General features: G+C 57.8%; 152 protein-coding genes, 3 tRNA genes and 5 pseudogenes. 109 read left to right on the forward strand and 51 right to left on the reverse strand.

What is annotated here, in order from left to right; genetic code table 11:
- Nucleotides 1-102: 102 nt before the first annotated feature.
- Nucleotides 103-576 (reverse strand): hypothetical protein, encoded by a 474-nt coding sequence (locus LZG00_15415; GenBank protein MCF3595385.1) that lies wholly within the window; start codon nucleotides 574-576, stop codon nucleotides 103-105.
- A 99-nt stretch (nucleotides 577-675) separates the two neighbouring features.
- Between LZG00_15415 and LZG00_15420 the strand changes: the two genes are divergently transcribed.
- Nucleotides 676-762: transfer RNA gene (locus LZG00_15420), tRNA-Leu, on the forward strand.
- A 231-nt stretch (nucleotides 763-993) separates the two neighbouring features.
- Here LZG00_15420 and LZG00_15425 read toward each other — a convergent pair.
- The 3 genes and pseudogenes from LZG00_15425 to LZG00_15435 all read right to left on the reverse strand — a co-directional run bounded on the left by LZG00_15425 (nucleotide 994) and on the right by LZG00_15435 (nucleotide 4,044).
- Nucleotides 994-1,517, reverse strand: a pseudogene (locus tag LZG00_15425) (transposase).
- Nucleotides 1,518-2,127: 610 nt separating this feature from the next.
- Entirely contained in the window at nucleotides 2,128-2,790 is a 663-nt protein-coding gene (locus LZG00_15430) for a glutathione S-transferase (protein ID MCF3595386.1), read from the reverse strand.
- A 312-nt stretch (nucleotides 2,791-3,102) separates the two neighbouring features.
- A complete protein-coding gene (locus tag LZG00_15435) occupies nucleotides 3,103-4,044 on the reverse strand; it encodes a helix-turn-helix domain-containing protein (protein MCF3595387.1) in 942 nt (313 codons plus the stop codon).
- Between the two features lie 61 nt (nucleotides 4,045-4,105).
- Between LZG00_15435 and LZG00_15440 the strand changes: the two genes are divergently transcribed.
- The 3 genes from LZG00_15440 to LZG00_15450 all read left to right on the forward strand — a co-directional run bounded on the left by LZG00_15440 (nucleotide 4,106) and on the right by LZG00_15450 (nucleotide 6,103).
- Nucleotides 4,106-4,666, forward strand: coding sequence for a cysteine hydrolase (locus LZG00_15440; GenBank protein MCF3595388.1), 561 nt, complete (start codon nucleotides 4,106-4,108; stop codon nucleotides 4,664-4,666).
- Between the two features lie 93 nt (nucleotides 4,667-4,759).
- The gene (locus tag LZG00_15445; protein ID MCF3595389.1) at nucleotides 4,760-5,359 is read left to right on the forward strand and encodes a LysE family translocator; all 600 of its coding nucleotides are present in this window, start codon (nucleotides 4,760-4,762) and stop codon (nucleotides 5,357-5,359) included.
- 285 nt (nucleotides 5,360-5,644) lie between these two features.
- Nucleotides 5,645-6,103: a hypothetical protein gene (locus LZG00_15450; GenBank protein ID MCF3595390.1), complete on the forward strand. Its 459-nt coding sequence runs from the start codon at nucleotides 5,645-5,647 to the stop codon at nucleotides 6,101-6,103.
- Nucleotides 6,104-6,118: 15 nt separating this feature from the next.
- Here the strand turns inward: LZG00_15450 and LZG00_15455 are convergent.
- From LZG00_15455 to LZG00_15470, 4 genes and pseudogenes are all read right to left on the reverse strand, one after another.
- A pseudogene (locus LZG00_15455) lies at nucleotides 6,119-6,636 on the reverse strand (integrase).
- 308 nt (nucleotides 6,637-6,944) lie between these two features.
- The gene (locus LZG00_15460; GenBank protein ID MCF3595391.1) at nucleotides 6,945-9,986 is read right to left on the reverse strand and encodes an efflux RND transporter permease subunit; all 3,042 of its coding nucleotides are present in this window, start codon (nucleotides 9,984-9,986) and stop codon (nucleotides 6,945-6,947) included.
- Nucleotides 9,987-9,996: 10 nt separating this feature from the next.
- Complete coding sequence (locus LZG00_15465; GenBank protein MCF3595392.1) at nucleotides 9,997-11,040, reverse strand: efflux RND transporter periplasmic adaptor subunit; 1,044 nt, start codon at nucleotides 11,038-11,040, stop codon at nucleotides 9,997-9,999.
- A complete protein-coding gene (locus LZG00_15470) occupies nucleotides 11,037-11,528 on the reverse strand; it encodes a MarR family transcriptional regulator (GenBank protein ID MCF3595393.1) in 492 nt (163 codons plus the stop codon). The genes LZG00_15465 and LZG00_15470 overlap by 4 nt, the downstream gene beginning before the upstream one ends.
- Before the next feature lie 989 nt (nucleotides 11,529-12,517).
- On the opposite strand from LZG00_15470, the gene LZG00_15475 reads away from it, so the two are divergent.
- From LZG00_15475 to LZG00_15490, 4 genes are all read left to right on the forward strand, one after another.
- Nucleotides 12,518-13,483: a TAXI family TRAP transporter solute-binding subunit gene (locus LZG00_15475; GenBank protein ID MCF3595394.1), complete on the forward strand. Its 966-nt coding sequence runs from the start codon at nucleotides 12,518-12,520 to the stop codon at nucleotides 13,481-13,483.
- A 139-nt stretch (nucleotides 13,484-13,622) separates the two neighbouring features.
- Nucleotides 13,623-16,250: a TRAP transporter permease gene (locus LZG00_15480; protein ID MCF3595395.1), complete on the forward strand. Its 2,628-nt coding sequence runs from the start codon at nucleotides 13,623-13,625 to the stop codon at nucleotides 16,248-16,250.
- A 14-nt stretch (nucleotides 16,251-16,264) separates the two neighbouring features.
- Entirely contained in the window at nucleotides 16,265-16,687 is a 423-nt protein-coding gene (locus LZG00_15485) for a universal stress protein (GenBank protein MCF3595396.1), read from the forward strand.
- Between the two features lie 167 nt (nucleotides 16,688-16,854).
- The gene (locus tag LZG00_15490) at nucleotides 16,855-18,177 is read left to right on the forward strand and encodes an aspartate aminotransferase family protein (GenBank protein ID MCF3595397.1); all 1,323 of its coding nucleotides are present in this window, start codon (nucleotides 16,855-16,857) and stop codon (nucleotides 18,175-18,177) included.
- A 12-nt stretch (nucleotides 18,178-18,189) separates the two neighbouring features.
- Here LZG00_15490 and LZG00_15495 read toward each other — a convergent pair whose 3' ends face one another.
- A complete protein-coding gene (locus LZG00_15495; protein MCF3595398.1) occupies nucleotides 18,190-18,672 on the reverse strand; it encodes a MarR family transcriptional regulator in 483 nt (160 codons plus the stop codon).
- A 135-nt stretch (nucleotides 18,673-18,807) separates the two neighbouring features.
- Between LZG00_15495 and LZG00_15500 the strand changes: the two genes are divergently transcribed.
- From LZG00_15500 to LZG00_15625, 26 genes are all read left to right on the forward strand, one after another.
- Nucleotides 18,808-19,845 carry a cupin domain-containing protein gene (locus LZG00_15500; protein MCF3595399.1) on the forward strand — a complete coding sequence of 346 codons (1,038 nt, stop codon included), beginning with the start codon at nucleotides 18,808-18,810 and terminating at the stop codon, nucleotides 19,843-19,845.
- Complete coding sequence (locus LZG00_15505; protein MCF3595400.1) at nucleotides 19,842-20,540, forward strand: fumarylacetoacetate hydrolase family protein; 699 nt, start codon at nucleotides 19,842-19,844, stop codon at nucleotides 20,538-20,540. The genes LZG00_15500 and LZG00_15505 overlap by 4 nt, the downstream gene beginning before the upstream one ends.
- 28 nt (nucleotides 20,541-20,568) lie before the next feature.
- A complete protein-coding gene (locus LZG00_15510) occupies nucleotides 20,569-21,792 on the forward strand; it encodes a 3-hydroxybenzoate 6-monooxygenase (GenBank protein ID MCF3595401.1) in 1,224 nt (407 codons plus the stop codon).
- 139 nt (nucleotides 21,793-21,931) lie between these two features.
- Nucleotides 21,932-22,702: a crotonase/enoyl-CoA hydratase family protein gene (locus tag LZG00_15515; GenBank protein MCF3595402.1), complete on the forward strand. Its 771-nt coding sequence runs from the start codon at nucleotides 21,932-21,934 to the stop codon at nucleotides 22,700-22,702.
- 3 nt (nucleotides 22,703-22,705) lie between these two features.
- Complete coding sequence (locus LZG00_15520; GenBank protein ID MCF3595403.1) at nucleotides 22,706-23,179, forward strand: MarR family transcriptional regulator; 474 nt, start codon at nucleotides 22,706-22,708, stop codon at nucleotides 23,177-23,179.
- A gap of 30 nt (nucleotides 23,180-23,209) precedes the next feature.
- A complete protein-coding gene (locus LZG00_15525) occupies nucleotides 23,210-25,027 on the forward strand; it encodes a feruloyl-CoA synthase (GenBank protein MCF3595404.1) in 1,818 nt (605 codons plus the stop codon).
- A 79-nt stretch (nucleotides 25,028-25,106) separates the two neighbouring features.
- Complete coding sequence (locus LZG00_15530) at nucleotides 25,107-25,979, forward strand: amidohydrolase family protein (GenBank protein MCF3595405.1); 873 nt, start codon at nucleotides 25,107-25,109, stop codon at nucleotides 25,977-25,979.
- Between the two features lie 319 nt (nucleotides 25,980-26,298).
- Nucleotides 26,299-27,192 (forward strand): DMT family transporter, encoded by an 894-nt coding sequence (locus tag LZG00_15535; GenBank protein MCF3595406.1) that lies wholly within the window; start codon nucleotides 26,299-26,301, stop codon nucleotides 27,190-27,192.
- Between the two features lie 68 nt (nucleotides 27,193-27,260).
- Entirely contained in the window at nucleotides 27,261-27,998 is a 738-nt protein-coding gene (locus LZG00_15540; protein MCF3595407.1) for an SDR family oxidoreductase, read from the forward strand.
- Nucleotides 27,999-28,273: 275 nt separating this feature from the next.
- Nucleotides 28,274-29,125, forward strand: a complete 852-nt coding sequence (locus tag LZG00_15545; GenBank protein ID MCF3595408.1) for a fumarylacetoacetate hydrolase family protein — start codon at nucleotides 28,274-28,276, stop codon at nucleotides 29,123-29,125.
- Nucleotides 29,122-29,880 (forward strand): TIM barrel protein, encoded by a 759-nt coding sequence (locus LZG00_15550; protein ID MCF3595409.1) that lies wholly within the window; start codon nucleotides 29,122-29,124, stop codon nucleotides 29,878-29,880. The genes LZG00_15545 and LZG00_15550 overlap by 4 nt, the downstream gene beginning before the upstream one ends.
- A gap of 155 nt (nucleotides 29,881-30,035) precedes the next feature.
- Complete coding sequence (locus LZG00_15555; GenBank protein ID MCF3595410.1) at nucleotides 30,036-31,712, forward strand: nitrite reductase; 1,677 nt, start codon at nucleotides 30,036-30,038, stop codon at nucleotides 31,710-31,712.
- A gap of 206 nt (nucleotides 31,713-31,918) precedes the next feature.
- Nucleotides 31,919-33,733: a NapC/NirT family cytochrome c gene (locus tag LZG00_15560; GenBank protein MCF3595411.1), complete on the forward strand. Its 1,815-nt coding sequence runs from the start codon at nucleotides 31,919-31,921 to the stop codon at nucleotides 33,731-33,733.
- A gap of 70 nt (nucleotides 33,734-33,803) precedes the next feature.
- Nucleotides 33,804-34,223 (forward strand): plastocyanin/azurin family copper-binding protein, encoded by a 420-nt coding sequence (locus LZG00_15565; protein MCF3595412.1) that lies wholly within the window; start codon nucleotides 33,804-33,806, stop codon nucleotides 34,221-34,223.
- A gap of 228 nt (nucleotides 34,224-34,451) precedes the next feature.
- On the forward strand, nucleotides 34,452-35,240 hold the full coding sequence (gene cobA / locus LZG00_15570; protein ID MCF3595413.1) for a uroporphyrinogen-III C-methyltransferase: 789 nt from the start codon (nucleotides 34,452-34,454) through the stop codon (nucleotides 35,238-35,240).
- Nucleotides 35,233-35,547 (forward strand): cytochrome c, encoded by a 315-nt coding sequence (locus tag LZG00_15575; GenBank protein ID MCF3595414.1) that lies wholly within the window; start codon nucleotides 35,233-35,235, stop codon nucleotides 35,545-35,547. Before cobA ends, LZG00_15575 begins: the two co-directional genes overlap by 8 nt.
- Nucleotides 35,544-36,701, forward strand: coding sequence for a protein nirF (locus LZG00_15580; protein ID MCF3595415.1), 1,158 nt, complete (start codon nucleotides 35,544-35,546; stop codon nucleotides 36,699-36,701). Before LZG00_15575 ends, LZG00_15580 begins: the two co-directional genes overlap by 4 nt.
- Nucleotides 36,702-36,704: 3 nt before the next feature.
- Nucleotides 36,705-37,700, forward strand: a complete 996-nt coding sequence (locus tag LZG00_15585; protein ID MCF3595416.1) for an AsnC family transcriptional regulator — start codon at nucleotides 36,705-36,707, stop codon at nucleotides 37,698-37,700.
- Nucleotides 37,697-38,173 (forward strand): Lrp/AsnC family transcriptional regulator, encoded by a 477-nt coding sequence (locus LZG00_15590; GenBank protein ID MCF3595417.1) that lies wholly within the window; start codon nucleotides 37,697-37,699, stop codon nucleotides 38,171-38,173. The genes LZG00_15585 and LZG00_15590 overlap by 4 nt, the downstream gene beginning before the upstream one ends.
- Nucleotides 38,170-39,684: a nitrite reductase gene (locus LZG00_15595; protein MCF3595418.1), complete on the forward strand. Its 1,515-nt coding sequence runs from the start codon at nucleotides 38,170-38,172 to the stop codon at nucleotides 39,682-39,684. The genes LZG00_15590 and LZG00_15595 overlap by 4 nt, the downstream gene beginning before the upstream one ends.
- Before the next feature lie 201 nt (nucleotides 39,685-39,885).
- Nucleotides 39,886-40,371, forward strand: coding sequence for an AsnC family transcriptional regulator (locus tag LZG00_15600; protein MCF3595419.1), 486 nt, complete (start codon nucleotides 39,886-39,888; stop codon nucleotides 40,369-40,371).
- A 4-nt stretch (nucleotides 40,372-40,375) separates the two neighbouring features.
- Complete coding sequence (nirJ, locus tag LZG00_15605; protein MCF3595420.1) at nucleotides 40,376-41,593, forward strand: heme d1 biosynthesis radical SAM protein NirJ; 1,218 nt, start codon at nucleotides 40,376-40,378, stop codon at nucleotides 41,591-41,593.
- Entirely contained in the window at nucleotides 41,565-43,073 is a 1,509-nt protein-coding gene (locus LZG00_15610; protein MCF3595421.1) for a nitrite reductase, read from the forward strand. The genes nirJ and LZG00_15610 overlap by 29 nt, the downstream gene beginning before the upstream one ends.
- 295 nt (nucleotides 43,074-43,368) lie before the next feature.
- Nucleotides 43,369-44,643 carry an integrase arm-type DNA-binding domain-containing protein gene (locus LZG00_15615; GenBank protein MCF3595422.1) on the forward strand — a complete coding sequence of 425 codons (1,275 nt, stop codon included), beginning with the start codon at nucleotides 43,369-43,371 and terminating at the stop codon, nucleotides 44,641-44,643.
- 688 nt (nucleotides 44,644-45,331) lie between these two features.
- A complete protein-coding gene (locus LZG00_15620) occupies nucleotides 45,332-46,006 on the forward strand; it encodes a DUF2026 domain-containing protein (GenBank protein MCF3595423.1) in 675 nt (224 codons plus the stop codon).
- Nucleotides 46,007-46,678: 672 nt separating this feature from the next.
- Complete coding sequence (locus LZG00_15625; protein MCF3595424.1) at nucleotides 46,679-48,970, forward strand: virulence-associated E family protein; 2,292 nt, start codon at nucleotides 46,679-46,681, stop codon at nucleotides 48,968-48,970.
- A gap of 264 nt (nucleotides 48,971-49,234) precedes the next feature.
- Here the strand turns inward: LZG00_15625 and LZG00_15630 are convergent, their stop codons facing one another.
- Together LZG00_15630 and LZG00_15635 are read right to left on the reverse strand one after the other, a co-directional pair.
- Nucleotides 49,235-49,960, reverse strand: a complete 726-nt coding sequence (locus tag LZG00_15630) for a hypothetical protein (GenBank protein MCF3595425.1) — start codon at nucleotides 49,958-49,960, stop codon at nucleotides 49,235-49,237.
- Nucleotides 49,961-50,498: 538 nt separating this feature from the next.
- Nucleotides 50,499-52,001, reverse strand: coding sequence for a DNA cytosine methyltransferase (locus LZG00_15635; GenBank protein ID MCF3595426.1), 1,503 nt, complete (start codon nucleotides 51,999-52,001; stop codon nucleotides 50,499-50,501).
- Nucleotides 52,002-52,127: 126 nt separating this feature from the next.
- On the opposite strand from LZG00_15635, the gene vsr reads away from it, so the two are divergent.
- The 4 genes from vsr to LZG00_15655 all read left to right on the forward strand — a co-directional run bounded on the left by vsr (nucleotide 52,128) and on the right by LZG00_15655 (nucleotide 56,507).
- On the forward strand, nucleotides 52,128-52,532 hold the full coding sequence (vsr, locus tag LZG00_15640) for a DNA mismatch endonuclease Vsr (protein ID MCF3595427.1): 405 nt from the start codon (nucleotides 52,128-52,130) through the stop codon (nucleotides 52,530-52,532).
- A 633-nt stretch (nucleotides 52,533-53,165) separates the two neighbouring features.
- Nucleotides 53,166-55,043, forward strand: a complete 1,878-nt coding sequence (locus LZG00_15645) for a hypothetical protein (GenBank protein ID MCF3595428.1) — start codon at nucleotides 53,166-53,168, stop codon at nucleotides 55,041-55,043.
- Complete coding sequence (locus tag LZG00_15650) at nucleotides 55,036-55,797, forward strand: hypothetical protein (GenBank protein MCF3595429.1); 762 nt, start codon at nucleotides 55,036-55,038, stop codon at nucleotides 55,795-55,797. The genes LZG00_15645 and LZG00_15650 overlap by 8 nt, the downstream gene beginning before the upstream one ends.
- Nucleotides 55,794-56,507, forward strand: coding sequence for a hypothetical protein (locus tag LZG00_15655; GenBank protein ID MCF3595430.1), 714 nt, complete (start codon nucleotides 55,794-55,796; stop codon nucleotides 56,505-56,507). Before LZG00_15650 ends, LZG00_15655 begins: the two co-directional genes overlap by 4 nt.
- Before the next feature lie 322 nt (nucleotides 56,508-56,829).
- Here the strand turns inward: LZG00_15655 and LZG00_15660 are convergent.
- A tRNA-OTHER gene (locus LZG00_15660) sits at nucleotides 56,830-56,919 on the reverse strand.
- Between the two features lie 160 nt (nucleotides 56,920-57,079).
- Between LZG00_15660 and LZG00_15665 the strand changes: the two genes are divergently transcribed.
- Nucleotides 57,080-57,343 carry a hypothetical protein gene (locus tag LZG00_15665; protein ID MCF3595431.1) on the forward strand — a complete coding sequence of 88 codons (264 nt, stop codon included), beginning with the start codon at nucleotides 57,080-57,082 and terminating at the stop codon, nucleotides 57,341-57,343.
- A 96-nt stretch (nucleotides 57,344-57,439) separates the two neighbouring features.
- Here the strand turns inward: LZG00_15665 and LZG00_15670 are convergent.
- The 7 genes and pseudogenes from LZG00_15670 to LZG00_15700 all read right to left on the reverse strand — a co-directional run bounded on the left by LZG00_15670 (nucleotide 57,440) and on the right by LZG00_15700 (nucleotide 62,946).
- Nucleotides 57,440-57,796: pseudogene (locus LZG00_15670) on the reverse strand (heavy metal translocating P-type ATPase).
- 46 nt (nucleotides 57,797-57,842) lie between these two features.
- Nucleotides 57,843-58,799 (reverse strand): FAD:protein FMN transferase, encoded by a 957-nt coding sequence (locus LZG00_15675; GenBank protein MCF3595432.1) that lies wholly within the window; start codon nucleotides 58,797-58,799, stop codon nucleotides 57,843-57,845.
- Complete coding sequence (locus LZG00_15680; protein MCF3595433.1) at nucleotides 58,780-60,987, reverse strand: PepSY domain-containing protein; 2,208 nt, start codon at nucleotides 60,985-60,987, stop codon at nucleotides 58,780-58,782. The genes LZG00_15675 and LZG00_15680 overlap by 20 nt, the downstream gene beginning before the upstream one ends.
- Nucleotides 60,988-61,006: 19 nt before the next feature.
- Nucleotides 61,007-61,477: a DUF2271 domain-containing protein gene (locus LZG00_15685; protein ID MCF3595434.1), complete on the reverse strand. Its 471-nt coding sequence runs from the start codon at nucleotides 61,475-61,477 to the stop codon at nucleotides 61,007-61,009.
- Nucleotides 61,478-61,735: 258 nt separating this feature from the next.
- Nucleotides 61,736-62,287 carry a cytochrome b gene (locus LZG00_15690; protein MCF3595435.1) on the reverse strand — a complete coding sequence of 184 codons (552 nt, stop codon included), beginning with the start codon at nucleotides 62,285-62,287 and terminating at the stop codon, nucleotides 61,736-61,738.
- An 80-nt stretch (nucleotides 62,288-62,367) separates the two neighbouring features.
- Entirely contained in the window at nucleotides 62,368-62,622 is a 255-nt protein-coding gene (locus LZG00_15695) for a PepSY domain-containing protein (protein ID MCF3595436.1), read from the reverse strand.
- A gap of 48 nt (nucleotides 62,623-62,670) precedes the next feature.
- Nucleotides 62,671-62,946: pseudogene (locus LZG00_15700) on the reverse strand (PepSY domain-containing protein).
- Nucleotides 62,947-63,090: 144 nt separating this feature from the next.
- Between LZG00_15700 and LZG00_15705 the strand changes: the two are divergent.
- The 3 genes from LZG00_15705 (at nucleotide 63,091) to LZG00_15715 (ending at nucleotide 65,792) form a co-directional block, all read left to right on the forward strand.
- Nucleotides 63,091-63,750 carry a response regulator transcription factor gene (locus tag LZG00_15705; protein MCF3595437.1) on the forward strand — a complete coding sequence of 220 codons (660 nt, stop codon included), beginning with the start codon at nucleotides 63,091-63,093 and terminating at the stop codon, nucleotides 63,748-63,750.
- Complete coding sequence (locus tag LZG00_15710) at nucleotides 63,747-65,090, forward strand: ATP-binding protein (GenBank protein MCF3595438.1); 1,344 nt, start codon at nucleotides 63,747-63,749, stop codon at nucleotides 65,088-65,090. Before LZG00_15705 ends, LZG00_15710 begins: the two co-directional genes overlap by 4 nt.
- A 384-nt stretch (nucleotides 65,091-65,474) precedes the next feature.
- Entirely contained in the window at nucleotides 65,475-65,792 is a 318-nt protein-coding gene (locus tag LZG00_15715) for a hypothetical protein (protein MCF3595439.1), read from the forward strand.
- A gap of 102 nt (nucleotides 65,793-65,894) precedes the next feature.
- Here LZG00_15715 and LZG00_15720 read toward each other — a convergent pair whose 3' ends face one another.
- The 4 genes from LZG00_15720 to LZG00_15735 all read right to left on the reverse strand — a co-directional run bounded on the left by LZG00_15720 (nucleotide 65,895) and on the right by LZG00_15735 (nucleotide 69,348).
- A complete protein-coding gene (locus LZG00_15720; GenBank protein MCF3595440.1) occupies nucleotides 65,895-66,383 on the reverse strand; it encodes a group III truncated hemoglobin in 489 nt (162 codons plus the stop codon).
- A gap of 141 nt (nucleotides 66,384-66,524) precedes the next feature.
- Nucleotides 66,525-67,013, reverse strand: coding sequence for a cytochrome c (locus LZG00_15725; GenBank protein ID MCF3595441.1), 489 nt, complete (start codon nucleotides 67,011-67,013; stop codon nucleotides 66,525-66,527).
- 55 nt (nucleotides 67,014-67,068) lie between these two features.
- Nucleotides 67,069-67,485, reverse strand: a complete 417-nt coding sequence (locus tag LZG00_15730) for a hypothetical protein (protein MCF3595442.1) — start codon at nucleotides 67,483-67,485, stop codon at nucleotides 67,069-67,071.
- Nucleotides 67,486-67,533: 48 nt separating this feature from the next.
- Nucleotides 67,534-69,348 (reverse strand): alpha/beta fold hydrolase, encoded by a 1,815-nt coding sequence (locus LZG00_15735; GenBank protein MCF3595443.1) that lies wholly within the window; start codon nucleotides 69,346-69,348, stop codon nucleotides 67,534-67,536.
- 279 nt (nucleotides 69,349-69,627) lie between these two features.
- On the opposite strand from LZG00_15735, the gene LZG00_15740 reads away from it, so the two are divergent.
- The 7 genes from LZG00_15740 (at nucleotide 69,628) to LZG00_15770 (ending at nucleotide 77,068) form a co-directional block, all read left to right on the forward strand.
- Nucleotides 69,628-70,038, forward strand: coding sequence for a hypothetical protein (locus LZG00_15740; protein ID MCF3595444.1), 411 nt, complete (start codon nucleotides 69,628-69,630; stop codon nucleotides 70,036-70,038).
- Entirely contained in the window at nucleotides 70,035-70,664 is a 630-nt protein-coding gene (locus LZG00_15745; GenBank protein MCF3595445.1) for a TetR/AcrR family transcriptional regulator, read from the forward strand. The genes LZG00_15740 and LZG00_15745 overlap by 4 nt, the downstream gene beginning before the upstream one ends.
- Nucleotides 70,665-70,771: 107 nt before the next feature.
- Nucleotides 70,772-71,647, forward strand: a complete 876-nt coding sequence (locus LZG00_15750) for a TIGR00730 family Rossman fold protein (GenBank protein MCF3595446.1) — start codon at nucleotides 70,772-70,774, stop codon at nucleotides 71,645-71,647.
- A gap of 3 nt (nucleotides 71,648-71,650) precedes the next feature.
- On the forward strand, nucleotides 71,651-72,703 hold the full coding sequence (locus LZG00_15755; protein MCF3595447.1) for an efflux RND transporter periplasmic adaptor subunit: 1,053 nt from the start codon (nucleotides 71,651-71,653) through the stop codon (nucleotides 72,701-72,703).
- Nucleotides 72,700-75,468, forward strand: coding sequence for a ribosome-associated ATPase/putative transporter RbbA (gene rbbA, locus LZG00_15760; protein ID MCF3595448.1), 2,769 nt, complete (start codon nucleotides 72,700-72,702; stop codon nucleotides 75,466-75,468). The genes LZG00_15755 and rbbA overlap by 4 nt, the downstream gene beginning before the upstream one ends.
- A gap of 3 nt (nucleotides 75,469-75,471) precedes the next feature.
- Nucleotides 75,472-76,596: an ABC transporter permease gene (locus LZG00_15765; protein ID MCF3595449.1), complete on the forward strand. Its 1,125-nt coding sequence runs from the start codon at nucleotides 75,472-75,474 to the stop codon at nucleotides 76,594-76,596.
- Between the two features lie 121 nt (nucleotides 76,597-76,717).
- The gene (locus tag LZG00_15770; protein MCF3595450.1) at nucleotides 76,718-77,068 is read left to right on the forward strand and encodes a hypothetical protein; all 351 of its coding nucleotides are present in this window, start codon (nucleotides 76,718-76,720) and stop codon (nucleotides 77,066-77,068) included.
- Nucleotides 77,069-77,437: 369 nt separating this feature from the next.
- On the opposite strand, the gene LZG00_15775 is transcribed toward LZG00_15770, so the two are convergent.
- Nucleotides 77,438-78,826 carry a HAMP domain-containing histidine kinase gene (locus tag LZG00_15775; protein ID MCF3595451.1) on the reverse strand — a complete coding sequence of 463 codons (1,389 nt, stop codon included), beginning with the start codon at nucleotides 78,824-78,826 and terminating at the stop codon, nucleotides 77,438-77,440.
- On the reverse strand, nucleotides 78,819-79,490 hold the full coding sequence (locus LZG00_15780) for a response regulator transcription factor (protein ID MCF3595452.1): 672 nt from the start codon (nucleotides 79,488-79,490) through the stop codon (nucleotides 78,819-78,821). Before LZG00_15780 ends, LZG00_15775 begins: the two co-directional genes overlap by 8 nt.
- A gap of 145 nt (nucleotides 79,491-79,635) precedes the next feature.
- On the opposite strand from LZG00_15780, the gene LZG00_15785 reads away from it, so the two are divergent.
- The 7 genes from LZG00_15785 to LZG00_15815 all read left to right on the forward strand — a co-directional run bounded on the left by LZG00_15785 (nucleotide 79,636) and on the right by LZG00_15815 (nucleotide 85,751).
- Entirely contained in the window at nucleotides 79,636-81,165 is a 1,530-nt protein-coding gene (locus LZG00_15785; protein ID MCF3595453.1) for a glycosyltransferase family 39 protein, read from the forward strand.
- The gene (locus tag LZG00_15790; GenBank protein MCF3595454.1) at nucleotides 81,162-82,169 is read left to right on the forward strand and encodes a glycosyltransferase family 2 protein; all 1,008 of its coding nucleotides are present in this window, start codon (nucleotides 81,162-81,164) and stop codon (nucleotides 82,167-82,169) included. The genes LZG00_15785 and LZG00_15790 overlap by 4 nt, the downstream gene beginning before the upstream one ends.
- Nucleotides 82,169-82,561 (forward strand): GtrA family protein, encoded by a 393-nt coding sequence (locus LZG00_15795; GenBank protein MCF3595455.1) that lies wholly within the window; start codon nucleotides 82,169-82,171, stop codon nucleotides 82,559-82,561. Before LZG00_15790 ends, LZG00_15795 begins: the two co-directional genes overlap by 1 nt.
- Nucleotides 82,562-82,813: 252 nt before the next feature.
- Entirely contained in the window at nucleotides 82,814-83,035 is a 222-nt protein-coding gene (locus tag LZG00_15800; GenBank protein MCF3595456.1) for a hypothetical protein, read from the forward strand.
- A gap of 625 nt (nucleotides 83,036-83,660) precedes the next feature.
- Nucleotides 83,661-84,023 carry a hypothetical protein gene (locus LZG00_15805; protein MCF3595457.1) on the forward strand — a complete coding sequence of 121 codons (363 nt, stop codon included), beginning with the start codon at nucleotides 83,661-83,663 and terminating at the stop codon, nucleotides 84,021-84,023.
- 608 nt (nucleotides 84,024-84,631) lie between these two features.
- Nucleotides 84,632-85,153, forward strand: coding sequence for a hypothetical protein (locus tag LZG00_15810; GenBank protein MCF3595458.1), 522 nt, complete (start codon nucleotides 84,632-84,634; stop codon nucleotides 85,151-85,153).
- Between the two features lie 25 nt (nucleotides 85,154-85,178).
- Nucleotides 85,179-85,751: a tyrosine-type recombinase/integrase gene (locus LZG00_15815; protein ID MCF3595459.1), complete on the forward strand. Its 573-nt coding sequence runs from the start codon at nucleotides 85,179-85,181 to the stop codon at nucleotides 85,749-85,751.
- A gap of 1,376 nt (nucleotides 85,752-87,127) precedes the next feature.
- On the opposite strand, the gene LZG00_15820 is transcribed toward LZG00_15815, so the two are convergent.
- On the reverse strand, nucleotides 87,128-88,882 hold the full coding sequence (locus LZG00_15820) for an ATP-binding protein (protein ID MCF3595460.1): 1,755 nt from the start codon (nucleotides 88,880-88,882) through the stop codon (nucleotides 87,128-87,130).
- Between the two features lie 972 nt (nucleotides 88,883-89,854).
- Here LZG00_15820 and LZG00_15825 point away from each other — a divergent pair.
- The 10 genes from LZG00_15825 to LZG00_15870 all read left to right on the forward strand — a co-directional run bounded on the left by LZG00_15825 (nucleotide 89,855) and on the right by LZG00_15870 (nucleotide 96,043).
- The gene (locus LZG00_15825; protein MCF3595461.1) at nucleotides 89,855-90,028 is read left to right on the forward strand and encodes a hypothetical protein; all 174 of its coding nucleotides are present in this window, start codon (nucleotides 89,855-89,857) and stop codon (nucleotides 90,026-90,028) included.
- A gap of 247 nt (nucleotides 90,029-90,275) precedes the next feature.
- On the forward strand, nucleotides 90,276-91,025 hold the full coding sequence (locus LZG00_15830; GenBank protein ID MCF3595462.1) for a tyrosine-type recombinase/integrase: 750 nt from the start codon (nucleotides 90,276-90,278) through the stop codon (nucleotides 91,023-91,025).
- A gap of 331 nt (nucleotides 91,026-91,356) precedes the next feature.
- Entirely contained in the window at nucleotides 91,357-91,545 is a 189-nt protein-coding gene (locus LZG00_15835) for a hypothetical protein (GenBank protein MCF3595463.1), read from the forward strand.
- Nucleotides 91,542-91,760: a hypothetical protein gene (locus tag LZG00_15840; protein MCF3595464.1), complete on the forward strand. Its 219-nt coding sequence runs from the start codon at nucleotides 91,542-91,544 to the stop codon at nucleotides 91,758-91,760. Before LZG00_15835 ends, LZG00_15840 begins: the two co-directional genes overlap by 4 nt.
- A complete protein-coding gene (locus LZG00_15845) occupies nucleotides 91,757-92,158 on the forward strand; it encodes a hypothetical protein (GenBank protein ID MCF3595465.1) in 402 nt (133 codons plus the stop codon). Before LZG00_15840 ends, LZG00_15845 begins: the two co-directional genes overlap by 4 nt.
- Nucleotides 92,155-93,294 (forward strand): AAA family ATPase, encoded by a 1,140-nt coding sequence (locus LZG00_15850; GenBank protein ID MCF3595466.1) that lies wholly within the window; start codon nucleotides 92,155-92,157, stop codon nucleotides 93,292-93,294. Before LZG00_15845 ends, LZG00_15850 begins: the two co-directional genes overlap by 4 nt.
- 190 nt (nucleotides 93,295-93,484) lie before the next feature.
- Nucleotides 93,485-93,673 carry a hypothetical protein gene (locus LZG00_15855; GenBank protein ID MCF3595467.1) on the forward strand — a complete coding sequence of 63 codons (189 nt, stop codon included), beginning with the start codon at nucleotides 93,485-93,487 and terminating at the stop codon, nucleotides 93,671-93,673.
- Nucleotides 93,670-93,930: a hypothetical protein gene (locus LZG00_15860; protein MCF3595468.1), complete on the forward strand. Its 261-nt coding sequence runs from the start codon at nucleotides 93,670-93,672 to the stop codon at nucleotides 93,928-93,930. The genes LZG00_15855 and LZG00_15860 overlap by 4 nt, the downstream gene beginning before the upstream one ends.
- A 162-nt stretch (nucleotides 93,931-94,092) precedes the next feature.
- Nucleotides 94,093-95,463, forward strand: a complete 1,371-nt coding sequence (locus LZG00_15865; protein ID MCF3595469.1) for a phage major capsid protein — start codon at nucleotides 94,093-94,095, stop codon at nucleotides 95,461-95,463.
- A 229-nt stretch (nucleotides 95,464-95,692) separates the two neighbouring features.
- Nucleotides 95,693-96,043 (forward strand): hypothetical protein, encoded by a 351-nt coding sequence (locus LZG00_15870; GenBank protein ID MCF3595470.1) that lies wholly within the window; start codon nucleotides 95,693-95,695, stop codon nucleotides 96,041-96,043.
- 30 nt (nucleotides 96,044-96,073) lie between these two features.
- On the opposite strand, the gene LZG00_15875 is transcribed toward LZG00_15870, so the two are convergent.
- Complete coding sequence (locus LZG00_15875; protein ID MCF3595471.1) at nucleotides 96,074-96,313, reverse strand: hypothetical protein; 240 nt, start codon at nucleotides 96,311-96,313, stop codon at nucleotides 96,074-96,076.
- Nucleotides 96,314-96,573: 260 nt separating this feature from the next.
- Here LZG00_15875 and LZG00_15880 point away from each other — a divergent pair, with 260 nt between their 5' ends.
- Nucleotides 96,574-96,906 carry a hypothetical protein gene (locus LZG00_15880; GenBank protein MCF3595472.1) on the forward strand — a complete coding sequence of 111 codons (333 nt, stop codon included), beginning with the start codon at nucleotides 96,574-96,576 and terminating at the stop codon, nucleotides 96,904-96,906.
- A 211-nt stretch (nucleotides 96,907-97,117) separates the two neighbouring features.
- On the opposite strand, the gene LZG00_15885 is transcribed toward LZG00_15880, so the two are convergent.
- Nucleotides 97,118-97,588, reverse strand: coding sequence for a hypothetical protein (locus tag LZG00_15885; GenBank protein MCF3595473.1), 471 nt, complete (start codon nucleotides 97,586-97,588; stop codon nucleotides 97,118-97,120).
- A 78-nt stretch (nucleotides 97,589-97,666) separates the two neighbouring features.
- Nucleotides 97,667-97,990: an Arc family DNA-binding protein gene (locus tag LZG00_15890; GenBank protein ID MCF3595474.1), complete on the reverse strand. Its 324-nt coding sequence runs from the start codon at nucleotides 97,988-97,990 to the stop codon at nucleotides 97,667-97,669.
- 82 nt (nucleotides 97,991-98,072) lie between these two features.
- Here LZG00_15890 and LZG00_15895 point away from each other — a divergent pair, with 82 nt between their 5' ends.
- The 6 genes from LZG00_15895 to LZG00_15920 are packed head-to-tail and all read left to right on the forward strand — an operon-like array spanning nucleotide 98,073 to nucleotide 100,501.
- Nucleotides 98,073-98,225 carry an Arc family DNA-binding protein gene (locus LZG00_15895; GenBank protein ID MCF3595475.1) on the forward strand — a complete coding sequence of 51 codons (153 nt, stop codon included), beginning with the start codon at nucleotides 98,073-98,075 and terminating at the stop codon, nucleotides 98,223-98,225.
- Nucleotides 98,218-98,415: a hypothetical protein gene (locus LZG00_15900; GenBank protein MCF3595476.1), complete on the forward strand. Its 198-nt coding sequence runs from the start codon at nucleotides 98,218-98,220 to the stop codon at nucleotides 98,413-98,415. The genes LZG00_15895 and LZG00_15900 overlap by 8 nt, the downstream gene beginning before the upstream one ends.
- Nucleotides 98,412-98,609, forward strand: a complete 198-nt coding sequence (locus LZG00_15905) for a hypothetical protein (GenBank protein MCF3595477.1) — start codon at nucleotides 98,412-98,414, stop codon at nucleotides 98,607-98,609. Before LZG00_15900 ends, LZG00_15905 begins: the two co-directional genes overlap by 4 nt.
- Complete coding sequence (locus tag LZG00_15910) at nucleotides 98,610-99,236, forward strand: helix-turn-helix domain-containing protein (protein MCF3595478.1); 627 nt, start codon at nucleotides 98,610-98,612, stop codon at nucleotides 99,234-99,236. It abuts the gene before it with no gap.
- Between the two features lie 54 nt (nucleotides 99,237-99,290).
- Nucleotides 99,291-99,476, forward strand: coding sequence for a hypothetical protein (locus tag LZG00_15915; protein ID MCF3595479.1), 186 nt, complete (start codon nucleotides 99,291-99,293; stop codon nucleotides 99,474-99,476).
- On the forward strand, nucleotides 99,473-100,501 hold the full coding sequence (locus LZG00_15920; GenBank protein ID MCF3595480.1) for a tyrosine-type recombinase/integrase: 1,029 nt from the start codon (nucleotides 99,473-99,475) through the stop codon (nucleotides 100,499-100,501). Before LZG00_15915 ends, LZG00_15920 begins: the two co-directional genes overlap by 4 nt.
- Nucleotides 100,502-100,569: 68 nt before the next feature.
- Here LZG00_15920 and LZG00_15925 read toward each other — a convergent pair.
- Nucleotides 100,570-100,643: transfer RNA gene (locus LZG00_15925), tRNA-Cys, on the reverse strand.
- A 267-nt stretch (nucleotides 100,644-100,910) separates the two neighbouring features.
- Here LZG00_15925 and LZG00_15930 point away from each other — a divergent pair.
- The 3 genes from LZG00_15930 (at nucleotide 100,911) to LZG00_15940 (ending at nucleotide 104,141) form a co-directional block, all read left to right on the forward strand.
- The gene (locus LZG00_15930) at nucleotides 100,911-101,564 is read left to right on the forward strand and encodes a protein-L-isoaspartate O-methyltransferase (protein MCF3595481.1); all 654 of its coding nucleotides are present in this window, start codon (nucleotides 100,911-100,913) and stop codon (nucleotides 101,562-101,564) included.
- Nucleotides 101,565-101,662: 98 nt separating this feature from the next.
- On the forward strand, nucleotides 101,663-103,078 hold the full coding sequence (locus LZG00_15935; GenBank protein MCF3595482.1) for a TolC family outer membrane protein: 1,416 nt from the start codon (nucleotides 101,663-101,665) through the stop codon (nucleotides 103,076-103,078).
- Between the two features lie 73 nt (nucleotides 103,079-103,151).
- On the forward strand, nucleotides 103,152-104,141 hold the full coding sequence (locus LZG00_15940) for a hypothetical protein (protein ID MCF3595483.1): 990 nt from the start codon (nucleotides 103,152-103,154) through the stop codon (nucleotides 104,139-104,141).
- A 3-nt stretch (nucleotides 104,142-104,144) separates the two neighbouring features.
- On the opposite strand, the gene LZG00_15945 is transcribed toward LZG00_15940, so the two are convergent.
- Nucleotides 104,145-105,596, reverse strand: a complete 1,452-nt coding sequence (locus LZG00_15945) for a cobyric acid synthase (protein ID MCF3595484.1) — start codon at nucleotides 105,594-105,596, stop codon at nucleotides 104,145-104,147.
- A gap of 127 nt (nucleotides 105,597-105,723) precedes the next feature.
- Entirely contained in the window at nucleotides 105,724-106,047 is a 324-nt protein-coding gene (locus LZG00_15950) for a DUF6280 family protein (protein MCF3595485.1), read from the reverse strand.
- A 215-nt stretch (nucleotides 106,048-106,262) separates the two neighbouring features.
- Between LZG00_15950 and efp the strand changes: the two genes are divergently transcribed.
- The gene (efp, locus tag LZG00_15955; protein ID MCF3595486.1) at nucleotides 106,263-106,826 is read left to right on the forward strand and encodes an elongation factor P; all 564 of its coding nucleotides are present in this window, start codon (nucleotides 106,263-106,265) and stop codon (nucleotides 106,824-106,826) included.
- 323 nt (nucleotides 106,827-107,149) lie between these two features.
- Here the strand turns inward: efp and LZG00_15960 are convergent, their stop codons facing one another.
- Nucleotides 107,150-107,899, reverse strand: coding sequence for a folate-binding protein (locus LZG00_15960; GenBank protein ID MCF3595487.1), 750 nt, complete (start codon nucleotides 107,897-107,899; stop codon nucleotides 107,150-107,152).
- 64 nt (nucleotides 107,900-107,963) lie between these two features.
- On the opposite strand from LZG00_15960, the pseudogene LZG00_15965 reads away from it, so the two are divergent.
- Nucleotides 107,964-108,581: pseudogene (locus LZG00_15965) on the forward strand (TIGR04283 family arsenosugar biosynthesis glycosyltransferase).
- On the opposite strand, the gene LZG00_15970 reads toward LZG00_15965, so the two are convergent.
- Both LZG00_15970 and LZG00_15975 read right to left on the reverse strand, forming a co-directional pair.
- Complete coding sequence (locus tag LZG00_15970) at nucleotides 108,517-110,433, reverse strand: ABC transporter ATP-binding protein/permease (protein ID MCF3595488.1); 1,917 nt, start codon at nucleotides 110,431-110,433, stop codon at nucleotides 108,517-108,519. The pseudogene LZG00_15965 and the gene LZG00_15970 sit on opposite strands and share 65 nt — an antisense overlap.
- On the reverse strand, nucleotides 110,430-111,110 hold the full coding sequence (locus LZG00_15975) for a protein tyrosine phosphatase (protein MCF3595489.1): 681 nt from the start codon (nucleotides 111,108-111,110) through the stop codon (nucleotides 110,430-110,432). Before LZG00_15975 ends, LZG00_15970 begins: the two co-directional genes overlap by 4 nt.
- Before the next feature lie 176 nt (nucleotides 111,111-111,286).
- On the opposite strand from LZG00_15975, the gene LZG00_15980 reads away from it, so the two are divergent.
- The gene (locus LZG00_15980; protein MCF3595490.1) at nucleotides 111,287-112,480 is read left to right on the forward strand and encodes an aminotransferase class V-fold PLP-dependent enzyme; all 1,194 of its coding nucleotides are present in this window, start codon (nucleotides 111,287-111,289) and stop codon (nucleotides 112,478-112,480) included.
- Nucleotides 112,481-112,601: 121 nt separating this feature from the next.
- Here LZG00_15980 and LZG00_15985 read toward each other — a convergent pair whose 3' ends face one another.
- Nucleotides 112,602-112,793, reverse strand: a complete 192-nt coding sequence (locus LZG00_15985) for a hypothetical protein (protein ID MCF3595491.1) — start codon at nucleotides 112,791-112,793, stop codon at nucleotides 112,602-112,604.
- 80 nt (nucleotides 112,794-112,873) lie between these two features.
- Nucleotides 112,874-113,995, reverse strand: a complete 1,122-nt coding sequence (locus LZG00_15990) for a pyridoxal phosphate-dependent aminotransferase (protein ID MCF3595492.1) — start codon at nucleotides 113,993-113,995, stop codon at nucleotides 112,874-112,876.
- A 97-nt stretch (nucleotides 113,996-114,092) separates the two neighbouring features.
- Here LZG00_15990 and LZG00_15995 point away from each other — a divergent pair, with 97 nt between their 5' ends.
- Both LZG00_15995 and LZG00_16000 read left to right on the forward strand, forming a co-directional pair.
- Nucleotides 114,093-114,260: a Tat pathway signal protein gene (locus LZG00_15995; GenBank protein MCF3595493.1), complete on the forward strand. Its 168-nt coding sequence runs from the start codon at nucleotides 114,093-114,095 to the stop codon at nucleotides 114,258-114,260.
- 65 nt (nucleotides 114,261-114,325) lie between these two features.
- A complete protein-coding gene (locus tag LZG00_16000; GenBank protein ID MCF3595494.1) occupies nucleotides 114,326-115,117 on the forward strand; it encodes a crotonase/enoyl-CoA hydratase family protein in 792 nt (263 codons plus the stop codon).
- A 290-nt stretch (nucleotides 115,118-115,407) separates the two neighbouring features.
- On the opposite strand, the gene LZG00_16005 is transcribed toward LZG00_16000, so the two are convergent.
- Entirely contained in the window at nucleotides 115,408-118,533 is a 3,126-nt protein-coding gene (locus LZG00_16005; protein ID MCF3595495.1) for a valine--tRNA ligase, read from the reverse strand.
- 139 nt (nucleotides 118,534-118,672) lie between these two features.
- Here LZG00_16005 and LZG00_16010 point away from each other — a divergent pair, with 139 nt between their 5' ends.
- Nucleotides 118,673-119,641, forward strand: coding sequence for a zinc transporter ZntB (locus LZG00_16010; protein ID MCF3595496.1), 969 nt, complete (start codon nucleotides 118,673-118,675; stop codon nucleotides 119,639-119,641).
- A gap of 56 nt (nucleotides 119,642-119,697) precedes the next feature.
- Here LZG00_16010 and LZG00_16015 read toward each other — a convergent pair whose 3' ends face one another.
- The gene (locus LZG00_16015; protein MCF3595497.1) at nucleotides 119,698-120,276 is read right to left on the reverse strand and encodes a hypothetical protein; all 579 of its coding nucleotides are present in this window, start codon (nucleotides 120,274-120,276) and stop codon (nucleotides 119,698-119,700) included.
- 108 nt (nucleotides 120,277-120,384) lie between these two features.
- Nucleotides 120,385-120,819 carry an Lrp/AsnC family transcriptional regulator gene (locus LZG00_16020; GenBank protein ID MCF3595498.1) on the reverse strand — a complete coding sequence of 145 codons (435 nt, stop codon included), beginning with the start codon at nucleotides 120,817-120,819 and terminating at the stop codon, nucleotides 120,385-120,387.
- A 112-nt stretch (nucleotides 120,820-120,931) separates the two neighbouring features.
- Between LZG00_16020 and LZG00_16025 the strand changes: the two genes are divergently transcribed.
- From LZG00_16025 to LZG00_16035, 3 genes are all read left to right on the forward strand, one after another.
- Nucleotides 120,932-122,074 (forward strand): type III PLP-dependent enzyme, encoded by a 1,143-nt coding sequence (locus LZG00_16025; GenBank protein MCF3595499.1) that lies wholly within the window; start codon nucleotides 120,932-120,934, stop codon nucleotides 122,072-122,074.
- Nucleotides 122,075-122,200: 126 nt separating this feature from the next.
- Complete coding sequence (locus tag LZG00_16030; protein MCF3595500.1) at nucleotides 122,201-124,495, forward strand: xanthine dehydrogenase family protein molybdopterin-binding subunit; 2,295 nt, start codon at nucleotides 122,201-122,203, stop codon at nucleotides 124,493-124,495.
- An 88-nt stretch (nucleotides 124,496-124,583) separates the two neighbouring features.
- A complete protein-coding gene (locus LZG00_16035) occupies nucleotides 124,584-125,531 on the forward strand; it encodes a DUF2235 domain-containing protein (GenBank protein ID MCF3595501.1) in 948 nt (315 codons plus the stop codon).
- A gap of 37 nt (nucleotides 125,532-125,568) precedes the next feature.
- Here the strand turns inward: LZG00_16035 and LZG00_16040 are convergent, their stop codons facing one another.
- The 4 genes from LZG00_16040 to argB form a co-directional block, all read right to left on the reverse strand.
- A complete protein-coding gene (locus LZG00_16040; GenBank protein MCF3595502.1) occupies nucleotides 125,569-126,069 on the reverse strand; it encodes a histidine phosphatase family protein in 501 nt (166 codons plus the stop codon).
- Nucleotides 126,066-126,674: a ferredoxin gene (locus LZG00_16045; protein MCF3595503.1), complete on the reverse strand. Its 609-nt coding sequence runs from the start codon at nucleotides 126,672-126,674 to the stop codon at nucleotides 126,066-126,068. Before LZG00_16045 ends, LZG00_16040 begins: the two co-directional genes overlap by 4 nt.
- Nucleotides 126,671-127,465: a sterol desaturase family protein gene (locus LZG00_16050; GenBank protein ID MCF3595504.1), complete on the reverse strand. Its 795-nt coding sequence runs from the start codon at nucleotides 127,463-127,465 to the stop codon at nucleotides 126,671-126,673. The genes LZG00_16045 and LZG00_16050 overlap by 4 nt, the downstream gene beginning before the upstream one ends.
- Before the next feature lie 114 nt (nucleotides 127,466-127,579).
- Entirely contained in the window at nucleotides 127,580-128,446 is an 867-nt protein-coding gene (gene argB / locus LZG00_16055) for an acetylglutamate kinase (protein MCF3595505.1), read from the reverse strand.
- A 120-nt stretch (nucleotides 128,447-128,566) separates the two neighbouring features.
- Here argB and LZG00_16060 point away from each other — a divergent pair, with 120 nt between their 5' ends.
- A complete protein-coding gene (locus tag LZG00_16060; GenBank protein ID MCF3595506.1) occupies nucleotides 128,567-129,295 on the forward strand; it encodes an SDR family oxidoreductase in 729 nt (242 codons plus the stop codon).
- A 151-nt stretch (nucleotides 129,296-129,446) separates the two neighbouring features.
- On the opposite strand, the gene yihA is transcribed toward LZG00_16060, so the two are convergent.
- The 5 genes from yihA to ttcA all read right to left on the reverse strand — a co-directional run bounded on the left by yihA (nucleotide 129,447) and on the right by ttcA (nucleotide 135,404).
- Entirely contained in the window at nucleotides 129,447-130,100 is a 654-nt protein-coding gene (gene yihA / locus LZG00_16065) for a ribosome biogenesis GTP-binding protein YihA/YsxC (protein MCF3595507.1), read from the reverse strand.
- The gene (locus LZG00_16070; GenBank protein ID MCF3595508.1) at nucleotides 130,097-130,858 is read right to left on the reverse strand and encodes an MOSC domain-containing protein; all 762 of its coding nucleotides are present in this window, start codon (nucleotides 130,856-130,858) and stop codon (nucleotides 130,097-130,099) included. The genes yihA and LZG00_16070 overlap by 4 nt, the downstream gene beginning before the upstream one ends.
- Nucleotides 130,855-132,708 (reverse strand): membrane protein insertase YidC, encoded by a 1,854-nt coding sequence (yidC, locus tag LZG00_16075; GenBank protein MCF3595509.1) that lies wholly within the window; start codon nucleotides 132,706-132,708, stop codon nucleotides 130,855-130,857. The genes LZG00_16070 and yidC overlap by 4 nt, the downstream gene beginning before the upstream one ends.
- A gap of 210 nt (nucleotides 132,709-132,918) precedes the next feature.
- Nucleotides 132,919-134,466: a GGDEF domain-containing phosphodiesterase gene (locus tag LZG00_16080; GenBank protein ID MCF3595510.1), complete on the reverse strand. Its 1,548-nt coding sequence runs from the start codon at nucleotides 134,464-134,466 to the stop codon at nucleotides 132,919-132,921.
- Between the two features lie 86 nt (nucleotides 134,467-134,552).
- Complete coding sequence (ttcA, locus tag LZG00_16085; protein MCF3595511.1) at nucleotides 134,553-135,404, reverse strand: tRNA 2-thiocytidine(32) synthetase TtcA; 852 nt, start codon at nucleotides 135,402-135,404, stop codon at nucleotides 134,553-134,555.
- Between the two features lie 385 nt (nucleotides 135,405-135,789).
- Here ttcA and LZG00_16090 point away from each other — a divergent pair, with 385 nt between their 5' ends.
- From LZG00_16090 to rpoC, 18 genes are all read left to right on the forward strand, one after another.
- Nucleotides 135,790-136,272, forward strand: a complete 483-nt coding sequence (locus LZG00_16090; GenBank protein ID MCF3595512.1) for a hypothetical protein — start codon at nucleotides 135,790-135,792, stop codon at nucleotides 136,270-136,272.
- Complete coding sequence (locus LZG00_16095; protein ID MCF3595513.1) at nucleotides 136,263-138,452, forward strand: NosR/NirI family protein; 2,190 nt, start codon at nucleotides 136,263-136,265, stop codon at nucleotides 138,450-138,452. Before LZG00_16090 ends, LZG00_16095 begins: the two co-directional genes overlap by 10 nt.
- Before the next feature lie 38 nt (nucleotides 138,453-138,490).
- On the forward strand, nucleotides 138,491-140,401 hold the full coding sequence (gene nosZ, locus LZG00_16100) for a TAT-dependent nitrous-oxide reductase (GenBank protein MCF3595514.1): 1,911 nt from the start codon (nucleotides 138,491-138,493) through the stop codon (nucleotides 140,399-140,401).
- Between the two features lie 3 nt (nucleotides 140,402-140,404).
- A complete protein-coding gene (locus tag LZG00_16105) occupies nucleotides 140,405-141,670 on the forward strand; it encodes a nitrous oxide reductase family maturation protein NosD (protein MCF3595515.1) in 1,266 nt (421 codons plus the stop codon).
- Complete coding sequence (locus LZG00_16110) at nucleotides 141,663-142,556, forward strand: ABC transporter ATP-binding protein (protein MCF3595516.1); 894 nt, start codon at nucleotides 141,663-141,665, stop codon at nucleotides 142,554-142,556. Before LZG00_16105 ends, LZG00_16110 begins: the two co-directional genes overlap by 8 nt.
- Nucleotides 142,553-143,374, forward strand: coding sequence for an ABC transporter permease (locus LZG00_16115; GenBank protein MCF3595517.1), 822 nt, complete (start codon nucleotides 142,553-142,555; stop codon nucleotides 143,372-143,374). The genes LZG00_16110 and LZG00_16115 overlap by 4 nt, the downstream gene beginning before the upstream one ends.
- Nucleotides 143,371-143,895, forward strand: coding sequence for a nitrous oxide reductase accessory protein NosL (locus LZG00_16120; GenBank protein MCF3595518.1), 525 nt, complete (start codon nucleotides 143,371-143,373; stop codon nucleotides 143,893-143,895). Before LZG00_16115 ends, LZG00_16120 begins: the two co-directional genes overlap by 4 nt.
- Nucleotides 143,892-144,821, forward strand: a complete 930-nt coding sequence (locus tag LZG00_16125; GenBank protein MCF3595519.1) for an FAD:protein FMN transferase — start codon at nucleotides 143,892-143,894, stop codon at nucleotides 144,819-144,821. The genes LZG00_16120 and LZG00_16125 overlap by 4 nt, the downstream gene beginning before the upstream one ends.
- Before the next feature lie 244 nt (nucleotides 144,822-145,065).
- The gene (locus LZG00_16130; protein MCF3595520.1) at nucleotides 145,066-145,929 is read left to right on the forward strand and encodes a hypothetical protein; all 864 of its coding nucleotides are present in this window, start codon (nucleotides 145,066-145,068) and stop codon (nucleotides 145,927-145,929) included.
- 97 nt (nucleotides 145,930-146,026) lie between these two features.
- On the forward strand, nucleotides 146,027-146,224 hold the full coding sequence (gene secE, locus LZG00_16135) for a preprotein translocase subunit SecE (GenBank protein MCF3595521.1): 198 nt from the start codon (nucleotides 146,027-146,029) through the stop codon (nucleotides 146,222-146,224).
- A gap of 261 nt (nucleotides 146,225-146,485) precedes the next feature.
- Nucleotides 146,486-147,019 (forward strand): transcription termination/antitermination protein NusG, encoded by a 534-nt coding sequence (gene nusG, locus LZG00_16140; GenBank protein ID MCF3595522.1) that lies wholly within the window; start codon nucleotides 146,486-146,488, stop codon nucleotides 147,017-147,019.
- Between the two features lie 135 nt (nucleotides 147,020-147,154).
- Nucleotides 147,155-147,580, forward strand: a complete 426-nt coding sequence (gene rplK / locus LZG00_16145) for a 50S ribosomal protein L11 (GenBank protein MCF3595523.1) — start codon at nucleotides 147,155-147,157, stop codon at nucleotides 147,578-147,580.
- Nucleotide 147,581: 1 nt separating this feature from the next.
- Nucleotides 147,582-148,280 carry a 50S ribosomal protein L1 gene (gene rplA / locus LZG00_16150; GenBank protein MCF3595524.1) on the forward strand — a complete coding sequence of 233 codons (699 nt, stop codon included), beginning with the start codon at nucleotides 147,582-147,584 and terminating at the stop codon, nucleotides 148,278-148,280.
- Between the two features lie 1,258 nt (nucleotides 148,281-149,538).
- A complete protein-coding gene (locus LZG00_16155) occupies nucleotides 149,539-150,012 on the forward strand; it encodes an adenylyltransferase/cytidyltransferase family protein (GenBank protein ID MCF3595525.1) in 474 nt (157 codons plus the stop codon).
- A 316-nt stretch (nucleotides 150,013-150,328) separates the two neighbouring features.
- Nucleotides 150,329-150,844 carry a 50S ribosomal protein L10 gene (gene rplJ, locus LZG00_16160; protein ID MCF3595526.1) on the forward strand — a complete coding sequence of 172 codons (516 nt, stop codon included), beginning with the start codon at nucleotides 150,329-150,331 and terminating at the stop codon, nucleotides 150,842-150,844.
- Between the two features lie 73 nt (nucleotides 150,845-150,917).
- On the forward strand, nucleotides 150,918-151,295 hold the full coding sequence (rplL, locus tag LZG00_16165; GenBank protein MCF3595527.1) for a 50S ribosomal protein L7/L12: 378 nt from the start codon (nucleotides 150,918-150,920) through the stop codon (nucleotides 151,293-151,295).
- 248 nt (nucleotides 151,296-151,543) lie between these two features.
- Nucleotides 151,544-155,683, forward strand: coding sequence for a DNA-directed RNA polymerase subunit beta (gene rpoB / locus LZG00_16170; GenBank protein MCF3595528.1), 4,140 nt, complete (start codon nucleotides 151,544-151,546; stop codon nucleotides 155,681-155,683).
- Nucleotides 155,684-155,738: 55 nt separating this feature from the next.
- Nucleotides 155,739-159,986, forward strand: coding sequence for a DNA-directed RNA polymerase subunit beta' (rpoC, locus tag LZG00_16175; GenBank protein ID MCF3595529.1), 4,248 nt, complete (start codon nucleotides 155,739-155,741; stop codon nucleotides 159,984-159,986).
- A 133-nt stretch (nucleotides 159,987-160,119) separates the two neighbouring features.
- On the opposite strand, the gene LZG00_16180 is transcribed toward rpoC, so the two are convergent.
- Both LZG00_16180 and LZG00_16185 read right to left on the reverse strand, forming a co-directional pair.
- A complete protein-coding gene (locus LZG00_16180; GenBank protein ID MCF3595530.1) occupies nucleotides 160,120-160,635 on the reverse strand; it encodes a hypothetical protein in 516 nt (171 codons plus the stop codon).
- 111 nt (nucleotides 160,636-160,746) lie between these two features.
- Nucleotides 160,747-161,802, reverse strand: a complete 1,056-nt coding sequence (locus LZG00_16185) for an NAD-dependent epimerase/dehydratase family protein (protein ID MCF3595531.1) — start codon at nucleotides 161,800-161,802, stop codon at nucleotides 160,747-160,749.
- Nucleotides 161,803-161,986: 184 nt separating this feature from the next.
- On the opposite strand from LZG00_16185, the gene LZG00_16190 reads away from it, so the two are divergent.
- The 5 genes from LZG00_16190 to LZG00_16210 form a co-directional block, all read left to right on the forward strand.
- Nucleotides 161,987-162,880 carry a DMT family transporter gene (locus LZG00_16190; protein MCF3595532.1) on the forward strand — a complete coding sequence of 298 codons (894 nt, stop codon included), beginning with the start codon at nucleotides 161,987-161,989 and terminating at the stop codon, nucleotides 162,878-162,880.
- 333 nt (nucleotides 162,881-163,213) lie between these two features.
- Nucleotides 163,214-163,585, forward strand: coding sequence for a 30S ribosomal protein S12 (gene rpsL / locus LZG00_16195; protein MCF3595533.1), 372 nt, complete (start codon nucleotides 163,214-163,216; stop codon nucleotides 163,583-163,585).
- A gap of 63 nt (nucleotides 163,586-163,648) precedes the next feature.
- Nucleotides 163,649-164,119: a 30S ribosomal protein S7 gene (gene rpsG / locus LZG00_16200; protein MCF3595534.1), complete on the forward strand. Its 471-nt coding sequence runs from the start codon at nucleotides 163,649-163,651 to the stop codon at nucleotides 164,117-164,119.
- A gap of 21 nt (nucleotides 164,120-164,140) precedes the next feature.
- Nucleotides 164,141-166,258 carry an elongation factor G gene (fusA, locus tag LZG00_16205; protein MCF3595535.1) on the forward strand — a complete coding sequence of 706 codons (2,118 nt, stop codon included), beginning with the start codon at nucleotides 164,141-164,143 and terminating at the stop codon, nucleotides 166,256-166,258.
- Between the two features lie 87 nt (nucleotides 166,259-166,345).
- The coding region (locus LZG00_16210; protein ID MCF3595536.1) for a GTP-binding protein at nucleotides 166,346-166,647 on the forward strand (302 nt) is incomplete at its 3' end.

The following is a 166,647-nucleotide window of genomic DNA, read 5'->3' on the forward strand; positions in this document are numbered from 1 at the left end:
AGGTTTAAGCCTGAGACGCCAAGGAAAGCTGCCGGGCGCGGATTGCACAAGCTTATGACGGCGAGTGAGGCGCCGAGACAGGCACGACGCAACCGTGGGCCGTCAGCCGGTGAACGGCTGGGTGTGAATCCGTTTGCGCGCTCTGCGCCACGAGCGCGTCACGGCTCGAAAAATCATATAAAGCGCGATGAAGAGCACGGCCAATACGGTGAAGCTCTTGAACCAGTCGAGGATCATCCAATGCAGTTGTGCGCCTGTGTTGAGCCGCATTGACGCGATGATCGCGGCAAATACGACCACTGTAATCAATTCGCCGTTGTCCCTGCCACGCATGAACGGGATGCGACGCCAGAAATTGAAATTGGCGATACGGTCAGCGGTAAACACATAAATCAGCCAAATCCCGATCAGCCCATAGCGCAAACCGGGGTTGAAATCCTGCGGTTGATACCCCGACAGGAAGAGCCCCGTAGACACCAAAGCCACAGGAACAAAGGCGATGCCCAGAGCGATCAGCATGCCGCGTTGAAAGGCGCGTCGCAGGCGGGATTGGGGATGGGGCGCGGTTTTTTTCATGTCTTTATGATTAATTGTGAATCTGGGCAAGATTTTGGCAGCCAATGGGTTTTCTGACGCTTTACACGAAAATTTAGCGGGCTATGGTCCGCACCAGATGCGGGCGTGATGGAATGGTAGACATACCAGACTTAAAATCTGTTGGGCCGTGTGCCCGTGTGGGTTCGACTCCCACCGCCCGCACCACTTAGTTGACCTAGGGCGTTGATTTACAAGCAATTTGCAAGAGCTGCACACTGGTAGCCCCCACAATTTCATTGTGCTGCGTCGGATGGTTTGCATTCAACGTTCTTGCCGATGCCGTTTTCAAACAGCCGATCATGCGGGGCGATCAACTTTCTCATCAGGTCGCCATAGATTTCGCTGGGGATAAGCACGCTTGCGGCCACCACGTTTGCGCACAGTCAGGCTCTCTTATTTGTAGATGCGATACAGCTTCTTCCAGTTCACCTGCCAGCCCTCGCGCTTCAGCAAAATGTGCAAACGGCGATACCCAAACCGTCGCCGCTGTGATGACAGATCCTTAAGGCGATCCCGCAACTCAGTATCGACCGGACGCTTAGATGTGCGCCGATAGACACCTGGATCAATCCCAGCCAAGGCACAGGCCCGCTTCTGATTGTATTGCTTCTCATTCATGACCCAGCTCGCAGCTCTGCGTCGCGCACCGGGCCTCACAAGTTTCTTCCCAGCATTTCCTTGAGCGTCGATACGTCCATCATCTGCTCCGCCAGCAACTTCTTGAGCTTGGCATTCTCAGCCTCCAGGGCCTTCAGCTTCTTCGCGTCCGACACTTCCATGCCGCCATACCTGGATCGCCATTTGTAGAATGTCGCATCGCTAACGCCGTGCTTGCGGCACAGCTCTTTGGCCCCAAGCCCCGCCTGATGCTCTTTCAAAATGCCGATGATCTGTTCTTCCGTGAACCTTGATCGCTTTATCGTCCGTCTCCTTTGATAGGAACAGACTAACCCCAAATCGCGGACTATTCAGGGGAGCAGGTCATTCGGCATATTTCTTACTCTCGCAAGCCAACGACCTGCAGATATCTCCCCTACCATCGTCTCGCAATTGCACAACTGTTTCATACATCGATTGGTGAATGACAGAGATCTTGCTCTCTCGGAGAACACGATCTCGACGTTGGATAGCCTTTCGAGAGGGCAGATACCGACGCTGCCTCAAGGCGCGTGCGTTGTAACCGGAACCAATTTCGACATTCCGATGCTCATGCAAGTTGACAAACTTCCGAATGAGCAAAAACCGGACAGCAGCGATGTAAACCTTCTCGAACTGTGGACCGGTGATGCTGGCTGACTTTTAATTGCTGGCGCCATTTCACTGACTGTGAACTCCAGCTGACATAGCTGCCGTTGAACGATACCTTTTCCAAAGGCCGGTTTGGGCCGAGTCCTGCCTTGATCAGGAAGGGCGGAAGACTGGCTTTCGCTGCGTTTTCAATTGAGGTCGGCTGCGGAAACTTTCGGGCTCTGCCCCGAAGGCCATGCCATCCGCACCCGCCGATGCCGGGCCGCATCGGCATTGCCAGAGCTATTCAGAGGCGTGGCCGAAAAGATAGGGGCGCGTGCCGTCTTCCCAAACAGTGAATTTCGCCATGGCCTTTTGAAAATCTGCGCTCTGAAGGAAACCGTCCAACCAAAGGATCACATTGGGCCAACGCTGCGCGTCAAACCAGGCACGGTCAATATGGGCGAACTGCCTCACAAACGGAAAGATCGCGATGTCGGCGAGTGTGGGCCTGTCGCCCGTCAGGAAAGGATACTTCGCCAGCTGTGTCTCAAGAGACTGAATGAAGGTGGATGCTTTCGCCCGTTCGGATTGGGCATCCAGATCAGGATAGCGGTCTGAGTATTTAGTGTGGTCAAGCGCGGCTTTGAAGGGCCCATCGTTCTGGGCAATCAGGGTTTCGCCGATACTGGGCATGTTCAATAGCCCAAGCGGATCACTCTTCCCAAGCGCCCATAGCATGATGTCGAGACTCTCATCCAAGTTTAGATCACCCGCTTGCAAATTAGGCACCGTGGCCGAAGGCGAGGCCCGTAGAAAAGCCTGCGGCTTATCCTTCAATTTGATCTCGCGCAGTTCTACCTCCAGCCCCGCGCTCAACACCGCCATCCGCGCCCGCATAGCATAAGGGCAGCGTCGAAAGGTCCACAGGATCGGTCGCGGTATGGTCAAAATCTCTTGGGTCATTGGTCCACTCTATGGTGAATAATGTTTGCCCGCAAAAAGAAGATCTTGGTTAGGCTCAAAACGAAAAGAGAATGACCGCTTCCGCCGCGGTGCTAACCTCAGCCCTTTGTCAATTTTTGCAGCCGCGGCGAATGACGGCTCTTGCAGGCCGCAAGGCGGCTCTGAGCCCATTCTTTCAGACGCTGCGGTGCGCGCAAATGGCTGATTAGCCGGATTATGCTGCGTAGCAGGATGACATTTCACTTAGGTCTGTTTCTGCCCATGGCAGCGTTTCGGTAGTGCAGGCCCAATCCGTACACGACGCTACGAGAGTCATCCAATAGCAAACCGCCGCCTATATTCGCTGGCGCTCACGCCACAGATCGAACGGAAGAGGCGGCTGAAGGTCGAGGCATCGGCGTAACCTACAGCCCAGCAGATTTCGTTTACCGGCATTGTCGTGCGTTCCAACAGACCCCGCGCCTTCTCGATCCGCAGTTCCTGTACATAGCGGCTTACCGAAAGACCCGTCGCATTGGTGAAGCGACGTTGGAATGTCCGTTCGGTCATCCCTGCCCTGTTCGACAAAGTTGGTAGGGCGAGTTCCAAAGCGGCGTTTTCTTCCATCCAGTGTTGGAGGCCCCGAATAGAGTCGTCGCCGTGATCCAGGCGCGGTCGGAAACTGCGATAGTTGCGTTGTTCGCGTCCCTGAGGGTCGATCAGCATTTGGCGGCAGGTGCGCGAGACGACGTCCGGCCCCAGCCACCGTCGCACCAAGAAAAGCCCCAGATCAACCCAGGCCATCACGCCGCCCGCGGTGACAATGTCGTGGTCGTCGATCAGCAGATGCTCCGGGTGCAGCTCCGCGCGTGGAAATGCGGCGCGGAACTCTCTTTCCAGCGCCCAGTGAGTTGTTACAGGCCGGCCATCCAGCGCACCTGCGTGGCCCAGCCAGAACGCACCCGCGCAGGCCGAGCACAGCGTCGCGCCGCCTCTATGTTGTTCGGCGATCCAGCCATGGACGAGTCCATCGGTATTGCCCCGGCCACCGGTCAGATTGGGCGGCACGATGACCGCATCAAACCCAGCCTCGCCATCAAGATCGCCGGGGCGGAGGACCGCATGATCCACCTTCCCTGAACCAACTTCGGCAGCATAGCGGTTTGCGACGGTCAGGATGTCGCCAAGGCCAAGCACGGCGGACATTTGCGCGCCCTCGTAGGCAATGAAAGCGATCTTAACCTGCTTTGGCGTATTCGGCACAGTGATTGTCATCAACGCCAATCGTAGAGCGAAGGGTTGAGCGCGTAAATTGGAAAAAAAGGAGAACACAGACATGACCAAGACAGCCCTGATCCTCATCGACATCCAGAACGACTATTTTGAAGGAGGCCTGATGGCCCTCGACGGCATGGATGCCGCTGCCGCCAATGCCAAGAGACTTCTTGCCGGAGCGCGAGCCAGGCGAGAACCGGTCTTCCATATCCGTCACATCGCGGGTTCGGCCGATGCTCCGTTTTTCCGTCCAGGCACTCTGGGTAGCGAGATCAATGAAACCGTGCGGCCCGACTCCAGTGAGACGGTCTTCGAGAAAAGCCGTCCCAATTCATTCGTCGGCACCGGTCTGGAAGCGGCACTGCGCGCGGCGGAGATCAAGCGTGTCATTCTCTGCGGCGCGATGAGCCAAATGTGTGTGGACGCCACCGCCCGCGCGGCGGCCGACATGGGCTTTGCCGTCACTGTGGTCGGGGATGCCTGCGCCGCCGCGTCGGTCAGTCACGGCGGCGTTTCGGTGCCGTCTGGACACGTCCACGCCGCGATCATGGCCCCCTTGGCGGCGAGTTACGGCAAGGTCGTGACGACAGATGACATGGTAAACAACCGCGGCGCTGCCTGACGAGGACAGCCCCCACCGCAATACGCATGAATCGGGCTGCATCAGCAGAAAAACCAGCCCACCATCACGGAAACAATCGCCGGAGTCCTTACCATGACAACGACCATAGCAGCCCTGATCGCCTTCCTCTTTCCGCTGGCCTACAGCCCGGGACCGGGAAACATGTTCTTCGCCGCCAACGGTGCGCGCTTCGGTATGAGAGCGACCCTTCCAGCCAATCTCGGATACCATGTGGCAACGTGGATCGTGACTGCGGCGATCGGCTTCGGCGCGCTGGCGGCCTTCACGACGCATCCGGGCGCGTTCAATTCGCTGAAGTTGCTCGGATGCCTCTACGTGCTTTGGCTGGCCTGGAGTCTCTTTCACAGCGGTGGACACGATGGCGCGACGGAGGCTACGCCCGCCGGATTCGGCACCGGGGTGTTGCTGCTTCTGTTCAACCCGAAAGCCTACCTCATCATCGCATTGATGTTCACGCAGTTCGTCGTCGCGGCAGACGGTACAGGCCAGTGGCAGGTTATCCTCGTCATCACAACGGTCTTCACCCTGAACAACCTCCTCGCGTTCCTGGCATGGACTGCCGCGGGCGACCGGTTGGCCAAGCAGTTTCGCGAAGAGCAAAGCGCTACGTGGATCAATCGGATTTTCGGCACAGTTCTCGCCGCCGTCGCCGTGTGGATGGCGATCGGTTGAGATTCTGTAATCACAGAATCTCAAGGTGCCTGTTCTTACGACCCCACCGGTTTTCCACGGTATCTAGACACCGAAACTTGAGCAACCGTTAGATCAAGTGATTTGAGCGATCGCTCAACAACGAGTAGATGGCGTCTCACAGCATCGTTTCCAATCTTGTGCAGGCATTCACCTTCAGGTGGTTCGCGGGCACATGGGGTTGCGCTGATTGTCGATAAATCTTGCTTGATATTACCTCTAACTTCCCTCGCGATGACCGCACAAAAGAAGAAAGAAAAGAACGAAATGGCCACCAAAAACACACTCAGAAACCTTGTAGTCGCCGGGCTGGCAGGAGAGGTTTCATTCGAGATCTACGCATGGCTGATCTCGCCAATACTTTTCGACGTCACTCTTGCTCCGGCCAACTTGGTTATCGCCCTCATTAAAATGGTACTTGGGGTTACTGTGCCGTATTGGGCCGGTTTTCTTGCGCACTTCATGATCGGTGCCATCGGGTTTTCTGGGTTTGTGTGGATAACGCATCTGGTTTCCCGGACCAGTCTTATCCTTTCAGGTGCGATTGCTGGGCTTGTTCTTTGGTTCGTAGCGCAAGGTCTGCTGGCCCCGGTCGTCGGGCGAACGTTCATGATGGGTTTCGGCGCTTACACGCAGTCCTCCTTTATCGGACATGTCGGCATGACCACGCTTATCGGATATGTCATGGTGGTGCTGCAAAAGCGGCAGGTTCACGCTACGGCCTGAGCGCTACCATGAAAACTAAGAGCAAAGCAGAGCCGGTTCCTGCTTTGTCCGCCCAATCGAATGCGTGCCGTATGCGCTCGCCTCCAGTCCAATGGACGTCACCCAGTCACGAACTATCCGCGCATACTGGCGGGTTGAGAAGTGAAGCAGTTCGTGAAAACGGCCGGGCCAAAGGTACTCGGATCCGATCATCAGCGGGTCTTGCACCCATCTGTCGAGCGACGCCCGTGTGCCTTCAGAAATTTCGAAGCGTACAGGTTTCTCCGTCTTGCTTTGCAGAACGGACGCGCGTTCGTTGATCTGACCGGACGCCATCACATTGACGACTCTCATCTTAACAAGATCATAGCCGCGCAGCTTGCTGTCGATGGCCAGATTGAAGAGTGTCAGATCCCGGTGGTTCTCGGCCTGTTCAAGCCGAACGCCGATCGCCCAGACATGTTTGGGCTTGAGTGGTCGTTTCTGACCGACGAGCCGGCCCTTATGCCAGGCGGGCGAAGCGCGCGAATAGCGGGTAAGTTTGGTGTTTGCATGACTAATACTCCGATCCACCATGCACCCCCAAGTCGACAACCCGACGTTGACGGATCATAATATCATGAAATGCTGCGGCGCATCCGAGGTCCGCAGAGAGCTCAATATGTTCGATGCTGCACTTTGCGCAAAGGCCCGTTTTGACAGGTTCCGCAGCGTGTCAGGTTAACGGTCGTTTATTTGGCAATCTTTTTTCGAAACCGCCTAACTGTCGACGACAGTGTGGGGATCCCGCCCTTCAACTGTGTCAATGGCGCTCAACCATGCGTCCATTAAGGCTCTGCATGGTTGGCAAACAAGCGCGCACCTAGGTGACTTCATCTCTGTGCGCGCTGCGTGAAAAAAGCAAATCATAGAGGACCGGCGCCGCAACCAGCGTTAGGATCGAGGCAAAAGCCAGCCCCCCCATAATGGTGATCGCCATCGACACGAAGAACGCATCGGTAAGCAAGGGTGCCATGCCAAGGATCGTGGTGATCGCCGCCAGCATCACGGGGCGCAGACGCGACGTGGACGCGGTGATGATCGCTTCGCGGAGCGCCAGCCCCTCTTCTCGCACAAGGTCGATCTCCTCGACCAAAACGATGCCGTTCTTGATCAACATGCCCGATAGGCTCAGCAGGCCCAGAAGTGCTGTAAAGGTGAACGGCATGTCTGTGGCTAGAAGCGCGATCACCACGCCGTTGACGGACATCGGCACCAGAAGCCAGATGATAAGGGGTTGGCGTAGAGCGTTGAACAAAAGGATCGAGATCAACACCATGATCAAAACCGAGACCGGAATCTGCGCGCCCAAAGCTGCTTGCGCCATACGCGAACTCTCGTATTCGCCACCCCATTCCATGCGGTAGCCCACCGGCAGCGAAACCGATTCAACCACGGACTGGATCTCGGCCTGAACCTCGGCCGCGGTCAGTCCCGGCGGAATGTCGGCCTCTATCGTGAGTGTCAGTTCGCGATTGCGGCGATGCACCAAGGTGTTCTGCACCTCATACTCCATCCCGTCAATCATCTGCTCGATCGGGAGAACCTCGCCCGTAGTTGACGAAAACACCACCAGGTCGATCAACTCCAACCCACTATCGCTTGGCAAGCGGGTTATGATGGGGATTTGCCGATCACCTTCACGATAGACGCCCGAGACTGTCCCGTCCGTTGCCAATTGCAACGTTTGCGCCACGTCTTCGCGGCTGATGCCGGCGGTCTGGGCACGTTGGGTGGCGTAGACCGGTTTCAACACCAGTTCCTGCTCTCTCCAATCCGTGCGCATATCAATTAGATTGCCTGAGGCCCCTTGCATAACCTGCTGCATTTCGGATGATAGCAGGCGCAATGTGTCCGGATCCTGCCCCGAAAGCCGCAGCTGGATCGGAGCACCGCCGCCGGGGCCAAAGACCAGCCGCTTGGTGCGGAACTCGCCCGTAGGGAAGTTGGCGCGGCCAAAGCTGTTTAGCTCTTCCCTCAATGGGGGAATCTGATCCAGCGTTTCTGTCTGAATGATCAGGTGGCCGTAGCTGGGGTTTGCCTTTTCGGCTTCGTAAGTCAGCATGAACCGCGACGCGCCTTGACCAACGAAACTGGCAACAGATTTAACCTCGCCGCGCTCGGCGAGCCAGGCTTCCATCTGGCGCAGGTGATCAGACGTGGTGTGAATGTCAGTTCCCTGAGGTAGTTTATAGTGCACGAAAAACATCGGCGTGTTGCTATCAGGGAAAAACGCCTGTTTGACCTGACCGAAGCCCGTAAAACAGACCACGGTCACGACCGCCAGCACGACGATCATCAGCCAGCGCAGGCGTAGGGCAAGCCGCAGCGTCGAGGCATAGGCGCGGAACATCCAGCCGCTATAGGCGTCATCCTCACCATCTTTGCCCTGCTTGAACAAGTAATGACCGAGAAGTGGCGTCACTGTCAGGGCCAGCACCCAGCTGAGCAATAGCGAGATACCGATCACCGCAAACAGCGAGAACAGAAACTCGCCGGTCGCATCCGGCGACAGCCCGATCCCGGCAAATGCCATAATGCCGATCACCGTGGCCCCCAGAAGCGGTATCTGGGTTTTGGCCGCTGCATCATCGGCGGCTCTGTGGCTGTTTTGGCCACGCCGCATGGATATCTGCATACCTTCGGCAACCACAATGGCATTGTCGACAAGCATACCCATGGCGATGATCAAGGCACCCAGCGAGATGCGCTCCATCTCGATCGAGAACAGCGCCATGTAAAACAGTGTTCCGACAACAGTCAGCAACAAGGTCACGCCCACCACCACAGCTGCGCGCCAGCCCATGAAGATGACCAACACGAGAACCACAATCGCGACCGACATGGCGAGGTTCAGCAGAAACGCGCTCGAGGCTTCGTCGACAACCACATGCTGCTGATAAATCGGTTCCAATGTGACGCCGTGAGGGATATTGCTGTCTAGCTCGGCCAGCCTTGCATCGGCGCGACGCCCGACTTCGACAATGTTTTCGGTCGATAGCCCGGCAACACCGAGCGTAAAGGCATCCTTACCGTTGAAACGCACCATCAGATCGGGCGTGTCCTGCCGGTCTCGGTGAACGCGGGCGAGATCGAACAAGTTGATGACTTCTCCACCCGACCCAATCGTCAGTGACGCGATGGACTCGACAGAGTCCGAGCCGTCAGGAGCCTGGATGATGGTGCGAACCCCGTCTGCACCACGAACGGATCCTGCATCGACTACCGAGTTGGCATTGGCCAGAGCGCTAATGATTGACGTTGGAGGCACGCCCTGATTGACAGCCAGCGCCATATCGGGCTCGATAAAAATGGCCTCGTCCGGCAGGCCTTTCACTTCGACATCGGCCACCCCGTCGACAGTGAGCAACTCACGCCGCAGGAACGTAGCAAGCTGGTGTTTCTCGGCGTCGGAAAACCCCTCGGCCGTAACCGCGTAGTAGATTCCGAACACGTCGCCAAAACTGTCGTTTACATAGGGCTCGCTCACCCCAGCGGGCAGGAAGCGGGCGGCGTCGGAGACCCTGTTGCGAAGTTTTGTCCAGATCGGCGGCAACTCTTCCCCGCCAAATGTCGAGAACACTTCAACCGTGATCAGCGATATGCCGGGTTGGTTCATCGACGTGATCTTGTCGACTTCACCCATTTTCTGGAGCGCCGATTCAAGGGGTTCGGACACTTCGATCGCTACTTGTTCAGCGGTGGCGCCAGGGTATTGGGTGGAAATCACCACCTGTTTAATGGTGAAAGCTGGGTCTTCCAGACGGCCAAGTGAAGTGAACCCCCAAACCCCGCCAAACAGCGACCCGAGGATGATCAACCACGTGATCAGCGGCTTTTCGATCGAGAATCTTGCAATGCTCATGATCCGCTCGTCAATTCCCGAATCCGGCAAACCTGCGGACTTTCTCACCGTCTTTCAACGCCGCGCCACCAGCTGCGACGATCTCGCTTCCAGGTGCCAGTCCCGCGATGACAAAGATGCCTTCACCAGGAGTCGCAGCAACCTCAACAGTGACCTTTTTCAACGTGCCTTCACTGGCGCCTTTGGGCGAGAAGATCAAAACACTGGTTTTTCCTTCCTCATCGACAAAAACAGCCGTCTTTGGCAACCTGATCTTACCTTGGTTTTCACCCTTGATAGTGGCGATCACAGTGGTCGACGCACCGGGAAGGATGCGCAGGCCCTCGGGTGGAGTCATGCCCATCGTCACCCGGTAGGATTGGCCAACTTTGGAAGCCTCGGCATTGAACTCGCGAACCGACAAAGGAAATAGCTTGTCGGAAGCCGGAAAACGCGCTTGAATTTGCACATCCTGTGCAGCCTCGGCTTGTAAGAACAGAACTTCTGGGATGTCGACTTCAACACGGATCTCGGACATGTCATGCAACCGCACAACGGGCGTCCCGGCCGCTATGGTGGTGAAATTGGCAACATCACGTGCCGCTACAAGCGCATCGAAGGGTGCCGTCAACGTGGCGTGCTTTAGCGCGTATTGGGCATTTTTGACTGCGATCTCGGAAATTGCAGCCTGCGTTATTGCGTCATCGATGGCCACTTGACTGACCGACGATGTGGACAGTTGTTGCAGTCGCGCCAGCGTCCGGACGGCCTGCTCCTTTTGCAATCGAGCTTGGTTCAAAGCAAGTTCAAAACTCTCCAGATCCAACCGCGCGACAAGCGCACCGTGTTCCAGCTCTGCACCTTCGATCACCGGAACTTCGACCAGCCGCCCGCCAACTTGAAAGGCCAGATCAACTGTTTGCCGCGCAACGACGTGTCCAAAAAACTGCCGCGTCACTTCTCCTGCACCTGATGTAGCGGTGATGAGCTTAACTGGTTTCAACGTGTCTTGTGCCAAGGCTGGCAGCCCGGCAGAGATCATTAGGGCGAGTGCCATAGCGGCAGCGTGTTTCATTGACATGGTTTTAGTCCTTCGGGCAAACCACCCGCCTTAATGTTACCGGCAACTTTCTGCATCAAGGATGCGATCGTTGCTGTTTCATCGCGCGTTAGGCCCGACACTTCGGCGAAAATCTCGACGGCCCGGGCCATCAACGCATGCCGTTTCTCAGCCCCCAGTTCTGTCAGGCGCAATTGCCAGGCGCGGCGATCCGTCGGGTCGCGCTCACGGGAGATCAGGCCCTTTTCCTCAAGTCCGTCGGCGATAGCGGTCAGTGTGGAAGGTAAAATCTGCATCTCGCTGGCCATGTCTCCCATCCGGGTGGGGCCCGCAAGGTTCACCAGAAGTTGACGCTCGTGCTTGGCCAAGGCAGGTGTTACATTTATAGTGTCAACGACCTCTTCAACCTTCCAATAGAGCAGGTAGACGCCCATCAGGACGTTCAGTTCGGGCGGCAGGTCTGCTTGGAGGTCCAGACGGTTTGTTGGCTTGTGGGATGGCATAGTCGTTCCTGTTCTACCATCTCGTTCATATACTTCATTTTATGAACCATACAATATGCGAAATACCCACCAGTCCAAGTTTTTTTGGCACCTAGGCAAGGGCCCTTACGGCGCAATTGGATTTCAATAGCTAGATGCCTGCTGCTAACCGAGCATCCATTTGCAAAAATGGTCGCGATATTCCGAAGCATGTGGCTAGCATTTATTGCCGAGAGCGACCTGCGCACAAAGCCGTCGTTGATCTCGAAAACCATAATGGCAGCAAAGTCCGCATTGCAGCCCTTGAAGCAACCAAGATACTGCGCATTGTATCGAACGGTAGCTTCAGGGAAGCTGCAACGCAGCTTATGATGATCTGGCCAGCGGCGCGTTTGGGCGCTAAGCGTCAGTAATTCTAGCCATCTTTGTCGCTGCTTACACTAATTTCCGGGATGCTATGTGCGGCTTGTTGCTCCACAGCGGTGAGATACTGTACTGCCAGCCCCCCAATTGGCCCCCCCAATGGGTCGCACTGGAAAGCGTCATGTAGAATAGCAACAATAAAAGAGGGTATCGGACACTATGCTACATGTAGCTAGAGTTATGACGTTCCCACCGTCCGCACCACCACAATTTCTCAGCGCCAATCTGTTTTGGGGCGGTGAATTTCGCCGGTGCGATTGCCCGTGTTTCGGGCGGAAAATACCTTGAGATGGCGAATCGCGGCGAGGTGAAAACAGCTTTGGTTCAGGGCCGGGAGAAGGACGGTCTTGTCGTCAATTCATACGAAAACCTCAAGAAACCCGCGGACGGGGCCTTCTAATCGGGCGGAAGAAAAGCAAATTTCGGCTTCTGGCTTTTGGGTGTGGACAACCGGGTGTGATGGCGCGCATTCTGGTGCGTGACCCAGCTTTGCGCCGCAGAGCGCGCGGGTAGGTGGACTGTGCCGCATTTGAGCAAGTGCGCGGTTCGCCGATGAAAATACCATTGAACAAGGGAGACGAACCGAGATGAAACTCAAAGTTATTGCAGCCGCTGCTGCGGGCCTGATGGCCATGAGCCCGGCTCAGGCCGCAGACCAGCAATTCGTGTCAATCGGCACGGGGGGCGTCACCGGCGTCTATTATCCGACCGGCGGCGCGATCTGCCGTCTGGTCAATAAGGACCGCAAGGAGCACGGCATCCGCTGTTCGGCGGAATCGACCGGCGGCTCGATCTACAACATCAACACCATCCGCGCCGGCGAGTTGGAGTTCGGCGTTGCCCAATCGGACTGGCAGCACCATGCCTATCACGGCACGGCAGCTTTTGAGGATCAGGGCAAGTTCGAAGGTTTGCGTGCGGTGTTCTCGGTGCATCCCGAGCCGATCACGGTTCTGGCGCGATCCGATAGCGGCATCACGAACATCAACGACGTGAAAGGCAAACGCTTCAATATCGGCAACGCAGGTAGCGGCACGCTGGGCACCTGGGAGGTTCTGGAAGCGGCGATGGGCTGGGAACGTAGTGACTTGGCGTTGGCAGCACAGCTTAAATCCTCGGAGATGGCCGGCGCGCTTTGCGACAACAAGATCGACGGGTATTTCTTTGCGGTGGGCCACCCTTCGGCATCGACGCAGGAAACCATCGCATCATGCGACGCGCGTATTACTCCGGTTGAAGGAGCCGAGATCGACAAACTGGTCGCAGAGCGCCCTTATTACCGCAAGGCGGTGATCCCTGGCGGTATGTATCCCGACCATCCTGATGACGTGCCGACCTTTGGCGTTGGTGCGACTTTTGTAACCTCGGCAGATGTTTCCGACGAGGTGGTCTATATCGTGGCCAAGGCTGTGATGGAAAACCTTGACGATTTCCGCAAGCTCCACCCGGCATTCGCCAATCTGAAAGCCGAAGAAATGGTCAAGGACGGACTTTCGGCGCCGCTGCATCCCGGTGCGATCAAGGCCTATAAGGAACTGGGCCTGATGGAATGATACCAATTGAGCGGGGGCTTCGGCCCCCGTTCTTGCCTTAACGATACACCAAGACATCAAGACGCCGGATACGGCGCGAAAGCTCTAGATCGACAACCGGGCCAAACCGGGCGAGGAGTGAAACCAACGGGGGTATGACATGAACAGCGAAGAGACCGGTGGCACGCAACGCGTGGCCGATGCAAAAACCTTTGCCGCAGATCTGGATGTGGGCGCGCGCAGCCCGCTTGGATGGCAAGGCACCGTCATTGCCGCAGTGGCGCTGCTCTGGTCTGTTGCGCAGGTCTATAACGCGTCTCCCATGCCCTCGCTTATCGCGCAATGGACGGGGATGAACTGGCTCTATGTCAACTCCAATGTCGAGCGAAGCCTGCACCTTGCTTTCGGGCTCACGCTGGCGACACTGGCCTTTCCGATGTTCAAGTCGAGCGCCCGCGATTATATCCCATGGTATGACTGGCTTCTGATTGCGGGTGGGTTGTTCTCGACGCTTTATCTGATCGTCAATGCTTCGGCTATCGGTGACCGCTCTGGCCTGCCGACAACGATGGACCTTGTGGCATCGGCTATCGGGCTTTGTATTCTGCTGATTGCCACCTACCGGTCGCTGGGCTTGCCGATGGTGATCGTGGCCTCGGTATTCCTGCTCTACGTCTTTTTTGGGCATGCCGAGTTCTTTCCAGACGCGATGCAGTGGAAGGGCGCAAGTTTTGGCAAGGCGATGTGGCATTTCTGGATGCAAACCGAAGGCGTCTTTGGTCTGGCGCTTGGCGTTTCGGCCTCGATGGTGTTCCTGTTCGTGCTATTCGGCTCGTTGCTCGAAAAGGCGGGCGCGGGGAATTACTTTATCAAGTTGGCCTTTGCGCTGATGGGCCATATGAAGGGCGGTCCGGCCAAGGCGGCCGTGGTGGCAAGCGCCGCAACCGGTTTGATCTCGGGCTCGTCGATCGCCAATACCGTGACAACCGGCACCTTCACCATACCGCTGATGAAGCGGGTCGGGTTCTCGGCGGAAAAGGCCGGAGCGGTTGAAGTCGCATCGTCGACCAACGGACAGCTGACGCCGCCGGTGATGGGGGCCGCGGCCTTTCTGATGGTCGAATATGTCGGAATTTCTTATCTGGAAGTGGTCAAACACGCGTTTCTGCCTGCGATCATCAGCTATATCGCGCTGGTTTATATCGTGCATCTGGAGGCCGCAAAGATGGGTCTCGAAGGGCTGCCGCGCTCTGGCCCCGCTCGCACGGTCGTACAGCGGCTGATGAGTTTCCTTTTAGGCGTTATCGTTTTCTGCGCGCTGTCGCTGGCTGTCTATTACGGGCTGGGATGGCTTAAGCCTCTGCTCGGCGCGTGGTCGCTTCCTGGCATGATGGTGGTGTTTGTCCTGACTTATCTTGTGATGTTGAAATGGGCTGCGGGTTATGAGGATCTGACTATTGACGATCCTAGCGCGCCGTTCACTGAGTTGCCTGAACCGGGGCCGGTGGCGAAGACCGGGGCCTATTACGTGTTGCCTGTGGTGGTCTTGATCTGGAACCTGATGATCGAACGGCTTTCACCCGGTCTCTCGGCGTTCTGGGCGACGCTGGCGATGATTTTTGTGATGCTGACCCAGCACCCGCTGAAAGCGATGTTTCGCGGCACCGGCGGGCAGACATGGTCGCAAGGCTGGAGCGAGTTTATTGACGGGATGATCGCTGGTTCGCGCAACATGATCGGCATTGCCGTGGCCACGGGCACAGCCGGGATCATCGTCGGCACCGTGAGCCTGACCGGCGCGCACCAGGTGATTGGCGAATTCATCGAGGTGATTTCGGGCGGCAATCTGCTCTTGATGCTGATCTTCGTGGCGCTGTTCAGTCTTGTGCTGGGTATGGGTCTGCCGACCACGGCGACCTATATCGTTATCACGTCGCTGATGGCGCCTGTGATCATCGCAGTCGGCGCGAAATCGGGTTTGATCGTGCCGCTGATCGCGGTGCATATGTTCGTGTTCTATTTCGGTATCCTTGCGGATGACACGCCGCCTGTCGGGCTTGCAGCCTTTGCCGCGGCGGCGATTTCCAAGGGTGATCCGATCAAGACGGGCATCATCGGCTTTTCCTATGACGTGCGCACGGCGATCCTGCCGTTCCTGTTCATCTTCAATACCGAATTGTTGCTGATTGACGTGACGCCGTTGAAGGCGGTGTTTGTCTTCATCATTGCGGTGATCGCCATGATGCTGTTTGCGGCAGCGACACAGAACTGGTTCCTGACGAAATCGAAGATGTGGGAAAACCTGGCGTTGTTGTTGATCGCGTTCACGCTGTTCAGGCCGGGCTTCTGGCTCGACATGGTGGATGAACCATGGCTGAAGAAGGAACCAGCGCAACTGATCGAACTGGCCACGTCAGCCGGGGATGATGCCAGCCTGCGGGTGGTGGTTTCGGGCGAGAATTTCTCCACTGGCAAGCAGGTTACCACCACCGTGCTGCTGCCTCTGGGGGCCAAGGCCGATGGCGATGGCGCCGCCCGGCTCGACAAGAGCGCGGGAATCGCGTTTCGCCAGGAGGATGATGGCCGGGTCTATGTCGACAACCTGAAATTTGGCGGCGATCTGCAGCAACGCGGCATTGATTTCGACTGGGAAGTTCTGGCTGTGGAGGAAGAAGCCGTCCGCATGCCCAAGGAACTGTTCTACATCCCGGCGCTGGCGCTTCTGGCGCTGGTGATGTGGTTGCAACTGGGGCGCGCACGGCGCCGTGTGCAACCTCTGGCGGCGTGAAGGGAGTTGGAACAATGAAAACCATACTGTTACCGATTGATCTGTTTCACGAAAGCGGATGGGAAAAGACCATCGACCATGCTGTCTCGCTGGTCCGGGTGCATGGTGCGAAGCTGCATGTGCTAACCGTGATCCCCGACTTTGGAATGTCGATGGTCGCCAGCTACTTCCCCAAGAGTTTCTCTGAGAACGCAGTGAAAGAAACGCGCGCAACGCTCGAAGCTTTCGTGCAAAAACATTTGCCTGAGGATATCGACGTTGAACTCCACGTGCGCCATGGCACGATTTATGAACAGATTATTGCCATGGCGGATCGGGTGGATGCCGACATGATCGTGATGGCCTCGCATCGTCCCGAGATGAGCGACTATCTTCTGGGGCCGAATGCCGCGCGCGTGGTGCGTCATGCGCGCCGATCAGTCAGTGTGATCCGCTAGCGGGGGGCGGATTTTCGCAGAACATTCGATGGCACGGATAGTGTTCGGGGACAATTTGCACCACCCCGACCTGTGACTCTTGTCAGACAGCTCACAATCGGTTCGACTGTTCGTCATAGGCGTCACGGCACACCCCGCACGCGGCGCGATGCAACAAGGATAAGCCCATGTCACATGTATTTCCCCGTTACATCAAGGCACCGCCCCCCAAGGCCGTCGCGGGCGATGGCTGTTATCTGATTGATGCAGCGGGCAAGCGGTATTTTGACGGCTCGGGTGGGGCGGCGGTTTCGTGTCTCGGGCATTCTGACGAGGGCGTGCGCGAGGCGGTCAAGGCGCAGCTTGATCAGCTCGCCTTTGCTCATACCGGGTTTTTCACTTCGGAACCTGCTGAGCAGTTGGCCGGGATGCTGGCCGAGCGCGCGCCCGAGGGGCTTGACCGGGTCTATTTCGTTTCCGGCGGGTCGGAGGCAGTGGAGGCCGCGCTTAAACTCGCGCGGCAATACTACCTTGAGATTGGAGAACCCAAGCGCCACAGGATCATTGCGCGCAAGCAGAGCTATCACGGCAATACGCTGGGGGCGCTGGCGGCGGGAGGCAATGAATGGCGCCGCGAGCCGTTTGCGCCGCTGCTGATCGAGACTTCGCTGGTCTCGCCATGTTTTGAGTATCGCGGGAAAGCCGAGGGAGAGAGCGCGGAAGCATATGGGTTGCGGGTGGCAAACGAGCTGGAAACCGAAATCCTGCGGCTCGGACCAGAGAATGTAATGTGTTTCATTGCTGAAACGGTGGGCGGGGCGACGGCGGGCGCAATCACGCCGGTGCCGGGGTATTTCAAACGCATTCGCGAAATTTGTGACCAATATGGCGTGCTGCTGATCCTTGATGAGGTGATGTGCGGGATCGGTCGAACCGGGAGCCTTTTTGCCTGTGAGCAGGAGGCGATTTCCCCTGACATCGTGACCATCGCCAAGGGGCTGGGTGCCGGATATCAGCCGATTGGCGCGATGATGTGTCAGGGTCGGATTTATGACGCGATCTCGGGCGGCACCGGGTTTTTCCAACATGGGCATACCTATCTCGGCCATGCGTCGGCGGCTGCGGCGGGGGTGGCTGTGCTCACCGCGATTGAAGAACGCAATCTGTTGGCCAATGTGCGTGACAAGGGAGAGAAGCTGCAAGCGGCGTTGGAAGCGAGGTTGGGTCAGCACCCGCATGTCGGCGATGTTCGCGGGCGCGGGCTGTTTCGCGCGGTCGAATTCGTACAGGATCGCGACAGCAAGGCGCCGTTTGACCCGGCAAAGGGGGTGGCCGGGCGGCTGAAGAAAGCGGCGTTTGAGGCTGGATTGATCTGTTATCCGATGAGCGGCACCATCGACGGGCGTATCGGCGATCACGTTTTGCTGGCGCCGCCCTTTATCATGGAGGATGCGCATGTGGATGAGATTGTGGACAAGCTGAGCGCAGCAATTGATGCGGTGATCGGTTGATCTTGCCTGCCGTTACTGCATCGATGCCCGGGCTTTTCCTTGAGGTTGGAGCGGTGCGCGTGAGCGGGCGTTTCCCGCGGCCGTGGTTTTTGACAAGAGCGCCATCATCTGGCTTTTTTCAGATTGGTCGAGGCCATTGAGGATGTCGTCTTGCAGCGCGCGAACGACCGGTTTGATCCGCTCAAGCAGCGCTTTGCCATCGGACGTTATGGCCAGAGCGCGGGCGCGACCATCGGTTTTCGACTGTTTGCGCATGATCAGGCCCTTGGCTTCCAGCCGGTCGACCACGCCACCGATTGTTGCCTTGTCATAGGCGATTGCACCGGCGAGCTTGGACTGTCCGACGCCCGGATTTTCGAGAATTGTGGTGAGCGCGGCATATTGCACCGGGGTGATTTCGGCATCGATCTCGGCCATTCGTTCGGCAAACACCGCCATTGAAATTTGATTGAGGCGGCGGATCAGATGCCCGGCCATGTCGTGTATTTCGCTCATCTTTCGTTTCCTTTGCTGCGTTGCAGTATCGGGTCTTGCGATTAGTATGCAATCAAAATTGACGCTGTGCGATATAGTATGTATGCATACCATATAACCTGTAATTGATACAATGCATGCTTGATGGAGGACGAAATGGGGGGAACTCTGGGTACGCTGGAAGAGCTGCCGCAGGACTATCGCGACGACATGGCGAAAGCCGGGGTTGCGCCGCTTTGGCCGATGATGCGCAATGTATTGCCGCACGGGCGCCCGCAGCCGCAGACGCGCGCGGGTTATTGGAAATATCAGGCGATACGGCCGCTGCTGATACGGGCGGGAGAATTGACGCCGGTGGAAAAGGCCGAGCGCCGGGTTTTGGTGCTGAGCGATCCGGGGCGTGGCGCCGGGGCGATGCAGGCGACCGCTTCGATTTATCTGGGGTTGCAATTGTTGCTGCCGGGCGAGACGGCGCCGGCCCATGTTCACACGCCTTCGGCGGTGCGGATCGTGGTTGAGGGCAAGGGCGGCTATACGGTTGTCGATGGGGAAAAGCTGCCGATGGAAGAAGGCGATCTGGTGCTGACGCCGGGGGGTGAATGGCACGATCATGGCCATGAGGGAAGCGAGCCGGTGGTTTGGCTCGATGCACTGGACCTGCCGTTGTTTTATTATCTCGAAGGGTCGTATGCGACGGAAGGTCCGCTACAGGCACAGCGCAATCGGCCCGATGCGAGCCAGGTGGAATATCTGTCGAGCGGTCTTGCGCCGTCGCGCAAGGTGGGTGCGGGTGTGCGCCGCTATCCGATGCTGCGCTATCCTTGGGCACGCACAGAGGCGGCGCTGCGCGCGTTGCTCGGCTTTGGCGGCGAGGCAATTGCCGAGCTTGATTATGTTAACCCCGAGACCGGAGCGGATGTGCTTCCGACGATGGGTTTCACTGCGATGATGCTGCCGGAAGGTGGCCGCGAGACACCGCCGCTCAGATCGTCTTCGGCGGCGTTTCACGTGGTCAAGGGACGCGGGCGAAGCCGGATCAATGGTGAGGTGTTTGAATGGGGCGCGAAGGACACGTTCACCGCGCCAGTTTTTGCCGAGATCGAGCATGAGGCCGATCAGGAGAGTTTTCTGGTGCGGGTGCATGACCGCCCGTTGCAGGACCGACTTGGATATTATGAGGAACGCGCACGATGAGCGACTATCTGTTTGAAGCCCCCGAAGTTTTTGCCATCCCGGTGCGGGGCGAAAGCGGCCTCTATCCGGTGCGCCGGATTTTCTGTGTCGGACGCAACTATGCCGCCCATGCCGCCGAGATGGGCACGGAAGTGGACCGCGAGGCGCCTTGGTATTTCACCAAGTCAGCGGCGCATGGTGTGTTGAGCGGGGCGGCGCAGCCCTATCCGCCGGGGACGCAGAATTATCATCACGAGATGGAGTTGGCGTTCACCATCGGCAAGTCGGTGTTTCGGGGCAACGCGCAACAGGCCGCCGCGGCGATCTATGCCTATGGCTGCGCGCTCGACATGACACGGCGCGACCGCCAGCAGGACGGCAAGGACACGCGCCGCCCATGGGATCTGGGCAAGGATGTGGAAGGCTCGGCCGTATTCGCCGAGATGACCAGGACAGCCGATTTTGGCAAGGTGGCCAACCAACGCATCCATCTGGAGGTGAACGGCGAGAGCCGCCAGGACGCGACGCTGGAAGAGCTGGTGTGGAGTTGTGAGGAGGTGGTTGTGCATCTGTCGAAGTTTTATCACTTGGCGCCCGGTGACGTGATCATGACCGGCACGCCTGCCGGGGTCGGGCCGGTTGTAGCCGGCGACGCGATCACCGGCGGGATCGACGGTTTGGCGGATATTGCATTGACCATCGGCGATCCGCAATAGGATTGGCGTCGGCCGCAAGGGGATGGGCATGGTTGAAGAGCGGGTGATCATTGCGGGCGGTGGCATTGGCGGCATGGCGACCGCAATCGGGCTGGCGCAGAAAGGTATCCGCTCGGTCGTGTTGGAAAAATCCGCGCGTTTCGACGAGATCGGTGCGGGTATTCAGCTGGGCCCGAATGCGTTTCATGCCTTTGACTATCTTGGTGTTGGCGATGCGGCGCGCCAAATGGCGGTCTATATCGACAATCTGCGGCTGATGGATGCGGTTTCGGGTGACGAAATCACCCGGATTCCGCTGGATGAGGCGTTTCGCACGCGGTTTGGCAATCCTTATGCTGTGGTGCATCGCGGCGATCTCTACGGTGTCTTTTTGCGTGCAAACGAGGCGCATGATCTTGTGGAGTTGCGCACCAATGCGGAGGTGGTGGACTACGCGCAGGAGTCCGACACGGTCACGGCCATTCTGGCGGATGGGGAGCGTATCGGCGGCCGGGCGCTGATCGGAGCTGATGGGCTATGGTCGAACATTCGCAAGCGGGTGATAGGCGATGGCGCGCCGCGCGTGTCGGGCCATACCACCTATCGCAGCGTGATTCCTGTCGAGGATATGCCAGAAGATCTGCGCTGGAACGCGGCGACGCTCTGGGCTGGGCCGAAATGCCATATCGTGCATTATCCGCTAAGTGGCTGGAAGCTGTTCAACCTGGTGGTGACCTATCACAACGATGCCGCAGAGCCGGTTGCCGGGCTATCGGTGAGCCACGACGAAGTGCGCCGCGGGTTCGAGCATGTCGCGCCGGTTGCGCGTCAGATCATCGAAAAGGGTAAAGACTGGAAGCTCTGGGTGCTGTGCGATCGTGATCCGGTGATGAATTGGGTCGATGGGCGGGTGGCGCTTCTGGGCGATGCGGCGCATCCGCAGTTACAGTATTTCGCCCAGGGCGCCTGTATGGCGATGGAGGATGCGGTTTGTCTGGCGGCAGAGATTGAGGGGCGTCTGAACGAGGTTGATGCTGTCTTGCAGGGCTATCAGGAAAAGCGTCGCTTGCGCACGGCGCGGATACAGCTGCAAAGCCGCGAGATTGGCAGTCACATCTATCACCCGTCCGAAGCCCACGCGGCGCTGCGCAATGCGATCATGCGGGCGAAAACGCCGGATGATTGGTACGACGAAATCGAGTGGCTCTATGGCTCCAGCGGGCTGGAGGGGGCGGTTTCGTCCGAAACTCTGCGGGCGGCGCGCGCCGGATAGCGCGGAACCGGGGCGCTGCCCGGGACCTCGGAATATTGCAGGAAAGATGAAAGAGAAGCGCGCCGGAAAAGAATCGTTGCGCGAAATTAGATATGAATAATAATAATTATTGAAATTACCGAATTAGTGGGGGGTGGCCATGACGCAAGATATGCTTTTGATCGACATTGAGGGCGGGGTGGCGACGCTCACCATGAACCGCCCGGGCAAGCGCAACGCGATGTGCGATGAATTGCTTGCGGCGCTGGACCGGTTTTTCACCACGCCCCCCGAAAGGGTGAAGGCGGTGATCCTGACCGGAACAGAGGGGCATTATTGTTCGGGGCTTGATCTATCCGAGCACAAGCAGCGCGATGCGGAAGCCACGATGCGCCATTCGCGCGGATGGCATGCGGTGATGGACCGAATCCAATATGGCGGTTTGCCGGTGGTGTCGGCGATGGAGGGCGCGGTGATCGGAGGCGGGCTGGAACTGGCCACTGCGACGCATGTGCGCATCGCCGAGCCGTCGACGATTTTCCAACTTCCGGAGGGGCGGCGGGGCATCTATGTCGGCGGTGGCGCGTCGGTGAGGGTCGGGCGCATTCTGGGTGCCGATCGGATGATCGAAATGATGCTGACCGGACGCAAGTTTGGCGCCGAGGACGGCTTGGGGCTGGGTCTTTGCCACTATAGCGTGGCCGCCGGTGAGGGGCTGGCCCTTGCGCGGGATCTGGCAGGCAAGATCGCCAGCAACGCGCCGCTGTCAAATTACGTGATGATCCAGGCACTGAGCCGGATCGAGGATATGGACAAGGCGGGCGGGCTGTTTACTGAAAGTCTCTGCGCGGCGCTTACGCAGACCAGCCCGGATGCGATGGAGGGGCTGGCGGCTTTCCTGGAGAAACGTCCGCCGAGTTTCGGGGCCTGAGCCATGGGCGAGCCAGAGGTTAAGCCGCCCGAAGCGGAGCAGGTTAGCGATACGGCGCTGCGTGGATTTGTCGGGTATCATATGAAGCGGGCGATGGCGGTGTTGCAGGCCGATCTCAACCGCGCGCTCAAGCCGCTCGGGCTTCGGATGGTAACCTATTCAGCGTTGGTGATGATCGTTGAGAATGCCGGGTTGCGCCAAGCGCAGCTGGCCGATGCGCTGGCCATCGAGCGGCCCAATCTGGTGGTCATTCTCGATGAGTTGGAGGAACGAGGGTTGATCACCCGCGACAAGGTGCCGAGCGATCGGCGCGCCTATGCTTTGAACCCGACACTGAAGGGCTGCACGCTGTGCGAAGCGGCGAAGGCAGCGAACCGGGCGGATGAGGTGCGGTTGTTGCGGGGGCTGGAGGATGAAAAACGCGCGACGGTAATCGAGGTGATGAACCTGATCGAGCGCGGCGGGAGATCTTCGTAGGAGGGGGCGCATGTTGGGAGGAGCAGCATCATGAAGAGAACAACGCGGTTTGAACCGCATGACACTGAACTGACACGGCGCGCTGATGGCAGCCTGCTCTATCGATCGAAACGAACGATGGGTGAGGTAGCGGCGCGTACTGGGGATTGGCTGCATCGCTGGGCCGGGGAGGCGCCTGAGCGCGTGTTCCTGGCTGAACGCAGCGGCGCGGGCTGGCGCGAGGAAGGCTACGGCGCGGTGCTGGAGCAGGTGCGCGCGGTGGCGCAGAGCCTGTTGGCACGCGGGCTCGATGGTACCACACCGATCCTGATCCTGTCAGGAAACGGGGTGGATCATGGGCTGCTCGCGCTGGCGGCGCAATATGCCGGTATTCCAGCGGTTCCTGTGGCCGAGCAATACTCGCTGATCCACGGGGCGCACGGGCGGTTGCGCCATGCGATCGAGTTGGTGAAGCCGAAGATGGCCTATGCCGTGGACGCAGAGCAATATCGCGAGGCTTTGGACTTGCCGGAGTTCGAGCAGATCGAGATCGTGGCGTCGCGGCCTGGAGCGCGCGCCGGGGTGACGCCATTCGCGGAGCTTCTGAAAGGAGATGCGGGGGCTGATGTGGACGCGGCATTCGATATGGTAACGCCCGACACAATGGTGAAAATTCTGCTGACGTCGGGCTCGACCTCGTCGCCCAAGGGGGTGATCACGACGCATAAGATGATGTGCGTCAACCAGGCACAGATCTTCGATTCACTGCCGCAGTTGAAGGACCGGGTGCCGAGGATCCTGGATTGGCTACCTTGGAACCATGTCTTTGGCGGGTCGCATAATTTCAACATGATGCTGGCCAATGGCGGTTCGTTTTACATCGATGATGGCAAGCCGGTGAAAGGCTTGTTTGAACGCACTTTGGAAAACCTGTCGATGGTTACCGGCACGCTGAGTTTCAACGTGCCGGTCGGCTATGGGCTGTTGATTGCGGAATTGAAGACGGATGCGGCGCTCAAACAACGCTTCTTCGAGGATCTCGATATGATCTTCTATGCCGGCGCGTCGCTGCCGCAGGATATGTGGCAGGCGCTGGAACAGATGGCGATGGAGGTGAAGGGCGAGGTGCCACTGATGACGTCGAGCTGGGGGCTGACCGAGACGGCGCCGGCCGCGATGTTCCAGCAGGAGCCGACCGATAGCGCAGGGCGGATCGGTGTGCCGATGACGGGGATTGATCTTAAGCTGATACCGGACGCTGATATGCGCTGTGAAGTGCGGCTGCGCGGCCCGTCGATCATGCCTGGCTATTTTGAGAGCCCGGAGAAGACCAAGGAGGCCTTTGACGATGAGGGGTTCTTTATCACGGGCGATGCGATGCGGTTTGTTGATCCTGACAATCCCAACAAGGGCATGAAATTTGATGGGCGGATTTCGGAAGATTTCAAACTGAACACCGGGACTTGGGTGCGTGCGTCGCTGTTGCGGCTTGAACTTCTGGTGTTGCTTGCGCCGCTTGCCGCTGATCTGGTGGTCACAGGCGCAGACCGGGAGCAGATCGGTATCATGATTTTTCCCAACATGGGTGAGCTTGAGAAAGCGGGTTATTCAGTTGAAACCGAGGCAGGTGCGATAACCGACAGGCTTCTTCTGGGTGAGGTTCACCGCAGGCTTGCGGAGAGGGCGCGCGAAGTGTCGGGCACTTCGGTGCATGTCGGGCGGGCGCTGCTGCTGGCCGAGCCGCCCGATATGGGCGAGGGCGAGATGACGGCCAAGGGCAACCTCAATTGCCACCGCGTGCTGGAGCGGCGCGAGGTGCTGTTGGAGCGGTTATATTCACCAAACGATGCGGCGGTTGTCACTGTCTGAGTGGCGGCTGACTGCTGCTAGAAAATGTTGCTTGCTCCGGGTCTGACCAGGGGCGGTTTGCGAAGAGAAGGAGACGAACATGGTCGACATCAGCAAGATGCGTGCAATCGACATTCACACCCATGCGGAAGAGCCGTGCGGCTGCCATTCCGATGATGGCTATGATGATCTGCAATCGACGATGGCGAACTATTTCGGCGCGCCGTGGAAACACCCACCGACGGTGCCGCAGACCGCCCAGCACTATCGTGAACAGAACATCGCGGCAGTGATCTTCCCGGTCGATTCCGAGCGTGAGACGGGGTATCGGCGCTATAAGAACGAAGAGGTGGCCGAGCTTGCGGCAGAGAATGACGATGTGCTCATTCCGTTTGCCTCGATTGACCCATGGAAGGGTAAAATGGGGGTGCGTGAAGCGCGCAGGCTGATCAAGGATTTCGGGATCAAGGGTTTCAAGTTTCACCCGACGATGCAGGGGTTCTGGCCCAATGACCGGATGGCGTATCCGCTCTATGAAGCAATCGCCGAGGAGGGCGGCATCGCGCTTTTCCATACCGGGCAGACGGGGGTTGGGTCGGGCATGCCGGGGGGCAATGGGATGCGGCTGAAGTATTCCAACCCGATGGTGATTGACGATGTGGCGGTGGATTTTCCGGACATGAAGATCATCCTCGCGCATCCCAGCTTTCCCTGGCAGGAAGAGGCGCTTTCGGTGGCCCAGCACAAGCCGAATGTCTATATCGACCTTAGCGGCTGGTCACCGAAGTATTTCCCTGAAATCCTTGTAAAATACTGCAATTCGATTTTGAAGAAGAAGGTTCTGTTCGGCTCGGATTGGCCGATGATCACGCCGGAGCGGTGGTTGAGCGATTTTGAAAAGATCGCGATCAAGGACGAGCTGCGCGAGGACATCATCAAGGGCAATGCGGCGCGGCTTTTGGGTTTGAGCTGACGGCGGGGGTGGTGTTTCAACAAGTTGCGGGCGAAGCTTAAGTGGCGGAGATGCAGTCTACCCCCGGTTTGGTTTCACATAGTTATAACCACCGAGCGGTGTTTGCAGCGCATCAAGATGGTGATGATCCAGGCATTGGCAACGGAAATTGCCATGTGTCAGGGCGGCGAGTGACGCTTTTCCCATTGACCGTCGGAGGTCTTCCCTGTTGATGAGGTTTGACAGGGGGGCCGCGGATGTCGCGCAAACACACAACTTTCAGTGTCGCAAACCACAGATGTCGAAGATTTCTTCGACCGCGCCCTGTTGAGGTTGAGCGGTGAGCGTTGAAACAGGGGCTTCTGGCAGCCCGATCTGGAAGGTGGCGCCGGGACTCTTCGTGCTGTTTTGGGCCGGGGGCTATGGCTTTGCCAAGCTCGGCCTGCCCTATATCGAGCCGATCACCATGCTGGTGGTGCGCTTTGGGTTTGCGGCCCTTATTCTTGGCGCAATTCTGAGCGTGATGCGGGTGCCATGGCCCAAAAGTGCGGCACATTGGGGCGCGTTGGCGCTGACCGGATTTCTGATTCAGAGCGTCTATTTCGGACTGAGTTATCTGGCGCTCAAATCCGGCGTGAATGCCGGAACTTTGCCTATTTTGATGGCGTTGCAGCCGATGTTGGTCGCGTTGTTGACGTTGTGGCTTTCGCCCGGTGCAGGGGGCGGGGTGAAGCTGTGGCTCGGGCTGTTGGCGGGCTTTGGCGGTGTGGTGTTGGTAATCTGGTCGGGGGATACGCTGGGGCCGAGCCCAATGGTCGGGCTGTTGCTGGCCGCAGGGGCGCTTATCGGGATCACCACGGCCACCTTGTTTGAAAAGCGTCACGGATTTTCCACGCATCCGCTTGTCGGCAGTTTGGTGCAATATGTCGTGGGGTTTTCCACGCTTCTGCCGGTTGCGTTGATCTTTGAAAGCCAGGCGATCGATTGGCAACCCGAGCTGATTGTGGCGTTGGTCTATCTCGTGATCGGCAACTCGTTGATTTCCGTCACGCTTTTCGTCGGATTGGTGCAGCGCGGCAATGCCACGCGTATCTCGGCGCTGCTCTATCTTGTGCCGCCTCTGGCATTGGTGATGGCCTGGGCGCTGCTGGGTGAAACCCTGGCGCCGCTGGCGTTTGCGGGGTTCGTGATCTCGGTGATCGGAGTCTGGCTAGTGAACCGGGCGACGGTTTGAAACTTGATGGCTTGTGCTCGTCGCGGCTTGACGCAAAACTGTAGGGCGCGGCAACGGGGGCAAGTGGCATGGCTAAATCAATCATTATTACCGGCGCGGGACGGGGCATAGGCAAGGCCTGTGCCGAGGCGTTCTTGCAGGCAGGATGGCGCGTCGGATTGATGGGACGTCACGCCGATACGCTGGCAGAAGTGGCGGCGGGTCATGCCGATGCGCGGGTTATGCCCTGCGATGTGCGCGATGCCGCAGAAGTTGAGCAAGCCTTTGAAAAAGCGTCGAAAAGCTGGGGTCGCTTGGATGCTGTTTTCAACAATGCCGGGCTGTCATTACTGTCGAAAACCATTGATGAAATCGAGGTGAACGCCTGGCGCGAGGTGATCGATGTGAACCTCACCGGATCGTTCATCTGCGCGCGTGCGGCCTTTCGAATCATGCGCGCACAGCAGCCGCAAGGCGGGCGGATCATTAACAACGGTTCGATCTCGGCGCATGTGCCGCGCTGGGGGTCGGCGGCCTATACGGCCTCGAAACATGCGATCACCGGGCTGACCAAATCGATATCGCTTGACGGGCGGCCCTTTGATATCGCGTGCGGCCAGATTGACATCGGTAACGCGCTTACCGACATGGCCGCGAAGATGGCCCAGGGCATGCCGCAGGCCGATGGCGAAATCCGGGAAGAGGCGGTGATGGATGTGGGGCATGTGGCGTCGTCGGTGCTGCATATGGCCGAGCTGCCGCTTGACGCAAATGTCCAGTTCATGACCGTGATGGCGACAAATATGCCTTTTATCGGAAGAGGTTAGCATATCAGCGTAAACATCCGCAAACCCCATCGCGCCGAATGGTAAACGCCGAAATCCGCGCGATTTTCGGGGGGTGAATCCCGGCTGCCGCCCGGCTGATTTGCGTATGACATACGCCACCGTAGGGTGTTAAGCCAAATTGACTTAATGCGCCGCGCGCCCCTTCATCTTGCCGTAAATATCCCGGGGGTCTGGGGGCTGGCCCCCAGGATTCGGCGGTTGCCGCATTGCGCCCGAGCGGTATGTTGAGAAACCAAACAGAGGGGGTGCATCTGATGAAACTGCTGCGATTCGGACCGAAGGGACAGGAAAAGCCGGGGCTGCTCGACGGGGCCGGGCGGGTGCGCGATCTGACGGGTCATGCGGCGGATTTCGCGGGGGCGGGCGTCTCGCTTCAAGCGCTGGAGACCATTCGCAGGATCGACCCGGAGAGCCTGCCGTTGGTCGAACAGCCCGAGCGGGTCGGATCGCCGCTGGCCTGGGTACCTAATTTCTTCGGCATCGGGCTCAACTATGCCAAGCACGCCGAGGAAGCGGGCATGAAAAAGCCGCTTGAACCGATCATCTTTTCCAAGGCCAGCTCGGCGCTCAATGGGCCGAATGATGCAGTGATCATTCCGCGCGGTTCGCAAAAGGCCGATTGGGAGGTCGAACTGGGCGTGGTGATCGGCAAGACCGCGCTCTATGTCAGCGAAGCCGAGGCGCTGGACCATGTGGCGGGCTATTGCACGATCAACGACGTGTCCGAGCGCAGTTTTCAGACCGAGCGTGGCGGGCAATGGATCAAAGGCAAGTCGGCGCCGAGTTTTGGCCCGGTGGGGCCGTGGCTGGTCACGGCGGATGAGGTGCCTGATCCGCAGGCGTTAGGCCTCACGCTTTCGCTGAACGGCGACGTGATGCAACGTTCGCGCACCGGTGACATGATTTTCAGCGTCGCCGAGATCATCTCGCATATGAGCCAGTTCATGGAGCTGCGGCCCGGCGATGTTATCGCCACGGGCACACCCGAGGGGGTGGGCATGGGGATGAAGCCGCCGCGCTATCTTGTGCCTGGTGACGTGATGGAATTGGAGGTCGAAGGGCTGGGGCGGCAGCGGCAAGTGGTGGAGGCTGCGGACGCGGTATGAAGTTCTCGGCAAATCTGGGGTTTCTCTGGGCCGATCTGCCCTTGCCCGAAGCGATAGCGGCCGCGGCAGAGGCGGGGTTTGACGCTGTTGAATGCCATTGGCCTTACGCTGTGCCCGCAGATGGGGTCAGGGCCGCGCTTGAAATGGCCGGGGTGGCGATGCTGGGGATAAACACGCGGCGCGGCAATGTAGCGGCGGGCGAAATGGGTCTGAGCGCATTGCCGGGACGCGAGGTCGAAGCGCGCGGGGCAATAAAGGAAGCGGTGCGCTATGCCAGCATCATCGGCGCGGCGCATGTGCATGTGATGGCTGGAACGGCAGAGGGCGCCGAGGCCGAGGCGGTCTATCTCGAAAACCTGCGCTTTGCCTGCGAGATCGCAGCGCCCGAGGGTATAGTGATTCTAATTGAGCCGCTGAATCAAAACGACGCGCCGGGGTATTTTTTGCGTAGCACGGGACAGGCAGAAAGTCTGATTAAAACACTCGGAATGCAGAACCTGAAGCTCATGTTTGATTGTTATCATGTGCAATTGATCGAGGGCGATGTGGTGGGGCGGTTGGAGGAAGTGTTACCGATTGTCGGGCATATTCAGTTTGCAGGGGTGCCTGATCGGGGGCCGCCGGATCGGGGGGGTCTGGATTACTCTCATGTTTTCAGGGCAATAGAAATGATGGGTTTTGATGCACCTTTAGGGGCGGAATACAAGCCGGGCGGGCCGACTGAGGACACGTTGGCATGGCTTCGCGCGCGCTGAAGGCTGTGTCTGCGCGGGCGCGCAAAGATATATCTATCATATACTAAATAAAGGGAAAATTCGGCGAAATCGTCAAGATGTTGACGGAAGTCAAGGAGGAAAAATCGGAAGTAGGTGCATATTCTCCCCGTCTCACCAGAAAAGGGAGAGTGATAATGTCACTTGGAATCACCTACAAAAAGACAAGCTGGAAGCTGGGCCTTGGCCTGTCGATCCTGCTTGGCAGCACGGCTGCACCAGCGTTGGCGCAAGAGCCTACGCTGAGCGACGAAGCTTTTGAGAGCTCCAAGCAGCTCTATTTCGAACAATGCGCGGGCTGCCATGGCGTGCTGCGTGTTGGCGCGACGGGTAAGAACCTTGAGCCGCATTGGAAGAAAACCGCAGCCGATGGCACGGTCACCGAAGGTGGCACGCTGACGCTTGGCCAGGAACGTCTTGAAAAGATCATTACCTGGGGTACCGAAGGTGGCATGAACAACTTCTCGGACATCATGACCGAGCAGCAGATCAAGGACATGGCGACCTATATCATGATGGATCCGCCCAAGCCGCCAGAAATGTCGCTTGCGCAGATGAAAGAGACCCGCAAGGTCTATGTCGAAGAAGCCGACTATCCGACCGAGCCGCTGCATGGCCGCAACTGGGAAAACTTCTTTGTCGTGATCGAACGTGACGCCGGTAAGGTTGCTGTCATCGACGGCGACACCAAGGAAGTTCTGGTTCACATCCCCACTGGCTATGCCGTGCACGTGATCAAAGCGTCTGAACATCACTCGATCTCCGAGCCTGAAAACCCCGGCCGTTTCTGGTACACCATGGGCCGTGACGGCAAGATGACCAAGATCGACCTCTGGCAGACGCCGGACAAGATGCTGGTGAGCGAAGTCAAGGTTGCCTATGACGCACGTGACGTGGCCGTATCCGGCGACGGCAAGTATATCATCGGTGGGGCGTACTGGCCTCCGCACTTCGTGATCTCGGACGCTGTGACGATGGAACCGCTGAAGGTTGTTTCGACCCGCGGCGTGAACACCGAAGGCGACTATGTCGAAGAAGCCCGCGTGGCTGCCATCTATACCACTCCGCACGAGCCGACCTGGTTGGTTGCCGTGAAAGAGCTGGGTCAGATGTGGCAGGTGGATTATTCGGACATCGACAACCTGCGGATCGACAAGATCGACACCGCGCGGTTCCTGCACGATGGCTTCTTTGATCCGACTGGCCGTTATTTCCAGATCGCCGCAAACGCGTCGAACCAGATGGTTGTTGTTGACAGCAAAGAGCGCAAGCTTGAAGCAATCATCGACACCGCCGCTCTGCCGCACCCCGGCCCCGGCGCCAACTGGAACGATCCGAACTGTGGTCCCGTGGCGGGCACAACCCACCTCGGCGTCGGCACTGTGACTGTTTGGGGCAACGACCCGGAAGGTCATCCCGACCAAGCCTGGAAGACCTGCTATGAGGTCGAAACCGACGGCGCGGGTCTGTTTATCCGGACCCACCCGAACTCCAAATACTACTGGGCTGACCAAACCAAGCACCCCGAGCCTGAAGTTCAGCAGTCGGTGCAGGTCATCTCGAAAGAGACCGGTGAGATTGTGAAAACGATCCAGGTGACCGAACAGGACGGCCATGCGGCTGTGCACTTCGAGTTCAACGCAGACGGCACCGAAGTCTGGGTCTCGAACTGGAACCTGTCGGACTCGCTTGAGCCCAATGGTGAGATCGTGATCTACGACGCGGAAACGCTTGAAGAGATCGGCCGCGTCAAAGGTCTCTATGCGCCGACCGGCAAGTTCAACGTCTACAACCGGTCGAACCACGTGACCTGAGTTGACTTGATACTTATGACGGAAGGGCGGGCCAAGCGCCCGCCCTTCTGCATCCCCCGGCGGTGCCGGGATTGCGATGACCTGGAGATTTTGGGCGCGAGAGATTGCCCGGAAGAGATGTCTTCAGCTGTTTGCAATTCCCTGTCGAGACCTTTGAAAACCATAGTTCGACACAAACCAATCAAGAGCCAAAACGGAGCCTGGATATGACCCGGAGCAACGACACTGAAAAGAAAAAGCCGATCTGGCGCCGGTATTTCATCTGGGGCATGCCGCTCGCAGGTGTATTTGCGGCGTTTGTCGCCGGTATCGTCTTCTGGGGCGGGTTCAACACCGCGATGGAAGCGACCAACACCAAGGATTTCTGTATTTCGTGCCACGAGATGAATGATTTCGTCTATCAGGAATACAAGGGTACCATTCACGATGTGAACCGGTCGGGTGTGGGCGCGGTCTGTTCGGACTGTCACGTTCCCAAGGACTGGACCCACAAGATGATCCGCAAGGTCAAAGCCTCGAAAGAGCTTTGGGGTAAACTGGTTGGAACCATCAACACCGAGGAAAAATTCGAGGCCAAGCGGCTGCATCTGGCAATGAACGAATGGGAGCGGATGAAGAATTCCGACTCGCGTGAATGTCGCAACTGTCACAATTTTGAATCGATGATGCCCGAGTTCCAACGCCCGCGTGCGCGTCAACAGCACCTCAACGCGATGGAAACCGGTCAGACCTGTATCGACTGCCACAAGGGTATCGCGCATAGCGATCTGCGTGACCGCGCCGACGAGGAATACCTCGAAGCGTTGGAGACGCCGAACCCCGAATTTAAACGCGACATACCGCAAGCCTATCTCGATAGCCTGGCCTATATCACCGAGAAAGAGGCCGAAGAGGCCGCCGCCGTGAAAGCCGCAAGAAAAGCCGAAATGGACGCCCATCAGGCGCAGATCGCGGCTGCTGTTGAGGCGGCACGGGCCGAGGAACAGGCCAAGGCCGCAGGCGACGCGGCGACGGGAGCGGAAGAGACTGCAAGCGCGGGTGGCGATGTGGCACCGAATGTTGACTGGAACGCGGTTGCCGCAGCGGATGTCACGCTGTTCTACCCCGGCCAAGCCTCGTTCGAATGGGTGCAGAACGGCAAAACCCACGGCGGCGCACGTCCGCTGACCAAGGGGGGCGACAATTGCACGACCTGTCACGCAGCCGAACTTGAAACCATTGGCAACAAGATCGTTGGTGGTGCAGGCGGCAAGAACGATGAATTGGAACCGACCCCGATTCCGGGCAAGCGTGGCTTTATCAATGCCACGGTTCAGGCCACGCATGACGCCGAAAACCTTTATGTGCGGATGCAATGGCCCGATGCCGGACACCACCCTGCGCCATTTGTCGAAGGCGGCAAAATGGACCCGGAAAACCAGATCAAGGTTGCCATGATGATCACTGGCACGGGTATTGAGATGGGCGAACAGGTGGGGTGTTGGGCGTCGTGTCACGCCGACAATACCTATATGCCGTTCGAGCCGGACGCCGAGGCAATTGCCGCCAGCGGTGATGTGGCCGAGCGGCTGCACGCGACAACCACGGTGACCAAATATCTGACCGAAAGCCGCACCAAGGTTGAAGTCAGCGGTCGTCGTGGCAAGGCGCAAGGCGGTTGGGACCAGTTGAAGGCGCAAGAAGAGATTGAACAATATCTCAAGGATGGCACCTTTTTGGACCTGATGCGTGTCTATGCGGATGGTAGCGGCAGCAACGGTTATTTGCTGGATCAGCGGGTGGAAAACGATGGTGCGTTTGCCTCGCAAGCCAGCCTGTCGGGCGGACAATGGACCGTCGTGTTCTCGCGGCCTCTGAATTCGGGTGCGCCGGGGGATGTTCCGCTGGAAGCAGGCAAGACATATACCGTGGGCTTTGCCATCCATGACGACTTCTCGTCGGCGCGTTTCCACCACGTGACACTGAACACCTCGATGGCGCTCGATAATGGCGAAGCGCAGATCAACGTCGTCGGTCAGTAACGCACATTCATGTCAGTTGCGGCGGCCGATGCTATCGGCCGCCGCTTGTTCTTGATAAAGGATAAGTATCATGCGGATGAATTCATTTCTCACTGCTGCGGTGCTGTCGGTTTTGATGGCCAGCCCTGCACTTGCTGCTGATGATGAAGGTCAGGCGGCGGTGTGTGCCGAAGCCGAGGAGCGCTATGTCGAGTTGTTCGGCCATCCCTCGTCCGAGGAGGAGGGGGTGCGTGTTGTCACAATGTATAAATACAATTTTTGCCCCAAGCAGATCACGGTGAAGGTGGGCACGACGGTGCGCTGGGTGAATGTCGACAAACGCACCAGCCATTCGGTCATTGTCAAAGACTCGGGCGAGCCCGAATCGGTCCGTGCCTTTCCTGAAGAAAGCATCGAGTTTACCTTTCTGACCCCCGGCGATCAGGATTATCTCTGTGGTCCCCATTGGGAGACCCGCGACATGATCGGTATGGTCACTGTCGAGCCCTGAAAAGGGCGGCGTAGACGCTTAGATTTTGAGCGAATGCGCCCTATTTCTCAGACCTTAACCTAGATCAAGGCAATCGCTGGTCATACCGCCCATTCTCGTCGCGAAATGCGCCAGAACCTATCAAATTCCTGATGTTCGATGCCCCCTAGTTTGATCTGAACCGCAGGGGCAGAAAACGAAAGAGCTACCACCCAGCAGGCGCCAGAGTTTGGACGAGCGAGGCATAAAATGACCGGAAAAGTATTTCTGATTGGAGCCGGCCCCGGTGACCCCGAGTTGATGACCCTGCGGGCGCTGCGCATGTTGGGCGAAGCCGATGTGGTGGTCTATGACAAGCTGGTCAGCCCCGAGATTCTGGCGCTCTCCCCCAAGGGGGCGCGGATGATATCGGTCGGGAAGGCGCCGAAATGTCACCCCGTCACGCAAGACAATATCAATGCGATTTTGGTGCGTGAGGGGCAGGCCGGACATACGGTTGCGCGTCTCAAAGGGGGCGACCCGATGATTTTTGGGCGGGGCAGCGAAGAGGCGGCTTACCTGATGGAGCATGGTGTGGCGGTGGAATATGCGCCCGGCATTACCGCAGCGCAGGGGGCGAGTATTTCGACCGGTGTGCCGCTGACGCATCGCGGGCTGGCCACGGGGGTGCAATACATCACCGGGCATCGTCAGGCGGGCAAGGTTCTCGATCTTGACTGGAAGCGGCTGGCCGATCCCAACACGACGTTGGTGATCTATATGGGGGTGTCGCATATCGGGCAGATCGCTATGGGGCTGATGACCGAAAAGCTGCCAGGCTCTACGCCGGTTCTGGCCGTGGAAAAGGCGACGACTTCGGGCGAACGGCGGCTGGTTTCCAGTCTCGACAGTATTGCGCAGGATGTGCGCGATGAGGGCTTTGGCGCGCCGGTTCTCTTTATCGTTGGCAAGGTGGTTTCGCTCTATCGCGAGATGCCGATGGGCGCGATTGAGGCTGAGATGGCGGCGCGCAGTGAGCCGGGGGTTGCTCATGGTTAGGATGCTTCTTGCCATGCTTTTGGCCGGTGCGGTGCAGGCCGAGGAGCCGCGCGAGCATGCGGTGGATCCTGTCGCGCTGGAACGGTTGGTGCTTCAGGATTGTGGCAGTTGCCATGGGCTGACGCTGAAAGGCGGGCTGGGGCCGGATATCCGCCCTGAGAGCCTCGAATTTTATGAGCCGGAAGTTTTGATGGGGGTGATCCTTGATGGAATCCCCGGCACCGCGATGCCGCCTTGGCGCCCTTTGATCACAGAGGACGAGGCGGCATGGATTGCCGATTATCTTTTGCAGGTGGAGACAAAATGAAACCCGTTGTTAGAACCCTGATGTGTGGCCTTGTGGCCGGATTGTTTCTTGGCACAGCGCAGGCGGAACCGACCGCGACGGGCGATCTGGGGCTGGTGATTGAGCGGGCCAAAGGGTCGGTTCTGTTGGTTGATCAGTCGGACCGTGCGATGCTGGCGCGGATCGAGGGGTTTGGTGATTTGAGCCATGCGTCTCTGGTCTATAGCCCGGATGAGCGTTTTGCATATGTGTTTGGCCGCGATGGTGGGCTGACCAAGGTGGATATCGTGACGCGCCAGATCGTGAACCGTGTGATGCAGGCGGGCAATTCGATTGGCGGCGCGATTTCGGACGATGGCAAGCTGGTGGCGGTGTCAAATTATGAGCCGGGCGGCGTGCGGGTGTTTGACGCCGATACGCTGGAAATGGTGGCGGATTTTCCAACCGGGTCGAAGACCGTCGGCTTGGTCGATGTGCCGGGGCGCAAGTTTGTTTTTACCAATTGGGACAGTGGCGAGACCTGGATCGTGGATATGTCGGGCGCGGAGCCTGAGGTTAAGGTGATCCCGGAGATGGGCAAGAACCCCTATGACGCGTTGGTGACGGGCAATGGGCGGACCTATATCACCGGGCTTTTTGGTGAGGACGGTTTGACCGCGCTGGACCTTTGGGAAGACGACCCCAAGCCGATCCGCGTGTTGCCGGGCTATGGCCGTGGCGAAGAAGAAATGCCGGTCTATAAGATGCCGCACCTTGAGGGTTGGGCGTTGACGGGACGGGAATTTGTGCTGCCGGCGGTGGGCCATGAAGAGGTTTTGTGGGTCGACGCCGACAAGCTGGAAGAAACCGGGCGCACCAAGACGCACGGCCAGCCGGTGTTTGCCATGGCGCGCCCTGATGGGCGGCAGGTCTGGGTCAATTTTGCTCACCCCAAGAACGATACGATTCAGGTAATCGACACGGTGACCAAGAAGATCATTCATGAGTTCAAACCCGGTCCTGCGGTGCTTCATATGGAGTTTACGCCGCGCGGGCATGAGGTGTGGATTTCGGTGCGCGACGCCGGGAAGATCATGATCTATGACACGCACAGCTTTGAAAAGCTGGCGGAAATCGACGCTGACAGCCCCTCGGGCATCTTCTTTACCGCGCGCGCGCACCAGACGGGGCTGTAAGCCATGCAGATCACAGCCGACCCGATCGACAGCCATTTGCTCGACAATTGGCAGCGTGATTTTCCGGTGACATCGCGCCCTTTCAAGGTGCTGGCGGAGGAGCTTGGCCTTGCCGAGGGTGATGTTGTCGAGCGGCTGGACAAGATGCAGCGCAACGGGCGGATAACGCGGGTGGGTGCGACCTGTGCGCCGAATGCGATTTCGGCGAGCACGCTGGCCGCTGTTGCTGCGCCGATGGATCGCATTGAAGAGGTGGCCGCGATCATCAATGATGAGGTGGGCATCAACCATTCCTACCTTCGTGAAAACGAATGGAACCTGTGGTTCGTGGCAACCGGGCCGGACCGCGCCTTTGTCGATGCGGCGCTTGCAAGGATTGAGGCGCGCAGCGGTTTGCGGGTGCTTGATCTGCGCCTTGTGCGGCCCTTCAATCTTGATCTTGGGTTTAAGATGAGCGGGCCGCGCGGCGAGACGGCGCCAAGGCCGCGCAACCCCGATATGAGCGCGATTGAGCCGGGGGATCGCGACATTCTTCACGCGCTGACGCAGGGTTTGGAGATGGTGGTGACGCCATATGGCGCGCTGGCGCAAGAGCTGGGACGTTCGGAGGCGGAGGTTCTCGCGCGGATTGTGGCGTTGCAGAAGGCCGAGATCATTTCGCGCCTTGGCGTGATTGTGCGCCATCGCGCGCTCGGGTGGAGCGCCAATGCGATGGTGGTTTGGGATATGAGCTCAGAGCAGATTGACGCGGCCGGGCCGAAGCTGGCGGGGATGCCGGGGGTGACGCTTTGTTATGAGCGCCGCCCGGTGCCGGGGGTTTGGCCCTATCGGCTCTATTCGATGATCCATGCGCGTGATCGCAGCGAGGCCGAAGGGTTTCTGGCGGCGGCGGTTGCGCTTCCTGAGTTGCAGGGGGTGGCGCATAAACCGCTGTTTTCGACACGGTGTTTCAGACAGACCGGCGCGATGATCGCCAAAGAGATGGAGCGCGCGCAATGAGGGATTTGGATGGACGTGAGGCGGGACCGCTAAGCGAGTTGGATCGCCAGTTGGTGAACCGGTTGCAGGATGATCTGCCGACGATCTCGCGCCCTTTTGCGCCGCTGGCCGAGGAGTTGGGGATCAGCGAAGATGAGGTTTTGGAGCGGGTTCGCGCATTGCGCGAGAGCGGGGTTCTGACCCGGTTTGGCCCGTTTTTTGATGCCGCCGCTATGGGCGGCGCGTTTTGTCTTTGTGCCATGGCGGTGCCGGAAAATCGGTATGACGAGGTGACTGAGGCGGTTAATGCGCACGCAGAAGTGGCGCACAACTATGCGCGCCAGCACAAGTTGAACATGTGGTTTGTTCTTGCCACGGAAACGCCCGAAGCGATTGAGGCGACGGGCGCTTTGATTGAGCAGGAGACCGGTTTGAAGGTGCATCTATTCCCGAAATTGCAAGAATTTTTCGTCGGTTTTCGGGTGCAGGCATGAAGCGGTTTGTTGCGCTGGCGGCGGCGCTTTTGACTTTTTCGTCAGTGGCTTGGGCCAATACAGATGCGCTTTACCAAGAGTATTGCGCCGAGTGTCATGGTGCCGAGCGGTTGGGCGGGGTTGGCCCGGCGTTGATCCCGGAAGCTTTGGGGCGGATGCGCGGGCCAAAGATTGTTGATGTGATTTTGAACGGGCGTCCATCGAGTGAAATGATGGGCTTTGGCGATCAGATCTCGCCTGCGCAGGCCGAGGAACTGGCCGAGTATTTGAAGGTACCGCTGGAGGTGGTGCCGGATTGGCCGGTGGCCGAGATTGACGCCACGCGGGTGGTGAATGAGGATTATACGGCGGTTGATGCACCGGTGTTTGAGGCGGACCCGCTGAACCTGATCCTGATTGAGGAAATGGCGGATCATTCGTTCAGCATTGTGGATGGCGACAGTTTTGAGGTGATCCATCGGTTTGAAGCACCCTTTGCGGTGCATGGGGCGCCGAAGTTCAGCGCCGATGGGCGGTTTGTCTATGTTATGTCGCGCGATGGCTGGGTGCAGAAATACGATATCTGGGGGCTTCAGGAGGTGGTGCGGGTGCGCGCGGGCCTTAACAGCCGCAACATCGCGCTGAGTCATGATGGCAAATGGTTGGCGGTGGCGAACTATCTGCCAAATACGCTGAGCATCCTGTCGGCAGACGATCTGAGCGCGGCGATTGTGCATGAGATCAAGGGCAAGGACGGTAGCCCCAGTCGGGTCTCGGCGGTCTATGCTGCGGCGCCGCGCGAGAGTTTTGTTCTGGCGTTGAAGGATGTGCCGGAGACCTGGGAAGTGTTCTACGGGGAGAACCCGCCGTTTCATGGCTTTGTGCATGACTACAGGATCGAAGGGCCGCCCGAGGAGCGTGTGCCGTTTCCGCGCCGACGTATGATGGTCGGCGGTGTTATCGACGATTTCATCTTTGATGAGAGTTTTGAGTATGCGCTGGGCGCCAAGGCGGGTGGCGATGGCGGGGCGGTTGTGGACCTTGTGATCGGGCACAAGATTGCCGATCTGGACCTGCCGGGGCTGCCGCGTTTGGGTTCTGCTGTGATGGTTGATTATCAGGGGCGGCGGGTGATGGTGACGCCCCATCTGAGGGCCGATACGTTTTCTGTGGTGGACATGAAAACCTGGGAAACGGTGAAGCGGATCGAGACCGGGGGGCCGGGGTTCTTCATGCGCGATCACGCGGGGTCGCCTTATCTCTGGGGGGATGTGTTTTTTGGGCCGAACAAGGACAAGATGCATGTGCTTGACCGCGAAACCCTTGAAATCGTGAAGACATTGCAGCCAGTGCCAGGGGCGGCGCTGGGCCATATCGAATTTACCCGCGATGGGAAATTTGCGCTCGTTTCGGTCTGGGAAGAGGACGGTGCGGTGATTGTCTATGACGCGACCACGCTGGAAGAGGTGCGGCGGTTGGAGATGCGCAAGCCCTTGGGGAAATACAATATCGGCAACAAGATCGGCGGCTGAAGGTCCCGGCGTTCGATAGGTATATTTCAACGGCATGAATGATTTAGGTCAAGGCATAGCGGGGCCGGATAGGGGATTGTAGGCGCGCGAACTGGCCGAAGGCATGGCAGAGCACCTGCGCCAAGGTCGAAAAAGGCAAATAGGAAACCGGGTTCTGCACCCGCCCGATTGCAGACCTCTCTCAAGGTTGGAAGGCCGCTTATGACGCTTGATGCAACTGACCGTTCGATCATTGAGACGCTTCAGGCGGGGTTGCCTCTGGTGGCTGAACCTTACGCTGAGGTGGCCGAGAGTCTGGGGCTGAGCGAGGCCGATCTTGTGGCGCGGCTTGAGGCGATGAAGGAAAGTGGCGTGATCCGCCGGATTGCGGCGGCGCCGAACCATTACAAGTTGGGCATGACAGCGAATGGCATGACGGTTTGGGATGTGGAGGACGCGCGGATTGCCGAATTGGGGGCCATTGTCGGCGCTCTGCCGTTTGTGACGCATTGCTATGAGCGGCCACGCGCGTTGCCTGATTGGCCTTATAATCTGTTTGCCATGGTGCATGGATCGTCGCCCGAAGAGGTCGAGGAAAAGCGCGCCGAGATTGGCGAAATTCTCGCACCGGGGCTGCGCGGAAGCGATGTTCTGCTGTCGACGAAAATTCTAAAGAAAACGGGGCTTCGGCTTCGCAAGAAAGGATAGACCCATGTTTCGCATGTCCGAATATATGGAGCAATTGGTTCACCCGACACCGGTCAAGACCCGGCGGGGAAGCGGGCCGGTGAAACCGGTGGTGATCTGGAACCTGACGCGGCGCTGCAATCTGAAATGCCGCCATTGCTATACCGTGTCGGCGGATGTGAATTTCCCCGGTGAGCTGACCCATGATCAGGCGATGGCCACCGTGAAGGACATGGAAGATTTCGGGATTTATGCGCTGATCCTGTCGGGCGGTGAGCCGCTGGACCGGTTTGATTTCTTTGATATTGCGCGGGCATCGCGCCCGTTTACCAAGATGTTGGCGCTGTCTACGAACGGCACGAAAATCCACGGTGAGAATGCCGATAAGGTCGAGGAAATCGGCTTTGACTATGTCGGGATTTCGATCGACGGAATCGGCAAGACGAACGATTGGTTCCGCGGTGTTGACGGTGCGTTTGACGACGCGGTGCGGGGCGTGCGCGAGTGCAAGAAGCGCGGTATCCGTGTCGGTCTGCGCTTTACCCTGACGAAGGATAATGAAGCGCAACTGCCTGATCTTGTGAAGCTTTGCCACGATGAGGGGGTGGATAAATTCTATCTCTCCCATCTGGTTTATGCCGGGCGGGGTGACAAGAATCGCGGCGAGGATGCCGAGCATGATCATACGCGCCGCGCGCTCGATCTGTTGATTGAGACGGCGTGGGAGAGTGCCAATGGTGGCCAATCCTTGGACATTGTGACCGGCAACAATGATGCCGATGCGGTTTACATGATGAATTGGGCGCGTGAGCGGTTTGACGATGAGAAGCTGGCCAATCTGCGCGACCATCTGAAGGCCTGGGGCGGCAATTCGTCGGGGCTGGGCGTGGCGAATATCGACACGCAGGGCAATGTGCACCCCGATACCTATTGGTCGGATTACACCGTCGGCAGCGTCAAGGACACGCCGTTTTCCAAACTTTGGACGGGCGATGACAAGATGCTGGCGGCGCTGCGCACAAGGCCGCGCCCGCTTAAAGGGCGTTGTGGCGCTTGCGCGTATCAATCCATCTGCGGCGGCAACACAAGGATCCGTGCCTTGCAGTTGACCGGCGATCCGTGGGCCGAAGATCCGGCCTGTTATCTCAGCAACGGTGAAATTGGTGTGGACGAGGCCGCGCGCCTTGAGGTCGCACCGTTCCGAGGAAAAAGCCATGACCCGAAACATCAATTCTTCTCGTAATCGCACGCTCGCGGGTCTGATCGCTGCGCTGTTTATTGTACCGGGATTAGCCGGGGCCGATCCGGCGGCAGTGTATCAGGAACATTGCGCCGAATGTCATGGCGAGGGGCGTCTGGGCGGTATTGGCCCGGCGTTGATTCCCGAGACGCTAAAAAGGATGCGTGGCCCGAAGGTGACGGATGTGATCCTGAACGGGCGGGTTTCGACCCAGATGATCGGCTATGCCGACCAGATATCGGCAAGCGAAGCCGAGGACCTGGCGGCGTGGTTGAAAACGCCGCTGGAGCGGATTCCCGACTGGGGTAAGCCGCAGATCGCCGAGACCCGCGAAATGAGCGACGATTATGTGGCGGTAGCGGCACCCGTTTGGGCGTCGGACCCGATGAATATCACGTTGGCGGTGGAAACCGCGGATCATCACGTGAGCGTTCTGGACGGCGACACGTTCGAGGTGCTGGACCGATTCGAGACGCCCTATGCCGTGCATGGCGGGCCGAAATTCAGCCCCGATGGGCGCTATGTCTTCATCATGTCGCGCGACGGCTGGGTGCAGAAGTATGACATCTGGGCGCTGCAAGAGGTGGGCCGGGTGCGCGCCGGTGTAAACAGCCGCAACATTGCGATGAGCCATGATGGCAAATGGCTGGCCGTGGCGAATTACCTGCCGATGTCGCTGACTATTCTCTCAACCGAGGATTTGAGCGTTGTCGAAGTGATGCCGGTTTTGGCCAAGGACGGCACGGCGAGCCGGGTTTCGGCAGTCTATCAGGCGCCACAGCGCGAGAGCTTTATTCTGGCGCTGAAGGATGCGCCAGAAATTTGGGAAGTGACGGCCGATCCGGGCGCGGCAGAGCCGTTTGCCATGCGCCGCATCGAGATTGCCGAGCCGCTGGATGATTTCTTTTTCGATGACCAGTATCGCAACCTGATCGGGGCGGCGCGTGATGGTGTGCGCGGCGTGGTCGTGAACCTTGAAGAAGGGCGTGAGATTGCTGAGTTGCCGCTTGATGGTTTGCCGCATCTTGGGTCGGGGATCAGTTGGGAACGCAATGGTCATCGAGTGATGGCGACGCCGCATCTCAAAGAGGGCAAGCTTTCGATCATCGACACTGTGACTTGGGAGCGGATCGCGGTCATCAAGACCGAGGGGCCGGGGTTCTTTCTGCGTAGCCACGAGAACACGCCGTATTTCTGGGCGGACGTGTTTTTTGGGCCGAACAAGGATTTGATGCATGTGATCGACAAACAGAGCCTTGAGATTGTCAAAACGCTGCGCCCGGCGCCGGGGGCGACGGTGGCGCATGTGGAATTTACCCGTGATGGCAAATATGCGCTGGTGTCGGTCTGGGAAGATGACGGGGCGGTGATCGTCTATGACGCCGCGACGCTGGAGGAAGTGAAGCGCCTGCCGATGCGCAAGCCTTCGGGTAAGTACAACGTCTGGAACAAGATCACCTTTTCGGAGGGCACGAGCCACTGAAGCATGAACGGCGGCTTGAATGTGTCGCTGGGCGTGCGCGCCACGCGCGCGGGCCGGGGGGAATCGGTTTGCAGGGTAAACTTGGTTAATGCCGACCTGATTCAGCCCCGTGGTTCGGGCTGACTCTGTGAAATGGGCAGTCGACGTCAGGGTGGAGGCGAGTACCACAGCCATCCGCATTCCTCGTTGTTGATCTTAAAGCATTTTTTGAGATCCTCGACGATTTGCCTTTCCTCTTTTCCCCTCTTGAGTTATCTTTCGAACTACTCAATAGGGGGGTAAATAGGAGTGAGATTTGCCGCGTCGAACACTTAAGGAACTGACCGCCTTTCAGGTCGATAAGCTGGAAAAGCTTGGCTACCACAGGGTTGGTGGCGTGAGTGGACTGTGCTTGCAGGTAAAGGCAACTGGTTCAAAATCTTGGGTGCTTCGGATGACGTTTGGTGGCAAGCGTCGTGATTTGGGGCTTGGTAGCTACCCGTCAGTTACTTTGAGCATGGCTCGTGAAAGGGCGCGGATGTCACTAGACCGGGCTTGGGCCGGATATGACCCTGTTGAGGAGCGCCGAGCGATACGTGAAATTTCGAAACCAATTGTCGAGAGTGTGAATGCAAAGACCTTCAAGCAATGCGTTTTGGAGTTTTGCCAAGACAAAATCATGCACCAGAAGAACGCACACCGCGCTCGCCAGCAGTTTGAGAATTCGTTGGAGGCGTATGCGTTCCCGATCTTAGGGGAATTGCCCGTTGATAAAATCGAGTTGGATCATATCCTTCAAACTCTACGACCCATTTGGAAAGAAAAACCAGACACCGCATCGCGGGTGCGTAGCCGAGTTGAGCGTGTCTTGAATTGGGCGACAGTTAGCGGTCACCGGGCCGGTGAAAATCCAGCGAGGTGGCGCGGCCACTTGGATCAAATCCTAGCTCCCCCAAGCAAGCTGCGGGTGCAGGGCCATCACCCTGCGTTGCCGGTGAATGACATGCCTGAGTTCGTGGGCTCTCTAAAAAAGCGGAAAGTTTCGAACTCAGCGTTAGCATTGGAGTTTCTCATACTAACAGCAAGCCGCTCAGGTGAGGTGCGCAACGCTGAATGGGGCGAAATCGATTTTGACCAGAAAGTATGGAATGTGCCTGCGGGGCGTACAAAAACCGGAAAGAGTCACCGTATACCGCTTTCTAAGCAAGCATTAAATGTTCTGGCCGCAACGCCTCGGTTAGCTGGTGCAGATAGGATTTGGAGCGGCACCTCTGGTAAACCTATGTCTGACATGACGATTGCTGCGATTGTTAAGAAGATGAATGCAGCAGAAGAGACAGCCGGTGGGGACGGGTGGAAAGGCGCGCAATCCAATCGTGTAGCTACCCCACATGGGTTTCGTTCAACCTTCCGGGATTGGGCCGCAGAAGAGACTGAATGGCCAAGGGAAATGGCCGAAATAGCGCTTGCGCACAATATGGGGTCCGCTGTGGAGCGTGCTTATCGGCGTACTGACATGTTGGAACGTCGCCGAGCAATGATGCAAGATTGGGCCGAATTTGTTCATGGAGAGCTGACCTCGGCCACCTAAGAACCGCATCATGTTGACAGAAAATCATTGGCGATATAGGTCAGGTTTAGGCCGTCGCATCCGTTTGGGGATGTGATGGGGCACCTTGTGTCAATGATCGTTACCTACATAGGCTTGATAAGCCACTGACCACCGGGCCCGTGACAGGGCCGCGACTGACCCAAAACTATGTCGCACACCGCGTAGATGTCCCAATCAGTTGAAAAACTGCTGGGAAGCTGCGTGTAATTACCTCACTGCATTTCCCAGCACCTAACCTCAAAAACATAGGTGCTCTTATGACATCCAACGCTCAAAATACCGGGGTTGGGTCGCGCACAAAGCAAATCGATTTTGCAATGCTGCCTGACCAAGCCCTACTAAATGCCGACCAAGTGAGAACATTGTGTTCAATGTCGCCTGCCGTCCTGGACCGCAGAATCGCCCAAGGGCGTTTCCCAATGCCGAGCTATCATGGCCGGAATCGAGTGTGGCCTTGGTCCAGAATAAGGGCTTGGTTGGAACTGGCTGCCCAGCAGGAAACACCACTAGCAAACTGAAGTGTCGAGCGTTTGAGCTGCAAAAAAATGTAGACCAAGTGGCCGATGACTGACGTGAAAGCAGCGCTGCCCGCCGACGTAAATGCACATGAATAATTAGAGAATACTACCACCCTTAGTGGTCGTTTCTCAAAGAAAAGGTACGAGAAATGACAACGCGAACCATGATCACTTTGGCCGAATTCAACTTAATCAGCACCGCCATCCAAGGATTATTGAAGCAAACAGACTATGTTCAAAAGATAGAAACAAGTTGCACGCTTTTTGCTACTTTCGGAGCAGCAATCCTAACGTATCACCTCGGTATTCCTTGCCAGCCAGTTGCGGGTGGCTGGCACCTGCATCACCCGGATGGGGTAGGCGTTCTTGCATTTGGGCAAAAGGAGAACCGGCAAATCCGTACGACTGAAAATGGTTTTCATATGTGGGTTCAAACTGAGAGCCACATCATTGATTTCATGTCACCACTGTATCCCGAAATTTTTGTGTCTGAGGCCGCGACTTCGCCGCTTCCAAGACAGATGCTGCAGTTGAACCGGAAACTGGACGCCGAAAGCCAAACCGCGTTCTTACAGGGGGCACCATTGATGACTATGTATGATGACGTATTAGCCAAATCGTTAATTGAGCGGGTTGCTGGTAACGTCGTAAATGACGCACTTGTTCGAGCTCTGTTAACTTGGTGGCCGCTTCTTGAAAAGACTCCGGACGCGGAACTTGCCCTTGGTGTACACAGCGGGAAAAGGTTAAAAATTTCTCGGTCGGGCCATGGGGGAGAGGGGTTGTGGCGAGGTCCAAGTGATGTTGCACCGCCCATTCAGTGAATTGAGGTGGGGTCTCTGTCTCTCCAATTTAGAGGCTGGTCGGTTCAGCGCGCCAGACTATCTGCAAGCTGGGCTACCAAAAGTTTGGATCAAAGACCCCGCCCTATCACCGGCTCATAGAAAAACTGACGAGCCGCCCTATCCCGCTTTGACGGAATCCAGGAGCAACTTTGAGCGCAGCCTGAAACAATATTCATGTGTTTAAGGGGTGATCATCTGGACGGCCCTACGCACGCGCGCGCAAATCTACCATCGGTTGACTTGCCTTTTGCCGTGAAAAAACAATAGCTTGCGTCCACACAGCATTTATGTATTGTCGCTCTAACCTACAAGAAATATGCCCCAAGCGCGTTTGACAATCGCAGGGCCGGTGAGAGGCCGGTAGTAGGTCGGTTGGATCAGTTTACGTTGGTGATCCTTAAAGGAACGGAAACCCCGCGCCGTAGTCATTTCCCTTAGATTTCATGGAGATGATTATGGCTGATTCCCATATACAAAACTTCCACTCGTCTGTTCAGGTTGCATCGTTTGTCACCGAGCACACTTTCCTCTTAGAAACTTTGCGCTGCAAGGTAGCGCTGGACCAATTTCATCGAGGTTACAGTTTCCCCTGCCGTTACTCGCCTTCAGATGCGTCGCTGAGCAAGCGTGTTTGTTCGGAGGTTCGTATCAATGGCTAGAAACATCGAACCAAACCCACAAAAAGCAATTGAATGGTATATTTGGTTGAATGGCGGCAAGCAGATGTACCTAGAACACATCAGCAGTCAAGGCCCGGCACGACCTAAGGGTAAATTCTACCAAGCAAGCGAGCTCGCATCCGCTGCACGCTTTGTCTCAAGTAATAATGGGGATGATTACCAAAGAAATCTGCATTTCATCCCAAATGCTGAGTTTCTTTTAGGTCAACGGGTCAAAGCAAATCTGAAAGCGGTGCGTTTTCTTCATGTTGATTTGGATTGCAAAGACTACCCCGGCACCGAGAAAGAGCAATTTGAGAGGATTACAGAGCTATTACTCGACGACAAGAAACGCCCCAAGGGAATACCGCCCCCAACAACAGCATGGTTCACAGGGGGCGGGGTTCAGTCAATCTGGTCGCTTGAAGAACCCATTGGTGTTGATGAAGCAGAAGACCTGAACCGCGCTTTATTGGTCGCCCTACAAGGCGGGCTGGGAACGCATGATGCTGGCCGTCTTCTTCGCCTTCCTTGGACAACAAATTGGTTGAATGATAATAAACGCGCGGCGGGACGCGAACCGATGGTCGCGTTTCCGCTGGAGCCGTTAAACACAAATTCGCCCCCCGTCTCGTATTCTCTGGCTGACTTCCAAGTTAAACGCGTCAAACATGACGCCAAATCTCCTTCTGGAACCGTACCTTCGACGATAACGATACCCGAGTTCGAGGCGCTACCTTTACCCGAGAACCTCAATGAGATTGTGCCGGATGACCCCATCTGGTTTGAGGCTATCCTGACAGGCAAGCATCCGCAGGGCAAAGCCTATGGATCACGTTCCGAGTTTGTCATTGCGGCGGTTGTCTGGCTGTTGAGCAAAGACGTTGAGCCCGGTCATGTTTTGTCGATCATTACACATCCTGATCTTGGGATTAGCGGTCACGTTCTGGATAACCCGAGCCCTCTCAAATATGGCAGACGTCAGGTGGAGCGTGGGTTTGTTATGTTGGAAACAAGTCGCGGGGACTGGCCGCTCGTTAACGATGAGGGTTTCCCCATCGCAAATCTGCCTGAGAACATTCGTTATGCCCTTTGCCAAATTGGCGTAGATGCTCAACGAAACTTGTTCACACAAGCCGACGAAGTGACCGGGTACAACCTTGATGACCGCGACTTGAACGAGATTGCGGATATTCTGTGCAGTGCGTTTAGCCGTGAACTGAAATACGGTGCCAGCCCTGCCGCCATTAAGCGGGAGTTGTTGGCAATCGCCCATGAGCACCCTTATCACCCCGTCATTGATTATCTCGATGGCTTGGTGTGGGATGGCACGCCCCGTATTGATCGCTGGCTGGCTGATTATTGCGGGGCCGAAGCCACCGAATTAAATAGCGAGTTCGGTAGCAAGTTCCTCATCGCTGGTGTGCGTCGGATCAAACAGCCGGGTGTCAAATTCGATACCATGCTTGTGCTGGAAGGCGCGCAGGGTGCAGGTAAATCCCAAATGGCGGCAATGCTTGCCATTCAAGATGAGTGGTTCTGTGGCAGCTTGGACTTAAAGAGCGACGACAAAACCAAATCCGAACTGTTGGCGCGTGCATGGATCGTTGAATGCCCTGAACTTGATGGCTTAAGCAAAACCAACAGCCAGAGCCTTAAGAAATTCCTGAGCACGCCGATTGATAGCTACCGCCGCCCCTATGCTCGCGATCCCAGCGATTTTCGGAGGCATTGCATAATTCTTGGTACGACAAATGAGAGCAACTATCTGCGCGATCTGACAGGCAACCGGCGTATCTGGCCGGTAGTAGTTGGCCGGTTCGATCTGAAGCGCTTCGCGGCAGAAGCCGGCCAACTTTGGGCGGAAGCGGTGGTTCGTGAGAAAGAAGGTGCATTTATTGTTTTGTCCGAAAACCTTTGGCCAGACGCAACTCGGGTACAGGGTCATCGTATGGTCGAAGATGATTTCGCGGACATGTTGGCAGATAATTTCGCTGATCGTACTGGCAGGGTCTCCATGGAAAGCGTCAAACTCCTATTACGTTTAGACACACAGCGACTATTCCCCAACGATGCGAGGCGTATCAAGAGTGCCATGCAGAATCTTGGCTGGGAATATGGCACCCATCGTTTGCATGATTTGGCACAGACAAATCAGCGGCCTAGAAGGGGCTTCACTCGCGGATCGGGCGATGTGTGTCGCGAGGAACTCATTGCCATCCAAAAACAGAGTGGCGTTGTTGCCCTCGAAACCCTGAAAGGTCAGAGGGACGTGCCATTTTAGAACCAAACGCACGGGTAGCGTTACCTGTTACCCGTGCCAAACAGCGCAAACATACTGCCTGTGCAAGGGGGTGGTTTACTACCCCCTATTTTTATTGCTGCTGTTCAACTTAGGTTACAGTTACAAGTAACAATTTTCTGCTTAGCACCTTTGCAGTTTCTAAGCCGCGCTGGGTGTTGTGGGCACTTCGGCGGGCCTTACCCACATGCATTACAGTGGGGGCTCCAGCGGACGTCTGCGGACGTGTGGTAGCGCTTTTTTAGGCTACCCCTGTACATCCAGCGTCAGTGTCCGCCAGCTACCGCGTTCTGGAAAATATTCGACCGTGCCGGTGAATGTGCCGCGTATCATCGCGCCAAATCCATTTTGGGCATCGAACTGGCCGGACACCTGATAAACGCAATTTCCCATGTTCCGCGTTCCTGCGCTAAAACGGCTCGGAAACTCAGCGGTCGATGGTGCTCGTAATGACCGGCGAACGTCCGCTTGGATCATGACGTAGGCAAGAGTGGTCTTCTTGTCTGTGCATTCGGCAAGTCGTTCAGATTCTTCCAATGCGGCACGTCGCGCTACCTCTGCTGCATGGGCTTCCAAGTCGAGTTCGCTCAGTTCGGCGAACCATCTTTCTTCGTCGGCGTCGTGTAACTCAGCGAGATACGCGGCGGGATCACTTTCGCGAAGCTCGGCCCAGTGCACTTCACGTTGCTCGCCAAACAAAACTGCACCTTGCATGGAGAAGAACCCGGCGACGACAAGAAACAGCAGTGCTTTGCCGCGATGACGAAAATGCGGAAAGCCCTTGCCCGTGATCAAGGTGAATGTGAACACGCAAAATAGTAGCATGGCGACGGCGGTCTGGGCGCTGGCATTCTCCTGTTGCAGAAACTGTAAGGCGTAGCCAAAGGCGAAAAGTTCCAAAATCACAATCTGTGAACGCACGAATGCTCTGACGACAGTTGTTCCCTGCTTCTTCAAATCACTGTTGCTCATAAGAACTCCTTTACTAACGAAATCGGCCACCAGAGTTTCCTCTGGCAGCCGGGGAGTTCGTAAGCCGCCGCTAGACGACTGCGCTGGCCTTTAGGCCGGAGCCCTGGACATACGCCAGTGCCTCCCCGACCATAAGGTTCGAGGAGGTGTCATTACGGTCGACACCGACCGCTAGCGGAGGGGTTACGACACCCCGGGACTGGCCATTTTGCCAATCCTGAGCGCAGCTTAGCTTGGATGTCTGAAAATCGAAAGTGTAATCGTCACCTTTAGGAGTTGCCGAGAATGTTGATTTCATTGTTTAAATCCCGCCGGAAGTGAAGAAAGGTTGGTGGGGATAAAGGGAGTCGAACCCCCGACCCATCTCTTACGAATAGTGACATTCAACTGTTGGAGGTGATTGGACGAAGTATACGGTTGTTGAATAACTCACTACGAACGCTTGTCTAATTATCAGCTGGATCTTGGACCATGCTGGACGGTACAGGAGAATGAATGCTGTTTAGAGTGGCCAACATTTGCGCAAAAATATTCCAGACTATACCAGCAGTTTCGAAAGCGCCTGAGCAATTTGGTATGCAAGGTATGGCGGAACGGCATTACCCACTTGGTGATACTGCGCGGTCCTGCCACCCTCGAAGAAGTAGTTGTCTGGAAATGTTTGCAACCTCGCTGCTTCCCTTACAGTTAGAGAGCGACACTGTATCGGATCCGGGTGGATGAAATAATGCCCATCTTTTGAGATGTGGCTAGTGACCGTGGTTGATGGGCGCCCAGCAACTTGGGTTCGGAACCTGTCAGCGAAATAACCGCTCATTCGGTTTTTGTGCTTTGGTTGCAGAAATTCTGGAAACTCCGAGAGCTTGGGAGTTCGCCTCTGATCCCCCATAGAGAAGGCGGATGAGAAAAGGTAGCGACCAAGATCATCAGAGATGTGGCCTCTGGATTCATGTTGCAAGACGACCTTCAGGTCTGTGTCTAGCAGCCAGTCGCCTAGATCAGTGGGCAACCCGCACTTTCCAACGGAAAAACTTCGCCCAACTCGCTTTGAAGGTAGGTCGTTCGTTTGGGCAATCCTTTTAACAACCTTCCTGACGTGTTCGGGCACCTCGTCAGAATTTGCGATTCGCTCGGCTTGGTATCGAACAGCTTGCGTCCAGGCTTCCACGTCGTCACCGCGGCTCAACCCGCTCCTAATATTGGGAAACCCAGAAAGAACATCCCACGTGGACACCCGGTCGCTGCGAGGTGGTAGCAGAGGGGAGTCGATTTGGACCCGCTCCGCGATATCGCTTCTTATCCCAACAATGATCACTCGATGTCGCGCTTGCGGTACACCATGTTCTTCCGCACGTAGTATGAAATCGCTGGCGAGCGCATGCTCTCCGCTGTCAGGGAGCGGTGCAGACAACGGCAACAGTTTGTATCCGTCCCCGGAAGAGCGGAGATCATCCAGCACCTTGTGGAAAATGCCTCCCCCATCAACTTTGCTAGACAGCATACCCTTCACGTTCTCCATCACGAAAGCGGCGGGATTTAGTCGATCTAGGATTCTCGTGTATTCCTTGTAGAGGTAGTGGCGCTGATCCTGCTCAAGGACGTAGTTCTTCTTTCCTTTGTTCCGCGATCGGCCCGCTAGTGAGTAGGCTTGGCAAGGCGGACCTCCAATCAGGATTGTGTTACCATCAAATTCTTTTCGCGTTCGGTCACAAATTTCGGCGATTTCTTCAAATACTCCCTCCTTGCCAAGTTCTAGTTGCCGGACTTCCAGTTCTGCTTTCTCCCACCTACTGGGATAAACTTTCGACCAGTCCGGTAATGGTTTCTCCGCGTTCAACGCTTCATAAAATTCGGGCGGGAAACCATCATCAAACATCCTCAAGAACGACCGAAGGCGCAAAGTTCGGATGGCATTACTTTCCATCTCTACCGACAAGCGGATCTTCATGCTGACGGCGCCTTCGCTTCCCGCCACTGAAAATCCTTCCCCCAAGCCGCCTGGCCCGGCAAACAAGTCGATAATCCCGTACTCTCCGCTCATACTGTTTCCTTCCTATTTTTCTTCTATACTCAGCGGCATGAGCAGCACCAGGCTAAAAGGTTTGGGTTGGAAATAAGGGGCGCTCTTTTGACGGACACCGTTGAGCCACATGTCAGATCCCGAATGATGTCCCGCATTCGAGGAAAGAACACAAAACCCGAAGTAGCGCTCCGCAAGGCGCTTCATCGCTGCGGCTACAGGTTTAGGGTCAATGTGAACGGGCTAACCGGGAGCCCAGACATTGTTCTTCCAAAATGGAGAACGGTACTCTTTGTTAATGGATGCTATTGGCACAGGCACCCCAATTGTTCTAAGGCGACAACTCCCTCCAGCAATACCGAATTCTGGACCAGCAAGTTCCGGGAGAACGTCGAACGTGACAAAAGGAATGTGGTCGATTTGCTTGGGCAAGGCTGGAGAGTCGGGGTTGTATGGGAGTGTGCCATCGGCAAGCAACCGTCAGACGATCTACTCAATAGTCTCGAATCCTTTTTATCTGGCGAGGATCCCGCTCTTAAGCACTTTGAATAGGTGAGACAAAGAACTTACGCTGCCCTGTGCCCTGTGCATTTTGATTGACGCAGTTCCTGGCGAGCTAAACATACCCCTCAACGGTCCTCTTAGACTGACGTGTGCTGTATGGAATCGGCGAACGGCTTTCGAAAAGTCCAGTGGCCTTTCTTTTGAGAGGATGGCGGTTGTGTTTCAATCATTGTCTGGCGGCCATCATTTAGGCAGGCCAAGAACCTTGCGACACCAACAAGCGCGAAGGCTATATAGCAGGGATATTGTATAACATTTTGTCTATATTAATGAAACTTGACAAAATTCCATCAAAGAATTTCAAATTGGGTAAATGTACACAACATTATGTATATATTGCATCAATATTGACACCATTTTAGAAATATAATAAAGATGCAATCACAATAGGAGCGGAGGATACATGCGGGACAAGAGGAGGAAATTTGTAGAACTAGCTGAGGCGAGGGTAACGAAGTCGTTGAAAGACCTTCAGTTAATTGGAAACCTCTCAAATAAATCTGCGTATGAATACTCAGATGATGATGTTCGAAAGGTTTTTTTGGCACTCCAAAAAAGACTCGACGAAGCAAAAGGACGTTTCAAAACTACGAGCAATAAGGCTGGGGGAGAGTTCAAGTTATGAGCGCAAAATCTACTATTTCAGACGTTGTACATTGGCAGTGGCCAAGTGTAGGTGCTGCAGCATCACATGAAGGTCTGGACAGCGAAATATTTGATACGGAAAAATTTCCGCATGCACATACATTTGTGCGTGAAACCATCCAAAACATACTAGACGCAAAGAAACCTGGCAAACAGACGGTAACTGCCAGATTTGAATTTTTTGAAGATACGTTGGGAAGCCGGGGTGGACATCTCGCGGACCTTATTGCCAAACGCAAACATTGCAACCTTCCGTGGCCCTCAGAGTGGGACAGCAATTTGGTACGTTGGTTGGTTATTGAAGATGAAAATACCACCGGGTTACTTGGCGATCTGGAACAACGCAAAAGCGACTTTTGGGGGTACTGGCTCAACTTTGGGCGTTCTAACAAGTCGGGTGAAGGGAGAGGTGGTCGCGGGATAGGGCGAGTAACCTTTCTGCTTGCATCGGAGATTCACACAGTACTTGGCGTCACAAGACGGCAGCACGAACTCGACACAATCTGTTGCGGTATGAGTGTACTGAAAGCTGACGAGTGGGAGGGGAAGTTCCGCGGCAGCTTTGCATTCTATGCTGACGGTGAAAACGAAAACATACTGAAGCTCCATCAAGCGACTAACGCTCAACAAGTTGCACAAGCATTCGCCACGGATAGCTACGACAAAGACGATTCTTCTGGATTGTCATTAGTAATTCCTTACCCGCGCAAAGAGCTCGACGAAAAAACAATTTGCGCCGCTGCGATTGAGAATTTTGCGCCTGCGATCGCTGCTGGGATTTTGAATGTTGTAGTAGGTGAAAAAACTATCGACTCCACGTCCCTCGGTAGTATCGCTGTGGAAGTGCGGGGAAAATTCACTAATTCATCATTTCAACAGGACCCCAAAGGCATAATCTCAATCGTGTCTAGTACAAAAGACGATCCCGACTTTGAAATAGAAATTGGAGAAGAACAATTCACGGGAAATCTAAAAGAAACGCTTGAAAACGAAATTCTGGAAAATATTACCGAGAAATTTGAAGAAAACGAATTTGTATCTTTTCTCTTAAAGATCCCGGTAAGCCGCAATAATACGACAAAATATGGCGAATTATATATTTGTATGAGGCGTACGCCGGTAGGCAATACACCAACAGATATGTTCTATAGAGGCGGAATGTACCTTCCGCACGTGCAAGCAGTTAACAAAGCCGACATAGATGTTTTTCTGTTTTGCCGGGATGACGCCCTAAGCGTGTACTTGAACTTTTGTGAAGGAAAAGCTCATCTTGGGCTTTTGGAGAATACCGAAGTTCTCGAGAAACTGCGTGAAAAAGGGTATGAAGGGCGAATTTCTCTAAAAAGGTTTGTGAACACGCTACCGCGCAAAGCACGCAGCTTAGTTCAATCAGACAACAATGAGCCTGACGCATCTGTCTTTGCTAAATGGTTTGCCGCTCCAGGTGCTCCAAAGGCGTCGAAGAAGAAGCGTAAGAAAAAGATCGTAATTGTTCCTCCGCCCAAGCCCAAAGTAAGTTACTTTTCTGTTAAGGAATTGGCTAATGGCTTCGAAATCAAGGCAAATCCGACAGCAGGCGGATGGCCACTAAACTTAAATGTTCGTTTTGCATACGCAGATGGGAGGGCCACGCCAAAATGGAGCAAGTTTGATTTTAGAATCAAGGACTTACAAAAGACGGTCTCCGGTTGCGAACATACCAAAGTCATCGAGACCGAGAAAGACAGCAAGGCTGGACTGTATTTCCAAGGTTGCGATCAAAGTTTTTCCGCAAAGATCATCGGCTTTGATGCCAACAGAGAGCTGATTGTTCATCATACGCCACTTCGCCCGAAGGTATCTACAAATGACTAAAACCGCGATCAAGTTTACCGGACGTAAATCGCTGCCACAAAGTGCCTTCAATTTCGACTGGAAAGAGGGTTCGGACGGTGTAGTGTGTATTTTCGAGCTGCTGGATAAAAGTAAGGTCGAAGGTTTCCCGCCTGAATCAAGAGTTCGGGTAATGCTCAGTGAAAATAAAAGTGTCCACTTTGCTGATTTTGGAACTTTGGGTGACTTAAAAACGAGTGCCACTCTCGATAAGGCAAGTCTCATCTCACCCTCAGTTGAGCTAAGAATCGTTAATCATGGCTCAGGAAAAGAGCATTTACTTTTGGGGTCAGCAAAACTTCCGAAAAGCAATAATAGTGGCGATGCGGAGGGTATTTTGCATTTCCAAAAGAAGGATACAACGCCCTTTCTTTGGGAGCTTTCGGTTGAGGAAGACAGTTTTCCAATATTGTACCTAAACGAGAAGATGGAAAGCAAAGTAGATCCCATTCTTTGGGTCAAATCAAATCCGGTATTTCTAGTTTCAGTATTTCCAGTCGTTATAGAGAAAGTCTTTTCCAAAATCTTTGAATCAGGCGGCAAACTTGATGAGGGATGGATGTTCGCTTGGGTAAATTGGGTGGAGAAAACAATGGGTTGTGATAAGTTCCCCTCTACTTCCAACGTCGAAGATTTCGGAACTTGGCTAGAAGCTGCAAAGTCTGTGATCTTGACTAAAATGAACCTCTTTTCTGAAGCCCTAAATAGTTTAGTAGGTGAGGAGAATTTGAAATGAAGTTTCCTAATCTGTATCAATTTACCGCGCTGGGAATGCAAAAATTCGAAGCCGTTTTCAGGGGAGAAATTTCTTCAGGAAGCTTGGATCCTATCGACTCGGCAATTGCGATATCCATTGCCGGTTCAAAGGGATTTGAAGCCAAGGAGTTCCAAACCACTAAAGAGATGGCTTCTGCAGTTTTGGCTTCGCTAGGAAGCAACAGCGTGCAAGATGTCTTGCACAATAGGGCGCTCTGGGCTTGGCTGACATTTGTCTTGCGTGACAACCTTTTCAAAAAGAATCCTGACGGCTCACTAAAGCACGGCGCATATGAGGTTTGGATGCCATCCGACCCGAATAACTATCAAAAAGCTCAGCGCCACAAGGTGAGAATGCCGGTACAGCTTATTGATCAGTTTGGTGACGACGCAGATCATGCATTGTGCGGTAGGCCAGATACACCTGGAGAAGTCCGGGAGCAATGTACAAGCCAGCAAAGCATGTTCACCCGCGATTTTCAAAAGCTATGCAGGCACTTATACTACGATTCCGCGAAGAAAAAGATTACATCCGGGGCGGGAGGCAAAGGGGCGGGCGCGTCGCGTCGTTTGCCACAGGTTTCAAATCAATTTCAAGTTACATGGGATATCCACAGTTTCAGTGTTGATGATTGGATCGATAAGCTTCCCCAAGAATTTGACAAATTTAAGGGCATTAGCGATGCATGAAACATACCAAAGGGCCCAACGTGCGATCGCCGACCTAAAGACTTCAATTTTGGAAATTCTGCTAGTCGCATCGACCGATGGACTTACCAACGCAGAAATTGGACGTACGCTTGGCATTTACGAAGGCCATAAGGGTCACGAAGGCCATATTCCTCGCACTCTTTTAGGAATAATGGAGGCGGAAGGTGTAGTTTTGCAAGATAGTGAAAGCAAAAGGTGGACAGCGAAGTTCAGATGCAAATGAATCCAACTGCTGCGCGTTGGGGGCCATAGGGGGTCGGACGGCGTAAATACCTGTAACAGCCTGTTATATAATCATAAATGGAGGCGAGTACCGGCATCGAACCGGTGTACACGGATTTTCAATCCGTGTACGAAATTGATTTCATTGGCGTTTTTTGCAAACTGCACCGTGGAGTGGCCGTGCGTTTTCAATAGGTTACCCGGAGGCCTGTAAACCAGGCAAGGTATGGCAGATCCTTCTGCGGCCAAACGGTATATGGTTTTATTTCGGCTGCGATGCAAAGCCTTCTGCGGAAGGTTACGACAGCCCTCAATCTTGTGACTTCAGAATGATCGTTCCGGTGGAGTGCCGAATGTTTATGGAGGAAAACCGCCGTTTGCCGACCCTCGATGCGGACTGGCATTGTCATGTCGAAGTCGTGGTTCAAGCCAAGACCAACGAGGCGGGCCATTTGTCGCGCGGAATCTGTCTCGATTTCGATCTTGATGAAACGGGCCGGAAACGATTTCGCGTGCGCAAAGCACTCGCGCACTACTTGGTTGATGACATCATGGACGGTTTTTCTCAACCAGTGGAAGTCACGGAGGCTTGATCTCGCCGGTGGCATTACACGGACATTATCCGGCGGCCTTCGATATCCACTTCACGAATACTTCACTGCTGTGCGCCACAGCAATGCACTCGTTCGCGGCACCCGCGACAACAGATCGCTCATCTCGCGCCGGGCGCGGCCTTCGGCGAAGCTCTCAAGGAAAGTACCGCCGGAATACATCAGGGTGACCACTGCCGCGGCCAGTGTTTCACCAAAGAGCAATGCCGCCGTCATCAAAAGCACGGCGACAATATCGAGGCCGATGTCACCTTTGGACAGGCTCCGAATGATCTCGATGACCAGAGTGGAGAGAATCGGGATGACGCCAAGAAGCCAAGCGTAATTCGCCAGTTCCGGTTTTCCGACCGCCCAGAGACCCAAACCGGAAACAAGCCCGACCAGTGCAATCGTCACCAAAACGACATTCAGTCGATCCACAAACTCTGGCTTCATGTCGTTTGCTGCCCCTAAACTGTCACTCGCAAAACCGGCTTGGGCCCTAAGCCTCGGCCCCAAAAAGTGACCCCACCGCCGTCTGGCGAAACTTGTCCCCGTCGCGCTCGATAAAGAGGGCGTTCAGGTTCAGTCTATCGGCGGTCTTTGTCCCCTCCAAACCCCTTTGCACCATCAGCGCGGTCGCCCAGGCATCCGCCTCCATGCAGGTTTTGGCCAGAACCGTGACCGAGGCGGGCGAACTCGTTAAAGGCCCGCCACGTGCGGGATCCATCGTATGTGACAGACGCTGCGCGCCAAGTTCGACCCAGTGTCGATAGTCGCCCGAAGTCGCGACGGCACAATCCGACAACTCCAAAATCGACAGCGGTGCGCGAAGTTCAAAATCGGGTCGTTCAACCGCAATCGTCCACGGGCGGCCATCCGGTTGCCGACCGAGCGCGCACATTTCTCCGTCTATCCCGACCAGGGCGCCCTTGATTTCAAAGCGCTTGAGCACAGCCATCATCCGATCCACGCCATAGCCTTTGGCGATGCCGGACAGATCCAGTGAAATCGGATCATGTTTGCGAAGCCTCAGCGCATCGGGATCAAGCTCCAGTATTTCATGTGTCGGGATGCGTGCCATGCCCAAGCCGATGCGCATCGCCTTTGTATCGGCATCCTTTGCGCCGAAGCCCCAGGCGGTGACGACATCGCCCATGCCGATATCGAACGCGCCGTCCGAGAGGCGACCGATTTCCAGCCCTTTCGTCAGCACCTCCATCAATTCGACCGGAACGGTGAGCCATTGCCCAACGGGCGCGCGGTTAATCTGCATGAGATCACTGTCGGGCTTCCATGTGGACATCTGTCGGTCCACCTGATCGACGGCACCCTGAAGGGCTACGCGGATCGGGGCGGGATCGACTGCGGCGGATGTGTGAAACAGTGCCGACCAGCTTGTGCCCATGGTTGGACCATGGAGGGCGTGGCGGACAAGATCAGTAGGTGTCTTCGACATATCGTCCCTCTGCTTTCAAGAGTGCGGGCGTCAGACCGGCCGGCATCAGAACGTCGCTCATCGCCTCGGCGACCCCTGCCGCCATGTCGCGCCCGCCGCAGACAAGCACCTGCGCGCCGTCTTCGATCAGTCGCGCGATCCGTGTCGCATCGGCGCGAAGAGCGTCCTGCACCCAGGACCGCGTTGGAGTGCGCGAAAACGCAGTTGTAACCGATGTCAGCCGGTTGTCCGCCTGCCAATCCAGCAATTCCTGCTCATAAAATAGATCGCTGTCGGGATGGCGTGCGCCGAAATAGAGATGCATCGGGCGTTTGGCGCGGTTGGCGCGGGCAAAGCCTGCCAGTGGCCCGATCCCGGTGCCTGCGCCGATCAGGATCACCGGTTTGCGGTTTTTGGTAGGGCGGAATTCCGGGTTATGACGGATGAACCCCTGAACCGTGTCGCCAGGTTCCAGATCGAGAAGCTGCCCCGAACAGAGCCCGCCTGGATGGCGGCTGACACAGATTTCGACGAAACCGTCGCGCCGACCCGAGGCCAGCGAGTAGAAGCGCGGCACGGGCGAGCCTTTGGGCAGGATGCCCAAAAGATCACCAGGCGAAAAGCGCCCGAAGCCGCGCCCGGTGAGCCGCGAGAGTAACCCAGTGTCTGGAAGGGCAAAGCGCAGGATCGCAGCGGGCGCCTGCATGTCGACGCCATAATCGCGCCGCGAGATCAGGGTCAGTGCATGGCTGCGCGCAATGGCAGGACTATGCGAGAGGTCCAGCGGATGGCCGATGGCCTCGCCAAGGGCATGACCCCAGCGGGCAAACTCCTGTGGTGATTGGCGGTCAACGGTTGCCATCGCCAGAAGCTCGGGCCAGCCTTTCTCTTTCGCGGCGCGGGTCACATCGTTGGCATAGCCGCAGAATTTGGGGAATTGCCGATCGCCGAAGCCCAGAACCGCGAGAGGCAATCGCGGTGCTTGGGGAAGGGCGCTCAGCCGCGCGAGAAACCCCTTGGCGGAGGCCGGGGCGATGCCGTCGCCATAGGTCGCTGCCAGCACGATCACCCGCTCGGCGCTTTTATAACGCTCGGGCGCAAACCGCGACATCGCGCCGGTGTGAACCTTGTGCCCCGCCTCTGTCAGCGACGCGTTCAGCGTTGCGGCAAAGCCCCAGGTGCTGCCGCCTTCGCTGCCCACCAGCAGGATCGTATCGGCTTTGCCTGGCGCGACATTGCCCTTGATCGCTGGGCGCGCACGGCGGATCTGAAGCCAGAGGAGGGCGCCAGTGCCCGCCATGAAGGGCGCGCCAAGCGCCATCAACCCAAGGATCAGGCCGAGCCACGCCGCACCCTGTCCGGTATGCAGCATGTAGATGGTTTCGGTGAGGTGCTGCCATGTCCCGGCATCGCTCCAGATCAGTATCGCGCCGTTGCCCTGGTCAAGATAACCTGCGCCGCTATCGGTCTTGAGGGTGAACACGTCCGTCGGATCGCCGGGGTAGGGGAAGGTCAACTCGCGCAAGGCAGTCACCGGCGTGTCGCGCAGCAGCGCTATGGTGCCGGGGGCTGCGCCAGTCTTACCGCTGACCTCGGACGGGAACATAAGGGCGCTGCCCTGCGGGATCAGATCAAAGGTGCTGGCGGTCATGAACAGCGCGGTGGTGGAGGACAAGAGCAAACCTGCGACTGTCCATCTCGCCACCTCGACATGCAGTCGCCCCATGAGCGGCCCGCGCAGGCGCGTGAAGATGCGCCGCCAACCGCCCATGCGCCGCGCGGTCAGCATCAGGCCTGAAAGCGACAGCGCGAGAAGTGCTGCTGCACCGGCGGCTGCCGTCAACCGTCCGGCATCATCCAGAAACAGCGAGCGGTGCAGGCTAGTCATCCAGCGTTGAAAGGCGGAAGGCTCGTAAGTGGCTACACCTGTACCGGTTGCGGGGTCGATCACCACTGATCCGGGGCGGCCGTCGTCGAAATAGAAGGCGGTGATCTGACCGGAGGGCGCGCGGCGGATCTGCTCGATGCCCGGATAGGTCGCACTCACGCGCTCGGCCAGTGTAGACACGCTCAGGGTGGCCTCGGACTGAGCCGGGGCCTGCACGGTCTCAAGTGCGGGAAAAACTGACAGGATGGCACCGCTGAGTGTCATGACGACAATCATCAGCGCCGCGATCAGTCCGGGGAATTTATGCAAGGAACGCAGCATATGAAGGGCCTCCGCCGAATTACATGTTGTAGGTGAAATCACGGATATAGCGACGGCCCGGCACCGACTTGCCCGCACCCGCGCTGGTCAGCGGCACAACCACTTCGGAGGGGCTGTCGCGCATGTCCTCGACCGAGGCATCAATGTGCAACTTGTAGCCGGCATCAAACAGCGCATCGGCCAGATCGAGCGTTATCTTCAGCTGCCGTCCGGCACCGACACTTGCGCCCGTAATGCCGTTGATCTCGGCCGGGTTGCCAGCGGTGGCACGATACCAATCGCGCAGATGTTCGTAATATTTCGCCTTGCTCCCGGCCATCCACAAGCTGCCCATGTAGGCGCCCTGTGCATCGGTGACGTAGAGCGCCAGATAGGCGCCGTCGCCGCCATAGTTGTTCAGGGTGGTGGTCAGGGTGACCGGCTTGGCCAGCGCCAGCGCCGGTACGGTCAGGGCGGTGGTCAGGGCAAGGGCGGAGAGTAGGGTTTTCATGGGGTCTGTCCTTATGTTCTTGGTGGTTTCGAGAACCGGAATGAGGGGTTGGGCTGATGCCAGCCTGACGGGAAACGAAAAACTGCTTCAGCCTGCCGTCAGGTTCCGTTCGGCAAAAAAGAAGCCCCGCCGCTCTGGAGGGGCGACGGGGTTGGAGCGCAGGCCGAGGTTGTCCGAAGTGTTGCGCAGCAGAAGGATGTTCAGATCAGGTGATGCAGCCATGACCGGCCGCGCCGACCAGTGGGACTTTCTCGGTGATCAGCGTCGTGCCGGCAGTATGCGCCGCAAGGTATTATCCCCCATCACATAATGATGAAACAGGGCGGCGGCGGCATGCAGGCCGATCAGGTAATACCCTGCGGTCCCGATGACCTCGTGTGTTTCCTTCAGCCAATCATAGAGTTCCTTGTCTTGGCCGATCAGTATTGGCAGGTGTAGGCCGAAGAATGTGATCGGCGCGCCCTTCGCACTCACCGCGAGCCAACCGATTAGCGGCATGGCGAGCATGAAGGCGTAAAGCGCGACATGCAGGGCCTGTGCCGATAGGGACTGCCAGCGAGAAATCGGTGGTGTGATTTCTGGTGTAGCCCCCGATGTCAGACGTAGCACAATGCGCGCGAGCACCAGCGCAAGCACCCCGAGGCCGAGGATGAAGTGCCAGAGTTTCAGCTCAGCGCGCAGGTCGCTTCCCTTGGGGGCGATGTCATGCAGGTTGATGGCCGCGTAAACCGCGATCAGCAGCAGCACCATTAGCCAGTGCATGCTGATCGACAGCGATCCGTAACGGTCGGCGGTGCTTTTCAGAGTCATAATCGTGGGTCCTTCACGGATATGAGCGTTTGACTTATGCTGGGAGCGGCGCCTTCATGCGCCCGCCCCGGCGCGAACCATCACTCGATCACGGGTTTGCTGCCCGGTGTGAAAAGCCCGTTGGCGGGCGGCTGGACCGTTCCGGCCGTGGCAGGGGCCATGACACGCCCACGGTCGTCATCATCATCATCGTCATACTCGGTCTCGACCACCGCCAGTGTGGCGGGGTCAAGCTTGACCTCGAACTTGCGGCCCTTGGCGTCCCGGCCCTTGATTTCATAACAGCCATCATCGGTCTTGATCCGGCGCACGGCCCAGCCTTGCTCTTGTGCCATCGCCTGAACCGCCTCGCGCGGCTGCCAGTCGACCATCGGCACGCGGCATTCGCCATCGCCATATTTCAGCTTGACGATCGCCAGCGTGGCGGGATCAAGCTTGGCTTCTATTTCGCGACCCTCGGCATCGTTGCCCTCGATCTCGTAACAGCCGTCATCGGTTTCGAGCTTGCGCAGGGTCCAGCCTTGGCTCTCGGCCATCGCCTGCACCGCTTCGCGCGGTTGCCAGTCGGCCTTGGGCACGCGGCAGTCATCGTCGGCGAGGGCCATGCCGGTCGCGCCAAAGCTTGCAATCAGGGATGCCGTCATCAGGTATTTTCTCATCTTCCCGTCTCCTGTAGCCAGTGGGTATGAGACCATATTGCGTCTAATCCTGACACGGACCTGAAGCGCGCGCGGTTTTGGCTTCAGGTGCGCGTCAGCTTTGTCGGTGATAGAGAGGGCGTAACGACAACAGGACAGAATATCATGCGCGTGCTGCTGATCGAAGATGATACGGTGCTGGGGGCTGCGGTGCACGACCAGATCGCGGCCGACGGCCATTCGGTCGACTGGGCGGTGCGGCTCGATGCGGCGGGCGAATATCTGGATGTGGCGGGCTATGACTTGATTCTGCTCGACCTGATGCTGCCCGATGGGCGCGGTCAGAACTTTCTGCGCATGCTCAGGGCACGCGGCGACGTAACCCCGGTGATCATCCTGACCGCGATGGATCAGATCAGCGACCGGATCGAAGGGCTGAACGCCGGGGCTGACGACTATATCGTCAAACCTTTCGACCTTTCCGAACTTTCGGCGCGTCTTGGCGCGGTGGTGCGGCGCTATAGCGGCAATCCCAATCCGCTGGTCACACTGGGCGACCTCGAGATCGACCTTGCCGCACGCTCGGTGCAGCGTGGCGGCAAGCTGGTGGCTTTGACAGCGCGCGAATGGGTGCTGTTTGAGGCCCTCATCCAACGACCCGGCCAGCTATTGTCCAAGGCGCAACTGGAAGAGCGGCTTTATTCGTTTGAGTCCGAGATCGAAAGCAACACGATCGAGGTGCATGTCAGCCGGTTGCGCAAGAAGCTGGGGCGCGAGCGGATTGAGACCGTGCGCGGCATGGGCTATCGGTTGGGTGCGCCGTGAGGGGACCGCGCTCTCTTCAAGGGCGGCTGGCGTTGGCGTTGGGGATCGGCCTGACGCTGCTATGGCTGGCGGCAGCATTGGCCACTGCCACGCTTTTGCGCGGCGAGATGGACGAGGTGTTTGATTCAACGCTGGAGGAAACCGCCCAGCGTATCCTGCCATTGGCGGTCCTCGACATTCTTGATCGCGAGGACGAGGGCGTCAGCGAACGCATTGCTACCTTGCGCCAGCACGAGGAGTTTTTCACCTATCTGGTGCGCGACAGCCAAGGCCGCATTCTGATGCGTTCGCACGCGGCCGAAGAGGTGGATTTCCCGCCTTTTGACGGCATGGGATTCCGCCAGACAAAAACCCACCGACTCTACTATGACGCAGCCCTTCAGGGAACCGTCACCATCGCCGTAGCCGAGCCGCTGAGCCATCGCGCCGACGTCGCGCGCGAGGCGCTGATGGGGCTGGCGCTGCCGCTGTTTCTAATCATTCCACTAAGCCTGATCGGTATCGTGGCTATTGTCCGCCTAAGCTTGCGGCCGGTTCGTCGCTTTAGCGGGGCTTTGGCCAGTCGTGGGGTGCGCGATCTGTCGGCTGTGGATGAGACCCGTTTGCCGAGTGAAATCTCGCCAGTAGTGCAGGCGGTCAACCAACTTCTTGAACGGCTACGGCGCGCATTGGACGCCGAGCGCAGTTTCACCGCCAATGCTGCGCATGAGCTGCGCACGCCGGTTGCCGCCGCGCTGGCCCAGACTCAGCGGTTGCTGGCTGAAACCACCGATCCGCAGGCAGGACAAAGGGCAGCCGAGATTGAAATAGCGCTCAAACGGCTCACCCGGTTGTCGGAAAAACTGATGCAACTGGCCCGCGCCGAGGGCGGGCGGCTTCGCCAGAGCCATATGTCAGACCTGCGCCCGGTGCTGGAGATGGTGCTGTCGGATCTGAAGCGGAGCGTCGGGGCGGGGCGAATTGATGCCACCCTTGCCGACGATCCGGTGCCTTCGGATATCGACCCTGACGCCTTTGCAATTCTTGCCCGCAACCTGGTCGAGAACGCATTGCGTCATGGTAGCGAACAGGGCCCCGTGCAGGTGATCCTGACGGGCGATGGTATCCTTCGGGTCATCAATGGCGGCCCGACGGTGCCAGCAGAAACGTTGGCCCGACTGACTGCAAGGTTTGAGCGGGGGCAGGCGCTGATGCAGGGCAGCGGGCTTGGCTTGTCGATTGTCAGGGCCATCGCAGAGGGCGCCGAGGGCGAGTTGATTCTGTATTCTCCCGTGCGGGGAAAAACAGGCGGGTTCGAAGCGGTGTTTCGCGCACCGCGCGGGTGTCACAACACTGAGTGATCGCGCGGTCCGGGCATTCGCACAAGATTGGTGTTGCAATTTGCACTTGAGGTGATAGTAATTGGTCACTATCTTTTGCGGATCGCCAGATGAACACCAAAGACGGCAGGGGTAGCGCGCAGAAGGGGAATACCCCCGTGTGGCCTTTCCCAACGGACCTGTTTGCGCGCTTTGCTGGCATTGCTACACCTCAGGAGGAAGAGCTGTATGGCGTGTGAAATGATTATTACCCGGCGCGGATTTCCCGCGCGATATGATCAGCCAGCGAACACGGACAGGTCTCCTGAAGGTTCGGTGCAAGTTCGGTTATGCAAACACAAGAAACCACCGGGCTGCAGGTCAAATGCTTTTCAGGGGCTGAAGCTGGCGATACTTGTCGTCGCGATGCTGATCGCGTTCTGCACGGACGCCCGAGCGGAGCAATTGCTCTCGGCTGAGGACATCCAGCGCGAAATTGTCGGGCATAGCTTTCAGGGGCGCAAGGGGATCATGTCGGTGACGTTGCATTATGGTCGGGATGGCTCGGTAAAGATGAAATCTCCTCTCGGCATCGGAGAAGGTCATTGGGCGCTATCGGGCAACCGGCTTTGTGTGACGCTCGTGACCGGGCCGCGCAAAGCCGACGAATGCTTGACCCTGATCAGCCTGTCGGAGGGGAAGTACCGCGCATCAAACGGGTTGCGGTTGACATTGAAACAGTGAGGGCTACGCCGCTAACCTGCAAGCGGTTGGGTGGCGCATGTTTTGTCAGACTTTGGTAACGCGCGGCTCGGGGCACACTGTTTCACACCGAGTATGTCGGAGCTACGATCTTTTATCCGTGATTACCTTCTCGTGCAGAACCGAAATATCATCGGCCTTACGCTCGAATACCGCCTTCTCCAGACCGTGCGCGACACGTGTCGCCCTGGCCATGAGATAGTTTGCGGCTTCGGGCGTCGGGGCTGTTTCATCGAGTGTTTCACGAAACAACTCAAGCCAGCGCGCGAAATCTTGCCGCCGGATATCAGGCAGGTCTCGATGCACTTGCACGAGGTTGCCGGAATACCCTTCCTCGTAGAGTGCGATCATCCGCCAAAAGACCGTCATCCGTTCCATTTGCCTTGCCTTGTCACAGCCGGTTTCTTCGGTACAGAACCGACCGAGTTGCCTGTCAAAGCAGACACGCGCGCCAAAGAAATTGAGCATCCGGTCCAGATAGGTTTTGTCGATACCGATGATCTCTGCCACCTGCCTGAACTGGGCGCGTTTTCGTTCCGAACAGTCATACGCGCCGATAATCATATCATTCATTTCTTCGCGCCTCCCCACGAACCGAAAGATGCCAGCTAAGCGAGCCAGACGGCGCTGATGATCTCGTCCTCCCTGTCATCAGCGCCGCGGCTCCCGCCAGCCCGGAAAGCCGGAGACTCCCCCTCCAGAGTGGCGGTGTCTTTATTCAGCGAGCTTTGGAAATCGGTCTGTCGCATAGAGCGCATGGCAGGCGGAGCATGCCTCGATCATCCGATTGAACTCGGCGTGTTGTCGCGTCTGGTCGCCTGCGCGCGCAGTCTCGGCCAGGCTGGCCGAAATTTCGTGAAACGCGCGGTCGCGCCTCACGAAACCCTCTGGGACCGCAGCCATCAGGTCTTGCTTGTCCTTTGGCGTCATGGATTGTTGCAAGATAAAGCTGTCGTGAATTTGCTGCGCCAGTTCGGCGACACGCGCGTCATCTCCGGCGATCAGGGCCGACAGGATTTGTTTGCTGGCATCCTCGATCGACAGCATCTCCTTGCGCAACAGGTCTTGAAGTGTCGGCGTCAAATTGGGTGAAACGGGCATCACCTCTTGCCCCGCCGCAGAACCGGCGGCAAAGGCAAGGGTTACGGCCAACACAGGTGCGCCTATCCGGTTTCGTCTCGTTGTTGCGGTGTTTGCTGTCACTTCCTCTCTCCTTTTTTCCGGTGTCTCCCGGTGCGCGAACCGCGTGTGACGGCCTTCAGTGTTGCGCGGTTGAAACCGTATGCGTGCTGCGCACCGCAACTGCGGCGATGATACCCCACACGATGGTGCGCAGGCTCATTGCGCCGACCGTGCGCATCTCGTAGGCGCCGCCAAGAGCCAAGTGGGCTGCGAAAGCGAGCGTCACCAAAATTGTTGCGGCAAAGATCGCAATCGCGAGGGGTACGGCCCAGCGCCTGCACAGAAATAGCCCGACCCCCGCCGCGACATAGGCGAATCCGGCGAGAAAGTTGAACCACAAGACGAAAGGCACGGCATCGCCTACCGAGGCGCGTGCCTCGGCGCTTCCAAACAATGCGCGCCCGCCAGCACTTATGGTCAGCAGTCCGAACAGGACGGCCACACTCGCCGCAACCAAGAGGCCCCATTGCCGGTTTTTCAGCCGGTTTGTCATGTGCAATCTTCCTTTTCTCTCTCGCGACTGGCGCCGCCAGCCAATTGCCTATTTCTGAAACACATATGTGCCTGGCGCATCGGCGACAGGGGCCTTACCTTTGAGGCCCATGCGCGGCGGCGCAACCATGGCGCCCGCGTGCCCATCAAGCCATTCGGCCCATGGCTCCCACCACGACCCCTGGTGCACCGGCGTTTGCTCAATCCATGTGTCGGGGCCGACGTGAAGATCGGCCTCTGTCCGGGTGCTGATCCGATAGGTTCGGCGGGGATGATCCGGCGGTGTCACGATCCCGGTATTATGCCCGCCACTGGTCAGCGCAAATGTCACATCCGTGTCGCTCAGCATGTCGATTTTGAACACAGATTTCCACGGCGCAACATGATCCTTGAGCGTTCCCACTGCAAAGATCGGCACCCGGATGTCGGAAACATGCACCGGCTGTTCTGCGACGCGAAACCGCCCTTCGGTGAAATCATTGCCGAGATAGAGTTTGCGCAGATACTCCGAATGCATCCGGTAGGGCATACGCGTCGCATCTGCGTTCCACGCCATGAGATCGAACATCTCAAAGCGTTCGCCCATTAGATATTCACGCACCATCCGTGACCAGATCAGGTCATTGGAGCGCAGCATCTGGAACGCACCCGCCATCTGGGTTGTATCAAGATACCCCTGTTTCCACATCACGCTGTCCAGAAACGCCAACTGGCTTTCGTTGATGAATAACCCCAGCTCGCCCGGCTCGGAAAAATCGACCTGGCTGGCCAGAAGCGACAGCGAGGCCAGCCGCGTGTCTCCATCGCGCTGCATTGCCGCCGCCGCGACCGACAAGAGCGTGCCGCCCAGACAATATCCGACACCCTGGATCTTGCGGTCGGGAACAATGTCGCCGATCACATCCAGCGCGTCCATTACCCCGAGACGGCGATAATCCTCCATCGTCAGGTCGCGGTCCTCTGCGTCGGGGTTCTTCCACGAGATCATGAAGACGGTATGGCCCTGTTCGACCAGATAGCGGACCATCGAGTTCTGTCGCGACAGGTCGAGAATGTAATACTTCATGATCCAGGCCGGGACGATCAGGATCGGTTCGACATGCACCTTGTCGGTCTTCGGGGTGTATTGAATCAACTCGATCAACCGGTTGCGATAGACAACCTTGCCCTCGGTTGTCGCCACGTCGCGCCCCGGCAGAAATTCCCCGGTGCTCACGGGGTCGGCCCCGGGCATCGCCGCGCGCATATCCTCCAGAAGGTTCTGCATCCCCTCAACCAGGTTCCGACCCGCCGTGTTGCGGGTCTTGCGCAGCACCTCGGGGTTGGTGAGCAGGAAATTTGACGGCGAAAACATGTCGAGCATCTGGCGCGTCATGAATTGCAACTCGCGCTCGTGATCGGCGCTGACGCCGGGAACGTCACTGACGGCATTGTGCCACCATTGCTGTTGCAACAGGAAGCCCTGATAGATCATGTTGAACGGCTTCATCTGCCACGCCTCGTCGCGAAAGCGGCGGTCTTGCGGCAGCGGCTCGATACAGGGTGTGGCATCGCCGGTGGTCGAAGCGCATTTGATCATGAAACGGGCCTGCCGGGCGGCCTTGTCTGCGGCCTTTTCGGCCAGTTCCAGGCGCTTGCCCGGCGCTGCCAGGATATGCGTGCCCCAGTCGAACCAGGCGCCCATCAGCGCGGCGGGCGACAATCCATGCGTAAAGCGCGAGATCCAGACCTGCGTGGCATGATCGAGGGTTTCGTGGATGGGTCGGGTATCGGCTCCGTCTTCGGGACCATCAATCCGCGCGTTCCCGAGGTCTTCGCTGGTTCTGGCCATTTTATTATTCCCATCGGCGTGTTTGACAGCCATGACCATCGCCTTCTCCAAGTTGTCTCCGGACCCTGTCCTGACCAGGCCGGACTCATCGGAGTCGTCGCGCATCTGCACAACAGTTCCCTTTTTCCTGTGCGCCATGTTCCCCCCCGAGGGTTGTGGATGCGGTTGCGTACATTCTCCGTCCTTCGGGATTGTCGGGGCATCCGAATCAAGATAGTAATTGATTACTATTTGAAATCAAGTCATCATATGATGCGGTCTGGATGGTCGGCAACACACTGCCGGAAACGGTTATGACGAAGGAGAGATCACATGTTCAACGGCAGGATCAACATCGCAGTAGGTTTTCTGTTTCTTGCTCTCTTCATGCTCTATGGATTCTTGCTGATCTTCCTGCGCGATTTTGCGCCGGGCAAGGAACAATGGATCACGGATTACGCGATCGGCAAGCATTTCGAATCACGTCTGGCTCATGTCCATGGCAATCTGTTCGCGCTCATCAATATTGCGGTCGGACTCGTCCTTTTGCGCCTGCCGCTCGCGGCCGCGACGCGACGCTGGACATCGGGCCTTGCACTTGCCGGGATGTTGATGCCGATTGGCATCCTCACCGAAGTTCTGTTTGGTGTGCCGCCGCTTTTCGTTATTGTCGGCGGGATATCCATGGTTGCCGCCATGACCTGGCTTGGCGTCGCGGCATGGCGAACGGAGACAGCTGAATGAGTGCTTACAAACACAAGAATCTTCCGGCGCAAGAGCGCCGTGACGTTACCGTTCAGGCGGTGCTCGATCTGGCCGGCTCGACCAATCCCAGCGACATCACGACCTCCGCCATTGCCAAGAAAATGAACCTGACCCAGGGCGCGATCTTTCGGCATTTTCCCAACAAGGATGCGATCTGGCAGGCGGTGATGAAATGGGTGGCCGAACGTCTCATGGCGCGCGTCGAAAAAGCCGGCGAAGGGATCGAGTCGCCGCTTGAGCGGATGCAGGCGATGTTTCTGGCCCATGTCGATTTCGTGGCCGAACATCCCGGCGCACCGAGGATGCTGTTTGGCGAGTTGCAGGGGTCGAAGGCGACACCTGCAAAACGGCTCGCGCGCGCAATCCTGAAACAATACGCAGCCCGCCTCAACGAGTTGATCGAGGACGGAAAGGCGCGCGGCGAATTGCGCGCCGATCTGGATACCTCCGCGGCGGCAACGCTGTTCATCGGCACCATTCAGGGCCTCGTCATGCAGGCCCTGATCTCGGGCGACATGAGCAACATGACCGAAGATGCCCCGCGCGTCTTTGCCATCTATCGACGTGGCATCGCTAAAACGCAGGGTATCGGAGAGCAGCAATGAGGTCGCCATGGACATGAGCTCTCCGCGCGCGGCCCGCGCCTCGCACGTCCCGGTCAAAGCACGCGATGCGCTGAGGGAACGCGCATCAATCTCGCCCGGTGGCCACAATGATTGACGCGGATGAGCGCAAGGCACTGAGCGAGACAATCCGGCATGGCCCGGCGCATCGTCTGGCCTATGAGGATGCGGATCTTCTGGCCGAGGACGACCTGCGGTCGGTGCGGTTGCAACTCGAACTGATCAAGCCCGAGCGCGCGCTGCGCCAATGCGCAATCCGCTCGACCGTGATCGTGTTCGGCAGCGCCCGGATCATGTCCCCCGAAATGGCGCAAGACCGGCTGGTCAAGACCCGGGCCGAAAATCGCACCGATCCCCAAGGCCAACGGGGTCTGGTCCGTGCGCAACGCGACGTGCGCCTGTCATGCTACTATGGAGAGGCCCGACGGTTCGCAAGACTGGTTTCGGCGCGTTTCCAACAGAAAGGGCGTCGCGATTTCGTCGTCATGAGCGGAGGCGGCCCGGGCATCATGGAGGCCGCGAATCTTGGCGCCTACGACATCGGCGCGCGTTCGGTCGGACTCAATATCACCCTGCCGCACGAGCAGGTGCCAAATCCGTTCATAACCCCCGATCTGGCGTTCCGGTTTCACTATTTCGCCGTGCGAAAGATGCACTTCTTGATGCGGGCCAAGGCGCTTGTGGCGTTTCCCGGCGGTTATGGCACGTTTGACGAGCTGTTCGAGGTGCTGACGCTGGTGCAGACAGGCAAGATGGCGAAGCTCCCGATCGTGTTGTTCGGGCCGGAATTTTGGAACCGGGCCGTCGATTTCGATTTTCTCGTGGCTGAGGGCATGATCGCCCCCGAGGATCGCAAGCTGTTCACCATGGTCGAGACCGCAGACGAGGCGATTGCGGCGCTCGTTGAATTTTATCACGGCAAGCCGCCACCCACGCTTCACGATGATCCAGAAGGAGTTGCCTGAGCCATGTCCCGCAAGGTTTCCATCACACTCGTCCTGGCCGTTCTGGCTGTGTTTCTGGGTTACGCGGCCTGGAAGGTTCTGCTTGCTCCGAGCGACCTGCCGCCCGACGGATTCGCTCGTGGCAACGGGCGAATCGAGGCCGACCTCGTCGATGTCTCAACCCGCCTGTCTGGCCGGGTGTCCAATATTGCGGTGCAGGAAGGAGATCTTGTCGCGCAGGGTGACGTTCTGGCCGCTATGGACACAACCGAACTGGAAGCGCAGAAGATGCGTGCGCAGGCCGCTGCGGCCAGTGCCGAGGCGGCCGTGGCGGTGGCTGAGGCCAACGTGAACAAGGCGGAGGCGAACCTTGCCCTTGCCAACAGCGAGCTGGCGCGCGCCGAGACGCTGAGCGGGCGCGATATCATTTCCCAGGCGAATTACGATATTCAGCGCACTCAGGCCCAGGTGGCCGAAGCCGGGCTCGCCGCGGTACAGGCCGAGGCCCATGCCAAGGAGCGTGCCGTCGATGCCGAGAAGGCGGCCCTGCGCGAGATCGAGGCGCGCATTGCCGATAGCACGCTTTATGCGCCGCTGCCGGGACGCATCCTCTATCGATTGGCGCAGCCTGGCGAGGTGCTGGGAAGTGGTGGCAAACTGCTCACCTTGGTAAGCCTGAGTGATGTCTATATGGAGTTCTTCCTGCCTGCCGGGGCCGCCACGCGGGTGCGACTCGGGGATGAGGCGCGTATCGTCGTCGATGCGATGCCCGATGCCGCCATTCCCGCCACCATCAGTTTTGTCGCCCCGCAGGCGCAGTTTACACCCAAACAGGTCGAAACCATCGCCGAGCGCGAAAGCCTGATGTTCCGCATCCGGGTGCGGATACCCCAGAAGATGATCGAGGCCCGCCTGGCACAGGTCAAGACCGGTGTGCGCGGCGTTGCCTGGGTGCGACTAGCCGGACCGGACGGCAGCATGCCCGACTGGCCCGAGGGGTTGACGCCAAAGGTTGTTGACACCCTGCCTGCACCGATGGCGGGCGGCGAGGGAGCCGGTGGCGAGACGGATCAATGAAAACCGATGGCGAGGCCATCAACCCGGTGGCAAAGCTTGCGGCGGTCAATCACCGCTACGGCAAGGTGACGGCGCTCAACGAGTTGACGCTTGCCATCCCTGCCGGGCGTATGGTCGGGCTGATCGGGCCGGATGGGGTCGGAAAATCGACTCTCATGGGGCTGATTTCCGGGGCCAAGAAGTTGCAGACCGGCCATGTCGACACACTGGGCGGCGACATGTCCAGTTCCCGCCACCGAACCGAAATCGGGCGCCGGATCGCTTTCATGCCGCAGGGGCTGGGAAAGAACCTCTATCACGACCTCAGTATCCGTGAGAATCTCGAGTTCTTCGGCAAGCTGTTCGGCCAAGGCCGCGCCGAGCGCGCCGCGCGTATTGAACGCCTGACCCGCGCCACCGGTCTTTCTGCGTTTCTCGACCGCCCGGCAGGCAAGCTCTCGGGCGGAATGAAACAGAAGCTGGGGCTGTGCGCGGCGCTGATCCATGACCCGGATTTTCTGCTACTGGACGAACCCACCACCGGCGTCGATCCGCTGTCGCGCCGCCAGTTCTGGGATCTGATCGACACAATCCGCAAGGACCGCCCCGAAATGTCCGTTCTGGTTTCAACCGCCTATATGGAGGAGGCCGAACGGTTCGACCACCTGATCGCCATGAACGAAGGGCGCGTGCTGGCCGAGGCGAGCCCGGCCGACCTGAGGGCGCAAACCGGGACCAAAAACATTGGCGCCGCCTATGTCGCGCTGCTGGGCGGTGAAACCGCCGCACCTTCGGAGGCGTCAACCGCCTCCGGACCGACCGTTGCCTCTGACGGGCCACCGGCAATCAAGGCCCGCAATCTGACCAAACGCTTTGGCGACTTCACGGCGGTGGATTCGGTCAGCTTCGAGATCGCGCGCGGCGAGATATTCGGCTTTCTTGGCTCTAACGGCTGCGGCAAGACCACGACCATGAAGATGCTGACCGGTCTGACCCCCGCGACCGAGGGCGAGGCCTCGATCTTCGGTCAGCCCGTTGATGCGCAGGATATCGACGCGCGTCGCCGCGTCGGTTTCATGTCGCAATCCTTCTCGCTTTATGGCGAATTGACGGTGCGCGAGAACCTTCTGCTGCACGCCCGGCTGTTTCAGCTGGGCGCCGCCCTGACCGCCGAGCGGATGGCCGATCTGGTGCCGCGTTTCGGGCTGGACCCCTATCTCGAACAGGTCGCAGCCGCTTTGCCGCTCGGCGTGCGCCAACGTTTGTCGCTGGCGGTTGCGGTGATCCACGCGCCCGACATTCTGATCCTCGACGAACCGACCTCCGGCGTCGATCCGCAGGCGCGTGATGCGTTCTGGGAGATGTTGCTGGAACTTGCGCATCGCGACGGTGTGACGATCTTCATCTCAACCCATTTCATGGATGAGGGCATGCGGTGTGACCGCATTTCGCTGATGCACGCGGGCAAGGTTCTTGTGACGGGTGCGCCGCAGGAGATTATCGCCACGCGCGGTATGGAGACGCTCGAAGACGCCTTCATCGCCTATATGCTTGATGCTCACCCGCCAGAGATGCGCGCTGATGAAGGGGCGCTGAGCGTGGATGCAGCGCAGAGCCATGGCAAAGCGTCGTCGCTATTCAGCCTTGGGCGGCTCCTGGCCTATACCACGCGCGAGGCGATGCAGGTGCGCCGCGATCCGGTGCGGCTGGTGTTCTCCTTTGTTGGTTCTGCGCTCTTGTTGCTGATCATGTCCTTTGGCATTTCGCAGGAGGTGCGCGACATCCCCTTTGCCGCCTTCGATCTGGACCAGAGCCCCGAAAGCCGCGCCTACCTCTCGGGGTTCGAGGAATCCAGCTGGTTTTCCGAGCTTGCCTCAATCACCAGTGCCAACGAGCAGGAACGCCGCATGGCCAGCGGTGAGCTCGCCCTGGCGCTGCAAATTCCGCCGGGGTTCGGCCGCGCGGTGCGCCGTGGCGAGGTGGCCGAGATCGCCGGGCTGATCGACGGTTCCGACACCAACCGCGCCGGCACCGTTGAAAGTTATGTCAAGAGCGCCCATGCCCATGTGCTGGGCGCGGGCGCGCAATCGGCGCTTGCGCTGGCCGATCTGGCGATACCGCGCAGCCCTGATGCGGCTCCGCCCGCCGGGCTGATCCCGCGCTTTCAATACAACCCGGCGATGGAAAGCCTGCCTGCCATCGGCCCGTCGATCCCGCCGCTGCTGCTGTTGCTGTTTCCCGCGATCCTGATGGCGGTCAGCGTGGCGCGTGAAAAGGAGATCGGCACCATCACCAACTTCTACGTCACGCCCACCAGCCGCGCCGAATTTCTGATCGGAAAGCAGTTGGTCTATATCGCCATCACGCTGTTGAATTTCGTGATCCTGACGGCGCTGGTGGTCGTAGTTCTGGGTGTCCCGCTAAAGGGCGATCCGGTGACTTTGGTGCTGGGGGCGATGCTCTATGCGGTGGCGGCGACGGGGTATGGGCTGCTGGTGTCGATGCTGACAAAAACCCAGGTGACGGCGGTGTTCGCCGCCGCCATCCTGTCGGTGATGCCGACGTTGCAGTTTTCCGGCATGACCACGCCGGTGTCCTCGCTGGAAGGGGCGGCGCGCCTCATGGGCACGTTCTGGCCGACCACCTGGTATATGGGCATCAGTGTCGGCACCTTCACCAAGGGATTGGGTCTCAGCGAACTCTCGGGCCATTTGCTGCGCCTCGCCGCCTTCGGCCCGCTCCTCACAGCATTGGCCGTGCTGGCCCTGCGCAAACAGGAGAAGTGACGCATGCGGCGGCTGACAAACATCTTCTGGCTGGCCGGCAAGGAGCTGAAAAGCGTGCTCGGCGATCCAGTGATGGTGATCCTGATCCTGTGGTCCTTTGTCATCGCCGTCATTCTCGAGGCGAGCGGCGCCGGAGATACGGTGCGCAACGCCGCCATCGCCATCCTTGACGAGGACAATTCCGGTCTCACCCGGCAATTGGCTGACGCGCTCGGCCCGCCGTGGTTCCAGCCGCCGGTGATGATCACGCCCGATCAAGTGGCGCCGGAAATGGACGCGGGCCGCATCATGTTTGTGCTGAGCTTCCCGCCTGGTTTCGAGGCAGATGTGATCGCGGGCCTCGCGCCCGCCGCCCAACTCGAGGTGGATGCCACCGCAGTTAGCCAGGCCCAGCTTGGCACCGATTACATTGCCAGCATCCTGGCCTCCGAAACCCGCGCCTTCCTGTTTGGCAGCCCCGACGCACCCGAACCTGCGCTGCGGCTGGAACTGCGCCGCGCCTTCAACGCCAACGGCAATCCTGTCTGGTTCAAGGCGGTGTCCTCACTGCTGAACCAATTGTCGCTGCTGACCATCGCGCTGACCGGCGCGGCGATGCTGCGCGAGCGCGAGCAAGGCACCATCGAACATCTGATGGTGATGCCGCTGACGCCGCTCGAAATCGCGCTGTCCAAGGTGCTGGCCAACGTAGTCGTGGTGCTGGCTGCCTTCACGCTGTCGCTGCTGTTTGTGGTGCAAGGGGTGCTGGATGTGCCTGTCGCGGGATCGGTGCCGCTGCTGCTGGCTGGCACCGCAGTCTATCTCGCCGCCGCCGCCGCTATCGGAATGTTTCTTGGCACAATGGCGCGCAGCATGGCGCAGTTCGCGCTGCTGGTGATCATGGTGATCATCCCGATCATTATGTTGTCGGGCGGGCAGGGTGCGATCGAGAGCCAGCCCGACATCGTGCAGCGCCTGACCATGGCGCTGCCATCGCGCCATTTCCTGGCCTTCGCCAAGGCGGTGGTGTTTCGCGGCGCAGGACTCGAAGCCGTCTGGATCCAACTCGCGCTGATGGGCGGGCTTGGGCTGGTCTTCTTCGCGGCCAGTCTGGCGCTGTTCCGACGTTCGATGAACCTGTCGGGATGACTATCGCCATCGTCATGCGACGGGTAACTTGACCATTCCCTCTGGAAACAACGCGCCGTAAAGAGGTAGTGACGGCACGACACAGACCGGGCAAGCACCGTTCGGCGAAATTGCCGCCGCATTGGCGGCCCTTCCGGTTATTCTTGCTGACCATGGGATCACCCAACTGGACGCGGTTGGCCATCGCATTGTCCATGGGGGCGAAGCCTTCCGAACCACGACGGTCCTTGACGAGCCGACAGTTAAGGCGATTGTGGCGCTGACACCGCTGGCGCCGCTCCACAATCCTGCAAATCTGCTGGCTGTGCGCATTGCAACAGAAGTCTGGCCGCACCTGCCTCAGGTCGCAGTTTTTGACACCGCGTTTCATGGCACGTCGCACAAGTATGTGGCGATGCGTGCCGCCGAGGAGATTGGCGTTCCGCTGCGTGATCTCAAGATAGTCAGCCTGAAACTGTCGACGATCCGCTGACCGAGATTCTTTACTATTGCGCCCATTCAGCGGTGGTCTTGTTGCGGTTCAGTCCCATGCATCTGCGGCCAGAAACGTCCTATTTGACCGAAATATGTTTAGAGGATTAGGGACTGGCTGAGGACCGCTGAGAACCACCGGGAACGCGCTGTTCAACATGGCAATTAAGAGCGATTTGCCGGGCTGTGATCTTGTCCGGCGAAAGCGTCAAGACCTGTTTGGTTGGAGAATTTCGAAGGGTTCGGTATTAAGACTAGTCGCCAGTTTCCGGTGGGCTTCGAATAGCTCTGGCCTGATCGAGGTTATGAGCAACTGCATATCCGGACTCGCCAGAACGCCCGCATGGTTGGAAGCCAGGGGGGCAGTTTCTCAACTGAGCTTTCGGCTGGTCGGAAATGCGACGCTCATCCGCAACCCGGGCCGGTTGTCCGAGATCAGGATCGACGCATCGTGCAGATCGGCGACGGCCTTGACCATGGCAAGCCCGAGGCCATGCCCCTGTGAAGTTCGGCTTTTTTCCCCGCGATAGAACCGGCGGAACACCTTTTTCGCATCGGCCGGAGCGATCCCGGTGCCATTGTCGGATACCCATAACGAAGGTCTGTCTCCAGAGGTGGTCACGCCGATTTCGATTGCCGATCCGACGGAGCAATGACGCAGCCCATTCTCCACCAGATTTGCGGCCATCTGCATCAGCAGGTCGCGATCCCCCGAGACGGATACCGGTTCAGGCGACGGTTTTAGCTGCAAGGTTTGGCCCGCTTCGTCGGCAGTTGGCTCAAAGGCTTCGAAAACGGTTTCTGCGATCTGATTGAGATCGACATCGCTAAACCTTTCACGCCGGTCGCCCGCCTCGATCTGGGCTATGCGCAACAGGGCGTTGAAGGTGGATATGATGTCTTCCGTTTCGTGCAGAGCCGCGGCGGCGTCGGCGGGATCGGGCAGGTGCTGGGCTTCCATTCTTTCCAGCCGTTGGCGCAAGCGCTGCAATGGCGTGCGCATGTCATGGGCAATATCAGTGGAAATCTGTTGCTGGCTTTCCAACAGGGCCTGAAGCTGGCCAAGGGTGGCGTTAATGCTGGCAGACACTCTGCCGAGGTCATCCTTGGACCCAGGCGAAACCGGAACACGGGCGCCGAGGTCGCCCTCGGCAACGCGATCGAGCGCGCTGGAAATCCCGGTGATCCTGGTTTCGGTAATTCGCCCGACCCGGACGCCTACCAGCAGGCCGAGGCCGATAACTACGATAAAGCCGCCAACCAGGGCGGCGCTCAAAACTTCCAGAACTTCGGCTACAACATTGTCGCCCGTGCCCTGCAAAAGCAGATAGGGGCCGATCGGCTGCTGCGTCATCCAATAGCCTGAAACCTCGTTGTTTGGCGATCCACTCAAGGACAGTTCTGCGAGCCTGACAAAGCCGTCGGGTCGATCCGACGCCATCGCAAGGATATTCCCCGCCAACATGTCGCCCTGCGCATCCGTCAGCCGAAATATCCTGGAGTTTTCAAAATTGACCTCGGTCAAAGCATTGATCCGCTCCGTCAGTTCGAACAAACCCTTCTGCTCATAAATCTCTGACAGCGTCGCCACGTCCGATTCCATCCGATCGTAAACCCAGTCGCCCACCTCGCGGTCGGTCATCCAGTAGGCGCCGATAAATATGACAGCCATCAACAACGAATAGAGAAACGAGAATTGTAGCGACAACCGAAACGAGGTCCGCCCGATACGATTTGACTGCATTGCGGCTCTACGCATGGCAGGAATATCCGGACCCGCGCACGGTATGAATCAGATCGCGATCAAACGGTTTGTCGATCTTGCTGCGCAACCGGCTGATATGGGTTTCCACGACATTGGTCCTGGGATCGAAATGAAAATCCCAAACCGCTTCCAGCAACATTGTGCGCGTGACGACACGTTCAGCATTCTGCATCAAATAGACCAGCAACCGATACTCCCGGGGTTGCAATGCTATCGCCACATCTGCGCGTTTGACCGAGTGTCTTATCAAATCCACCTCAAGATCCGCGAGATGAAGCCGTGTCACTTCAGCCTGGATCGGTGGACGACGGGCCAGAGCCGTCAATCGAGCCGACAATTCCGAAAATGCAAAGGGTTTCACCAGATAATCGTCTGCGCCGGCTTCAAGCCCATCGACGCGGTCATTGATGCCCCCCATCGCGCTCAGGAACAGGATCGGTGTTTCAATTTTTGCGCTTCGGATCGATTGGACCAACGACAGGCCATCCAGCCCCGGAAGCATCCGATCCACCACCATCACATCGAATTCGCTGTCCAGGGCGCTCAGGAAGCCCTGCTTCCCGTCCGATGCATGTTCATAGGCGTGTCCCAAAGCCTGAAGGCTGGAACAGATGTAGTTCGCCGTTTCGACGTCGTCTTCAATAACCAGAACGCGCATGATCCAACCCTCCGTGCGCCGCGATGATAGCGTGTGCGGCGCCGCGCCGCTATCGCGGCAAGATTACCGATTGGTATAGAAACGACCATCCTGCGGCGATGCTGAAGTAATTATCCATCCGGCAACACTGGGACTGGATATTGATATGGTTGCGCTTGAGCGAAATTCCGAGATCGCGAGGAAGCGGAGACAGAAAGCTGCGGCCGGCACGTTTGCCCTATCGGACAAAGACCGCAGATTTCTTATCGGAGCGTTGGTCGCCCTGATCGCCATTCGTTTGCTGATGATATTCTGGCTGCCGGTGATCGATTCCACTGAGGCCCGCTATATCGAAATCGCCAGAAAGATGCTGGTCTCGGGCGATTGGATCACGCCACAATTCGACTATGGCGTACCCTTCTGGGGCAAGCCGCCGCTGCATACCTGGCTGTCAGCTCTCGGCATGAAAATCTTCGGTGTGGGGAATTTCGGTGCGCGGATCTTCATCTTTTTGGCGTCGGTCATCACCGTGATCATTGTCTTTGACTGGGTGCGTCGGAACAGAGGCCGGGATCAGGCGCTTATCGCGATTGCCGTTACAGTGTCCTCGCTCTTGTTCTTCGGCGCATCGGCTTTTGTCATGACTGATATGGTCATGGTTCTCGGCACCACCCTGAGCATGGTTGCCTTTTACAATTGCGCATGCGGGAGTAGATCGCATCGGATCTGGGGCAATATGTTCTTTGTCGGTCTTGCCATCGGCTTGATGGCCAAAGGGCCGGTGGCCGTTGTTCTGACGGCGATCCCGCTGGTCCTATGGATACTGGTCGGAAGGCGATGGCATCTGCTGGGCCGTCTGCCCTGGGCAACCGGACTGATCCTTCTGACTGCATTGACGTTGCCCTGGTATCTGGTCGCTGAAATCAGGACCCCAGGTTTTCTCCGGTATTTCCTCATCGGCGAGCACTATGAACGGTTCGTAGTACCGGGATGGAGCGGCGATCTTTACGGCAGCGGCCATATGCAGCCCAAAGGAATGATCTGGATCTATGCCTTGGCGGTCTTCCTGCCCTGGTCACTGTTTGCCTCAGCCCTCGTGGTCAAGAGACGCGAGATAATTGACCTGATGCGCGATGAAGATGAGGGCTGGCTATCCTATCTGGCATTCTGGGTACTGTCGCCCCTCATCCTGTTCACACCAGCGGCCAACATCCTGCCCGCCTATGCGCTGCCAGCGGTTCCGGCCGCCGCAATCCTGCTGACTTCGATCCGGTGCGACTTATGGGTCGGCCCCGCAACAGCCACCCGCATTGCGTTCGGGGTGGCTATTGCGACCACTGCCGGTTTGTATCTGGCTGTTTCGCTTGTCGCCCATCTGGCACCTTCGCGCCTGACAAACATGACCGACCTGATGCTGGTCGAACAGGCCCATCAAATCGATCCCGAGATGCCTCTGACCTATTGGGGCGGGCGCAGTTTTTCCGGCGAGTTCTACACGCGGGGGGCCTTGCGATATGCCACGGAACCCGAACACCTGCGCGCGCTTGTCACCAACGCCCGGCGCGACGCGATCGCTCTCCCGCCACAGGCGCTCGCCGAAGTGATTGGCATTGTCGGATCGCAGTTCCGCAATGCAGGACAATTCGGGCGCCGGATCCTTCTGGTTGAAAATCCGATGGACGGAGAAAAGTCATGAACGAGATATCCTTGCCATCCGGGAAGGCGCGACTGTTGCCGTCCATCATACCAGGCTCTGCACCGGTCCCGGACCTGTCGTTCCTCGTCCCGGCTTTCAATGAAGAAGACAATATCGCCGAGACTGTGCGCCGGATCAGCAAAGAGGCGCAGCGTCTGGTGTCAAGTCACGAAATCATCGTGATCGACGACGGCAGTTCAGATGCGACATCCGATGCCGCCAAAACCATCGGCAGGAGCATCCCGGTCCGGGTCATCCGGTTGTCGCGCAACTTTGGTAAGGAGCAGGCCATCATGGCCGGGCTTCAGGCCGCAAAAGGGGCAGCGGTGGTGATCTTGGACGCGGACCTGCAAGAGCCATTGTGCCATCTGGAAACCATGCTGGCCTATCGCGCCAAAGGGTTCGAGATGATCTATGCGATCCGCGCCCACCGGGCGGATGAATCTTGCGCCAAGCGTCTGTTCACCCGTCTATTCTACCGACTTCTGAATCTCGGCGCCGAAACCCCCATTCCGTCGGATGCACGGGATTTCCGCCTAATGGACCGCAAGGTCGTGGATGCACTCTGCGCCCTGCCGGAGCGCAACCGCTTCATGAAGGGACTCTATGGTTGGGTCGGGTTTCGCACCAAGGCCATTCCTATCGAGCTGAATCTGCGTCAAAGTGGCCGGTCGAAATTCGGGTTCAGGGGCCTGCTGCGGCTGGGCCTGACCGGTCTGACCTCGTTCACCGATTGGCCGCTGCGGATGTGGACGAGCATCGGCTTTGGAATCGCGGTTGTGTCCATTCTCTACGGCCTCTGGATTGCGATCCGCACACTGATCTTCGGCGTGGACATTCCCGGTTGGTCGACCCTGACCGTCGCGATCTTTCTTCTTGGTGGCGTGCAGCTGATTTCGATCGGGGTTCTCGGCGAATATCTGGCGCGGATCTTTACCGAGGTGAAAGGCCGGCCCGGTTTTATCGTGGCCGAGGACACTGGCGCAAAGGACACGCCGCTTTGATGTTGGGCCAGGTTTTTCGTTTTGCCCTGGTGGGCGGTATGGCGACGCTGCTGCACATGCTTGTCGGTGTGACGCTTATTGATGCCGGTTGGCCCGCATTGTGGGCCAATGCAATATCGTTTCTGATCGCATTTCTGGTCAGCTTCACCGGACATTACGGGTTTTCCTTTCCCGAGCAACCAGCGTCTCTGATGACATCGTTCATGCGTTATGTGCTGGTTGCCTGCGGTGGGTTTGCGGCTAATGAAACGCTGCTCGGCCTGTTTATCTGGTTCGATATGGGCTCGGATATCTCGGGGCTGATCTTGTCCACGGGTCTCGCCGCCGTGCTGACCTTTTTCCTCAGCAGAAGCTGGGCTTTCCGCGGCGCATCTTCCGTCACGATCGATTAAGGGAAACGATTCGTCGGATCACCGGCCTCATTATTGAGGACCTTTTTTTTGGGCGGTGGCGGCCAGTAGAAAATTGGTCATTTGCACCGCATGAGTTGGGCCGTGATTGGCGCCTGGCTTCAGCCCGGCGTCCTTCGGTGGTGTCACGCCCATCCAGCCACGGAAAGTTCTTCTGGTTTTCGCGCTATAGCCAATATTAGGACTCAATAGTGTCACCAGACACATTTGCCCATCAACAGGGAAGGATTTAACATGCGCATTATGTGTTTCGCCGCCCTATGCGCCATGCTCTCGATGACTGCCTCTGCCGATCCGCACACACCTGAGGCCGAGGCAACCCTTGGTGCCTGCCGTCACGCGCTGGCAAGCAACACCACGGAAGATCTTGCTGGCATCATCGAAACCATCAATGGCTGGGGCGAGATATCCGATGCCGCCCTGCGCAACAGGATCGAGATTTGCACTGAAATTTGAATCGGGCCCCTCCACTCCACCTAAGGACACGATCCGGGCGGAGGCTGCCGTAAGAGCAGCCTCGCTTCACGACTCATCTCTCGCAAAATATCTCAGAAAAACCTCTGCCAGGAAGGCAGATGTCGGCGCCATTGCTGCAACCATCGCCGAAGACAAGGGTTTTTCACCAAGGCCAAGCGCAAGAACGCGCTCCTCCGTCTTGACACTCCCATCCATGGCCCTTCGGATTGCAGCAGGGCTAACCCGCTCTTTCTGATTGCCCGGCGGGGAGGCGGAGAAAATGTTGGGATATGCCGCAACTTGACCAACTTCGGATACAAGGCGGCGACGGTCAGCGAGAGATGCGGCGCGCCACATCGCCGACAACACCCCCATGCTCTCGCTGCGCGACTGATAATATTCGAGCGGGAATGAGATCCACTCGCTACCACCTTCGACGCTGTAGTCGAGGCATCCGGGATCAACGCACGCGGCACATGTCGCGGGCCGAATCCCAGGAGACAAAAATGAAACAACACATCGAAATCTGTATGCTTCCCCTGCGCGGAAAATATCTGCCTCCCCGGACCTTTATTGTTGAGCGCCGCCGCTTTCGTTCTGTCGTAAACCAGACAGGAGGCGCACGATGACCCATCAACTTTCACATCAGGAGTTTCTAATCGGGCTGGCGGTAGCAGCGCTGGGACAGGCTCGCATCACGTATGATCAGCTGTTCAATGCCGTCATCCCATCCTTGCCGCCTCAGCGCAGGCTGTTTACCGAAGAAATCATGCATCGATTGACCACAGGTAATCTTTTCGACGAGGCCTTCATTCACGACCTTGCAGCACTTGCCGCAACCCTCGAGCATGAGATTTCAGATGGCACTGAGGTCGCCTGGATTGCGGACGAGTGCGACACAGGGGCGCGCATCACATCCGGCATCTCGATCATCGCGCACAGGCGCTGGACTGCGCAGCCGATGCTTTTTCCATCCTGCACGGCATGATCGGGGATGTCCTCGATGCGATCAAGGCCGCGCGTCTCATCGACGACCTGATGCAACATTGATGCAAGACGGCGCCGCCCGCGGCGCCGTCCTCTTGAGGACCAATCGGTCCAGACGCCCCCGGCTTGATCGTGGGCGACATGCGTGTCGGCTCCAACTTCCTGCTGCTCCTGCCGGTACGCATCTTGAACCCAGCCAATGATCGACGTGGTGCCATCTACCGGCGCGCTGCGTGTCCGCAGATCGATATCTGCGGTCGAAGATATCGAACCTTGATCAAAGATCCGATCGCCGCCCCGCAGGCGGATGCACGTCATATGGGTAAGGCAACACGGAAGAAGTAGAATGAAAAATATCCACACCCCGCCATCCTGTCGCCGCTGATGACAGGCGAAGAACTTGCAGTGTTCATGGGCTATGACGGCGTGACCTCCCGTTTCCGTAACTGGTGCAAGTTAATGGGAATCCAGAGGGTCCCGGGCCGGGTCAATATCTACGACCCCAAACACGTCGTGAACGGCTCGATATCGCGCAGAACATTCTGTCGCCTATGAATACCGAATTGCCAGCGGTCGAAATGTCTCTGACTGAAAAAAGGAGGGCGCGCGGTGGTGCGTAAAGACAACAAGAACCGCATCGTAGGCGTGCATCGCGTGACAAAGAAGCTCAGTAACGGAACAAAAAGGTTCTACCATTATGTGTTTCGGGGCGGCCCGAAATTCTGGTCGAGCGATATGGAGTTCGATGTAAGTGATGAGCGCTATGTTTCGGCGTTCGAATGCGCCAGACAGGGTAAGCGTGCCACACCACCGATCGGTGCAAAGACCACCCGCACTATTCTGAAGAAGTATCGCGAATCCGTTGTATTTACGAAGCTCGCAAAACGCACCCAAAGCGACTACAACGGCTTCCTTGATGATCTCGAAGGAGAATTCGGCGATGATCGGATCGCGTTGTTTGAAGAGCTCGATTCAGTTTCCGAGATCCGCGAATGGCGCAACAAATGGAAGCACTCACTCAAGCGTTACGATTATGCCGGAACAGTGGTGACAACATTTCTGAACTGGGCCTGCAATGTCGATACCGCATTGCGGACGCATCATCACAAAAGGGCAGAAGAAGCTATATAGATCTGACCGCTCAAATCTGATCTGGGTGCCGGAAGAGCTTCAAGCCCTATTGGATGAGCCGCGACCCGAGGAGGAGCGCGTGATTATCGCTGCATCCGAAGGCGGCCTTGCCCCGCAAGATATTGGCATTCTGGAGCGCGCGCATGTGCAAAGAACGCAGATGGGACGCCGCCTCTTTCTTCGCCGCACAAAAACGGGCAAGGCTATCAGCCTTCCGGTGACCCCGGCACTCGGCCGCCTGATCGACACTATGCCGAAAGGCCAGAATTTAATCGTGACGTCGTTCACCGGGCAGCCACTGACCGCATTACGCGCGAGCCAGATTATCCGGGAAGTCAAGATTCGCCACAATATCAAGGCAAGAGATGATCAAACGCTTGTGCCGATTCGTGACGAGCTTCGTCCCTATGATTTACGCGGCACGGCGGCGACAGAGCTACTTCGCGCCGGATGCTCTCTCAACGAGATTGCGGTGACGATGGGCTGGGGGCAGCGCCATGCTGCAAATGTCATCGAGCGCTATGTGGCTCTTGTGCCGGAAGTCTCGGATGAGGTTTGGGCCGAGCCCAAGATCGCGCGGGATTTGGTCGAAAAGTAAAAGGGATGATTGGCCGGCAAATTCAACACAACCTAATTCTTGAGGACTGACTCCCAACTGGCGCAGTTTCATTGATTCTTTTGATCGGATTGCCCGTCGTCGTTCTGACATCCAGTCAGTTCTCGAAATTCTGAATGTCGCGGGGAGATATTCTCGCGGCTTTTTCCTGTCAGAAACGCGTATTGTGTTGGGTTTGGCGGTCCTGAATTGGCCGCCCAGTGTAAACCGACCTGTAAACCGATGATCGGCACTGAGCGTGAAAACCTGATAAGCCGTTGAAAAGATTGGAGGCGAGTACCGGAATCGAACCGGTGTTCACGGATTTGCAAGACTAGGTATGTGATTGTATTTGTTAAAGTACGCGTTTAGAGACTACCCCGATATCGGAAGAACAATGCGTGAAAGTTTAGACTAAAGCATTGTCTTCTTCCGGCCGATTGAGTTGAAAAACTCCGATTGTGGCTAAAACTGCTAGAAACGTGACCCGTGAAGAGTTTGTCGGAAAATTCGGCGATGGGGTTGGCCGAAGCGCTGACTTGGCAATGTGAGAGGTCGTCATGACCTCCACTGATCGTTCGCCGACTTGGATGAATCAATGGATTTCGGCGGGAAAAAGTATCGGCCGGATTTTCGAGTTTTCAACAGAATCGGCCCATAGCGGACCTTGGCGGATCATCGCCTCGCCGCAGCATACCACGGATTAGTGGGTGATCCGCACCCGTTATCCTATCACATACCCCACCTAACTAAGGAGGATTATGAAGATGCACGCAGTCTCTCACCCACACCTAAAGCCTGGAATAGCCTTGCTACAGAGGTTCGCTCAGTTCGACATGAAGATGCAACTTAGCATCGCGTTGGCCCTGTTGTATATCGCTCAACACCAAGACCGAGACGAAGGTGTTACCACCAACGATTTGACTAAGTGGTTGGGTATGGCCCCCGCTGCTGCCAGCCGTAATAGCTACTATTGGGCTGATGGAACGCCTGACATGCCTCACGCTGGCTACGGTCTGATTAAGATCATCGTCAGTCCTACGGATCGTCGTCGTCGCTCTATGCGTCTCACACCTAAGGGAGAGGCGTTTGTGAACCAACTTGAGGAGATACTCAATGCCTAGACCCAGTGAGGTGCCCCTAGTTTCTTAGACACCTGCCCCGTTCAGTTCAAAAATTACCAAGCAAAGCGTCTACAAATCTAGGGGCACCTCACATCCGTGCAAAACGCAGCATCGGTCGATTGGGTTCTTAGCGGAATTACGGCGGTGCACCTCGTGGATCTTGGCCTAGTAGGCCGTTGTGTTGGCAACCGGATGACCGCCGTCAGCCCAAAGCGGTCACGTAGATGACGCGCAAGCTCTCTGGGTCTATCCTCCTCAACCGTCGAGATGCTTCTGAATGTCCTTCAGAATCTCAAAGATCTTTGGATTCACGTCGCCTGCAGTCATCTCATCAATAACTCGGGATGAAGTCATTGTAACCTTGAAGTCCTGCTGGATCTTCTTGGCGACAGATGAAAATACCAGCTTTCCGGGAACAACACGATGCCGGAATTCTGCGTCCTTCCATTTTTCTGTAAAGCTCGATTCTTCTTGGGCGGAAATGGTCGCAATATCCTTCTTTGACCCCTTTCCAACTTCAAAGCTGATTCTAGACCCAATACGAGCGGACAAGGTTTTGGATTTCATTTCTTCGACGCTAGCTGCGATTGCGCTGATAACCAAGTCCTCCCAACCCTGCGTTAGATCAGCACCATATTTTCTGACAACTGCCACAATTGCGTCAGGAACTAGAAGCAGATTTTCAATCTCCTTTTGCGGGAGGACCCGACAAAGAGTGTCCCCAACGTTCACATCATCCAAAAAACTAGATATTTCTTCATCACAGCGATAGTCGCGATCAAAAATGGCAGAAACTGGTATTTTAAACCCGAAAAAGTTTTCAAACACCCAAGAGGATGTTGTGACGCGGGACCAATTGGAGAACCCATCTGTCTTCATGAGAGTGACTGAAGAGTTTGAAACGAAATCCATCCCCCCAAGTTTTTTTGCAATTTTCGATAGAATTCTTGCATCGTTACCCTCAAAATACAGAACCTTTTTTGTTTTCGCGAGGCGAGCGAATTGAGCATTTTCTGAGCTTCCGATTGCTGAGTACACGTCAGAGTAACCGGATTCCCCCTGGATTCGTTTTGCGCTCCTAGACTCTGGTCGGATAATCAATACCTCTCCCGGTTCGACATCATTAATGATTTCAGTTGAATGAGTGGCTATAAAGTACTGTCCAACGCGTTGACTGACCAATCTTAGCAATCGGTGCTGCAGATCGGGATGCAAGTATATGTCAGGCTCGTCGAGAATGAGAGTTGAGCCATGATTTGAGGCAGTAAGGTGCATCATGGTCTGCATCCATACCTGGAAGCCAAAACCGGCCCACTGCACTTCTCTCACATGAGGACCATCACGGAAGTACATGCGCACTACTGGTCGTTTTCCGCCGCGCTCAATTTCTGGACGACTTACCCTTATTCCCGGCCACCCCAACTCGACTAAGTCAGCAAAAACCTCAAACTCTGCCTTATTTTTATGCAACCAGAAATTCCTGAAGTTCCGGCTTGCCAGCCTCCCGTATCGATTTTTCTCGACGGTTTCCTGTAAGACTAGTTCTTCATTTTGCTCTAACGGGCTGAGCGTAGGAACTATGATCAAATTTAATGGAAACTGATCTCGCAAAAACTGTGTATTCAGTCGAGGTTGAAGTTCAGTTTTCAGATAGCATTCGAGTGGGCCGTCATTGGGAATCGATATCGAAAATGTATTGCCGTTTTCTAGCTTAATATATATCTTTGCGTTTCCGTCGCCGAAATTGTGAATACAGTACCGGAGGTCTGTCTGAAACGCGGAAATGGGTATCTCCCATGTGGGGCAGGCTCCGTCTTGCCCCTGAGATTTGAACTTGGCATTTCTGCGGCTTGCATATCTAAGAGCGTCAAAGGTAATTCTAAAAGCATCCAAGGCTGTAGATTTACCTGCGTTGTTTGGACCGACCAGTACATTCTTGTCCCTCGCCGACAGCGTGAACTTTGAAAACGTCTTGTAGTCATGGAACTCGATAGATTTGACTTTGCTCATTTATTGTAAGGACCTAGCTTTGCAGAATAAGTGGGTGCAACTTACTATACCGAACAATTTATCAACTAAAGTCGGATCACCCCAATCTAGGGTGATCTGTCTGGCATCGAATGGCAAGACTAGTTGCTTCTAGGTTGACTTTGCAAAGCCCGCTTTCTGCGCATACCCGACCTTGGTGGACAGCGCAGCATATGGGCTTCGGTCTTCTAGGGCTTGAATGGCCGCTTATGCCAGTCTGGCAGAAAACATTCGCAGACGCAGCTAAGATCCGGTTTCCGCCCATCTACTATTTGCACGGAGAGGCGTTTAGAGCGCACCTGGGAGCGGCGACAATGCTTGTCGGCACCCAAGCACCTGCAAACGTAACGCTTAGCTTCCTGACGAGCGCCACGGCGCGTCTTGCGGCGTTTCGAAAACATCACTTTGCTTGAACTTGAATCGCAACCTAAGCTCCGCTCCTCCGTAGACTTCAAATATCGGAGGAGGAGCGGGGCGGTCCGCGAAACGGCTTCGTAGAATTCGGTAACGGACGAAGCCTCGCGCGCGCCCGCGCGCGCGTACCCGCATACGCTCTTGTTCCTGTATGCATCTACTGACACCGGCGCAGGCAATATTAGGCCGGATTGACGTCGATTGATGTAGTTGAATCTTGCAGAGCGAAACGGTTTGGTTGTCATGCTCCGGATCAGGTCGGTGACTTTAGAGGCGTTTACGAGTCAAGTAGAAATTTCGAATTACGCTAGATTCGGTGGCGCTTTCTGCTCAAGTGTGCGGAACAAGTCACGAATGCCTGTATGCGTTTACTGACACCAAAGAGGGTTTCAAAAAACAAAAAAAATCGCAGTTCTTGCTGCCGAATCAGTGCTCACCTAGAATCCTACCCAGAACAGTTTGCATGGGCGACACAAGCACATTCACCCAAATGGGTGCGCGAACTCTAACTTATGGTAAGGTCAACAGGTTGGATTTGAAATGGCGGCGACAACGATTGTGAAGAAGGCTCTTGCCATGCTCAATACGTTTGAGCGGGCTGGGAAGTCTGTGTCGCGTGTCATTGTAGAGGGACGCAAGATTGAAATCGTTCTCTTGGAAACGAAGGAAAACGACGAATTTGACGGGATAGATATGCATCATGGCAAAACGTGAGCTTCCAAAACACGTCTATAGACAGCGCAATGGCCTGTATTTTCAGCGGCGAGGGTGGCGTTCGCAGAAATTCGAAAATGAATTCGGGACGCCGGAATTTTGGGCCGAGTATGCTGATATTCTGTCTGGCAAAGAAAAGCCCAGGCGCGTCGTAACACGCAATTTTGCGGCCCTAATTGAAAACTATCGCAGGTCTCCGAGGTATCGACGGCTTAAGCCGCGAACTGCGCTTGATTATGACAAGTATTTGGATTTCTTCCTGTCGATTATGGGAAAAGCCAACCCGGTTAACTTGAAGCGCAAGGATGTAATCCGGCTGCGTGATGCGAATGCCGAAAAGGCTTACTTCGCTAATTATTCTCTGCGTGTTTTGCGCGTTCTCATGGAGCATTGCGTTGATCTGGGGTGGCGAGAGACAAACCCCGCCAAAGGCGTTCCGGAGCTGAAAACCCAAAAGACCGAGCGAGAGCCTTGGCCGAGAGAGTTGCTTGAGGCGTATCGTTGTCATTGTCCGATTGGGACGAGAGAGCGCCTTGTAATGGAGCTTTGCGTGGGCACGGGCCAACGGATCGGCGATGTTCTGGAAATGCGCTGGTCTGACATTCAGGACGGTGCAATTGTTGTCAAACAGAACAAAACCAACAAAGAGCTATGGGTTCCGATCCTTCCCGAGTTGCAAACCGCGCTCGATGCGGCCAGCCGCCATTCGGTGTTCATCCTGACCAATGAGAGAGGGACGAACCGTTGGTCATATCGCGGCGCGTCACAAGCTGTGCGCAATGTTCGCGAGAAGATTGGTGCGCTGAGCTATGACATTCACAGTTGGCGTTACAACGCGGCCTGTGAATTGCTTGAAGCTGGCTGCGAAGATGACCTGATTGCAGCCGTGACGGGGCAAAGCCCGGCGATGGTCTTGCACTATACCAAGAAGGTTCGCCAGAAGATCAGGGCGATTCAGGCGCAGCAAATGCGAACAGAACAAAAACAGAATGTTTAGACGTTTGTTTAGACTTTGATACGCCGGTTTGCCGGATGGGCTCTAAGTCATTGATTTTAAATGGAGGCGAGTACCGGAATCGAACCGGTGTTCACGGATTTGCAATCCGCCCGCTTATCCAAGAAAATCAAGGGGGTTCTGTTTCAAAACACCCCCCGACAAACAGTGAACTAACCAAGAATGTTTCAAACGCCGAATTGAACGGCGCAAAAGAAAACGCCGCGACCTCGGCAAAGGTCTACGGCGTCAAGGACGTTATGGAAGGCGTCTATTCTTGCGGCGAGTATACCGCGCTTTTCCCCATCTTAGCAATACACTGGGGGGCGCTGGTATGACTTTCATTCCCGTTTCCCGCGACATTGAAGGCTCAATGATTGAAGCGCCAGGCGGCTTCATTGTTAGTGTCTTTCACATTCCGACCAACCGGGCGCTCTATGGCTTCGAGCATTCTTCTGAGGGTGCGCTTGGCTGGATTTACGCCTCTCGCCTGATCTTAGACAAGGCGGAGGGCAGCGCATGAGCAACGTCACCAAATTGCCCACAGCGGCAACCAGCTATTACACGGTGAACAAGGCGGGCCGCTACTTCGATGTGGTGTTGGTCACACCTTGCCCCAGCAAGAACCTCAAGACACGCCTCTATCGCGTCCCTGAGGAACAATACGCGCATGATATCGCGCGCAACTTGGCGGAGGATATGAAGCGTCCCTTCAAGATCGGGGGGAAAGCGGTATGAGCAAACACACATCTTTTTCGGCGCTCATGCACAAGCCGCACCTTCGCGTAGTGCAGTCTCTTGGCTACGTTCTGACGCTGGGAACGCAACATGCCTGGTGGGGGTTTGTGCAGATCCTCTGCGAACTCCTAACGCCCCAGGAGCGCGCGTCACTGGCGTTTATGGCGCTCAAGTCTCTGGATCATGAAGACGCGGTGTTGACGGCGGAAACGGCGCTTGCAGAGGGCGCAGGCCAACCCATTGCGCCCCTATACAGCGATATGGATGAGGCAGCGTTCTGGGCTGATATGGCGAGTGAAGGCGAGTTGAAAGCCTATGCCTTAGCCAGCTTCACGCGCCTGTCACAAGGCAATCAAGCGGCCTTCCTTGACTATGTGCAGGGGAGGGCAGCGGCATGACTGTATTCAACGCAATCGGCGCGCATGACGCCGCGCACCGCGCCAATCATCCCAAATCACCCGACGAACGCGCCGAACCCGGCAAGGCTTCACGGTTTTACTCGGCGGCATCGCTCAAGGGCAAGGCCGTCAAGCCGCGCGAGTGGCTGGTGCAGGAGTTGGTCCCGAAAAAGACAGTCACCCTGTTCAGCGGCGACGGAGGCACCGGTAAGAGCCTATTGGCGTTGCAATTGGCCGTCGCTGTTGCGGCGCAAACTGCTTGGGTCGGGAAAACCGTCAATTCTGGCGGTGTCATCTATCTTTCGGCAGAGGATGACGACGACGAATTGCACCGTCGCCTTGACGACATATTGCGGGCCGAGGGGCGCAGCTATGACGATCTGCCTGCCCTGACCCTGCGGTCACTGGCGGGCGAAGATGCTTTGCTGGCGATAGAATCCGGCGTGGCTCTGATGCAAACGGAGTTGTTCAAGGAACTGGACGCGCGGGCGATAGATGAAGCCCCGGCGCTGATCGTGGTGGATACCCTGGCCGATGTTTACCCGGCCAATGAGAACGACCGCGCCAAGGTGCGGCAATTCGTTGGTATCCTGCGCGGGCTGGCGCTCAAGCGGAATTGCTCTGTGCTCTTGCTGGGCCACCCGTCTCTTACCGGCTTGAACAGCGGCACCGGCACGAGTGGCAGCACGGCTTGGAACAACTCAGTGCGCTCGCGTCTCTATCTCTCACGGATCGATGACAACGGGTTCGAGGCAGATCCCGACCGGCGCGTCATGACGACCATGAAGGCGAACTATGGGCGCGTAGGCGGCGAAACCTACATGAAGTGGACCGATGGCGTATTCGTGGCCGAGACGCAGCCGAGCGGGCTGGATGCTCTGGCGGCGGGCGCTAAGGCGCAACGCGTCTTCATGAAGCTTCTGACAATGTTCACAGAGCAGGGACGACAAGTGAACCACGTCAGCGGGGCCAGTTATGCGCCCAAGCTGTTCGCAGAGCATCAAGACAATGAGGGCATGACCAAGCGAGCGTTAAAGGCGGCGATGGAAGGGCTTTTGGCAGCCGGAAAGATCAAGATTGAGACCGAGGGGCCACCATCCCGCGCGCGCTCCTTTATCGTGGAAGCGGGCCAATGATGACCATGCAAACCCCCTGCAATCCCCCTAGCAATTGGGGTTCAGTTCCCCCTAGCAAACCCCCCGAAAACCCCCTTCAAACCCCTAGCCAACCATCCCCCCATACCCCCAAGGGCTATGCGCACGCCCTGAGAGGCGATGCGCGCCCTAATCACGTGGCTTTTCAGAGCAGCAAACCAAGGACAAACCCATGACCGAAGATGAGAAGCTGGCTTTGTCAGTCGAAGCCGAGAATTTTGTAAACAACGCAATTTCTGAGACGATTGCGAAGTCGGGCGACCCGGTAATGGCATTGGAGTGCTTGTTCCACTGGATCACGGAGGCAAGCCGTTTCGCACAAGACGCGTGCGCGCACTTCGAGAAGGAGTTGCGCAAATGAGCAGCCACAACACAAAGCCGACCATTTCCGACTTCAGAAAAATGCAGGCAGAGCGAGAGCGAGTCAAAGACTTGCTGGGCGAAGCTATCCAAGACCTTGTTTGCGAGGGCGGCGACATTCGCTTTTTCAACGCAGCTTTTCTTGTCGCTGCGATCCAGCTTCATGCCGAAGTTGAGGGGCCGGAAACGATAAGCCGCGCCTTGTCCAAATTGGCAGTGCGAGAACTTACCGCACGGGGCGAGGTTGGCGCATGTTGACAATCACCCTAATGGGGTATTATATTACCCCTAACGGTTCTGCGCTGATGGCGCGTCCTGACAAACCTTTTCCCGCAATGCTGATGGCTGCGCGCGAAAGAAACGAACCTCTAGCCGGGGCCGTTCTTTTGCGCGTTCTGGCATTCCACAAGGGAAAACCAAATGTATATCACTGATCAACAGGACTTCGCCGCACGCAAGCATTGCATCGCTCTGCACCGTGACCTTGGCGTTAAATCCCTGACTGAACTTCGCGCCCACAAAATGACCTGGGCCGAATTGAACGCCGCAGAAAGCCGGATCAAGGCAACCACTAAGAACACTCTCGACAAGATGGAAACGGGGGACGACGAAACGTCTGAAAGCGTTGGGTTGGCCGTTGATGGTCTGCTGGGCGCATTCGATGCGATCAGGTTCGAGAAGGACACTCGCACTGAAATAGGCAGCAGAGAGCCGCGCGCCCAAGAAGCCACACAACGGCAACTGGATCGACGCCCCGGCTTGCCGGTTGGTGAAGCGCGCATGGATGGGATGGAGACTACCAGCGGCCACGCCAAGGCGTTTAGCAACTTCCTGCGGCAACCTCACAGCCGTTCCGTTCAAGGTGAGTTGCAAGAGGCTGAGCAAAGGGCAGGCACTACACTAACCGGTTCGGCGGGCGGCTATGTCGTGCCGCAGATCATCGCCGGTCCCTTGTTGGCACGGGCGCAAGACACAAACCCGTTTCGCAACGTGGTTCGTGTCGTCAATGTATCTTCTGGTGATGTGAAGTTCCCCCTCTCCAATGCCGACGCAACGTCTGGATGGGTAGGCGAAACTGACACCCGCACTGAAACGACAGAACCAACCTTAGCCTCTAAGGTGCCAACCTTTGGGGTAGCATACAGCTATGTAAAGCTGACTGAGGAACTGTCTCAGGACGCCATGATTGACGTTGCCGGGTGGTTTGAAACCGAGGCAGGCACGGCGCTTGGCGAAGCTGAGATGAGTTCCATTGTCTCGGGGAATGGCTCTGACAAACCAAGCGGCCTGTTGAACGTGCCGCCCGAGTCTGACCCGGATGGAAGCCGAACGGCAGACGCCTTCCGCTATCTTGCCAGCGGGACTGCGTCCACTCTCGGCAGCGCCCCCGGCGATAATCTGGCCGATATGGTTTATGATCTGAAAGCAGGATACCGGGCGAACGGCAAGTGGCTGATGAACAGCGCCACGGCAGGCGCGGTTCGCAAGCTGAAGAACGGGGCGGGCGATTATATCTGGTCGGATGGTCTGGCGATGGGACAACCCAGCTCTCTGCTTGGCTATCCTGTCGTGATTGTCGAGGGCATGGAAGATATTGGGACCAACAAGCACCCCATTGCCTTTGGTGATTGGGACAGGGCCTATATCTTAGCTATCCGCTCCGGCCTGTCTGTGACTGTGGACGATAACATCACAACGCCGGGATACGTGAAACTCTACATTCGGCATCGGATCGGCGGTTGCGTCTATGACGAGAACGCAGCCCGGTTCCTGAAATGTGCGGCCACGTAACAGCACAAGAACACGGGCCTCTTTATGAGGGCGATGATCCAGCCCGACAACGGAAAGCCGAATGCGTGGCCCATGTATCTCGCAGGCGTTCAATTCGGCAAGGTGCCAACCCCCTCCCAACCTACATCAGGCGCGGAGGGGGCACCCCAAAGTCTGGGGAAAATTCCTTGGGGACCGGCGCGGGGAGCCGTTTGCACACGTCCACAGTTGAAACATTCGGAAAGATAAGATGGCAAATCCGCAACTTCCTAAGGCGAAAGCAAAGATACTTGGGGCCGACAGGAAGAACCCGAAGCGGTATCGCGGGCAGGGCGAGACGCCAGATGGCTTGTCGGATATGGCAAAAGAACAATGGCGCGAGTTTGCGGACCTCATGCCCTGGCTGGCGCAATCTGATCGTCAGCTTGTTTATTTGGCGAGCCTTCTGAGCATCAGAACGACTGAGCCGGATTGCCCGCTTGGCGTGTTTACCCAGCTACGCCTTTGCCTTTCATCTATGGGCGGCACTCCGGTCGATCGGTCGCGGGTGCAATGGAACGACGATGACGAACCCGACCCCGCAAACGAATTTCTGAATTAAGAATAGAAGGATTTGAGATAGTGCCAGTTTCTATTTCTTCCTGATGTATGGAGGGTCAGCATAATAGTCACATGCGTCCATGTGCTTATTGAGCCGGATAGTGGTGGGCCTTAGATATGTTTCCAGTGCTAACTTCGCCATTTTGTAATCACCCGCTTTCATGGCGACTTCATAGAAACCCATAATGTCAGCTTCCATTTCATCGGCGCATTCCTGCTCTGATTTGCACCCAGTTAGTGCTAGGGCAGCAACGAGTAGTGCAAACCTCATACTGGTTTCCTTTAACCAAGTTTAGCGCGCCCGTGTCTCAGAGATTACCTAAGCCCCGAGGATGTGCAAAGTCCGATAGGGGCAGGGGGAGGGTAAAAGTATGGGGTTGGGAGGCCGTAGACCGCGCGTGGGGTGACTTTTATGCACGGTCAGAATGAAACTGGTTTCAACTGGAATTTTTGTAGCCGCATTCTCACTAGACGCCGCTTGTTTCACTCGCATAGGCTGCGATTAGTTGTGTTATGTTTCGGAGATTGATGATGAAGGCGTTTCTTCTAGTTGCAAGCGTTAGTCTTGTTCCGTTTGGCGCTGCTGCTAACACAACGGGAAAGTTCCTCAACTCCGGATGCATAGCATTTTTTACTTTCATGGACACACGCGAACTCTTTCAACCCGATATTCAAATCTACATGGAAGGCTTGATTGAGGGCCTCACCCTAGCCTCAGGTGCGAACACAGATGCGGCTAATTTCAAATTCTGGGATAGTTTTTACGAGGCGTATCAGGAAGTCTGCTTCAAGGAATTTGACCGTCCAGTGCGCTACGTGCTGCCGAAGGCATTTCAGAAAGCAGTCACGGATAGCGAACAATAGATTCATTTTAGCCGAGGTTTTAGTGGCGCTTGTTCAAAATGCGCGCTGTTCGCCGCTCTGGTGAGCTGCTGCAACAGATTGAGCCGCAGCACGGTGCAAACCAAAACATTAGTGTGGGCGACCATACTAGGTCCAGCGCAGCCCGCGAAGCTGGGATGTCAAAGCATCGGAGCATCGGCAAATTCGCCGATCTAAATGACCTATCGGCGCGTTAGTCTGAAAACGATCTGTTCATTTCTTTACGGCGCTCATCAACGAGTTTTTTGTGCTCCGATTCTCTCGCATCAAGCCAACCTGTGATGCCGGTAATTTTGCGTTCCAAAGCCTCTAAATCAACAAGGCATTTCTCTAGCTCTTTGTCGGACAAGGAATCTACGCTCTTGGTGGCATCCTCAAGGTCGTTCCGAAGTGTTTCTACGGCCAATTTATTTTCGCAAATTTTACGGTCGTCGCTTTCTCTGGCGCCACTTTGATACATACCTCTACTCGCGAAACTATCATGCGCGGACTTCTTGGTGCGCTCAATCCTCTCAGGCAAACCTTCGACTACAAGGCGCAGCCTAGTTGCACTGCGTTTTGCTTCCAGCCTCCAAGTTCTTTGCTGTGTTGTTTTGGACTGATGTAAAGATAAAACGGATATCAGAAGAGCGAGTGCGGAAATTACTATAGGGATCCAGTCCATTTTTCGTCTCTCTCAACCTCATACTTGAACTGTCCTACCCGCATAGAAAACAGTCGCAATCCGGCAAATTGTGGGGGGTTATTGCGAACTGGCTTTTGCGTTAATCGCCTTCTCGAATGCGAGCAAAATCCGCTCAATATCGCCTTTAGTTGCGGGCAGTTCTGGGTTCGTTAGCTCGGGATAGTCCTGCGGGGCAAAATCTGGATCACTGAGCCATTGCTCGCGCGCTTTATCAAGTTCAGTCGCATATTCTTCACTAGATAGGTGAAACTCTAACGCCTGCACAATTTCAGCATTCATGCTTCGTTTATTTTGGGCCGCGATATCCTTGAGACGCTCACGCATACCGTCTGGAAGGCGCAGCACAAATTTATCCTGCTTTTGAGATGGAAAATCCGACATGATGGCGAGTTGCCACTCTTTTAGGGTTTGCGCAATGGTGGCAAGTTGCTATATATGGCAAATAGCTACCATGGAGGACCAAATGAAACCAATGCAGCTACGCCTGCCACCTGACCTGAAAGACTGGATCAAGGCGCAGGCAGCACAGAACCATTCTTCGCAAAACAGCGAAGTTATCCGCGCAATCCGCGAACGGATGCAGCGCACAACCCCAGGAGACAGAGACAATGGATAAGACGCTTTCAAACTGCCAACACAGCGCGCTCCTTCTCAAAGGTATGCTGGAGGGTATCGGGCATCTGGACAACGAGGGCCACGAGAACGCCATGACTGCGGTAATTGAGGTTGCCTCGCAACTCGCTGAGAGACTTTCCAATGATCTGGACGCGGTGAACATGAGAATCATGAACGGAGAAGCGGCATGACCCGTCCGGCGCATATCGAGGCTGCGATATCTCGTGCCTATCAGATCGAAAGCCTTCTTCGCATCGCGTCCGAAGCGGCGGTGGAGGACAACGGCGACTTTGGTCGCTTGGGCGGTTCAACCGTTCTTTCGCTGGCCGCTGACATGGCGGGCGATATCGTGATGGGCTTGGAGGGAGATGGGAAGGGAGGCTAAATGTCGCTTGACCTTTTGGCCTGCATGGGCGATAAATGGTCAACTGACCACTTAATAAGCTGTAAGGGCGAGTCGATGCAGACCATTCTTGGCAAAACTATCAACAACACATTCAGCGCGTCGGAACTGTCCGAACTGACCGGCGCGAAGCCAGATTCGATTCAGAACTGGCTAAAGCGCGATTTGATCATCGGTCACAAGAAAATCACCGGCGGTGGCGGTCAAGGCAAGCACCGCCGTTTCACTTTTCACAACATGATCGAAGTCGCGATGGCGCAAACGCTCATTAATCTGCACATGGGTTCGAAAGAGGCATTCGCAGCTTCTGCCAATTTCGCCCATGCAGGCGGCGGCGGGACAACCTTCAACATGCCGAAGCGTGACCCCGGACTCCCATTCCACTTTAACCACGGCGAAACGATTTTTGGAGTGGCGGGGGGGTGGACGTTTGAGGAGTTGTGGAAACCTGGATCTAGCCGAGACACTTACGGCAACCTGCGGCAACACCTTCACGCCGATCATTTTCTGACGGTCAACGCCTCTGAGGTCTTTAATCTGGTTTGTGCGCGCATGGACGTTCACCCTTACAAGGTTCTGGACGCAGCTTACCCCGAGGACGCCAGCTAAGAATGAATCAGGCCATCGTCATATCCGCGAGCAAGCCAAGTGGGGGGCGCACTAATGGCTAACCCTGAAACCGTTGCCCGCAAGACTATGGCCGCGCTCCTTCGTGAGGCGCGGGCAGCGGGTTGGGCGCGTGTTAAGGGCGAGATCAAGCCAGACATGTCAGTCACTATCGACGCCTCTATGGGTGATCCTGACGGCGGTGACGACTTCCTGAACAGCGACTTGAGGATGGGCAAGTGACCAAGAAGGGTTTACCCAAATACGTTTATCCGGATCGGGGCTATATTCGTTTTATTCGTCGTTCCCGTGGGCAATCCGTGATGATGAAAGAGGAACCCGGAACAACGGAATTTTGGGATCATTACAATCTGTTGCTCAAGGGCCGTGAGCCGATTCCATCGAAGCGCAATTTTGAGGCTCTGATTCTCAGCTACTTTGAAAGCGATGCGTTCAAGAAATTGAAACCGCGCACTAAGTCCGACTACCGCAAATACATCGGCCATATTCGCACGATCTGGGGCGCGAAAGACCCTCAGCGGATCGAGACGCAGCACATCTATGAACTCCACCGCGCTAATGCAGACCATTGGAGACAGGCGAATTACCTGGTGCAGGTCATGGTGATATTGATGAACCACGCCCGCCTGATTGGCTTTCTCAAGAAGGAACATGGCAACCCGGCCAAGGGCATTCCGCTTTTCAAACAGGAAAGCGAAGGCTGGGAACCGTGGCCCGATGATGTGCGGGCTGAGTTTGAGGCGGTCGCAACGCCGCGCGCACGCTTGGTCTATGAACTGTGCATCGGCACAGGGCAGCGGATCGGTGATGTGGTGCAGATCGGTTGGGGCCATATCAAAGGCGGGGCTTATGACTTCACTCAAGGCAAAACCGACAAGCCTTTGTGGATCCCCCTGACTGACAGGCTCAAGGTTTTCCTAGCGTCTGTCGAGAAAAATGGCCTGACCGTTATTACGGACAAAAACGGACGCCCTGTTCGCTATCGCACCGTGGCCGACGAAATGCGCAAGGTGAAAGCAGCAATGCAGCACCCTGACGCGGCCAACTACAAAACTCACGGGCTGCGTAAGAACGCGACAATCGAACTTTACCAGTCAGGGTGCGACGACGAGATGGTGAAAGCCGTCACAGGTCACTCTGGCGTAGAAATGCTGAAAAAATACGGAGGACTGATCCGCCAACGCGAATTGGCAACCCGTGCGCAGGACGCCCGGAACCGCTTTGAACAGAACAAGAAGGAAACGTGAATGTTTCAACACCTGTTTCAAAAATCGAGCACAAGGAATGAAAACATGACGCAAGTCATTGAAAAGATTGGAGGCGAGTACCGGAATCGAACCGGTGTTCACGGATTTGCAATCCGCTGCGTCACCACTCCGCCAACTCGCCATCCGTGGTGTTAGGGGCGTCTTATTGCCGGAATCACTGGGCTTGTCCAGACGTCAAAACGCGCCCGTGTGTGGATGCCAAAACAGCCAGGCGGCGCAGGGTGGCACTTGGTCAGGACAAGTGATGCGGGGCAGGGTGCTTATAAATATGCCGAAATTAGAATGCGACGCGATTACGCGGGCAGCGCGGTCCGCCAGACATTGCCGCGCCCGGGCATATATGCCAGAACAGGCCACAGGATTCTGCTAACCCGACAGGCCAGAGATCATGACAAACTATTCCGCGCGCCGGACAACTATGGTGGATACTCAGATCCGCCCTTCGGATGTAACCAAATTTCCCATCATTGAAGCGATGCTAGCAGTGCCGCGTGAGGCCTTTGTTCCGGCCGAAAAACGCGAAGCTGCCTATATCGGTGAAGATATTGAACTGGGCGGCGGTCGCGTCGTTCTGGAGCCGCGCACCCTGGCCAAGATGCTGGATGCGCTGGATGTCCAGGGCGATGACCTGGTGCTCGATATTGGATCGGGGCTGGGCTATTCGGCGGCGGTAATTGCGCGGATGGCCGAAGCCGTTGTGGCAGTCGAAGAGAACGAAAGCTGGACCGAAGAAGCGCAGGGCATTCTGACTGAGCAGGGGGCGGACAACGTGATCGTGCACACCGGGCCGCTGAGCGCGGGTGCGCCGCTGCATGGTCCTTATGACGCGATCTGTATCGAGGGTGCGGTGGAACACCTGCCCGATGGTCTTGCGGATCAGCTCAAGGATGGCGGTCGCATGGCCGTGCTTTTTGCCGAAGGTGCGCTGGGCGTGGTTCGGATTGGCTATAAAATTGACGGCAAGATGAATTGGCGATTCGCCTTCAACGCGGGTGCGCCAGTGTTGCCCGGGTTTGAGCGCCAGGCGGCGTTTACACTGTAATCATTGCACGCCAGGCAATGATCGCGACAGACAAATGGCGCGGAGTTTGGGTCAGACGGACCGCCGCGCGCACGAGTGAGTGGACAGGAGCAGTGCATATGAGTGTTAAGCGATGGAAAGCCAGGTTGGCTTTGACGGGCGTGGCTCTTGCTATGGTCTTTTCTCCAATGACGGCGACGGCGGAAACGCTGGCTGATGCAATGGCCTCGGCTTATGAACATAACGGTTTGATCGATCAGAACCGTGCTCTGCTGCGCGCCGCCGATGAAGACACTGCGCAGGCCTATGCGGCGCTCAAACCGATTCTCAACTGGTCAAGCGATGTGACCCGAAGCTTTGGGCGCACTTACAGCAGTACCTTTGGAGCGTCTGTCGGAAGCGGCAGCACCGTTGCATCCATTGGGATCGCCGCCGAAGTGCTGCTTTATGATTTCGGTACCAGCAATCTGCGCATCGATGTCACCAAGGAAGCGGTCTTGTCGACGCGCGAGGCGCTTATTTCGGCAGAGCAGCAGGTGTTGTTGCGCGCAGCTGTTGCCTATCTGGAAGTGCTGCGCAACAAGGCCTTTGTCGGATTGCGGGAAAACAACGTGCGGGTAATCACCGTGGAACTGCGTGCGGCGCGCGACCGGTTCGAGGTGGGCGAAGTGACCCGCACCGACGTGTCGATTGCCGAAGCGCGGCTGGCTGGGGCGCGTGCGGCGCTTGCGGCAGCGCAGGGCGGGCTGGCCCAGGCGGTGGAAGAATTCCGCGCCGCAGTGGGCCGCGCACCTGGGCGCCTGGCGCAACCGCCACGTATTCCGAATACGGCCAGATCGGTTGAAGAGGCCAAGGCCGCAGCGCTGCGTTATCATCCCGAAATGCGCAAGGTTCAGCATGATGTGACCGCAGCCGAGCTGGGCATTCTCGTGGCCGAAGGGACGATGAAACCGACGGTCAAGCTGAAGGGCACTTACGGTCTGAGCCAGACTTTCAAGAGCCAAGGCTATAGCAACGGCGGCACCATCGGGGTTGATGTGAGCGGGCCGATCTATCAGGGTGGGCGGCTGACTTCGATTGTGCGCAAATCAATGGCGCAGCGGGATGCGGCGCGGGCTGGGTTGCATCAGGTCCGCCATGCGCTGGCGCTGAATGCCGGCAATGCCTGGGCGCAGCTTCAGGTGGCGCGGGCCAGCATCAGCGCCAGTGAACAGCAGGTTCGGGCCAGCAGCGTGGCCTTTCAAGGCGTGCGCGAAGAGGCCACCTTGGGCGCGCGCACCACGCTTGATGTGCTTGACGCCGAGCAGGAGCTTCTCGACGCCCGCGCCAACCTGGTTTCGGCGACGATCGACGAACATGTAGCGGCTTATCTGCTGCTTTCGTCGATGGGCATGCTGACTGCCGATCGCATGAAGCTGAGGGTGCCACAATATGATCCGGCGGCGTATTACAACATGGTCAAAACTGCGCCTCCGCTCTACAGCAAGCAGGGCCAAAAGTTGGATAAAGTGCTGCGTAAACTGGGGAAAGAGTAAAAATCGCCCTATCTGTTGTGAGAATCCCGCCCCCGGGTTACAATCGGGGCGAGGCGAGTAGTGGTAAATACAGATGAATGACCCCGTGACCAATGTGGAAATCGAGGACGTGCTGTCCTCTATTCGGCGGCTTGTGTCGGAAAATGCGCGCGCCGAGCGGCTTCCCGACGTGAGCGAGCCACGGGCGCAAACGGCGGAATCAGCCGAAGATCCCGTGCAGGCCAAGCTAGAAATCAAAGCGCAGGAGGCCCAGATTCTGGTGCTGACTCCGGCGCTTCGTGTGGAAGATGACGCGGGCGATGTCGACGAGGCGCCGATTGATACGGGTGCCGACGATGTGGCCGGGGATGATCTGCAGGCGTTGATTGACGATATAGCCGAAGAAAGCGCAGTTGAAAGCGTGCTCGACGATTTGGTTGAGGATGCCGGTGAGGATGGGGATGCGACGGGGCCGGGCGGCCTGTCGTTTGTTCATTCCGATGATGCCGCGCACGCCCCTGAAATGTCGACGCTGGAGGACCGGATTGCCGGTCTGGAAGCGGCCGTGGCCGAGCGCGAGGACAATTGGGAGCCCGATGGTATCGGCGATGATGAGAATGCGGGTGCGCCGGTAGAATCGCTGAACTGGGAAGACAGCGATGTGACGGTGTCGCGCTGGGACGCCGAGGAGGCCATGGAAGAGGCCGAATTGGTCAGTGATCAGGCGGTTGAACCGCCGATGGACCTGTCTGAATTTGCCGATACCGATATCGAGACGGGCGCGCAGGCCGACGCCGTGTATGCAGAGCCCGCGCCGGAACCGGAAGCGGAGTTTCAGACGGAACCCGAGCCTGAAGATTGGGCAGATGAGGCCGATCCGCAGCTGTCACAGGGGCTTGAGCCTGATACCGATCTGTTTGGCGGTGAAGAATCGCTGATTGATGAAGATATATTGCGCGATATGGTGGCCGAGATCGTCCGTCAGGAGCTGCAAGGTTCGCTGGGTGAGCGGATCACGCGTAACGTGCGCAAGCTGGTGCGGCGCGAGATCCATCGCTCGCTGGCGGCCCGCGAGTTGGACTGACGCTCAGACGGTCCCGGCCATTTCCAGAAGCAGATCAAGATCGAGATGCGCGGCGATATGGGCGCCGAGCCGGTCGAGAACGGCGTCGGTTTGGGCGTCGTAGCTTTCGCTGATGGTGGCGCCCCGTGGTGTCAGGAAATCTGCGCGGAATGCATCGGCGCGAAACAGTCCGTGCAGATAGCAACCCATCACAAGGCCATCCGGCGAGGTGGCGCCGTGAGGGCGACCTGCAAGATCGAGCCAGGGGCGGGTGCAATCGGGGCCTGTGGTTTCGCCCATGTGAATTTCATAGCCATCCACGGCGGCACCGGTGGGCAGATATCTGGCTTGGTGCAGGGCAAGGTGTTTTTCCGCTTGCATGAGGGTTTCAACATCGAGATGGCCCAGCCCTGACACCGTTGCGGGCGGACCTTCGACGGCGTCGGGATCGGAAATGCGCTTGCCCAGCATCTGAAAGCCACCACAAATGCCCAGCACATGCCCGCCCCGACGCAGATGCGCCGCAAGGTCGATATCCCAGCCTTGGGCACGGAAAAACGCCAGATCGGCAATGGTGGATTTTGTGCCAGGGATCAGCACCAGATCGGCATCGCCGGGGAGGGGGCGACCGGGCGCGATGATTTCGACCGCCACGTTGGGCTCTGCGGTGAGCGGGTCGAGATCGTCGAAATTGGCGATACGGCTCAGGTGCGGCACGGCGATCTTGTAGGTGCCGCCGGACGAGGCGGTGCAGAGGTCCATCATATCTTCGGCGGGCAGGCGCCAGGCATCGCGGAACCAGGGCAGCACACCTAATGAAGGCCAGCCGGTATGCTGTGTTATGGCGGCGAGGCCACCGTCGAAGAGCGCGACATCACCACGAAACTTGTTGATTGCAAACCCTTTAATCCGGGCGCCGTCGGCGGGCGAGAGCACCGCCTTGGTGCCGACGATCTGGGCAATCACGCCGCCCCGGTCGATATCGCCCAACAGAACCACCGGAACGTTGGCTGCTTGGGCGAAGCCCATGTTGGCGATGTCACCAGCGCGCAGGTTGACTTCGGCCGGGCTGCCCGCGCCTTCGATCAGAACGATATCGGCGCTTTGGGCCAGCCTGTGAAAGCTTTCCAACGTGATCGGAAGAAGATTTGGCTTGGCCGCAGTGTAGTCACGCGCCTCAAGTTGGCCTGCGCGTTTGCCCTGTACGATTACCTGTGCGCCGGTTTCGGATTCGGGCTTCAGCAGTACCGGGTTCATATCGCTGTGAGGGGTGCGGCGCGCGGCCATGGCCTGTAACGCCTGAGCGCGCCCGATCTCGCCGCCATCGCTGGTCACGGCGGCGTTGTTGGACATGTTTTGTGGTTTGAACGGGGCGACCGAGAGCCCGCGATTCGCCAAGGCCCGCGCAATCCCGGCCACGAGCATGGATTTCCCCACGTTCGAGCCGGTGCCCTGGATCATGATGGATTTCGTCACGCAGCCGCGCCCCTTGATGCCTGGATCTGTGCATAAGCGATGCGTGCTATTTCGAAAAGCCAAGAAAAAACCGGCCGCTGAGAGAGCAGGGGCCGGCTTTTCACTGATCGTTGGCAGTCTATTGGTCTCAGGCAGCTTCTGCTTGTTGTGCGGCAGCGTTGCGGCGTTCGCTTTCTTCGCGCGAGAGAGCGACAGAGGTGCGCACACCCTTGCCGACAAAATCCATCAGACCGGTCACAACCCGTTCGTTAGGGTCGATCCCGGCACAGCTGAGTACCTCGCGCCCATCGCGAGAGCGCGCCCAACGCGCGATTTGCTCGGGGCCATTTCCATACTTCTTGTCATCGGCGATAGCATCGTCGAGCGCAGCCAGTACGACAGCTGCGAAGAGTTTGCGTGCACGGTTGCCTTGCTCGTTATTGAAGGCTGTGCCGTCAACGAAATCTTTCATGTTTCGTCCTTTTTTATTGCTCTTGTAATTCCGGCGTGAGGCCTCTTATGACGACTTCCAGATGATTCTGGTAGCCCGTTATTGCATAGCATCCATGCATTTGTTGCATATCTTCTGCAGGTGCAGCACGAGATTTCGTCTTCTTGCCCTCATTGCTAACCCCATATATAGGTGCACCCACACACCGATCAAGCTTTTGACAAGGTTTTGCTGTAATGCCGAAAATCAACGGAAATGAGATTCGCCCCGGAAATGTTCTGGAGCACAATGGCGGGCTTTGGGCCGCTGTTAAGGTGGATCATGTGAAACCCGGAAAAGGCGGTGCCTTTGCTCAGGTCGAACTCAGAAACCTTCGTAATGGATCAAAGCTTAACGAACGGTTTAGAAGCGCCGATAAGGTTGAGCGCGTGCGTCTGGAGCAGAAAGATCAGCAGTTTCTCTATGAGAACGACGGTATGCTGGTGTTCATGGATTCAGAAACTTATGAGCAAATCGAACTACCGGCAGAGATTCTGGGTGAGCGTCGCCCGTTCTTGCAGGATGGCATGACCATTCTTGTAGAATTCCACGACACAGAGGCGTTGAATGCGACATTGCCTCAGAAGGTGATCTGTAAAGTGGTCGAGACTGAACCGGTGGTGAAGGGTCAGACGGCTGCCAACAGTTTCAAGCCGGCGATTCTGGATAATGGAATTAAGGTGATGGTGCCGCCATTCGTGGGCCAGGACGAAGACATCGTGGTAAACACCGAGACCATGGAATATTCGGAACGCGCCTGAGCGTCGGGAAACCAACCTGTCAAAATGCCTTGAAAGCCCTGCATGTGCGGGGTTTTTTTCGTTCCGGCGCCGGATAGTGGGAAGGCATTGTGGTTTTTCCCCTAACCAGCACGTCAACCGTTCGCCATAGTCTTACTATCCGATGGACGCTTTCGTTGGCTGGCATGTTTAAAGTGTTAGTGCGTGTAGGTAGCCAACCAGTCGTTAGGGACGGACCCTTCGGTATTCGTGGGTATAAAGAAGAATGGTAACAATCGGTTCACGTGTGCCACGAAGGGCGGGGTCGGAGTACTCCGACCCCGTCTTCAAAGCGCCGTGAGCTTTCAAATTGGTTCGCGCAGCCATTCAACGGGGGTGTCTCCGGCCATCAGATCTTTCTCCGCGCGATCATAGCGCAGATAAGCTATGGCGCGATCGCCCGCCACGCTATGCACTGTCCCGGCCGGTTTGCCGTCTGAGGTAAGCACGGTGCCGGGGGCAACCGAGGCGGAGAGGTGGATCAGGCCCAATCCCTTGCGCAGCTCGGTCTTGTGTTTCATCCGGGCAGTCACTTCCTGACCGACATAACAGCCCTTGCGAAAATCGACGCCGTTGAGGCGTTCGAAATCAGCTTCGAGGATGAAGGTGTCGGGGGTGAGTTCAGTCCCGGTTTCGGGAATCAAGTATTTGACGCGGAGCGTGTCCCAGTCGGGAAGCTCTTCGCTCGCTTCGGGCGGTGTCTCGCGGTAAGCGCGCCAGCCGAGGGCGGGATGACGCGGATCAGTGAAGCCATCAGCGGGAGGGGTGTCTGTGCCGCGATGCAAGTGCAAACCGGTCTCGGAGATCTGCACGTCGGCGCGGAGCTTGTACATCGTGAGCCGTTGAATAGTCGGTGCGGCGATGCTTGCGGCGATGTCGATCAGGATGGAGTCTTGGGCGGGCACCAGAAAGAAATCGGCCAGATATTTGCCCTGCGGCGTCAAAAGCGCGGCATAGACCAGCCCCTGCTTTAGCCCGGCAACATCGTTGGTGACCAAGCCTTGCAAAAAGTGTTCACGGTCGGCCCCGGTGATGCGATAGATCGCGCGTTCCATTACTCTCTCCCGTCTGTCGCTTGTGTGTAATATAGAAGTTGCGAAGTTACATAACAGGGGCAAGATGCGCGCTGCCGTTTCTATTATCATTCCGACACTGAATGCAGCTGAGAGCCTGCCCGATTGCCTTGCTGCCTTGATGGAGGGGCTGGAAGCCGGGGTGATCCGTGAGCTTGTGATCGCAGATGGCGGCTCGCAAGATGCAACGCTGGCGATTGGCGAGGCGGCGGGGGCCGTGGTGGTCGAGGGCGCGGCGTCGCGGGGGGGGCAGTTGCGGCGCGGCGCGGATGCGGCGCAGGGGGAATGGTTGTTGTTCCTGCATGACGATACGCAGCTTGCGCCGGGTTGGAGCGCGGCGGTATTGGCGCATTTGCGCGACGCACCGGATAAGGCAGGATGGTTTGGATTGCTTTTCGATGCGCCGGGTTTGGCGGCGCGGATCGTGGCGGGATGGGCTAATTTGCGCGCGCGGCTGTTGGGTCTGCCGTTTGGCGATCAGGGGCTGCTGATCTCGCGTGGGCTTTATGACACAGTCGGCGGGTTTGCCGATATTCCGCTGATGGAAGATGTGGTGATGGCCCGTGCGCTTGGGCGCAAGCGGCTTTTGCGGTTGCCCGCTATGGCCCGAACCAGCGCCCGAAGATTCGCCCGAGAAGGCTGGTTTCGTCGGGGAGCAAGGAACCTCGTGCTCCAGTTCCGCTTTTTCGCAGGCGCTTCCCCTGAGCGGCTAGCGCAACGCTATCGGCGGTAGGACCGTCGGTGCGAAACTGCAGCGAGTGCAGATGCGCATAGAGCCCGCCGCGTGCCAGTAATTCTTCGTGCGTTCCCTGGTCCACCACCTCGCCACGGTCCATCACGATGATCTTGTCGGCGTTGCGCACGGTGGACAGTCGGTGTGCGATGACCAGCGTTGTGCGTCCCTTGGAGAGCTGATCGAGTGCCTTTTGAACCACGGATTCGGATTGGGCATCGAGCGCCGATGTGGCCTCATCCAACAGCAGGATCGGCGTGTTGCGCAGGAGCGCACGGGCGATGGCGACGCGCTGACGCTGGCCGCCCGATAGGTTTGAGCCGCGAGGACCGACCGGGCTATCGAGGCCCTGTTCAAGCTTGGGCAGGAAATCGGTGACATGGGCGGCTTTGAGGGCCGCTTGCAGCGTATTGTCGCTGACGTCGCTGCGCCCAAGAAGGATGTTTTCGCGTAGGCTTTCGTCAAATAGAGCGGCATCCTGGCTGACCACGGAAAACAGATCGCGAAGGCCATCGAGCGCCATGTCGGTGGTTGCTACATTGCCGATAACGACGCTGCCGGTTTGCGGATCGACCAACCGGGTGAGCAAATTGAAAATAGTTGATTTGCCCGCACCCGAAGGGCCGACAAGTGCGGTTGTCTTCCCAGGCTCGGCAGTCAGCGTGGTGTTGTTCAGAACCTTGGTGTCGCCATAAGACAGACTGACATCTCTGAGCGTCACGCCGGGGATGCCTATGGGAGGGGCGACAGGCTTGCTGGCGGAAACCAGCGTCGGCTCGGAATCCATCAGAACCTTTACGCGTTCGAGCCCGGAGGCGGCCACCTGCCAGAGCCCGGCCATGGCACCCATGCGGCGCAACGGCTCGAAGGCGAAACCGATGGCGGTGAAAAAGGACATGAACTGTCCCACGGTTTTTTCGCCCGCGATAATCTCGCCGCCGCCAAACCAGAGCACGCCGAGAAAGCCGACCCCGGCCATCACGTCGACAAGACCGGGGATCGAGGCCATGCCGGCAGTCGCGCGCACCTCGGCCCGCACCAGGTCCTTGGAAAGCTTGCGGTAACGGTCGGATTGATAGCGCTCAAGTCGGTTGAGCTTGACCGGGATGATGCCGTGGAAGACCTCATCGAGCCGCGTGGCAAGACGGGCGGCGAGATCACGGGCTTCGCGGGCGCGGGCGCGCACAAATCGCTGCACGATCAGGCTGGGTGCGATCAGCACCGGCGCGCCGATCAGTGCCACCAGCGTCCAGCGCCAATCAACCGAAATCGCTACCCCGATCAGGATCACCAGAGAAATCACATCACGGCCCACGCCGGTGAGGATGTTGGGCCAGACCTGATTGACCTGCGTGACATCGCCCTGAACACGCTGAATCAGGAAGCCGGGCGGGTGGGTCTGATGAAAGCTGCCGTCCTGCACCATCATCCGGTCAAGCAGGGAGGCGCGCATCTCGGCGGCTGTGTTCTGAGAGAGATAGGCCATCGCGGTTTTCTGCCCGACGGCAGCGATGGCGCGGATCACGAAAATCGCCAGAACACCAAACCCGACCCAGAGAAGCGCGCTGCGATCACCTGCGAGAAAGACCTGATCGAACATCGGGCGCATCATCAGTGCCAGCGCCCCCTGCATGCCGCCTTCCAGCGCCATCAACAGAAGCGCCAGACCAAGCACGGGGGAATGCCGTTTGAGATACCCGCGCCAGAGCCAGAGCATCAGCGTGCGGCTGCTGTCAGAATTATTGGTCTTATTGTCGGGCGGCGTTTTGGTTGGCTGGGTCATTTCCGGCCTCGTTTCGCGTCGAACCCGGCTTGCAGGGCGGTGGCGTCATATTCCTCAGCGATCCAGTCTTCAAAGGGGATCGGCTCGGCACGGTCGCGGGCTTCGTAGACGTCCAGTATGTAGTCGAGAATTCCCGTACGGGTCCATTTGAAATGGATGAAACGGGGCGAGAGCATCTTGCGCGCTTCGCAGACAGGCGCGTTCTCCTGTGTAAGCAGATAGATGGCGGAGGCAAAGCTGGCCCTGTCGGCGCCGGATTTGCAGTGCATGGCAAAGGGGCGCGGCAGGGTGCGAAACAGGGCGATCAGACCGAGCAGATTTTCGCGTTCAGGCGCTTCTCGGGCGGCGAGGGGTTGTTGGTGCAGGTCGATTTCAAGATCCTGACATGCCTCGCGCTCAAGCACCATAGGCGCCGGGCTGAGGCCGCCGCGCAGGTTGAGAACCGTGTTGATGCCGCGCGCCTTCCATTTTTCGAGACGCTTGCGGTCGGGTTGATTTGAGCGGAAGACACCGGGCGCAATCTGATGGAAATTGCTCCAGACCCGGCGCAGGAATCCATGATCGAGCCACAGTTCGTAGATCTCTGCGCGCCTGCGGTCCTGCGCGTTGGCGAATGCAGAGAGCTTTTGAGGCCGCAATTCGCGTTCCCATGCTTTCAATCTGGCGATCGGCGTCATGCGCACATCCGGGCTCATCGCGTCAGGCAGGCATGGCGGAGCCTGCGGGTCTTCCCCATGTAGAGAAGCGCGCCGCCGAGGGCAAGCGTGTGGATGTGGTGGGACGTTTGCGGTGGGATTGACGCGGGGCGCGTCACCGGTAGGGTCGCGATTGAAACACGATAGGAGAATCGCGCATGTCGGATGCGGGTGGTCGTTCATATCTTGCCATCCCGGGGCCGTCCGTGATGCCCGAGGAAGTGTTGCGCGCGATGCATCGCGCGGCGCCCAACATCTATGCCGGTGAACTGGTGGAGATGACGGCCTTGATCCTGCCTGACCTGCGCTATGTGGCGCGAACCGACGGCAAGGTTGCCCTCTATATCGCGAATGGGCATGGCGCGTGGGAAGCGGCTCTGGCCAATGTCTTGAGCCCGGGTGATCGGGTTCTGATGCCGGCGACCGGGCGATTTGGTCATGGCTGGGCAGAGATGGCCGAGGGTCTGGGGGCAGAGGTTGAGCTTCTGGATTTCGGGCGCAATACATTTGATGTTGAGGCGGTGACGCAGGCTTTGAGGGCTGACAAGGCGGGGCGGATCAAAGCGGTTCTTGCGACGCATGTTGATACGTCAACCGGAGTTCTGAACGATATTCCCAGCCTGCGTGCAGCGATGGACGCGGCCGGACATGAGGCGCTTTTGATGGTCGATTGCATCGCCTCAATGGGGTGTGACCGGTTCGAAATGGATGCTTGGGGCGTCGATGTGGCCGTGACAGCCAGCCAAAAGGGGCTGATGGTGCCACCCGGTATGGGCTTTGTTTTCGTGAGCGAAAAGGCCGAAGCGGTGCGCCATGCGATGCCGCGGGTGAGCCGCTATTGGGACTGGGCACCACGGCTTGATCCGGAAATGTTCTATCAGCATTTTGGCGGCACCGCGCCGACGCACCACCTGTTTGGCTTGCGTGCCGCGCTTGATCTGATTCGCGCTGAGGGAATCGAAACGGTCTGGGCGCGGCACGACCGGTTGGCCCGGGCGATCTGGAGCGCCTGCGAGACATGGGGCGAGGGTGGGCCGCTGTCACTGAACGTGAGCGATCGCGCGCACCGGTCGCGGGCGGTGACGGCCTTGCGGATCGGGTTGCCGCATGGACCGAGACTGCGGCAATGGGTGGAAGAGAACGCCGGGCTGACCTTGGGAATCGGATTGGGAATGTCGGAGGAGGGCGACCCGACTGGCGGGGGGTTTTTCCGTCTGGGCCATATGGGACATGTGAATGCGCAGATGATCATGGGGCTTTTGGGCGGGATCGAGGCGGCATTCGTGGCGTTGGATATTCCGCATGGGCAAGGGGCGTTGTCGGCGGCGGCGCAGGTGTTGGCGAAACCCTGAGTTTTGGCTATCTGGTTTGCCAAGCGGGATCGAGGCCAAGATTCACAAGACTGACCCCCGGCGGTTTGTGTCGGCCACAGCGCCCTTTTATATTAGGCAGTATCACCACTGGTGCGGTGTTTTAACCCATGCGAGCGCGATGGTGGGCGAGGCGCGTTATCAGGTAGTTGAGAAAAACCGCAATGGTCAGGGCCGCAGGCAGACCGAAATTGGCCGAGATCAGCAGCAACGACCAGAACAGATTTACGAAACCCATGGTCAGTGCGGCGTTGGTATAGTCTGGCGCGGCGGCGCGGCGGGTTTGATCCGGCATATCTGGCTCCTCTTACACATACGCTTGCGTCAGTATAGCAGCGAGGTACGAACAAGAGGTAAAGGATTTGTGAGCTTTGGTCAGGCGCGCGTGGCAGACAGCGCTTCTGGCAAGGTTTTTTCAAACAGGGCAAGGTCTTGCGGGCGACCACAAGACAGTCTGATGCAACGATTTCCGGGCGCGGCGAAGGGCATACGCACGAAGATCGCGCGGGCGGTCAGGGCATCGAGCAGGGATTTGGCGAAGGCGGCATCGGCGCCACAATCGATAGCGACAAAATTGGTCGCCGAGGGCAGCGCGGTGAGGCCGTTATCGGCGGCGATTCGGGCGATGGCTTCTCGGGATTGCGCCACGTTTGCAATGGTTTGAGCAAGCCAAGGCTGATCTTCCAGCGCGGCGAGTGCAGCAATCTGCGCGCTTCTGTTCATGCCGAAATGATTGCGGATCTTGTTAAAGGCGGTGATCGTTTCGGCCGCGCCCATGGCATAGCCGACGCGCGCACCAGCCATGCCATAAGCCTTTGAAAACGTGCGCATCCGGATCACGCGGGGATCGTCGATGGCGATCTGGGGAACGGCGTTTTCGGGCGCGAATTCAATGTAGGCTTCGTCGAGGACGAGGAGGGTGCCGGGAGGGATATCGTCCAACGCGGCTTCGACTTCAGCACCGGTGAGCCAGCTTGCCATGGGGTTGTCGGGATTGGCGAAATAGATCAGTTTTGCGTTTGTTTCCCGAGCTTTGGCGATCAGCGCCGGGAGGTTCTCGCGGTCGTTTTCATACGGGATCTTGACCAGTTCCCCGCCGAATCCGGCGACGTGATAGTTGAAGGTGGGGTAGGCTCCATCGGATGTGACCACCTTGTCGCCGGGGCCAACCGTAAGGCGGGCGAGATAGCCGAGAAGGCCGTCAATGCCTTCTCCTACAACGATATTTTCCGGCTTCACATTATGGTGATCGGCCAGTGCAGCGCGCAGATCGTGGCTTTCCGGGTCGCCATACATCCAGATGTCGCAAGCCGACTTTTGCAGCGCCTCAATGGCCTTGGGAGAGGGGCCGAAAACGTTCTCGTTAGCGCCTAAACGTGATTTGAAATCAAAGGCTTGCAGGCGTTCTTGTGCCTCGGGGCCGACGAAGGGGACGGCGGCGGGGAGGGACAGTGCGAGGGGTGTCAGGCGGGGGCCGGAGGCGGAATCTTTGTTCATGGAGGCGAGTTAACCCTTTCGGCATGGGTCGGGCAAGATGTTGAATGGGGCTTTTGCGATACTTAGATGAGAGTCATTCGCAACTGGAGAAGCATTTATGGCGAACCTTTCAAGACGCGGGTTTATTGCCGCAGCAGTGGCGGCCGGCACGGTCCGAAGCCTGCCTCAAATCGCGGCGAAAACCGGCGGCGGGCGACGGATTTTGACGTTGGTTTATGACAAGGCGGCGGGGGCAATGCGGGCTGTGGAGAGGCTCGTGCCGTAGGGTTAGGGCTTTTCCAATTCCGCCTTTACGGGCAGTTTGTTGTGCAACCAATTGGAGGATTGCCGATGGCCCGCGTTATCACTGAAATTCGAGACCATGTTGCCCATGTCACGTTGAGCCGTGCCGACAAGATGAACGGGGTGGATATGGCGATGGCGGAAGCGATTGTGGAGGCCGGTGAGGCGCTTTGCGACAACGCGGATGTGCGCGCTGTGGTGCTGTCTGGTGAGGGACGGGCATTTTGTGCGGGACTTGATGTCGCGAGCTTTGCGATGTTGGCAGGAAAAGACCCCGAAGCGGCGGTTATGCCGCGCTGGAAGGACAAGAATACCAATCTTTATCAAGAGGTTGCGTTGGTCTGGCGACGGGTGCCGGTGCCAGTGATCGCAGCGCTTCACGGTGTTGTCTATGGCGCGGGTTTTCAACTGGCGCTGGGGGCGGATATTCGCATTGCCGACCCGGAAACCAAGATGTCGGTGATGGAGATGAAATGGGGCTTGGTGCCGGATATGGGCGGCATGGTTTTGATGCCGCAATTGATGCGTTCGGATGTGATCCGGCGGATGACCTATACGGCTGAACCGGTGAGTGCTGTGCAGGGCGTGGACTGGGGCTTTGTGACCGAGCTTTCTGATGATCCTTTGGCGGCGGCGCAGGACTTGGCGGCGCAGATTGCAGGCAAGAGCCCGAGTGCTGTGCGTGCGGCCAAGCGGTTGATTGGCGTTGCCGAAAGCGGGGCGGGAGAAGATGCGGTCTTGATGGCCGAAAGTCGCGAGCAAACCGACCTGATCGGCAAGCCGCATCAGATGGAGGTGATCGCTGCGAATATGGCCAAGCGGGCGGCTAAGTTCGGTTGATTTTGGAGCACGGTCAGAAGATCGAAATACCCGGCCCTACGGGGCGAGTCGCGGTTCGGTTTGTTAACTGTGCGCGCGGTAGCGTTAACTACATTTTTGGTGTGAAAACCGGGGGGTGACTCCCGGCTGCTGCCCGGCTGACATGCGGCTGCCGGGTGAAATCGTGTCGATTAACGCGAAATTTACTTAACGCAGCGCGCGGCAGGGACAATGCGAAGCCCGGACTTAAGCCGAGGGCGCCGGGCCTTCGCCAGCCCAGGGGCAGGCAATAGCCGGGCTCGCTGGCGGTTTCAGCCGACCTCTTGCAAACGGGCCAACGCGGATTTCAGCGTGGCGTCTTCCTCTTCGCGGGCGCGCAGGTTTTCGCGGGCTTCTTCCACCACTTCATCGGGCGCGTTTTCGGCGAATTTGGGGTTGTTCAACCGCCCCTTGAGACCGCCGATTTCCTTGGCCAGTTTGCCAATGGATTTTTCAAGCCGCGCCTTTTCTTCGTCGATGTCGATGATATCGGCCAGCGGCAGGCCGAATTCGCCGCCTTCAACCGCGATGGTGATCGTGCCTTTGGGGAAATCGGCCATTTCGGTCAGGCTGTCGATCCGGGCAAGGCGTTTGATCATCACCTCGTTATTGGCCCATGCGGTGCGGCCTGCGTCGTCAAGGGTGCGCAGAACCATCGGGACTTTTAGCCCGGCGGGGACGTGCATTTGCTGACGCGCCGAACGGGTGGATTCGATCATCGAAATGACCCAGTTCATTTCGCGGTCCGCGTCGGCATCAACCAATTCATCGCCGTAGGTCGGCCAATCGGCATGGACCAGCATTTTGGGGCGGGTCGCGGTTTGATCCCAAAGCTCTTCTGTGATGAAGGGCATGATCGGGTGCAGCAGGATCAGGGCTTGGTCGAGAACCCATGCAAGGGTGGCTTCTGTCTCGGCCTTGGCGGTTGCATCGTCGCCTTGCAGGATGGGCTTGGAGAACTCCAGATACCAGTCGCACAGCTTGCCCCAGGTAAAGGCATAGAGCGCGTTGGCGGCATCGTTGAAACGATAGCTTTCAAGGGCGGCGTCAACCTCGGCGCGGGTCTTGGCAACTTCGCCGATGATCCATTTATTGAGGGTCAATTCGGGTTTCGGCGGGGTTTGATCGCCGGTTGATTTGATCTCGTAATGGTTGGCAAAGCTGAAGGCATTCCAGAGTTTGGTGCCAAAGTTTCGATAGCCTTTGATCCGGTCGGTCGAGAGTTTGAGCACGCCGCCGATGGCCGCCATTTGCGCCATGGTAAAGCGCAAGGCATCGGCGCCGAAGTCATCAACGATTTCGAGCGGGTCAATCACGTTGCCGCGCGTCTTGGACATTTTCTGCCCCTTCTCGTCGCGCACGAGTTGATGCAAGTAAACCGTGTGGAAGGGGATTTCATCGACCACGGCGAGCTGCATCATCATCATGCGGGCAACCCAGAAGAACAGGATGTCTTGGCCGGTGATGAGCACATCGGTGGGGAAGTATTTGGAGGTGCTTTCGTCCCAGTCGGGCCAGCCCAGTGTGCCGATAGGCCAGAGGCCGGAGGAGAACCATGTGTCGAGCACGTCGGCGTCGCGCCAGACCGGATAGATCAGGTCAGTCGGGTCTTGGCTCGATTCATACTCAGCAAGGGAGGCGGCGAGCGCTTGGATCGCGGCGGCGCGATCTTCTACCTCGGTGACACGCGCGTGGTTGAGCGGAGTGGGAAGCGTCGCCAGATTGTCCTTGAAGCGAGAGGTGACGGTTTCGAGATCGGTGGCGGCGTGGTGAATCTCGTCGCCGACCAAAAGCGATTGGTCGAGCAGGAAGCGGCCCATTTCGACCAGATCGAGCGCGCCATCGTTTTCGTCGTCGCTAAAGCCATTTCCAGCAAGATCGAGCCCGTACCAGACCGGAATCTGATGGCCCCACCAAAGTTGGCGCGAGATGCACCAAGGTTCGATGTTCTCAAGCCAGTGGTAGTAGGTTTTTTCGCCGGATTCGGGGATGATTTTGGTTTTGCCTGTGCGGACGGCTTCGAGCGCGGGGGTGACGACCTTTTCGGCGTCAACAAACCACTGGTCGGTGAGCATCGGTTCGATGACCACTTGGGAGCGGTCGCCGAAGGGCTGCATGATGGGTTTGGATTCGACATATGGGACCAATTGCGTCTCCTCGTTGCCGTCGTCATCAGTGACGGTTTCGGGGAGCATGACGGCGAGGCCTTCGGAAGTGATTTGGTGGACCACGAGCTTGCGGGCCTCAAAACGATCCAGACCGCGCAGGTCTTCGGGCACGAGGTTGATCGCGTCGATTTCGTTTTCGGTGAAGGGCGTGCCGCGGGCATAGTCCTGCGCCTTGGCGGATTCATCGGCGTAAGGGGCACCATCGGCGCGCATGTGGCCGCGCGTGTCCATCAGGCGATAGCAGGGGATGTTGCCGCGTTTGGCGACGGCATAGTCGTTGAAATCATGCGCGCCGGTGATCTTGACCGCGCCCGAACCAAAAGTGGGATCGGGGTAGTCATCGGTGATGATCGGGATTTGGCGGCGGTGTTCTTTGGGGCCGACGGGGATTTCGCAGAGCTTGCCAACGATTGCGGCGTAGCGTTCATCGGAGGGGTGAACGGCCACCGCGCCATCGCCGAGCATGGTTTCGGGGCGGGTGGTGGCGATTGAGATATAGTTGCGTTCCTCGGAAAAGAGGACGTTGCCGTCTTCGTCTTTCGAGACATATGTGTAGGTTTCGCCGCCCGCGAGGGGGTATTTGAAGTGCCACATGTGGCCGGGGGTTTCGATGTTTTCGACTTCGAGATCGGAAATCGCGGTCTCGAAATGCGGGTCCCAGTTGACGAGGCGTTTGCCGCGATAGATCAGGCCCTTTTCGTACATATCGACGAAAACCTTGATCACGGCGTCGTGGAAGTTGGGCGAGTTTTCGTGGCCTGTGCGCGGGTCGCCGGGGGCGCCGGCCATGGTGAAGGCGTTGCGGTCCCAATCACATGAGCAGCCGAGGCGTTTCAACTGCTCGACAATGGTGCCACCGTATTGGCCCTTCCATTCCCAGACTTTTCCGAGGAATTTCTCACGGCCAAGCTCGCGTCGACCCGGCTCGCCCGCGGCTTTCAGTTGTTTTTCGACCTGCAATTGCGTGGCGATGCCAGCGTGGTCTTGGCCGGGTTGCCAGAGGGTGTCGAAACCACGCATGCGGTGCCAGCGGATCAGGATATCCTGAAGCGTGTTGTTAAAGGCATGGCCGACATGCAGCGCGCCCGTGACGTTGGGCGGCGGGATCATGATGGTGAAGGTTTCATCGCGCGACTTGTTTGCGCCCGCCCGGAAGGCGCCTGCGCGCTCCCATGCGTCATAGATGCGCGCTTCGGCCTCGGCCGCGTTGAATGTCTTGTCCATCGCCATATCAAAGTGTCCTGCTTGATCCGCGTCTCGTTTAGGGTTTCTCTATCCAATGAGGGCGCAAAGGAAAAGCGGCAAGGGCAGTTTTCGCCGTTAGTATTGGTTTGGTATTGAGCCGGGCAGCGCAAAAGGGAGTGGGTTGATGAGTGAAGCAAAGGCGTTTTGGTTGGGGCGACCGGGGAAAGCGGCAGAGATTGCCACGCCTTTAGGCATGAGCGATCTGCCTGCGGAGGGGTATCATTGGGTGCATCTTTCAGGGCGCGATGAGGACATCGAAGGCTGGTTTGCCAAATCCGGGCTTGACCCGCTGGTGATTGCGGCGCTGACGGCAGAGGAAACGCGACCGCGTTGCACGGTGCATGACGATACGGTTTTGATGAACCTGCGCGGCGTGAACCTGACGCCGGGGTCTGAACCCGAGGACATGGTTTCGCTGCGCATGTATCTGTCGGAGCGTTTAGTGATCACATTGCAGCGCCGCCCGCTTTACGCGGTGCGAGATGTGATCACAGAAATATTGGCCGGGCATGGCGCGCCCGACCCCGGCGAATTGATGGCGCGCATCGCGCTGAGGCTGGCGGATCGGGCCGAGCCGGTGGTGATGGCGCTCAACGAGCGGATTGATGATTTGGAGGATCAGGTGTTGGAGGGCGGGCGCGTGGCCGGGCGCGGGGTGTTGGCGGATACACGACGTATGGCGATTGTGCTGCGTCGCTATATGTTTCCGCAGCGCGATGCGTTGACCACGTTTGAAATCGAAGAACTGCCCTGGCAGCAGCGCGGCGGGCGGGCGCGGGTGCGAGAGGCGTCAGAGCGGGTGACGCGGCTGGCCGAGGAATTGGACGCAATCCGCGACCGCGCACAGGTGATCCACGACCAGATTGCCGACCTGCGTGCCGAACAGATGAACAGGCAGATGTTGGTTTTGTCAGTGGTGGCGGCGATTTTCCTGCCGCTAGGGCTGATCACCGGGCTGTTGGGGATCAACGTGGGCGGGATTCCGGGGGATGGTGTGTCTTGGGCGTTCTGGGCGGTGTGTGGGCTTTTGGTGGTGGTCTGTCTGTTTCAGATATGGCTGTTCCGGCGCATGGGATTAATGGGGCAGGGATAAGGGCGAAAACAATGTGTTGGCCGTATAGCGCCTTTTTGAAGATTGGCTTAAATTTCTCAATTGGATGAGCTTGGAAACCTCACCACTTTGGTTGAGCCGTCCCTATGGGTCATTTGATCAATGCCTTTTTGGGCGAGTTCCCGACACGCGGGGCAAACCGAGTAGCTTTTGGGGAAATACCGATCATTCAGATATGGAAAGACATCGATCCAGTTTTCACCTATCAGAAATGAGCAACATACCGAACATCTCGTGCTGTCATAGTGATCGGTAAAGACTTCGACTTTATTCGTATGCAGGCGTGATTTTGAGTGAAGCAGGTCATGGCGCAATGTCAGGACGCCCTTTTCTTCGGGATGCACGGACATACGAAACATTCTTTTTATTTCAGGGGCGTCGCAGCGATAGAGAATATCGAAACTTTCAGTATCCATCCGGCACGCAAAAAAGATCGCGTTCAGATACGAGGCGGTTTCAAGGCCTTCGACAAAGTCCCAGACTTGTCGCCCGATGACATTTTCTGCCATTGCACCGGGCGTGTCATTTTCAATTGCAAATTGGTCCCACTGTGGACTTACCGAAATGATCCGGTCGCTTGCATCTAATACATATTCACTAGTCTTAATGTCACTCATCGCAACAATAACACAATTCATTTACCTAAATAGCAACTGAAAATGAAATGAGCTTGGCCTGCTGGCCCCCCGGTGATGCCAAGGGGGACACAAGACCTCATGTCGGGTTCAAGTGGTTCGGTCGATCTTGGTTGTCAGGTGGATCAAGCTTTCCGAGCTTCGCACGCCTTTGGCTTCTGCGATGCTGTCGAGGGTGGTGTCGAGTGCTTCGGTTGTGGGCGCGGTCAGTGTGGCGATCAGATCAAAACGCCCCGTTGTGGTGTGGACCTGTTCGACCACGGGCAGCGCGCGCAGACGCGCCATCACCGTGGGTTGGCTGCGTGGTTCGATCGAGATCAGCACGGTGGCGCGGATCGAGGCGCGCATTGGGTGGCCCAGACGCAGGGTATAGCCCGCGATGACGCCGCGCGCTTCGAGGCGTTCGATGCGGGCCTGCACGGTGGTGCGCGCGAGGTTCAGCTTGCGCGCCAGAGTGGCGACGGGGCTGCGGGCGTTTTCGGCCAGTAGCGCCAACAGGCTGCGGTCAGTATCGTCAATTTGCATGGTTTGCCGATCATTATGACGAGGATTTCTGACAAAATAGCAAATATGCCACGCAGATTCGACAAGATTTCAGCAAAAACTGAAAAGAAAACCAGCGATTGAGGCGCCCGAGATGTTTTCTGATGTGACCTTCACCGATCCACGCCCACATCTGCGGCGTAGCCAGCCCGACCATGTGGTGATGTATTTCGATCCTTACGTGTTGCAGGCCACGGCAAGGCGGTTTCAGGCGGGGTTTGACGGGCTTGTGACCTATGCGGTCAAGGCCAATGCGGCGCCGATGGTTCTGGAAAACCTGGTGGCGGCGGGGATTGGCGCGTTTGACGTGGCCAGCCCGCGCGAGATGGAATTGGCGCGCGCGGCAGACCCTGATGCAAGGCTGCATTACAACAATCCGGTGCGCTCGTGCGCCGAGGTGGCTGCGGGGGTTGAGGCCGGGGTGGTGTCGTGGTCGGTCGATGCGATGGGCGAGCTCGACAAGTTGGGCAAGCCGCGGTTTGCGGGCGAGGAAGTGGCGGTGCGGCTGGCCTTGCCGGTTTCCGGCGCGGCCTATGATTTCGGGGCCAAGTTCGGGGCGACGCCCGAGGAGGCCGAGGCGTTGCTGCGCGAGGTTGCACTGCGCGGTTTTGCACCAGCGATGACGTTTCATCCGGGCACGCAATGCGCCGACCCAAAGGCTTGGGCGGAGTATATCCGGGTGTGCGCGGCGGTGGCGAACCGCGCCGGAGTGCGTTTGGAACGGTTGAATGTGGGCGGCGGATTTGCGGCGCATCGCAGTGGGGCTGCGCCGGATCTGGAGGCGATTTTCGCGCGCATTGCTGCCGAGACGCGGGCGGCGTTCGGGGCGGGCGCGGTACGGCTTGTCTGTGAGCCGGGGCGCGCGATGGTGGCGGAGAGCTTTACGCTGGCCACGCGGGTCAAGGCGATCCGCGCCGATGGGGCGGTGTTCTTGAACGATGGCATTTACGGCGCATTGTCAGAGCTGCGCGATATTGCGGGCAGTGATCGCATCAGGGTGATGACGCCGCACGGACACGACCGCGCGGGGCAAGGTGAGGTGCGCAAGGTGTTCGGGCCGACCTGTGACAGTCTGGATTGCCTGCCGGGGCCGGTGGAGTTGCCGCACGATATTGCTGAGGGGGATTATGTGTTGTTTCAAGGGCTGGGCGCGTATTCGCTGGCCATTGCCACGGCGTTCAATGGCTATGGTCTGGGAGAGGTTGTGACCCTGGCCGGGGAAACGCCGGATGTGTGAGCCGGTAATTGGGGCAAACGTTGCGCCAATAAGCATTTTTGCCAAGAAAATGAACGCGGTGGGATTGCCTGTCTGCCGTGGCCCGTTAGGTTGTGTCTTTGCAGGGCGGCAAGGCGGGGCAGGACCATGGAAAAATTCGGAAAATCGCAATCGGTGCGGCGGGTGGAAGACCAGCGGTTTCTGACCGGGCAGGGGCGTTATGTGGATGATATCGCGCCGGAGGGCGCGCTTTTCGTTCATTTCCTGCGCTCGGATGTGGCGCATGGGGCGTTGGGTGCGCTCGATCTGGAAGAGGCAAAAGCGGCGGAAGGTGTGCATCTGGTGCTGGATGGAGCCGGGTTGGTTGCGGCGGGGATTACCGCGGGCATGGCGGCGATGGGGGTCGAAAACCGCGATGGCAGCAAATCGGCGCGCCCCAAGCGCCCGTTGATGGCCGAAGGGCGGGTGCGCCATGTTGGCGAGATCATCGCGATGGTGGTGGCCGACACGCCCGAGCAGGCGCGTGACGCCGCCGAAATAATCATGCCCGAGATTGAAGATTTGCCGGTGATGCTGGCGCGCGGGGCTGGCGAGACCACGTTGCACGAAGCGGCGCCGGGGAACCGGGCGTTTGATTGGGGGATTGGCGACGAGGCGGCGACGGCCGAGGCGTTTGAGAGGGCGTCGCATGTCGTGAGTCTGTCGGTGGAAGACAACCGTATCATCGTGGCGTCGATGGAGCCGCGCGGCTGTTACGCCGAAATGGAAGATGGGCGGCTGCATCTGGCGGTGAATGCGCAGGGCGTTTGGGTGCCAAAGGCGGCGTTGGCCAAGATGCTGGGGATCGCGCCCGAGAATGTGCGGGTGACCAACCCCGATACCGGCGGCGGATTTGGCATGAAGGGACAGCCGCATCCCGAGCAATTTCTGGTGGCGCAGGCGGCGCGGATGTTGAACCGGCCTGTGCGCTGGATGTCGACACGCAGCGAGGCGATGATGTCAGACGCGAATGGGCGTGATCTTGAACATGATGCGGCGCTGGCGTTTGACGAGGATCTGAAGATCATCGGCTATCGGGTGCACACGCGTTGCAATCTTGGGGCGTATAATAGCCAGTTTGCCCAGCTTATTCAGACCGTGTTGTTCAGCCGGGTTTTGACCGGGGTTTATGATATGGGCGCGGTCTGGTTGCAGGTTGAGGGATATTTTACCAACACCGTGCCGGTCGATGCCTATCGCGGGGCCGGGCGGCCCGAGGCGATTTATCTGATCGAGCGGATGATGGACCGGGCGGCGCGCGAATTGGGGGTTGATCCGCTGGAGCTGAGGCGGCGCAACTTTATCGCGCCGGAAGCGTTTCCCTATAAGAGCCTGACCGGGGAGTTGATTGATGTTGGTGAATTTGCCCGCGTTTTGCAGCGCGGGGCCGAATTTGGCGAGCTCAATGGGTTCGCGGCGCGGCGCGCGGCGAGCGAACAAAACGGCAAGAAACGCGGACTCGGGCTTTGTTACTATATTGAAAGTATTTTGGGTGATCCTGCGGAAGGCGCGAAGGTAGTGTTTAACGAGGATGGACGAGTGAAGCTTTTCGTCGGCACCCAATCGAACGGGCAGGGGCATGAAACCGTTCATGCGCAATTCCTGTCCGATCAGACCGGGATTCCGGCAGAGGCAATTGAAGTGGTTCAGGGTGATAGTGACCTTATTGCGCAGGGTGGTGGCACCGGGGGCTCCCGGTCTGTCACCACCCAGTCGCATGCCACCTTGGCCACGACGGAGGCGATGATTGCGGCGTTTGGTGCGTATCTGGCCGAGAAGATGGGGGTCGAGGAGGACGCGGTTAGCTTTGATGATGAACGGTTTCGCGCACCGGGGTCTAACCTGACCCCGACGTTGTTGGAAGCCGCCGAGATGGCGCGTGAGGACGGGCGCAGTGATCTTCTGAGCCATGAGAAACGGGCCAAGCTACCGGGGCGCAGTTTTCCCAACGGGGTGCATTTCGCCGAGGTCGAGATAGATTGCGAAACCGGGCAGGTCACATTGGAGCGCTATAGCGTGGTGGACGATTTCGGCAATCTGATCAATCCGATGCTGGCCGAGGGGCAGGTGCATGGCGGGGTGGCGCAGGGCGCCGGCCAAGCCTTGATGGAGCGGGTGGTGCATGACGATGACGGTCAATTGCTCACGGCAAGTTTCATGGACTACGCCTTGCCGCGCGCCAATGATCTGCCCATGATCGGGTTTGACACCGTGCCTGTGCCGTCAACCGCCAATCCGATGGGGATGAAGGGCTGTGGCGAGGCCGGAACCGTGGGGGCGATGGCGGCTGTGGCCAATGCGGTTGGCGACGCCCTTTGGGGTATGGGGGTGCGGCAGGCCGATATGCCGTTCACGCCCGAGCGGGTTTGGAAGATGATGCAAGATGCCAAGGCATTGGGGTAAAAAGCTTTTTGACTGGCTGAGGCCATGGCAGCGCGGCGGCAAACCGGCTCTGGCGCGGGGCCGTGGGCCGATCATCCATGTGATTATCATGGATGGGACCATGGCCTCTTTGATGCCGGGACGCGAGAGCAATGCTGGGCTGACCTATCGGCTGCTGTCACGGATCGGCGCGCCGGTATCGCTCTATTACGAGTCCGGTGTGCAATGGGAGGACTGGCGCGCGACCCGTGATGTGATGCTGGGGCGCGGTATCAACCGCCAGATCAAGCGCGCCTATGGCTATCTGTCCTCACGCTATCGCCCCGGTGACAAGATTTTCCTGATGGGGTATTCGCGCGGTGCCTTTGCGGTGCGTTCGTTGGCTGGCGTGATTGATCAGGTGGGGTTGCTGAAGGCGGAGTATGCGACCGAACGCAATGTGCAGACCGCCTATCGCCATTATCAAGCCGCGCCGGACAGTCGGGCAGGCGCGGCCTTTCGCCGTGCGCATTGCCACGAAACGGTGGAAATCGAGATGGTCGGGGTGTGGGACACGGTAAAGGCGTTGGGATTGCGGCTACCGATTTTGTGGCGTTGGTCAGAACCGGCGCATGAGTTTCACAACCATGCTTTGGGCCCGTCGATCAAACACGGGTTTCATGCGCTGGCCCTGAATGAGACGCGCGAGGCGTTCGCGCCGGAGCTTTGGCATTGCCCCGACGATGCGTTGGCGCGGGTTGAGCAGGTGTGGTTTGCCGGCGCACACGGCGATATTGGCGGGCAGTTGGGCGGGTTTGATGCGGCGCGCCCACTGGCCAATATTCCGCTGGTCTGGATGCTGGAAAAGGCCGAGGGCTGTGGTTTACCGTTGCCGACGGGCTGGCGGCTGGATTTTCCGACCGATCCGAGCGCGCCGTCGGTGGGGACTTGGATGAGTTGGGGCAAGCTCTTTTGGGTCCGAAGGCGCCGGGTGGTGGGGGAGGACCGTTCGGAGCGGATACATGAAAGCGTAGGCCAGCGCGAAGTGGCGCATTCGGGCGCGCGCGCCGTGGTTTGATGCGAGGTCGGCGGCAAGGGTCAGTTGGTGTTGGGCCTTAGTCGAGCAGGTCGCGTGGCACCACGAAATCGACAACATCGCCGCGGTGGAATTCCACCTCGGACCAGCTTTGCGCGGGCAGATCAGCCACCAGTGTCGCGCCGGTGGGATAATCGTGAAATTGTTCGTGGTCGTGCCGGTCGCTGAGAATCCGATCAGCGAAATTGGCACAGCCAGGATTATGGGTGATAATCAGCACCGATTTTCCAACGGCTTCCTCTTGCAGCGTTTCGAGCAAGACGTTTGTGGACGCGTGATAAAGCGCGTCGAGGTATTTCACCGGCACCGCGCCGAGTCTTAGCCCATCAAGCGTTTCGCGTGTGCGCTGGGCGGTGGAGCACAGCACGACGTCGGGCAGATACCCCTTTTTTGCCAGCCACTTGCCTAGGGCCACGGCGGAGCGGCGGCCGCGTTGATTGAGCGGGCGTTCCTTGTCGCTCCAGTCGGGGTTGTCCCAGCTGGATTTGGCGTGACGCATCAGGACCAGGCGTAGGCTCATTGAAAGGCCCTCATGTGGAATGCCGATTGCGCTGCCACCCTGCCATAAGTCTGTGAGATCGGGCAAGCGCGGCGCACGGCGCAGCCTTGGTTCAGGCAGTCCCGACCTGCGGGGGAAGCGATATGGGATTTGCAGAGCGGCACGTCATAGCCTTGGCGGTTGAGCGCGCCGACCGGGCAGGCGGCAAGGCAGGGTTGGGCGGCGCAGGTATCGCAAGGGTTGGGCGCGGGCGGCGGCAGAGGGTGTTCGCCGGGCAACCGCACGGCACCGCGAAAGCTGACCATCAGACCGGCGCGGGCGTGAACCAGCATTCCGACGGGCGAGGTGAATGCCTGTCCCGAGTGGCGCGCCCACTCCTGAAACGGGGGATAGGGCGGGCCATCGGAGGGAAAGATCGCGGTGCCGCCCCAGTCTGTTGCCAGAGCGCCAATCGCACGTTTTGACCAGCGATCAAGCGGGTCGGGCATGCCATCGCCATATTCCGGCTGGGCCATAAAATGCGCCCAGAAGCCGGGCTCGTGCGGGCCAAGGAGCAGGACCGTCGTGCCGCCCTCATGCAACGCGCCAAGGATTTCGAGCGCGTGGGTTTCGGGGGCGGGCGTCATTTGCGCTTAAATGGCAAGGTGAGGGACCAGCCCAGCCTGGACGGTTTGTCATCGCGCCACTCGAGGCCGATGTCCATTGCGTCATGCCCGGCGCCGGGCTGAGGGATATAGGTGCGAAACATCCGGTCCCAGATCGAGAGTGCGAAGCCATAATTGCTGTCATGCTCGTAACGCAGCGTGGAATGGTGAACGCGGTGCATATCGGGGGTCACGAGGATCAGCCGCAAGACCCGGTCAAGCCGCTGCGGCAGGGCCAGGTTGGCGTGATTGAACATCGCGGTTCCGTTGAGGATGATCTCAAACAGGATAATCGCCAGGGCGGCGGGACCGATGAGATACACAAGGCCGATTTTCAGCAGCATGGAGAGGGCGATTTCGACCGGATGAAAGCGGATCGCGGTGGTGACGTCGAGGTCGCGATCGGCATGGTGAACCCGGTGCAGCCGCCACAAGAGCGGCACCTTGTGCGTGATCAGGTGTTGCGCCCAAATGGCAAAATCAAAGAACAGCACCGCGCCGGTGATTTCCAGCCAGGCGGGCCAATCGACATGGTTGAGCAGCCCCCAGCCATTGGCGGCGGCATCCATCGCCGCGCCGACCGCAAGCAGCGGCAGGCCAAAGGCCAGCGCGCGCAAGGCCACCGTGTTGAGCATGGTGATGCCCCAGTTTGTGACCCAGCGCGTGCTGCGCGGCTGGGAGCGGATGCGACGCGGCGCAAGGGCTTCCAGCGCGGCGAAAAGCGCGAATAGGCCGAGAAAGACGCTAAGCCGAATGGCGGATTCATGTTCCATGGCAGCGAATATAGGGCGGGTCGCCGGGAATCTGAATTGACATTTCCGACAGAGATGCGTGCGGGCGAAAATGCCGCGCTTCGGGGCTCTGTGCGGACAACTCGGGCAGGTTTTTCAGAGCTTGGCGCGGATCAGAGAACCCGCACCGTGTTCGGTGAAGAGTTCGAGCAGCACGGCATGGGGCGCGCGACCATCGAGGATGACTACGGCACGCACCCCGCCCTCGATGGCTTCCAGCGCGGTTTCGGTCTTCGGGATCATGCCGCCGCCGATGGTGCCATCCTCGATCAGGCCGCGGATCTGGGCGGATTCCAGATCGGTCAGCAGGTTGCCCGATTTGTCCTTTACTCCGTCGACATCTGTCAGCAGCAACAGCCGGTCGGCCTTGAGTGCGGTGGCGATGGCTCCAGCGGCGGTGTCGCCGTTGATATTGAAGGTCTCGCCATTCGCGCCGACACCCAAGGGCGCGATAACCGGGATCGTATCGGCGTCAAAAAGCGTTTGCAGGATCCTGGGGTCGACGCGCGAAGGTGTGCCAACGAGGCCGAGTTTCGGATCGGTCGGGGTACAGGTGATCAGACCGGCATCCTTGCCCGACAGGCCGACGGCCTTGCCACCCTGTGCGCCGATGGCTTGCACGATGCGTTTGTTGACGCGACCAGACAGCACCATTTCCACCACTTCCATCGTGGCTTCGTCGGTGACGCGTTTGCCGTTGACGAATTCGGATTTGATATCAAGCCGGGCCAACATGTCGTTGATCATCGGGCCGCCGCCATGGACAATAACCGGGTTGACGCCGACCTGACGCATCAGCACCACGTCGCGGGCGAACTGATCCATGCCCTCATCCGAGCCCATGGCGTGACCACCAAGCTTGATGACGACAATGGCGCCGGAATAGCGCTGAAGGAAAGGAAGGGCTTCGGACAGGGTCCGGGCGGTGGCGATCCAGTCTCGGTTCATGCTCTGATGTCTCATCGCTTCGGTCCTTGGGGTCGGTCTTGCTTATCGCGTTTCGCGCGGGGTGCAAAGCCTTGGCGATTGCAGCGGCCACGCGCGATGTTAGAGTGATACAGTCAGGCAACGAGGGTGCACGCAATGACCAAGAAAACCATGCTTTTGACCGGGGCGAGCCGCGGGATCGGCCATGCAACGGTGCGCCGTTTCAACCGCGAAGGCTGGCGGGTGATTACCTGTTCACGCCATCCGTTTCCTGATGCATGCCCATGGGGGGGTGGGCAGGAAAACCACGTGCAGATTGACCTGGGCGACCCCAAGAGCGCCATCAAGGGGGTCGAAGCGATCCGTGAGCGGCTGAACGGGCGGCTCGATGCGCTGGTCAACAATGCGGGGATATCGCCGAAAGGCCCGGCGGGCGAGCGGCTATCGACGCTGACCACTGATCTGGCGGATTGGGGCAAGGTGTTTCACGTCAATTTCTTTGCCTCGGTGGTGCTGGCGCGCGGGCTGAGGGCGGAACTGACCGAGGCGAAGGGCGCGGTGGTCAATGTAACCTCTATCGCGGGCAATGAGGTGCATCCGTTTGCCGGGGCGGCCTATGCCACGTCAAAAGCCGCGCTGAAGGCGCTGACGCGTGAAATGGCCTATGATTTCGGGCCGCTTGGCGTGCGGGTGAACGCGATTGCGCCGGGCGAGATCGAGACCGCAATTCTGTCGCCCGGAACGCAGAAGCTGGTCGAGCAGATTCCGCTGCGCCGCCTCGGTCAACCCGAGGAAGTGGCGGCGACGATCTTTTTCCTTTGTTCAGACGCCAGTTCATATATTTCCGGCACCGAGATCGAGATCAATGGCGGGCAACATGTCTGACGTCCAAGCTATGCCTGAAATCGCCGGTAATCTGGAGGGCTGAGGAGCCTCCGGCGGGGATATTTTGGGCAAGATGAAGCCGAAGAGCCTTCGCACATTCATCTTTCTCAAAATACTCTGGGGGTTTGGGGGGAAACCCCCAAGAATCGGATCAGACCAAGCCGGCGATGATGGCGCGCAGGGATTCTATGCCGTCACCTTTTTCGGAGGAGGTCAGCACCATCTCGGGGAAGGCGGCGGGGTGTTTGGCCAGCTTTTCGCGCACTTGATCGAGGACGCGGGCGCGGTCTACTTCCTTGACCTTGTCGGCCTTGGTCATGACGCATTGAAAGGTCACGGCGGACTGATCCAGCAGGGTCATGATCTCTTCATCGACCGGTTTGACGCCATGGCGCGCATCAATCAGCACAAAGGCGCGACGCAGGGATTGGCGCCCTGAAAGATATTGTTTCAGCAGGCGTTGCCACTTCTCTACCTTGGCCAGCGGCGCGTTTGCATAGCCATAGCCGGGCAGGTCGACGAGGTAGTGTTCGCTGCCAAGCTCAAAGAAGTTGATCTCTTGCGTGCGGCCTGGCGTGTTGGAAGCGCGCGCAAGGCCGCGGTGATTGGTCAGAGCATTGATCAGGCTGGATTTGCCGACATTTGAGCGCCCGGCGAAGCAGATCTCGATCCGGTCGGCGGGGGGCAGGCCGGACATCGCGACCACACCCTTGAGGAATTCGGCGCCCCCGGCAAACAGCATGCGCCCTTTTTCGCGGGTGAAATCGTCGGGTTCATCGACCAGGGGAAAGGCGAGTTGTTTCATGTGCGCACCTCAAGTGTGTCGCCCTCGTTTACCACGCCGCCCGAGATGACGCGCAGATAGACGCCGCAATCCTGATGGCCGTAGCTTGCCCGCAGGGTGGCGAGTGTCTCGGCGTCGCGGATGCCGGTCTCGGGATTGGCTTCGGTCATGCGGCAGCGGGTGATCGGCTCGACCACTTCGAGTTCGACTTCGCCGAGTTGCAGGGTCTTGCCGACAAGATCGAATTCGGCCCATGGCGCGAGCCCGTCGATCAGAAGATTACCGCGCCATCTGAGCGGCGAAAGGTCGCGCCCGAGACGCTCTTGCAAGGCACGGTGCGAGGCGAGGTTGATCAGCGAGATGGAGGGGAAATCGGTATCGGTCATCGCCCGGTCGGGGGCGCGCACCAAACGCGCGGGTTTGAACTTGGCACCCTCAGTGATCGGGGTGATCCATGCGATGAAACTCTTGGCGTCGTTTTCGTTTTCGGGGTCGATGGTGATCGGCGCGAGATCGGGGTGAGAAAAGGTGAAGGCCTCGCACGCCGCGTCGCTCACGACTTCGATCTGTTGCAGCCGGGGGGCCGAGACGCCACGCGAAAACTGACCTGTCGTTGCCCAGGTGGGGTTTTCGTAGTCAAATTTCGAGCGCTCGTGGGTCACGGCCCAGACCCTGTCGCACGGCATGGCACGGCCCGCTTCCAGCGTCACCATGTCCACCCGCTCGCGGCCATGGGATTTGACCGGGTGGCGCCAGATCTGGACCAGATGCGGGATCATTTCCCGCCCGAACCGCTGCCGGGTTTGCGCTTTAGACCACCGAGGATATTACCGAGCAAATTCGGTTTGTATCCGTGGCTGCGCATGATCAGGTATTGCTGGGTAAAGGTGATGGTGTTGTTGGCGATCCAGTAGAGCACGAGGCCGCTGGCAAAGCTGCCCAGCATGAACATGAACACCCAGGGCATCCACGCGAAGATCTGCTTTTGCACCGGATCGGTGGGCGCCGGGTTGAGCTTTTGCTGGAGCCACATCGAGACGCCGAGGAGGATCGGCATAATCCCGAGAAAGGCGAGGGCCATGATCGATCCCGGTTCGGGTGCATCCCAGGGAAGAAGGCCGAAGAGGTTGTAGAGCGATGACGGGTCGGGCGCGGACAGGTCGCGAATCCAGCCGACCCAGGGGGCGTGGCGCAATTCGAGCGTGACGAAGATCACCTTGTAGAGCGAGAAGAAGATCGGGATTTGCAACAGGATCGGCAGGCAGCCCGAGGCCGGGTTGACCTTTTCACGCTTGTAGAGCGCCATCATTTCCTGCTGCATCTTCTGGCGGTCATCGCCGGCCGCTTCCTTGAGCTTCTCCATTTGCGGCTGCAATTCGCGCATTTTGGCCATCGAAGCATAGGATTTATAGGCCAGCGGGAAGAGGACCAGCTTGATCACGACGGTCAGCGCGATGATCGCCCAGCCCATGTTGCCGATCAGCCCGTTGAGCCAGTGCAGCAGGGCAAACATCGGTTTGGTGATAAAGAAGAACCAGCCCCAATCAATCGAATCGAGGAACATGGGCACTGCGGCCTCGCCCGGTGCGTTTTCATAGGCGCGGATGGTGGCCCACTCCTTGGCCCCGGCGAACAGCCGCGAGGTGACTTCGACGCTTGCGCCGGGTGCCAGTTCGCGGGTCTTCTGCACGGTTTCGGTTTGATAGATGTCGCGGCGATCGTCGTATTTGGCGACCGATTTGAACGCGCCTTCGGCGGGAATCAGTGTGGTCATCCAATAGTGATCGGTAAAGCCGATCCAGCCGCTTGCTTCGACCCGCGTGACGTCGGCGCGCGCGCCTTCATTGGGGTCTATGCTGAAATCGGTCATGTCGGAATAGTCGATTTCCTGATATTGGCCGTCGGCTACGGCCACGACACCTTCGTGCAGGATGAAGAAGTTCTTCATGTCTGCAGGCGTGCCATGACGGGCCAATACGCCATAGGGCGCCAGAGAAACGGTGCCGGACGTGGTGTTTTCGACCTGCTGGGAGATCGAGAACATGAACTCATCGTCGATCGAGATGGTGCGGTGGAACGTCAGGCCTTGGCCATTTTCCCACGTCAGGGTGACGGGGCTGTCCGGGGTCAGCGTGTCGCCGGAAGACAGCGTCCAGAGGGTGTTCGGGCCGGGCACGTTTTCGATGCTGAGGCCGGCGCCGGGCGCCCAGCCAAACAGCGCATAATAGGCCTGATCGCTGCCGAAGGGCGCGAGCAGCGTGACAATGTCGGAGCCGGGTTCGATGGTTTCGCGGTAATTCTTGAGCGACAGTTGGTCGATCCGTCCGCCAAGCAGCGAGATCGAGCCTGTAACCGAGGGTGTGTCGACGGGCACGCGCGGGGCGCTGGCAAGTGCCGAGACGGTATCGGCGCTGGAGGCCGGTGCGGAACCTGTGCCTGCGGGCGCATCGGCCACGGGGCCCCCGGTGCCTGCGGCGGGCGTGGTGCCCGATGTGGTGCCTGACGTCGTAGCTTCTGTGCCGGGCGGCGTGAGCGGTGGTTCGGGCGGCGGGAACATCACCGACCAGCCGATGATCACCAGCATCGACATAGCGATAGCAAGGATGAGGTTCTTGTTCTGATCGTTCATCTTGGGCCCACGCGCGTTCTTTGAAAGTGAGGCAGGTTCAACAGAGTGTGGGCAAGAAGGTCAAGCGGATATTGGCGCGAAAGGCCAATTGCGACGGTTCGACCCGCAATAGTCGCTCAGAACCGGCGCGGCTGGAGAGTGTTGGCGAAGATCGGCTTGTGCGCTTGATACAGCGAACGATCCGGGGGCTGACCGGTCTCTGCTCGTCGGTCAGCAGGATTTGCGCCCGATATCAGGCGGCGGAGCGAGCCGCGACTGATGATCGTGAAGCCAGCCGATTGTGTCGGCAAAGGGCATCGGGCGGGCAATGCCGAACCCCTGAACATGGCGACAGCCAAGCTGGGCCAGCATGGCATGTTCGCCGCTGGTTTCGACCCCTTCGGCGAGGGTTTCCAGCCCCAGACGCTCGGCCATTGTCAGGATCGCCGATACCATGCGCTGCTGTTCGGGGTCTTCATCGACATGGGTGACAAAGCTGCGGTCGATCTTGATGCGTTCGATGGCGAAGCGCCGGATCGCCGCAATTGAGGCATGGCCGGTGCCGAAATCATCCAGGTCGATGCGGCAGCCCATTTCGGAGAGTTTCACGATATTGCGGGTCGCGATTTCTTCCGGGGCGCCGACCATTACGGTTTCCAGCACCTCGATGGTCAGCCGGTCGGGCGAGAGGTCGAAGCGGTCGAGATCCCAGCGGATCTTGTCGGTGAGCTTGGGGTTGCGCAACTCGGCTCCGGTGAAATTTACGGCAACGCTGGGCACTTCGATTCCGGCTGAGTCCCAGGCTGCGAGGGCTTGCAGCGCGCCATAAAGGATAACCTCGCCCAGCCTTTCCATCTGTCCGGCGTGTTCGAGCAGCGACAGAAAATCGCCCGGCGGCACCACACCGCGACGTGGATGAACCCAACGGGCCAGCGCCTCGAACCCCGTGACCTTGCCGGTGTCGGTCGAGACCTGCGGTTGAAACCAAGGTACGATCTCGCCGTTTTCGAGCGCCCGCAGGGCATCGTCGCGCAGGGTATCGCGGCTGATGCAGGCTTGGCCAAGCTCGGATGAATAGGATCGGATTGCCGAGGGCCCATTGCGGCGTGCTTCCTGAAGGGCAACGCTGGCCCCCCGGATCAACCCGCGCCCCGAACGGGTGGGCGCACGGCTGGACAGGCAGAAACCGATGGCGCAGGTGAAATAGACGGGCGACCCCGACAATGAAACAGGTTCCTGCACGGCGGATTGCAGCCGTGCAGCCAGTTGAATGCCGGTTTCGAGATCGAGGGTTGGCACCGCGCGCAGCACCGCACCATAGGTGCCATCCTCCATCCAGCACAGATGATCGCCGTCGCGCAGCGCACTGCGCAACCGGACGGCGCATTGTTCACGCACCTGTTCGCCGACGCTGTCGCCAAACCGCTGTTGCAGCAGTTCGAGGTCTTCGACCCGGATCAGGACGGCGGCGGTCTTCAAGCCCTTGATGCTGGAAATCGACAGTTGATCTTCGGCATGGGGTTCGAGCGTGTCGCCAAGCGCAAGGCCGGTAACGGCGTCGTGCAGTTCCGCGCCATCGCCGGCAAGATGTTCGAACCCGCCCACCAGTAGAATCAGGAGCGGCACGCCAAGCGCCACGATGACAAGCGCGCCTTCGCCTGCCGTCCAGTAGGTGGCGAGGACCAGCGCAGGCAGAAAGGCCAGCACCTGTGGGCCGCCGACCAGGCGGCGCAGGGTCGCGCGAACAGTGGATGATGAAAAAGCGTGGCGCCGGGCCATGTGCGAATCCCTCTTTGGTTCCGCACCAAAGCTAGGGACGCATTCTCAACACAACTTTAACGGAGCCTTTGCCGACGTCGAAAGTTTTACTCATCTGCCGATGAACTGCCCGGATCGGCGCGCTCCAGCCCGGCAAAATCAAACAGTTTCGGATCAAGCAAATGCGACGGGCGGGCGTTCATCAACGCGCGAAACATCACCTGGCGACGTCCGGGGCTGTTCTTCTCCCAACCATCGAGGATCGCCTTGACCTGTTGACGTTGAAGCCCGTCCTGCGACCCGCAGAGATCGCAGGGAATGATGGGATAATTCATCGCATTGGCAAACTTCTCGCAATCGGCCTCGGCCACATGGGCGAGCGGGCGATAGACGAAAAGATCACCTTCGTCATTGAGCAGTTTGGGCGGCATGGTAGCCAGCCGCCCACCATGAAAGAGATTCATGAAGAAGGTTTCCAGAATATCGTCGCGGTGATGGCCGAGTACGACGGCAGAGCAGCCCTCTTCGCGCGCGATACGGTAGAGATTGCCGCGTCTGAGGCGCGAACAGAGCGCGCAGAAGGTGCGACCGGCCGGAATCTTGTCGGTGACGATCGAGTATGTGTCTTCATATTCGATTCGGTGCGCCACCTGGCGCTCGGAGAGGAAGGCGGGCAGCACGGTGGCGGGAAAACCCGGCTGGCCCTGATCGAGATTGCACGCCAAGAGCTCGACCGGCAGCAGGCCACGCCATTTGAGCTCGTGCAGGATGGCCAGAAGCGTGTAGCTGTCTTTGCCGCCCGAGAGGCAAACCAGCCATTTTGCGCCCGGTTCGATCATACCATATTGTTCAACCGCCTCGCGCATGTTCTGCACCAAGCGTTTACGCAGTTTCTTGAACTCGGTGGTCTTGGGAGCACCGGCAAAGAGCGGATGAATGTCTTGGTCTTGATCTAACATGGTGGGGGTCTAAAGCGTTTCGGGTGGAAGTGAAATACCAGCCGGGTCGCGATTGCTCCAGTGGGTTTATGCGACGCCGACAAGCGGAGCGGGTGGATGGCATCAGGGACGCAGCCCGCATGGCAGGTCGGCCAGCAAGCAATGCGCAAAGCGGTCAAGAGAGCTGCGCCTGGGGGGAGCGCGATTTGGCGCAAGCCAACGTGTTGTTGTCCGCCCTAACAGTTTGGCATTACACCCGAAAACGCACAATCTAGCAAACTTGTGCTAATTCCAGAGTGTTTGTTTGACCTAGCGTAAACCAGATGCAAAACTTGGCATAAGTCAAATCGCGCGCTGACGAAACGGTCTATTAGGGCGCCAGGAACAAAAGGATCTGGTCAGCACAATGTCTCTCCAAAACCATAGGCGCCACGATGGCTGCCCGAGCTTGCTTTGCAGGCTTTGGGCGGTTCTGGCCTTGTGTGCTTTGGTATTTGTGCAGATGTTGCCTGGCGTGGCCGCAGCAGCGGGCGCGGGAGAATGGGTCGAGATCTGTTCTGATTCGGGTGTTGTTCTCATTCAGGTTGATTTCGACGCAAATGGTGACGGCACGCCCGCACAGCATGAACCCTGCCCGGATTGCGCAAACTGCGCGTTCTGTGGGGGGCTTGGGGTTGTCGGACTTTTGGGTGATGCGCTGACCACGAAGATCAGTTTCAGCTATCTCGAAAGTGACGTGCCCGTCTCTTTGTCGGTCGCCGCGAACCCGGCGCAATATTGGTCGGCCAATCGAGGCCCTCCGCTGGCGAAAGAGCAAGATAATAGCACCAGCGCGCTCGTGCTGGCCAAGGTTTCAACTCTATTGATGGGAGGTGCGCCTTGGAACTGAAGCGCGTATTCCGACTCTGTTTTTTCATCGCTGGACTTCTACTTTCGGCACTGGCGATACAACCGGCCCAGGCCGACAGTCTGGCAAGTTTCTTACAAGACATCGAGCCCAGCGAGCTTGCCCCCGGCGCCGATGCCTTTGGACCGATCCGCGACGATGTGACCGTCGCACCGGTTCAGAAAAACGGCGAAACCATCGCCTGGGCGTTCCTCACATCCGATTTCGTAGGCACCACCGGATATTCCGGCAAACCCATTCACGTGGTTGCGGCGATTGACGCCGAGGCGGTGCTGACCGGTGTGAAGCTGGTCAAGCATTCGGAGCCGATCGTTCTGATCGGGATTCCCAACTCGAAGATGGTCAAGCTGACCGAGGGGTATGCCGGGCTTGATCTGAAGGCCGAGGCGGAATCGGGCGGCGATGCGCATGACCTCGACATTATCTCGGGCGCGACCGTCACCATCATGATTATCGACGACAGCCTGGTTCGCGCCGGGATCAAGGTTGCGCGGGCACTTGGGCTGGGTGGGCTGGCGCCGCAGATGGACCATGGTCCGCGTCGCGAGGTCGACACCTCCAAGGAGATTCTTGCAGACTGGCATACACTTGCGGGCGATGGCTCGTCTCGGCGACTGACGCTGGACGTTGGGCAGATCAATGCGGCTTTTGAGGCGACCGGCGACGAACGCGCCATCAAACGGCCTGAAAAGGGCGAACCGGACGACACTTATATCGACATGCACACGGCGCTGGTTTCGGTGCCTTCAATCGGTAAATCGCTTCTGAGCGAAGCAGATTACCAAAACATGCTTGATTGGCTGGAGCCGGGTGAACATGCGCTTCTGATTATGGGGCGCGGAATTTACAGCTTTAAGGGGTCGGGTTATGTCCGGGGCGGAATTTTCGACCGTATCCAGTTGATTCAAGGTGATGTTTCGGTGCGGTTTTTTGACCACCAACAACGCCGTATCGGATCGCTTGCCACCACAGACAACCCGAGTTTCAACGAGATCGACCTGTTCAAGATCCCGGCCGATGTCGGGTTTGACCCTGCCGAGCCGTTTCGCATCCAACTGCTGGCGCAGCGCGCCGTCGGTGCGATCGAGAAAACCTTTCTGACCTTCGATCTGGGCTACAAGCTGCCCGAACAATATCTCAAGCCGCTGCCCAAAGCTGTGGTGGCGGATGACGCCACCGAGGAAGCCGCCGCCAAGACGGCGCTTTGGCAGCGTATCTGGAAGGATCGCACGGTCGAAATCGGCGTTTTGGGCGCGATGCTTCTGGTGCTGACGGGAGTGTTCTTCTTCCAGTTTCAGGCAACGCTGAATGCTGCCGCGTTCATGCGGTTCCGGATGATTTTCCTGGCGTTTTCGCTGGTCTTCCTGGGGTGGTATGCCAATGCGCAGCTCTCCGTGGTGAATCTGATGGCGCTGGCGGCGAGCTTGCGGTCGGGCTTTACCTGGGATGCGTTCCTGATGGACCCGCTGGTCTTTATCCAGTGGTTTGCCATTGCTGCCGCGCTGCTGTTTTGGGGGCGGGGGGCCTATTGTGGCTGGCTTTGCCCGTTTGGCGCCTTGCAGGAGATTACCAACCGCATCGGTCGGCGGCTTTTCAGAATTCCACAATGGACGCTGCCGTGGGGGCTGCATGAGCGGCTCTGGCCGATCAAATACATGATCTTCCTCGGGCTTTTCGGCGTTTCGCTGGCGTCGATGACGATGGCCGAGAAACTCGCCGAGGTGGAGCCGTTCAAGACTGCGATCATTCTCAAGTTCGTGCGCGACTGGCCGTTTGTGGTCTTTGCCGTGGCGCTCTTGGTGGCGGGGCTGTTCGTTGAGCGGTTCTATTGCCGTTATCTCTGTCCGCTGGGTGCAGCATTGGCGATCCCGGCGCGCATTCGGATGTTCGACTGGCTGCGCCGTTACAAGGAATGCGGCAGCCCGTGCCAGACCTGTGCCAACGAGTGCCCGGTTCAGGCGATCCATCCGACGGGTGAGATCAACCCGAACGAGTGCGTGAACTGCCTGCATTGTCAGGTTCTCTATCAATCCGAGGAAAAATGCCCGGTTGTCATTCGCAAGCTGAAACGGCGCGCGAAAGTCAGCGAGGCAAATCCTGAATTCAAACTTGGAAAACCCCCGGCGGGTCACCCCAATGCCGCCGGATCAACCGCTTCTTAAGTTCAACCGCTTCTCAAAAGTTCCTGAAGGAGGAAAATATGTCGGAAGAAATCAAAACACCAAGAATGACGCGTCGCGGAATGCTTGGCGCCACTGCTACCGGTGCCGTTCTGGCCACCACAGGTGTTGGTGCATCGATGATGAGCGCGGGTCCGGCCCACGCGGCCAAAAACCCGCTGCACCTGGCTCCGGGTGAGTTGGATGATTATTACGGTTTCTGGTCCTCGGGTCAGTCCGGTGAACTGCGTATCATGGGCTTCCCGTCGATGCGCGAGCTGATGCGGGTTCCGGTGTTCAACCGTTGCTCGGCCACGGGCTGGGGCCAGACCAATGAATCGCTCAAGATCCTCACTGAGGGCCTGATGCCGGAAACCAAAGAGTTTCTGGCCAAGAAAAACATGAAGACCTATGACAACGGCGATTTGCACCACCCGCATATGTCGTTCACCGATGGCACCTATGACGGGCGTTATCTGTTCATGAACGACAAGGCCAACACGCGTGTTGCCCGTGTGCGTTGCGACGTGATGAAATGCGACAAGATCACCGAGATCCCCAACGCCCACGCGATCCACGGTCTGCGTCCGCAGAAATTCCCGCGCACCGGCTATGTCTTTGCCAACGGGGAAGATGAGACGCCGAAGGTCAACGACGGCAAGATCCTCGACGACCCGTCGCAATATGTGAACTTCTTCACCGCGCTGGACGGCGACACGATGGACGTGTCCTGGCAGGTGATGGTGTCGGGCAACCTCGACAACACCGATTGCGACTATCAGGGCAAATACGCCTTCTCGACCTCGTACAACTCGGAAATGGGCACCAACCTGGCCGAGATGACCGAGAACGAGATGGATCACGTTGTCGTCTTCAATCTCAAGGAGATCGAAAAAGGCGTGGCCGCTGGCGATGTCGAAATGCTGAACGGTGTGCCGGTGATCGACGGGCGCAAGGAGCACAACAAGAAATACACGCGCTATATCCCGATCCCCAACAGCCCGCACGGCTGTAACACTGCACCCGATGGCATTCACGTTGTCATCAACGGCAAGCTGTCGCCGACCTGTTCGGTTATTGATGTGCGCAAACTGGACGCGCTGTTTGAAGAGGATGCCGATCCGCGTTCGGCTATCGTGGCTGAACCGCAACTGGGTCTTGGGCCGCTCCACACCGCGTTTGACGGCAAGGGCATGGCTTACACCACGCTGTTCCTCGACAGCCAAATGGTGAAATGGGACATTGCGAAGGCCGTACAGGCTTATGCGGGTGAAGATGTTGACCCGATCATCAGCAAGGTGGACGTGCATTACCAACCGGGCCACAACCACACCACCATGGGTGAAACCAAGGAGGCCGATGGCAACTGGCTGATCTCGCTCAACAAGTTCTCCAAAGACCGGTTCCTCAATGTGGGTCCGCTCAAGCCCGAGAACGAGCAGATCATCGACATCTCGACCGATGACATGAAGGTTGTGCATGATGGGCCGACCTTTGCGGAACCGCATGATGTGATCCTGGTGCGGGCCGATATCGTCAACCCGGTGAACGTCTGGGATCGCAATGACGTGACCTGGGAAGATGCGCGCAAGCAGGCCGAGGCCGATGGCGTCATTCTTGAGGATGGTCATGACGAGATCATCCGCGACGGCAACAAGGTGCGGGTCTATATGTATTCCGCGGCGCCGACCTTCAGCCTTGAGAAGTTCACTGTGAAACAGGGCGATGAGGTGACGATCTATATCACCAACATCGATGAGATCGACGATCTCACCCACGGTTTCACACTGAACAACTATGGCATCGCGTTTGAAATTGGACCGATGGCGACAGCCTCGATCACCTTCACCGCGGATCGTCCGGGTGTGCATTGGTATTACTGCCAGTGGTTCTGCCACGCGCTCCACATGGAAATGCGCGGCCGGATGATGGTCGAGCCGGCGGAGGCCTGATTCATGCGCTGGCTCCTGCCTCTTGTTGCGTGCCTGATTGTGACGCTCGGCCATGGTGGCCGGGCGGCGGAATGGGACGTGCCGAACAGGGCGGGGGCCATTGCCGAAACATTGGCGCAGGCGGCGGATGGTGACATCCTTCGCCTCGCCCCCGGAACTTACCATGAAACGCTCGTGTTCGACCGGCCAATGGTGCTGGATGGGCAGGGCGAAGCGACGCTGGACGGTGGCGGGCAGGGCAGTGTGATCACTGTGACCGGTCCCGACGTAACCGTGAAGGGGCTGACCGTGATCGGCTCGGGATCGAGCCACGATACGATTGATAGCGGTATCCAGCTGACCAAGACGGCGACAGCGCCGCAGATTTTGAACAATGTCCTTCTGGGCAACCTTTATGGCGTCGATATTCACGGGGCCAAAGATGCTCTTGTGAAGGGCAACCGTATCGAGGGACGGCATGACCATCATGTGAATGCGCGCGGCAACGGCGTTTATGTGTGGAACTCGCCCGGTGCCATCGTGGAAGGCAACGATATCCGCTATGGGCGCGATGGTATTTTCGTCAACACCAGCAAGAACAACATCTTTCGCGACAACCTGTTTCGCGACACGCGCTTCTCGGTGCATTACATGTATGCCAACGACTCTGAGGTCAGTGGCAATGTCTCGATCGGCAATGATCTGGGCTATGCCGTGATGTTCTCAAAGAACGTCAAGGTGATCGGCAATGTTTCGATCAATGACCGCGAGCATGGCGTGATGCTGAACTATGCCAACCAGAGCGAAATCCGCGACAATTTCGTCCGCGGTGCCAAGGAACGATGCACCTTCCTTTATAATGCCAACAAGAACGATTTTATCGGCAACTGGTTTGAGGGCTGTGACATCGGTATCCATTTCACTGCCGGATCGCAGGATAACCGCATCGTGAACAACAGTTTCATCGGCAATCGCACGCAGGTGAAATATGTATCTACCCAGTGGGTTGAGTGGTCCGAAGACGGGCGCGGAAATTACTGGTCTGATTTTGCCGCATATGACGTGGATGGTGATGGTATCGCCGATATGCCATATCGCCCGAATGACAGCATGGATCATGTGCTCTGGACCCAGCCCTCGGCCAAGCTTTTGCTTGGCTCGCCGGCGGTACAGTTGGTGCGTTGGTCGCAGGCGGCTTTTCCGGCGCTTTTGCCCGGCGGGGTGGTCGACAGTAATGCGCTGATGCGGCCGGTTGTGCCCTCAGCTATGGAAAAGGTGCCACATGACTGAGGTTGCGCTTAGAGTTGAAAAAGCCCGCAAGATGCGTGGCAAAGCCTGTGTTCTGAATGACGTGGATTTGAGCGTGGCGCCGGGTGAGCGGGTGGCCTTGCTGGGGCATAACGGGGCCGGGAAATCGACGTTGATCAAGACCATCCTGGGGCTGACGCCGTTGTCGGGTGGGTCGATCAGCGTGAATGGGGCGAAGCCGGGCAGCGGCGCGGCGCGCCGTGCGACTGCGTTTTTGCCCGAAGCGGTGAGTTTTCACCCGGCCCTGACCGGACGTGAGCAACTGACCCTGTTTGCGCGCCTTGACGGGGCGGCGGCAGATATCGAAGGTCTTCTGGAGCGGGTCGGGCTGGATGATGCCATGGACCGCCGTATCGGGGCCTATTCCAAGGGGATGCGCCAGCGGCTGGGGCTTGCGCAGGTCTTGCTGGGACAGCCCGCCGTGGCGCTTCTGGATGAGCCGACATCAGGGCTTGATCCGGTGTCGCGGCAAGATCTTTATGCCATTATTGATGATCTGGCCGCGCAGGGCACTGCCGTTTTGATCGCCAGCCATGCGCTGACCGAGGTCGAGGCGCAGACGGACCGGATTGCCATTCTGCGCAAGGGTGTGAAGGTGGCCGATGACACGCTGGCTAACCTGTCGCTTGAAGCCGGGCTGCCGACGAAACTGCGGATTCGGGCCAGTCAGGACGTTGATGCGCTGGCCGCGAAAACCGGCGGCACGCGGATCAATGGCGCGTCTGTCGAAATTCTCTGCACGCCTGCGTCCAAGATGGAAGCGCTGCGCCGGATCGCCGCGATGGGCGATGCGGTGGCCGATCTTGAGATGACGCCGCCGCGGCTGGAAGATCTCTATCGCCATTATGCCAAGGAGGCGAAACAATGACCCGTTTTCTGGCCATCACGCGCACTGAATTGCTGATCCTGGGGCGCAATCGCTGGCTGTTCATGGCGACGCTGATCATGGTGCTGTTCGCGCTGGCGCTGACCTTTGCTGGATCGGCGCCTACGGGCACTTTGGGCGTTGATATGCTGACCGTTTCGGTGGCGTCGATGACGACGTTGTCGGTTTACCTCGCGCCCTTGCTTGCGTTGATGATCTCGTTTGATGCCATCGCGGGTGAGAATGAACGCGGCAGCCTTGGCTTGCTGCTCTCTTACCCGGCGGGGCGCGGCGAGATTTTGATGGGCAAGTTTGCCGCGCATCTGGCGGCTCTGGCTTTTGCCATGGTGATCGGCTTTGGGTCGGCCGGGGCTGTGGCGGGATGGTTTGGCGGTGCGGGGGCCGAGAGCCTTGTGGCGCTGGCGCGGCTGATCGGCACGTCGATCCTGTTGGGCGCGGTGTTTCTGGCGCTGGGCTATTTGCTGTCGTCGCTGGCCAAAAGCGCGACGGCGGCGGCGGGGATGAGTGCCGGGGTGTGGCTGATCTTTGTGGTGCTCTATGATCTGGGCCTGCTCGGGGCGGTGGTGATGGATTCGGGCGGGGCGTTTACGCAGAAGGTGTTCCCGTGGCTGATGGTTGCCAACCCGGCGGATGCGTTCCGGGTGTGGAATATCGCGGCTTCGGAAGGTGTGGCGCTGACCAGCGGCATGACCGGCGCGGCGCAGGCGTTGCCAAGTTGGGCGGCCCCGCTTTCGCTGCTGATCTGGCCGTTTATCGGGTTTGTCGCGGCACGCGCAGCGTTTCGGAGGGTGGAGCCATGATGCGCTTGATCCTGTTGGGCTTTGCCGCGCTGGCGCTGGCGGCGTGTCAGGAGGAGGAGGCCAAGGCGCCACCTGCGCCGACGGAGTTGACAGAGACCGCGTTGAGCTATTTCTGTCAGATGGATGTTGCCGAACATGGCGGCCCGAAAGGACAGATCCATCTTGATGGCCATCCGCAACCGTTGTTTTTTGCGCAGGTGCGCGACCTTGTGGCCTATATCAAAAGCCCCGAGCGTGACGCCATGATCACCGCGATCTATGTCAGCGACATGGGTGTCGCGGAAACCTGGGCGGAGCCTGGGAGCACCAACTGGATACCGGCGGAAGCGGCGTTTTTCGTTGTCGGGTCCGAGGTCGCGGGCGGTATGGGCGCGCCCGAGATCGTGCCGTTTTCTGACCATGAACGAGCGCAGGATTTTATTGCCCAATATGGCGGGGAGGCGATGCGCCTGCCCGATATTCCCGACGAGGCCGCGCTGGGCGCGGTCGATCTTGATCAACCGCTGGAGACACCGTCATGACCAATCTCTCGCGCCGCCGATTTGTAACAATTGCAGCGGCCAGTTCTGCCTTGTTCGCGGCAGGCGCCTTGCCTGCTGTTGCCAAATCCGCCCCTCAGGCGACATGGCGCGGGGTGGCGCTTGGGGCGCCGACCTCGATGCGCTTTGATGGACTGAGCGATGCAGAGGCGGCGCCTGTCATCGCGGCGGTCGAAGCCGAGCTGGCGCGGCTGGAAGGCATCTTCAGCCTCTATCGCCCAGGTTCGGAAATCAGCCGGTTGAACGAAGCGGGGCGGCTTGAGCGGCCATCGCCCGAACTTCTGGAAGTGTTGGGCATGTCGTCGGCGTTGCACGAGGCGACGGGTGGGGCGTTTGATCCGACGGTGCAGCCGCTCTGGCAGGTGTTGGCCCTAGGTGGCAACGAGGACGAGATTGCGCAGGCACGCGGGCTGATCGGATTTGACGCGTTGCATTTTGATGTTGATGCGGTGCGGTTTGAAGGCGCGCGCGGGCGTGCCATCACGCTTAACGGGATTGCCCAGGGGGCGATCACCGACCGGATTGCGGCGCTCCTGCGGGCGCGAGGGCTTAGCAATATCCTGATCGACATGGGCGAAATTGCCGCCATTGGTCCGCGCGGCGATGGTACGCCGTGGCGTGTCGGGGTGGCGGCGCCGGATGGTGAGATGGTGCATCGCATCACCCTGAGCGACCGGGCGGTTGCGACCTCGGCCAGCCACTCGATGATGTTGAACGAGGCCGAGGGGCAGGGGCATATCCTGTCGCCAAACGGCGGGGCGGTTGGCGCGCGGCTGGTCTCGGTTTCGGCGGGGCGTGCAGCCTTGGCCGATGGGCTTTCGACCGCGCTTTGCCTGATGTCCGAGGCCGAAGCCGCGCGGGCGATAGCGCGGTTTGAGACGGCGAAGCTGGAACTTCTGCGCGGCTAAAGCGGTTCGAGACGCTTCAGGGCCGGGCGGAACAGGCAGAGGGGTTTGCGCTTGGTTGCGGCCCTTGATTGGTTGCGGCCCTTGATTGCGGCCTTTTGCCGCCTCATTCTTGCCATGATTTGGCCATCACTCTGCCACGCGAGGAGAGCATTCTCGACACATCTGGGCTGGGGGCGCCTGGGTCTTTCGTGCAGAATTCACAGCGAATTCATGCAAAGGCTCTTTATGTGTAAGAGGCCAACGCGTGTTGGAACAGCAAATCAAAGAGATGCCGCGGCGCGATGATGCTGCGTCGGAACCCGTTGATGAAACCCTGAGCGTGGTGCGCCAGATGATGGCGGAAGAAAGCAGGGCGGCACCCAAGCCGCACAGCCCATCAGCTGCGCCGCAGGAAAAGCCCGTAGTGTCCACTGCACCCGCTGCGCAGAGACGCCGAAACCCGCCGATCAAGGGCCGCGCTGCGCTGCCCGATCTGGAGGAGCCGACGCCCGACCCGCAGGAGCGGCGCCGCGCGCCGCGCGAGGTGGTGCCGGATTTATTGCCCCGCATATCCATGCTGAGCCGGATTGGTGCGCTTTTCCCGCGCCGCTCGCGCGCTATTGACGGAGAGGGTGAAGTCGCAGACCAAGCTGATCTGCAATACACCCGAGAAGAGGTGGCGGCCGGGCACGGTCAGCGCCGGCTGTCGCAGGCGATCAGGGAGTTTCGCCCGACCCGCAAACAGATCGCTTTTGTTGTTCTGGTCGGGATCATGTTGTGGCGGCCGTGGTTGATTCCGGGGCTACTTTTCGTGACGTTCTGGGTGGCGCTGATTGCCTATCTGTCAGTGGGGCCGGACCGGGTGCGAGAGATTGGCCAAGGTCGCTGGGAGTGGTTCAGCGCACGACATCCTGAGCGCGCGGAGCGCGTTCTGACGTGGGCGCAGAGGTGGGCCGATCGGATGGATGGCTGGTTGGCGCGTCTGCCCGAGCGTTGGACCGACGGGATCTATCTGCCCGATTTGGGAAGATCGCAGGCCGATGCCGGACCTGTTGAGGCGCAGCCCGACCCGTTCGATCGGCTGGCGGCGCAACAGCAGACAGCGGCGATACCGGGCGGGCGGGCCTGATTGGCAAGACCGGTTGACTCGGTCTGAACTGGCGGGCTTGAAATCGACTGACTGTCCGCGTATGTGACGCCCAAGAGATATTCGAAAAGAAGACAACATGGCGCGCACAAATCCCCTTCAGTTCATCCAGCAGGTTCGTGGCGAGGTTGCCAAGGTTATCTGGCCGACCCGTCGTGAGGTGTTCCTGACCACCGTCATGGTATTCATCATGGCGACCCTGACGGCGGTGTTCTTTGCGCTGGTGGATGTGTTGATCCGTTCGGGGCTGCAAGGTGTGCTGAGCCTGTTTGGCTGACACCGTGCCGGTTCAGGCCGATCGGGTCTGACGCATGGTGGCGGGCATATGATGGACGCTTGGGGGCGGCGCGGTGAAAAAACCGGCGCGGCCCCTTGAATTTACCGGGCCATGGCGGTAGGTCACGGCCAATTCCCCGACATGGCGTGCTGCGAATCGTGCTGCACGCCGCTTTTTGTTGCGGGCGGCTTGGCGGGCAACCGCATGAGATTATGAAATTCACCGGCTGCATTTGCTGGTCAGAACAGGATCGATCGATAGATGGCGAAACGGTGGTATTCGGTTAGCGTTCTTTCGAATTTCGAAAAGAAGATCGCGGAGCAGATCAGACAACAAGTGGCCGAGCAGTCGCTTGAAGATCAGATTGATGAGGTTCTGGTGCCCACCGAAGAGGTGATCGAAGTGCGCCGTGGCAAGAAGGTCACGAGCGAGCGTCGCTTCATGCCGGGCTATGTGCTGGTGCATATGGAGATGTCGGACCGCGGCTATCATCTGATCAACTCGATCAACCGCGTTACCGGTTTTCTGGGGCCGCAGGGCCGCCCGATGCCGATGCGCGATGCGGAAGTGAACCAGATCCTGAACCGCGTGCAGGAAGGCGAAGATGCGCCGAAACTGCTGATCCATTTCGAAGTGGGCGAGCGCGTCAAGGTCAACGACGGGCCGTTCGAGGATTTCGACGGCATGGTCGAGGAAGTCGACGACGACAACCAGCGCCTGAAGGTGACGGTGTCGATCTTTGGCCGGGAAACCCCGGTCGAGCTGGAATTTACGCAGGTTACGAAACAATCGTAATCGGCGTGGTCCCGAGTTTTCTGTGAAAATTCGGGTTTAGAGCGTGGGAGGCAAGGGCGCCGCGGCACCTGAACCGGACCACGGGCAACCTGACCTGAGGGGCGCGCCCCAAAGGTGCTGTAAAGGAGAAGGCCAATGGCCAAGAAACTCGTTGGGACCATGAAACTGCAGGTCCCTGCCGGGCAAGCGAACCCCTCCCCGCCGGTCGGTCCGGCGCTGGGTCAGCGCGGCATCAACATCATGGAATTCTGCAAGGCGTTCAACGCCAAGACCGCAGATATGGAGCCCGGTGCGCCGTGCCCGACCGTGATTACGTATTATCAAGACAAGTCGTTCACGATGGACATCAAGACGCCCCCGGCGTCGTATTTCCTGATCAAGGCGGCCAAGCTGAAATCCGGCAGTTCCACGCCGGGCCGCTCCACGGCGGGCAGCGTGACCACCAAGCAGGTCAAGGAAATCGCCGAGGCGAAGATGAAAGATCTGAACGCTAACGATATCGAAGCGGCCATGAAGATCATTCTGGGTTCTGCCCGGTCTATGGGCATCGAGGTGAAATAAGATGGCAAAACTCGGAAAACGTACCCGCGCCGCTCGTGAAGCCTTTGCAGGCAAAGAAAACGTCAGTGTGGAAGAGGCTGTTTCGCTGGTGAAAGCCAACGCGAAGGCCAAATTCGACGAAACCGTTGAAATCTCGGTTCAGCTGGGTGTTGACCCGCGTCATGCTGATCAGATGGTGCGCGGCGTTGTTGGTCTGCCTAATGGCACCGGCAAAGACGTGCGTGTTGCTGTCTTTGCGCGTGGCCCAAAGGCAGAAGAAGCCCAGGCTGCTGGTGCTGATATCGTCGGTGCCGAAGACCTGATGGAAATCGTGCAAGGCGGCAAGATTGAGTTTGATCGCTGCATTGCGACGCCCGACATGATGCCGATTGTTGGCCGTTTGGGTAAGGTTCTTGGTCCGCGTAACCTGATGCCGAACCCCAAGGTTGGAACGGTGACGATGGATGTGGCGGAAGCGGTGAAGAACGCCAAGGGCGGCGAAGTGCAGTTCAAGGTCGAAAAGGCCGGTGTGGTGCACGCAGGCGTTGGCAAGGCGAGCTTTGACGAAGCCAAGCTGGTGGAAAACATTCGTGCCTTTATCGGTGCAGTGTCGAAAGCCAAGCCATCAGGCTCCAAAGGCTCTTACATGAAGAAGATCGCCATCAGCTCGACCATGGGTCCGGGTGTGACGGTGGATATCGACAACGCCAACCAGCAGTAATTGCACGGTTAAGCGAGGATTAGAGCGGGCCCTTTCGGGGGCCCGTTTTCGTTTTGCGCCGATGTGCCGACTGGGCGTTGCCGGAGAAATTATTGTTTTTCCACACCGAAACCGTTAGCCTGTTTGCAGAATAAACTGGCGCCGGACAAACCGGTGCCTGAGACCGAGCAGTGAACAGCGAGCAGAGCAGCGTATGACGGAGAGTGTTTCTCTTGAAACAGGGCAGCGCAATGCGCGTGGGGAAGTCCCGCTTTTTGAAAGCTTTGTGCAAGATCTGAAACAGGCGGGCGAGCAGGGGCTTTCGCTTGACGGGTTGTATTTTCCACAGTCATTCCGAAGTCCGTTGGTTTAGGCCAGAACGACAACCAAAGGTTTGAGCAGCAGCGATATGAGTGAGCCCGGAAAACTGAAGAACTGGCAGCGCCGCGCGCGGATAGCGGAAATCAATGAGATCGCGGCAGGACAACTGGAAGAGCCGGACGAAGAGTTCGACTTTGCGCCCTTCCTTGAAGAATTGCGCGCGATGGAGACCCGCCCGCGGGCCTATGGCGATGTCGAGGCGCGTATCATGCTGCTTCTGGGAGCGCGTCAGAAGCCGACACGCATCAAACGGCTGATCAATCAGTTGCGCGACAGGCGGAACGATGACGGAGAGCTGCATCTCTTCGAGGAATTCGAGAGCTTTCTGAAGAAGCATCTTGGAAGTGATGTCTTGCTGGGCCATGATTTCGCGCCCGAGACGTTTTCGGGGTTCAGTCATGCGGCAGTTTGGAGCGATGTGCGCGAGGTGATCGCAAAGCTTGAGCGACTGTCAGGGGGCGTGTTCCTGAATTCGGGCACGCTTCTGGGGGTGGTGCGTGACAAACGGCTGATCGACCATGACGACGATGTCGATCTCGGATTTCTGCTCAACGCCGGATCAGCCGAGGAGGCGGTGGCCGAATGGATAGAGTTGAAAGATACGCTCAGAACGCTGGACCTGCTCGCCGATGAGGGGCTGAAGCACCCGGAAATCTACAAGATCAGATCGAGCGGCCGCTATGAAATTGATCTGTTTCCCGTGTGGGTCGAGGCCGGCAAGGTGTTTGTCTTTCCGCACACGTGCGGCGAATTGGCCGAGCACGATGTCTTCCCTCTGAAGACCTGCGCGATTACGGGCTTGCCGATCCCGGCGGTGCCCGAGAAAATGCTGGAGCTGAATTACGGAGAGGGCTGGCAAGCGCCCGATCCTTACTTCAGGTTTCCATGGGGGGAGGCCATCCGGAAGTTTGCAGATTTTTGTGGCGGGGTTCGCAGTGCCGTCGCACGGGACACCCGCAAGACCGTGCTGACCTATGGAACCTTTGATTTGTTTCATATCGGCCATGTGCGTCTGTTACGCCGTCTGTCAGAAATGGGTGACAGGCTGATCGTGGGCTGCTCGACAGATGAGTTTAATGCCATCAAGGGCAAGACCTGTGTGATGCCATACGAGGAGCGCGCCGAAATACTGCGCGCGTGCAGCTATGTCAGCCAGGTCATCCCCGAGAACGACTGGGCGCAAAAGCGCAGCGACGTTCAGACGTATGGCGCCGATATTTTTGCGATGGGCGACGATTGGCAGGGCAAGTTCGACGATCTGGCAGATTTGTGCGAGGTGGTCTATCTTCCGCGCACCGAGAGTATTTCAACCACGGATCTGAAAAAACGCGTGTATATGCAGAACCCTGAGGCGGAAAGCGCGGCCCTGTGAGGGGGCAGACGCCGATCACGAGGATGCGAGCGCGTTCGGTTCATGGTAGGTTAGGGGTTGGCATCACTTCAGGAAAGCACTAGGACGCAAGGCGCGACAAGGTACGTGATTCGTTACGTGCCTTTTTGCGTTTCGTCCAAGACGGCGGGTGGCAGCAATCTCGTGGTGTCATAAATCCTGCCTGAGACGGGAAACCAGATTTTTCCGGGGTTAACCTCGGGTGATTTTGGCTTTGCCCCGTAATTCGGACAAAAAGCGCAGGTCTGACCTGCAAAGTAGAGCCGGGAGGGAGTCCTCCCACAATTGGAGTGAAACTGTGGATAGAGCCCAGAAAGAGAAAGTGGTCGAGGAACTCGGCCAGATCTTTGAAAGCTCTGGCGTCGTCGTGGTAGCCCATTACGCCGGTCTGACAGTTGCTGAGATGCAGGATCTTCGTGCGCGCGCAGGCGCGGCCGAAGCTTCCGTACGTGTCGCCAAGAACAGGCTCGCCAAAATCGCCCTGGAAGGAAAGCCCTGCGCAAGCGTGGCAGAATACCTGACAGGCATGACCGTTCTGACCTATTCCGAGGATCCCGTGGCAGCAGCCAAGGTCGCCGAGGACTTTGCCAAGGAGAACACCAAGTTCGAAATCCTTGGCGGGGCAATGGGTGAGAATGCTCTGGACCGTGCCGGCGTTCAAGCCGTGTCGAAAATGCCTTCGCGTGATGAACTCATCGCGACGATCGTGGGCATGCTCGGCGCACCTGCTTCGAACATCGCTGGCGCGATTGGCGCACCTGCTTCGAATATCGCTTCCATCCTGTCCACTATCGAGGACAAGGCGGCGGCCTAAAGCAACTGAATGACCGACGTGGGGAAATCGCCCTGACGTTGGAACACATCTTAGGAAACGGAAAGCAAGTAAAATGGCTGATCTGAAAAAACTGGCGGAAGAGATTGTTGGTCTGACCCTTCTCGAAGCACAAGAACTGAAAACCATCCTGAAAGACGAATACGGCATTGAGCCCGCAGCTGGCGGCGCCGTTATGATGGCAGGCCCGGCAGATGCCGGCGGTGCTGCCGAAGAGGAAAAAACCGAGTTTGACGTGATCCTCGTCAGCCCCGGCGCCTCGAAAATCAACGTCATCAAGGAAGTCCGTGCCATCACTGGTCTGGGCCTGAAAGAAGCCAAGGAATTGGTTGAAGCTGGCGGCAAAGCTGTCAAAGAAGGCGTGTCGAAAGACGAAGCCGATGAGCTTAAAGGCAAGCTGGAAGCAGCTGGCGCCGAAGTCGAAGTCAAATAATGACGCGGTGCGCTTGATCGCGCGCCCATGAAATCGAGGCTGGATCCGGGAAATTCCGGGTCCAGCCGAACCTGTCTTGGCAAGGGCCCTTTTCGTAAGGGGGTTTTTTCCAAGGTCTGGTTCGCGGATCGGGAGGCTGCCTTTGGGACGGTAGCCATGAATTGATCCGAACTGACCGTCTCTAGGGACAAGGCACCGGGGCCCGACGGTGTGCTTGGCTCACGAGAACATGAAAAGGTGTTTGACACATGGCACAATCCTTCCTTGGCCAGAAACGTCTGCGTAAATATTACGGCAAAATCCGTGAAGTTCTGGAGATGCCGAACCTGATCGAGGTGCAGAAAAGCTCCTATGATCTGTTTCTGAATTCCGGCGATCAGGAGATTCCGCAAGACGGTGAGGGCATCAAGGGCGTGTTCCAGTCGGTTTTTCCGATCAAGGATTTTCACGAAACGTCGGTTCTGGAATTCGTCGATTACGAGCTTGAAGAGCCGAAATATGACGTTGAGGAATGCCAACAGCGCGACATGACCTATGCGGCACCTTTGAAGGTCAAGCTGCGTCTGATCGTGTTTGATGTGGACGAAGACACCGGTGCCAAATCGGTCAAGGACATCAAGGAACAAGACGTGTTCATGGGCGATATGCCCCTGATGACGCCCAACGGCACCTTTGTGGTCAACGGCACCGAGCGGGTGATCGTTTCCCAGATGCACCGCTCGCCGGGTGTGTTCTTTGACCATGACAAGGGCAAGACCCACGCCAGCGGCAAGCTTCTCTTTGCCTGCCGGATCATTCCTTATCGCGGCTCGTGGCTCGATTTCGAATTCGATGCCAAGGATATCGTGTTCTCGCGCATCGACCGTCGCCGCAAGCTGCCTGTGACTACGCTGCTCTATGCGCTGGGCATGGACCAGGAAAGCATCATGGATGCTTACTATGACACGGTCACTTATGAGCTGCGTAAGAAAGACAACGGCTGGGTCACCAAGTTCTTCCCCGAGCGTGTGCGCGGCACCCGCCCGACCTATGATCTTGTCGATGCCAAGACCGGCGAAGTGCTTGCCGAAGCGGGTAAGAAAGTCACTCCGCGCGCCGTCAAGAAGATCATCGACGAAGGCAAGGTTACCGAGCTTTTGCTGCCTTATGAGCAGATCTTGGGCAAATATGTTTCCAAGGATATCATCAACGAAGAAACCGGCGCGATTTATGTCGAAGCTGGCGACGAGTTGACGCTTGAGTATGACAAAGAAGGCAATGTCACCGGCGGATCGCTGAAAGAGCTGGTGGATGCGGGTATCACCGAGATTCCGGTTCTGGACATCGATAACGTCAATGTCGGCCCCTACATGCGCAACACCATGGCGATGGACAAGAACATGAACCGCGAAACCGCGCTCATGGATATCTATCGTGTGATGCGCCCGGGTGAGCCGCCTACGGTCGATGCCGCAAGCGCTCTGTTTGATACATTGTTCTTTGATGGCGAACGCTATGACCTTTCGGCGGTTGGCCGGGTCAAGATGAACATGCGTTTGGCGCTGGACAAACCTGACACACAGCGCACGCTGGACCGCGAAGATATCGTGGCCTGCATCAAGGCGCTTGTGATGTTGCGTGATGGCAAGGGCGATATCGACGATATTGACCACCTTGGTAACCGCCGGGTGCGCTCGGTTGGTGAACTGATGGAAAATCAGTATCGCGTTGGCCTGCTGCGTATGGAACGTGCGATCAAGGAGCGGATGTCTTCGGTCGAAATCGACACGGTGATGCCGCAGGATCTGATCAATGCCAAACCGGCCGCTGCTGCGGTGCGTGAATTCTTCGGCTCGTCGCAGCTGTCGCAGTTCATGGACCAAACCAACCCGCTTTCGGAAGTCACCCACAAACGCCGCCTTTCGGCGCTTGGGCCGGGTGGTCTGACCCGTGAGCGTGCGGGTTTTGAGGTGCGCGACGTGCACCCGACCCACTATGGTCGGATGTGCCCGATTGAAACGCCGGAAGGGCCGAACATTGGTCTGATCAACTCGCTGGCGACATTCGCCCGGGTGAACAAATATGGCTTTATCGAAACGCCTTATCGCAAGGTGGTCGATGCCAAGGTCACGGACGAAGTGCAATACATGTCCGCAACCGAGGAAATGCGCCATGTTGTGGCGCAGGCCAACGCGCATCTCGACGAGAGCGGCAAGTTCGAAAACGATCTGGTATCGACCCGTCAATCGGGCGAATACACGCTGGCGCCGCGCGAAAACGTCAACCTGATCGACGTTTCGCCCAAGCAGTTGGTATCGGTTGCGGCTTCGCTTATTCCGTTCCTTGAAAATGACGATGCGAACCGCGCCCTGATGGGGTCGAACATGCAACGTCAGGCGGTTCCGCTTCTGCGGGCCGAGGCGCCGCTTGTCGGCACCGGGATCGAAGAAGTTGTGGCACGCGACTCGGGTGCTGCGATCATGGCCAAACGTGCCGGGATCATCGACCAGGTCGATGCCCAGCGGATCGTTGTGCGCGCCACCGAAGATCTCGCGCTTGGCGATGCCGGGGTTGATATCTACCGGATGCGCAAGTTCCAACGCTCCAACCAGAACACCTGTATCAACCAGCGCCCGCTGGTGAAGGTGGGCGACACTGTGATGAAGGGTGAAGTTCTCGCGGATGGTCCGTCGACGGATATTGGCGAACTGGCCTTGGGTAAAAACGTGATCGTCGCGTTTATGCCTTGGAATGGCTACAACTATGAAGACTCGATCCTGATTTCCGAGCGCATCTCGCGCGATGACGTCTTTACCTCGATCCACATCGAGGAATTTGAAGTCGCCGCCCGTGATACCAAGCTTGGGCCAGAAGAGATCACCCGTGATATTCCCAACGTCGGCGAGGAAGCCCTGCGCAACCTTGACGAAGCGGGCATCGTTTATATCGGCGCAGATGTTGAGCCGGGCGATATCCTTGTGGGCAAGATCACACCCAAGGGCGAAAGCCCGATGACGCCGGAAGAAAAGCTTCTGCGTGCCATCTTTGGTGAGAAAGCCAGTGACGTGCGTGACACCTCGTTGCGTGTGAAGCCGGGCGATTTCGGAACGGTTGTGGAAGTGCGCGTGTTCAACCGCCACGGCGTTGAAAAAGACGAACGTGCGTTGCAGATCGAGCGTGAAGAAGTTGAACGTCTGGCACGTGACCGCGACGATGAGTTGGCCATTCTGGACCGCAACATCTATGCCCGTCTGAAAGACATGATCATGGGCAAGGTGGCTGTAAAAGGCCCCAAAGGTGTGAAATCCAACTCGGAAATCAACGACGAACTGCTTGAAACGCTGACCCGTGGTCAGTGGTGGCAGTTGGCCTTGAAAGACGAGGATGACGCCAAGATCGTCGAAGCCCTGCATGAGCAGTATGAAGTGCAGAAACGCGCTTTGGATGCCCGCTTTGAAGACAAGGTCGAGAAGGTTCGCCGTGGCGACGATTTGCCTCCGGGCGTGATGAAGATGGTCAAAGTGTTCGTGGCGGTTAAGCGCAAGCTGCAACCGGGCGACAAGATGGCCGGACGTCACGGCAACAAGGGTGTGATTTCGAAAGTGGTGCCGATGGAGGACATGCCGTTCCTCGAAGACGGCACGCCGGTCGATTTCTGCCTCAACCCGCTGGGCGTTCCCAGCCGGATGAACGTTGGTCAGATCCTTGAAACGCATATGGGCTGGGCCGCACGCGGTCTGGGTATCGATATCGACGAAGCGTTGGGTGAATTCCGCCGCTCGGGCGATCTCACGCCGGTGCGGGACGCGATGAAGCACGCCTATGGCGATGATGTCTACGAAGAAGGCATCAAGGGCATGGACGAGGGCGCGCTGATCGAAGCTGCTGGCAACGTGGTCAACGGTGTGCCGATTGCAACGCCGGTGTTTGACGGCGCCAAAGAGGCCGATGTGAACGACTCGCTGACGCGTGCTGGTTTTGACACCTCGGGTCAATCGATCCTGTTTGATGGTCGCACCGGTGAGCAGTTTGCCCGCAAGGTGACTGTGGGTGTGAAATACCTGCTCAAGCTGCACCACCTTGTGGACGACAAGATCCACGCGCGCTCGACCGGGCCATACAGCCTCGTTACTCAGCAGCCGCTGGGTGGTAAGGCACAGTTCGGTGGTCAGCGCTTTGGGGAAATGGAAGTCTGGGCTCTGGAAGCTTATGGCGCCGCTTATACGTTGCAGGAAATGCTGACCGTGAAGTCGGATGACGTTGCCGGACGGACGAAAGTCTATGAAAGCATCGTCAAGGGCGAGGATAATTTCGAGGCCGGTGTGCCGGAGAGCTTCAACGTTCTCGTGAAAGAAGTCCGCGGCCTCGGCCTGAACATGGAACTCCTGGATGCGGAGGGAGAGGATTAAGGGCTTTGGCCCCTAACCCCCTTCTCCCTTCCGCAACCAATTTGAGGACATCAAAATGAACCAGGAACTCACAAACAACCCGTTCAACCCGCTCACTCCGCCGAAGGTTTTCGACGAAATTCGCGTTTCTCTGGCAAGCCCGGAGCGGATTCTCTCGTGGTCGTATGGCGAGATCAAAAAGCCGGAAACCATCAACTATCGGACCTTCAAGCCCGAGCGTGATGGCCTGTTCTGTGCGCGTATCTTTGGCCCGATCAAAGACTATGAATGCTTGTGCGGCAAATATAAGCGCATGAAATATCGCGGCGTTGTCTGCGAGAAATGCGGTGTTGAAGTCACGCTGCAAAAAGTGCGCCGCGAGCGTATGGGCCATATCGAACTGGCCGCGCCCGTTGCCCACATCTGGTTTCTGAAATCGCTTCCCTCGCGGATCGGTCTCATGCTCGATATGACGCTGCGCGATCTGGAACGCGTGCTCTATTTCGAAAACTATGTGGTGATCGAACCGGGTCTGACCGATCTCTCCTATGGTCAGATGTTGACCGAAGAAGAATACATGGACGCGCAGGACCACTATGGCCTGGATGCTTTCACCGCCAATATCGGCGCCGAAGCAATCCGTGAAATGCTGAGCCAGATCGATCTGGATGCCGAAGCCGATCGCCTGCGCGAAGAGCTGAAGGAAGCAACCGGCGAGTTGAAGCCCAAGAAGATCATCAAACGCCTGAAAGTGGTCGAGAGCTTTATCGAATCCGGCAACCGCCCGGAATGGATGGTTCTGACCGTGATCCCGGTAATCCCGCCCGAGCTGCGCCCGCTGGTGCCGCTGGATGGTGGCCGGTTTGCCACGTCGGATCTCAACGATCTCTATCGTCGGGTGATCAACCGTAACAACCGTCTCAAGCGGCTCATCGAGCTGCGCGCGCCCGATATCATCGTGCGCAACGAAAAGCGGATGTTGCAGGAATCGGTTGATGCTCTGTTTGACAACGGTCGTCGTGGTCGTGTGATCACCGGCGCCAACAAGCGCCCGCTGAAATCGCTCAGCGATATGCTGAAAGGCAAGCAAGGTCGTTTCCGTCAAAACCTTTTGGGTAAGCGGGTCGACTTCTCGGGTCGCTCGGTCATTGTGACCGGGCCGGAATTGAAGCTGCACCAGTGCGGGTTGCCCAAGAAGATGGCGCTCGAACTGTTCAAGCCGTTCATCTATTCGCGTCTTGAAGCCAAGGGGCTGTCCTCGACGGTCAAACAGGCCAAGAAGCTGGTTGAGAAAGAACGCCCCGAAGTCTGGGATATTCTCGACGAAGTTATCCGCGAACATCCTGTCATGCTGAACCGGGCGCCGACGTTGCACCGTCTTGGCATTCAGGCGTTTGAACCGATCCTGATCGAAGGTAAGGCTATTCAGCTTCACCCGTTGGTTTGTTCGGCCTTTAACGCTGACTTTGACGGCGACCAGATGGCTGTTCACGTTCCGCTTTCGCTGGAAGCCCAGCTTGAAGCGCGCGTGTTGATGATGTCGACAAACAACGTTCTGTCGCCCGCCAACGGCGCACCGATCATCGTTCCGTCGCAGGATATGATCTTGGGGCTGTATTACACCACGATCGAGCGCGAAGGTATGGTTGGTGAGGGCATGGTATTCTCGTCAAATGACGAGGTGCAATATGCGCTGGATTCCGGGGCCGTGCATCTTCACGCCAAGGTTATCGGGCGTATGGAGCAAGTCGACCCGGACACCGGCGAAACGGTCTTCAAACGCTATGAAACCACGCCGGGCCGCATGCGGCTGGGCGCGCTCTTGCCGATGAATGCCAAGGCACCGTTTGATCTGGTCAACCGTTTGCTGCGCAAGAAGGAAGTGCAGCAGATCATTGATACGGTCTATCGCTATTGCGGTCAGAAGGAATCGGTCATCTTCTGTGATCAGATCATGACTATGGGTTTCCGCGAAGCGTTCAAGGCGGGCATTTCGTTTGGCAAGGATGACATGGTCGTCCCTGACAACAAATGGGGCCTTGTCGATGAAACCCGCGATCAGGTGAAGGATTTCGAACAACAGTATATGGACGGCCTGATCACTCAGGGTGAAAAATACAACAAGGTTGTCGATGCCTGGTCGAAGTGTAACGACAAAGTCACCGAAGCGATGATGGGCACTATTTCGGCCGACAAGCGCGACGAGAATGGTGCTGTCAGCGAGCCGAACTCGGTCTACATGATGGCGCACTCGGGCGCGCGTGGTTCTGTCACCCAGATGAAACAACTGGGCGGTATGCGTGGCCTGATGGCCAAGCCGAACGGTGACATCATCGAAACGCCGATCATCTCGAACTTCAAGGAAGGTCTGACCGTTCTTGAATACTTCAACTCGACCCACGGCGCGCGTAAAGGTCTGTCTGACACGGCTCTGAAAACAGCCAACTCGGGCTATCTGACCCGTCGTCTTGTTGACGTGGCGCAGGACTGCATCGTGCGTCAGAACGATTGCGGCACCGAGCTTGCGATCACCGCTCAGGCGGCTGTGAACGATGGTGAAGTGGTCGCGTCGCTGGCCGAACGTATCCTTGGCCGTGTGACGGCTGATGATATCTTCAAGCCGGGCACCGACGAGTTGCTGGCGCCGAAAGGTTCGTTGATTGATGAACGGATGGCGGATGCGATCGACGAGGCGGGTGTTCTTTCGACCCGTATTCGCAGCCCGTTGACCTGTGAAGCCGAAGACGGCGTCTGTGCGACATGCTATGGTCGCGATCTGGCGCGCGGCACCAAGGTCAATATCGGCGAAGCTGTGGGCATCATTGCCGCACAGTCGATCGGTGAGCCGGGCACACAGCTGACGATGCGGACGTTCCACATCGGCGGCGTGGCCCAGGGTGGTCAGCAGTCGTTCCTTGAATCGAGCCAGTCAGGCACAGTGGCGTTCGAAAACGCACAGCTTCTGGAAAACTCGGCCGGCGAATTGCTGGTTGTGGGGCGCAACATGAAGCTTGCCATTATCGACGACGAGGGCGCAGAGCGGGCCAGCCACAAGATCGGCTATGGCACGAAGCTGCACGTCAAAGATGGCGACAAGGTTTCGCGCGGTGACAAGTTGTTCGAATGGGACCCCTATACCCTGCCGATCATTGCCGAAAAGGCCGGTACCGCGAAGTATGTCGATCTTGTCTCTGGTCTCGCCGTGCGCGACGAAACCGATGATGCGACCGGCATGACCCAGAAGATCGTGATCGACTGGCGCACTGCACCCAAGGGTAACGAGCTCAAGCCTGAGATCATCCTTCAGGATGCAGATGGTGAACCGGTGCGCAACGAGGCGGGCAATCCGCTGACCTATCCGATGTCGGTGGACGCGATTCTCTCGATCGAAGACGGGCAGGATATCAAGGCGGGCGACATTGTTGCGCGGATTCCGCGTGAGGGTGCCAAGACCAAGGACATCACCGGTGGTCTGCCGCGTGTGGCCGAATTGTTCGAGGCGCGCCGTCCGAAAGATCACGCGATCATCGCGGAGATCGATGGCTATGTTCGTTATGGACGCGACTACAAGAACAAGCGCCGCATTTCGATCGAGCCTTCGGATGAAAGCCTGGAGGCGGTCGAATACATGGTGCCCAAGGGCAAGCACATTCCTGTCATGGAAGGCGATTTCGTCCAGAAGGGCGACTATATCATGGACGGCAACCCGGCGCCGCATGACATCCTGTCGATTATGGGTGTCGAAGCGCTGGCGGATTACATGATCGACGAGGTGCAGGATGTGTATCGTCTGCAAGGCGTGAAGATCAACGATAAGCATATCGAAGTGATCGTGCGCCAGATGTTGCAGAAATGGGAGATCCTCGACAGTGGTGAAACCACGCTGTTGAAGGGTGAACATGTCGACAAGCAGGAATTCGACCTGGCCAACGAAAAGGCCGAATCCAAAGGCGGACGGCCAGCCACCGGCGAGCCGATCCTTCTGGGGATCACCAAGGCGAGCTTGCAGACACGGTCGTTCATCTCGGCGGCGTCGTTCCAGGAGACCACGCGTGTGCTCACCGAAGCCTCGGTGCAGGGCAAGCGCGACAAGCTTGTCGGGCTCAAGGAAAACGTCATCGTGGGCCGTCTCATTCCGGCGGGCACCGGGGGCGCGACCATGGACATGCGCCACATCGCGCAGCAGCGTGACAACGTCGTGATCGAAGCGCGCCGCGAGGAGGCCGAAGCGGCCGCCGCTCTTGCTGCGCCCGTAGCCGATGATGTTGTTGGTGGCGATGCCTTTGACCGGTTTGTCGAAACACCCGAGAGCCGCGAAGAATAAGCACTATCGGCTCAGTAAAATCAAAGAACCCCCGCCGGGAAACTGGCGGGGGTTTTTCGTTCTGGGGTTTGTTGGAATGTCAGCTTCGAGTCCGAACCTGTCAAAACGGGAATTGCTCTTGATCCGGGAAAACTCAGCGGGTCCGTTGAATCTTACAGTCCTTGATCCAGGTTGCTGGCAGCACGTTTACGGCCACATTGGGCGGCAGTTCGTAAAACGTAATTTGCCGATAACTCCACGCAAAGGGCTTACAGTTCTTTAGCGCTGCACCATGCAGGAAAAACTGAAATTCACGCGGTGCATTGCGGAAAGAGGCGAAAATGGACGATTGAATTTCCACGTCCGGTCCAAACCTCTTGACAATGCGACCCCGTTGAATTTCGGCGTAACCACCGATCAGAAGTGCGGCCAGGCCCATTGAAATTGATATGAAAACGGCGGGAAGGAGGACGCGCGGCAATCCCTGCCGCAGTGCAAACATGGTTGCGAAAATCGCGAGCAGTATGGCAACGGGAATAAGCGCGGGCCAGTAAGCCAATCCCAACCGCTCTTGCCAAAACATCAACAGAGCTATTGCGTGCAGCGGCCCTCCGAACAACAGAACGGAAGTGAAACCGTAAGCAACTATACCGAACAACGCAGACTTCAAGAATGTCACTGCTTTTGGCCACCCAAAGCTTGGGTCACAACTGCTCCCGTTGCACGAATAGCATCAATATCGCCCTTCTGCCAACGCCAGCCTTGTACCGCCAATCCGCTCTCAGCCTCTGGCAAATGCCCCGGCTTCGGCCATCTGGGCAAACATGTCTTCCATGGTCTGTTGCATCGGGCGATAGGTGAGGCCCAACGCGCGCACGGCCTTGGAATTGTCGGCGCGCCAAGGCACGTTCACATTTCGTGACACGAACTTGCGCGAGAGCCCCTGGCTCGGCCCGACGAGCCACAACAGCCATTTCGGCAGGGCGCGGCGGGGCAGGGGGTAATCCTTGCCAAAGCGTTCTTGCAGGCAGAGCGTCAGTTCGAGCAGGTGGGTTTCATGCGCCGAGACGATGTTGCGCCCCGAAGCCGCGGGCAGATAGGCCGCCGCGAGATGCGCATGCGCGAGATCGCGCACGTCGACCATACCGAACCCAAGCCGCGGTGCGCCCATCCTGAACGTGCCGTTGCCGACCTGCCGCATGATGTTGAAGCTTTCCGAACTGGGCAGGCCATGTGCCGCCGGCCCCATCACCAGCGACGGGTTTATCACCACCAGATCCCATTGTGATTGTGCCTCGGCTACCTTCCATGCCTCGCGCTCGGCCACTGTCTTGGAATAGCTGTAGGGCTGGTAATCAAGCGAGGCGGTCTGGTTCCAGACGGTTTCGTCGATCCGTCCGTTCGGCGTCTGCACCGTGTCACGTGCATCTGTATAGATCGCCGCGCAGGAGCTGGTCAGTACCACTCGCTTTACAGAGGGGGTGCGGGTTGCCTCGTTCAAGACGTTGCCTGTGCCGAGAAGGGCAGGGTCGATCAGCTCTTTCTGCGGATCCTTCACATTGGTTTTGAACGGCGACGCGGTGTGAAACACGGTGCTGCACCCTGCCATCGCCGCAGCGTAAGAGCCATCTTCGAGCAGATCGGCAGCAAAGAGGTGCAGCGTGCCGGGGGCAGCTTGGGCCATGGCTTTCAAGGGTGCTACCTTGGGGCTTTCGGGGTCACGCACCGCGCCGTGCACGGTCACTCCGGCATCAAGCAGATGCTTGACGATCCAGCCCGCGACGTAGCCGCTGGCGCCAGTGACAAGCACCGGGGACGTGGTGTCGATTTCAAACATCCGGCTCTCCTTTCGGGTCAAATCCCTGCGATGTGTCTGAGGTAAGCATGCAGGGCGCAGAGCGCAATTGCGGTTTGTGCCAAGAGACTTGCAATCCGCGCCAACTGCCCTGCAACGTGATGGCTTCCCTTTCCGCTATATCCGGTGTTCTTTTAGCGACGTGTAATTTCGGAAGGCCGGACCCATGGACAGGCGTGACAATTTCAAAGGCGCGCTTTTGATGATGGCGTCGATGTTTTCGTTCACGCTCAACGATACGTTCATCAAGCTTCTGGCCGGGCAGGTACCGCTGAACCAGGTGTTGTTTCTGCGCGGGGTTCTGACCACTGTGTTGATCTATGTGATGATCCGTCTCATGGGGCCAATGCGTTGGCGAATCCCGCGTCGTGACGCGTGGCTGGTGGCCCTGCGTGTGCTGGCCGAGGCGGCATCGGCGTATTTTTTTCTCACCGCGCTGTTCAACATGCCCCTCGCCAATGTCACGGCGATTTTACAATCGTTGCCGCTGACCATCACCCTAGCCGCAGCCGTGTTCTTGCGCGAGCCGGTGGGCTGGCGCCGGTTGGGGGCGATCCTTGTGGGATTCGCCGGAGTCATGCTGATCGTGCGGCCGGGGGCGTCGGATTTCACGATCTTTTCGGTCTATGGGCTTGTTGCCGTGGGGTTTGTCACCGTCCGCGATCTGGCAACGCGGCGCCTGTCGCCTGAGACTCCGTCGATGTTGGTCACGCTGCTATCCTCGGCGGGGGTGATGGTGTTTTTCGGGGTCTCCAGCCTGAGCGACGAATGGGTGGCATTGGAAACGCACCAGATGTTTTATGTCCTGGCCGCATCTGTGATGATCATCGGCGGGTATGTTTGTTCGATTATGGTGATGCGGGTGGGCGAGATCAGCTTTGTGGCACCATTCCGCTATACCGGTTTGATCTGGGCGTTGCTGTTGGGCTATTTCGTGTTCGGCGACTGGCCGGGCATGCTGACGCTTGTCGGGGCCGGGATCGTGGTGAGCATGGGGATCTATACGCTCTACCGGGACGCTCGGGCCAAGCGGAGATTACTGTTGCGCCGCGCCGTCTGAGCGGCGTCACGCCTGGCGTTTTGTCATCGTCTGGACCCTTGTTGCGCCAAGACGAAATCGCTGCGCCTGCCTGTGTTGACAAGGTCTGCGACTCCCCCTATACGCGCCCCATCCGGTAAGGGGGAAACCCCATCGCCGATAGCAGACCTGTAGTGGACACGATCCGGGCTAATGCTGCTCCGATCCTCTGGAAACCCACCGCGTCGTTCACCTCGGAATGGGAACGATAGCGGTTTTTGCGTGTTGTGGACGCACGATGCGCGCGAGATTTTGGAAACGAGCATGGGGACACCCATGCAAACACATGTGTTGAGAAACGGGGAAAGAAGCCCAATGCCAACGATCCAGCAGCTGATCCGCAAGCCGCGTCAGCCCAAAGTTAAACGCTCAAAGTCCCTCCATCTTGAGGGCAACCCGCAAAAACGTGGTGTTTGCACACGCGTCTATACCACAACGCCGAAGAAGCCGAACTCGGCCATGCGGAAGGTTGCAAAAGTGCGCCTGACCAATGGTTTTGAGGTGATTTCCTATATCGGCGGTGAAAGCCACAACCTTCAGGAGCACTCTGTTGTCCTGATCCGTGGCGGTCGCGTAAAAGACCTTCCCGGCGTTCGTTACCACATCCTGCGCGGCGTTCTCGATACGCAAGGCGTCAAGGATCGTAAACAACGTCGTTCGAAATACGGCGCCAAGCGTCCGAAGTAAGTTTTTCGGGCGTCCCGGACATGGTTCGGGGCCTCGCCCGCAGAGGAACAAGAGGAATACGAGATGTCCCGTCGCCACGCCGCAGAAAAACGCGAAGTGCTTCCCGACGCCAAATACGGCGATCGGGTTCTGACCAAATTCATGAACAACCTTATGCTCGACGGCAAGAAATCGGCCGCCGAGAAGATCGTCTATGGCGCGCTGGATCGTGTCGAAGACAAGATCAAACGCGCCCCGCTGGAAGTTTTCCACGAAGCGCTTGAAAACATCCAGCCCAGCGTCGAGGTTCGCTCGCGCCGTGTTGGTGGTGCCACCTATCAGGTGCCCGTTGAAGTGCGCCCCGAGCGTCGTCAGGCGCTGGCGATCCGCTGGCTGATCAACGCCAGCCGGGCACGCAACGAACACACCATGCAGGAACGCCTTGCCGGCGAACTTATGGATGCTGTTCAATCGCGTGGCTCCGCGGTGAAAAAGCGCGAAGACACTCACAAGATGGCCGACGCGAACAAAGCGTTCAGCCATTACCGCTGGTAATACTTTAGAGGCATCTGACCCATGGCACGCGACTATCCGCTCGAACGCTACCGTAACTTCGGCATCATGGCCCATATCGATGCAGGTAAAACAACCTGTAGCGAACGGATCCTGTTTTATACCGGTAAAAACCACGTCATGGGCGAAACCCATGAAGGCGCCTCCACCATGGATTGGATGGAGCAGGAGCAGGAGCGTGGTATCACCATCACGTCGGCTGCGACCACCACCTTCTGGGAACGTACAGAAGACGGCGTGACGCCGGATTCCGAAAAGCACCGGATGAACATCATCGATACGCCCGGCCACGTTGACTTCACGATTGAGGTTGAGCGTTCGCTGGCGGTTCTTGATGGTGCTGTTGCTGTTCTTGACGCCAACGCCGGTGTTGAGCCGCAGACCGAAACCGTGTGGCGTCAGGCTGATCGTTACAAGGTTCCGCGTCTTGTGTTCGTCAACAAGATGGACAAGATCGGTGCGGATTTCTTTAACTGCGTGCGCATGATCGAAGACCGCACCGGCGCCCGCGCGGTTCCGGTTGGTATTCCGATCGGTGCCGAGACCGAGCTGGAAGGCCTGGTTGATCTGGTGACCATGGAAGAGTGGCTTTGGCAGGGTGATGATCTGGGCGCAAGCTGGGTCAAAGCGCCGATCCGTGATGAGCTGAAAGACATGGCCGATGAGTGGCGCGGCAAGATGATCGAAGCGGCCGTCGAAGAAGACGACGATGCGATGGAAGCCTATCTTGAAGGCGAAGAGCCCGATATCGCCACTCTGCGCAAACTGCTGCGCAAGGGCACTCTGGCGCTGCATTTCGTGCCGGTCCTGGGCGGCTCTGCCTTTAAGAACAAAGGTGTTCAGCCGCTCCTGAATGCTGTGGTCGACTATCTGCCCAGCCCGATGGACGTTGTCGATTACATGGGCTTCAAACCCGGTGATGAGACGGAAACCCGTAATATCCCGCGTCGCGCGGATGATAATATGGCGTTCTCGGCGTTGGCATTCAAAATCATGAACGACCCATTTGTCGGTTCGCTGACCTTCACGCGCATCTATTCCGGTGTTCTGAACAAGGGCGATACGCTCTTGAATTCGACCAAGGGCAAGAAAGAGCGCGTTGGCCGGATGATGATGATGCACTCGATCAACCGCGAGGAAATCACCGAAGCGTTTGCGGGTGACATCATTGCGTTGGCCGGTCTGAAAGACACCACAACGGGTGACACGCTCTGCGCCGTCAACGACCCGGTGGTTCTGGAAACCATGACCTTCCCCGATCCGGTCATCGAGATCGCGGTTGAGCCGAAAACCAAGGCTGACCAAGAGAAGATGAGCCAGGGTCTGGCCCGTTTGGCTGCCGAAGATCCGTCGTTCCGCGTCGAAACCGATATAGAAAGCGGTCAGACGATCATGAAGGGCATGGGCGAACTTCACCTCGACATTCTGGTGGATCGTCTCAAGCGCGAATTCAAGGTTGAAGCCAACATCGGCGCGCCGCAGGTGGCGTATCGTGAGACGGTCAGCCGTGAAGCTGAAATCGTTTACACCCACAAGAAACAGTCGGGTGGTTCGGGTCAGTTCGCCGAGGTCAAGATGATCATCACGCCAACAGAGCCGGGCGAAGGGTATTCGTTCGAATCCCGCGTGGTTGGTGGCTCGGTGCCCAAGGAATATATCCCGGGTGTTGAAAAAGGCATCAAATCGGTCATGGATTCAGGTCCGCTGGCTGGCTTCCCGGTGATCGACTTCAAAGTGGCGCTGATCGAAGGCAAATACCACGACGTTGACTCCTCGGTTCTTGCCTTTGAAATCGCAGCCCGTATGGGGATGCGTGAAGGCATGAAAAAGGCCGGCGCCAAGCTGCTGGAACCGATCATGAAAGTCGAAGTGATTACGCCGGAAGAATACACCGGCGGCATCATTGGCGACCTGACATCGCGTCGTGGTCAAGTGACGGGTCAGGAACAACGCGGCAATGCCATCGCGATTGATGTGTTCGTTCCGTTGGCCAACATGTTCGGCTATATCAACACGTTGCGTTCGATGTCTTCGGGCCGGGCGAACTTCACCATGCAGTTCGACCACTACGAGCCGGTGCCGCAGAATATCAGCGACGAGATCCAGTCCAAATACGCATAGAAGCGGTGGGCAAATTGCCCACCCTCTCCAGAAACAAAGGGTGGGTGATCCGCCCACCAAACGACCAGACAAGAAGGAGCCAGCATCATGGCAAAGGCAAAGTTTGAACGTAACAAACCGCACGTGAACATCGGGACTGTTGGTCACGTTGACCACGGCAAGACAACGCTGACGGCGGCGATCACCAAGTATTTTGGCGATTTCAAAGCCTATGACCAGATCGACGGCGCGCCCGAAGAAAAGGCACGCGGCATCACGATCTCGACCGCACACGTGGAATACGAGACCGAGAACCGCCACTATGCGCACGTCGATTGCCCCGGCCACGCTGACTATGTGAAGAACATGATCACCGGTGCGGCGCAGATGGACGGCGCGATCCTGGTTGT

The organism is Rhodobacteraceae bacterium LMO-JJ12 (assembly GCA_021555075.1).
In the GTDB taxonomy this organism is placed as follows: Bacteria; Pseudomonadota; Alphaproteobacteria; order Rhodobacterales; family Rhodobacteraceae; genus JAKGBX01.

What these genes read in the sequence shown, in the direction of transcription:
- LZG00_15415 (MCF3595385.1), bottom strand. Translation starts at nt 576, where the DNA reads ATGAAAAAAACCGCGCCCCATCCCCAATCCCGCCTGCGACGCGCCTTT.
- LZG00_15430 (MCF3595386.1), bottom strand. Translation starts at nt 2,790, where the DNA reads ATGACCCAAGAGATTTTGACCATACCGCGACCGATCCTGTGGACCTTT.
- LZG00_15435 (MCF3595387.1), bottom strand. Translation starts at nt 4,044, where the DNA reads ATGACAATCACTGTGCCGAATACGCCAAAGCAGGTTAAGATCGCTTTC.
- LZG00_15440 (MCF3595388.1), top strand. Translation starts at nt 4,106, where the DNA reads ATGACCAAGACAGCCCTGATCCTCATCGACATCCAGAACGACTATTTT.
- LZG00_15445 (MCF3595389.1), top strand. Translation starts at nt 4,760, where the DNA reads ATGACAACGACCATAGCAGCCCTGATCGCCTTCCTCTTTCCGCTGGCC.
- LZG00_15450 (MCF3595390.1), top strand. Translation starts at nt 5,645, where the DNA reads ATGGCCACCAAAAACACACTCAGAAACCTTGTAGTCGCCGGGCTGGCA.
- LZG00_15460 (MCF3595391.1), bottom strand. Translation starts at nt 9,986, where the DNA reads ATGAGCATTGCAAGATTCTCGATCGAAAAGCCGCTGATCACGTGGTTG.
- LZG00_15465 (MCF3595392.1), bottom strand. Translation starts at nt 11,040, where the DNA reads ATGAAACACGCTGCCGCTATGGCACTCGCCCTAATGATCTCTGCCGGG.
- LZG00_15470 (MCF3595393.1), bottom strand. Translation starts at nt 11,528, where the DNA reads ATGCCATCCCACAAGCCAACAAACCGTCTGGACCTCCAAGCAGACCTG.
- LZG00_15475 (MCF3595394.1), top strand. Translation starts at nt 12,518, where the DNA reads ATGAAACTCAAAGTTATTGCAGCCGCTGCTGCGGGCCTGATGGCCATG.
- LZG00_15480 (MCF3595395.1), top strand. Translation starts at nt 13,623, where the DNA reads ATGAACAGCGAAGAGACCGGTGGCACGCAACGCGTGGCCGATGCAAAA.
- LZG00_15485 (MCF3595396.1), top strand. Translation starts at nt 16,265, where the DNA reads ATGAAAACCATACTGTTACCGATTGATCTGTTTCACGAAAGCGGATGG.
- LZG00_15490 (MCF3595397.1), top strand. Translation starts at nt 16,855, where the DNA reads ATGTCACATGTATTTCCCCGTTACATCAAGGCACCGCCCCCCAAGGCC.
- LZG00_15495 (MCF3595398.1), bottom strand. Translation starts at nt 18,672, where the DNA reads ATGAGCGAAATACACGACATGGCCGGGCATCTGATCCGCCGCCTCAAT.
- LZG00_15500 (MCF3595399.1), top strand. Translation starts at nt 18,808, where the DNA reads ATGGGGGGAACTCTGGGTACGCTGGAAGAGCTGCCGCAGGACTATCGC.
- LZG00_15505 (MCF3595400.1), top strand. Translation starts at nt 19,842, where the DNA reads ATGAGCGACTATCTGTTTGAAGCCCCCGAAGTTTTTGCCATCCCGGTG.
- LZG00_15510 (MCF3595401.1), top strand. Translation starts at nt 20,569, where the DNA reads ATGGTTGAAGAGCGGGTGATCATTGCGGGCGGTGGCATTGGCGGCATG.
- LZG00_15515 (MCF3595402.1), top strand. Translation starts at nt 21,932, where the DNA reads ATGACGCAAGATATGCTTTTGATCGACATTGAGGGCGGGGTGGCGACG.
- LZG00_15520 (MCF3595403.1), top strand. Translation starts at nt 22,706, where the DNA reads ATGGGCGAGCCAGAGGTTAAGCCGCCCGAAGCGGAGCAGGTTAGCGAT.
- LZG00_15525 (MCF3595404.1), top strand. Translation starts at nt 23,210, where the DNA reads ATGAAGAGAACAACGCGGTTTGAACCGCATGACACTGAACTGACACGG.
- LZG00_15530 (MCF3595405.1), top strand. Translation starts at nt 25,107, where the DNA reads ATGGTCGACATCAGCAAGATGCGTGCAATCGACATTCACACCCATGCG.
- LZG00_15540 (MCF3595407.1), top strand. Translation starts at nt 27,261, where the DNA reads ATGGCTAAATCAATCATTATTACCGGCGCGGGACGGGGCATAGGCAAG.
- LZG00_15545 (MCF3595408.1), top strand. Translation starts at nt 28,274, where the DNA reads ATGAAACTGCTGCGATTCGGACCGAAGGGACAGGAAAAGCCGGGGCTG.
- LZG00_15550 (MCF3595409.1), top strand. Translation starts at nt 29,122, where the DNA reads ATGAAGTTCTCGGCAAATCTGGGGTTTCTCTGGGCCGATCTGCCCTTG.
- LZG00_15555 (MCF3595410.1), top strand. Translation starts at nt 30,036, where the DNA reads ATGTCACTTGGAATCACCTACAAAAAGACAAGCTGGAAGCTGGGCCTT.
- LZG00_15560 (MCF3595411.1), top strand. Translation starts at nt 31,919, where the DNA reads ATGACCCGGAGCAACGACACTGAAAAGAAAAAGCCGATCTGGCGCCGG.
- LZG00_15565 (MCF3595412.1), top strand. Translation starts at nt 33,804, where the DNA reads ATGCGGATGAATTCATTTCTCACTGCTGCGGTGCTGTCGGTTTTGATG.
- cobA (MCF3595413.1), top strand. Translation starts at nt 34,452, where the DNA reads ATGACCGGAAAAGTATTTCTGATTGGAGCCGGCCCCGGTGACCCCGAG.
- LZG00_15575 (MCF3595414.1), top strand. Translation starts at nt 35,233, where the DNA reads ATGGTTAGGATGCTTCTTGCCATGCTTTTGGCCGGTGCGGTGCAGGCC.
- LZG00_15580 (MCF3595415.1), top strand. Translation starts at nt 35,544, where the DNA reads ATGAAACCCGTTGTTAGAACCCTGATGTGTGGCCTTGTGGCCGGATTG.
- LZG00_15585 (MCF3595416.1), top strand. Translation starts at nt 36,705, where the DNA reads ATGCAGATCACAGCCGACCCGATCGACAGCCATTTGCTCGACAATTGG.
- LZG00_15590 (MCF3595417.1), top strand. Translation starts at nt 37,697, where the DNA reads ATGAGGGATTTGGATGGACGTGAGGCGGGACCGCTAAGCGAGTTGGAT.
- LZG00_15595 (MCF3595418.1), top strand. Translation starts at nt 38,170, where the DNA reads ATGAAGCGGTTTGTTGCGCTGGCGGCGGCGCTTTTGACTTTTTCGTCA.
- LZG00_15600 (MCF3595419.1), top strand. Translation starts at nt 39,886, where the DNA reads ATGACGCTTGATGCAACTGACCGTTCGATCATTGAGACGCTTCAGGCG.
- nirJ (MCF3595420.1), top strand. Translation starts at nt 40,376, where the DNA reads ATGTTTCGCATGTCCGAATATATGGAGCAATTGGTTCACCCGACACCG.
- LZG00_15610 (MCF3595421.1), top strand. Translation starts at nt 41,565, where the DNA reads ATGACCCGAAACATCAATTCTTCTCGTAATCGCACGCTCGCGGGTCTG.
- LZG00_15620 (MCF3595423.1), top strand. Translation starts at nt 45,332, where the DNA reads ATGACAACGCGAACCATGATCACTTTGGCCGAATTCAACTTAATCAGC.
- LZG00_15625 (MCF3595424.1), top strand. Translation starts at nt 46,679, where the DNA reads ATGGCTAGAAACATCGAACCAAACCCACAAAAAGCAATTGAATGGTAT.
- LZG00_15630 (MCF3595425.1), bottom strand. Translation starts at nt 49,960, where the DNA reads ATGAGCAACAGTGATTTGAAGAAGCAGGGAACAACTGTCGTCAGAGCA.
- LZG00_15635 (MCF3595426.1), bottom strand. Translation starts at nt 52,001, where the DNA reads ATGAGCGGAGAGTACGGGATTATCGACTTGTTTGCCGGGCCAGGCGGC.
- vsr (MCF3595427.1), top strand. Translation starts at nt 52,128, where the DNA reads ATGTCCCGCATTCGAGGAAAGAACACAAAACCCGAAGTAGCGCTCCGC.
- LZG00_15645 (MCF3595428.1), top strand. Translation starts at nt 53,166, where the DNA reads ATGAGCGCAAAATCTACTATTTCAGACGTTGTACATTGGCAGTGGCCA.
- LZG00_15650 (MCF3595429.1), top strand. Translation starts at nt 55,036, where the DNA reads ATGACTAAAACCGCGATCAAGTTTACCGGACGTAAATCGCTGCCACAA.
- LZG00_15655 (MCF3595430.1), top strand. Translation starts at nt 55,794, where the DNA reads ATGAAGTTTCCTAATCTGTATCAATTTACCGCGCTGGGAATGCAAAAA.
- LZG00_15665 (MCF3595431.1), top strand. Translation starts at nt 57,080, where the DNA reads ATGATCGTTCCGGTGGAGTGCCGAATGTTTATGGAGGAAAACCGCCGT.
- LZG00_15675 (MCF3595432.1), bottom strand. Translation starts at nt 58,799, where the DNA reads ATGTCGAAGACACCTACTGATCTTGTCCGCCACGCCCTCCATGGTCCA.
- LZG00_15680 (MCF3595433.1), bottom strand. Translation starts at nt 60,987, where the DNA reads ATGCTGCGTTCCTTGCATAAATTCCCCGGACTGATCGCGGCGCTGATG.
- LZG00_15685 (MCF3595434.1), bottom strand. Translation starts at nt 61,477, where the DNA reads ATGAAAACCCTACTCTCCGCCCTTGCCCTGACCACCGCCCTGACCGTA.
- LZG00_15690 (MCF3595435.1), bottom strand. Translation starts at nt 62,287, where the DNA reads ATGACTCTGAAAAGCACCGCCGACCGTTACGGATCGCTGTCGATCAGC.
- LZG00_15695 (MCF3595436.1), bottom strand. Translation starts at nt 62,622, where the DNA reads ATGGCACAAGAGCAAGGCTGGGCCGTGCGCCGGATCAAGACCGATGAT.
- LZG00_15705 (MCF3595437.1), top strand. Translation starts at nt 63,091, where the DNA reads ATGCGCGTGCTGCTGATCGAAGATGATACGGTGCTGGGGGCTGCGGTG.
- LZG00_15715 (MCF3595439.1), top strand. Translation starts at nt 65,475, where the DNA reads ATGCTGATCGCGTTCTGCACGGACGCCCGAGCGGAGCAATTGCTCTCG.
- LZG00_15720 (MCF3595440.1), bottom strand. Translation starts at nt 66,383, where the DNA reads ATGAATGATATGATTATCGGCGCGTATGACTGTTCGGAACGAAAACGC.
- LZG00_15730 (MCF3595442.1), bottom strand. Translation starts at nt 67,485, where the DNA reads ATGACAAACCGGCTGAAAAACCGGCAATGGGGCCTCTTGGTTGCGGCG.
- LZG00_15735 (MCF3595443.1), bottom strand. Translation starts at nt 69,348, where the DNA reads ATGGCTGTCAAACACGCCGATGGGAATAATAAAATGGCCAGAACCAGC.
- LZG00_15740 (MCF3595444.1), top strand. Translation starts at nt 69,628, where the DNA reads ATGTTCAACGGCAGGATCAACATCGCAGTAGGTTTTCTGTTTCTTGCT.
- LZG00_15745 (MCF3595445.1), top strand. Translation starts at nt 70,035, where the DNA reads ATGAGTGCTTACAAACACAAGAATCTTCCGGCGCAAGAGCGCCGTGAC.
- LZG00_15750 (MCF3595446.1), top strand. Translation starts at nt 70,772, where the DNA reads ATGATTGACGCGGATGAGCGCAAGGCACTGAGCGAGACAATCCGGCAT.
- LZG00_15755 (MCF3595447.1), top strand. Translation starts at nt 71,651, where the DNA reads ATGTCCCGCAAGGTTTCCATCACACTCGTCCTGGCCGTTCTGGCTGTG.
- rbbA (MCF3595448.1), top strand. Translation starts at nt 72,700, where the DNA reads ATGAAAACCGATGGCGAGGCCATCAACCCGGTGGCAAAGCTTGCGGCG.
- LZG00_15765 (MCF3595449.1), top strand. Translation starts at nt 75,472, where the DNA reads ATGCGGCGGCTGACAAACATCTTCTGGCTGGCCGGCAAGGAGCTGAAA.
- LZG00_15775 (MCF3595451.1), bottom strand. Translation starts at nt 78,826, where the DNA reads ATGCGTAGAGCCGCAATGCAGTCAAATCGTATCGGGCGGACCTCGTTT.
- LZG00_15780 (MCF3595452.1), bottom strand. Translation starts at nt 79,490, where the DNA reads ATGCGCGTTCTGGTTATTGAAGACGACGTCGAAACGGCGAACTACATC.
- LZG00_15785 (MCF3595453.1), top strand. Translation starts at nt 79,636, where the DNA reads ATGGTTGCGCTTGAGCGAAATTCCGAGATCGCGAGGAAGCGGAGACAG.
- LZG00_15790 (MCF3595454.1), top strand. Translation starts at nt 81,162, where the DNA reads ATGAACGAGATATCCTTGCCATCCGGGAAGGCGCGACTGTTGCCGTCC.
- LZG00_15795 (MCF3595455.1), top strand. Translation starts at nt 82,169, where the DNA reads ATGTTGGGCCAGGTTTTTCGTTTTGCCCTGGTGGGCGGTATGGCGACG.
- LZG00_15800 (MCF3595456.1), top strand. Translation starts at nt 82,814, where the DNA reads ATGCGCATTATGTGTTTCGCCGCCCTATGCGCCATGCTCTCGATGACT.
- LZG00_15805 (MCF3595457.1), top strand. Translation starts at nt 83,661, where the DNA reads ATGACCCATCAACTTTCACATCAGGAGTTTCTAATCGGGCTGGCGGTA.
- LZG00_15820 (MCF3595460.1), bottom strand. Translation starts at nt 88,882, where the DNA reads ATGAGCAAAGTCAAATCTATCGAGTTCCATGACTACAAGACGTTTTCA.
- LZG00_15825 (MCF3595461.1), top strand. Translation starts at nt 89,855, where the DNA reads ATGGCGGCGACAACGATTGTGAAGAAGGCTCTTGCCATGCTCAATACG.
- LZG00_15835 (MCF3595463.1), top strand. Translation starts at nt 91,357, where the DNA reads ATGACTTTCATTCCCGTTTCCCGCGACATTGAAGGCTCAATGATTGAA.
- LZG00_15840 (MCF3595464.1), top strand. Translation starts at nt 91,542, where the DNA reads ATGAGCAACGTCACCAAATTGCCCACAGCGGCAACCAGCTATTACACG.
- LZG00_15845 (MCF3595465.1), top strand. Translation starts at nt 91,757, where the DNA reads ATGAGCAAACACACATCTTTTTCGGCGCTCATGCACAAGCCGCACCTT.
- LZG00_15850 (MCF3595466.1), top strand. Translation starts at nt 92,155, where the DNA reads ATGACTGTATTCAACGCAATCGGCGCGCATGACGCCGCGCACCGCGCC.
- LZG00_15855 (MCF3595467.1), top strand. Translation starts at nt 93,485, where the DNA reads ATGACCGAAGATGAGAAGCTGGCTTTGTCAGTCGAAGCCGAGAATTTT.
- LZG00_15860 (MCF3595468.1), top strand. Translation starts at nt 93,670, where the DNA reads ATGAGCAGCCACAACACAAAGCCGACCATTTCCGACTTCAGAAAAATG.
- LZG00_15865 (MCF3595469.1), top strand. Translation starts at nt 94,093, where the DNA reads ATGTATATCACTGATCAACAGGACTTCGCCGCACGCAAGCATTGCATC.
- LZG00_15870 (MCF3595470.1), top strand. Translation starts at nt 95,693, where the DNA reads ATGGCAAATCCGCAACTTCCTAAGGCGAAAGCAAAGATACTTGGGGCC.
- LZG00_15875 (MCF3595471.1), bottom strand. Translation starts at nt 96,313, where the DNA reads ATGAGGTTTGCACTACTCGTTGCTGCCCTAGCACTAACTGGGTGCAAA.
- LZG00_15880 (MCF3595472.1), top strand. Translation starts at nt 96,574, where the DNA reads ATGAAGGCGTTTCTTCTAGTTGCAAGCGTTAGTCTTGTTCCGTTTGGC.
- LZG00_15885 (MCF3595473.1), bottom strand. Translation starts at nt 97,588, where the DNA reads ATGGACTGGATCCCTATAGTAATTTCCGCACTCGCTCTTCTGATATCC.
- LZG00_15890 (MCF3595474.1), bottom strand. Translation starts at nt 97,990, where the DNA reads ATGTCGGATTTTCCATCTCAAAAGCAGGATAAATTTGTGCTGCGCCTT.
- LZG00_15895 (MCF3595475.1), top strand. Translation starts at nt 98,073, where the DNA reads ATGAAACCAATGCAGCTACGCCTGCCACCTGACCTGAAAGACTGGATC.
- LZG00_15900 (MCF3595476.1), top strand. Translation starts at nt 98,218, where the DNA reads ATGGATAAGACGCTTTCAAACTGCCAACACAGCGCGCTCCTTCTCAAA.
- LZG00_15905 (MCF3595477.1), top strand. Translation starts at nt 98,412, where the DNA reads ATGACCCGTCCGGCGCATATCGAGGCTGCGATATCTCGTGCCTATCAG.
- LZG00_15910 (MCF3595478.1), top strand. Translation starts at nt 98,610, where the DNA reads ATGTCGCTTGACCTTTTGGCCTGCATGGGCGATAAATGGTCAACTGAC.
- LZG00_15915 (MCF3595479.1), top strand. Translation starts at nt 99,291, where the DNA reads ATGGCTAACCCTGAAACCGTTGCCCGCAAGACTATGGCCGCGCTCCTT.
- LZG00_15930 (MCF3595481.1), top strand. Translation starts at nt 100,911, where the DNA reads ATGACAAACTATTCCGCGCGCCGGACAACTATGGTGGATACTCAGATC.
- LZG00_15935 (MCF3595482.1), top strand. Translation starts at nt 101,663, where the DNA reads ATGAGTGTTAAGCGATGGAAAGCCAGGTTGGCTTTGACGGGCGTGGCT.
- LZG00_15940 (MCF3595483.1), top strand. Translation starts at nt 103,152, where the DNA reads ATGAATGACCCCGTGACCAATGTGGAAATCGAGGACGTGCTGTCCTCT.
- LZG00_15950 (MCF3595485.1), bottom strand. Translation starts at nt 106,047, where the DNA reads ATGAAAGATTTCGTTGACGGCACAGCCTTCAATAACGAGCAAGGCAAC.
- efp (MCF3595486.1), top strand. Translation starts at nt 106,263, where the DNA reads ATGCCGAAAATCAACGGAAATGAGATTCGCCCCGGAAATGTTCTGGAG.
- LZG00_15960 (MCF3595487.1), bottom strand. Translation starts at nt 107,899, where the DNA reads ATGGAACGCGCGATCTATCGCATCACCGGGGCCGACCGTGAACACTTT.
- LZG00_15970 (MCF3595488.1), bottom strand. Translation starts at nt 110,433, where the DNA reads ATGACCCAGCCAACCAAAACGCCGCCCGACAATAAGACCAATAATTCT.
- LZG00_15975 (MCF3595489.1), bottom strand. Translation starts at nt 111,110, where the DNA reads ATGACGCCGATCGCCAGATTGAAAGCATGGGAACGCGAATTGCGGCCT.
- LZG00_15980 (MCF3595490.1), top strand. Translation starts at nt 111,287, where the DNA reads ATGTCGGATGCGGGTGGTCGTTCATATCTTGCCATCCCGGGGCCGTCC.
- LZG00_15985 (MCF3595491.1), bottom strand. Translation starts at nt 112,793, where the DNA reads ATGCCGGATCAAACCCGCCGCGCCGCCGCGCCAGACTATACCAACGCC.
- LZG00_15990 (MCF3595492.1), bottom strand. Translation starts at nt 113,995, where the DNA reads ATGAACAAAGATTCCGCCTCCGGCCCCCGCCTGACACCCCTCGCACTG.
- LZG00_15995 (MCF3595493.1), top strand. Translation starts at nt 114,093, where the DNA reads ATGGCGAACCTTTCAAGACGCGGGTTTATTGCCGCAGCAGTGGCGGCC.
- LZG00_16000 (MCF3595494.1), top strand. Translation starts at nt 114,326, where the DNA reads ATGGCCCGCGTTATCACTGAAATTCGAGACCATGTTGCCCATGTCACG.
- LZG00_16005 (MCF3595495.1), bottom strand. Translation starts at nt 118,533, where the DNA reads ATGGCGATGGACAAGACATTCAACGCGGCCGAGGCCGAAGCGCGCATC.
- LZG00_16010 (MCF3595496.1), top strand. Translation starts at nt 118,673, where the DNA reads ATGAGTGAAGCAAAGGCGTTTTGGTTGGGGCGACCGGGGAAAGCGGCA.
- LZG00_16015 (MCF3595497.1), bottom strand. Translation starts at nt 120,276, where the DNA reads ATGAGTGACATTAAGACTAGTGAATATGTATTAGATGCAAGCGACCGG.
- LZG00_16020 (MCF3595498.1), bottom strand. Translation starts at nt 120,819, where the DNA reads ATGCAAATTGACGATACTGACCGCAGCCTGTTGGCGCTACTGGCCGAA.
- LZG00_16025 (MCF3595499.1), top strand. Translation starts at nt 120,932, where the DNA reads ATGTTTTCTGATGTGACCTTCACCGATCCACGCCCACATCTGCGGCGT.
- LZG00_16030 (MCF3595500.1), top strand. Translation starts at nt 122,201, where the DNA reads ATGGAAAAATTCGGAAAATCGCAATCGGTGCGGCGGGTGGAAGACCAG.
- LZG00_16035 (MCF3595501.1), top strand. Translation starts at nt 124,584, where the DNA reads ATGGATGGGACCATGGCCTCTTTGATGCCGGGACGCGAGAGCAATGCT.
- LZG00_16040 (MCF3595502.1), bottom strand. Translation starts at nt 126,069, where the DNA reads ATGAGCCTACGCCTGGTCCTGATGCGTCACGCCAAATCCAGCTGGGAC.
- LZG00_16045 (MCF3595503.1), bottom strand. Translation starts at nt 126,674, where the DNA reads ATGACGCCCGCCCCCGAAACCCACGCGCTCGAAATCCTTGGCGCGTTG.
- LZG00_16050 (MCF3595504.1), bottom strand. Translation starts at nt 127,465, where the DNA reads ATGGAACATGAATCCGCCATTCGGCTTAGCGTCTTTCTCGGCCTATTC.
- argB (MCF3595505.1), bottom strand. Translation starts at nt 128,446, where the DNA reads ATGAGACATCAGAGCATGAACCGAGACTGGATCGCCACCGCCCGGACC.
- LZG00_16060 (MCF3595506.1), top strand. Translation starts at nt 128,567, where the DNA reads ATGACCAAGAAAACCATGCTTTTGACCGGGGCGAGCCGCGGGATCGGC.
- yihA (MCF3595507.1), bottom strand. Translation starts at nt 130,100, where the DNA reads ATGAAACAACTCGCCTTTCCCCTGGTCGATGAACCCGACGATTTCACC.
- LZG00_16070 (MCF3595508.1), bottom strand. Translation starts at nt 130,858, where the DNA reads ATGATCCCGCATCTGGTCCAGATCTGGCGCCACCCGGTCAAATCCCAT.
- yidC (MCF3595509.1), bottom strand. Translation starts at nt 132,708, where the DNA reads ATGAACGATCAGAACAAGAACCTCATCCTTGCTATCGCTATGTCGATG.
- LZG00_16080 (MCF3595510.1), bottom strand. Translation starts at nt 134,466, where the DNA reads ATGGCCCGGCGCCACGCTTTTTCATCATCCACTGTTCGCGCGACCCTG.
- ttcA (MCF3595511.1), bottom strand. Translation starts at nt 135,404, where the DNA reads ATGTTAGATCAAGACCAAGACATTCATCCGCTCTTTGCCGGTGCTCCC.
- LZG00_16090 (MCF3595512.1), top strand. Translation starts at nt 135,790, where the DNA reads ATGTCTCTCCAAAACCATAGGCGCCACGATGGCTGCCCGAGCTTGCTT.
- nosZ (MCF3595514.1), top strand. Translation starts at nt 138,491, where the DNA reads ATGTCGGAAGAAATCAAAACACCAAGAATGACGCGTCGCGGAATGCTT.
- LZG00_16105 (MCF3595515.1), top strand. Translation starts at nt 140,405, where the DNA reads ATGCGCTGGCTCCTGCCTCTTGTTGCGTGCCTGATTGTGACGCTCGGC.
- LZG00_16110 (MCF3595516.1), top strand. Translation starts at nt 141,663, where the DNA reads ATGACTGAGGTTGCGCTTAGAGTTGAAAAAGCCCGCAAGATGCGTGGC.
- LZG00_16115 (MCF3595517.1), top strand. Translation starts at nt 142,553, where the DNA reads ATGACCCGTTTTCTGGCCATCACGCGCACTGAATTGCTGATCCTGGGG.
- LZG00_16120 (MCF3595518.1), top strand. Translation starts at nt 143,371, where the DNA reads ATGATGCGCTTGATCCTGTTGGGCTTTGCCGCGCTGGCGCTGGCGGCG.
- LZG00_16125 (MCF3595519.1), top strand. Translation starts at nt 143,892, where the DNA reads ATGACCAATCTCTCGCGCCGCCGATTTGTAACAATTGCAGCGGCCAGT.
- secE (MCF3595521.1), top strand. Translation starts at nt 146,027, where the DNA reads ATGGCGCGCACAAATCCCCTTCAGTTCATCCAGCAGGTTCGTGGCGAG.
- nusG (MCF3595522.1), top strand. Translation starts at nt 146,486, where the DNA reads ATGGCGAAACGGTGGTATTCGGTTAGCGTTCTTTCGAATTTCGAAAAG.
- rplK (MCF3595523.1), top strand. Translation starts at nt 147,155, where the DNA reads ATGGCCAAGAAACTCGTTGGGACCATGAAACTGCAGGTCCCTGCCGGG.
- rplA (MCF3595524.1), top strand. Translation starts at nt 147,582, where the DNA reads ATGGCAAAACTCGGAAAACGTACCCGCGCCGCTCGTGAAGCCTTTGCA.
- rplL (MCF3595527.1), top strand. Translation starts at nt 150,918, where the DNA reads ATGGCTGATCTGAAAAAACTGGCGGAAGAGATTGTTGGTCTGACCCTT.
- rpoB (MCF3595528.1), top strand. Translation starts at nt 151,544, where the DNA reads ATGGCACAATCCTTCCTTGGCCAGAAACGTCTGCGTAAATATTACGGC.
- rpoC (MCF3595529.1), top strand. Translation starts at nt 155,739, where the DNA reads ATGAACCAGGAACTCACAAACAACCCGTTCAACCCGCTCACTCCGCCG.
- LZG00_16185 (MCF3595531.1), bottom strand. Translation starts at nt 161,802, where the DNA reads ATGTTTGAAATCGACACCACGTCCCCGGTGCTTGTCACTGGCGCCAGC.
- LZG00_16190 (MCF3595532.1), top strand. Translation starts at nt 161,987, where the DNA reads ATGGACAGGCGTGACAATTTCAAAGGCGCGCTTTTGATGATGGCGTCG.
- rpsL (MCF3595533.1), top strand. Translation starts at nt 163,214, where the DNA reads ATGCCAACGATCCAGCAGCTGATCCGCAAGCCGCGTCAGCCCAAAGTT.
- rpsG (MCF3595534.1), top strand. Translation starts at nt 163,649, where the DNA reads ATGTCCCGTCGCCACGCCGCAGAAAAACGCGAAGTGCTTCCCGACGCC.
- fusA (MCF3595535.1), top strand. Translation starts at nt 164,141, where the DNA reads ATGGCACGCGACTATCCGCTCGAACGCTACCGTAACTTCGGCATCATG.